The 230686-nt window shown below is 43.0% G+C and carries 193 protein-coding genes and 1 other RNA gene (1 of these 194 cut by a window edge); 102 read left to right on the top strand and 92 right to left on the bottom strand.

Annotated elements, in window-relative coordinates; all coding sequences use genetic code 11:
• On the top strand, positions 1 to 189 hold the end of the coding sequence (gene mmsB / locus Q0895_RS00965) for a 3-hydroxyisobutyrate dehydrogenase (protein ID WP_299184814.1). It extends 780 nt beyond the left edge of the window; the window shows 189 of its 969 coding nt (coding positions 781–969); its start codon lies beyond the left edge, outside the window; the stop codon is at positions 187 to 189.
• Positions 190 to 297: 108 nt separating this feature from the next.
• Here the strand turns inward: mmsB and Q0895_RS00960 are convergent, their stop codons facing one another.
• The gene (locus Q0895_RS00960) at positions 298 to 1056 is read right to left on the bottom strand and encodes an IclR family transcriptional regulator (RefSeq protein ID WP_075103085.1); all 759 of its coding nucleotides are present in this window, start codon (positions 1054 to 1056) and stop codon (positions 298 to 300) included.
• Positions 1057 to 1601: 545 nt separating this feature from the next.
• Here Q0895_RS00960 and Q0895_RS00955 point away from each other — a divergent pair.
• Positions 1602 to 2480 carry a hypothetical protein gene (locus Q0895_RS00955; protein WP_299184812.1) on the top strand — a complete coding sequence of 293 codons (879 nt, stop codon included), beginning with the start codon at positions 1602 to 1604 and terminating at the stop codon, positions 2478 to 2480.
• A 145-nt stretch (positions 2481 to 2625) separates the two neighbouring features.
• Here the strand turns inward: Q0895_RS00955 and Q0895_RS00950 are convergent, their stop codons facing one another.
• From Q0895_RS00950 to Q0895_RS00940, 3 genes are all read right to left on the bottom strand, one after another.
• Positions 2626 to 3384 (bottom strand): 4'-phosphopantetheinyl transferase superfamily protein, encoded by a 759-nt coding sequence (locus Q0895_RS00950; RefSeq protein WP_299184810.1) that lies wholly within the window; start codon positions 3382 to 3384, stop codon positions 2626 to 2628.
• 145 nt (positions 3385 to 3529) lie between these two features.
• The gene (gene pal, locus Q0895_RS00945; RefSeq protein ID WP_299184809.1) at positions 3530 to 4072 is read right to left on the bottom strand and encodes a peptidoglycan-associated lipoprotein Pal; all 543 of its coding nucleotides are present in this window, start codon (positions 4070 to 4072) and stop codon (positions 3530 to 3532) included.
• A gap of 206 nt (positions 4073 to 4278) precedes the next feature.
• Positions 4279 to 4878 (bottom strand): DUF6231 family protein, encoded by a 600-nt coding sequence (locus Q0895_RS00940; RefSeq protein WP_299184808.1) that lies wholly within the window; start codon positions 4876 to 4878, stop codon positions 4279 to 4281.
• 254 nt (positions 4879 to 5132) lie between these two features.
• Here Q0895_RS00940 and pepN point away from each other — a divergent pair, with 254 nt between their 5' ends.
• Positions 5133 to 7775 carry an aminopeptidase N gene (gene pepN, locus Q0895_RS00935; RefSeq protein ID WP_299184807.1) on the top strand — a complete coding sequence of 881 codons (2643 nt, stop codon included), beginning with the start codon at positions 5133 to 5135 and terminating at the stop codon, positions 7773 to 7775.
• Positions 7776 to 7859: 84 nt separating this feature from the next.
• Here the strand turns inward: pepN and Q0895_RS00930 are convergent, their stop codons facing one another.
• Entirely contained in the window at positions 7860 to 8942 is a 1083-nt protein-coding gene (locus Q0895_RS00930; protein ID WP_299184805.1) for a 3-deoxy-7-phosphoheptulonate synthase, read from the bottom strand.
• 419 nt (positions 8943 to 9361) lie between these two features.
• Here Q0895_RS00930 and lpxB point away from each other — a divergent pair, with 419 nt between their 5' ends.
• From lpxB to Q0895_RS00915, 3 genes are all read left to right on the top strand, one after another.
• Entirely contained in the window at positions 9362 to 10669 is a 1308-nt protein-coding gene (gene lpxB, locus Q0895_RS00925) for a lipid-A-disaccharide synthase (RefSeq protein ID WP_299184803.1), read from the top strand.
• Positions 10670 to 10727: 58 nt separating this feature from the next.
• A complete protein-coding gene (locus Q0895_RS00920) occupies positions 10728 to 11600 on the top strand; it encodes a ribonuclease HII (RefSeq protein WP_299184801.1) in 873 nt (290 codons plus the stop codon).
• A 275-nt stretch (positions 11601 to 11875) separates the two neighbouring features.
• Positions 11876 to 13183 carry a CAP domain-containing protein gene (locus Q0895_RS00915; RefSeq protein WP_299184799.1) on the top strand — a complete coding sequence of 436 codons (1308 nt, stop codon included), beginning with the start codon at positions 11876 to 11878 and terminating at the stop codon, positions 13181 to 13183.
• Positions 13184 to 13275: 92 nt separating this feature from the next.
• On the opposite strand, the gene Q0895_RS00910 is transcribed toward Q0895_RS00915, so the two are convergent.
• A complete protein-coding gene (locus tag Q0895_RS00910; RefSeq protein ID WP_299184797.1) occupies positions 13276 to 13941 on the bottom strand; it encodes a DUF924 family protein in 666 nt (221 codons plus the stop codon).
• 90 nt (positions 13942 to 14031) lie between these two features.
• Between Q0895_RS00910 and nspC the strand changes: the two genes are divergently transcribed.
• From nspC to radA, 16 genes are all read left to right on the top strand, one after another.
• Complete coding sequence (nspC, locus tag Q0895_RS00905; protein ID WP_299184795.1) at positions 14032 to 15246, top strand: carboxynorspermidine decarboxylase; 1215 nt, start codon at positions 14032 to 14034, stop codon at positions 15244 to 15246.
• Between the two features lie 428 nt (positions 15247 to 15674).
• The gene (locus Q0895_RS00900) at positions 15675 to 16946 is read left to right on the top strand and encodes a saccharopine dehydrogenase family protein (RefSeq protein ID WP_299184793.1); all 1272 of its coding nucleotides are present in this window, start codon (positions 15675 to 15677) and stop codon (positions 16944 to 16946) included.
• Between the two features lie 267 nt (positions 16947 to 17213).
• Complete coding sequence (gene betT, locus Q0895_RS00895; protein ID WP_299184790.1) at positions 17214 to 19409, top strand: choline BCCT transporter BetT; 2196 nt, start codon at positions 17214 to 17216, stop codon at positions 19407 to 19409.
• A 167-nt stretch (positions 19410 to 19576) separates the two neighbouring features.
• Complete coding sequence (locus tag Q0895_RS00890; RefSeq protein WP_299185330.1) at positions 19577 to 19900, top strand: DHCW motif cupin fold protein; 324 nt, start codon at positions 19577 to 19579, stop codon at positions 19898 to 19900.
• Positions 19901 to 19993: 93 nt separating this feature from the next.
• Positions 19994 to 20323, top strand: coding sequence for a YnfA family protein (locus Q0895_RS00885; RefSeq protein WP_299184788.1), 330 nt, complete (start codon positions 19994 to 19996; stop codon positions 20321 to 20323).
• 156 nt (positions 20324 to 20479) lie between these two features.
• On the top strand, positions 20480 to 21094 hold the full coding sequence (locus tag Q0895_RS00880; RefSeq protein WP_299184786.1) for a 6-carboxytetrahydropterin synthase: 615 nt from the start codon (positions 20480 to 20482) through the stop codon (positions 21092 to 21094).
• Positions 21094 to 21612 carry a tRNA (adenosine(37)-N6)-threonylcarbamoyltransferase complex ATPase subunit type 1 TsaE gene (tsaE, locus tag Q0895_RS00875; protein ID WP_299184784.1) on the top strand — a complete coding sequence of 173 codons (519 nt, stop codon included), beginning with the start codon at positions 21094 to 21096 and terminating at the stop codon, positions 21610 to 21612. Before Q0895_RS00880 ends, tsaE begins: the two co-directional genes overlap by 1 nt.
• 44 nt (positions 21613 to 21656) lie before the next feature.
• Positions 21657 to 23474, top strand: a complete 1818-nt coding sequence (gene mutL / locus Q0895_RS00870) for a DNA mismatch repair endonuclease MutL (protein ID WP_299184782.1) — start codon at positions 21657 to 21659, stop codon at positions 23472 to 23474.
• Between the two features lie 96 nt (positions 23475 to 23570).
• Complete coding sequence (gene miaA, locus Q0895_RS00865; protein WP_299184780.1) at positions 23571 to 24707, top strand: tRNA (adenosine(37)-N6)-dimethylallyltransferase MiaA; 1137 nt, start codon at positions 23571 to 23573, stop codon at positions 24705 to 24707.
• Positions 24708 to 25122: 415 nt separating this feature from the next.
• Positions 25123 to 25665 (top strand): RNA chaperone Hfq, encoded by a 543-nt coding sequence (hfq, locus tag Q0895_RS00860; protein ID WP_299184778.1) that lies wholly within the window; start codon positions 25123 to 25125, stop codon positions 25663 to 25665.
• Positions 25666 to 25913: 248 nt separating this feature from the next.
• Positions 25914 to 26906 carry a KpsF/GutQ family sugar-phosphate isomerase gene (locus Q0895_RS00855; protein WP_299184776.1) on the top strand — a complete coding sequence of 331 codons (993 nt, stop codon included), beginning with the start codon at positions 25914 to 25916 and terminating at the stop codon, positions 26904 to 26906.
• A 57-nt stretch (positions 26907 to 26963) separates the two neighbouring features.
• Positions 26964 to 27530, top strand: a complete 567-nt coding sequence (locus Q0895_RS00850; RefSeq protein WP_299184775.1) for an HAD hydrolase family protein — start codon at positions 26964 to 26966, stop codon at positions 27528 to 27530.
• Positions 27527 to 28114 (top strand): LPS export ABC transporter periplasmic protein LptC, encoded by a 588-nt coding sequence (gene lptC / locus Q0895_RS00845; RefSeq protein ID WP_299184774.1) that lies wholly within the window; start codon positions 27527 to 27529, stop codon positions 28112 to 28114. The genes Q0895_RS00850 and lptC overlap by 4 nt, the downstream gene beginning before the upstream one ends.
• A 361-nt stretch (positions 28115 to 28475) precedes the next feature.
• On the top strand, positions 28476 to 28991 hold the full coding sequence (gene lptA / locus Q0895_RS00840; protein WP_178379363.1) for a lipopolysaccharide transport periplasmic protein LptA: 516 nt from the start codon (positions 28476 to 28478) through the stop codon (positions 28989 to 28991).
• Positions 28992 to 29095: 104 nt separating this feature from the next.
• Positions 29096 to 29848 carry an LPS export ABC transporter ATP-binding protein gene (gene lptB, locus Q0895_RS00835; RefSeq protein ID WP_299185328.1) on the top strand — a complete coding sequence of 251 codons (753 nt, stop codon included), beginning with the start codon at positions 29096 to 29098 and terminating at the stop codon, positions 29846 to 29848.
• A gap of 312 nt (positions 29849 to 30160) precedes the next feature.
• A complete protein-coding gene (gene radA, locus Q0895_RS00830; RefSeq protein ID WP_299184773.1) occupies positions 30161 to 31606 on the top strand; it encodes a DNA repair protein RadA in 1446 nt (481 codons plus the stop codon).
• A gap of 190 nt (positions 31607 to 31796) precedes the next feature.
• Here the strand turns inward: radA and Q0895_RS00825 are convergent, their stop codons facing one another.
• Together Q0895_RS00825 and rodA are read right to left on the bottom strand one after the other, a co-directional pair.
• Positions 31797 to 32411: a septal ring lytic transglycosylase RlpA family protein gene (locus Q0895_RS00825; protein WP_058368921.1), complete on the bottom strand. Its 615-nt coding sequence runs from the start codon at positions 32409 to 32411 to the stop codon at positions 31797 to 31799.
• Between the two features lie 902 nt (positions 32412 to 33313).
• On the bottom strand, positions 33314 to 34456 hold the full coding sequence (rodA, locus tag Q0895_RS00820) for a rod shape-determining protein RodA (RefSeq protein ID WP_299184770.1): 1143 nt from the start codon (positions 34454 to 34456) through the stop codon (positions 33314 to 33316).
• Between the two features lie 290 nt (positions 34457 to 34746).
• Between rodA and Q0895_RS00815 the strand changes: the two genes are divergently transcribed.
• Positions 34747 to 35697, top strand: coding sequence for a D-Ala-D-Ala carboxypeptidase family metallohydrolase (locus Q0895_RS00815; RefSeq protein WP_299184769.1), 951 nt, complete (start codon positions 34747 to 34749; stop codon positions 35695 to 35697).
• A gap of 255 nt (positions 35698 to 35952) precedes the next feature.
• The gene (locus tag Q0895_RS00810; RefSeq protein ID WP_299184767.1) at positions 35953 to 36513 is read left to right on the top strand and encodes a hypothetical protein; all 561 of its coding nucleotides are present in this window, start codon (positions 35953 to 35955) and stop codon (positions 36511 to 36513) included.
• Between the two features lie 51 nt (positions 36514 to 36564).
• On the opposite strand, the gene Q0895_RS00805 is transcribed toward Q0895_RS00810, so the two are convergent.
• From Q0895_RS00805 to Q0895_RS00790, 4 genes are all read right to left on the bottom strand, one after another.
• A complete protein-coding gene (locus Q0895_RS00805) occupies positions 36565 to 38097 on the bottom strand; it encodes a pitrilysin family protein (RefSeq protein ID WP_299184765.1) in 1533 nt (510 codons plus the stop codon).
• A 158-nt stretch (positions 38098 to 38255) separates the two neighbouring features.
• Positions 38256 to 39707 carry a pitrilysin family protein gene (locus Q0895_RS00800; RefSeq protein WP_299185327.1) on the bottom strand — a complete coding sequence of 484 codons (1452 nt, stop codon included), beginning with the start codon at positions 39705 to 39707 and terminating at the stop codon, positions 38256 to 38258.
• A gap of 92 nt (positions 39708 to 39799) precedes the next feature.
• Entirely contained in the window at positions 39800 to 40000 is a 201-nt protein-coding gene (locus Q0895_RS00795) for a hypothetical protein (protein WP_299184763.1), read from the bottom strand.
• Between the two features lie 76 nt (positions 40001 to 40076).
• Positions 40077 to 40316 carry a hypothetical protein gene (locus tag Q0895_RS00790; RefSeq protein ID WP_299184761.1) on the bottom strand — a complete coding sequence of 80 codons (240 nt, stop codon included), beginning with the start codon at positions 40314 to 40316 and terminating at the stop codon, positions 40077 to 40079.
• 845 nt (positions 40317 to 41161) lie between these two features.
• Here Q0895_RS00790 and ftsY point away from each other — a divergent pair.
• Positions 41162 to 42070, top strand: a complete 909-nt coding sequence (ftsY, locus tag Q0895_RS13440; RefSeq protein ID WP_366139904.1) for a signal recognition particle-docking protein FtsY — start codon at positions 41162 to 41164, stop codon at positions 42068 to 42070.
• A 51-nt stretch (positions 42071 to 42121) separates the two neighbouring features.
• Positions 42122 to 42703, top strand: a complete 582-nt coding sequence (locus Q0895_RS00780; RefSeq protein WP_299184757.1) for a methylated-DNA--[protein]-cysteine S-methyltransferase — start codon at positions 42122 to 42124, stop codon at positions 42701 to 42703.
• 95 nt (positions 42704 to 42798) lie between these two features.
• Here Q0895_RS00780 and Q0895_RS00775 read toward each other — a convergent pair whose 3' ends face one another.
• Entirely contained in the window at positions 42799 to 43548 is a 750-nt protein-coding gene (locus Q0895_RS00775) for a YebC/PmpR family DNA-binding transcriptional regulator (protein WP_299184755.1), read from the bottom strand.
• Positions 43549 to 43898: 350 nt separating this feature from the next.
• Here Q0895_RS00775 and Q0895_RS00770 point away from each other — a divergent pair, with 350 nt between their 5' ends.
• A complete protein-coding gene (locus tag Q0895_RS00770) occupies positions 43899 to 44729 on the top strand; it encodes an ion transporter (RefSeq protein WP_299184753.1) in 831 nt (276 codons plus the stop codon).
• A 25-nt stretch (positions 44730 to 44754) separates the two neighbouring features.
• Here the strand turns inward: Q0895_RS00770 and Q0895_RS00765 are convergent, their stop codons facing one another.
• Entirely contained in the window at positions 44755 to 46056 is a 1302-nt protein-coding gene (locus tag Q0895_RS00765) for an AarF/ABC1/UbiB kinase family protein (protein WP_299184751.1), read from the bottom strand.
• A 144-nt stretch (positions 46057 to 46200) separates the two neighbouring features.
• Complete coding sequence (aroQ, locus tag Q0895_RS00760; protein WP_299184749.1) at positions 46201 to 46749, bottom strand: type II 3-dehydroquinate dehydratase; 549 nt, start codon at positions 46747 to 46749, stop codon at positions 46201 to 46203.
• Between the two features lie 505 nt (positions 46750 to 47254).
• Here aroQ and Q0895_RS00755 point away from each other — a divergent pair.
• Together Q0895_RS00755 and Q0895_RS00750 are read left to right on the top strand one after the other, a co-directional pair.
• Entirely contained in the window at positions 47255 to 47470 is a 216-nt protein-coding gene (locus Q0895_RS00755; protein WP_058368907.1) for a cold shock domain-containing protein, read from the top strand.
• Positions 47471 to 47646: 176 nt separating this feature from the next.
• A complete protein-coding gene (locus Q0895_RS00750; RefSeq protein WP_299184747.1) occupies positions 47647 to 48837 on the top strand; it encodes a DEAD/DEAH box helicase in 1191 nt (396 codons plus the stop codon).
• Positions 48838 to 48947: 110 nt separating this feature from the next.
• Here Q0895_RS00750 and Q0895_RS00745 read toward each other — a convergent pair whose 3' ends face one another.
• From Q0895_RS00745 to ilvA, 7 genes are all read right to left on the bottom strand, one after another.
• Positions 48948 to 49769 (bottom strand): sulfite exporter TauE/SafE family protein, encoded by an 822-nt coding sequence (locus Q0895_RS00745; protein ID WP_299184746.1) that lies wholly within the window; start codon positions 49767 to 49769, stop codon positions 48948 to 48950.
• Positions 49770 to 49863: 94 nt separating this feature from the next.
• Complete coding sequence (gene ccoS / locus Q0895_RS00740; protein WP_299184745.1) at positions 49864 to 50163, bottom strand: cbb3-type cytochrome oxidase assembly protein CcoS; 300 nt, start codon at positions 50161 to 50163, stop codon at positions 49864 to 49866.
• Between the two features lie 119 nt (positions 50164 to 50282).
• On the bottom strand, positions 50283 to 51059 hold the full coding sequence (locus Q0895_RS00735) for a YdcF family protein (RefSeq protein WP_058368903.1): 777 nt from the start codon (positions 51057 to 51059) through the stop codon (positions 50283 to 50285).
• Complete coding sequence (gene murB / locus Q0895_RS00730; RefSeq protein WP_299184743.1) at positions 51049 to 52161, bottom strand: UDP-N-acetylmuramate dehydrogenase; 1113 nt, start codon at positions 52159 to 52161, stop codon at positions 51049 to 51051. The genes Q0895_RS00735 and murB overlap by 11 nt, the downstream gene beginning before the upstream one ends.
• Before the next feature lie 163 nt (positions 52162 to 52324).
• Entirely contained in the window at positions 52325 to 52825 is a 501-nt protein-coding gene (locus tag Q0895_RS00725; RefSeq protein WP_299184741.1) for a low molecular weight protein-tyrosine-phosphatase, read from the bottom strand.
• 230 nt (positions 52826 to 53055) lie between these two features.
• Complete coding sequence (locus Q0895_RS00720; RefSeq protein ID WP_299184739.1) at positions 53056 to 53478, bottom strand: S4 domain-containing protein; 423 nt, start codon at positions 53476 to 53478, stop codon at positions 53056 to 53058.
• A 203-nt stretch (positions 53479 to 53681) separates the two neighbouring features.
• The gene (gene ilvA / locus Q0895_RS00715; protein ID WP_299184737.1) at positions 53682 to 55235 is read right to left on the bottom strand and encodes a threonine ammonia-lyase, biosynthetic; all 1554 of its coding nucleotides are present in this window, start codon (positions 55233 to 55235) and stop codon (positions 53682 to 53684) included.
• Between the two features lie 269 nt (positions 55236 to 55504).
• Here ilvA and rpiA point away from each other — a divergent pair, with 269 nt between their 5' ends.
• Positions 55505 to 56164, top strand: a complete 660-nt coding sequence (gene rpiA, locus Q0895_RS00710) for a ribose-5-phosphate isomerase RpiA (RefSeq protein WP_299184735.1) — start codon at positions 55505 to 55507, stop codon at positions 56162 to 56164.
• 95 nt (positions 56165 to 56259) lie between these two features.
• Here rpiA and argF read toward each other — a convergent pair whose 3' ends face one another.
• The 3 genes from argF to dnaB all read right to left on the bottom strand — a co-directional run bounded on the left by argF (position 56260) and on the right by dnaB (position 60110).
• On the bottom strand, positions 56260 to 57183 hold the full coding sequence (gene argF / locus Q0895_RS00705; RefSeq protein ID WP_299184733.1) for an ornithine carbamoyltransferase: 924 nt from the start codon (positions 57181 to 57183) through the stop codon (positions 56260 to 56262).
• A 208-nt stretch (positions 57184 to 57391) separates the two neighbouring features.
• Positions 57392 to 58498, bottom strand: a complete 1107-nt coding sequence (gene alr, locus Q0895_RS00700; RefSeq protein ID WP_299184731.1) for an alanine racemase — start codon at positions 58496 to 58498, stop codon at positions 57392 to 57394.
• A 211-nt stretch (positions 58499 to 58709) separates the two neighbouring features.
• Positions 58710 to 60110: a replicative DNA helicase gene (dnaB, locus tag Q0895_RS00695; protein WP_299184729.1), complete on the bottom strand. Its 1401-nt coding sequence runs from the start codon at positions 60108 to 60110 to the stop codon at positions 58710 to 58712.
• Between the two features lie 332 nt (positions 60111 to 60442).
• Here dnaB and pdxA point away from each other — a divergent pair, with 332 nt between their 5' ends.
• From pdxA to Q0895_RS00680, 3 genes are all read left to right on the top strand, one after another.
• Positions 60443 to 61513, top strand: a complete 1071-nt coding sequence (pdxA, locus tag Q0895_RS00690) for a 4-hydroxythreonine-4-phosphate dehydrogenase PdxA (protein ID WP_299184727.1) — start codon at positions 60443 to 60445, stop codon at positions 61511 to 61513.
• A gap of 180 nt (positions 61514 to 61693) precedes the next feature.
• Positions 61694 to 62557, top strand: coding sequence for a 16S rRNA (adenine(1518)-N(6)/adenine(1519)-N(6))-dimethyltransferase RsmA (rsmA, locus tag Q0895_RS00685; RefSeq protein WP_299184725.1), 864 nt, complete (start codon positions 61694 to 61696; stop codon positions 62555 to 62557).
• Between the two features lie 27 nt (positions 62558 to 62584).
• Positions 62585 to 63421 carry a symmetrical bis(5'-nucleosyl)-tetraphosphatase gene (locus Q0895_RS00680; protein ID WP_299184723.1) on the top strand — a complete coding sequence of 279 codons (837 nt, stop codon included), beginning with the start codon at positions 62585 to 62587 and terminating at the stop codon, positions 63419 to 63421.
• A 77-nt stretch (positions 63422 to 63498) separates the two neighbouring features.
• Here the strand turns inward: Q0895_RS00680 and Q0895_RS00675 are convergent, their stop codons facing one another.
• Positions 63499 to 64428 carry a LysR family transcriptional regulator gene (locus Q0895_RS00675; protein ID WP_299184721.1) on the bottom strand — a complete coding sequence of 310 codons (930 nt, stop codon included), beginning with the start codon at positions 64426 to 64428 and terminating at the stop codon, positions 63499 to 63501.
• 105 nt (positions 64429 to 64533) lie between these two features.
• Between Q0895_RS00675 and Q0895_RS00670 the strand changes: the two genes are divergently transcribed.
• The gene (locus Q0895_RS00670) at positions 64534 to 65520 is read left to right on the top strand and encodes a zinc-dependent alcohol dehydrogenase family protein (protein WP_299184719.1); all 987 of its coding nucleotides are present in this window, start codon (positions 64534 to 64536) and stop codon (positions 65518 to 65520) included.
• 82 nt (positions 65521 to 65602) lie between these two features.
• Here Q0895_RS00670 and Q0895_RS00665 read toward each other — a convergent pair whose 3' ends face one another.
• The 10 genes from Q0895_RS00665 to Q0895_RS00620 all read right to left on the bottom strand — a co-directional run bounded on the left by Q0895_RS00665 (position 65603) and on the right by Q0895_RS00620 (position 82083).
• The gene (locus Q0895_RS00665) at positions 65603 to 68050 is read right to left on the bottom strand and encodes a site-specific recombinase (RefSeq protein ID WP_299184717.1); all 2448 of its coding nucleotides are present in this window, start codon (positions 68048 to 68050) and stop codon (positions 65603 to 65605) included.
• A gap of 338 nt (positions 68051 to 68388) precedes the next feature.
• Positions 68389 to 70173, bottom strand: a complete 1785-nt coding sequence (locus Q0895_RS00660) for an acyl-CoA dehydrogenase C-terminal domain-containing protein (RefSeq protein ID WP_299184715.1) — start codon at positions 70171 to 70173, stop codon at positions 68389 to 68391.
• Between the two features lie 321 nt (positions 70174 to 70494).
• The gene (locus Q0895_RS00655) at positions 70495 to 71757 is read right to left on the bottom strand and encodes a PHB depolymerase family esterase (protein WP_299184713.1); all 1263 of its coding nucleotides are present in this window, start codon (positions 71755 to 71757) and stop codon (positions 70495 to 70497) included.
• Positions 71758 to 71832: 75 nt separating this feature from the next.
• A complete protein-coding gene (locus Q0895_RS00650) occupies positions 71833 to 72255 on the bottom strand; it encodes a hypothetical protein (protein ID WP_299184711.1) in 423 nt (140 codons plus the stop codon).
• 215 nt (positions 72256 to 72470) lie between these two features.
• The gene (locus Q0895_RS00645) at positions 72471 to 74264 is read right to left on the bottom strand and encodes an acyl-CoA dehydrogenase C-terminal domain-containing protein (RefSeq protein ID WP_299184709.1); all 1794 of its coding nucleotides are present in this window, start codon (positions 74262 to 74264) and stop codon (positions 72471 to 72473) included.
• Positions 74265 to 74647: 383 nt separating this feature from the next.
• The gene (locus tag Q0895_RS00640; protein ID WP_299184707.1) at positions 74648 to 76357 is read right to left on the bottom strand and encodes a GGDEF domain-containing phosphodiesterase; all 1710 of its coding nucleotides are present in this window, start codon (positions 76355 to 76357) and stop codon (positions 74648 to 74650) included.
• 121 nt (positions 76358 to 76478) lie between these two features.
• Complete coding sequence (locus Q0895_RS00635) at positions 76479 to 77348, bottom strand: 16S rRNA (uracil(1498)-N(3))-methyltransferase (RefSeq protein ID WP_058368883.1); 870 nt, start codon at positions 77346 to 77348, stop codon at positions 76479 to 76481.
• A 206-nt stretch (positions 77349 to 77554) separates the two neighbouring features.
• Entirely contained in the window at positions 77555 to 78403 is an 849-nt protein-coding gene (locus Q0895_RS00630) for a methylenetetrahydrofolate reductase (protein ID WP_075103101.1), read from the bottom strand.
• An 11-nt stretch (positions 78404 to 78414) separates the two neighbouring features.
• On the bottom strand, positions 78415 to 79839 hold the full coding sequence (ahcY, locus tag Q0895_RS00625; RefSeq protein ID WP_299184703.1) for an adenosylhomocysteinase: 1425 nt from the start codon (positions 79837 to 79839) through the stop codon (positions 78415 to 78417).
• Between the two features lie 306 nt (positions 79840 to 80145).
• The gene (locus tag Q0895_RS00620) at positions 80146 to 82083 is read right to left on the bottom strand and encodes a TonB-dependent receptor (RefSeq protein WP_299184701.1); all 1938 of its coding nucleotides are present in this window, start codon (positions 82081 to 82083) and stop codon (positions 80146 to 80148) included.
• A gap of 459 nt (positions 82084 to 82542) precedes the next feature.
• On the opposite strand from Q0895_RS00620, the gene Q0895_RS00615 reads away from it, so the two are divergent.
• The gene (locus Q0895_RS00615) at positions 82543 to 84429 is read left to right on the top strand and encodes a mechanosensitive ion channel family protein (RefSeq protein WP_299184699.1); all 1887 of its coding nucleotides are present in this window, start codon (positions 82543 to 82545) and stop codon (positions 84427 to 84429) included.
• A gap of 66 nt (positions 84430 to 84495) precedes the next feature.
• Here Q0895_RS00615 and Q0895_RS00610 read toward each other — a convergent pair whose 3' ends face one another.
• The 5 genes from Q0895_RS00610 to Q0895_RS00590 all read right to left on the bottom strand — a co-directional run bounded on the left by Q0895_RS00610 (position 84496) and on the right by Q0895_RS00590 (position 88840).
• The gene (locus tag Q0895_RS00610; RefSeq protein ID WP_299184697.1) at positions 84496 to 85128 is read right to left on the bottom strand and encodes a DNA-3-methyladenine glycosylase 2 family protein; all 633 of its coding nucleotides are present in this window, start codon (positions 85126 to 85128) and stop codon (positions 84496 to 84498) included.
• A 119-nt stretch (positions 85129 to 85247) separates the two neighbouring features.
• Entirely contained in the window at positions 85248 to 85979 is a 732-nt protein-coding gene (locus Q0895_RS00605) for a Smr/MutS family protein (RefSeq protein ID WP_075103106.1), read from the bottom strand.
• 79 nt (positions 85980 to 86058) lie between these two features.
• The gene (gene trpC, locus Q0895_RS00600) at positions 86059 to 86928 is read right to left on the bottom strand and encodes an indole-3-glycerol phosphate synthase TrpC (protein ID WP_299184694.1); all 870 of its coding nucleotides are present in this window, start codon (positions 86926 to 86928) and stop codon (positions 86059 to 86061) included.
• Positions 86929 to 86975: 47 nt separating this feature from the next.
• Positions 86976 to 88112 carry an anthranilate phosphoribosyltransferase gene (gene trpD, locus Q0895_RS00595; RefSeq protein ID WP_075103108.1) on the bottom strand — a complete coding sequence of 379 codons (1137 nt, stop codon included), beginning with the start codon at positions 88110 to 88112 and terminating at the stop codon, positions 86976 to 86978.
• 104 nt (positions 88113 to 88216) lie between these two features.
• Positions 88217 to 88840 carry an aminodeoxychorismate/anthranilate synthase component II gene (locus tag Q0895_RS00590; protein WP_075103109.1) on the bottom strand — a complete coding sequence of 208 codons (624 nt, stop codon included), beginning with the start codon at positions 88838 to 88840 and terminating at the stop codon, positions 88217 to 88219.
• Between the two features lie 740 nt (positions 88841 to 89580).
• On the opposite strand from Q0895_RS00590, the gene glnA reads away from it, so the two are divergent.
• Both glnA and Q0895_RS00580 read left to right on the top strand, forming a co-directional pair.
• Positions 89581 to 90990, top strand: a complete 1410-nt coding sequence (glnA, locus tag Q0895_RS00585; protein ID WP_299184693.1) for a type I glutamate--ammonia ligase — start codon at positions 89581 to 89583, stop codon at positions 90988 to 90990.
• 295 nt (positions 90991 to 91285) lie between these two features.
• On the top strand, positions 91286 to 92017 hold the full coding sequence (locus Q0895_RS00580; RefSeq protein WP_299184691.1) for a DUF4124 domain-containing protein: 732 nt from the start codon (positions 91286 to 91288) through the stop codon (positions 92015 to 92017).
• Positions 92018 to 92152: 135 nt separating this feature from the next.
• Here Q0895_RS00580 and Q0895_RS00575 read toward each other — a convergent pair whose 3' ends face one another.
• Positions 92153 to 92869: an SIMPL domain-containing protein gene (locus tag Q0895_RS00575; RefSeq protein ID WP_299184689.1), complete on the bottom strand. Its 717-nt coding sequence runs from the start codon at positions 92867 to 92869 to the stop codon at positions 92153 to 92155.
• A gap of 359 nt (positions 92870 to 93228) precedes the next feature.
• Here Q0895_RS00575 and ffs point away from each other — a divergent pair.
• The 13 genes from ffs (at position 93229) to msrB (ending at position 110460) form a co-directional block, all read left to right on the top strand.
• Positions 93229 to 93325: signal recognition particle sRNA small type (gene ffs, locus Q0895_RS00570), an RNA gene on the top strand.
• 207 nt (positions 93326 to 93532) lie between these two features.
• On the top strand, positions 93533 to 94129 hold the full coding sequence (locus Q0895_RS00565; protein ID WP_299184687.1) for a LemA family protein: 597 nt from the start codon (positions 93533 to 93535) through the stop codon (positions 94127 to 94129).
• 50 nt (positions 94130 to 94179) lie between these two features.
• The gene (locus Q0895_RS00560) at positions 94180 to 97179 is read left to right on the top strand and encodes a M48 family metalloprotease (protein WP_299184684.1); all 3000 of its coding nucleotides are present in this window, start codon (positions 94180 to 94182) and stop codon (positions 97177 to 97179) included.
• A 132-nt stretch (positions 97180 to 97311) separates the two neighbouring features.
• A complete protein-coding gene (locus Q0895_RS00555) occupies positions 97312 to 98244 on the top strand; it encodes a hypothetical protein (RefSeq protein ID WP_299184682.1) in 933 nt (310 codons plus the stop codon).
• 125 nt (positions 98245 to 98369) lie between these two features.
• Positions 98370 to 99503 (top strand): 3-phosphoserine/phosphohydroxythreonine transaminase, encoded by a 1134-nt coding sequence (gene serC, locus Q0895_RS00550; RefSeq protein ID WP_299184680.1) that lies wholly within the window; start codon positions 98370 to 98372, stop codon positions 99501 to 99503.
• Between the two features lie 236 nt (positions 99504 to 99739).
• A complete protein-coding gene (locus tag Q0895_RS00545; protein WP_299185325.1) occupies positions 99740 to 101578 on the top strand; it encodes an extracellular solute-binding protein in 1839 nt (612 codons plus the stop codon).
• A 93-nt stretch (positions 101579 to 101671) separates the two neighbouring features.
• Positions 101672 to 102451, top strand: a complete 780-nt coding sequence (gloB, locus tag Q0895_RS00540) for a hydroxyacylglutathione hydrolase (protein ID WP_299184678.1) — start codon at positions 101672 to 101674, stop codon at positions 102449 to 102451.
• Between the two features lie 21 nt (positions 102452 to 102472).
• A complete protein-coding gene (gene yejB, locus Q0895_RS00535) occupies positions 102473 to 103543 on the top strand; it encodes a microcin C ABC transporter permease YejB (protein ID WP_299184676.1) in 1071 nt (356 codons plus the stop codon).
• Between the two features lie 41 nt (positions 103544 to 103584).
• Entirely contained in the window at positions 103585 to 104622 is a 1038-nt protein-coding gene (locus Q0895_RS00530) for an ABC transporter permease (protein ID WP_299185323.1), read from the top strand.
• Position 104623: 1 nt separating this feature from the next.
• Positions 104624 to 106321 (top strand): dipeptide ABC transporter ATP-binding protein, encoded by a 1698-nt coding sequence (locus tag Q0895_RS00525; RefSeq protein ID WP_299184674.1) that lies wholly within the window; start codon positions 104624 to 104626, stop codon positions 106319 to 106321.
• Positions 106322 to 106377: 56 nt separating this feature from the next.
• A complete protein-coding gene (locus Q0895_RS00520; protein ID WP_299184672.1) occupies positions 106378 to 107580 on the top strand; it encodes a low temperature requirement protein A in 1203 nt (400 codons plus the stop codon).
• Between the two features lie 156 nt (positions 107581 to 107736).
• A complete protein-coding gene (locus Q0895_RS00515; RefSeq protein ID WP_299184670.1) occupies positions 107737 to 109053 on the top strand; it encodes an iron-containing alcohol dehydrogenase in 1317 nt (438 codons plus the stop codon).
• A 177-nt stretch (positions 109054 to 109230) separates the two neighbouring features.
• The gene (gene msrB / locus Q0895_RS00510) at positions 109231 to 110460 is read left to right on the top strand and encodes a peptide-methionine (R)-S-oxide reductase MsrB (RefSeq protein WP_075103117.1); all 1230 of its coding nucleotides are present in this window, start codon (positions 109231 to 109233) and stop codon (positions 110458 to 110460) included.
• 178 nt (positions 110461 to 110638) lie between these two features.
• Here the strand turns inward: msrB and folE are convergent, their stop codons facing one another.
• Positions 110639 to 111235 (bottom strand): GTP cyclohydrolase I FolE, encoded by a 597-nt coding sequence (folE, locus tag Q0895_RS00505; protein ID WP_218612948.1) that lies wholly within the window; start codon positions 111233 to 111235, stop codon positions 110639 to 110641.
• 343 nt (positions 111236 to 111578) lie between these two features.
• Between folE and Q0895_RS00500 the strand changes: the two genes are divergently transcribed.
• A complete protein-coding gene (locus tag Q0895_RS00500; RefSeq protein WP_299184668.1) occupies positions 111579 to 112388 on the top strand; it encodes an enoyl-ACP reductase in 810 nt (269 codons plus the stop codon).
• Positions 112389 to 112497: 109 nt separating this feature from the next.
• Positions 112498 to 113175, top strand: coding sequence for a YoaK family protein (locus Q0895_RS00495; RefSeq protein ID WP_075103120.1), 678 nt, complete (start codon positions 112498 to 112500; stop codon positions 113173 to 113175).
• Positions 113176 to 113263: 88 nt separating this feature from the next.
• Here Q0895_RS00495 and Q0895_RS00490 read toward each other — a convergent pair whose 3' ends face one another.
• Positions 113264 to 113428 carry a hypothetical protein gene (locus tag Q0895_RS00490; protein ID WP_178379358.1) on the bottom strand — a complete coding sequence of 55 codons (165 nt, stop codon included), beginning with the start codon at positions 113426 to 113428 and terminating at the stop codon, positions 113264 to 113266.
• A gap of 417 nt (positions 113429 to 113845) precedes the next feature.
• Here Q0895_RS00490 and Q0895_RS00485 point away from each other — a divergent pair, with 417 nt between their 5' ends.
• Positions 113846 to 115267, top strand: coding sequence for a DASS family sodium-coupled anion symporter (locus tag Q0895_RS00485; RefSeq protein WP_075103121.1), 1422 nt, complete (start codon positions 113846 to 113848; stop codon positions 115265 to 115267).
• Positions 115268 to 115371: 104 nt separating this feature from the next.
• On the opposite strand, the gene Q0895_RS00480 is transcribed toward Q0895_RS00485, so the two are convergent.
• Positions 115372 to 116544: a cupin domain-containing protein gene (locus Q0895_RS00480; protein WP_299184665.1), complete on the bottom strand. Its 1173-nt coding sequence runs from the start codon at positions 116542 to 116544 to the stop codon at positions 115372 to 115374.
• A gap of 151 nt (positions 116545 to 116695) precedes the next feature.
• On the opposite strand from Q0895_RS00480, the gene Q0895_RS00475 reads away from it, so the two are divergent.
• On the top strand, positions 116696 to 116887 hold the full coding sequence (locus tag Q0895_RS00475) for an NF038104 family lipoprotein (protein ID WP_075103123.1): 192 nt from the start codon (positions 116696 to 116698) through the stop codon (positions 116885 to 116887).
• 164 nt (positions 116888 to 117051) lie between these two features.
• On the opposite strand, the gene purB is transcribed toward Q0895_RS00475, so the two are convergent.
• The 3 genes from purB to mnmA form a co-directional block, all read right to left on the bottom strand.
• A complete protein-coding gene (gene purB / locus Q0895_RS00470) occupies positions 117052 to 118443 on the bottom strand; it encodes an adenylosuccinate lyase (protein ID WP_075103124.1) in 1392 nt (463 codons plus the stop codon).
• Positions 118444 to 118606: 163 nt separating this feature from the next.
• Entirely contained in the window at positions 118607 to 120478 is a 1872-nt protein-coding gene (locus tag Q0895_RS00465) for a hypothetical protein (protein ID WP_299184659.1), read from the bottom strand.
• 107 nt (positions 120479 to 120585) lie between these two features.
• Positions 120586 to 121812, bottom strand: coding sequence for a tRNA 2-thiouridine(34) synthase MnmA (mnmA, locus tag Q0895_RS00460; protein ID WP_299185322.1), 1227 nt, complete (start codon positions 121810 to 121812; stop codon positions 120586 to 120588).
• Positions 121813 to 122073: 261 nt separating this feature from the next.
• Between mnmA and ispF the strand changes: the two genes are divergently transcribed.
• From ispF to Q0895_RS00425, 7 genes are all read left to right on the top strand, one after another.
• Positions 122074 to 122577: a 2-C-methyl-D-erythritol 2,4-cyclodiphosphate synthase gene (ispF, locus tag Q0895_RS00455; protein ID WP_075103128.1), complete on the top strand. Its 504-nt coding sequence runs from the start codon at positions 122074 to 122076 to the stop codon at positions 122575 to 122577.
• A gap of 147 nt (positions 122578 to 122724) precedes the next feature.
• Positions 122725 to 123075 (top strand): Grx4 family monothiol glutaredoxin, encoded by a 351-nt coding sequence (gene grxD, locus Q0895_RS00450; protein WP_058368655.1) that lies wholly within the window; start codon positions 122725 to 122727, stop codon positions 123073 to 123075.
• Between the two features lie 185 nt (positions 123076 to 123260).
• Positions 123261 to 123803 (top strand): hypothetical protein, encoded by a 543-nt coding sequence (locus Q0895_RS00445; protein WP_075103129.1) that lies wholly within the window; start codon positions 123261 to 123263, stop codon positions 123801 to 123803.
• Between the two features lie 247 nt (positions 123804 to 124050).
• Positions 124051 to 125946 carry a tRNA uridine-5-carboxymethylaminomethyl(34) synthesis enzyme MnmG gene (mnmG, locus tag Q0895_RS00440; RefSeq protein ID WP_299184650.1) on the top strand — a complete coding sequence of 632 codons (1896 nt, stop codon included), beginning with the start codon at positions 124051 to 124053 and terminating at the stop codon, positions 125944 to 125946.
• A gap of 206 nt (positions 125947 to 126152) precedes the next feature.
• Entirely contained in the window at positions 126153 to 126362 is a 210-nt protein-coding gene (locus tag Q0895_RS00435; RefSeq protein ID WP_075103131.1) for a ChaB family protein, read from the top strand.
• 109 nt (positions 126363 to 126471) lie between these two features.
• On the top strand, positions 126472 to 127431 hold the full coding sequence (locus Q0895_RS00430) for an AEC family transporter (RefSeq protein ID WP_075103132.1): 960 nt from the start codon (positions 126472 to 126474) through the stop codon (positions 127429 to 127431).
• A 280-nt stretch (positions 127432 to 127711) separates the two neighbouring features.
• Positions 127712 to 128740 (top strand): ornithine cyclodeaminase family protein, encoded by a 1029-nt coding sequence (locus tag Q0895_RS00425; protein ID WP_299184648.1) that lies wholly within the window; start codon positions 127712 to 127714, stop codon positions 128738 to 128740.
• Positions 128741 to 128852: 112 nt separating this feature from the next.
• Here the strand turns inward: Q0895_RS00425 and Q0895_RS00420 are convergent, their stop codons facing one another.
• The 3 genes from Q0895_RS00420 to Q0895_RS00410 all read right to left on the bottom strand — a co-directional run bounded on the left by Q0895_RS00420 (position 128853) and on the right by Q0895_RS00410 (position 131297).
• Positions 128853 to 129005, bottom strand: coding sequence for a hypothetical protein (locus tag Q0895_RS00420; RefSeq protein ID WP_178379359.1), 153 nt, complete (start codon positions 129003 to 129005; stop codon positions 128853 to 128855).
• Between the two features lie 30 nt (positions 129006 to 129035).
• Positions 129036 to 130055, bottom strand: a complete 1020-nt coding sequence (locus Q0895_RS00415; RefSeq protein WP_299184647.1) for an LLM class flavin-dependent oxidoreductase — start codon at positions 130053 to 130055, stop codon at positions 129036 to 129038.
• 312 nt (positions 130056 to 130367) lie between these two features.
• Positions 130368 to 131297 (bottom strand): LysR substrate-binding domain-containing protein, encoded by a 930-nt coding sequence (locus Q0895_RS00410; protein ID WP_058368664.1) that lies wholly within the window; start codon positions 131295 to 131297, stop codon positions 130368 to 130370.
• Between the two features lie 549 nt (positions 131298 to 131846).
• On the opposite strand from Q0895_RS00410, the gene Q0895_RS00405 reads away from it, so the two are divergent.
• The 5 genes from Q0895_RS00405 (at position 131847) to Q0895_RS00385 (ending at position 138127) form a co-directional block, all read left to right on the top strand.
• Positions 131847 to 133505 (top strand): MFS transporter, encoded by a 1659-nt coding sequence (locus tag Q0895_RS00405; RefSeq protein WP_299184644.1) that lies wholly within the window; start codon positions 131847 to 131849, stop codon positions 133503 to 133505.
• 59 nt (positions 133506 to 133564) lie between these two features.
• Positions 133565 to 134461, top strand: coding sequence for a peptide chain release factor N(5)-glutamine methyltransferase (gene prmC / locus Q0895_RS00400; RefSeq protein ID WP_299184642.1), 897 nt, complete (start codon positions 133565 to 133567; stop codon positions 134459 to 134461).
• A gap of 50 nt (positions 134462 to 134511) precedes the next feature.
• A complete protein-coding gene (locus Q0895_RS00395; protein WP_299184640.1) occupies positions 134512 to 135303 on the top strand; it encodes a HesA/MoeB/ThiF family protein in 792 nt (263 codons plus the stop codon).
• Between the two features lie 101 nt (positions 135304 to 135404).
• Positions 135405 to 136757, top strand: a complete 1353-nt coding sequence (locus Q0895_RS00390; protein WP_299184638.1) for an AarF/ABC1/UbiB kinase family protein — start codon at positions 135405 to 135407, stop codon at positions 136755 to 136757.
• Positions 136758 to 136843: 86 nt separating this feature from the next.
• On the top strand, positions 136844 to 138127 hold the full coding sequence (locus tag Q0895_RS00385; protein WP_299184636.1) for a YbfB/YjiJ family MFS transporter: 1284 nt from the start codon (positions 136844 to 136846) through the stop codon (positions 138125 to 138127).
• Between the two features lie 18 nt (positions 138128 to 138145).
• On the opposite strand, the gene Q0895_RS00380 is transcribed toward Q0895_RS00385, so the two are convergent.
• Positions 138146 to 138634: an Lrp/AsnC family transcriptional regulator gene (locus Q0895_RS00380; protein ID WP_299184634.1), complete on the bottom strand. Its 489-nt coding sequence runs from the start codon at positions 138632 to 138634 to the stop codon at positions 138146 to 138148.
• 204 nt (positions 138635 to 138838) lie between these two features.
• Between Q0895_RS00380 and leuA the strand changes: the two genes are divergently transcribed.
• Positions 138839 to 140623, top strand: a complete 1785-nt coding sequence (gene leuA / locus Q0895_RS00375) for a 2-isopropylmalate synthase (protein ID WP_299184632.1) — start codon at positions 138839 to 138841, stop codon at positions 140621 to 140623.
• 189 nt (positions 140624 to 140812) lie between these two features.
• Positions 140813 to 141445 carry a hypothetical protein gene (locus Q0895_RS00370; protein WP_299184630.1) on the top strand — a complete coding sequence of 211 codons (633 nt, stop codon included), beginning with the start codon at positions 140813 to 140815 and terminating at the stop codon, positions 141443 to 141445.
• Between the two features lie 88 nt (positions 141446 to 141533).
• Here the strand turns inward: Q0895_RS00370 and accC are convergent, their stop codons facing one another.
• The 5 genes from accC to Q0895_RS00345 form a co-directional block, all read right to left on the bottom strand.
• Positions 141534 to 142895, bottom strand: coding sequence for an acetyl-CoA carboxylase biotin carboxylase subunit (gene accC / locus Q0895_RS00365; protein WP_058368671.1), 1362 nt, complete (start codon positions 142893 to 142895; stop codon positions 141534 to 141536).
• 112 nt (positions 142896 to 143007) lie between these two features.
• On the bottom strand, positions 143008 to 143439 hold the full coding sequence (accB, locus tag Q0895_RS00360; protein ID WP_058368672.1) for an acetyl-CoA carboxylase biotin carboxyl carrier protein: 432 nt from the start codon (positions 143437 to 143439) through the stop codon (positions 143008 to 143010).
• Positions 143440 to 143641: 202 nt separating this feature from the next.
• Complete coding sequence (locus Q0895_RS00355) at positions 143642 to 145009, bottom strand: MATE family efflux transporter (protein WP_299184624.1); 1368 nt, start codon at positions 145007 to 145009, stop codon at positions 143642 to 143644.
• 333 nt (positions 145010 to 145342) lie between these two features.
• The gene (locus tag Q0895_RS00350; RefSeq protein WP_299184622.1) at positions 145343 to 146383 is read right to left on the bottom strand and encodes a hypothetical protein; all 1041 of its coding nucleotides are present in this window, start codon (positions 146381 to 146383) and stop codon (positions 145343 to 145345) included.
• A gap of 109 nt (positions 146384 to 146492) precedes the next feature.
• The gene (locus Q0895_RS00345; protein WP_299184620.1) at positions 146493 to 146966 is read right to left on the bottom strand and encodes an EVE domain-containing protein; all 474 of its coding nucleotides are present in this window, start codon (positions 146964 to 146966) and stop codon (positions 146493 to 146495) included.
• A gap of 251 nt (positions 146967 to 147217) precedes the next feature.
• Here Q0895_RS00345 and hemW point away from each other — a divergent pair, with 251 nt between their 5' ends.
• Positions 147218 to 148495 carry a radical SAM family heme chaperone HemW gene (gene hemW / locus Q0895_RS00340; RefSeq protein ID WP_299184618.1) on the top strand — a complete coding sequence of 426 codons (1278 nt, stop codon included), beginning with the start codon at positions 147218 to 147220 and terminating at the stop codon, positions 148493 to 148495.
• Between the two features lie 142 nt (positions 148496 to 148637).
• Here hemW and Q0895_RS00335 read toward each other — a convergent pair whose 3' ends face one another.
• The gene (locus Q0895_RS00335; protein ID WP_075103144.1) at positions 148638 to 148778 is read right to left on the bottom strand and encodes an entericidin A/B family lipoprotein; all 141 of its coding nucleotides are present in this window, start codon (positions 148776 to 148778) and stop codon (positions 148638 to 148640) included.
• Between the two features lie 347 nt (positions 148779 to 149125).
• On the opposite strand from Q0895_RS00335, the gene Q0895_RS00330 reads away from it, so the two are divergent.
• On the top strand, positions 149126 to 149686 hold the full coding sequence (locus tag Q0895_RS00330) for a tRNA (cytidine(34)-2'-O)-methyltransferase (RefSeq protein ID WP_299184615.1): 561 nt from the start codon (positions 149126 to 149128) through the stop codon (positions 149684 to 149686).
• Between the two features lie 21 nt (positions 149687 to 149707).
• On the opposite strand, the gene Q0895_RS00325 is transcribed toward Q0895_RS00330, so the two are convergent.
• Genes Q0895_RS00325 through tusD form a run of 4 tightly spaced genes read right to left on the bottom strand, consistent with a single transcriptional unit; the run spans position 149708 to position 151243 of the window.
• Positions 149708 to 150025, bottom strand: coding sequence for a TusE/DsrC/DsvC family sulfur relay protein (locus Q0895_RS00325; RefSeq protein WP_299185320.1), 318 nt, complete (start codon positions 150023 to 150025; stop codon positions 149708 to 149710).
• Positions 150026 to 150042: 17 nt separating this feature from the next.
• Positions 150043 to 150372, bottom strand: coding sequence for a hypothetical protein (locus tag Q0895_RS00320; RefSeq protein WP_299184613.1), 330 nt, complete (start codon positions 150370 to 150372; stop codon positions 150043 to 150045).
• 52 nt (positions 150373 to 150424) lie between these two features.
• Entirely contained in the window at positions 150425 to 150748 is a 324-nt protein-coding gene (locus tag Q0895_RS00315; RefSeq protein ID WP_299184611.1) for a hypothetical protein, read from the bottom strand.
• Between the two features lie 27 nt (positions 150749 to 150775).
• Complete coding sequence (gene tusD, locus Q0895_RS00310) at positions 150776 to 151243, bottom strand: sulfurtransferase complex subunit TusD (RefSeq protein ID WP_299184609.1); 468 nt, start codon at positions 151241 to 151243, stop codon at positions 150776 to 150778.
• A gap of 378 nt (positions 151244 to 151621) precedes the next feature.
• Here tusD and glnE point away from each other — a divergent pair, with 378 nt between their 5' ends.
• A complete protein-coding gene (gene glnE, locus Q0895_RS00305; RefSeq protein ID WP_299185318.1) occupies positions 151622 to 154477 on the top strand; it encodes a bifunctional [glutamate--ammonia ligase]-adenylyl-L-tyrosine phosphorylase/[glutamate--ammonia-ligase] adenylyltransferase in 2856 nt (951 codons plus the stop codon).
• Positions 154478 to 154669: 192 nt separating this feature from the next.
• On the top strand, positions 154670 to 155599 hold the full coding sequence (locus Q0895_RS00300) for a branched-chain amino acid transaminase (RefSeq protein WP_299184608.1): 930 nt from the start codon (positions 154670 to 154672) through the stop codon (positions 155597 to 155599).
• Between the two features lie 93 nt (positions 155600 to 155692).
• On the opposite strand, the gene Q0895_RS00295 is transcribed toward Q0895_RS00300, so the two are convergent.
• The 3 genes from Q0895_RS00295 to Q0895_RS00285 all read right to left on the bottom strand — a co-directional run bounded on the left by Q0895_RS00295 (position 155693) and on the right by Q0895_RS00285 (position 158310).
• Entirely contained in the window at positions 155693 to 156715 is a 1023-nt protein-coding gene (locus tag Q0895_RS00295) for a hypothetical protein (protein WP_299184606.1), read from the bottom strand.
• Between the two features lie 74 nt (positions 156716 to 156789).
• Positions 156790 to 157955, bottom strand: a protein-coding gene (locus Q0895_RS00290) for an IS3 family transposase (RefSeq protein ID WP_299184605.1) whose coding sequence is annotated in 2 segments (ribosomal slippage) — positions 156790 to 157697 and positions 157697 to 157955 — 1167 coding nt in all. Because the reading frame shifts where the segments join, the coding sequence is not laid out codon by codon here.
• A 52-nt stretch (positions 157956 to 158007) separates the two neighbouring features.
• Positions 158008 to 158310 (bottom strand): hypothetical protein, encoded by a 303-nt coding sequence (locus Q0895_RS00285; protein ID WP_299184604.1) that lies wholly within the window; start codon positions 158308 to 158310, stop codon positions 158008 to 158010.
• 1027 nt (positions 158311 to 159337) lie between these two features.
• On the opposite strand from Q0895_RS00285, the gene Q0895_RS00280 reads away from it, so the two are divergent.
• From Q0895_RS00280 to Q0895_RS00265, 4 genes are all read left to right on the top strand, one after another.
• Positions 159338 to 160201 carry a glycosyltransferase gene (locus tag Q0895_RS00280; protein ID WP_299184602.1) on the top strand — a complete coding sequence of 288 codons (864 nt, stop codon included), beginning with the start codon at positions 159338 to 159340 and terminating at the stop codon, positions 160199 to 160201.
• Positions 160202 to 160341: 140 nt separating this feature from the next.
• On the top strand, positions 160342 to 161427 hold the full coding sequence (locus Q0895_RS00275) for a glycosyltransferase (protein ID WP_299184600.1): 1086 nt from the start codon (positions 160342 to 160344) through the stop codon (positions 161425 to 161427).
• A gap of 114 nt (positions 161428 to 161541) precedes the next feature.
• The gene (locus Q0895_RS00270; RefSeq protein ID WP_299184598.1) at positions 161542 to 162351 is read left to right on the top strand and encodes a glycosyltransferase family 25 protein; all 810 of its coding nucleotides are present in this window, start codon (positions 161542 to 161544) and stop codon (positions 162349 to 162351) included.
• Positions 162352 to 162412: 61 nt separating this feature from the next.
• Positions 162413 to 163222, top strand: a complete 810-nt coding sequence (locus tag Q0895_RS00265) for a glycosyltransferase family 25 protein (RefSeq protein ID WP_299184596.1) — start codon at positions 162413 to 162415, stop codon at positions 163220 to 163222.
• 1 nt (position 163223) lies between these two features.
• On the opposite strand, the gene Q0895_RS00260 is transcribed toward Q0895_RS00265, so the two are convergent.
• From Q0895_RS00260 to aspS, 5 genes are all read right to left on the bottom strand, one after another.
• Positions 163224 to 164318 carry a glycosyltransferase gene (locus tag Q0895_RS00260; protein ID WP_299184594.1) on the bottom strand — a complete coding sequence of 365 codons (1095 nt, stop codon included), beginning with the start codon at positions 164316 to 164318 and terminating at the stop codon, positions 163224 to 163226.
• Positions 164319 to 164390: 72 nt separating this feature from the next.
• Positions 164391 to 165296, bottom strand: coding sequence for a hypothetical protein (locus Q0895_RS00255; protein ID WP_299184592.1), 906 nt, complete (start codon positions 165294 to 165296; stop codon positions 164391 to 164393).
• Between the two features lie 28 nt (positions 165297 to 165324).
• The gene (locus Q0895_RS00250) at positions 165325 to 166041 is read right to left on the bottom strand and encodes a glycosyltransferase (protein ID WP_299185316.1); all 717 of its coding nucleotides are present in this window, start codon (positions 166039 to 166041) and stop codon (positions 165325 to 165327) included.
• A gap of 179 nt (positions 166042 to 166220) precedes the next feature.
• Complete coding sequence (locus tag Q0895_RS00245; RefSeq protein ID WP_299184591.1) at positions 166221 to 167159, bottom strand: lysophospholipid acyltransferase family protein; 939 nt, start codon at positions 167157 to 167159, stop codon at positions 166221 to 166223.
• A 67-nt stretch (positions 167160 to 167226) separates the two neighbouring features.
• Positions 167227 to 169086 (bottom strand): aspartate--tRNA ligase, encoded by a 1860-nt coding sequence (gene aspS / locus Q0895_RS00240; protein ID WP_227511732.1) that lies wholly within the window; start codon positions 169084 to 169086, stop codon positions 167227 to 167229.
• A 507-nt stretch (positions 169087 to 169593) separates the two neighbouring features.
• On the opposite strand from aspS, the gene sohB reads away from it, so the two are divergent.
• The 5 genes from sohB (at position 169594) to Q0895_RS00215 (ending at position 175296) form a co-directional block, all read left to right on the top strand.
• A complete protein-coding gene (gene sohB / locus Q0895_RS00235; RefSeq protein ID WP_299184589.1) occupies positions 169594 to 170562 on the top strand; it encodes a protease SohB in 969 nt (322 codons plus the stop codon).
• Positions 170563 to 170823: 261 nt separating this feature from the next.
• Complete coding sequence (locus Q0895_RS00230) at positions 170824 to 172059, top strand: acyl-CoA dehydrogenase family protein (protein ID WP_299185315.1); 1236 nt, start codon at positions 170824 to 170826, stop codon at positions 172057 to 172059.
• 192 nt (positions 172060 to 172251) lie between these two features.
• Positions 172252 to 173514, top strand: coding sequence for a phosphotransferase family protein (locus Q0895_RS00225; RefSeq protein ID WP_299184587.1), 1263 nt, complete (start codon positions 172252 to 172254; stop codon positions 173512 to 173514).
• Positions 173515 to 173546: 32 nt separating this feature from the next.
• Positions 173547 to 174299: a histidine phosphatase family protein gene (locus Q0895_RS00220; RefSeq protein WP_299184585.1), complete on the top strand. Its 753-nt coding sequence runs from the start codon at positions 173547 to 173549 to the stop codon at positions 174297 to 174299.
• Positions 174300 to 174426: 127 nt separating this feature from the next.
• A complete protein-coding gene (locus Q0895_RS00215) occupies positions 174427 to 175296 on the top strand; it encodes an SDR family oxidoreductase (RefSeq protein WP_299184584.1) in 870 nt (289 codons plus the stop codon).
• A 235-nt stretch (positions 175297 to 175531) separates the two neighbouring features.
• On the opposite strand, the gene Q0895_RS00210 is transcribed toward Q0895_RS00215, so the two are convergent.
• From Q0895_RS00210 to Q0895_RS00195, 4 genes are all read right to left on the bottom strand, one after another.
• Positions 175532 to 177223 (bottom strand): AMP-binding protein, encoded by a 1692-nt coding sequence (locus Q0895_RS00210; RefSeq protein WP_299184582.1) that lies wholly within the window; start codon positions 177221 to 177223, stop codon positions 175532 to 175534.
• 339 nt (positions 177224 to 177562) lie between these two features.
• Positions 177563 to 178357, bottom strand: a complete 795-nt coding sequence (gene fetB / locus Q0895_RS00205) for an iron export ABC transporter permease subunit FetB (protein WP_299184580.1) — start codon at positions 178355 to 178357, stop codon at positions 177563 to 177565.
• Between the two features lie 134 nt (positions 178358 to 178491).
• Positions 178492 to 179349 (bottom strand): ATP-binding cassette domain-containing protein, encoded by an 858-nt coding sequence (locus Q0895_RS00200; protein WP_299184577.1) that lies wholly within the window; start codon positions 179347 to 179349, stop codon positions 178492 to 178494.
• Between the two features lie 9 nt (positions 179350 to 179358).
• The gene (locus Q0895_RS00195) at positions 179359 to 179916 is read right to left on the bottom strand and encodes a thioesterase family protein (RefSeq protein WP_299184576.1); all 558 of its coding nucleotides are present in this window, start codon (positions 179914 to 179916) and stop codon (positions 179359 to 179361) included.
• Between the two features lie 287 nt (positions 179917 to 180203).
• On the opposite strand from Q0895_RS00195, the gene xthA reads away from it, so the two are divergent.
• The 3 genes from xthA to Q0895_RS00180 all read left to right on the top strand — a co-directional run bounded on the left by xthA (position 180204) and on the right by Q0895_RS00180 (position 183108).
• Entirely contained in the window at positions 180204 to 181028 is an 825-nt protein-coding gene (gene xthA, locus Q0895_RS00190) for an exodeoxyribonuclease III (RefSeq protein WP_299184574.1), read from the top strand.
• A 100-nt stretch (positions 181029 to 181128) separates the two neighbouring features.
• Positions 181129 to 182352: a bifunctional glutamate N-acetyltransferase/amino-acid acetyltransferase ArgJ gene (gene argJ / locus Q0895_RS00185; RefSeq protein ID WP_299184573.1), complete on the top strand. Its 1224-nt coding sequence runs from the start codon at positions 181129 to 181131 to the stop codon at positions 182350 to 182352.
• Positions 182353 to 182709: 357 nt separating this feature from the next.
• Positions 182710 to 183108, top strand: a complete 399-nt coding sequence (locus tag Q0895_RS00180) for a DUF4377 domain-containing protein (RefSeq protein ID WP_058368694.1) — start codon at positions 182710 to 182712, stop codon at positions 183106 to 183108.
• Positions 183109 to 183217: 109 nt separating this feature from the next.
• Here the strand turns inward: Q0895_RS00180 and Q0895_RS00175 are convergent, their stop codons facing one another.
• Positions 183218 to 184651 (bottom strand): L-serine ammonia-lyase, encoded by a 1434-nt coding sequence (locus Q0895_RS00175; protein WP_299184569.1) that lies wholly within the window; start codon positions 184649 to 184651, stop codon positions 183218 to 183220.
• 661 nt (positions 184652 to 185312) lie between these two features.
• On the opposite strand from Q0895_RS00175, the gene Q0895_RS00170 reads away from it, so the two are divergent.
• A complete protein-coding gene (locus Q0895_RS00170; RefSeq protein WP_264752901.1) occupies positions 185313 to 186632 on the top strand; it encodes a solute carrier family 23 protein in 1320 nt (439 codons plus the stop codon).
• Positions 186633 to 186693: 61 nt separating this feature from the next.
• Here Q0895_RS00170 and Q0895_RS00165 read toward each other — a convergent pair whose 3' ends face one another.
• On the bottom strand, positions 186694 to 187623 hold the full coding sequence (locus Q0895_RS00165) for a DMT family transporter (RefSeq protein WP_299184568.1): 930 nt from the start codon (positions 187621 to 187623) through the stop codon (positions 186694 to 186696).
• A gap of 512 nt (positions 187624 to 188135) precedes the next feature.
• On the opposite strand from Q0895_RS00165, the gene Q0895_RS00160 reads away from it, so the two are divergent.
• Positions 188136 to 189239 carry a WG repeat-containing protein gene (locus Q0895_RS00160; RefSeq protein WP_075103249.1) on the top strand — a complete coding sequence of 368 codons (1104 nt, stop codon included), beginning with the start codon at positions 188136 to 188138 and terminating at the stop codon, positions 189237 to 189239.
• A 117-nt stretch (positions 189240 to 189356) separates the two neighbouring features.
• On the opposite strand, the gene Q0895_RS00155 is transcribed toward Q0895_RS00160, so the two are convergent.
• Positions 189357 to 190385, bottom strand: coding sequence for an alpha/beta hydrolase (locus tag Q0895_RS00155; RefSeq protein WP_299185312.1), 1029 nt, complete (start codon positions 190383 to 190385; stop codon positions 189357 to 189359).
• Positions 190386 to 190497: 112 nt separating this feature from the next.
• A complete protein-coding gene (locus tag Q0895_RS00150; RefSeq protein WP_299184566.1) occupies positions 190498 to 190662 on the bottom strand; it encodes a rubredoxin in 165 nt (54 codons plus the stop codon).
• A 278-nt stretch (positions 190663 to 190940) separates the two neighbouring features.
• On the opposite strand from Q0895_RS00150, the gene Q0895_RS00145 reads away from it, so the two are divergent.
• Complete coding sequence (locus Q0895_RS00145; RefSeq protein WP_299184564.1) at positions 190941 to 191510, top strand: adenine phosphoribosyltransferase; 570 nt, start codon at positions 190941 to 190943, stop codon at positions 191508 to 191510.
• 91 nt (positions 191511 to 191601) lie between these two features.
• Here the strand turns inward: Q0895_RS00145 and Q0895_RS00140 are convergent, their stop codons facing one another.
• Positions 191602 to 192540: a transaldolase gene (locus Q0895_RS00140; RefSeq protein WP_299184562.1), complete on the bottom strand. Its 939-nt coding sequence runs from the start codon at positions 192538 to 192540 to the stop codon at positions 191602 to 191604.
• 499 nt (positions 192541 to 193039) lie between these two features.
• On the opposite strand from Q0895_RS00140, the gene pheA reads away from it, so the two are divergent.
• The 6 genes from pheA to Q0895_RS00110 all read left to right on the top strand — a co-directional run bounded on the left by pheA (position 193040) and on the right by Q0895_RS00110 (position 200306).
• Entirely contained in the window at positions 193040 to 194221 is a 1182-nt protein-coding gene (gene pheA, locus Q0895_RS00135; protein ID WP_299184561.1) for a prephenate dehydratase, read from the top strand.
• Positions 194222 to 194411: 190 nt separating this feature from the next.
• A complete protein-coding gene (gene hisC / locus Q0895_RS00130; RefSeq protein WP_299184559.1) occupies positions 194412 to 195536 on the top strand; it encodes a histidinol-phosphate transaminase in 1125 nt (374 codons plus the stop codon).
• A 204-nt stretch (positions 195537 to 195740) separates the two neighbouring features.
• On the top strand, positions 195741 to 198083 hold the full coding sequence (locus Q0895_RS00125) for a bifunctional prephenate dehydrogenase/3-phosphoshikimate 1-carboxyvinyltransferase (RefSeq protein ID WP_299184557.1): 2343 nt from the start codon (positions 195741 to 195743) through the stop codon (positions 198081 to 198083).
• 252 nt (positions 198084 to 198335) lie between these two features.
• Positions 198336 to 199298: an EamA family transporter RarD gene (rarD, locus tag Q0895_RS00120; RefSeq protein ID WP_299184555.1), complete on the top strand. Its 963-nt coding sequence runs from the start codon at positions 198336 to 198338 to the stop codon at positions 199296 to 199298.
• A 62-nt stretch (positions 199299 to 199360) separates the two neighbouring features.
• Entirely contained in the window at positions 199361 to 199771 is a 411-nt protein-coding gene (gene folB / locus Q0895_RS00115; RefSeq protein ID WP_299184553.1) for a dihydroneopterin aldolase, read from the top strand.
• A 1-nt stretch (position 199772) separates the two neighbouring features.
• On the top strand, positions 199773 to 200306 hold the full coding sequence (locus tag Q0895_RS00110) for a 2-amino-4-hydroxy-6-hydroxymethyldihydropteridine diphosphokinase (RefSeq protein WP_299184551.1): 534 nt from the start codon (positions 199773 to 199775) through the stop codon (positions 200304 to 200306).
• Positions 200307 to 200474: 168 nt separating this feature from the next.
• Here the strand turns inward: Q0895_RS00110 and Q0895_RS00105 are convergent, their stop codons facing one another.
• From Q0895_RS00105 to ggt, 11 genes are all read right to left on the bottom strand, one after another.
• Entirely contained in the window at positions 200475 to 201209 is a 735-nt protein-coding gene (locus Q0895_RS00105; RefSeq protein WP_299184549.1) for a glucose 1-dehydrogenase, read from the bottom strand.
• A 160-nt stretch (positions 201210 to 201369) separates the two neighbouring features.
• Complete coding sequence (locus Q0895_RS13435; protein ID WP_366139903.1) at positions 201370 to 201501, bottom strand: hypothetical protein; 132 nt, start codon at positions 201499 to 201501, stop codon at positions 201370 to 201372.
• Between the two features lie 89 nt (positions 201502 to 201590).
• Positions 201591 to 202481 carry a serine O-acetyltransferase gene (gene cysE, locus Q0895_RS00100; protein WP_299184547.1) on the bottom strand — a complete coding sequence of 297 codons (891 nt, stop codon included), beginning with the start codon at positions 202479 to 202481 and terminating at the stop codon, positions 201591 to 201593.
• 240 nt (positions 202482 to 202721) lie between these two features.
• Positions 202722 to 203618, bottom strand: a complete 897-nt coding sequence (locus Q0895_RS00095; protein WP_299184545.1) for an RNA methyltransferase — start codon at positions 203616 to 203618, stop codon at positions 202722 to 202724.
• On the bottom strand, positions 203618 to 204004 hold the full coding sequence (locus Q0895_RS00090; RefSeq protein ID WP_299184543.1) for an Hpt domain-containing protein: 387 nt from the start codon (positions 204002 to 204004) through the stop codon (positions 203618 to 203620). Before Q0895_RS00090 ends, Q0895_RS00095 begins: the two co-directional genes overlap by 1 nt.
• 52 nt (positions 204005 to 204056) lie before the next feature.
• Positions 204057 to 207776 carry a DNA polymerase III subunit alpha gene (gene dnaE / locus Q0895_RS00085; protein ID WP_299184542.1) on the bottom strand — a complete coding sequence of 1240 codons (3720 nt, stop codon included), beginning with the start codon at positions 207774 to 207776 and terminating at the stop codon, positions 204057 to 204059.
• 318 nt (positions 207777 to 208094) lie between these two features.
• Entirely contained in the window at positions 208095 to 209342 is a 1248-nt protein-coding gene (locus Q0895_RS00080) for an FAD-binding oxidoreductase (RefSeq protein ID WP_299184541.1), read from the bottom strand.
• Positions 209343 to 209525: 183 nt separating this feature from the next.
• The gene (glcF, locus tag Q0895_RS00075; protein WP_299184540.1) at positions 209526 to 210737 is read right to left on the bottom strand and encodes a glycolate oxidase subunit GlcF; all 1212 of its coding nucleotides are present in this window, start codon (positions 210735 to 210737) and stop codon (positions 209526 to 209528) included.
• Positions 210738 to 210749: 12 nt separating this feature from the next.
• The gene (gene glcE, locus Q0895_RS00070; RefSeq protein ID WP_299184538.1) at positions 210750 to 211808 is read right to left on the bottom strand and encodes a glycolate oxidase subunit GlcE; all 1059 of its coding nucleotides are present in this window, start codon (positions 211806 to 211808) and stop codon (positions 210750 to 210752) included.
• Positions 211805 to 213286 carry an FAD-linked oxidase C-terminal domain-containing protein gene (locus tag Q0895_RS00065; protein WP_299184536.1) on the bottom strand — a complete coding sequence of 494 codons (1482 nt, stop codon included), beginning with the start codon at positions 213284 to 213286 and terminating at the stop codon, positions 211805 to 211807. The genes glcE and Q0895_RS00065 overlap by 4 nt, the downstream gene beginning before the upstream one ends.
• A 53-nt stretch (positions 213287 to 213339) precedes the next feature.
• Positions 213340 to 215304: a gamma-glutamyltransferase gene (ggt, locus tag Q0895_RS00060; RefSeq protein WP_299184535.1), complete on the bottom strand. Its 1965-nt coding sequence runs from the start codon at positions 215302 to 215304 to the stop codon at positions 213340 to 213342.
• A gap of 466 nt (positions 215305 to 215770) precedes the next feature.
• Here ggt and Q0895_RS00055 point away from each other — a divergent pair, with 466 nt between their 5' ends.
• Both Q0895_RS00055 and Q0895_RS00050 read left to right on the top strand, forming a co-directional pair.
• A complete protein-coding gene (locus Q0895_RS00055) occupies positions 215771 to 217480 on the top strand; it encodes a hypothetical protein (RefSeq protein ID WP_299184533.1) in 1710 nt (569 codons plus the stop codon).
• A gap of 216 nt (positions 217481 to 217696) precedes the next feature.
• Positions 217697 to 219322, top strand: a complete 1626-nt coding sequence (locus tag Q0895_RS00050; RefSeq protein ID WP_299184531.1) for a hypothetical protein — start codon at positions 217697 to 217699, stop codon at positions 219320 to 219322.
• A 91-nt stretch (positions 219323 to 219413) separates the two neighbouring features.
• On the opposite strand, the gene Q0895_RS00045 is transcribed toward Q0895_RS00050, so the two are convergent.
• A complete protein-coding gene (locus Q0895_RS00045) occupies positions 219414 to 219968 on the bottom strand; it encodes a Spy/CpxP family protein refolding chaperone (protein WP_299184529.1) in 555 nt (184 codons plus the stop codon).
• 217 nt (positions 219969 to 220185) lie between these two features.
• On the opposite strand from Q0895_RS00045, the gene Q0895_RS00040 reads away from it, so the two are divergent.
• Positions 220186 to 220881, top strand: coding sequence for a response regulator transcription factor (locus Q0895_RS00040; RefSeq protein WP_299184527.1), 696 nt, complete (start codon positions 220186 to 220188; stop codon positions 220879 to 220881).
• Positions 220881 to 222461, top strand: a complete 1581-nt coding sequence (locus Q0895_RS00035; RefSeq protein WP_299184525.1) for an ATP-binding protein — start codon at positions 220881 to 220883, stop codon at positions 222459 to 222461. Before Q0895_RS00040 ends, Q0895_RS00035 begins: the two co-directional genes overlap by 1 nt.
• Positions 222462 to 222533: 72 nt before the next feature.
• Here Q0895_RS00035 and Q0895_RS00030 read toward each other — a convergent pair whose 3' ends face one another.
• Positions 222534 to 223190 (bottom strand): hypothetical protein, encoded by a 657-nt coding sequence (locus Q0895_RS00030; protein WP_299184523.1) that lies wholly within the window; start codon positions 223188 to 223190, stop codon positions 222534 to 222536.
• 261 nt (positions 223191 to 223451) lie between these two features.
• On the opposite strand from Q0895_RS00030, the gene Q0895_RS00025 reads away from it, so the two are divergent.
• The 5 genes from Q0895_RS00025 to Q0895_RS00005 all read left to right on the top strand — a co-directional run bounded on the left by Q0895_RS00025 (position 223452) and on the right by Q0895_RS00005 (position 230423).
• The gene (locus tag Q0895_RS00025) at positions 223452 to 224603 is read left to right on the top strand and encodes an acyl-CoA dehydrogenase family protein (protein ID WP_299184522.1); all 1152 of its coding nucleotides are present in this window, start codon (positions 223452 to 223454) and stop codon (positions 224601 to 224603) included.
• A gap of 61 nt (positions 224604 to 224664) precedes the next feature.
• Positions 224665 to 225870, top strand: a complete 1206-nt coding sequence (locus Q0895_RS00020) for an acetyl-CoA C-acetyltransferase (protein WP_299185311.1) — start codon at positions 224665 to 224667, stop codon at positions 225868 to 225870.
• A 54-nt stretch (positions 225871 to 225924) separates the two neighbouring features.
• Entirely contained in the window at positions 225925 to 228111 is a 2187-nt protein-coding gene (locus Q0895_RS00015) for a 3-hydroxyacyl-CoA dehydrogenase NAD-binding domain-containing protein (RefSeq protein ID WP_299184521.1), read from the top strand.
• 49 nt (positions 228112 to 228160) lie between these two features.
• Complete coding sequence (locus Q0895_RS00010; RefSeq protein WP_299184519.1) at positions 228161 to 229216, top strand: CaiB/BaiF CoA-transferase family protein; 1056 nt, start codon at positions 228161 to 228163, stop codon at positions 229214 to 229216.
• 139 nt (positions 229217 to 229355) lie between these two features.
• Positions 229356 to 230423: a maleylacetate reductase gene (locus tag Q0895_RS00005; RefSeq protein WP_299184517.1), complete on the top strand. Its 1068-nt coding sequence runs from the start codon at positions 229356 to 229358 to the stop codon at positions 230421 to 230423.
• Positions 230424 to 230686: the final 263 nt, after the last annotated feature.

Raw genomic sequence — 230686 nt, 5'->3', positions numbered from 1 at the left:
AAAGGAGGGTTTATGAGTAAGCTTATGCAAAAAGATCTTAATCTTGCCATGCAAACCGCAAAAGACACTGATGTCGAGACGCCAATGGGCGCTAAGGCCACAGAGCTCTATGAAGCCCATGCACGCGATAATGGCGACAGGGATTTCTCTAGTATCATGGCCCATCATGATCATTCAGTATTGTCTTAAACCTATCTAGTCGTCTTAAGACAGTACGTTGCTCGTTCATGCAGCATTGCATAAAAAAGGTCTTCATTATAATAATAGTGAAGACCTTTTTTATGCAAGACACAAAAGCTAACTTTGTAATTCGTAAACCAGTGCTTGTATATCCTGCGCTGCTGTTTGTAAGCGTGGCACATGTTCGAGTAGATCATCTAAAGACACTCGCACAGTAGGTGCGTGCACATATAAAGATGCCAAATACCGCGATTTTTTATCTAAGATTGGTACTGATACCGCTACCATCTCTGAGATAAATTCTTCATTATCTACACCGACTCCCATCTTAGCAATATGATCAAGTTCAGTATTTAATGCATCAATATCTACAATAGTGTTCTTGGTAAATTTATTTAACGTCAGATTGCTTAGCATCTTGCGCCGACTCGAAGCTGAAAGCTGGCTCAAATAAAGTTTGCCAGTTGCTGTACACCACATGGGAGATTTGGATCCAACAGGCAAGTATATTTGTAGGGGCAATGAGGTTGTCACACGATTGGTATAGACCATGTTCATATGATAGGGAATACCGATACCGCAGGTCTCTTGAATATCCTCGACCAGTTTTTGCAAAATAACTTCACGCTCATTAAAGAACTGACGCTGTTGCCACAATGCCACGCTCAAATTGCGCACCCGCTTACCAGGAATGATACCGCCACCAATATCAACAGCTACAAATCCTTCATCGACCAAATTTTGGATCAAACGATGAATCGTCGGTTTTGGTATATCAAGCTCTTGTGATAGCTCAAGTGGAGAGATGGGTTTAGGTGCATAGGATATCTTTTCTATAATCTCTAATACACGCGTAATTGAAGATACTTTAGGCATATAGGTAGCTTAATAATAGGTGATAGATAACATTATGTGTCGTACGATTAGTCACGCTAACGATTTGGAGCGGCTATCATAAGACAAACGCTATGATTTATATTATAAAAGAAAATAAGTAATAAATGTCAGAGGTATCACAAACTTTTTTTGAGAGCAACTATTGATACATCAGCTGACAAATCACAACAAACAGAAGTAATAAACTATATAACCGTTATTGTGTTAATTTGTCAGGTAAGACATTATGTTTACATACTTTGCAGTACTGTTGCACAAGCTTTTAGTATTTAGAGTGTATGTATGCATGCTTTTATTTACTTTTAGAGCATCGTGTAACGGCAGGGCGATGTTTTACAGGTTCGTGTAGCAATTATTACAATTTCTATGCAATCTTTACATAATGGCAAATAAAATGCCTCTATTGAGGGGTGACTTTTGGAGCCAAAATTGTTTTAATCTGCTCAACAAAACGATTGTTTAAAATACAGAAGAAGTAATCGTTTTTTTGGGGCTAGTTATTTCATATCTTTAGGAGAACAACCATGAAAATTATTAAACTAACTGCAATTTCAGCCGCTGTCCTAGCGTCAACTGCTGCTTTAGCTGCTGAGCCTGTAATCGTTGTAGATGATACTCAAGCTGCAACTGCAGATGCTGTAGTATATGAAGCTGAGCCTGTAGCTGTTGCCTATGATGCAGAGCCAGTTGCTTATGAAGCTGAACCAGCTCCTGCCGCTTACAACAACGACGCTGGTATCATCCGTAACACTACTGGTGCTATCTTCGGTGGTACTAAGACTCTATTTAACACAGCTATCAACCCAGCTGCAGTTAGCGCAGAAGTCGGTACGCTAGGTTACGGTGCTAACGTAGCATGGAGCATGAACGACAAAACTGAATTACAAGCTGGTTGGGCAGGTGGTGACGTTGCTGATCTTTTTGGCGGTGACTTCGATGTTGATGATGTGAACTACGATGTAGATGCTGACTTTAGCAACCCTTATATGGGCGTTCAATTACGTCCTGCCGGTAACTGGTTTACAATGGGCGCTGGTGTTATCGTCCCTGACAACGATATCGACGTACGCGCCAATGCCGAAGATGGTAATTTCAGAATTGATGATGAAGACTATGATGCAGATGAAGTGGGTACATTAGAAGGTACTATCGAGCATCGTAATCAGCTAGCTCCTTATGCTACTATTGGCTTCCGTCCTAACATTACCAACAACTGGGGTGTATTTGGCGAGCTAGGTGCTGCTTACATGGGTAAGACAGATGCTACAGTACGTGCTGCAGGTAATGGCACAAACCCAGACACCGCTGCTACGGCCGCAGCAGCTGCTGAAAGAGAGCTTGAAGATAAAGACTATTTAGAATGGTTCCCAATTGTTAAAGTTGGTGCAACTTACCGCTTCTAATCTGATGACAGTTTAAGTACTGTTGTTAGAAGAAAAGCAAGTATATAAAAAACGACCCTCTTTAGGGTCGTTTTTTTTCGTCTATAATAAAGTATCGATAGTGATAGATATTAGATGTTTTGACGACTTATCAATGTTTAGAATCTTAAAATACTACAACTGTTTGATAAGAGGATAAAACGACGATCTGATAAGGAAGTGGCTGATTGTCAGTCAGAGTGACAAGCGACTTATCTTGTTCAAGGTTAGTGGCGATATCAGAGATAAGATGTTGGTAGTTCATCCCTAGCCCTTGCGCAAGTGTATGATGGTTAATCTTGATAAAGCTCTCTTTTACTTGCCAAAGTAGCCTGACAACAGTATCACGCTGATCTATTGGTAGTGCTTGTAATAGCGTGATTTCGTCAGGATGATAAAAACGCTGGGCTACGTGCCAAGCAACTTTATTAGTTTCTATGTCAATACCGACCGTACGTTGATGACTAATGACGACTGCAACCTTAGTAATAGGATGGTCATCATTTATGTTGCCATTACTTGAATGACTAAAGCACACATAGTGTTTATTATTATTGAGACGATAGGGAAATTCAGATTCGTTTAAAGTATCATATATTTCTAATTTAATGAGAAGCTCTTGTAGTAATTGACGTACACCTAAGCGTTGCTGTCGACGTTGTCTTTGGGCGTTCTTTTGTACTGACGTACAAGAATTATGTGCATCGTATTGCCATTCGCGAGTAGAAAAGTTGGTAGGATGGGTGCGTAGAGTATTAGCTGTTAATAATACAGACAGTTTATCCCACAAGCGTAGGTCCATAGGTATGCTCACGTGAGCAGTTGCACACCACGTCGTAGGACTAAGCTGCGTATATCGAATGTCATAAAGATGCGGAATTTGCATAATTTATAGATCAAGCATTTTTATAGATCAAGCATTAGAGAAAAACGACGGATAAAATTGTAAAAGCCCGACAATAACATTCTTGTTGGGCTTTTGATATTAGAATATCTTTTAATAAAAATGTAATGAACGTCTCTACTAAAGACTAGTAAGAAAGCTCAGCGCGGCGGTTTTGTGCATAGGCTTGTTCAGTCGTGCCAGCGACAGCAGGGCGCTCTTCGCCATAGCTTATGACCCGTATGTTGTTGATGTTGACACCTTGAGCAGCAAGATAGTTACGTGCTGCATGTGCACGGCGCTCACCGAGAGCCATATTGTACTCGCGGCTACCACGCTCGTCAGTGTGGCCTGCAATCACAACCCCAGCGGCAGGGTTTGAGTTGAGCAAACTTGCGTGCTGATTTAGTACACTGGCTGCTTGTGGAGTGATTTCGCTACTATCAAAAGCGAAGTATACCACGGCTTGTAAATTGTCAGCGTCAGTCACGATAGCACTTGAATTGTCTACGACCACAGCGCCTGTATAACCAGCTTGCCCACCTGGGATACCTAGAGGCGCCACAACGACTTCTGAAGTAGCGCGCTTGGTGGCACAACCAGTTGTTAGGGCAACCGCACCTGACAACAGAGCAAGTGTAGCGATTTTTGCAAAACGACTATTGGATACTGAGTGAGAGTAAACTGACATAATGAGCTCCTAAAATTTTAATAGAATTGTTTTTTTTGGAATACTTGCAATAAAACTCAGGCATAAATGCCCACAGTAAAATCAATGTTACGTTATGTAAATAACATTACCACAAATCATGTCAAAATTTGTCAACTATTACAATATGCTTTTAGCAACTTTTAGTGAGAATCCGTAATTTGATCACCTACGCTGCTACAACACACTTACCAACGATGTTTATCCCAATTTTCAGGATTGGCCCAATAGTCGGCATTTAGCCAATTTGGTAGCCTTTTATAATCATATAAATTAAATTGCCATAGCGTCAACGATGCTGGTAAGTTTGAAGATGAGCTAGACTGACGAGTATCACCTAAAAGGTTAAGCGGCGTAAATCCATAAGCTCGTAGATCTAAAGTATTATCAAGGACGATAAGTAAGTGAGCAGCATAAAGGTCGCGGTAGCGCATGAGTAAAGGAATAGAGGCTTGCAATATATCTGATGACAGATTGGGTAGCCAAAAGCAGGCAAGCTGATAGCGCTGTGATTGCTGCTTCGTATTTAGCTCTGGTAATGTAGATAAATGGACTAAAATGTCCGTCTCATTGTTGTTCAGTTTTAACTGTGACTTTAATTCAGTCACCATCTTTTGATCTTCAGCTACCCATAATAACTTAAATAACTTAGCAGTTTCTCGCCTGTTTTCGTCACTTGTTTCATCACTCGAGTTTTCAAGGGTAGGTAATAGTGCCTCGATATATTCGCTCAGTATTGTGAGAGCCGTCATACCAAGGTCAGTTGCGTTTGCCGAGGGGTCAGTCATAGAGTAGTGCCAGCTGATAGATAGATGAGATTGATTTTATTATAAAGGATAAATATAGAGTTTGGCGACTGATCTTAAAACCGGTTTGCGCTTGAAATCTCGTAGATTAGGCCAATTTAGCAGTATAATTAAGTACTATATAATACTTTGTATATGTAGGGCACAGCTCAATCTGTAGTTTTGCTCGATAGCTATACTTATTATAATGACAACCATCGCTTAAAATGTATCTATCCCAAATAATAGGAAACTTTATGTCTGTCTCTGAAACCGATGCTCAAATCATTAATCCTGATATGCCTGACGTGCCACCGCAAGCCCCTGGAAAAATCCATCTAACAGATTATCAGTTGCCAAGTTTTGATGTAGATACTGTTGATTTAGATATCAAGATTTTCGATGATCATGCAACGGTTGATAGCAAGTTGGTCATGAATCGTCAAGCGGCAGGTGAGCTGGTGCTATACGGTGAAGATATTGAGCTTGTTACTATTAAGATTGATGGTACGCCGCTAAGCTCTGAGCAGTATAATCAAGCAGATGGAAAGCTTACAATTAGTGATGTGCCAGATGATTTAACGTTAGAGCTGCAAGTCCGTATTCATCCGCAAACCAACACTGCGCTTGAGGGCTTGTATATGGCAGGCAGTGGTGACGACACAATGTTTGTCACTCAGTGCGAGCCAGAAGGCTTTCGCAAGATTACTTTTTATCCAGATCGTCCCGATGTGTTGGCGGTGTTTACCACGCGTGTTGAAGCGGATAAACGCTATCCGACTCTGCTTGCCAATGGTAATTTGGTCGAGCAAGGGGAGGTTGCAGATGCGCCAGACCGTCATTATGCCATTTGGCACGATCCGACCAACAAGCCAAGCTATCTGTTTGCCTGCGTCGCTGCTGATTTAGACGTGCTTACCGATCATTATACAACCAGTGAAGGCCGCAAAGTCCTGCTTGAGTTGTACGCTAAGTCTAGCGATATCGATAAATGTTATGTCGGTATGCAAGCATTAAAAGATGCCATGGTATGGGATGAGGTCAATTACGGCCGGGCCTATGACTTGGATCGCTATATGATAGTTGCGGTCAGTCAATTTAATATGGGTGCGATGGAAAATAAAGGCTTAAACATCTTTAATACCGCCTGTGTATTATCTAGTCCTGAGACCACGACCGATGCGCGTAGCTTCAATGTCAAAGCCGTCATCGCTCATGAATATTTTCATAACTGGACGGGTAACCGTATTACCTGCCGTGACTGGTTTCAGTTGTGTTTAAAAGAAGGCTTTACGGTCTACCGTGATCAATCGTTTTCGGCAGATCAGCAATCAAGTGCGGTGCAGCGTATCGATGACGTAGCGACATTGCGAGCGCATCAGTTCACTGAAGATGCAGGACCACTGGCACATCCAGTACGCCCTGAGAGCTTTGTTGAGATTAATAACTTTTATACCACGACTGTCTATGAAAAAGGCGCTGAAATCGTGCGTATGCTAGCCAATACATTGGGGCCAGATAACTTTCGTAAAGGCACTGATGAATATTTTCGTCGTTACGATGGTCAAGCCGTCACGGTTGAGGACTTTTTATCAGCCCTAAGCATTACCGACGATAAAATTGAGGACTTCATCGATTGGTACCGTCAGCCAGGCACACCGATGCTGACTGGTCATCAAGACTATGACAGCGAGACGCAAACGTTGACCATTACTTTAAGTCAGAAAACGCGCCACGTGAGCGGATTTGAGGCTTCCAAACCTTTACCGATTCCAGTAGCGACAGCGTTATTCGATAAAGCGTCTGGTGACATAATCGGCGAGCGTATGTTGCTGTTAGAGCAAGCAACGCAGACCTTTAGCTTTGATAATATTACTAGCGAGCCTGTGGTGTCATTACTCCGTGATTTTAGCGCACCCGTTCAGCTTAACTATGATTACCAAGATGAAGACTTAGCGTTTTTACTTAAGCATGAGACCAATGGTTTTAATCGCTGGCAAGTGACGCAAATGCTGGTAAACCGTATTTTGCTGCAAGGTCAGGGCTCTAAGAGCAGCCCTCAGATATATCTGCAGGCATTGGCGCAGACATTACCAACGTTGGCTGCTAATGATGCCATGCTGGCTGCACGCCTACTCGATATTCCATCAGCGCAAGAGCTGGCCTCCGCCATTCACAAAAACTATGATCCAGTTTTGATTAAAGAGCAGCGTGATGACTTGTATCGCCAAGTAGCAGAGTCGCTAGCGGGGCAGTGGACAGCACTATATCAGCAACTGCCGTTACAGTCTTATGAGGATAGCTCTGAAGCTCGCGGCAACCGTGCACTACGTAATGTAGTATTAGATATGGCATTGACTGCCAAAGTTGCAGATGCAGCTGAATGGGCACAGCAGCAGTATGATAATGCTAGTTGTATGACCGAACGCTTCGGCGCTTTAAAGGCGATGGTCAATCATCAGGTCGCAAAGGCTGATGAGTATTTGGCAGATTTTTATCATCGCTTTCAACAAGATGACTTAGTGATTGACTTGTGGTTCAGTGTGCAAGCTGCTGCTGATAACGTGAATACGGATAAGATTAAGAGTCTGTTAAATCATGCAGATTTTGATTGGAATACGCCCAATCGTGTACGCTCAGTCATTAGTGCTTTTAGCTCGCAGCCGACGATACTTTGGACGCCAGATGGTTTAGATATCTATACCGATGTTATTCAAAGGTTAGATGAGGCTAATCCTGTCTTAGCCTCGCGCTTGTTACAAGTGCTCGCACGCTGGTATACTTTGATTGAGCCGCGTCGTCAAATGGCGCATGAGCAACTTATCGATTTGCAGAAAAAAGTGACTTCTAAACATGTATTAGAGAGCTTAGATAACGTGCTAGGTGCAGTAGCAAACTAGTGGCTGGGATACATAAAGTAAAAGGCTAAACTGAAATATCAGTTTAGCCTTTTTAATGGGTATTTAGCAATCGATGTTCGACAATTAGCGATTTGGCAAAATGTCTTTAACCGTATCACGTAAGTTGTGTATGGCAGTGACTGTGCTTTCCCAATCAAGACACCCATCAGTGATAGATTTGCCATACTCAAGCTGACTTAAGTCTGCTGTTAGTTTTTGATTACCGCCTTTTAGATGGCTTTCAATCATCATGCCAATGATAGACTTGTTGCCTTTTTGAATTTGCTCAGCGACGTTTTGGATGACCATAGGTTGTAAGTATGGATCTTTACCTGAATTTGCATGGCTTGAGTCAATCATAATCTTGCTGTTGGTTTTACCTTTAGCAAGCTCATTTTCTGCTTGGGCTACAGCAGTTTCATCATAGTTGGGCTTACCATTGCCGCCGCGCAGGACTACGTGCGCGTAAGCGTTGCCTTTAGACTTGATGATAGAGACTTTTCCGTCTGATGATAAACCTAGGAAGCTATGGCCTTCTTTTACTGCTTGCATCGCATTGACAGCGACAGTCATACCGCCGTCAGTGCCGTTTTTGAAGCCTACTGGACAAGACAAACCTGAGCTCATCTCACGGTGTGTTTGACTCTCAGTCGTACGCGCGCCGATCGCTGACCAGCTGATCAGATCTTGCATGTACTGCGGCGTATTTGGATCCAAAGCTTCAGTCGCACAAGGCAAACCCTTCTCATTCAAATCAAGTAAAAGTTTACGGGCTGTACGCAGACCTTTTTCGATATCGAAGCTGTCATTCATATCAGGGTCGTTAATCATACCTTTCCAGCCAACAGTAGTACGCGGCTTTTCAAAATAGACACGCATCACGACAAAGATGGTATCTTCGACCTCCTTAGCCAATACGGCTAAGCGATCAGCATATTCGTGTGCTGCCTTGATATCGTGAATAGAACAAGGACCGATGACCACAAATAGACGCTTATCTTTGCCATCTAAGATGTCTTGAATAGTATGGCGACCTTTTAAAACGGTTTTATAAGCTTCGTTTGAAAGAGGTAGCTCAGCTTTTAACTCAGCGGGAGTGATTAAAGGGATGAATTGTTCAATATTCACGTCATCAATATCTGCGTTGTGGGTAGCTGTTGTTGTCATGATTTTACTTCATCTAGCTAATATATAGGGGTATTCATTATGCGGACAAAATAGCATGTTGGCAAGGGCAGTCGAAGAGTTAATTGACTGATAACTGGAATGTTAAAACTAAAATTTTGTTATACTTGCCTTTTACTGAGATACACAGGGATGGTATTTGTTCTACATAACTTATCTAGTGTCTATATTTTTATGCATAATCGTACTTAATATATTTAATAAAAGAATTAAGAATAATAGACTAATGCCCATAGTTTTATACTTTACTGCATAGTCAAGCCCCGACTATTTCGTTTGTACTAGCTATTTTAATTGTTTGATCTAAGGCGCTTTCCTATCCCATTCTTACGACATAAGCTTTGATATTTTTTAAAATTGTTCATTATTTATTGTTACGTTGTTAATATTGAGAGTTTGTCATGACTGATTCTGCCACACCCTTTCAAGCTATCGAGGCGTCTGCCGACCCGCTTGGTAAGATAAAAGATAGTCCGCATTTACCGCATAAACCATTGGTGATTGGTATCGTGGCAGGCGAGGTATCTGGCGATAGCTTGGGTGCAGACTTTATGCAGCAAATGAACAATCTGCGTGATGATATCGTATGGGTCGGGGTTGGCGGCGTAAAAATGCAAGCGCAAGGATTACATAGTATTTTTCCACTAGCGCGTCTAGCAGTGATGGGGTTGGTAGAGGTTTTATCGCAGTTATCTGACTTGCTTAAAGCGCGCCGTGAGCTGTTAGCAGCCTTTCAAACTGCTCATATAGACTGGTTTGTCGGTATTGATGCGCCAGACTTTAATCTAAGAGTTGCAAAGAAGCTCAAACCAAAAGGGGTGTTCTGTGTGCAGTATGTCAGCCCATCAATTTGGGCGTGGCGCGAATCGCGCATACATGGTATCAAGGCGGCGACCGACTTGGTGTTGTGCTTGTTTCCATTTGAGCTGACTGTGTATGAGCGCCATAATCATCCGGCGATATGCGTCGGTCATCCGCTATTACGAACTCTCAATCAAGATTTGGTAAATACCCCGACCAATCAGCTGCGTAGTGAGCTGGTATGGCAAAATGATGGTTTACAGCAGTTTTTCGTTGAGCGTTTTGATGATGTGAGTCAGCTGATTTGTGTAATGCCAGGGTCAAGGCGCGGCGAGATAACAGCGATTTTGCCATTGATGTTAGATGGTATTCAAAAACTATTACTAGTCGATCCTAAGTTGTGTTTTATCATACCGACTGTTGATCAAAACCATCAATATATCGTGCAAGATGTGATTGATAGACGCTCAGAGCAGTTGCGTGCAGCCATCGTTGTAGTCTATGACCAAAGTCAGCCAGCCTTTAGCCAACAAGCCATGGCAGCTTCTGATATTATCATGCTAGCGTCAGGTACAGCGACACTTGAAGCCATGCTCCTTGAGCGTCCAATGGTCGTCATTTATCAATTAAATCAGCTGACTTATCAGATTGCAAAGCGTTTGGTAAAAGTGCCTTATGTCGCTTTGCCCAATATACTGGCGGCAAAAGCCATCGTGCCTGAGCTAATACAAGAGCAAGCAAATGGAGAAAATATTTGCCGGACAGTCACAAAATTATTGCAGCCTCGAGCCTATGCCGAGCAGCTGCAAGCTTTGGTTGATACTAAGCGGGCATTACAGCGGCAAAGCAATCATGAACCGGCCAATAGTGTGATCATGCAATGGTTCGCTCAAAATAGCCAAAAGTAGTCATAAAATCACTGTTAGTTAAAAATCAATAAAAAGACGTACAAGAAGTAGGCTATTCATGAGTCACAAAACCAGTTTAGATAATCATATTATTCATATTAAAAGCGATATTACGCGTATAGATATTAAAGGACAGTTTATAGACTTAGCGTCCCCAATTCGTTTGCATGGTCAATTAAAGCTTACTGACGATTTATACCGGATGATTGTAAATAGAGAACATGAAACAGAGATAACACCGCTACAGATTGGTATTGATGAGGCAGGGCGTGGGCCTTTGCTTGGTAGTGTAAACGTTGCTGGCGCAATTTTGCCGCACATATGGTCAGATCTTATAGAAAACCAGCCACTGCTAAATACGCCTTTATCGATACTGACGGACTCCAAAAAGTTGAGCGAAAAAAAGCGCGATAAGCTCTATCCGTTAGTGCAGCAACATGCTTTGGGTTATGTTATCGCAGAAATTCCAGCAGCAGTCATCGATCAGATCAATATACTACAAGCGACGATGCTCGGTATGCGCTTATGTACAGAAGCACTACTGACGGCAGTGGCAACGCATCGTGCAAACACTATCGATAGCCCATCTTGTGAGCTGCAAGCTCAAGTACTATTCGATGGAAATCGCTGTCCAGATCTGGATTATCTGACACTTGCAACGATTGGTATATCTGAGTCCAGTATTGATTGCCAAACTTGGGTAAAAGGAGATGCACGTCACACTAGTATTGCAGCTGCTAGTATCTTAGCAAAAGTCAGTCGTGATCAAATTATGTACCAGTTAGATTCATTATATCCGCAATACGGTATTGCCAAGCATAAAGGATATCCTACACGTGCTCATATGGAAGCTGTGACCCTTTATGGTCCGCTACCCGAGCATCGTCGTAGCTTTGGACCGATAAGAAAAGCATTAAATAATGAAAGATAGAGTCGCCATAAAAGCGCTATGTCATTTTTAGAAAGAATCGACTATATAGTATTAAATAGCCTAAGCAAAACCGCATAACATCTCTAAAACACCACTCAATACCAATCTCTAATTCATCTTTTCAATAACTTATAAAATTCACGTTTTATCGAACCGTCTGCTACAGACGGTTTTTTTATGAACATAAACGGTTCTATTTATCTTCAATTGGCATACTTATTGCTCATTCTGATTATGGTCACCCAATATGCTCATTTTACGACACAGGATAAACGATGAATTTTATTACCTCAAAGAAAAGTCTTGTCATGGCCCTTTCGTCAGCACTTCTTCTAACTGCTTGTGGCGGTGGTAGTGATAGCGGAAGCAGTAGTAACAAGAGCACTGACAAGGACTCTAATAGTAGCCCAAATACTTCTAACACACCTGAAACAGTAAACCCAACAGTACCCAACGATACATCTACTACATCCAAGCCTACCACCTCTCAATCCTCAGAACCTACTACCTCTCCAGAGCCATCAGATACTGTTGCTACATCGCCAGTATTAAAATCTGAAGTTGATATGAAAGACGTTGAAAGTAAGAGTCATAAAGGGGCCGCGCAAGTAGGATCAAATCTACTAAACACACAAAGACAGGCTTGTGGGCTTGGCGGCGTAGCAGACAATGATGAGCTTAATAAAATAGCCACACAACATGCACAGTATATCCAGCATGTGTTCTCAAATAGTAGACCGACGATTTTTAATGCTCATGGTGAAGAAGAGATTTCAGATATAAAGAATTGGACAGGGAAGAATAATCCATTCTTTACAGGTGTTAGCTTTAAAGATCGACTGCTTAAAGCTGGATATTCAAATCTGGCTTATGGAGTCGTAGAAAATATTTCGAGAGTTACCTACTACAGCTCAGCTGGTAAAGTCGCATCACCAGATTATGCGGCACATTCGATGACCAAATCTCTATTAGCAGCGCCTTACCATATGCGTTTATTAGTAATGCCTAACCTCAGCCAAACAGGCTCAGGCATGATAGCTTATAAACCTTATGGTAAAGCTGCTGACAAAAGCCAAAGTTATGTCTTTGTTAATGCCTCATCAGCTGATCAAAAAACAGAAAAACGTACGGTTAAGGGTCTATTTACTTATCCTTGTACTGACGTAGTAGATACCAATACAGCGCTCTACAATGAATTTCCAAGTCCAGTGGCAGGGACAGGTCGTAATCTAGGTACTGATCCTATTGGGCAGCCTATCTATATTAATATGCCATCCGCCAAAAGCATTAAAATTAGCAATATTAAGTTTCGCGATGTCAAGCGTAATATAAATGTGCCAGTTGACTTATTGGATTATAGTAACGATCCTCATAAGAGAACCGCTTATGAATTGCCGAAAAATGAAGCCTTTATCTTACCACTCACTGATAGTTTACAAAGCTGTGAAACGGGACGTAGAAAAGGGAAGAACTGTGGACTTTATGGCAATAGTGAATATCAAGTTAGCTTTGATGTCTTGGTAGACAACAAGACGCAAGAGTCTAAGCAAATTACTTTCACAACGGGGGAAGTCAACTACTAGTTAAATGACTTCTATAAATATTATATAGAGTCTTTATAAAAGAAGGGCTGAATCAGATTGCTGATCCAGCCCTTCTTCTAAGGCGAAAAGACTTAAAATGATGAATTTGGCTGCTTTAAAAACTCTTCTTCTGCAGCAGTCGACTCTCGATCCAATATGTCATTACGGTGCGGATAGCGGCCAAACTGTTCAATGATGTCCTTATGACGATGCTCAAAGTCGAGTGTCATCGCGTCATCTAACTGTTCAAACAATGGTAAGTAGCGCTCATGAATCATCAAAGATTCAGAATGCATAAACGGCATAATCATAAATTTGCGCCACTGCGCGGGTAGGGTATCGAAATGTGGTTGTTGAATGGCTTCTTGCGCTAATACTAGTGCCATTCCATCTTGCGCAAAAGCATCTGCTTGATCGCGGCACAGATTGCGTGAAAACTGATCGAGCACGATAATCTCTGCCAAGCGTCCTGCTAGAGCGGTGATGGAGCTGTTGCTATCTGCTGGCGCGTCTGCAATACGCCAGGTCACGCATTCGCCTTGCTGGGCGGCTTGCCAAATATCGCCAAATTTGTTTTTTATTTGCTTATCAAAGTTATCATTTTTTTCAAACCAATACGCCTCATTGTCTTTATCGAACCAAAAATCTAAGACAGCACGCGCATCAGCGTTAAGATATTCTAAATTGATATGTTCTAGATCGAGTTGCGATAAATTAGCTTGGCTGGCAGAGGTGGAATAATCAGTTGATAGTGACATAAGATATTCTAATTATAATGAATTTAGTCTACTATAGCGCAATTATTTATATCTGTCATGATGCCAACTGCAACGATTAGGTAACCACTTATGAATACAATAAACCCTGAAAAAACCACTCCCTCATTACCGCCTACGCCTTATTATTTGCTTGATGAAACAGCAATCGTTGCCAATATGCAGATTATCGCGCGTCTGTGTGAGTTGTCTGGTGCTAAGGCTTTGCTTGCGCTCAAGTGTTTTGCCACGTGGGGTGTGTTTGATGTCATGCAGCTTTATTTGCATGGTACGACTTCGTCATCGCTCAATGAAGTGCGTTTAGGCTATGAGACCTTCGGTAATAATGGTGATGCCAATAACAGTGATAAAAAAGAAACCCATGCCTATAGCGTCGCCTATAGCTTGGATGAAATTGATGAAGTATTAAGCTACGCGGACAAGATTATTTTTAACTCCATTTCGCAGTTGCATGCCTTTAAAGATAAGGCGCATACAAAAAACATACCTGTAGGGCTACGTCTCAACCCAAAGACCAGCAACTCGTCTTTTATTATCGCAGATCCTGCCCGTCCTTTTAGCCGCTTGGGCGAGCATGATAAGGATAAAATCAAGGCGGTACTGAGCGATATCACAGGCGTCATGATTCATAACAACTGCGAGAATGATAGCTTTGAGGCGTTTAGTGCAAGCTTAGCTGATATCGAAGATAGGTTTGGTGATATTTTAGCGCAACTTGAGTGGGTGAGTTTGGGCGGCGGTATTCATTTTATTGCGCCTGATTATCCGCTAGAAAAATTAGCCGACAGATTAAAAGGCTTTAGTGAAAAATACGGCGTACAAGTCTATCTTGAGCCGGGCGAGGCGAGTATCCATGGCGCTGGCACGCTGGTCACGACAGTGCTGGACACCATGCACAATGACAAAAATCTCGCCGTCGTCGATGCCTCTATCGAGGCGCATATGCTTGATTTGCTGATTTATCGTGAGTCTGCGCCAATCACTTCTGTCAATGCAGAGTCAGTGGAGGTGATGCCTGTCGAACAAGTACAACAAGACGCTGCTGACAATACTATTATCTACGGACGCTCTTGCTTGGCTGGCGATATCTTTGGCGAGTATGCTTTGGCGCATGAGCTGCAAGTAGGCGACACCGTCGCATTTGGTAATGCGGCAGGCTATACCATGGTTAAGAAAAATTGGTTTAATGGTGTTAATATGCCAGCGATTGTGATTCGACGTCTAGATGGCAGTATTGATGTGCAGCGCGAATTTGATTATCAAGATTACAAAGCCAGCTTGTCTTAGTATATTTGAATCCAAATAAATCAGATACATGGCTATCAAGCCGCTCAATGAAAAGTTGTTTTTCTTGCTTGCTGTGCCTACGCAGACAGATGCTGCGAAAAACAACTTTTCATCTCACTGTATCGTTTTTATATCGGATTGACTATATAAGGCTTCGTTGTTAAGGTTAAGTTATCAAAAACAAAGACTTAAGGGTAAGGGTTTAAACTTTAAATTCATTGGTTTTTTCTACATTATTTTTGTCGATAGTGGGATAAAAATTGTTATAATCGCCTCGGGCAAACAGCCATCGATGAAATGGTGCTTGCCTGACGGGTGCGTGGGTTTTCCTCGGTCTTCCTTTTTAATTCACGCATATCATTCACTCGTTTCTGTTTTGCATAGCCAATATCAATGGTATCGACAGGGACACAAAGGAGGATTGTTCATTGAACACAAATCAAACCAAATCTAGTAAAAAAAATGTGCTTATCATTGGTGCAGGTGGTGTCGCGCAAGTGGCTGCGCATAAGTGTGCGATGCATAATGATGTGCTGGGCGAGATTCACATTGCTTCACGTACCAAAGATAAGTGCGATGCTATCGCTCAAAGCGTCAAAGACAAAGGTAGCTTTAAGCAAGCGGCAGTCTTGCATACTCATCAAGTCGATGCCATGGACAGTCAAGCGCTTGTGCAACTAATACAAGACACAGGCGTACAAATCGTCATTAATGTTGGTTCAGCATTTATCAATATGACCGTATTAGAGGCTTGTATTGAGACGGGCGTGGCTTATATTGACACAGCTATCCATGAAGATCCGCGTAAGATTTGTGAGACGCCGCCATGGTATGACAACTATGAGTGGAAGCGTAAACAGCGCTGTGCGGACAACAACGTCACAGCGATCTTGGGTGCAGGGTTTGATCCGGGTGTGGTCAACGCTTATGCGCGTCTGGGCTATGACATGATGGATGCAGGTTCGGTGACTGATATTGATATTATCGATATCAATGCGGGCAGCCACGGTAAGTATTTCGCCACCAACTTCGACCCTGAGATTAATTTCCGTGAGTTTACCGGTACAGTTTACTCTTGGCAGGATAGCAAGTGGCAGTCGAATAAGATGTTTGAAGTTAAGCGCACCGATGATCTACCTGTAGTCGGTGAGCAAAACAGCTACTTAAGTGGTCATGACGAGATTCATTCTTTATCAGCCAACTTAGATGTGCCAAACATTCGTTTTTGGATGGGCTTTGGCGAGCACTATATTAATGTCTTTACCGTGCTCCAAAACCTAGGTCTATTGTCTGAGCAGCCAGTAACGACCGCCGAAGGACAAGAAGTAATTCCGTTAAAAGTGGTCAAAGCGGTACTACCAGACCCAAGCTCGCTTGCCCCAAACTATACCGGCAAGACTTGCATCGGTGACAAGGTCAAAGGCCAGATAAATGGCGTCGATACTGAGGTGTTTATTTATAATGTCTCAGACCATAAAGACGCCTACAATGAAGTTGATAGCCAAGGTATCTCTTATACCGCAGGCGTGCCACCTGTCGCGGCTGCCATTCTGGTCGCCACTGGCGAATGGGACGCGGGCAAGATGGTAAACGTCGAAGAGCTCGATGCTAAGCCTTTTATCAATCTATTGAATAAGATTGGTTTGCCAACCCGTATTCAAGACGCCAATGGTGACAGAGCGCTTGAGTTTGATATTTAAAAAATTATTTGTCTGCTAAATAAGCCCACCTATTCTTTTTGAAGATAGGTGGGCTTTTTAATATATTTAAATATCACTAGCCATTTACACTTTCTATACTCATTCCATGAACATCATCGATAACAAACCTGCATTACACATTACCACCACTATTAAATTACTGAGTATATGACATAATCCTATTATCAAATAATATAATTACTTAGCTTATGATTTAGATCTTTTGCAAACGATCAAACTAAGCTCGAGGTAGGGAGTAAAATAAGAATGACCAACGAACCAAATGACGACAATTTAACCGAGGCTGGCAAGCCAAACGAACAAATTGAGAGTTCACGTACGCCGTTTGAGCGCAGTCAATTTGGTGGTACAGAGCGTCAATCTAAACCCTTTGATGAAGACCTACCCATATCCCGTAGCGATCTTAGACGAGGCGCGCAAGAGTTGTCAGAAAACAGCGTGGCTCATATTAATTGGAGCGTGCTGATTATCTCATCGTTAGTCATTGTTGCCTTTTCATTATGGGCAATTTTTATGCCTGCTGGTGCCAGTACAACTATGAAAACAGTCGTGGACTGGATTGCAACCAACCTTGGCTGGTATTACGTGATTACCATGGTGATGGTCATTGGTTTTGTACTGTGGGTGGCATTGTCTAAAGAGGGCAGTGTGCGCCTTGGGCCTGATGATTCACGGCCACAGTATAAGCTTGGCACGTGGGCGGCGATGTTATTTGCCGCTGGGGTTGGTATTGATCTATTGTTTTTCTCGGTTACTGGTCCTGTTGTCCAGTATTTAACGCCACCCTCTGGTGATGGGGCGAGTGCTGAAGCCATGCAGGATGCCGTTGTTTGGACGATGTTTCATTACGGTATCGCTGGTTGGTCAGTTTATGCATTGCTTGGTATGGCCATGGGGTATTTTGCCTATCGCTGGAATATGCCGTTATCGATTCGTGCCGCTTTATACCCCCTGCTTGGTAAGCGTGTAAAAGGCTCTATTGGTCATGGTATTAGTATTATCGCCTTAGTAGGTACGGTGTTTGGTGTCGCGACGACGATGGGCATTGGTGTGGTACTGCTCAACGTTGGTTTCTCAAAGCTATTTGGCTTAGAAGAAGGCTTAACGCTGCAAATAGCATTGGTGGTTGGCGCCGTTATTCTGACCATTTTGGCGACTACTTCAGGCGTTGATCGCGGTATCCGCTGGATATCGGAGCTGAACCTTTGGAGTGCAGTGGCGATGATGGCGTTTATTCTTGTCGCTGGCGAAACAGCCTTCTTATTAAATGCTCTGGTCGAAAATTTGGGACAGTTCTTTGTGACTTTGCCCTCTAGAATGTTCAAAACCTTTGCTTATGTGCCTGGCAGTAGCGACTGGATGGGCAGTTGGACGCTGTTCTTTTGGGCGTTTTGGCTGGCATGGGGGCCATTTGTTGGTGTGTTTTTAGCTCGTATCTCACGTGGGCGTACGCTACGTGAGTTCGTCATTGCAGCGATTACTGTACCTGTATTATGTGATTTTATTATTGTTTCTTTCTTTGGGAACTCGGCCCTTTATGAGGTTTTGCAAGGCAATACAGCCTTCGCTGAGCTTGCCATTCAAAGCCCTGAGCGCGGTTGGTATGCATTGCTTGAATTATTTCCAGGAGCGACTATTTTAGTGGCTTTGGCGACACTTTCAGGTTTACTGTTCTATATCACCAGTGCCAACTCAGGCGCGATGGTTATGTCAAACTTCTCAACGTCCATTCCCGATCCAAGCGAGGACGGTCCTAAGTGGCTACGTATATTTTGGGCGGTATTGACAGCGATGTTGACTATCTCTATGTTGATTGCAGGCGGGGTCATTACGATGGAGTATGCCACGCTTATCTTTGCGCTTCCAGTGACTATTATTGCCTACCTAGTGATGTTATCTTTTTCTAAAGCGCTAAGAATTGAGCGCGCTGAAAACGAAGGCAAAGTGCTACGCCGTCCTTCTATAGCGCCAAGTGGCGGTCATATACCAGAGCGTTCATGGAAGCAGCGGTTGGGGCAGATGCTGACTTATCCTTCCAAGCGTGAAGCGGTACAATACTTGGATCGTGTCGTGAGACCTGCGCTCAATGATGTGGCCAATGAGTTTGAACGTCAAGGTTATGAGATTGACCGTGATAATATTCCACATATAGATAACGATATTGATATTGGTGGCCCACTATTAAAAGTCGCCTCCGATGCGAAGAATAACTTTTATTATCAAGTGTCAATGGTCGAGACACCATCACCGACTTTTAGTGGCAAAATGGCGCCAAATACTGACGTTTATTACCGTTTAGAGGTGACAACCCAGACCGGTTCAGGCGGTTATGATTTAATGGGCTTGACCAAGCAGCAAGTAATCGACGATGTGCTTGAACAATATCAAGCCTATTTAACCTTTATTAGTACACCAGCAGACACGGTAGTCAATACATTATAAAAATATATTAGCGCTCGCTTTAATTAAGTTGCTTGGTACTTCTTTTGGATTGTATTAACCATACTATGAGTATAAACCTAAGGTTACCGCTAGGTTTTAGCGATAATAAGTAAAAAGCTTTATGACGAGTTTATCAATAATTAAATCAGGGAGATGATGTCGTGGAAATGAAGAATATACCGTTTGGGATTACCGACTGGACGGAAGTAGAAGCAGTAGAAGTCAAAGGTGAGACTGGCGCAGGGTATTGGAAAACGCTTGAATTTAATAATATCAATGTGCATATGGTTGAGTATTCTGCAGGCTACCTTGCTGATCACTGGTGCTATAAAGGGCATATTTTGTTGTGTGTGGAAGGAGAGCTGCACACAGAGTTAAAGGATGGTCGAACCTTTACTCTAACGCCGGGTATGACTTATCAAGTAGCGGACGATACAATCGCACATCGTTCATCAACGCAGGTAGGCGCTAAGCTATATATTGTTGATTAAAAGTATGCATCATCCACAACAATAGAACTTTATAAAACAAGAGTATGAACTGCAATATATGGCAGCTTTTATCCTAATCAAGGAGTCGTTGATTTGACTGAATTAAGGACTGTTGGTCTTTTTGTGCTGACAGCATTAGCGGAGATTACTGGCTGTTATTTGCCTTATCTTTGGCTAAGAGAAGGTAAATCCATTTGGCTATTGATTCCTGGTGTGCTTAGTCTGGCAGCCTTTGTATGGCTGTTGACATTACATCCAACTGAAGCTGGTCGAGTTTATGCGGCTTACGGCGGTGTATACATTACGATGGCAATTTTATGGTTATGGGCCATAAACGGCATTCGGCCAACTTCATGGGATATATTGGGCTCTGCAGTTGCGCTGACAGGGATGGCGATTATTATGTTCGCCCCGCGTCAGTAGTCATTGATGGCTTTAAGGAATAGAGGTGTTAATAAGTGCTTACTTACGGATACATATTGATTTGCTATAATAAGTGGTAAGCAATGATTAAGTCAGGCAAACTCCTACTGGTTAATATTTAGCACGATAGTGCTTATTGTTTTGGTCAAAATTATTATGCGTATACGTAAACTATTCAAATTCGAAAATGCTCATATTGTGCGTAATTGTAGCTCTGAGCGCTGCAAACATTCTATTCATGGTCACAGTTATCAGATTGAGCTGATTCTTGAGGCCAAGCGTTTAGATCATGGACAGATGGTCTATGATTTTGGGCTACTAAAATCCTCAATCAAGGATATTATTGATAGCTTTGATCATGCCATTTGTTTTTGGAGCAAAGACGATCCTGAGTATATTGCTGCTTGCAAAAAATTTAGCGCTCGTTGGATAAGTTTACCAGTGTCGCCATCTGCAGAGCAGTTCTCACGTGTGATATTCTTTTGGGCGCAAGAGATCTTACAGCAAACCCAAATGCAAAATGGGGAAGCCGACGTCAGTGTTTATTCGGTAATCGCTCACGAGACTGCTACCGGTTACGCGCAATGCTTCGCTGAAGATGTGGCAAACACGCAAATGGGTAAGCTTGACTTAGAGGACTTTGAGTTTAGCGATCAAGTACGCGCTGAGTGGCATGATCCTGAGCTGTATACTAAATTGATTGGTGGTGAACGTTTTGTCAATCCATCGGTAACCATGCAAGTCTATGAACAACAAGTGGGTACAGTCTAATGTTTAACCATAACGATACCTGTTTGAGCGATAAACAGTTGCAAATATTGACCTTATATTCAGAAACCGATACTGAGCGTTTGGCTGAGCAGCTTGCTACTTTGCTACCTTCAGGTAGTATCTGGTTGGCGGGTGATTTGGGGGCAGGCAAAACCACATTGACACGCTATTGGTTACAAGCATTAGGGCATAAGGGCGCGGTGAAAAGCCCGACCTATACTTTGGTTGAGCCTTATAGTATTGAGCAAGATGACGGTACAACTAAGCTTGTTTATCATACTGATTTATACCGTATACAAGATCCTGAAGAGTTGTCTCTTATTGGTTTTGATGAATATCTTGAGGACAAAAACGCCCTAGTAATCATCGAATGGCCAAGTCGCGCTGACAATTATCTACCACCGCCTGCGTTGTTTATTGATATTACCCAAAGCGTAGATGAGACCCGTCAGGTTGAGATAAGACTATCAAAGGTAGGACAAGTGCAAGGACTGGACTTATCATTACTAAAAATTTAGTTTGGTAAAATACGTTCGCGTTTCACAATATATGATACTCCTCAATGCCAGATAACTATCCAAATACACGTATCAAAAAACTATCACCACTGCTGATCAATCAACTGGCAGCCGGTGAGGTCGTAACGCGTCCGGCAGCAGTGGTTAAAGAGCTGCTAGAAAATGCCATTGATGCTGGTGCTTGCAATATTGAAGTACATATCACTCAAGGTGGTATGGGTATGATAGAGGTAGTGGACGACGGTATCGGCATTCATCCTGATGATATGGTCATGGCAATTACTCGTCATGCGACCAGTAAAGTCGCTGATGTGGCTAATTTGCATGGTATTACGACGTTAGGTTTTCGTGGGGAGGCATTGGCAGCGACAGCGGCTGTTTCTCGCCTAACTTTAACCAGTAGTCATGATGACAGCGGTATTGGTCGTCAGTTACAGGTCGCAGGCGTATTAGAAGATAGCCCAAAGCTAGTACCTGTCGTACATAAACGCGGTACGACGATCACGGTTAAAGATTTATACTTTAACGTACCAGCACGCCGAGGCAATCTAAAGTCTATTGCGACTGAGTTTGGACATATCGAAACCATCGTACGTGAAGTAGCTTTGGCGCGGGCAGATGTGGCACTAAGTCTGTTTCACGATAATAAAAAGCGCTTGGCACTATCGTCAAGTTCTATAGTACCAAGTCTGATGTCTACAAATGACAAATATGAACGCGAGCAGTCTGCCGGAGGCAATGGGAGTAGTGATAACGCTAATCGTTTGCCCTTATCACGCCTTGAGCAAGCAACTGGTATCTCATTGATGGATGGCGCATTAGAGGTAATGGTCGATCTATCTAGTCTAATGCAGCCATCTGTAGAATATGCTGACCAAGCAAATGCTAGCAGCCAGGCAAGTATCAATGGTTGGCTATGGCCTAGTGATAAACAAACGCAGCAGCAGGACAGTTTGCCAAAGCTATTGTATGTGAATGGCCGCTTGGTTAAAGAACCAATAATCAGTAATCAGATTCGACAACTTGCACAGCATGCTCAGTTAGATGTCATGGGGTATGCGCTTTATTTTGATGTTCCTACTCAGTGGCTCAATATTAATGTGCATCCGTCTAAACAGCGTATTAAGATAAGCCCGCTTAATAACATCATGGCGCATTTAAGCCATGCAATTCGTTTAAAGCTAAAAACGAAAGCTTCGACAAGTAAACCACTGGATGATTTGTCACTTAACACGTCTGCTACTAACGACTTAGTACAAAGCCGGCAAGTACAAACGCCTAAATATCCGTATCAGGTATCATCAGACACGACGTTTTCTAAAAAACCAGCGAACTCTTATTCAGTAAACGCTTCTGCAAAAAAGTCTTATACTAACAAATCATTGCAGCAAAATAGCGAGCCTCTAAGCGTAGTCTCAAATGATAGCGTTGATAACGTTAGTGTTTTAAATGGTTCAGATATACCAATAAAATCTCTGCCAGTTTGCTTAGACATTATCAATAGTATGGATAGCGTGACAAGTAAAACCCCCTCCATTGAAGCTATTAGTCATAATACATTGCCTTGGCTATTATTTTATAATCAAGGACAATGTGTACTAATTAGTGCAGAGGTTTGGCAGTCGAAAATGCGCGCACTATTTGAGTCGCATATACTAAGTGATAATGTACTTAAAAGAAGCAAACGGCCTGATAGTCCCATGTATATCAACCAACAGCTTACAACCGTAAGTACACAGATGAGTGCGCAGGATTTGGCAGTTTTTATAGCAGATACAGAAAAGCTGCTAATTGATGAAGCAATCATAAATATTGATCGCAACCAACTGGTCTCATTTATGTTGTCCTCTATACCTGAATAAATCACGCCCCAATCTAATTACGAAGACAAACAATAGGCTTCTAAACAGCTAGTCTTTGGTTCGACTATTTAAATTATTACTCATAAAGGCAATTTTATGCAGCTTGCGTCTAATAGTATTACTCCTAAATTGGCGGATAATAGCGTGGTTTGCTTGATGGCACCAACTGCTAGCGGCAAGACTGCCTTGGCCTACGAGCTATATGATACTGGTCGTTATGAGCTAATCTCAGTAGACTCAGCATTGATATACCGCGATATGAATATAGGTACGGCCAAACCTACGACCACTGAGCTTGCGCGTTACCCACATCATCTAGTTAATATTATTGACCCTATGCAAAGCTATAGCGTGGCTGAATTCGTCAGTGATGTCGCTCGCTTGATTGATAGCTGTCATAATAATGGCAAAATACCGCTGTTGGTAGGTGGCACCATGATGTATTACATGGCGTTACTCGACGGGCTATCTCCAGTACCAGATAGTGAAGACAGTATTCGTGTACGTGTGGAGCAGTGGCGACAAGCAGAAGGTATTCAGGCACTATTTGACTATCTTGGTAAAGTGGATCCCAGCAGTCATCAGCGTCTTCATGCAACTGATACCCAGCGTATCACGCGCGCCATAGAAGTATATTTGCAAACTGACATTGCTATAAGCGACTGGCAGCGTAAACCTAAAAAAGCACTAGCAAACAATCCACATCAGCAGTGGCATGCACTTACAGTGATGCCAGATCGATCTTGGCTGCATAAGCGTATCGAGCAGCGTTTAGATATTATGTGGCGTGAGGGGCTAGTAGCTGAAGTAGTTGGTTTGCTTGAAACCTATCCGCTGACACCTAATATGCCATCTATGCGCTGCGTTGGTTATCGGCAAGTCTTGGAGTACTTAACACATATTAATCATCGAGTATTTGAGCAGCCACATCTTAATAAGAGGCAGTTTGAAGATGTCTTTGGCAAATTTGAAAACCCAAGCAAACAAAACGTAGGACAAGATAAAGCACTGCAATCACAGTCGTCAACGCTTGCTAGTCAAACCGAGGCGCTTGCTTGTTATCAAATGCAAAATAAGGCATTATATGCTACAAGACAACTGGCCAAACGCCAATATACTTGGTTACGTAAGCTAGCCCAATTGTCAAATATCGATAAAGATTTGCACAATAACAACGAAATTGCCATATCATCCTACAAATCTATAGCGCAAGCTGGAGAGTACCTACGCTAATTGATTTACTGATCTTAGTCAATAATAATATTTAAGCAACATAAAATATTAAATGTTGATTGTTTTTAGGAATTTAGTAGTAGTGAGAATAAGTTATAAATAGACACAGATGGAAAGTACAAATCACAATAAGTTGCAAAGTTTGGCTTAGATAGCTGTTATAATTTGTTAACCTGACATTTACAATATTACAATATGTCGTATTCACTATCATTTATTTACTATTGTTATAGAAATCACTGATTACTTATTTGTTTACAATAATATAATATTGAAACAAAGTAGAATTGATAAAGAAAAACTGGTGCTTATTTAGATACGTTTTATTAGTAAATCTTATTATTGTATCTTTTTCTAACCATTATAATTAAACAAGCACTTATAATATAATTATATAAAATTTGGGAGAGTTTTTATGTCAAAAGGACAAACATTACAAGATCCGTTCTTAAACTCACTACGCAAAGATCGTATTCCAGTGTCCATTTTTTTGGTAAATGGTATTAAGTTACAAGGCCAAATTGAATCATTTGACCAATATGTTGTTTTATTAAAAAATACGGTTAGCCAAATGGTTTATAAGCATGCCATCTCGACTGTAGTTCCAGCACGTAATCCACGAGGCGCCAGTACTACTGCATCATCGAGTAGTGGTATGCAAACCCAAGGTACCAGTGGGTATCAAGGCGGCAGTATTAATAGTGGTTTTGAGAGAAGTGGTAGCGTCAGTGGCGGCTTTGAAGAGCGTGGCTTTGCTTCTAATCGTAGCGGTTTTAATCGTGGTGGTTTTGGTCAGGGACAAGACCGCGGGTTTGAGCGTGGTGGTTTAGGTCAAAGTCAGGATCGTAGCTTTGATCGCAGTGGTTTTGGTCAAGACCGTGGTTTTGAGACGCCAGCAGAAAACACTGGCTTTGATGACAAGTCAAACAACGATTTTGATGATAACAATAACAATTAATTGATAACATCTGTATCTGTAAAGGTATGTTGTTGAAGTCTATTTCAATAAAAAGACCTGCTGCCCAGTGGGTCTTTTTTGTATCAACGTTTTAACTATTTTAGAGCTACTAAATGGTTAAATGGAACAACGAATAGAATGTCTTAGCGACGTCTAAACAACACTTTACGCGCTGTTTTAAACCATATTATTAAAATGGCTTCCACTATAGTAAAATATGTTATTAATGATAATTACCGAGTCAAACCATGAGCAACTGTACAAACAACCTTACCCATGACCAATTTATAACCACTGCTGTTGATGCTATTCAAACTGAGATAGCCGCGTTGGCATTATTAACTGAACAGATAGACGATAGGTTTGTGCAGGCTTGCGAGATAATCTTGGCTTGTAAAGGTCGCGTAGTCGTGACTGGTATGGGTAAGTCAGGACTGATTGGGCGCAAGATAGCAGCGACGTTTGCCTCAACTGGTACACCAGCGTTTTTTATGCACCCTGGCGAAGCAGGTCATGGCGACTTAGGAATGCTGGTAAAAGGCGATGTGCTACTTGCTATCTCCAATTCTGGAGAGTCTGATGAAATCAAGACGTTACTGCCAGTGGTTAAGCGCCTAGGCATCCCGCTTATTAGTATCAGTCGGGACAAGCGCGGTATGTTGCCACGCGCAGCCGACATCATGTTGATACTTGGCAAGTCCCAAGAAGCGTGTCCGCTTAATCTAGCACCTACTTCTAGTACGACAGCGACTTTAGCATTAGGAGATGCTTTGGCAGTTGCTTTGGTACATGCACGTAACTTTACCTCAGAAGACTTTGCTTTATCACATCCAGCAGGTGCGCTTGGTCGCCAGCTATTAACACGGGTAGAGGATTTGATGCATAGTAATGTAGATGATTTACCACTCGTCAACCAAAAAGCACCATTGCAAGATGCTTTGTTTACGATGTCTGCGGGCCGTTTGGGCATGACCGTTGTGATCGACGATGAGCAAAAAGTCGTTGGCGTGTTTACAGATGGGGATTTGCGCCGTGGTTTAGAAAAACGTATCGACCTTGCAACCCCAATACAAGATGTGATGAGCACGAATCCTCGCCAAGTAAGTAAGTCGATGCGCGCATCTGATGCTTTAAGTGTCATGAATGAAAATGGAATCAGTCAGTTATTAATAATAGATGAGGAAGGGCGTTTGGAGGCTATTATCACTGTGCATGATTTGCTACAAGCAGGTGTAAAATAAGCGCTTAAACCGAGTAGGTTTTACATTCAAATAATAAGATTTTATAAGAGATAAATTATGCAAGACTTAATCGAAAAAGCAGGGCTGGTCAAAATGTTGGTCTTGGACGTTGATGGTATCTTATCAAATGGTCAGATTATCTACGATGCTAATGGCATTGAGACTAAAGCGTTTTCGGTACAAGATGGAGTCGGTATCAAGTCTTTGGCACGCTATGGTATTTTAACTGCCATTATTACAGGCCGTAATAGCCCTATGGTCAATAAGCGCGCCGCAGAGATAGGCATCAACTATGTGGTGCAAGGTCGTGATGATAAGCTTATCGCCTTAAAAGAGCTGCTGTCTAGCTTAGATCCAGCGCTCGATATTACTGCTGCCGACTGCGCTTATATGGGTGATGATTTACCTGATATTAAAGCTCTGCAAACCGTCGGCTTTGCTGCGACAGTACCCAATGCTCATGCTGAGGTTATTAATCGCAGCGATATGGTAACGACGCGCGTTGGCGGGATGGGGGCAGTGCGTGAAGTATGTGATCTGATTTTAAAAGGTCATGGGCGATATCAAGACTTTATTGCGCACTATACACTTGATGAAGTACCAGCGCAGGATAACTTATCGTGAATACTCGTGTCTTAGTTGTTCTAGCTTTAATCATCGCCGGTATTGCTGGTTGGTTTTTTCAACAACAAGGTAAGGTCACACCGCCAGTAAACATAGAAGCCTCTGAGGTTGATTATGAAGCGACTGATATAAAAGCGGTACAAACCAATGAAGAAGGTGAGACTGAATACGAGGTAAATGCCGACTCACTGACGCATAATCCAGTGACCAACCAAGATGAGATGTCAGGTATTACCATGAACTGGGAGCCATCTGATGAACAGCGTTATCAGATCCAAGCAGGTAGTGCCACTATCAACCAACAAACAGGAGAGCTGCGTCTGTCTGGTGGTTTTACGTTAGTCAGTGAAGACAAAGCGGATGGTGCATCAGATATTGAACCTATTAAAGTTACAGGCCAAACGCTTAAAGGAAACACCAAGTCTCGTCAAGTCTATAGTGATGAATCTGTTAAAGTTGAACAGGGTATGAATCGCTTTGAGGCTTCTAGTATGAAGGCTAATCTTGAAACTGGTGAATATGAGTTTGGACAAGTGGCTGTGACTTTTACGCCTGCTGAGCGTCAGGACCAAGCTTTATTTTAATATCTTGTATATTACGTATTATTGCTTTAGATAGTTTAAAATATAGTGAGTTCAGTATAAAAACGATACAGTGGGACTGGGATGAATTTTACGCAGCATCGAGCCAGCGGCGCAAGCACAGCACGCCAAAAAAATTTATACCAGTTCCGCATTGAAATATAATGTATCTGTTTTATTTAAAAACGAGTTGGTAAAGGTAATAGTAGTAATTGGCTCGCTTATTGCTACTTATTCATGTAATCAATCTAGGTTGCTCGTACTTTCTAATAGCTTTTGCTTGTCTACTACTTATCACTTTCTCACTCTAAAAGAGTAACTGCTTATGAAATCTAACTTTTTGCCTGTCATTAGCCAAAATTATATGTCGCAAATATTACGTGTGTTGCCGACAGCTATGCTAATAGCATTACCGCTATATAGTCATGCGTTGCCATCAGATGCTAACCAGCCCATTAAATTGTTGGCAGATAAAGCGACCTATAGTGAGCGTACAGGTGTCACTAGTTACTCTGGTAATGTCATTATTACCCAAGGCACATTAAAGCTTACCGCTGATGATATCACTGTGAATTTATCGCAGCAGCGCAGCATCAATTCAGCAGTGGCGACCGGACGTCCAGCGACCATGCAACAAGTTATCACTCAAGAAAAAGGTCTAGCAAAAGGTCAGGCAAACAAGATTGATTACAATGCGGTGAGCGGTATTATTACTTTAACGGGTAATGCGAAACTGGTGCAAAACGGCGCCAGCTTTGCTGGTAATGTCATTCGTTATAGCCTAAAAGCTGGCGATGTCGAAGCGACAGCTGGTGGCAATCAGCGTGTTGAGTTGGTACTTCCGCCCAATAATAGTACCAATCAAAGCAGTATACGCTAAAACAATTTACCAAGTCTTATCAGCATTTAAATTTGCCTTAGTATGAGTAACGTATGAGCGATAATAGTAGTTTTAATAGCGACCTCGATGGTCACAATACATCTATGTTAAATGACACATCTACGCCCACTGTTGAACGGCTGACGATGCAAAATTTAGGCAAACGTTACGGTAAGCGCTGGGTAGTCAAAGATGTCTCGTTCTCGGTTGAGCAAGGTCAAGTGGTTGGGCTATTAGGGCCCAATGGTGCAGGTAAGACAACCAGCTTTTATATGGTGGTTGGTTTGGTCAATATGGACAAAGGCCGTGTAACCTTGGGTAAAATGGATTTGTCCAAGTATGCCATGCATGAGCGTGCTCGAGCTGGTATTGGTTATTTGCCGCAAGAAGCCTCTATTTTTCGTAAGCTATCTATTGAAGAAAATATTTTAGCTATTTTACAAACTCGTAAAGAGCTATCAGCTAATCAGCAAAAGCAAGAGCTTGAAAAGCTGATTGGAGAATTCCATTTAGAGCATGTACGAAAGTCATTGGGCATGAGCGTCTCAGGCGGTGAGCGTCGTCGCTGCGAGATTGCACGCGCCTTGGCCGCTGACCCCAAGTTTATCTTGTTAGATGAGCCTTTCGCTGGGGTTGATCCCATCTCAGTTGGTGATATTAAAGATGTCATCCTAACGTTAAAAAATCGAGGTATAGGCGTACTTATTACCGATCACAACGTACGCGAGACACTCGCTATCTGTGAAAAAGCTTACATTGTCTCAGAGGGGGCCATCATTGCTGAAGGTACGGCATGTGAAATCTTAGACAATGAGCTGGTAAAATCGGTTTACTTAGGTAAAGATTTCCAAGTGTAGGTCATGGTTTGCATTGGCTTTTTATTGCTCAAAAAATGCGTTAATAGATGATTAAGCACACACTTATGACGCCTCATTGACCTTGAGTTTTTGTCTGTCAGCACCATTTAATTAAAGTATCTCAACTATGCACCAATGGTCTTGGTCAGTGACCATTGGGCTATATTCAACATATCCAACCTTATTCTTTCTTATCAAAGCGATTATTAATTCATCATAATCTATGATGCCTCTTTTTCTATAACTAACAATACTTTAATAACAGTATTTTGACCTCTTTTTAACTCGCAATTTAAATAGGGCGCATACACGATGGCAAAAAACAAAAGTAGCTATGTCTGTCAGCACTGCGGTGCGCATTTTGGTAAATGGTCAGGACAGTGCTCTGACTGTGGCGAATGGAACAGTTTGGTTGAAGCACCAAATGTCAGCATGCCACATCATAATAAAAACACAGCCAAACCCGCTGCCAATCGAGCAGCACCGCGCAGTGCAAACGGTAGTACCTCGACAGGGAATTATTCAGGAACGCAAAGTGCAGTTATGCCACTTAATGCCGTTAGCATGACATTAGATACACGACTACCAACAGGTATTGGGGAGTTTGATCGAGTATTGGGCGGCGGGCTGGTAGCGGGTTCCGTGGTACTAATAGGTGGTGATCCAGGTATTGGTAAATCTACTATCTTACTTCAAACAGCGACCAATATGGCGCGTGCTGATTCATTAGCAGGTAGTGCGCTTTATGTCACAGGGGAAGAATCACTGGCACAGGTGGCGATGCGAGCCAAACGTCTAGACTTGCCTGCTGATCGCTTGCGAGTGTTGGCTGAGACCAATGTAGAAACTATTTGTGCTGCCTTGACTCAAGAGCAGCCTGCCATTGCTATTATTGATTCGATTCAAACCATTTATACGGATGCCATCAATTCGGCTCCAGGCGGCGTTAGTCAAATACGTGAGTCGGCAGCGATTTTGACTCGTTATGCCAAACAAACGGGAACAGCTTTATTTTTGGTTGGCCATGTGACCAAAGAAGGTACGCTTGCGGGACCACGTGTGCTTGAGCATATGGTTGATACAGTTTTGTACTTTGAAGGCCAGTCTGATTCAAGATTTAGAATGATCCGTGCTGTCAAAAACCGCTTTGGCGCGGTCAATGAGTTGGGCATCTTTGGGATGACAGATATGGGTCTTAAAGAGGTTGCCAATCCATCTGCTATATTTCTGAGTCGCTATGATAAGCCTGTTGCAGGATCAGTGGTGATGGTTAGCCGTGAAGGTACGCGTCCGCTATTGGTTGAGGTACAGGCGTTGGTCGATGACTCACAAGGGCAGCCAAGACGTATGGCACTAGGGCTTGATTTTCAGCGTTTATCGATGCTACTTGCCGTGATGCACCGTCATGGCGGTATTCATACCAGTGGACAAGACGTTTATGTCAACGTAGTTGGCGGCGTCAAAGTAATAGAAACGGGCTCTGATTTGGCAGTATTATTAGCTTGTGCGTCAAGTATTAGAGAAAAGCCATTACCTTCATCATTGGCAGTGTTTGGTGAGGTAGGTTTGTCGGGCGAGATTCGCCCTGTACCAAACGGACAAGAGCGCTTAAAAGAAGCCATGAAGCACGGTTTTACTCACGCTATTATCCCAAAGTCAAATGCCCCTGCCAGTGACTCTCCGCAGTTTAAGGGTATTGTCGTACATGCTGTAGAGCGCTTAGATGATGCAATAGAAAGAGCGTTTGAGATTTATTAGTTGTGTCAATAAAAGGATATGTCAACAAAATAACTTTTAAAGACAGTAACCATAAAAAAAGTGTCAAACTTATATAAGTTTGACACTTTTTTATATTTTTAGGCGTTTTTAGAGGAATAGTTTTTATATGCCTGCTTCTACATGCTTATAGTTCTCATGCAATTTTACAAGCGTCAACTTTAGAATACAACTATGGACCTGAAACACGTTCAATTGACACATTACCAACGCCTTTATTGGTAATACCCAAACGTTTGGCTGCACCATAAGACAAATCTAGAACGCGATTGCCATGGAATGGACCTCGATCATTTACCTTTACAACCACACTTTTGCCGTTGGTTTTATTGGTCACTTTTACATAGCAATTCAATGGCAACGAGCGATGAGCAGCGGTCAGACCATTCATATCAAAAGTATCACCGCTGGCTGTTTTACGACCATGAAACTTACGACCATACCAAGAAGCAAGGCCAGTTTGCTTAAATTTACTGACAGAATTAGAAGCAACAGCAGTCAATCGCTCTAATACATCTTCATCATCGGTAACTTGACTCGTATCATCAGCTAGCAAAGAGCTGTTAATAGCTAGCGATACTGGTTGACGCGCAGATTTTACTAAGCTTGAAGCATTATCATGTTGACGAGTAAGCTCACCAAGGACACGATCAATATGGGAGGCGTTATCTTGAGACAAAGTCGTAAGAGACGTTTTTGCTTCAACTGCGTTAGCATTAGAAGCTACTGCAGAGCCAGCAAACAAACACACTGACATTGTAAGTAAACCAGATAGACGCTTATTCATAGGTACCTCTATAACTTATATATTAAGACCCAATATTTAAAACCTTATAATGAACACAATAAAAACGAATAACTCTGATAGCGTGACAGCTTTACTATACTTACCGATAGTACAAGATCGGTAGAGTAAGAGTGGTCTTTATATAGGTCTTAAAACATGGATAATCTTTACAGTGCAAATTAATAAAACAAAACCAGTTATTAATAAAACAAAAATATAACTATGATGGTTTGTTATGAGTCAGTTAAATTAGGTAGTAACTTTGAAAAACTAATTGCTCACTATACGGAGTAGCTACGACCAGAATATAATTAATTGCAATCTTTTTTATTAACTGTGTATTGGTTATGTATCAAAGAGTATTAAAAAGAGAGTACCGCAATTTTTTGTAAATGGCAAGCATTAAAATATCATAACAAATGTCAATTATATAAAAATATAAAACCGTATATTTGAGTAACTTTAGAAACATTTATGTAATAATAACAATGGTTTATAATTTCTACGTACACGATATTTGTAAATTATTTATTAGGATTACTTTCTTGATCTGTAGAATTGGTTTTCGTAATTTTATATGTTCTCTATATATTCATTAATACGAATTTATATTGTTTATAATGTATTTTTATATATACCATATGATGAATATATATAAATGTGTATAAATTATCTTTCTATTTTATATCCCAATATTTTTACCTATATTTTTACGAACTTTTTTTGACTTTAATTTAAATTTTTCTAATGTTATTTGAAGTTTATAGCAGTAGCATGTTTATGAACTTATTTCATCCAAGATTAACTGCATATAAGATTTGAGTTAAGTAATAAAAAACCTGCTACATAGTTCCATGAGCAGGTAACGTGTGGTCTTATATGATGCTCAACTTTGTTTAGCTCTAATCGCCCCTATGAGTGTGAATAGACATTAAAAGTCCAAACCCTCCCATTAATGTCACGATTGCGGTGCCGCCATAACTAATAAAGGGTAGAGGTACGCCAACTACAGGTAGAATGCCTCCTACCATACCGACATTGACGAAAACATAGACAAAAAACGACATAGCAATAGCGCCCGCCAGTAGGCGACTATAATTGTCAGGATGCGTAAAAGCAATATAGAGCGCACGTACCAATAAGCATGCGTATATCAGCATCAGTAGTATTACGCCAAATAAGCCAAACTCTTCTGAAAAAGCTGCGATAATAAAATCAGTATGACCTTCAGGTAAAAAATGCAGTTGTGACTGTGTGCCCTCCAAATAACCTTTACCTGACAAACCGCCAGAACCTATGGCTGTCTTTGATTGAATGATATTCCAGCCAGCCCCTTGGACATCGGCTTCAGGGTTTAGCAGCGTTAGTACGCGTGTGCGCTGATAATCATGTAATAAAAAATTCCAAGCGATAGCGACAAGAGGTACGGCTAGGATGGCTGCGGCTAAAATCAGTCGCCAAGATAGCCCTGCCAAAAATAGAACAAAGAGCCCGCTTGCTGCTACCAGTAATGATGTACCAAGATCTGGCTCTTTTGCAATTAGTATGACTGGTACAATGATAATGCCCAAAGTAATCATGATACTAGAAAATGACGGCGGCAAATCTCGTTTGGATAAAAACCATGCACACATCATTGGCATGCCAAGCTTCATAAACTCTGATGGCTGAACGCTGCCAAATCCTGGTAAATTGATCCAGCGCTGTGCTCCCATCCGTACTTCACCAATAATCTCAACCAATACCAGTAATATTAGTCCCATTACATAAAATACAGGCGTCAACGTACGATATAGACTAGGCGGTATCTGCGCCATAACAAACATAACTGTAAAAGCGACCCCGTAGCTGACTGTTTGCCTCAGAACCATACCAACATCTTGAGTTGAGGCGCTATATAAGATAGTCAACCCAATACAGCAGATAAGTAGTAACAGTATCGTTAACCATGGGTCTATATGAATATGTTGCAACAGTGTTCGTTCATGACGTTGACCGAAATGATGGCTCTGGCGCGAAAAGCGATACTGGGGGTTTGAGGACATAGGCAAGAGTGACTGTAATCAAGGAAGGTATATGGAAAGGACTGGTTTGCAAGTATGCGTCATATAGTAGTCAAAGAATTAATAGTAAAAGAATGAGCTAATTATAAAAAATGACAATACTAGAAGTAAATAGCAAGATTATTCACCATTATCAGGAGCAATAGTTTAGCTTGCTTGCGTAAAATTTGATAGTATCGATAAAATATTTATTAGTAATAACGACTCACATGACTTATGTAAATAATAGACTTTATAAGTCTTTCTATAAATCTGTATGCAAACAGACTAAGATGTTTATTCTTCAAAATGACATCTGTCCTTCTATAACTCTAAAATCCCATATGACATCGATTATAAAGCCCCTAGCTATATTCATTGTTTGTAGTAGTAGTATTGGACATGCTGCGATTTTGAATGATAGCGAGCGCCGTATTCAAGTGCGTCATAGCAGTAGCAATGCTTATGTTGCACCTTCTACCAATACCAGATCGACCGTAATAAGTGGCGATAGTATGCAAGGTTTAATTGAACAAAAACAACGCGAGTATGAGCTTGAGGCCAAACTATCGATTGAGGAGAACAAACGAGTAAATGTTAATACTCGTCGACCCAATTATAATACATCAAGCATTAAAAAGGTGACGTATAATCCCAAGTACAATACAGCCAGTAATACTTATAATAGTACGGCCAGTATGGATTTTGCTGACTGGTTAAACAGTAATAGCTTTCGGGCGCAAGAGGTTGCCAATTATCATCGTTATTTAAGCGCACAGATTGGCGCGCAAAACGTACCGCCACTTGAAGAGCTACTCACTACCGCACGTAGCTGGGATAAATGTGGCTATGAGCCTTATCAGCTACCGCCCCAAGAGTTGTGGTCAAATATCGTCCCTACTTTGAGGCTTTATACCAATCTAAAAAATCAGGGTATCTTGCCTGCAAGTAGTAAAATACGTTCGGTATATCGTAGTCCAGGTCTCAATGGTTGTGCAGGTGGGGCAAACAATAGCAAACATATGACTGCGGGCGCTATAGATATTTGGGTACCTGAATACGCAGATGATTTTTGGCAGCTAAGCAACTTACAAGATAATTTGTGCCAGTATTGGCAGTATCAAGGTCAATCTCACAATTTTGGGCTAGGGTTGTACTCAACTGGCGCGATTCATCTAGATACGCAAGGCTATCGAAAATGGGGGTTTCATCATACTAGTAGTAGCTCATCATGCCGCTACTAAACCCAGATAGCAGGATAGCTTAATAGATAAAACAAGGTAAAATCCCCGACACCAAATTATTTAAGTATGACTAATCTATTAAGCGTGTTTCGAGCCCTAAATAAGTGTCATATTATCGTTTGATTGAACCTTTAGTCATTAAAAGCTGGTCACGTCATCTCAAACCATGTTCTAATATTGTTGAATAATTGTCCATATTTTATATGTTTTCTTGTTTTAAAAACAAAAAACCATGGTTTGATACAAGCAGGATTTATGAAGGGTTTTCGGTCAATAATATCAAATGCCTACCGTTTGCATTTAAAGAATATAATACATACTCAATCGAATATGCCGTATCTGGCATTGATTGCTATTACACTATTAGTTGTGCTCATTAGTCATTCTTGTAGCCCGGAAGTCTCTGTCGACCCTAAAGCTAATACTGTAATGAATGCGCAAAAACAGCTTGAAGCTGCAAACATTGAAGATAATATCAAAAACTCTTATGCACGCTTAGCCGCCAATCGCACAGATATCTGTCCCAAACTATTACAAAAAGATATGGGCAGTAGTAATATTGAGCGAGTTGATGAGGTGATGGTCGATGATTACTGCGATTATTTTTTATACCTAGATACTGGGCAGCGTCTTGATGTCGATGTCGACAACAGACAAATTGAGGCGCTATTAATTGTGCCTACTATACATAATTTCGCTAATGGAGAGTATCAAGTAGCATCTTATAATAAACATGTGATCCGATTGGCTTATAATGGAGCCACATATAAGCCTGAACGCTTAAGCTACGATGTGGCGATAACGGTTACGGACTAAATATCTATAGCATCTCTTTTCATATTGCATCAAAACCTTTTGCCAAAAACGCTATTTAGCTTTTATTACTTTATTATTTTTCCAAGGATCGTCCTGTCCGACTGTTACGATTAAGAATTTGTCTGGATTAAGCGTATCTCGCATAGTCTGATTGACTCCTGAGAGCTCAACGTTGTCAATACGCGTTATATAATTGGTCAAATAATCATCTGGTAGCTGATAAAAATTCATCATTCCTAGCAAGCCATTAATCCCCGCATTACTCGCAAAACCCATTGGAAAGCTATTCTTCATATTGTCTGTGGTCAGACGCAGCTCGTTATTAGTAATCCCACTATCTAACGTATCATCAATGACAGCTAGGCTCGCATCAATGGCATCACGAGCCTTATCATTGCGCGTCGAAAAACCTATCTGATAAGGACCACGTGCCAACATGGGACTCATAGAGCCTGATATACCGTAAGTATAGCCTAGGTTTTGACGAATCTCCGTCATTAAACGTGCATTAAAATTACCACCTGCTAATACTTCGTTGCCAATAGCAAAGTTGGTTTGTTGCTGCTGGGCTTGTGGATCGGTGGCACGTTTGCTACCTAACTGACCCATCAATACAGTGGTCTGAGTGCTAGGAAAGGGGATATGGATATGCTGTGCTTGAGTGAGTGGCTTTGGCTCAGGTAAAGCGTCCGCTGCCACACCTTTGGGTAAATTAGCAGTAATGTCTTCAGCCAGCCTTTTAGCTTGGGCGAGCGTTAAGTTACCAGTCATTGCTAATGAAGCGTTGGCAGCGACAAGGTAGCGGTTTTGAAAATCAGTCAGATCTTTTTTCTCGATGCTGGGCACAGTCTCAAGCGTGCCCGACGAAGGATGAGCATAAGGATGGCTGCCATATAGCGCTTTATCAAAAGCAAGGCTGGCAAGGCTATTAGGATCTTGCTTTTGCTGTTGCAAGCCAACCAATAAACGGGCTTTATTACGCGCTAAAATTGATTGATCGAAATTTGGCTGTGTTAGCATTTGTGTCATCAAATCAATCGCGGGCAACAAATGCCCGTCATCAGAGAGGCTGCGTAACGAGACGATAAACATATCTTTATACGCACGACTATTTAAATTAATCCCTAATGTCTCAACTGCTCGCGTAAAGTCGTCTTCGCTCAAATTCTCAGTGCCTTGCGTGAGCATGGTCGCGGTCATATTGGCAATACCGAAACCGTTCGAGCGTATATTACCATCGCGTGCGCTACCTGCATTAAAGCGTAAATCAATATCGACGATAGGCAGCGTGGTTGCGCGTACAAAAGATACAGGCACGCCAGCTGTTGTTTTAAAGTGTTCGATAGCGGGTACAGTCACTTGTAACGGTTTAACGTTGTTAAGACTAGTAAGCTTAGACAATGCGGCAATGGGTGCATTTGCATCGACTGCAGCAGGCTCACGATATTCTTCGGTGCCAACTGAGTCTGCATAAGCTGGAGTGATAAAGACAGTTAATCCTACTACGATGCTGGCACTAAGATAAGACTTTCGAACAGGTTTAGACTGGCTTAAATCTTTACGTTGGGACGTTTTTTTTATCATGGGTATCGAAATTTTTTGAGTCATTTCTTTCTTCTTATAGATGTTCTTAAATAATGAGTTTTTTTAAGAATGGATTAAGGCGTAAAACTATGGTAAATATCAGAATTCTATTCCAAACGCTGAATTTTGACCAATGAATTTCAATCATTGAGTTTTAATTACTTGCTTGTCTCAGCTTTATCCGTCTTTTCTTTAGGCGGTATGATATGCATCACGGTCAGGTTATCCTTTACAAGATACTTTTTACTAGCAGCCTGGATATCAGCGACGCTCACGCCATCGAGCTTGGCAGGTAAGCTTGCAAGCAGTCTGTCATCAAGCCCGATAGACTGCAGCGAACCTATCATGCGTGCTTGGCCTTGCATACTGTCTTGCGCATAGACTAAGCCTGTCACAGTATTGGTTTTGGCACGACTGATTTCATCGGCATTGATAGGGTCAGTGGCCAGCTTCTTGATTTCAGCGGTAATAGCATTTTGTGCTTGCGCTAAGCTCACGCCCTCACGCGGGGTCGCTTGAATTAAGAACAACCCATCACCGCGATCAAGCAAATCATAAGAAGTTCCAACGCTGGTAAGCAAACCTTGCTCACGTATGAGTCGGCTTTCTAGGCGCGCTGATAGCCCGCCATCTAAGACATCTTGAGCAAGTGATAGCGCATAAGCCTGCTTTTCGTTATCCGCGCCAACGGTTGTTAGGCTAGGGACGTTGTAACCCATTAACAATACGGGCACTTGTACTGCTTGCTCAGAGTCAATTTTCTTATAACCACGAAAGCCTTGTTGCTTTACTGCAGGGCGGGTTGGTAATTTGCTGGCAGGCAAGTCACCAAAATAGCGTTTAACTTGCGCCAAGACCTCTTCTGGGTCAACGTCACCGACGATGACTAAAGTGGCGTTATTGGGAGCATACCAAGTCTGATACCAGTCTTTTAGTTCTGTCAGTTCAATCGATTCAAGCTCGCTCATAGGTCCGATGACAGATTCGCCTTTTGGGCTATCTGGTAAAGCTAACAGTCGAAACGATTCGTAGGCTTTGGCAAGGGGGTTGTCGTCAGTACGCTGGCGGCGCTCTTCCATGACCACTTGATGCTCTTTAGCAAAAGCTTTTTCATCAAAGACTAAATTGGTCATGCGATCCGCTTCTAATTCTAAGGCTAACGGCATTCTATTAGCAGGGAATAGCTCATAGTAGCCAGTGTAATCGTAGCTGGTAAACGCATTATTAACGCCGCCAAACTTGGCAATCAAGCGTTCATAGTCATCACTTGATACATCAGATGTCCCTTTAAACATCATGTGCTCGAGTAGATGCGAGATTCCACCTTTATTTAACGGCTCATCTGCAGAGCCAACCCGATACCAGATCTGCGTCATCGCTACTGGCGCACGATGATCTTCTTTAACGATGATTTTTAGCCCATTTTCTAACTGATACTCATGACGACCTGACATATCGATGGCCAAATCCGAGCTTATGGCTGGCTTATTCGTTGTTTCGTCAGGCTTAGAGGGTTGCTGGAAGTTGCTGGTTTGACAGGCAGCCAAAGTAGTAGCGAGCGTCAGAGCACAAACAATGCGTAGCGAGGTGGCAGATAATGGTGAAGACAAGGACATAGGGTTTTCTACTTATAAAACAGTGGGTAATGAATTTTAGCTAAAAATAAAAAAAGTATAAGCGCTTAAAAGCTAGGTGCAAGGTGCTATATTGTTTTATGTCCACCAACGATGACACTGGCGGTTGGTTTAAAGTCTTGGGTTGTGCTACAGCCGGTGGTTGATAACAGAAGTATGGAGATAACTGTCGCAAGTCCAATATTAATAATAGGTGCCAAACGAAAAGGACGTGCGTCAAGGTTATCATTGGCTTTATGAGTTGATATGGTTGGTATTGACGATGACATAAGTATTCCTAATATTTAGTTTGTATAAACAGCGCTTTTTGAACTCATCTTTCATCTCAGTATGGCGTTACAAATATTACAAAATCTTTTTTAGATCATTAATCAAGTCAGCTGTTGGCTCTAACGCTTGCAAAGATGCGCAGCCGACTGTCGAAAAAGACAATACTGCTAATAGCAAAGATAGACCTAGCAGCTTAGCTTTTCTATTGATAAGAGCATACTTAGTGTCAGACTTTATAGACTTTGATAAATACTTGCGCTTGCCCTGCGGCAAAGCTACATGTTTTGAGATGCAGGTTTGTGTTAAAGGTGGCATAGCAGTTCCTATTCAGTGAATAAAGAGACCGGACGTCTAACAAATAGCTCAAGGGGATAAGTATAAGCTTGACTGTAGCGAAATTTACTTTTAGCAAGGTCAGATTTTTGTGTCTAAACCTTAACCAAATTTTATGATAACTTTGCTATTACTGTATCATTAGCTATCACGGTCAGCGCTAAGCGATACTTGAATTATGCTAAACTAGCACAAAAATGAAGCTTTCGTTTTGATGAAATTAAATACACGAATGTTAATTGCACTATTATCCATTACAAAATAAATATATTACTGACATTATGAACTTTTAGGGCAAGCTTATGAACAATCCAAATAATGCCAATCGCGTGGTCATCAACCTTGATGGTAGCCTCGATGATTTAGATGACGATGATATTACCTTACCGAGTCTACCGACGCAATCAGTCCCCATTATCGATGAGCCTGACACCGTCATCAAAGCTGATGAGCAAAATCACGACGTCAGTCAGACGACAAGCACAGACACAGCAGGTACAGAGTCAGCAGAACATATAGCGCTGGGTGCACCGATTATAATGCCTAAAGGGCAGCGTACGGGCGATGATTCTCTGGTTAGCGATGATCAAATCGAAAATAAGGTTAGTCCTACTGCTATACCGAAAATGCCGCTACAAGAGCAGTGGACTGACAATACTGCCAGCAAGCATCTACCCGCTGAGGCCAAACAAACCAGCACTGACGATGCTATAAGGCAAGCTGCACCAAGTACGCCCCAAGCAATGACTAGCGATGCTACAAGCCAAAAAGAACAGTTGCAAGAAGACGAGACGCAGGGTCGCCGAAAAGGCAGCTGGTTCAACCGCATGAAGTCAGGGCTAAGTAAGTCGCGTAAAAACCTTGCCGAAGGTATGGTGAGCATCCTTATTGGCGGCAAAGAGATCGACGATGAGCTGTTAGAAGAAGTAGAAGACCAACTGCTAGTTGCTGACATTGGTGTCAATGCGACTAACCGTATTATCAAAAGTTTAACTGAGCAAACAGCGCGTGGCGATTTGATTTATGCGCATTCTTTATATAAAGCACTGCAAAGTGAGCTTGTGGACATATTAACGCCAAAAGTTGCACCATTAGTCGTCGATACGAGCAAAAAACCATTTGTTATTTTGGTTGTGGGCGTTAATGGTGTGGGTAAAACGACCACTATCGGTAAGCTTGCCAAGCGCCTACAAGGCGAGGGTAAATCAGTCATGTTAGCGGCTGGTGACACTTTCCGCGCTGCCGCCACTGAACAGCTACAAATTTGGGGTGAACGTAACAGCATTCCGGTTGTCGCACAAGGTCACGGCTCAGACAGTGCTTCTGTTATCTTTGATGCCATGCAGTCTGCAAAAGCCAGAAATATTGATGTATTGATAGCTGACACCGCTGGGCGCTTGCAAAATAAAACGCATCTGATGGCAGAGCTTGAAAAGGTAGTACGTGTCATGCGTAAAGCGGATCCAAGCGCACCCCATGAGGGCATGATCGTTCTTGATGCGGGAACGGGTCAAAACGCCATCAACCAAGTTGAGCTGTTTAACAAAGCAGTACCGCTGACAGGTATTACAATCACAAAACTAGATGGTACGGCTAAAGGTGGCGTTGTGTTTAACATTGCCGAAACTACTGATGTACCTATTCGCTATATTGGGGTTGGTGAGTCAATCGATGATTTGCGTGCCTTTAGTCCAAAGCAGTTTGTTGCAGCACTCTTTGATACAAATGAAAGTTAAGCTTTTTTGCAGTTTTGGTATCATCTTATTGGCACTAAGTTGGAGACAGTTATGATAGTCACTACAGCAAAGTTTGATCAATATCAGCTAATTATAATGGCCAATATTAGTCAGGATAATACGCCCAAGCTTACTGAAGTTAACTGGCTTGTAGAAGGTCAATCATGGTGTTACTCAAAATCATTCGCTAAGCTCAAAAAGCACTACCAGCTTAGCGATGATGATTTTATTTTTATAGACAAAGACGACTTAAACAGTAATGATGCTACTCAATCTTTACTACTGACGGCCATCGACCAGCTTTATGAATATACTAGTGGCAAACGCAATACTTTTGATTTGCCGTTAGATATCTCTTTGGGCACCGAATTTCAGCAAAAAGTATGGCACGCTCTACAAGGTATCAATCATGGCGAAACCATCAGCTATGCCACACTGGCAAAGCGCGTTGGTAACCCTAAGGGCTTTCGTGCGGTGGCTAACGCCAATGGCAAAAACCCTTTTAGTATTATTATTCCTTGTCACCGAGTGATTGCTAGTGATGGCAAGCTGGGTGGTTATACTGGTGGATTAGATAAGAAGCGTTATTTACTTGAGCTTGAGAGGTCGATGAGCAAGTCCCAATGTCAATAGTTATAATAAAAGGGTATGAGAAGCAAAAAAGCCAAACGCTAAAAACGTTTGGCTTTCTTATATTAAATTGTTAGTTATTAAATGAGCAATGATATCTATTGTTCAAGTTGTGCCATTACATCAGCAGAGAAGTTTACGTTGCTATAAACCTCTTGTACATCATCTATGTCTTCTAACATATCAATCATTTTCATGACTTTTTCGGCATCATCGACATTGTCTATCTCAGCAGTGGTGGATGGCGACATGGTCACCTCAGCATTGTCAGAAACCAATCCAGCTGCATTGAGCGCATCTTTGACTTGGCCAAAGCTGTCTACTTCGGTGATAACAAGTAGTGATGTTCCGTCGTTTTCAATATCAAGAGCGCCTGCATCTAGTGCAGTGAGCATGACTTCATCTTCTAAGCTTACGTCATTAAAAGTGATTTCACCGCGCTTAGTAAATAAATAAGCGACTGAACCTGAAGTGCCAAGATTACCATCGAATTTGGTAAAGGCGTGACGCACTTCACTGACGGTACGATTGACATTGTCAGTCATCGTCTCGACCAAGACAGCGACACCGCCCACACCATAACCTTCATAGCTGATCTCATCCATGTTTTCAGTATCGCCGCCACCTGTGCCACGATCAACCGCGCGATTAATGGTATCGCGGGTCATATTGACCGACAAGCCCTTTTCTATAGCGGCACGAAGACGTGGGTTTTTGTCAGGATCAGGATCCCCTTGTTTAGCGGCAGAAACGATTTCACGAATAACCTTGGTAAATACTTTACCTTTTACTGCATCCTGACGGGCCTTGCGATGTTTGATGTTTGCCCATTTTGAATGACCTGCCATATTATATCCTTAAGTGCTATATGCTTTTTAGTATGATCTCAATGTCGTCATACCTAGTGTAAATGCTGCGTTATAACCAATTTTGTCTATTTTTAGTGCGTACCAATCTCAGCATAACCAAGCGTCGTATGTGCTGCTATGACGTTATAAGCTTATACTGGCGTGAGCAATTTGTATGTTGTTGAGCGCTATTTTTTGCTACACTGTGGCATCTTATATGTTGCAACAACGGCTATAAACGATCAATATTATAGACCAATTTTGCGTATTTTGACTAATTTGCGCTTATTCATCACACTTTAAATCATTAAGTGCTATCTAGCCATTGATTTTATGAAGCCACTGACTCTATGAAGCAACCGACCGCTGAAGCTATTACTCATTTACGTAACCGCATTCATATTATTATTGAAGGCACAGATACCCGTTTGGGTAAGCTCTTTGATATTGTATTATTGATTGCGATTTTGGCCAGTGTGGCCGTAGTAATGCTGGATAGTGTGCTATATATGCGCTTGCAGTATGGCACGCTGTTTTTTTATGCAGAATGGTTTTTCACCATTTTATTTACAATTGAGTATAGTCTAAGATTATTTTCAGCACCAAATCGTTTTCGTTATGCTTTTAGTTTTTTTGGTATAGTAGATTTGTTGTCGGTACTGCCAAGCTATCTGAGTCTGATGTTTGTAGGTGTACAGTATTTACTTGTGATACGTATCCTGCGTATTTTACGTGTTTTTCGTGTTCTCAAGCTCAAAGCTTACATGCAGCAAGCAGGTTTTTTGGCCTCGGCACTTAGAACCAGCCAGCAAAAAATCACCGTGTTTTTCTTGTCGCTTGTCCTATTAGTGACAATCTTTGGCTCGGTCATTTATGTGGTGGAAGGACCAGAGAATGGTTTTACAAGTATTCCATTATCTATTTATTGGGCAGTCGTTACCATGACGACAGTAGGTTACGGGGATATATCGCCAAAGACACCGATCGGACAAGCAATTGCGACCATGGTCATGATTACTGGTTACTCGATCATTGCAGTGCCAACAGGAATCTTTACCTCAGAGCTGGCGCGTAACATGCGACCCCAGCTCAATCCTATTACTTGTCCTAACTGCGGAAAGTTTGGCCATGCTGTTGGAGCTACGTTCTGTGATCGTTGTGGTCATGCACTGCACGTCTAAAAATCTTTGCTACCATTGCGTTTGTTTATAACTCAATATATTCATCGACCAGGGGCGAGAGATCAATTTCAACGCCAAGGTTCACCAAGTTCCAATATTGTCCTGATACAGTACGATCAAGCATCATCGTCGTTGCAGAAGGCTGAAACTGACCAAAGTACTTTAGGGACGTACGCATTTGGGTAATGACTTCATGATGTACTTGACTGCTAGAAAAGTCAAAAGCGCCTACTTGATACGGTACAATAGATAAAGGTTTGAGACCAATAGCGAGCCACTCTTGATAAAACTCGCCAGGAATGTCAGTGTCATCAGTCCGGCGTATTCCTAGCGCAATCAGGTCTTGTTCAAGAGCAGTTACATCTCCTTTTATGGCGTGCCTTGCAAACCGCCGAAATAACTGCACTTCGTTATCACTATAGCTGCGAATACCCCCAAAATCATAGGCGACTACGCTACCATCAGCTCGAAAGGCAAAGTTACCTGGATGAGGGTCACAGTGCATTCGGTATAACCCAAATAGCTGACCTGCTGTAAAATGGAACAATCTTACTGCTATTTTTTGCTTAATATCATTATCCCACGACGCAGCTTCGGTTAACGTCTCTCCCAGCTCTTCTGTTAAAGTTAAAATGCGTTTAGAAGAGTGGCTGCCAATGACTTTAGGTATGATAATTCCTTCATCTTCAGCATGAAATGCGCCAAATACCCGTAAGTTATGCGCCTCTTTAGTATAGTCAAGCTCATCGTATAGGCTTTGTCTTATCTCATTAAATAGCTGATCTTGCAAGTCGCGGCTCATATTGAGCACGCCGGCAATCTTCAATGCCATACGTACTTGTTTTAGGTCACTATCACAGTTTTCATCAACGTCAGGGTACTGGACTTTTACCACGACCTTTTGTCCAGAGGGGAGAGTGGCTCTATGTACTTGTCCAATAGACGCTGCTGCAAAAGGGGTTTCTTCAAATTCAGCAAATAACTCGTCAATAGGTGCTTTAAGCTCGCGTTCTACCTGCATACGTATCTGCACATATTGCATGGGCGGTGCATCTTTTTGTAGTTTTTCTAGTGCTGTTGCGACTTCTGGTGGAAATACATCTTTGTATTGCGAGGCGATTTGTCCCACTTTCATGACAGCACCTTTCATCTCGCCAAGGGTCTCAGCGATTTGAACACCCACATCTTGCATCAGCGCTGAGCGTGCCTGCAAACGTTTTTCTTCGTCACTAGAGAGGTGCTTTAGTGAGTTTTTAGCGGCCTTTCCTGCAATACTCGCAGTCATGCCAGCAAGTTTCATAAAGCGTTTTCCGGACGATTTTGCCATTCATATCACCGTATATTAAATTTTTGGTTTTTTGTCCAAATATTAAAAATTGACTTAAGAACAAACCACATTTGATGCAATTTTCCCGCCAATAAGAACATTTTCTATCAACACCGCGTTGACGTTTTTCAATACTATATTTTCTTAAGATTCATTTAAAGTAGGTATTAGTGCAGAATTATCCAGATCAATATCGTATAGATTTACCAGCCAGTAATCGAGCGCCATCTGATAACCCAAATGACCCAAACCACATATTACTCCCACTGCCACATTACTCAAGTAAGAGTGATGACGAAAAGGTTCACGAGTATGAACGTTTGAGAGATGCACTTCTATAAATGGCTTTTGAGTGGCCAGCAAGGCATCGCGAATGGCGACTGATGTATGAGTAAACGCAGCTGGATTAATGATAATAGCATCTACTTGTGAGCCTTCATCTGCTAATAGACCATGCTGTTGAATCGCATCAACGAGCTGACCTTCATGGTTGGATTGAATACAAACAAGCTCAACATCGTGACGGGCTGCTTGTGCTGTCAAACGTGTTTCGATGTCGCTAAGCGTGGTGTGACCATAGATGTCGGGCTCACGCTTGCCTAGTAGATTTAGGTTGACCCCATTAATGAGCATTATTTTACGTGTGTGGGGATTGACTGTTTTTTTGGCCGTTACTGAAGAAGGGTCACTCATACGTTTCTCTATTAATTAAAGGGAAGGTAATATTGGATACTCACAGTATAAATAAACAATAAACTGATTTGTCAGATATGGGACTTTATCACAATAGCTCAATTATAAGTTTATAAAAAATTACATAGAAAACTTACCTAAACGTTAAAAATCATGTTAAATGGCTTTGTGTTGCTAAAAACCCATGCTATGATATTTTTAAGTAGTAAGTCTTGCAACTGTGTTGCTATTGCTTTTGAAGCAGTTATAAGGAGCAATCATCCTCAAGTGATGACGCAACATCGGTAGCAAGCGTATTGAGACACGACGACTTCAACTAAGAAGGCGTTTTTATTATTCAATAAAAATAAGTGTCCTTATGTACTTTAAGTACAAATTTTAAACAATGGCATTTAAATCGTTATTTAATAAATGGTTTAAATACTGATTTCATAGTCTTAGACCCCGTTTACATGCAATGTCGCAAAGGAAGTTGGGGCTGAGTGTAATTTTAGGAAGCAATATTATGTCAGATCGTGAGCAAGGTGTCGTTAAGTGGTTTAATGATTCAAAAGGCTTTGGTTTTATTCAACGTAACAGCGGTGAAGATATCTTTGTCCATTTCCGAGCGATTCAAGGTGACGGCTATCGTTCTTTAAAAGATGGCGAAAAAGTTGAGTTCAACGTAGTTGAGGGCCAAAAAGGCCTGCAAGCTGAAGAAGTCAGAAAAGTAGAAGACTGATCCATTTATTATAGCAGTTTAGGTTTAATAGTTTTATTGACTGCTGATATACTACTGAGTCAAGCCTGTCTAAGATTACCAATGTTGAACTGATTGCAACATGGGTGTATATAGACTTTGGGCTTGGCTTTTTTACGTTAAGGCTTTATCAAGGTTTATAGTAAGCTTGTTATGACATGAGTCTGTTGCCACTAATATATAAGGATGATTTTTTGAGTAATTTTACGACATTTACTGATCTACCACTCTCAGAGCCAACATTGCGGGCGATCAGTGATTTGGGCTTTACTGCACTAACGCCTATCCAAGCTCAAATATTACCACACACCTTAGCGCATCAAGATGCAATTGGGCAGGCGCAAACGGGAACAGGAAAGACGGCGACTTTTTTAATTACTATCATAGAAGCTTTACTCAAGCGTCCTTTTCATCATGAAGAAAAACGGCATTTGGGCGAGCCGCGTGCTGTGATAGTAGCACCGACGCGTGAGCTTGCCCAACAGATTTTTGACGATTGTATTGCTTTGACAAAATATACAGAATTGCACAGTGTGTGTATTATGGGCGGTACCAATTACGAGACTCAGCAACACGAGCTTGAGCGTCAATACGTTGATATTTTGGTTGCGACACCTGGACGTTTGATTGATCTTATGCACAAAAGCATGCTCTATTTGGATCGTGTAGAGGTGCTAGTATTGGATGAAGCGGATCGTATGCTTGATATGGGTTTTATTCCTGATATCAAGCGCTTGGTTGGGCGGATGCCAGCGAATACGGATCGCCAAAGCTTATTGTTCTCAGCGACGTTCAATCAAGATGTTATGAATCTTGCTTACCACTGGTTGCACGAGCCACAGTTTGTCGAAATTGAACCTGAACACAAGACTAGTGAGCTGGTAGACCAACATTTTTATCTATTAACAGAAGATCAGAAGTTAGAGGCGTTGCAGCGTATTATCACTGATACGGCAGTAGACAAGGTTATCATCTTTGCCAATCGTAAGGATCAAGTGAAGCGTCTGTATCACAAACTGCGACCAGCTCATAAAATTGTTATGTTATCAGGTGATGTGATTCAGCAAAAACGTGAAAAATACTTACAGCGCTTTAAAGATGGTCATGCATCAATATTGGTTGCAACCGATGTGGCAGGACGCGGTATTCACGTCGATGATGTCAGTCACGTAGTTAACTATACCTTACCAGATCAGCCAGATGATTATGTACATCGTATCGGTCGCACAGGGCGCGCTGGACAAACAGGTATTAGTATCAGCTTTGTAAGTGAAGATGATGCTTTTAATTTACCAGCGTTAGAGAAACATCTGGATACCAAGTTTAGCCTTGAGCAATGGCAGCAGTAATGCTATTGATATTAATATAGCTACAAAAAAGCCTGCAACGATATTAACGCTGCAGGCTTTTTATTTGAAATGCTTTTTAACTATGGGGTTTTAACTCAATCGAAGGGTAACTATTGAGAATGATTCATAGTGTTTGAGTCGGTATCCATATTATCCATATCGTGCATACTATGATTCATTTGGCTCATATCATGAGAGTCTGTCTCAGACATCAAGGCAGAGTGGCTACCATGATTCATCTGCGTATGACCACCGTGGTGCATATTAGACATCGCAATAGGCACAAGGGCAACAGCCAAACCAGACACTACCATGATGGCTCCATTTAGCTGGCGCAAGCGAAAGCGCCCAATCTTATCGCGCATCCAGTGAACTGTCTCATGAGTGGCAACTAACATCGGTACTGTACCGAGACCAAAAACAAACATCAGCGCTGCACCGCCTATAGGGTTATGAGCGACGACTGCGATGAGGAGGGCGCCATACACGAGACCGCAGGGCAAAAATCCCCATAATAAACCAGCCACTAGAGCACGTGGAAAAGTAGTGAGCGGAAACACTTTTTGGCGTAAGGGGCTAAGAAATTGCCAAAAACGCATACCAAAACGCTCAAGCTTGGTCAAAAATGGAGCACCCAGCATAGTGACGCCAACCAGCACTAAAACCGCGCCCAGTAAAAGACGCGGCATACTATTGCCTATCATCAGAGGCTCAAGTACGGTTGTACCAATCAATCCTGCCAGCAAACCCAAAAACGAGTAGCTAAGCAGACGTCCAAGATGATAAGTAGCTACCAAAACACGGCGCTTGACTGGACTGACATCCTTCATTGACAATCCAAACGCACTTACCAATCCGCCACACATGCCCAAGCAGTGCGGTGAACCAAAAAATCCCATTAGTAATGCTGCAACTAATAATGCTGTGGTCATAAGCAGCACCTCTCAAAATAAGTAGTAAACGAAGATAGTATTCTATTAAAAGTCAAAACAATAATGTCCTCCTAAGAAGCAAAGTTTTAAAACTTTAATGCTGCTCTTTATTATCGAGACCAGCGTTATCATTAGTATTCAGTGGTTTACGAGTATCCAAATCCAAGCTTTCGGCATCAGCAGCAGTAGACATAGTATCCGTTTGCTCAGCAGAATTAGCTGGTTTATGCGACTGGATAACTTGACGACGCTCTTGACGATCATCCAATATAATGCGCTGTGAGGCGTTGTCTAAATCCTCAAACTGATTGGATTTTACAGCATAACGAACGGCCCAAATAGCTACCACGAACAGCATCAAGCTTAGTGGAATCAATAAAAATATACTGAGCATGGCAAACCTCTTAAATAGCCGTTTATTCTATTATTATACACTTATTGCAAGTGTGATAAATTTAACTTTATAAGTGAAATTCATGCAATTAAATCTGCACAGTTTTGAGACATTCGTATCTATTGATCAAAGGTTTTGACTGCGTTACCTCGGGGCGTTAATAATTGTTGAATGCTGACTTCATCGGCAAGTCGGCAATCTAATTGTGGGCGCAAGACATCGCGTAAATAGGCAGCTATTTCATAAACCGCACGTCTTGAATGGCTTAAGTTTTGTGCAGGTTCCATCCAATCAAGTGGTACAGGAAGCGGTGCATTTATAGGCGTGCTATGAATTCCATTTAAGGCAAATTGTCTACGTGCTCGTGCCATATGATAATTATCGGTAACAAGGTAGACATGGTATAAAGGCACGCGCTTGGCGGTAAACCGTGCATTTTCACAAGTATTCATACTTGCATTTTCGCTAATAGGTTCATCGATGCCATGCTCTATAAGCCACTGACTCATCCAAGGCGCTTCTGCGCCACTGATAATGATAGGTAGGGGTAAGTCATGATAAGCAATAGCAGCGGTACGAATACGGTTGAGGCTATAACCATTAAGGATAATTTGGTTGTTGTTGTCGTTCGTAAGACCGCCACCAAGGACAACGTAGGCAGAGGGTGTTGAGCCCATATCAGTAGCTGGTATCGCAGGCAATGACAAATGATCAAACACATAAATAACTGCACGAGAAAATAGTGGCGTGAACAGACTAACAAGAACCAGTATAATCGCTGTCGAACCCAATAAAAAAGTTATATTGATGATACGGAACACTTTAATCATGCGTTCAGCTGCGCGCAAGTAGTGACGGGACAGCTTATGAGACCATGAGCGCTTCTTAGACCCCATGCTCACCATATCCAACTGTACCATCAGCATTAACCCAAACCGGCTCACGAGCTAAAGTGATGGCAAACTTTTTATAAATACAGCTTATGATATGGTTTTGGGCTGCTACCACATCAGCTTGGGTGGCTTGATAAGGAGCGTGATTGGTAAGGACTAATGCTTGTTTTTTATGGGTAATAATTGGTTCAATACCGCCACCTTTTAAGCCTGCTTGCTCTATTAGCCAACCTGCTGCAACCTTGACTGTCGAATCTGGCATCGGGTAACCGACGATATCAGGATAGATGGTCTGTAATGATGTAAACTGGCTTTGAGTGATAATAGGGTTTTGAAAAAAGCTACCGCAGTTGGGTAGCTGGCTAGGGTCAGGGAGTTTTTGTTGTCGTATATCAATGATAGCGTGCATTACATCTACAGGAGCCAATTGACCACGCCCTTGCTGCTCAGCATAGCGTTGAGCCACTGTATGCACATCACCATAACTGGCCAATACCTTTGTTGCATCGGTATGCAAACGAAACCCCACCCGGCTGATTAGCCAAGTATTCGGTGTGCGCTTAAAAATACTATCGCGGTAGCCAAACCCACAGTCAGCAGCAGTGAGATGGTGCCAAGCTTTGGTCGGTAAGTGATAAGCGCGAACATACTGCAAACGGTCCTCTAGCTGCACACCATAGGCGCCGATATTTTGTACAGGAGCTGCACCAGTGAGCCCTGGAATTAATGCTAAATTTTCTAGTCCGTACCAGCCTTGATTGACAGTATGAATAACCAAATCATGCCAGTTTTCACCTGCCATAACCTCAATATCGACATAGTCTTGGGTCTGATCGATAAGCGTAATGCCACGCATGTGCGGTCGTAATACGATCGCTTGCAGCTGCGTGGGCAATAGGACGTTGCTACCACCAGATAGCACAAACAATGACGGATTAGGCTCAGTATTGTTTGTGTAACTTGCTATAAAATGGTCTAGCTGTGCCTCGTCCGTCAACGTCACTACAGTATCAGCGATGCAAGCGAGCGCCATCGTATTGGCGTAAGACAGATCATGCAAGCAATCGTACTGAGCATTAGGAGCATGGTGCAAATCTATAGACATAACACGACCTATTAGACAAATAAATAAAAGCTATCCAAGCAACAGCTGAATATCAGCTAGGCTTTAATGCGCTGGCTATTATAAGGGATATACGGTATAAAAGCAGATAAAATGCTTGGATTTTGCTGTTTGGTATTATGACACTTACTCATTCAAACAACCCTTACATAGCCTTCCAGCTCTCTATCCATGCCTTCGCGCTCGACTCAATACGTTCAATGACATCTTCAAAATCATCTCCGTCACCTTTATAGGGATCTGGAACGTCATCACCGCCATAAGTAGGATCTTCTTCGCTAAATAACGCCAGTTTAGCCAACGATTCTTGCGATGTATTATCAATGCCATCTTTCAATTCTTGCAAGTCAGCTAAATTCTGAGCATCCATCGCTAGGATTAAATCAAAGTCACGAAAGTCATCAGCATTTACTTGACGTGCAACCAATTTACTAATGTTGTAACCATGACCCTTAGCATGACGCTGCGATCTGATATCAGGGGCATTACCAACGTTCCAATCACCTGTACCTGCTGAATCCACCTTTATAGAAAGCCCTGCAATAGCAATTTGTTGACGAAAGATTTCTTCAGCAGTTGGTGAGCGACAGATATTACCTAAGCAAACCAATAAGATAGAGGATGGAGCGGAAGCTTTAACCAGCATAACATGACCTTTTATGACAAAAAATGCTATAGAAGACGAATATTGGAAATATGGTCCATTAGCGTGTCAGTATATAAATGAGTTGATACTAATCTAGAGAAGCAATAACAGACAGTTATTCTTGCTCATTTTAACAGTTTTATTTGAAAATTATTATCATTTAGCGTGATTTGTCGAGCGTAACGGATAATATCGTGAAAGACAAGCACACAGACTTAACAGTAAAGTTTTTAATCCTTTTGGTGTTTAAAACGTTGTAAGTCACGGCGCTGCTTTTTATTGGGCTTATTATCAGGGCGTGCAAGATTGGCAAGTTTGCGCTGCTCAGCATAGTAAGCGCGGCGCTCTTCGCTCTCTTTAGTCTCTGAATACAAAACTTGGGCGGCAGTCGCGTTGCCACGCTGCGCAGTGAGTGCCTCAACAATGACAGTTTTTTCAGTCATGGCAGTGGCTGAACCTTGGCGAATGGTTAATTCATCGCCGACCGAAATCTCTTTACTGGTTTTCACGCGACTGCCAGCATAGTGTACTCTTCCGCTTTCAATAGCTTGCTTGGCAAGAGTGCGCGTCCGATAGAAGCGTGCGGCCCATAGCCATTTATCAAGACGAATTTTGGTCAAGGCTTGGTTTTTATCATCAGTATTATTCTTCATAACTGCTACTCTATATCTATTTCTATATCAAATAAGATTAGGGCAACTTTAATATTTGCAAATAGATTTTTGTTATGAATAATACTGAGCGTTGAGTAATAGGAGCTGAATGATAGTTGTAAGCGACCACTCATATTAAAAGAGGTCGCTTACTAAAAGAGATCGTCTATCACCATTATTTATAGAACCGCTGTTTCACTATACTATTTTAGGAACAGTTTATAGCCAACATTGTCGTTGAGCATGGTACAGTTATAACCGATGTCGAGTAGGGCGTCTTGTAATTGCCGTGAATTGCTTTCAGAGGCTTGTAGACCGACTAGTACTCGTCCTTCAGCTGCACCATGATTGCGATAATGGAAAAGCGTGATATTAAAATCATCACCCAACTTTTCTAAAAATGTCAGTAATGCTCCTGGACGCTCAGGGAAGGTGATTTTTAGCAACTGCTCGTTTTCGACATGAGCATGACCTCCAATCAGATGACGAATGTGTGATTTGGCGATATCATCATCTGTTAAATCATGTGCTGTGTAGCCATCAGCTGTCAACTGATCGTTAATGGTTTGACGTTCTCTCTCACCATCTTTTAGAGCGATACCGACAAAGATTGAGGCCGGCTCCATTGAGTCTGGCGACTTTTTGCTGTCAGCACGGTAGTTAAACTCAGTAATATTACGACCATGTAAGCTGCGGCAGAAATTTAAAAATGCGCCAGTTTGTTCAGGGATTGTCACCCCAAAGATGGCTTCTTTTTTCTCACCAATCTCAGTACGCTCGGCAATGTAACGCAGGCGGTCGAAGTTCATATTGGCGCCGCAAATGATGCCGACGCAGTTTTTACCTTGTAGATTGTTAGCTTCGATATACTTTTTCATACCAGCGACTGATAATGCGCCAGCAGGCTCGACGATACTACGGTTTTCTTCAAAGATGTCTTTGATAGCCGCGCAGACTTCATCATTGGTACAGGTTATGACTTCAGGCTCAACAATCGGCCCTGAGTGATCGCTTTTTTGCGTACGTACAACGTCAAAAGGTAATTCGCCAATTTGAGCAACTGCCACACCGTCGACGAACAATCCTACTTGCTCAAGTCTGACTCGCTTGTCTGCTTGTAGTGCTGCTTTAAGAGAAGCTGATTGTTCGGCTTCTACGGCGATGACTTTGACATGTGGAGCCACTTCTCCTAAGAATGCTGCGACACCTGATATGAGGCCACCACCGCCCACCGCAACGAAAACATAATCCATATTGCGCCATTGTTGGGTTAGCTCAAGTCCGATGGTACCTTGACCGGCGATGACCAACTCATCATCGTAAGGGGGGATAAAAGTTAAGCCTTCACGCTCAGCGCGTTCGATCGCATAGCGGTTGGCTTGATCGAAGCTATCACCATGCAAGTCGACATTGCCGCCAAGCGCTCTCACCGCATCTACTTTGATATCAGGTGTCGTCGTTGGCATAACGATAATGTTGTTCAATGCTAAATTGCGGGCAGAGTAAGCAACACCCTGAGCATGATTACCCGCTGATGCACAAATGACGCCGCGCGCTTTTTGCGCATCACTTAATTGGCTAATGCGGTTATAAGCCCCGCGCAATTTAAAGGATTTGACTGGTTGCAAATCTTCACGTTTAAGTCGAATATCATTGGTAAAACGCTGGGTCAGCTTAGGTGCAGCTTCAAGTGGAGTTTGAATAGCAACGTCATAAACCGTGGCTTGCAAGATGGCTCGTACCCAATGTGATAGCATAATAATCCCTAAACAAGTGATAAATGAAGATAAAAATGAAATAGATTAGCCTATGCTGATTTTGACTATCTTGCAAGACTCAATTGCAAGTTTTGCTTAAAATTTGATGCTGTAATAGATATTAAATGCTTATCCTTTATAAGTAGCACAACCAAGTAAAGACTTAATGAGAGTTATCATTACGCTAACATCGATTAAAATCATCAGTTATAATAGCCGCGCATTTTACCTTTTTTATAGTGTTAAGTTTATTTTGCCAAGGATTTATGATGAGCGATCAGCAAGCACAAAAGCAAGCCGCAGCCAAAGCTGCTCTAAGTTATATTGAAGATGACATGATACTTGGAGTAGGCACAGGCAGTACGGTCAACTGTTTGATTGAATTGTTGCCTACCTTAAAACTTGCTGGTGCTGTTGCCAGCTCACAGGTCACCGAAGACAAGCTACGCGCTTTGGGTATCGAGATAGTTGATCTAAACTTTGCCGGAACGCTCGATGTCTATATTGATGGCGCAGATGAAGTAAACGCGCAACTGCAACTGATTAAAGGCGGCGGCGGTGCACTCACTCGTGAAAAAATCGTCGCTGCGGCATCTAACAAGTTTATATGCATGGTCGATGAGAGTAAAAGTGTCGATATACTAGGGCGCGCATTTCCAGTGCCGATCGAAGTGCTACCGCAAGCCCGCTCGTATGTTGCTCGTCAGTTGGCTCGTCTGGGCGGCGAACCTGTCTACCGCGAAGACTTTGTCACGGACTATGGAAATGTGATTTTAGATACCTATGATTTAGATGTGAGTAATCCAATAGCCCTTGAAAAAGAGCTAAATAACATCGTAGGCGTGGTCTGCAATGGTATCTTTGCTGCCAATCAAGCAGATGTATTACTAAAAGCAGGTAGTGACGGGGTCACGACACTGTCCCGTTAACTTGTCATTGAGTATTGACTAAATAAAAAAAAGACAGAACACAATGTGATCTGTCTTTTTTTTGCGTGATCGTTATAAGCACTTTGTTTGGTTATCTATGCAGGTAGTTTAATTTTATCTTTTAATAAAAATTCCATTAAAGCTTTTTGTGCATGTAGGCGATTTTCTGCCTCATCCCATACTACTGAGCGTGGATCATTGAGCATATCATGAGAAATCTCTTCGCCGCGATGCGCAGGCAAGCAATGCATAAACACCACTTCAGGATCTGCTTTATCTAAGAGTGACGGTGTGACTTGATAAGGAGCAAAACGACGTGCGCGAGTATTTTGCTCAGACTCTTGGCCCATACTTGCCCAAACATCAGTGACGATTAGGTTAGAATCTTTTGCGGCATCTTGGACATTTTCAACCAAGCTGACGCAGTGTGAAAAGCGCTCCATTAACTTAGGATCTGGCTCAAAACCATACGGTGCTGCGACGCGTAGCTCAAAACCAAACTGATTAGCAGCTTGCATAAATGACGAGCACATGTTGTTACCGTCACCAACCCACGTTACGATTTTATTTTCGATACTGCCGCGATGCTCATAATAGGTCTGCATATCGGCGAGCAGTTGGCAGGGATGAAACTCATCGGTTAGGGCGTTGATAATAGGGACACCTGAGTACTTGGCAAAGGTCTCAACCTTTTCGTGACCAAAGGTGCGAATCATTATGATATCGACCATACTTGAGATCACGCGGGCAGAGTCTTCTAAAGGTTCACCGCGACCAAGCTGCGTATCGTTTGGCGACAAAAAGATGGCGTTACCGCCAAACTGCCCCATTCCCGTCTCAAAAGAGATACGCGTGCGAGTTGATGACTTCTCAAAGATCATGCCAAGCGTACGTCCAACAAAAGGCTGATATATCTCGCCTGCGTGTTGCATCTTACGCAGCTCGCTTGCGCGTTTGATTAGGTTTTCTAGTTCTTGTTTGGTTAAATCAGATAAGGTCAAAAAATGGCGCAAACTCATAGCAGTCCTAGCAGTCGATCACAGTCAATGAAACGTTATCAGCCGTCAATGGCGACAGGAAGCTACCTAAGCCGTGGTGACAACAAACTTTTAGTATAGCGCAATTACTTTCAATGTAAACGCCAAATTTTGATAACCAATGGCAGTCAGCTAACAGGACTGCACAGGTAGATTAAACAAAAATGCCGTTAATTTTATAAACGTAACCCTATGTCCGCTTAGGGCGTGCGCTCAATCTACACAGTAGCTCATAGCCAATCGTACCTGCATGACTGGCCACTTCATCAACGTGTGGCATAGCGCCCCACAGCACAACTTTACTATCAAGCTTAATATCTACTAGAGCTGCACTCAAATCAACCACAATCATATCCATAGCGACTCGACCACGAATAGGGCAGCGATAGCTTATACCACTATCAGCATCTACAATACAAACATAAGCATCGTCGCTAACGACACGTGGATAGCCATCACCGTAGCCGATACTAACGAGAGCAGTCCTAGTATCTTGCTCTGCAGTCCAGCGGCTACCATAGCCAATAGCCTCTCCAGCATTGACTACATGCATAGCCATAATCCGGGCGCTAAACTCCATCGCAGGCTTTAGGTTTAAGTCGATAGCCGACTGATCGATGACAGGGGAGCTACCATAGAGCATGATACCTGGACGTACCCAATCATGATGGTGTTCAGAAAAGTTTACTACGCCTGCAGAGTTACACAATGAGCCTTCGACACTTGGGGTTATATGCTGTTGCAAATACTTCAACATGTCAGAAAATCGCTGTATTTGAATGGCGTTTAGCGGATGGTCACGATCATCAGCATTTGCAAAATGTGTCGTAAGAATAAGATGATAACCTGCATCGTGCAAATGCTGTGCAGCTTCTATAACTGTCTTTTCATCAAAACCTAAGCGATTCATACCAGTATTGTATTTTAGCCAAACCTGCCGCGCTGGGCTATCTGCTGCTGGAACGTTCTCTAACGCCCAGTCTAACTGCGGTGTGTGATGAATCACGCAGCTACAAGCATTATCGATAGCCTGCTGCCATTCATAAGCGCTAAATACCCCTTCAACTAGGCCAATTGTTTTATCCCATCCCAATTGCCGTGCCTCTAACGCCTCAGTAAATGTTGCAACACCAATACCATCCGCTTGCTTTAAAGCTGGTAATACAGCGGCCACGCCATGACCATAAGCGTTGGCTTTTACCATTGCCAGTACTTTAGCATTAGGCGCACGTTTTTTGACTTGAGTTAAATTATGGGTAAGAGCGGCAGGGTCAATAGTAATGTTAGCAGTGCGCATAGTTCACTTCTTTATTAGTGTTTGGACGTTGGATAGTAGTTATAAACAGCATTTATAGTCAATTCGCTATAAAAACGATACAGCAATACTGGGATAAGTTTTTCGCAGCCTCTGTCAGCGTAGACATAGCAAGCAAGAAAAATTTATACCAGTTGCGCATCACGTTACAACGTAATGATTCTATAATAAATTGATAGTTATTAATTGGGTATTATTCATCGTCAAAAGTCGCCCCTTGATAATACTCGGGCGTAAGGTTGATAAAGCGGGTAAATTGACCTTCAAAACCTAAACGTATCGTACCGATAGGGCCATTACGCTGTTTACCGATGATGACCTCAGCCACGCCTTTATGATCTGAGTTTTCGTTATATACCTCATCGCGATAAATAAACATAATCAAATCGGCATCCTGCTCGATCGCGCCAGACTCGCGCAGATCTGACATAATTGGACGCTTATTGGGCCGGTTCTCCAAGCTCCGGTTCAGCTGCGATAGGGCAATGACTGGGCATTCAAGCTCACGAGCTAGGGCTTTTAAACTGCGCGATATCTCCGATATTTCTCCAACACGGTTACCATCAAGACTGGGAACTTTCATCAATTGTAGATAATCGACAATAACAGCGCCAATCTTACCATCGTGGTTTTTTGCGATACGGCGGCAACGTGAGCGTAGCTCCGATGGTGGCAGGGCAGTACTGTCATCAATATATAAATGTTTAGATTGTAGATGCTGAATTGCGTTCATCATCTTTGCCCATTCATCTTCATTCATTTGTCCTGAGCGCAGATTGGTTTGATTAATCGCGCCCCACGAAGACAACAGACGCATTACGATAGACTCTGCAGGCATCTCCATAGAAAATACGACGACGGGCAGGTTTTCGTTAAACAATACACCTTCTGCTAGGTTCATCGCAAAAGTGGTCTTACCCATAGAAGGACGTGCAGCGACAATAATCAAATCGCCCGCTTGTAGACCTTGAGTTTTGTTATTTAACTCAGCGAATGGGGTTTGCAATCCAATCATACCGTCAGGATTGGATTTGAGCTCTTGAATTTTATCGATTACGTTGGTCAATACTGAGGTGATGCCCACAGGTCCGCGCTGCTCAGCACGTTTATTATGCTGCTCGTTGATGCTAAATATCTTACCTTCAACGTTATCTAAAATATCACTTACGGTTTGATCTTTTGGGTTATACGCTAGGGTTAGCATATCGTTACCCGTGGTAATAAGCTGGCGCAAGGTTGATAACTCTCGTACACGCTGAGCGTAGGCGGTAAGGTTAAATAGTGTCGCTGGACTTTGACTTAAAATATCAGCCAAATAGCTGTCACCACCAGCCGTCTTGAGCAGCTTTTGAGCCTCCAGCCAGTCATGCACCATAACAGTATCATAAGGCTCATTTACCGCTGCCAAGTGAGCGATGGCATCGAATATGTGCTGATGACGGCCTGCATAGAAGTCATCTTTGGTAACGATATCGGCAATCTTGTCATAGGCTTCTTCGATACTCATCAAAGAAGCCAGCAGCGCTTTTTCAATATCTATATTGTGCGGAGGCTGCTGGTTGAGTAAGTCGTCGGTTTTACTGGTGTCTGCCATGTGTACCTAAGTGTATGTATGAGTTGATGTATTAATAAGTTAATGCCGCTAAAAAAACACAGATATTGTGCTTACAATAGACGTTATATTATAAAGTGGCGCATTCAGCACCAAGCGTAAGTACCATAAAACAGGCCTCAATTAATGCTACAATCAAAAGCGAAATTCTAGCACATTATGACTGCCATAAGGCTGTTTGTAGATACTTTTCTCTATCTTTGCCAGGCACATAATAGGGATGTTTAGTAGGTGTTGCCAGTAGCTAAATGACTAACCAATATATAAAAATCGTAATAATATTAAATAGTTAAATAAAAACAAAAGGTAGATGTATGAAACAAAAACAACCCTTGTTAATCACCATAGGTGAGCCTGCTGGCATCGGGATGGACGTGGTTTTGTTACTTGCGCAAGAGGGTAAGCTACAAGATTTTAACCGACCAATTTGGGTCACAGCTGATGCCAATGCTATGCAGGCACGTGCAGAGCAACTGCTAGCCACTGGCGCACTTAAAAGCTGTCCAGCTTGGCAAAGTATCGCAGTGTCTCCATCATTGGCCGCTGATATGAATAGTTTGGATTTTGATACAGTAAATAATGCATTTTTATTATTAGATGTACCTTGTGCAGCACCTGTGCGGGCGGGTCATATTGACATTGAGAATGCAGCAATGGTCGCCAAGCAATTAGACATCGCTCATCAGCTTGCAACAAGTGAAACGGTAGCCGCTATCATCACTGGACCATTACAAAAGTCTGCGTTAATAGATGCTGACATCAAACTTTTAGATGGCACGATGTTTAGTGGGCATACTGAGTTTTTTATGCAACAAAGCGGTTGTAAAAAAGTAGTCATGATGCTGGCCAATCAGGCGATGAAAGTTGCGCTGGTTACCACTCATTTAGCTTTAAGAGATGTGCCCGCTGCTATCACGGCAGAAAATGTCCGCAAAACAGTGCAAATTTTACTTGATGATATGCAGTCGAAGTTTGGCATAAAAAGTCCGCGTATATTGGTCTGCGGGCTCAATCCGCATGCAGGTGAAGGTGGGCATTTAGGCACAGAAGAGATTGAAATTATTAACCCCGTACTACAAGCGTTTATCGCAGCTGGCGTAGACATCTCTCAGGCTATGCCAGCCGATACGTTGTTTACCACTAGGCATCTGAGAAATTGTGATGCCGTGATTGCTATGTATCATGATCAAGGATTGCCAGTATTAAAGTCACACGGTTTTGGCGATACGGTTAACTTAACCTTGGGACTGCCCTATATTCGCACCTCAGTCGATCATGGTACAGCCCTGGATTTGGCAGGTCGCGGCGAGGCAAGTGCCACAAGCTTGTATCAGGCATTGGTCATGGCGAATGAAATGGCTGATAAATCATTGACTAAATCGTAAATGCATAATTTAGCGCAGTGCTAAAATACAGCCGGATTATAAGCTGTGGTATAATTTTGTGCGAATAATAAGGCTGCAAACATATATTTTTTTACCAAATGGTAGAGCCGATATTTGCTATCAAGTTATGTTGTTACCTTATACCCCAATTTTATTATGTTTACTAATTAAGAATCTTTTATGTCCACAAACTCGTTTGATGCAAAAACACTAGCTGCCAGCTTACGAACTGCTAAACACCAACCGCGTAAACGCTTTGGTCAAAACTTTTTGCATGACAGCAGTATTATTCGCCAGATTGTTGATAGTATCCGTTTGGAGCGCGATGACAACTTAATAGAGATTGGCCCTGGGATGGGCGCGTTAACTGAGCCTTTATTGGCAGAAGTGGATGCGATGACTGTGGTCGAGCTTGATCGTGATTTGGCCGATAGTTTACGCATACGCATTGGCGCAAACAGTCATCCCAATTTTACTATTGTAAAAGAAAACGCGATGCACGTAGATTATCGTGAATTTTATAGCGCCGAACGTGGCAAGTTACGTGTGGTTGGGAATCTACCTTACAATATCTCAACACCGATACTTTTTCATCTACTTAGCTATTCTGAAGTCATTCAAGACATGCATTTTATGCTACAAAAAGAAGTGGTCGAACGTATCACCGCGGACGTCGGTAGCAAAACTTACGGCCGTCTGTCCGTTATCATGCAGTATTACTGTGAAACGGACTATTTACTGACTGTTCCTAAAGGCGCATTTAACCCGCCACCAAAGGTAACCAGTGCTGTGTTTCGTTTGACACCACATATCGAAAAACCAATTGTGGCAGAAGATGAGCAATATTTCGCTATCGTAGTACGTGAGACCTTTAATCATCGCCGTAAAACGCTGCGTGCTATCTTCAAAAAATCAACGCTACTGCCGACACTGAGTGAAGATGACTTTGCCGCTTGTGGTATTGACCCACAATCGCGACCAGAAACACTAAGCGTTAGCGATTTTGTAGCTTTGAGTAATCAGGCAAAAAGCGTAGAAGAATAATATAACCATTATAACCATCGAGGAATTATGAGTTTTCGCCATCAATACGTTATCGGTGACTTGCAAGGCTGCTACGCCGCGTATCAAAAACTACTGCAGACACTTGATTTTGACCCTGCACAAGACAAGTTATGGTTTGCAGGAGACTTAGTAGCACGCGGAGAGGATTCGCTAAACACTTTGCGTCACGTAAAGGTGCTGTGCGAGCAAGGCGCGGCTGCGACCGTCCTAGGAAATCATGATTTAAACTTGTTGGCCGTATGGCGGGGCGCAGCTAAAATTAAGAAAAAAGACAAAACGGCGCCGATTTTTGCGGCCGAGGATAGAGATGAGCTATTGCAGTGGCTACGACGTCAGCCGATCTTGGCATACCCTGATGAACATACCGTATTGGTACATGCTGGGATACCACCGCATTGGAGCATTGAGTCTGCTGCACAATATGCGCAGCAACTAGAAGCACAATTAAAAGGCAGTTTGAACCAACTTGATCGACTGCTACCGCATTTATATAGTAAAAACGCTGATGATTGGCATGACAATATCAATGGCTTTACTAAGATGCGCGCGATAGCCAATTATTTCACGCGGATGCGGCTGTGCAAACAAGACGGAACACTAGAGTTTAGCTTTACGTCCAGCTTAGATCAGCACATGCCCGATGATTTTATGCCTTGGTTTGAATGGCAAGTGCCACGGACGCGTAAGATATTATTCGGTCATTGGGCAGCTCTAAAGGGTGAAGTGGACTTACCGCATGCTCGCGCGCTCGATGGTGGCTGCGTTTGGGGTAACTCTCTACTGGCTTACCGACTTAGCGATGGTAAAGTCATTAGCTCAAGCGCCCACTGTCCAAGCCCGTAACGAGGACTATAGCTAACCGCTGACCTTGATATATAAGGCTAAATAAGCAGTCTGTTTTAGATAGTCTATTAATAGGTTTAAATAACTGGCTTTGCTAGGGTATAGTCAGGCCAGATTGGCGAGTCACCAATCCTCTCTATTAAGAAGTCGATAAAAACCCTAACTTTTACCGTCAGAACATTCGATTTTGGATAGATAAGCCACAGGCCCGTCTGGTCATCGATCGTGTAGTCGGGTAGGACATGAATCAGCGAGCCGTCAGCCAGTTCGCGGTGAACACTCCATAGTGAGTTCATTGAAATGCCTGCTCCAGCAATGGTTGCGACTTTCTGACTCAAGCCATCGTCAACGATAAGCCGGCTCTCGGTCAGTCGTGGATCGAACTCCTCAGTACTGCCATCATACCCAACAAACTTAATCGGTGACGGCTCTTTGAATACAATGAATTGATGCGTCGCAAGGTCATCTGGTTGCGTGGGCGTGCCCTGCTGTTTCAAATATTCGGGAGAAGCGCAAAGGATTCGCATATCGTTGGCTAATTTTCGCCCTTTTAAGCTGCTATCTGATAGTGTTGAATTGCGCAGTGCCAGATCAAAACTGCCTTGGATAAGATCAAACTCCATATCCGTAAGCCGCAGGTCAAGAGTGATACCTGGGTGCAACTGTAGGAACTCAGGCAGGATAGGCGCGATGTAGAGCTGGGCAAAGGTGCTTGGCGCCGTGAACCTTAGGGTACCTGTCACAGTTGCATTGCCATGACCTAAAGCTGCGCGTGCAGCATCTTCTTGAGCTAAAATTTCCTTAGCATAAGGCAAAAATTCCGCCCCTTCCAAAGACAAAGCCACCTTGCGCGTGGAACGATGCAAAAGATCCGCACCTAACAACTTCTCTAGTTTTGCTAATTTGGCACTGGCCATAGATGGTGCCATACCCAGTTCCCGACCAGCGGCACTGATATTGAGTTTGTCGGCCGCCAGAACAAATAGACGAACGCTTTCTGTATCCATTAGATTATATCCAAATTACGAATTCTGTACTTCATAATAGCCAGTTTATTTCATTTTTACAAAATATTATACTGATTATAACAATTAACCTTTAGGAGAAGCCCAATGAAAGCAATGATACTTAATGAATATGGTGACAATGCTAAATTTCAATTAGATGAACTACCTCAACCTGATGCAAAAGCTGGACATGTAGTAGTGCGAGTGGCTGCAACTAGTGTAAATACAGTTGATACTATGATCCACCACATGGGTAATGATCTACCGTTTTCACCCGATCTGCCGGCAGTACTCGGTATGGACTTTGCAGGCACTATTGAAACTGTTGGTGAGGACGTGACCGGCTTTGCTCCAGGCGACGAAGTATATGGCTGCGCCGGAGGACTCGCAGACTTGCAAGGTACGCTGGCAGAATTCATGCTAGCTGACGCCAAATTGATTGCTCACAAACCAAAAAGCCTATCAATGCGTGAGGCTGCGGCATTACCATTGGTTGGTATTACTGCCTTTGAAGGTTTGCAGAGAGCGGGTACTGGTGCAGGACATAAGGTACTAGTTCACGGCGGCGCAGGTGGCGTGGGACACGTTGCCGTGCAATTGGCCAAACATTTCGGTGCTGACGTCTATTCAACTGTCTCCAATGAAAAGCAGATGGCAGTCATTGAAGGTTATGGTGCCACGGCCATTAATTATAAGACCGAAGACGTGGTAGATTATGTCGAAAAACATACCGACGGTGCGGGTTTTGATATAGTGTTTGATTCTGTTGGCGGAGAAAATCTAACCAAGTCTTTTGAAGCGGCTGTACTGAATGGACAGGTTGTAACGACAGTATCTATGCTGGAACTAGATTTAACGCCGGTGCATTTTAAAGGCTTATCGTTACACGTCGTCTTTGTGCTTATTCCAATGCTGCAAAACTATAAGCGAGAAGATCATGGCGCTGCTTTAGCGAAATTAGCCAAGATTGTGGATATGGGTGCACTTAAACCATTACTTGATGAGACGCAGTTTGATCTCAAAGAGGTTGGCAAAGCATACGACCGGCTAACCAGCGGACAAGCAATCGGTAAAGTGGTTGTAGAAGTCTAAAGCATTGCTAAAACTGACTTGTCGCTTTAGCAAATATTAAGCTGAATAAGTCTTTGACGTCTAAACCGCCAAAACAGCCGTATTAACTTGGCAGCTTTGGCGGTTTTTTAGGTTTCGGCAAGGGCGTTTTTGCATCACCAGAGGCCTTGCCATCAGCGTTTTTATCATGATTGACAGTTTTGTCACTGCTAACGTTCCCTAACGTTTTGGTGACTTTATCATATTGAATATCACTATAGTAAGGCACGCTGTTTAGCTCTTCATCTACTAACCCATCATCAAGATCAATAACCTTATTAGTAGCATCTTTATTTACAAGATCTTCTTGTCCATGATTTTGAGACTGATTGTCATAATGTATATCCGTGGTCGTTCGTTCACCTTTTGCATCAATAGGTACAGAATTAGGTATAATCTTGACATCAGATAGACGCCGTACCACATAATTGCTGGGTAATGGTTTCCCGCCTTTTTGTCCAGCAGTATCATCGAATATCATACGACCTTGGCTATCAATACGCGCATATTTCATCGGTTTGTCACGTGGCCAAAAAAAGTCAGATGGATGACTGACGATGTGACCAAAAACAAGTTTGGATAGTCTACGCCACTCAAAAAAGCGGACTTCTTTTGATCGTAAGGCGACCAGAAGTGCCAAAGAAAAACTGACCATTAAATTGACGATACCGATAAGTGCGACGCCAAGAATAGAGATCAAAACTACATCCCAACTTATCTGAGCCGCTGACATATTGAACAGTCCATGAGCCAAATTGGCAGACGCAAATGCAATATGACGAATATCAATCGGTAAACCAAATAAATAACCAATGGTTGCAGTGCTACCTAAAAATACGCCAAATAAAAAATTGCCCATGATAGCGCCAAGATTGGCCTCTATAAAGCCGCTTAAGCGTCGAAGCCAACTTTTGGGTAATAAACGCTGAAGTAGCCAGTGCCTATTAATACGAGCGCCAATCTTATTGTAAACAGCCAAATTGTCGTAGTAGCCTGCAATCAGACCAGACAAAAACAGATATACCCCAGCGATGGCCGCATGAGGTAGGGCTAATGATCGAAAAGGATCTAGGTCATGAAGTAAGTGTCCAGCTTTTTCAGTATCAATCATCGGCGCACCTGTATATTGCAACCATGCAAAAGAGATGATTAATGCAACAGGGATAGCCAGCATGATATTACCCATGATAGCGATGAACTGGGTACGCAAGATATCGACTACTAGCTCTGATAACTTAGTCAGTTGGTGTGACTTTTTGCCTGAGCCCTCTGATATGGTTGAGGCAATAGCAGCAGCGGTCATCGCTGGCTGCTTGGTTGCAACCGTACCATGAACGATATGAATAAAAACAAAACCCAAGCCATAAATCATGCTGTTTATAAAGGCTCGGCCCATTGGCGCAAGGGCCAAATGATAGGCCAAGATTTTAATAGTAGCCATAAAGGCAATAAAAAACCCACCAATGGACGCTTTTTTGAACATTTTTTGATAGCCAGCTTTATCTGTGCTGATATAGTGCTCGCCCACACGGCTGGCATTTTCAGTGACTTTACGTGACAACAGCTTGGTATTGTTATCGATTAGATAGCCGATGCTATAACGACGATTGGCAGTAGTAATGAGAGTTTGGATCAGATTGATCACCGCTTTGTCGCGATTCTGACCATTATCAGCGACCAGCTCAGTCAAAATACGCATGCGTTGTAAGCTTTGATCAAGCCGTAACATCATATTGGTTAAGCGAATAGAGATACCAGTTTTATAGATGCGTTTACGCACTGTTGCAACGATATCTTCACACTGCTCGAGCATGACCAGTAGGGGCGCAGGATCAACTGCATGTTCAGGCGTAATGTCCGTTAAAGTATCAAGCTCATGCGCCTGCCGATACTGATTGACAAACAATACAGCTTCTTGGTTTTGAGCGACAAAAGACGCAGAATAGTTCAAAATTTGCGGATAAGCTTCCATCAAATCAGGGTGCAGGCCAATACCGCTAATGCGATAAGACAAAATGACTATGGCATTTAAAATACTGTTTTTGGCTGTTGCTACTAAGTATAAATGCTCTTCTTTAACGTTGAGCAGATCAACCAGCGCTTCCCATTTGTCTTTTTCGATGTGAGCAAGCCAGCGCTCATCTTGACGCTTATGAAACAGATAACCGACTAACTCAACGACCGAGTCATCTTGAGGCAGGAGCGGTAAAAACCGATGACCAAGCAAGCGGCGCAAGCTACTAAAAAACCCTTCATCTGACATAATACCAGTATCGGTATATAGGGAGATTTGACGATATTGGATAATGAGTTTTAATACAAAGCTTGCAAGACCATCGCTATATTCTGGATGCTGGCGCAAAATATCGATAAGGGTTTGGATGTTTTGATTGGCGAGTGTAGGTTCTTTTTCAGTGACCCGCAGCTCATCAATCAAACGTCGAAGTACAGATGGCTCTGGCACATCACTTAAGGCAGTAATCTGTTGTAAAATGCGTTTTATCTCTGACACAGCGTACTCTTTATCGTTATTATTCTGTTGGTTGATGTTTTACTGTTTTTATGTGTATGACAATACTTATAAGGCTTTGTCTTTGATGATTGTAAGTTTTTGATGATTGTATAGAGAGTCTATATTGATATATTTATTGAGCATCAGATACAAGTACTTGTGTTAAGTTAAAAGCTAATGCAGGTTATTTTAATCGCAAGTGCATGGTAATGTTTAGTTATTTTGTTAGCAGTTGTTTTGAATATGGTTTTGGCAAAAAAAAGGACAGTAATTATACTGTCCTTTTTTATTATTAAATCTTAACGATAACTAAGCAGCCATCAGTTTTTAAACTTCGATTAGCTGGCAGGTACATTAAAATAATCTAAATCAAAATTCATCATTGGATCGCTACCAGCTCTGACCATTTGGGCGTGCGCATCAATACGCGGTAGGATTCGACCAACGAAATAATCAGCAAGCTTGGCTTTGTTGGTATAGAACTCACCGTCTTTACCATTCGCCGCTTCAACCATTAGCGCAAACATATATGAGTAGCATAGGTAGCCGACCGCATGCATGTAGTCAACCGCGCAGCCATTAATCTCATTTTTACGAGAGCCAATATTGGTCAAGACTGTTTTAGTCAACTCTTCAACGGTATCAGCCGCATCCAATGTCGCTTGCTTGATACCATGATCAGCCTGCATATTACTAACATAATCACGAATTTCGCCTAAGAAGTGAGTAATATATTTACCATCATTACGAGCGACTTTACGGCCTAACAGATCAAGTGCCTGAATACCGTTTGCACCCTCATAAATCTGGGCGATACGAGTATCACGAACGATTTGCTCCATACCCCATTCGCGGACATAACCATGACCACCAAAGACTTGCTGACAATCAATAGTGGCTTCTAACGCTTTATCAGTCAAGAACGCTTTGGCAATAGGCGTCAGTAAGGCAACACGTGCAGCAGCGGCTTGAGCTGCTTTAGGATCCGTGCTGAACTTTTCAGTGTCGAGTTGCTTTGCAACATACATCGCAAAACAGCGTGATGCCTCGCTATTGGCTTTGGCATTTAATAGCATACGGCGTACATCGGCATGATGGACGATAGCATCGGCTGGTTTTTCTGGACTTTGTAGTTGGGTATCACTACGACCTTGACCACGTTCAAACGCATAAAGCGCTGCATTTTGATAAGCAAGCTCAGTGCCGCCAAGTCCCTGCAAGCCCATCGTTACGCGCTCATAGTTCATCATAATAAACATTGATGATAGACCAGTATTTTCAGCACCAACCATCCAGCCCTTTGCATTATCAAAGTTCATGACACAAGTCGCTGAAGCTTTAATACCCATTTTATGCTCGATAGAGCCAGCTGATAAGGTATTACGTTCGCCTAAGCTACCATCGTCATTGACCAAAAATTTTGGTACAACGAACAGTGAGATACCTTTTGAGCCTTCTGGTGCATTGGGCGTTTTAGCCAATACAAGATGAATAATATTTTCGGTTAAGTCATGCTCACCGCCGGTAATAAAGATTTTGGTACCAGAAATATTATAGCTACCGTCGTCATTTGGCACAGCTTTGGTTTTGATAATACCTAAATCAGTACCAGCGTGCGGTTCGGTTAAACACATAGTGCCTGACCATTCACCTGAGTACATTTTTTCTAAATACGTCTGCTTTTGTTCTTCTGAGCCAGCCGCGTTAAGACACAAGGTTGCACCAACTGTTAGGTTAGGGTAGAGGGTAAATGATTGGTTGGTGGTAAAAAGCATCTCTTCGGTAAGCATGGTGACCATTTTTGGAAAACCTTGGCCGCCGTACTCAGGATTACCACCAAGTCCAACCCAACCTGACTCAGCATATTGCTGATAAGCTTCTTTAAAGCCTTTAGGGGTAGTGACGACGCCATCGCCTTGATAAGTCGCGCCTTCTTCGTCACCAGTATGATTGATAGGCAACAGAACGTTTTTGCTCAACTTGGCCATTTCTTCTAAAATCATATCGACTGTTTCCATGTCGACATGAGATAAGTTGTCGTTATTTTGCCAAAACTCAGGAGCCTTAAAAACTTCTGTCAAGATAAAGCGCATGTCAGTTAGAGGGGCATTATAAACAGCCATAAACATTCCTTTGGTTTAAAATTAATAGAGTTACACATATTTGCTTATATTTATCATGATGTTCTTTAACTGTCATGGCAAATAACGCAATGGTTTTTATTAAGTTGAGCCTATGATAATCAGTAAAGTTTAGCAAATTAATGGCTAAGCTTGTGTATCTCTTAGTGAATAGTGCGTACACTAAAAGTTGGCCGCTACTATTGTAGTGCTCAAATAAAATACAAAAAAAGCTTTATGGATAGTTTGCCAGCCATAAAATAAACTGCTGATTACAAAACACGACCGTCTAACGGCAATTTTGGCTCACATGTTTAATGAAGACTAGGTTAGGTCAACGTGTCCTAATGAGTGATTTAAGAAAAATCGCAGCATCTCTTTTGAAGCATCCGGTCCCTTAGGGTCAGTATAAGACCCTGCGCTGCTGCCACCTGCCCAGCTATGTCCAGCGCCATGAATCTTCCAATATTCCAACTGGCTAACTCCTTCACTATCACAAATCTCTAATTGAGTACTACGACAATTTTGCTCAGTACATTGCTTATGCTGATGGGTGATCAAACCAGTCTTTTGCGCTTGTAAGCGCTGCTCTGCTTGCTCAAATATCTGCGCGCCATTGCGAATACTTACGGTGTGATCCTGATCGCCATGAAATACAATTGTTGGGACAAACTTACTATTCCTTGACAGCTTTGGAGTAGCGGAGCCGCCCTGACGCATCGTCATTAATGCAGACGGCAAGTCGGTGGCACTACGATAAGCCAGCCCTGAATGTACGCCAACTGCAGCATACATCTCAGGGTAGTTCTCAGCCATAATCACGGCCATAGCAGCGCCTGCAGATAGCCCCGCAATATACACACGCGATGAATCTACTGCATAATCTTCAATAATAGATTTGGTCAATGCTGCAAGCCATGCAGGCTCGCCTTGACCTTGTTGTTGATCAGAAGGTTTAAACCAGTTCCAGCAGCGATTGGGGTTAGCAGAAGTTGGCTGGGAAGGGTAAACGATTAAGCAGCGATACTCTTCTGCCAACTCATTCATGCGTGTACCCGCAGCGAAATCTTCTGGTGATTGCGTACAACCATGCAACATGACTACTAGAGGCAAGCGTAGGCCTTCTTCTACCGCTTGAGCGTAGTTTGAGGGAATATATAATCGGTAGTCATGACTGCCTTGAGATGACTTAAGGGTGCCTTTAAGAAACTGCGCATTGTCAGGAATAGGCTGCTCGATATGCGTATGAACCCCAGTACGAAGAGCACTCACATCCATCATTGTTGGCAAGTCCAGCTTAAAATTTTTCATTTTATCTGTAAAATCTTGCAGTTTATCAGGCAGCTTATTAAATAGCTCATCACTGCCTGTAGCTGTAGGCTTGTCCTTTGATGTCGAGTTGTCCTCTAGCGTTGACGCGCTGGGTGTTACATCTTTGATAGGGTTCTCATCAGTATGGCTAGCTGGTGCTGCGCCGCTCAAGTTCTTTTGAATCACGTTGGTGGCTTCTTTTAGCTGGCCAGATTTTATAAGTTTCATGGCTTCTTTGAGATGCGGCGGTGTCATATTAAATCTTGAAAAATCCATTGGTCACTTTCCTTTATATGCCTATAAGTTATGTCTATAAATGTTAAGGGTGGCTGCAAAAGTAAAAACAGGTGCTTAAACCATTTTATTAGCCAAAACTGCTTTTATCTCTGGACTGGCTTGCAGCGCGCCTAATACGGTAATGCTTTCAATAGTGGCCTCTACAAGCTCTGGGGTTACATCAGTTGCGATGGTCGCCAGACCCAATACTTGAATATGCAGTTTTTCATTACGCTCTTGGACGGCTTCAAGATCGGCGCGGGTGTAATGGCGTAGTCCTAACTCTAAGGTTTTACGAGCAACAGTTTGCTGTACCACATCAGCATGCGTGGTTAGCTGATTACGTATCGCTGTGCGAATAAAGTCAGTACGATTAGAATAAAAACCTTCCTGCACCATCAAATCTACTTGCCCAAGATCTACGTAGCCAAGATTAATTGTGACCTTTTCTGTCTCGCCTGCGCGGGTACGAATAGGCGTTGTGTTTTTACTTGCCATCATATGATCCTTATAACAAACTTTCTTAATACGGTATTATACTCCAATTGGAATCCATATGGAGTATAAACTGAATATTTTAATAAAAAATCATGAGCCAATAAAAAAATCGGCAACACACCGAAGTATGTTGCCGATAGTGGTACTGCATCTAAATTCTTATTAGATCAAAAATTACAATATTTAACCGCAATAGAATCTATTAGCATTCAATTCTAAAAAGCAAATTGATCAACGTTCATGCTCATGTATGGCTCAACACCAGTGTTAATGCGCTTTACATGCGTAGTAGTACGCGGTAATAGTTTAGCAAAATAGAACTGTGCCGTCTTAACTTTAGCATCATAGAAAGCATGCTCACTGTTGCCATTTTTAATCTCAGTTTGAGCAATTAGCGCCATACGTGCCCATAAGTAGGCAAGAGTGACATAACCACTAAAATACATATAGTCGACGGCAGCTCCGCCAACGGCATCAGGGTTTTCAGTGGCCTGCATACCGATACGTGCAGTCAAATCACCCCATTCTTTTAGATGCTTGGCAAGTGGACGAATGAACTGTCCCATCTCATCATTGTCTTTATTTTCTTCACAGAACTTCTGAATGATATTAGAAAAGTTTGCCAGCAATTTACCTTGTGAGCCTAAGACTTTACGGCCCAGTAAATCAAGCGCTTGAATCTCAGTGGTACCTTCATATAAACAAGCAATACGGGTATCACGGACGTTTTGTTCCATACCCCATTCACTGATAAAGCCATGACCACCATAGACTTGCACACCATGATTAGCGGCTTCTAGACCAGTTTCAGTTAAGAAAGCTTTGGCAATCGGCGTCAGTAATGACAGCATTTGATCGGCAAACTTAAGGTCATCGCCTTCACCTTTTGCCACCGTATCAGCAAAATGAGAGAGATAATATACTAGTGCGCGGCCCCCTTCAGCGAAGGCTTTTTCAGTCAATAGCATATTACGGACAGCTGGATGCACAATGATAGGGTCAGCGACTTTATCTGGCGCTTTGGCACCTGACAAAGAACGCATCGCTAGGCGGTCTTTGGCATAAGTCAATGAGCCTTGGAACGCATATTCTGCTGCAGTCAAACCTTGAACAGCCGTACCGATACGTGCCACATTCATAAAAGTAAACATGCATTGTAGGCCGCGGTTTTCAGGACCAATCAAGTAACCTGTTGCGCCATCGAAGTTCATTACGCAAGTGGCAGAAGCTTTGATACCCATTTTGTGTTCGATAGAGCCGCAGACAACATTGTTGTTTTCGCCCAAGCTGTTATCTTCGTTGACCATTACTTTAGGTACGATAAACAGTGAGATGCCTTTGGTGCCGGCAGGTGCGCCTGGTAGACGCGCCAGCACAATATGAATAATGTTTTCAGCCAAATCATGCTCGCCGGCTGAAATAAAAATCTTTTGACCAGTGATGCTATAACTGCCATCGTCATTTGGCTGAGCTTTGGTACGAATAATACCTAAGTCAGATCCTGCATGCGCTTCAGTAAGACACATAGTTCCTGACCATTCGCCAGTGACCATTTTTTCTAAATACGTTTCTTTTTGGCTATCAGTACCGTGATGCTCGATGGTTTGGATAGCACCATGGGATAAGCCTGGGTACATAGAGAATGACCAGTTAGCCGTACCTACCATCTCATTAATGACGGTAGATAACGAAAACGGCATGTTTTGACCACCAAACTCTTCTTCAGCAGAAAGCGCAGGGAAGCCAAGCTCACAGTACTGTTGATAAGCTTCTTTAAAGCCTTTAGGTGTGGTTACTTTACCATTATCGAAATGGCAGCCCTCAGCATCGCCACTTTGATTCAGTGGTGACAATTCGTTTTCAGCAAAGCTTGCAGCCATCTCAAACAGGCTGTCCATTAGCTCACGATCGGCTTCTTGAAATTTTGGTAGACGTTTATAGTGGCTTTCGCTATCAAGTAGCTCATGCATAACGAATTGAATATCACGTAATGGGGCTTTGTACTGCATAACTTCCTGTCCTTTTTTTGATATGACCGACAGCAAACAAACGACTTGGTTTGTGATTATTTTGACTGTTAGTATGTTACTGATATCAGATTTGCCTACAAGAAAGACTTAGGGCAGCGATATCGGTCATATAATATAACGTTGAAAAATGCTAAAAGAATTATGACTGTATTAGTAAATTCACCTCAAAAGATAGGCGTTCACTAGAAATTATACAAGTTTGGTTATAATACTGATAAGTCATGAACCTATCTTGCATCCTTTATACAATCAACGTTAGCGCTTAAAAAAAGACAGTACCAAAGTTGTGGTAGATACCGTACATACGGTAGATGTACAAGTCTATAAAAGGCCAGTATGTCTGGTAACAAGGACAGTTAAGATCAGCTAAAGTTTGGGTTTGGAAGGGTTGATTGTCTTAACATATCGGTTGCTATATCGGCAGGTACAGGACGTCCAAACCAGTAGCCTTGTCCATATTGACAGCCCATTTGTAATAACAAATCACGTTGCTGCTCAGTCTCAATACCTTCAGCGACGGCACTCATATCCAAAGCAGTAGCCAGATCTAAAATAGCTTTAACGATGGCAGACTGAGTACGATTATTCACGATTTTATCGATAAAGCTTTTGTCAATTTTAATAAAATTAAAGGGATACTCTTGTAAGTAGCTAAGAGAGGCGTAACCCGTACCAAAATCATCAAGAGACAAACAGACTCCCAACTCTTTTAGCGCGATAAGCTGTTGTTTAACACTTGCATGCCGCAGCATCAAAGAAGACTCGGTGACTTCGATATGCAACTGATCAGGTTGAATAGAATGATGAGTGAATAGATTGGTTACAAAGTCAAAAAACTCAATATGGCTGAATTCTGCAGCGTCAGCATTGATGCATACATGTTGCGTAAAACTCATCGATTCCCAAATACATAGCTGTTCAGCGATCTGAACAGCCATCTGACAAAATAAATCAAATGACAGTTTATGCTTGATGATGGCTTCAATAAAATCTTTTGGTTGTAGCAATCCGCGCGTAGGATGGTGCCAGCGTACAAGCGCCTCAAAACCAGCGATAGCGCCTGTTTCTAATGTGACTTTGGGTTGATAGTATGGCACGAACTGCTTGGCCACTATGGCTTCACGCAGCTCAGTCTCTAATTGTAAGCTATCAATTGTTTCGTGATTTATCTCGTCGTTATACCAGCAAACATCATCTCCGCCATGCTCTTTGGCGTAGTGTAACGCTTTTTCAGCTTTATTTAGTAAGCTGCTTAACTGGTTACCATCTTTAGGGTAATAACTGACCCCAACTGATATTTGTAGATAAATACTGGTATTGTTTAGGACAAATGGTCGCTCGCACATATGCATCAAGCTATCGAGTTCGTGGCGTACTAAATGAGCATCACTAAACTCAAACAATAGTCCAAAGTCATCACCACCTAAGTGTGAAAAACATAATAACTGGTTGAGCTCAAGAGCGTTTACTCTAGCAACGAACTCTTTTATAAGCTTATCAACATTGTCTTGTCCAAGATTATTGACCAAAATACGATAGCGATCGATATTCGCTCGAATAATCACCACTTCTTGAAAGCTATCCATCAATACATCATTGGTCTGACTCAAAAAAACTTTGCGATTGGGTAAACCTGTAAGCTGATTATGATTGAGTAGATGCGCGACTTGCTGTTGGTCTTTGACGACTGAGGAGATGTCACGCACCATGCCAACATAATAGACAGTTTTGTCCACATAAAATCTGCGATAAGATATATGACAATTGAGTGTGCGTCCATAGCGGTTTAGTAGAGCGAAATTATTTTCATAAAAACCCTCATCATCTAGTCGATTGGATATATCTTTTAAGATGGACTGCTCTTTTTCTGATAAGAATTCTGCAGCATATATACCAAGAGGCCGTCCAATCATATACGGCTCTTCAAAACCAATCATCACTTCATAGGCAGGATTAATGGACATATAGCGTAAGTTAGCGTCCAAGATAAATACAGCGTCTTCGAGACGCTCGCACAGCTCTGTCATTAGTTGCTGCTTAACTGAGGGTAAAAGGGGCGCAAAGGTAGTCATAATTGAGACTCAATAGTCAAGCAAGGATGTTAATATTATAATAAAGTTATAAAATAGCGATTGTAAATGATTTGCGGACATTTGTCCGATATTTTTTATTTTATTGGGATGTTTATACTTTTTATTTGTGCGGATGATAAAGTGCATGTAATGTGGCTAAAGCGACAACAGGGGCAGTCTCGGTACGTAAGACCCTTATGCCAATCTGCCAAGGTATAAATCCAACATCAACTGCTTGTTTGCGTTCTTTTTCACTAAGGCCACCTTCAGGACCAATGATTAGTTCGATATAAGGTAACTCTTGTTTCAATACTGTCAATAACGACTCAGGCATTGCAGGTTGATCGGGCGCTGGTACACTAAGCTGCATACGTAGATCAGCTGGCTGCTGTAATATCTGGTAGTAAGGGTCTTGATTAAGCATAGTGACAATAGGGCTAACAGCTGTTTGTCTGCCTGCAGTATTGGTGTTTAAGCCTTGCAGCCAGTCATGGATAGAGATAGGGGAAAAAATAAGAGGCGGCCGATTTAGTCCGCACTGTTCACTTGCGGCAATAGCCACTTGCTGCCAGTGTAGAAGCTTCTTGTCTACTTGTGCAGGCTTTAAATTTACCTCACCATGATGACTGCTTAATAATTGAATACCAGTCACACCTAGTTCAGTGGCCTTTTGAATCGCATAATCCATTCGATCTCCACGACTCATAACCAAACCTATTTTGGTATGGATAGGCGCACTACGATCCTCACCGATATGAGCCAATAACGTAACCGTGGCGTTTTTTTTGCCAATGTCTTGCAGCTTTACATGATATTCGCCACCGAAGCCGTCGAATAAAATACCTTCATCTCCGACATTTGCACGTAGTACACGGCCCCAATGATGTACGATGCTTTCTGTCAAAGCGATATCTGTACCAATAGAGAAAGTACTTAATTTAGGGTAATTGGCATCAGTATCACTGCTAGTAGCATAAAAAAAGCGTCTCACAATTACTAAATCCTATGTTTTAAACAATAACGTTGTGCGATATTTTAGCAAAATATTGTTTAGATAAAAGTATCTCTATAGTAAATAGAGCTTAATTTAAAAGTACATTTTTTATAAAGGTAGTATGGCAATGATAATTTATAGTTAGCACAAAAAAACTGGCCCTCCGAAGAACGCCAGTTACTATAAATAATCTGTTATAAGAACTAAGAAACAAGACCCAAGGCTTCTACCAAGCGCTTGTTTGGCTCAACTTTATTCATGCTATAAAAATGCATGGCTGGCACGCCCTCACTAATAAGACGCTCGCACAGACGATAAACCACTTCAAAACCAAACTCACGAATGGCTGTGCGGTCATCGCCAAAGTCAGCCAATTGTTTACGCACATAACGCGGAATATCAGCGCCACAGCTATCAGCAAAACGCATTAAGTTACTTGAGTTGGTGATCGGCATGATACCTGCAACCAGCGGCTGAACAGCAGTATCGATACCGCGTTTTTCTAAGGTGTCTCGCAGATATAGATAGCTATCAGCATTATAAAAAAACTGCGTGATAGACGCATTTGCACCAGCCTGGTACTTATTAACCAAGTTATCAACGTCAAACTCAAAGCTACGCGCTTGTGGGTGCATCTCAGGGTACGCGGCCACTTCGATATGGAAATGATCGCCTGAATGCTCCCGAATAAACTTGACCAAGTCTAGTGCAAACGGTAGCTCACCCATGCCGACTTGCCCTGAGGGTAAGTCGCCGCGTAGGGCAACCAGACGCTTGATACCTAGACTTTTATAATGCGTTAGAAGCTCAGCAATCTCGGCCTTGTCGTCACCGATACAAGACATGTGCGGCGCAATATCGGTCTCACCGCGCGCACATAATGCTTGGACGATATTTAAGGTGCGGCTACGAGTCGAGCCACCAGCGCCATAAGTCACCGAAAAGTAGCTCGGTGACAGTTTATTGAGCTCATCGTAAGTACCAAGTAGCTTTTCATGTCCCAGCTCAGTTTTGGCGGGGAAAAACTCAAAAGAAAAAGCGGGCTTACTCACAATCGCGCTCCTTAGTATTTATAAGCGTCAGGCTTAAACGGACCTTCAGCTGGAACACCTAGATACTCAGCTTGCTTTTCAGTTAGCTTAGTTAATGTACCGTTAAAGCCTGCAACCATCGCAGCAGCGACTTCTTCATCAAGCTTTTTCGGCAATACTTTAACGTATAGATTATCGAAGCGCTCATCAACAGGAAGCTCAGCAAATCTTTCTTCAAACAGATACATTTGAGCCAATACTTGGTTGGCAAATGAGCCGTCCATCACACGTGATGGGTGACCTGTAGCGTTACCTAAGTTGACTAGGCGACCTTCGGCAAGCAAAATCAGATAATCGTTTTCGTCATCTGAGCGGAATATTTGATGCACTTGCGGCTTGATCTCAACCCAGCGCCAGTTATCACGCATAAACTGAGTATCGATTTCGGTGTCGAAGTGACCGATGTTACAAACAACAGCACCAGGCTTTAGCGCCGCTAGCATATGTTTGTCGCAAACATGATAGTTACCAGTCGTCGTGACGATCAAGTCAGTATCTTCTAACAGACGAGTATTAATACTATCCGCGCCGCCGGTGTTGTCGCCATTGATGTACGGAGACAATACTTCATAACCGTCCATACAGGCTTGCATGGCACAGATAGGATCGACTTCTGAGACCCGTACAATCATGCCTTCTTGACGTAAGCTTTGCGTTGAGCCTTTACCGACATCACCATATCCGATGACTAGCGCGCGGCGACCAGCAAGGAACATATCAGTAGCACGTTTGATAGCGTCATTTAAGCTATGACGACAGCCGTATTTATTGTCGTTTTTAGATTTGGTAACCGCGTCATTGACGTTGATTGCAGGGACTTTTAGCGTGCCTTTATTCAGCATCTCAACCAAGCGATGCACACCAGTGGTGGTCTCTTCAGAAATACCATGGATATTATCAAGCATTTGGGCATAATCGTTATGAATCAACGCCGTTAAGTCACCGCCATCATCCAAAATTAAGTTAGCGTCCCAAAGCTCGCCTGATTCTTCACCGCCAACGTGGATTTGCTGGCGCAAGCACCATTCGTATTCTTCTTCGGTTTCGCCTTTCCAAGCAAACACAGGAATGCCAGCAGCTGCGATAGCGGCAGCAGCATGATCTTGGGTTGAAAAGATATTACATGAGGTCCAGCGTACGTCAGCACCTAGCGCGACGAGCGTCTCAATAAGGACGGCAGTCTGAATCGTCATGTGGATACAGCCAGCGATTTTGGCGCCTTTGAGTGGCTGCTCGTCTTGATAGCGACGACGCAGACCCATAAGGGCCGGCATTTCGGCTTCGGCAAGGGTGATTTCACGGCGACCATAATCAGCAAGGCTGATGTCAGCGACTTTATAGTCAGTGAAAGAGGGGTCAATCGTATGGGCAGATGGTATGTTAGACACTGCGTCCATAATATGCTCCTATCAGTTAATAGATAAAAAGAATAAAAACGCAGGTGCCGTTGTTTATGCTGTCAATGACCAAATAAAGGTCATTCACAGTTCACCGAGCCTAACATAATGTCTGATTTGCAAAGCCCTAGAGCTTCAATGTAATAATCAACTATTATGGCGCAACACCTCTCGGGAGGGTTATTGTAATAGATGAGCCTGCGATTGTCACCTATTGGCTGCGGAAAATCGTAAGTGCTTGAGTCATAAAAAAAGGCCATCGATGGATGACCTTCTTTTGAAAGTAATTAATAGGACTGAGTCAGCTTAGAACCAGTTGTAGGTTAATGAGGTGAAGAAGTTAATACCATCTTGATTGTAGCGCTCACCGAATTCACCAAAACTTTCATTGGTTGTATAGTCCTTGTTCGTCAGGTTTTCGACGCGGCTGGTTAATGTTAAATTTGGATTGATATAATAGTTACCGCTAATATTAAAAAGAGTGTAGTCATCAATAAAGGTGCTGTTATCTGCGACATTATAAGTCTTGCCAACATATTCCGCTTCAGCACGAATGTCAAAGTCTAAAGCTTGGTAACCTACATATACCAATCCTGTATGCTCGGGGCGGTAAACTAACTGTTTACCTTTATTGACTCCTGAACGCTCCTCAGCATCCGTACGAGTATATTGCCCACCAAATAAAACATTGCTTAATTGCCAGTCTGACGTAAAGCTATAACCTGATAACTCTGCTGCATCAATGTTGACAGCTTGATATTTTCCAATTGATGGATCATAAGTATTATTAATGAGATCGTCGACACGGCTATGAAAACCAGTTAGACGCGTAGTCTGCAGAGTACCATTCGACTCGATGAATAATTCTAAGTTTTTACTTTCTTCGACCTCTAAATCTTCGTTAGGTGCATAATAAAAGCTTTCAACATATAGGTCGTTAAGAGAAGGCGCCCTATAACTAGTGGCGAAGCTGGTACCGAGACGTAGACTAGGGGCTAGCTTTACAGCGTAACCGAGACTATAGATGGTTTCATTATCAAACTGTGAGTTATCATCGTAACGGACATTGGCTTGAAAGTCGTAAGTATCTTCATTGAGTTGATAACCAACAAATCCACTTTTTATAGTGCGGTCATTTATTTTATAAGTGTCATTACTATTATCAGGCGTGTTATCAGTAATATCTACTTGTTGTTTGAGCCATTCTGCACCTGCTTGCAGCTGTCCTGCAGGCAGACGATAAATGCTTAGTAAGTTTGCTTGTCTTTGTTTAGTCTCGAACTCATCACCGACTTTATTATCAAGGTTGTCTAAACTTTCACCTGCTGATAAGCGTAACGTTAAATTGTCTTTTTCGTATTGTGAAAAAGCGGATATTGCTCCATTTTCTTGGTCAATTTCTGCGTTAGGCTCATTAGTGTAGTTATCGAACTCAGTAGTCGATTTGGCAAATAGGCCAGTTGCTCCGATACTGATATTTTCAGTTAAAGGCATACTTGCATTTAGAGAAAAGTTGTTACTTTCAAAACCATCGTCGTCTTTGTTGTTACCTGTTTGATATGCAAGAGCGCTGATACTGTCAGTTTGATTGCGGCTGGCAGACAGGCTAAGTTTTGCGCCTTGAGTATTTACAAATTGTGCGTCAGTCCCATATATATAGTGATCGTTTGAGCCGACACCTGCAGTGACCGAGAAATTGGTTTGTTCAACATTATTACCTTTAGTAAATACTTGAATGACACCACCCATGGCATCAGAGCCGTAGATGCTGGACCCAGATGCGCCATATAATATTTCAATGCGTTCAATCTGGTCGATTGGTAATAGGGCTAGAGCAGGTTGTCCCGCTGACATTGAGCCGTAGCGTACGCCATCAATTAATATTAGTACGCGTTTACTATCATAACCACGCAAATAAAAGTTACTGCTACTACCCATGCCCCCATCTTGCTTAATACTAAAACCGGGCTGACGCTTGAGAACCTCTAGTACTGTCTGTCCTTGATAACGCTTAAGTTCTTGACTATCAACAATACGAGTTTGCGCAATAACATTACTGATTTTGGTCGGTGTACGGGTAGCAGTCACAACGATCTCATCCAGCTCAACTTGTGGTAGATTGCTATTGTTGATGGAAGTGTTCTCAGAGGTAGCTGCCATTGCAGTATTAACTGCAAATAAACCAAGTGCGCTTAAAACGCTTAGGCGAAGATAGGTAGTCGAAGATGAACGCAAAAAAGTCATAAATTATCCAAAAGTTATCAAACCAAAATTATCAAAACTGTCAAATGATTGGAACAGCGCTCATTATCTATAAAAGTTACGGCTTTATAAACTACTTTAACCCAATGTTTCTTCACGGTAAGGTGAATGGTTTTCATCATAAATTGTGATAAGTTCACACAAATACGCCGTCATTATTTGCATAAGTTAGCAGGCGATAAGAACCAAGGTATAAATGAGAATTAAAAATATAAATTACTATAAAAACCTGCAATCAAACCCACTACTTTTATGAATAATTGTTATGATAGCGGCAGATATTGTTCATTGCCTATTGTCAGTTGTACTACTACTAGAGTTAAGAGGTTGGTTTTGTTTATTAAGCGCGATGTGAGTTCTAATACTGCTTTATCTCTATTAATGTCATTGATCAAGATGCCATTAATGGTCATTATACTTCTAGCCTTTATGATACTTAGCATGATGTTGCCTCATAGCGTCAATGCTGCTGAGCCCGGTGCGCTTGGTGTCAGTAATGGTAGTAGTGAAGAGACCGTACGTCAAACATTGCCAGATTCATTTGGACGCGATACACCGCGTCATACAGTACAAGGGTTTATCAGTGCACTGGGCGAAAACGATTATCTCCTGGCAAGTAATTATCTTAATTTGTCCAAATCTGATAATCCAACGACGGCGGTACGTGAGTTCAAGCAAGCGCTTGATGCTGGCGGTCGCTTTCAGCCTGACTTGCAAATCAATAATACCCCTGAAGGTAACTTAACCGATCAGCTGCCACCAAGCCAAGAAAACGTGGGTAATATTAGTATTGGCGAAAAAAGTGTGCCGTTGTTACTTGAAAGAGTCGTGTCCAAGCAAGGTGAGCAGTATTGGCAGTTTTCTACTGAGACGCTAAGCTCTGTACCAGAAGTATTAGAAAATACAGAGCCTACTTTGGTATCTCGCTACACGATTGAATCACTAGAAGATAAGAAGCTATTTGGCTATCAACTGGCTGATCTGGTCGCAGCGCTTACTATGATTATTAGTAGCTTTGTGCTGACTTATATCGTGGTTTGGCTACTGTATCATTTACTAAAAATCGTATATCCACGTGTACGCAACACCCCGTTACCTGTACCGGACAAAGTCATCTTGCCACTGGCTGTGGTTATCATGGCATTGATTTTATCAGAAGTGATGGTCTATGCTGGCGTGTCGGTAACGCTACGGGAACCTGTTAACCGTTTTACTGAAATCGCTTCTTGGCTTGCGATAACATGGTTGCTGCTACGAGTGATCGATGCAATCTTTACTCGTGCGGTCAACCTAAGCTATAAGAAAAACTATACTGAACGTGTCTCTATCTTAGGACTATTGCGAAAAGTCGTCAAAGCCTTGCTGCTTATTTTTGCAGTAATTGTCATTTTTGGCAATTTGGGTTTTGATTTGACGACTGGTATTGCCGCATTGGGGGTTGGTGGTTTAGCATTAGCACTTGGTGCACAAAAGACCATCGAAAATCTGGTTGGTAGTGTGGTCGTAGTGGCAGATTCGCCAGTACGGATAGGTGACTATTGTAAGTTTGGCACGTATGAAGGCACGGTAATTGATATCGGTATTCGCTCATCGCGCGTACGTACGCTATCACGAACCATTGTGACCGTGCCTAATGGCGATTTTTCATCCATGCAAATTGAGAACTTTACCTCTCGTGATATGTTCCGCTTTTATCATCAGTTGTATCTTAAGCGTACTGCTGATATCGAAGTGGTCTTTAAGATGGTAAAAGACTTAGACGAGTTTTTAAACGAGCATTATTTAACCAACCAAGAATGGAATCAGGTCAATATCTTAGAGCTACGCCAAGATTGCTACGTGATTCAACTGCAAGCGTATATCAACGCCAACGATGTGATGGAATTCTACGATAAACAAAACGTCGTGTTCGTTGATGTGCTCAATCAGGTAGCAAAGTACAAAGTCGAGCATGCGCTACCAACGCAGCAGCTGATTGTCAATCAGGCGGAGATTGAACATCATCAAGAATTTAACAGTGATGTTGATAGTCAGAAAACCGATAGTAACCGTAGTTCAGATACATCAGGAGAGGATACGACAAACGCTAGCATCGACGATAATAGTGAGGTTCATACTACTACTGATAATGACAAGAAAAAGGATGCCATCGATTTAGATAAAGGTGTCAGCCATACTAAAAATGCTGAAGCAGCGGCGAAACAAAAAAGAAAAGCTAAAAAAGCTGAGGCTAAAAAGGCTCATAAAAACAAAAATTTCGCTTTAGCAAAGCGTAAATTTAAGCATGCTAAAAAGAACTTTAGTCTTTCTATATGGAACCAGCCTTAAAGTAGAGTTGGCGCTATTGTTTATGGCGCTATAAATATTTTATGTTATAAATATAAGTCATCAGCTTTATAACGGGATAGCCGTTTTATTACGCAGCAACCCGTAATACGACCAAAGCAAAAGACTGGCAGCGCTACGGTGCGGTGACCAGTCTTTTGTTAGCGTGTCTAACTGTTTTGGCGTAGGTCGCTCAGGCAGATTCAATAGTGTCATCGCGGCAACTTTAATCGCCAAATCATCGACAGCGAGGACATCAGCGCGTTTTAGAGAAAACAGCAAATACATCTCAGCCGTCCAGCGTCCGATGCCTGTCACGGCTGTCAACGCTTTTATTACTGCTTCATTTGGCATGGTTTCTAGTGCCGCAAAGTCTATATCGTGCGCCACCAAGGATCGGACATAGCGGGTTTTTTGTTTGGATAAGCCTTGTGCTCGCAGTGTCTCGTCTTCTGCCTTTTGAATCATTAAAGGATTGGTCAAGTCTGCATCGTCCAATCGTTGCCAAATGCTGGCTGCAGCCGCTACGGATAGCTGCTGACCGACCACCGCCCGCATCAGTTGCTCAAAGCCGCCAGCATTATGCCTGAGACTTGGTACGCCAACTTGCTCATAGACAGGCGCAAATCTTGGCTCGATAGCTATCAAAGCATTGATATGTGTGGTTAGCTGTTCAGGAGTGTTAAGGGTTTGTATATTCATGATTGATTCACTTTATTTAGATCCAACAAAAAGTGCAACACGCTTTAAAAAAATACGCAATGTATTTGTATAAAAAAAGACTGCTTATCGGCAGTCTTTTTTTTGCTTTACCCTAAGGTTTATTCACCATCGCCTTTAGGCTTTTTTAGCAGTACTAGTACCGCACCATTACCGCCGTCTTTTGGCGGAGCAGAGCAGAAGGCCAATACTTCTGGCAGCTGACGTAGCCAGCCATTCACACAAGTTTTTAAAATAGCCTCAGAGCCTTTACCATGGACGATTTTTACCATGGTTTCGTTTTTTTGCTTGGCTTGGCTAAGTAGCTGGGTCATCGCTTCGCGTGCTTCTTCGATGGTGCAGCCATGAATATCTACTGCGTCATACCAGCGAAGCTTACCTTTTTTAAGTTGATCAAAAATCTTATTTTGTAAGGTAGGTTGTTTATAAGACAAATAGGCTTCGCTTGCGACAGGGTTGAGCAATGCTTGCATATCTGACAAGCCTGCACCTAGGTCATCGCTATTACTGCCTTGCGCGGCGGCACGTTTTGATAAAGTCGTGGCGTCAGGTTTGCCAGATTTATTGCTTTTAACAGGAGAGCGTACATTTTTGTCTTCAAGCTGATTTACACCGTGCATCGCTTGCATAAACAGCACTTTATCATCATCGATATGTTCACTGTCTAGTTGTTTGACGGTTTTTTTGACCTGCTTTTGCGTTGGCAGTGACACAGGTTCCGTCGGCTTTTGGTTTTCACCTTCAGGCGAGTTGGTATCGCGTCCTTTACTCAGTTGGCCTTTTAGCTCTTTGAGTTGGTCCTGCATTTCTTTTGAAAATAGAGAGTTTGACATAAAATTTAATGTATCGTTGGTTGATGAAAAGTTGATTTGATCGTTTATACAATATATATAATGGGCGTTTTTCGTTACTTTACTCGTCTGTAGCGGTGCCTGCAAGTAAGGATTGTAACGCTTGTCCAGGATGGTCGGTTTTCATAAACTGCTCACCGATTAAAAAATGCTGGATGCCGTTATCTAGCATCAGACGAATATCAGCGCTGCTATGAATGCCGCTTTCAGTGACGATAAGGGCTTTTTGCGCAGTATTATCAGTATCAGCTGTAAATGCGTCAATTAAGATGTTTTTTAGATCGAGTGTGGTTTGCAAGTCGACATCGAAAGTGTTGAGATCACGGTTATTAATGCCGTAGATATTGTGCGCTGAGCGCGGTAGCTGGAGCGCGCGCTCCAGCTCGGTTTTGGTGTGTACCTCAATCAATACATCCAGACCCAGCTCGATACTGAGTGCATGCAGCTCCTGTGCTTGCTCATCATCAAGGCAGGCCATAATGAGTAGTATGCAGTCAGCACCCATCAAGTAGGATTGATAAATTTGGTACACATCGATCATAAAGTCTTTGCGTAGTATCGGTAGGCTTACGGCATTGGCAGCGGCAATAAGGTAGCTGTCATCTCCTTGGAAATAATCGCGATCGGTGAGGACAGACAAGCAGCTAGCCCCTGCCTGCTCATATTGCTGGGCAAATAATGCTGGGGCAAAGTTATGATTGATGATGCCTTTAGAAGGGGAGGCCTTTTTGATTTCAGCGATGATGCCGATACCACTCTCGCTAGTGCTGGCCGCGCGCAATGCCTGAGCAAAGCCGCGACGCGGACGCGTATCAGCCGCTACTTGTGCCTGCAAGTCTACAAGAGATAGCGCTTGACGAGCCGCTTTTACCTCGATTTGCTTGGTCGCGACAATCCGCTGTAATACTGAAGGTATGTCTGTATGGGTCATGCTCGTATCCAGTTATCGTTAAAGGTAAATGGGCAATGATGTTTAAATTATGCGCTAGCAGCAAGCTTTTGGGTATATTGCGCTAAAGACTCAAGTTTGGTTAAGGCGTCACCATTTTGTATCACCTTTTGTGCACGGCTAACACCATTTGGATAGTTGCTGGCAAGTCCTGCCGTGTATATAGCAGCGCCTGCGTTTAGCGCAATCATGTCTCGCGCTTTAAGTACTGCACGGTCGTGGGTGTCTGTACCTGATAGGGCAGCGCGTATCAGCTCAAGACTTTGCATTGGTGAGTCTACATCAAGACCGATGAGGGTTTGCGACTCGACACCGGCATCTTCTGGCATCATCTCATAAACCGTTATGTTACCGTCTTTTAGCTCAGCGACGGTTGTAGAAGTGGCAAGGCTGATCTCATCTAAGCCATCTTTTGCACCGACTACCATGACGTGACGCGCGCCTAAGTTTTTCATCACTTTAGCGATAGGCTCACATAGCTCGGCAGTAAAGACGCCAATCACCAGATTGGGTACGCTGGCAGGGTTGGTCAAAGGCCCTAAGATATTAAATATCGTCCGCGCTTTTAGCTCGCGGCGTACTGGGTTGGCATAACGCATGGCGCTGTGATGATTGGGTGCAAACAAAAAGCCAACCCCTTCGTTTTCTATGCATTGTTTGGCTTGATCGGGGGTGAGAGCCAAACTAATACCAGCCTGCTCGAGTAAATCTGAGCTACCAGACTTGGTAGACACACCGCGGTTACCATGTTTTGCCACTTGCGCGCCTGCTGCGGCTGCGACCAAGGCTGAGGCGGTAGAGACGTTAAATAAGTTGGCCCCATCACCGCCAGTACCGACGATATCGACCAAATAATCGCAGTTTTTTGGTTCTATATTAGCAGCTAAGGCTCGCATGGCACTGGCTGATGCGGTAATCTCGTCGATGGATTCGCCTTTCATGCGCAGGCCCGTCAAGATAGCGCCCATCATGGCATCGCTACATCTGCCTTGCATGATAATCAGCATGACTTTATACATCTCATCAAATGTCAGATCAATGTGCTGAAATATTCTAGCCAGCGCAGTGGTTAGTAGTTTGTGCGTTTCTTCATCTGATAGCTGTGCGATATAACTTGGTATATCAGCGGCTGGTTTATAGTCTTCTTGTAATTGATCAATAGTCATTAAAGTCTCACTTCTTATTATCTTTTATCGTATTTTTAATTGGTTTTTTGCGCGCGTTGACTTATCTTTTTAATATAGGCTTCATATAAGGGCACACACAACAGTTATCCTACTTGTGGCAACTCATCTACAGACAATACGGCCAAATTATGGGTCTGTAAAAAGTTATTAAGCAGCTGATATCCTGCTTCACTTAAGATAGACTCAGGATGGAATTGTACCCCTTCGATGGCAAAGGTATTATGCCGTATGCCCATGATCTCCTCAATGCTACCATCCGCATTTTGCGTCCAAGCGGTTACTTCTAAGCAATCAGGTAAGCTGGCTTTATCAACGACAAGAGAGTGGTAGCGCGTAACTTGTGAAGGGTTAGGTAGTTCTGTAAAAATACCTTTATTCGTATGATAAACAGCGGATAAACGTCCGTGCATCACTTCGCCAGCTTTGACCACTTGACCACCAAATGCTTGACCAATGGCCTGATGACCTAGACATATACCCAAGATAGGAATAACACCTTTAAAAGTGTCAATAACATCTAAGGAGATACCGGCACGATCTGGATCGCATGGACCAGGGCCAATGACGATGACGTCAGGCGCCAGCGTTTTTATTTGTTCAATAGTGGCTTGATCGTTACGCCAGACGGTGATGTCCTGCTGCAATTCACCGAAGTACTGTACAATATTGTACGTAAAGCTGTCGTAGTTATCGATCATTAGAATCATTCTGGTTTCAACCTGTTGGTGTGATGTTTTATAAATGCTCTACTATTATACCTTTTACTGTTATATATGCAGACAATTAGCATGTTTTATAGAGGCTGAATATCTTACCACTATTTTGCTGGGTATCAAACGTCACATATAGCAGTTGGTTATTTTTGCAACTCTTATATCTTGAGACAAACACATCTTTTAGAACAATCCATACTTTATATGAAAATAAAATTATTACGCACTATTTTGCGGCAATTCAAGATATAAAGCACTAATTTGGTGCAAATACTGCGTTAGAGCTTTTCATCGTTGTGCATATTATAAGATTGGTCTGTTAAAACTGGTTTGTACAGTGTATATCGTGTTTTTAGAACTATCCTATGTTTATTACGGCTTAGAGGCCAAAAGCAAGTTTAAATCGTTATCAAAAAATAAGTTTGGCACAAGCTTTGCACCCCTATATTTGTAACATGATGCTGGTATAAATTTATATCCTATCATTCCTTATTGTAAGTTTAAGGTTAAAATCTAGCGGATAAGCTCCTTAAGATGTTATAACTGTCCAGCATTATTGAATAGATATTGCTAAAATAGCGCCAGCATTGTATGAGCTTATGAGTGATAGAGGAGAATGGTTGAGCATTACTACCATCATAAATCTAAACCAACACTTAAATATAATAGTAAATGTCGCATCTTAGAATTGAACAATAAACGTAACAACATGACCACTATAAGGGAGACTATTCATGTCCAATAAATTACTGGATCTTATCAAATCATCTAGTGCAAAATGGGTTGATTTTCGCTTTACCGATACTCGCGGTAAAGAGCAGCACATCAGCTTTCCAGCGCATAGCGTTGACGAAGAGGTGATGGAAGATGGCAAAATGTTCGACGGCTCATCCATCGCAGGCTGGAAAGGTATCGAAGCGTCAGATATGATCTTGCGCCCTGATCCAGAGACCGCTTTTGTTGATCCGTTTTTTGATGCAGTGACTGTCGTTGTGACTTGCGATATCATTGAGCCCTCAACACTACAAGGCTATGATCGCGATCCACGCTCTATCGCACGCCGCGCTGAAGAGTACTTAAAGTCGACTGGTATTGGTGACACCGCTTACTTCGGTCCTGAGCCTGAGTTCTTTGTATTTGACGATGTAAAATGGTCAGTTGACATGTCTGGCGTGAGCCACAAGATCACTGCTGAAGAAGCGGCTTGGTCAACCAATGAGACGTACGAGTGGGGCAACATGGCGCATCGTCCACGCGTCAAAGGCGGCTATTTCCCAGTCCCACCAATCGATAGCTCGCATGATATGCGTTCTGTGATGTGTGAACGCATCGAAGAGATCGTTGGTGAAGGCCGCGTAGAAGTTCATCATCACGAAGTGGCTTCTTGCCAGTCTGAGATTGGTGTTGCATTCAACACCATGGTACGTAAAGCGGATGAAGTTCAGCAGTTGAAATATGTTGTCCATAACGTGGCGCACCAGTTTGGTAAAACAGCAACCTTTATGCCAAAACCAATCGTTGGTGACAATGGTTCAGGTATGCACGTTCATATGTCAATCTCAAAGGACGGCGTAAACACCTTCTCTGGTGATGAGTATGCTGGTCTGTCTGAGACAGCATTGTACTTTGTTGGTGGTATCATCAAGCACGCTCGTGCATTGAATGCAATTACCAACCCATCAACGAACAGCTATAAGCGCCTTGTGCCGCATTACGAAGCACCTATCAAGCTTGCTTATTCAGCGTCTAACCGCTCAGCGTCTATTCGTATTCCGCACGTGAGCAGTCCAAAAGCGGTACGCGTCGAAGCGCGTTTCCCAGATCCAACAGCGAACCCATACCTAGCATTTGCTGCGCTATTGATGGCAGGTCTTGACGGTATCCAAAACAAAATGCATCCAGGCGAAGCGGCTGACAAGAACTTGTATGACTTGCCACCAGAAGAAGAAGCACAAATTCCAACAGTTGCAGAAAACTTAGAAATCGCGCTACAAGCATTGCGTGATGATCACGAGTTCTTATTAAAAGGCGATGTCTTCACTGAAGATATGCTTGAAGCGTTCATCGCGCTAAAAGAAGAGGAAGTGCAACGCGTTAATGTCACAGTGCATCCAGTAGAATTCGATCTGTATTACAGCTGCTAATCTATCGTCAATACTTAATATGAGTTTTATAAAGGAGCCAGTCAAGTCAATCTTGACTGGCTTTTTTGGTTTGCGTAAACGGCGTTTTCTATTAAAGTGCAGTAAGAGCGGTAATATGAAACATAGCGCTTTTATTAAATCGGTGCTGATTTAACAGCAAAAATCCCGCATAATGGTTTTATATATCAATAATAGACATATAGTAGGTTGGCACATTATGACACTAGTAACGAAACGGATTTTCTCAAAAAAGAGTTCTTCTAAAACTCGTTTAAGGATAGGGATGCTGTGCGGTATGGCTATGTTGACGGCCAGTTTGCCTATATATATTGCAAATGCTACGCCGATCTACAAGGTGATTGATGAGCAGACAGGACATGTGACCTTTACAGATCGTCCTCAAAGTTATGAGCAACAGACCGATAAACAAGTCAGCCAAACTGATGTCGTGACCAATGTTACGGCTAATAATAATGCCAATAACCGCTCAGATACAAACTTCAAAGGTACGTCTGCAACATCTTCTCAGGCAGTTGCTCCCTTAGTCTTGCAGCAAGCGGCTTCTAATAGTACAAAATTTTCACAGATCAATTACCAGTTAACGATGTTAGAGCCAAGTGAGGCGCGTGCGTATAGGCGTCCTGCACAGAGTATCGATGTCAAACTAGAGCTTAGACCTGCTCTACAAGATGGCGATAGTGTCGGTATTTATTTAGATGGTAACGAAGTGGCGCAAGGACTTAGTGTTTCAATTGCGACGGTAGATATTTTACCAGGGACGCATAGTATTCAAGCTATTATTAAAAACAAAGCAGGACGGACGCTCAGCCAAATTGAGCGCACTGTCTATGTGATTCAGAACACTGTAATTTTGCAAAATAAAAAGAAGGCTGCTATGCAAATGCTCGCTTATGAGCGCTTGCCGTGGCATAAGAAGATGCTACTAAAACTGCGCCAAAAGGACAGTTATTTGCAAAAGGTGGAGAGCAGTCAACCTGTCACCAATGATGCCTTTACCAAAAGATAAGAATATTCAACAGACCCTAAATTATTTGGTCTTTAGAACTTTAAAAAAGAGGCAGTCACTGTGATAAGTGACCGCCCCTAGTTTTTATTTAACGGATTATTTTTAATTAACTGACACTAAATGAGCTTAACCCAATTATTTAGTAAGCTCAATCGTACCATTTGCTGTCACAGAAATAGTGCTATTACCTGACTCAAAGTTTTGACTTGGTACGGAGGCATCTGCAGCTTCTGCTCTCATACGCATGCCGCTATACATTGGACGAGGATAATTGTTTCCCGTATTTAGATTGACATTGACCACGCGATAGCCACGAGCATCCCAAGCGCGTGTTAGATTTTTAGCTTGCTGCTGGAAGGCGCGTGAAGCGTCGGTCATCAGCTTTTGCTCTAACGCTTCTTTTTTAGTCTCAGACACGCCAAAACTTAGGTTATCCATGACTAAAGTTTCTTGCAAATCTGCAATAAGCTGGCTAGTCGCCGTGAAGTCGGTACTTTTTAGGTCGATACTCGCTTGTCCTGTCCAGCCGATGATTTTATCGTTTTTATCATAACGAGGGTAGGTGCGCTGCTGGCCTGTACTGACCGTCACACTAGGATAGCGTTTAGCAATTTTCATAGCATTATTGATTGAAGTATTGAGGGTCGTCGCTAGTGTTTTGGCGTTGGTTGCCTGCGCCTTTTTATACATACTAGCGCGCACTTCATCGTTTTGTATCTCTTCTTTGACTTCTGTTTGGAAGGTAAGTTGGTTATAGCCTGTGGGTTCTGCGTGTGCGCCGCTCATCATAGCGGTTAGTAGGCAAGCGGTTCCTGTGGTTAAAGCCATCTTATTAAGCAAAGTGGTTTTCATAATAATCTCCTAAGTGAAGTGGATAACATTGACATATATCACCTTTAAATAAAGGCTTTTGTTTATGACTTGGGTGAGTCACTAATCTAATCGCTGCTTATCTAAACGAACTAAAAATAGATAAGTTTGATTAAATATTGTCAAAATGAGAATATACCTAAAAAGCTATCAGTCTGTATTTTGTTTTATTAAAGAATAACTGGTCTTTTTAGCGTCACTAATTAGAATAGCAAAATTTAGACGAGTCCTTGTAAAGATTTTGTCACTAAACCTCGCAGTTAATCATACTGCGTGATAAGAGGTTTTAAGATAGGGGTTGTAATACTAAAAAATTCTTGTATAATCTTCTTTGGTGGCTCCATTGGTAGCCTCGCAACATTGTACTACGAATCCCGCCAGGACCGGAAGGTAGCAACGGTAGTAGATTCAATGTGTGCCGAGGATGTGCTGATGGAGTCGCTTTTTTTTGCCTGTAATTTGAGTAAAATGTCCAAAGCGTGCTAAAAAACGCTAGCAAATTTAGTAAGCCCTTCATTGTAAAGGGCTTTTTTTGTGCCTGCATTTCGTCTGATTCTAGCGTTTCATTGATTAAGATAGGTTAAAATATAGTATATAAAAATTTATCAAAACTGATATAAGTATGGAATGCTTTGAGGCTTATTTATGAAAACACTGGTTTGGCTATTTATCATTGTAGTGGTTTTGGCGGTTGTATTTGGGGTGTCCATATTTAATCGGCTAGTGCGCGCCCGCAACCAAGCAAAAAACGGCTTTGCGCAGATAGATGTGCAACTAAAGCGTCGTCATGATTTGATACCAAACTTGGTTGAGACGGCCAAGCGTTATTTGACCCATGAACAAGAGACACTTACCCGCGTGATTAGTGCGCGGAATCATGCCCAAAGCTTACAAGACTCAGGCCACCATCAGCCAGACTCGCTTGAACATATGGCATTATTTGCCAAAGCAGAGAGCATGCTGTCTAAAGCATTGGGGCAGTTCTCAGCTGTGGTAGAAGCGTATCCTGAGTTAAAAGCGGACAGTATGATCAAAGAGCTGATGGATGAGCTAACCAATACGGAAAATCGTATTGGCTTTGCCCGTCAGCATTATAATGATAGCGTGATGTTTTATAACAACGACCGCGAAGTGTTCCCAAATAACCTTATCAGTAGTACCTTTGGCTTTCGTCCGCTCAGCCCTTTAGTTTTTGAAGATAGAAAGGCGATTGCTCAAGCGCCTGTCGTCAATATAGGCTGATTTTTTATTATATTCAGATGCGGTTAGCTATCTTTAAGTCAGGCATATAGATGGATTTTTTTGGTGAACAGCGGATACGCACGCGGCGCAGCCTACTGCTTTATGGACTGTTTTTTTTAATCGTTGTGGCCCATATGGTAGTGGCGCTTGCGATCGTCTGGCTTTTATTTACGATATTTGCAGATGGCATATACTATTGGGCGCTGGTTTTAGTTATCGGTTGGACATTGACAAGCTTTATCGGCGGTAGCTTATTAGAATATCGCCGCTTGAGGGCGGGTGGCCGCGCGGTTGCCCAGCGGGTAGGGGCAGTGCGTTTGTTTATCGATAGCAGTCAAGATGCTTGGGAGCACAGCCACGGAGTCGCCCATCAGCACGAATCTGTTTCAAAGGTTCGTTTTAGTGCTCGTCATATAGCGGTACGTGATGAGCGTGATTTTCCACCTGTCTATCGCCGTTATTATGAGATCGCCCAGCAGCTAGCCATTGCGTCAGGCTTACGTATGCCGATTCTCTATGTGCTGCCTGATGAGCAAGGCATCAATGGTTTTGTGGCAGGTCGTCAGAGTCAGGATATGGTGCTCGTCGTCACTCAAGGTGCGCTTGATAAACTGTCTGATGAAGCGTTATATGGACTCATTGGTCATGAGTATGGTCATATCTTGCATGGTGACGCAACATTTAATCTACAATTGATGGTGGTACTAGCAGGGCTGCAAATCCTCTATGACTGGAGCGATCCTATTAGCAGTCACCTGAATCGCCCAGCAAATGGCAGTCGTCACGCTGGTGCTTTTGATGAAGCGGGCAATCAAAGCGCTTTTATACCGCAACGAGCTATCGATCGTCATGCGCGTAGCACCGAGGCGCAGACGGCAAGTTTTACCACGCATGGTGAATGGGTCGCTTATTGGCAATCCCAAGCTCATAGTCAGCCACAAAGCCAGCAGTTACCAGTGAAAAGTCAGTCGAGATGGCACCAAGATAGAAGTGTGATTGAGCGCCAAGTGCCGCGCAGTATATGGACGCTTTTGCTGCATGGACTGAGTTTTTCGAGTATGGCCTGTGCGCAGCTGATCAAGCACAGCTTTAACCGTCAGCGTGAGCTGCTCGCCGATGCCACCAGTGTGCAGCTGACGCGCTCGCCTGCGATTATGGAAACCCTAAAAACCATTCATCAAGATTCGCTCGGTTCGCGCTTGACTCATATCGCTGATATCAATGGTTTGAGTCATTTCTTTTTTGCAAGTAGTGGGGCAGATTTAGGGGATGTATCGTGGTTTGCTACGCATCCTAGCTTAAGCGAGCGCATGAGTGCCATTAATGCTAATGAGTATTATGACTTTGCCGTACAAGTCGCAAGTGAGAAGCGCATAAATCAGCAAAAGATAAAAGACATATATGAACAGCGTCGTCTTGGTGATTGGGGAGTAATAAAAGCAAATAGCCTAAGCAACAATCAAGAAGGAACCATACTCCAATCTCATATACCTAAAACTCAATCAACGTCTATTAATCATTCTGTTGATAATAATGTCATCGAAAATCCTAATGATATTGCTGACAATGAAGCTTTAGCTTTTTCTACTGATAAACCTAGCAGTAAATCGAAAACAGAAGTAGGACTTGAATTTGTTATCGCTGAAGATGTGGTAATTGATGGGCGTTTGCAGGTGCAAGCAGAAGATGTTGGTACTTATCAGCTATTAAAACCATGGATGGCAAAACCTGAGAGCGACTTGCCATCGGCAGCTTTGATTAGTATTGATGATTTAAAAAAAGTCACGTTACCCCAGCACGTACTTGATCATAGTCACCACCCATTAGGAGCGCAAGCTTTGATCGAAGTCGTCATGCTATGCCATCAAGGACAGGCAATATCTACGACTGATAGGTATGACTTACAAGATATTTGGATTGGGCTTCCAAAGGATAGAGTATTTGCTGCCGACATCGATGCTAATACTAATCATTTCAGTGACCCTCAAATGTTAGCGCATACGCTAGATCATAATTTATTAAAAATAGTAACAAATCTTGACCGGCGTTTAGACAGTGCTTTGATTGCATTCGCTATCAAGCAACTTAGCCAGCATGATTTATCAGAAAGCACCATTAATCAATTATGTCTCAAAAGCGAAACCAGTCATAGTAACCAAGCCCATCAACACTATAAACAACAAAAAAAGTGTCGTACTATGTTGTTGCGCTATCAACAGGGCTTACTTGAGTTGTTTGGAAAACAGCTATCAGCTGATCTGACCAACAGCTTTTCTGATAACCTATTAGATGAAAAAGATTTAACAGGTGATGATCAGTCAGTACCGACTCCTTTGAATAATGCGACAATATCAACTCCAGTGCAACAAGCTTCACCAATTCTATCGTTATGGCAAGCGCTGCATTTACAGCAATTACTGCCAGTATTTTCCGAACTTTTAAATGATAATGGTGTAAATACACAGAGTGAATGGCAACCGCTATTACAGACTGGGATGAGTAATATATGTGCTCAGCTTGACCCCTCAGGGCAGGTTTTTGATGGTCTTGATATGGTTCAAATCTCTATATTGATATTGCTTGCATATCGGCTGTCAAAAGATGTCAAAGGCCAGATGATATCGACGTTAGATGGCTCAGTACATATGTCAGTGTTCAGCTACAGTAATGATAGCGTTGCATACTATGTTGTTGATTTACGACGCTATGCGCGCTTAATTGATATTGATTTGTCTGCAGTCACTGATGCAAATTTGCAGTGGCTATTATTGACCGCTCAAAGTCTAAACAGCGTTCAGCTATTGGCTGTTATTCATACTGTGCCTGCCCATCCTGCATCTATTGCTAAGGACTCTATAATAGAAACTCAAGTTGAAGAGAATTATCGACAGAGACAACAGTATAGCCGTCAAATAGATTATAATGAGTATCGGCAATGGCTAAGTACATTGCATACCGTCATGTTACACGATACGATAATCAGTCAAGATGAATACGACAGCCTGATGATGCTGGCAGAGCGATGGCTTGGCGTTCGTCAACTTTTCTAATGAATGTCATTGATGGAAGCTAGATGAGTATTTCGCTGGTAAGAAGCTGAATGTTACAAATCTTTTTTTAATTTTATTTTTAACCTTAAAAACCTGTAAATTCATTTTAGATAAATAGGGTAATAAAGATACATGAGTGATATCCAAGAACCGCTAATTGTATTGCAGCGCCGTATGCAGCAACGCCAAATTCTAGCGATGATGGGTATCGATCACTGGGTGCAGCCAAATTCAGCGACGCTCAATATTACGGAAATTGAGGCGGCTACCGAGAGTCAATCTAACTTATCTAACCAAAGCGCCTCGAATCAAAGCACTGAGAAATCAAGCACTGTACAACCAAGCGTTGATGCAGACGCTGTGGAGCATTCAAACCATAACTCATTAGACGATGAATCGGCAGACTCTATATCTAACATAGCAGATACGCCTGCTAGTGATTATGATGTCATTCATGATAGTGACGAGACTCAAGATATCAGCTTGCACGCCAATGAACAAAGTCCAGTAAGCTATAGCTTTGACACTACCACAAGCCATACAGCGAGCTCTCCAAGCACTAGTGACTCTCAAGATAGCTTACAACAAATACCACAAAACGTTGGGCAAGCAGTTGCACCTCTAGTAGAAACGGTTACGCCAACTTCCAATATATCTATCAAGCAAACGCATGCCGCCGATATCAGCAATGATGATAGCTTTAAAAAAGTAGCACCATTTGATTTACAAGGTGACCGCTATGGCGATTGGGTGATTTTGGTTGATATCCAAGCACTTAATAACGACAGTCAAAAACTGTGGCAAAATATCACGCAAGCGCTATCAATGACTTGTGAGACAACTTCCTTTCCGATTTGTGCAGGCATGGATACAGCCGAGCTTGCTAATGCCAGCCTTGCTGGGTATATATTTAAAATTGGTCGCACCGAAGAGATACAAGTTGCGTCATTAACTGCACTGCCTGAAGGTCTTCACCATCCTAAGCTTACTGCTATACCTACTTTGGATGAAATGCTCGCTGATAGTAGCCTTAAACGTCAGTTTTGGGAGCAGATATCAAGTTAGGTTTAGATTTAGTGACGTTAAATAAAAAAATACAAAGTCAGATTTGTAATATCCTTAAAATTTAACCCTAGGCGCTTTAATATTTAAATAAAAACGATGACTTCATCATATTTAGGATAATAGCCATGTCTACAAAAACAACCTCTACACCAACTACCAATACCACCACTCACCGTGTCCCTAATTTTTCAGCGGGGCCTGCTACTATACCGACTGCAGTGCTTGAGCGCGCACAAAGTGAGCTACTTGATTGGCAAGGCCGCGGTATGTCGGTCATGGAGGTCAGCCACCGTAGTAAAGAATATGTCGCAATTACTGAAAAAGCCGAAGCTAAATTGCGCTCATTGATGGACATTCCAGATAACTATAAGGTGTTATTTTTACAAGGCGGTGCAAGCTTACAATTTTCAGCGATTCCTCTTAATTTATTAAATGGTGGACGCGGTGATTATCTGACAACGGGTGCTTGGTCAGGTAAAGCGGTCAAAGAAGCCAAACGCTATGAAGCATTGGGGTTGGGCGCAGTTAATGAAGTGGCAACTGGCAAAGACAGTAACTTTACCGATGTGCCAGCCCAAAGTGGTTGGAGCCTAAGCGAAGATGCGGCTTACTTTCACTACTGTGCTAACGAAACCATTCATGGGCTACAGATGTTTGAGCCGCCACAAGTCGATGCACCTATTATTGCCGATATGTCTTCTTGCATTTTGTCGCAGCCGATTGACGTGTCTAAATTTGGCATGATCTACGCTGGGGCACAAAAAAACATCGGTCCAGCAGGATTGATTATTGTGATTATTCGTGAAGATTTATTGGGGCAGGCAAGCGAGTGGTGCCCGCTACTTATGAACTACGAGCATCAGGCTGAAAAAGGATCTATGTCAAACACGCCAGCGACTTATGCTTGGTACTTGGCCGGACTGGTATTTGACTGGTTAGAGGAGCAAGGTGGCGTGGCTGCTATCGGCAAAATCAATCAGCAAAAAGCAGATTTGCTCTACAAAACTATCGATGACAGCAGTTTTTATAACAATCCCGTTGCTCCTGAATATCGCTCTATCATGAACGTGCCTTTTACCTTAGCCAATAGCAATCTTGATAAGGTGTTTTTAGAAGAGTCAGAGGCGGCAGGTTTGATGAATCTAAAAGGTCACCGTGATGTGGGCGGTATGCGTGCCAGTATTTATAACGCGGTACCGCTTGAATGGGTACAGCAACTGGTTGACTTTATGATTGCTTTTGAAAAAAAGCACGCTTAAGTCTGTATAGACTTTAAAACAAAAGACGCAGCTTTTATAAGTTGCGTTTTTTTATGAAAGTTAACATCTTTTTTGGATGAATAGGGCTTTGTAGCGCATACTTAATAATGCAAACCATTAGGTTAAAAAACTGAAGTTTGTTATGATAAAATTCCGCGACATGGCTATTTTGCAGTCAGTACTTAAGTTTTCGTTACCTAAATTGATTGAGTTTAGAGGGTAGTTATAAGGTCATGATGATAAAAAATGCCATGCTAAAAGCCGTCTTACTCGCTCTCGCTCTCACTATCAGCTGGATACCAGCCAGTATCGCGGTACCAATCACTACGACTGCACTTGGTCATAACAGCCCGACTGAGTATATTGACGCGCCATACATGCCCTATGCCAATCCGAATGCACCAACAGGTGGGACATTATCGCTTGATGCGCGCGGTACCTTTAACGCGGCCAATAAATGGATGACCACGGGTGTGGCAATGGTTGGTACTGATTATCTGTATGATACGTTGATGACAGGCTCTCTAAATGAAGCCTTTACCATGTATCCGCAGCTGGCAAGCAAGGTCACCTACGATCCGGATGACACCAGCTGGATTATCTATCATATCAACCCTGCGGCGCGCTTTTGGGATGGTACAGAGGTCACCAGTCATGATGTCAAAGCTACTTATGACGCCATACTCAATAAAGGACCGATGTATATCCGCAGCTACTTGGGTGATATTAAAGACATTGAGATTATTGATAAGCGGCGAGTAAAGTTTATCTTTGCCTCTGATGATAATAAAGAGATTCTATTAACAGTCGGACAGTTTCCGATTTTTGCCAAATCCTCTATTGATACGGACTTTGAAAAAATTAGCCTAACACCACTCATGGGTAGTGGACCTTATAAGCTTGGCCGCGTCGATGCAGGACGTTCGGTCAGTTATATACGTGACCCCAATTATTGGGGTCGGGATTTGATGGTCAATCGCGGTCGCTATAACTTTGATATGATTAAGTTTGTATATTACCAAAGTGATGAGATAGCTTTTGAAGGATTTAAGTCTGGACAATATCGTTTCCGCCCTGAAAACAGAGCCTCAAATTGGGCAACCGGTTATAATTTCCCAGCGGTAAAAGCAGGACTTATCGAAAAAGAAACCATTAGTAGTGAAAACCCCGTACCGATGCAAGCGCTGGTCATGAATATGCGTCGGCCGCTTTTTCAAGACATTCGCGTGCGCCAAGCATTAACCGCGGCTTACGACTTTGAATGGATGAATAAGACCTTATTTCATGGGCAGTATGAACGCCTGCAAAGCTTCTTTCATGGCTCAGAGCTTGCCGCTACTGGTACGCCATCTGCGGCTGAGATGCAGGTGTTAAGTCCAGTGTTATCCAAGCTTGAACCAATTCAACGTCAAGCGGTACTAGCGGAGTGGCAACTGCCCACCAGTGATGGTAGTGGCTTTAATCGCGAAGCGCTGCTAAAAGCGCGACAGTTGTTGCTCGACGCTGGGTTTTATTATGACGATATGCAGCTATATCAGCCTGATGGCAAGCTTGCTCAGATTGAGATTTTGATGACAGGCGAGACCATAGGGCGGGTATTATTACCTTATATTCGTAATTTGAAGCGTTTAGGGCTTGATGCGACCTTGCGGCAAGTGGATGGGCCACAATATTACGAGCGAATGCGCCGCTTTGATTATGATATGGTGGTCGATGTGTTCGCCCAAAGCTTATCACCTGGGGCTGAGCAAGCAGCTTTTTGGGGCAGTGCGGCGGCCGATCAATCTGGCAATAGAAATACAGCCGGTATTAAAAATCCAGTCATCGATGAAATAACAGCTGCACTTGCGAATGCTGAAAATCGCGACGAGATTGTTTTGTATACTCAGGTGCTAGATCGTCTGCTGCGTGCAGGGCATTATGTAGTACCGCTGTATGGCAAATCTGGTACCAATGTGGCTTATTGGGATCAGTATCGCCATACCCGAAAGCTACCAACTAATGCCGTCGGTATCGATTATTGGTGGGTTGATAAAGACGCTGAGGCACGCGTCAACAAATATTTGAAACAATAAATAATGATTTTTTAATCTGTCATCCAAAATAGCTACTCTCAAGATTTGAATAAAAACATAAGCAATAAAGATAACTACTGGTAAGGATTTGATATGAGTATTCGTATTCACCCGATTAAAGCGTTCAACGATAACTATATTTGGACACTCATTAATGAGGGTAACAAGCAAGCCATCGTTATTGATCCTGGTCAAGCGGCGCCTGTCATCACCTACTTAGAAGACAATGAGCTGGAGCTTACCTCGATTTGGACCACCCATCATCACCATGACCATATCGGCGGCGTGGCAGAACTACAAGAGTCTTATCCGATGACGCATCTGGTGGCGCATGGCGAGCATACGGTAGATGAAGACCAGACCATTAAGGACGGCAGTACGGTCAGTGCTTGGGGCTGCGCGGCGCAAGTATGGGATGTCTCAGGCCATACAGCCAGTCATATGGCTTATATATTAGATATCGATGGGCAAAAGCACTGCTTTTGCGGCGACACCTTATTTAGTGCAGGCTGCGGCCGCGTGTTTACAGGAACGATAGAGCAGCTGCATGACAGCTTTAAGCGTTTAAACGGACTGCCAGCTGAGACGCTCCTATATCCGGCACACGAATATACTGTCAACAATCTACGCTTTGGCTTATCTATTGAGCCTGCCAATGAAGCGATGCAGCAAGCATTGGCGCAAGCAGAAGAAAAAACCGCCCAAGGCATTCCGACACTGCCGGTGACTTTAGCGCATGAGCATGCTGTTAATGTATTTTTGCGCACACAAGAGCCGAGTGTGATCGCAGGCGTCAAGGCCAAGATGGCGATCGATGATGATAAGTCACTGACAGTATTTGCCGCGCTACGTGAGCTGAAAAACAACTTCTAATTATTTTAGGAAGCTGCCATTATGGGTCGTTATATCTTAAAAAGATTGCTACTGATATTACCGACGCTATTTTTGATATTGTTGGCGAACTTTGTGATTGTACAAGCGGCGCCAGGCGGTCCTGTGGAGCAGCAGCTAGCATTGATTGAGCAGGGCGCAAAAGACAATGCGCTCGGTGGCAATATCGGTGCGGGCAGTGCAGGCGGCAATGATAGTACCTACCAAGGCACGCGCGGCCTATCTGAGGAGATGGTAGCCGCGATCAATGCACAATATGGCTTTGATAAGTCAGCGCCTGAGCGCTTTTGGCTGATGCTAAAGAACTACGCCCAGCTAGATTTTGGTGAGTCGTTTTTTAAGGGTCAGACGGTGTCCGATCTGATTATAGAAAAGCTGCCAGTCTCTATCTCGCTTGGGCTGTGGAGTACGCTGCTGATATATATGATTGCCATCCCACTTGGCATCTATAAAGCCATGCATCATGGCTCGGGGATTGATAAAGCCACCGCTATGTTGCTGGCTATCGGTCATGCGATACCTGTGTTTGTATTTGCTGTCATACTGCTAGTGTTTTTTGCTGGTGGTAGCTACTGGAATATCTTTCCACTGCAAGGATTAACCTCCGAGAATTTTGATCAGTTAAGTACCTTGGGTAAAGTGAAAGATTACTTTTGGCATCTGGCACTGCCGCTGCTAGCAAGTACCGTTGGTGGTTTTGCCGGCTTAACCTATTTGACCAAGTTTAGCTTTTTAGAGGAGCTGGGTAAACAGTACGTGCTCACCGCACGCGCCAAAGGCTTAGGCGCGCGTCAAGTGCTGTACGGTCATGTGTTTCGTAATGCCATGCTGATTATTATCGCTGGTATCCCCGCGGCCATCGTTGGGATTTTCTTTGCCGGTAATTTTCTTATTGAGATTATCTTTAAGCTCGATGGCTTGGGGCTGCTTGGTTTTGAAGCCATTCAGCAGCGTGATTATCCAGTGATATTTGGCACGCTGTTTATCTTTACCTTAGTGGGACTACTATTACAGCTCATCAGTGATTTAAGTTATCACCTAATTGATCCGCGTATTGATTTTGAGGGCCGCTAATGTCAAGTCAACCATTACCTTCGGCGCCTGCAAGTCCGTCTATGACGATGACAAAAAAACGCCGCTTAAGCCCTATCTGGCAAGCACGCCTAAACCGCTTTCGCCGTAATCGTCTTGGGGTCGTATCGCTTGCTATTTTTGCCCTGATATTTGTCCTTTGTATGGCAGCCAACGTGATTGCCAATGACAAGCCGCTACTGGTGCAGTATCAAGGCGATTATTATTTCCCTGTGCTAAAGGCCTATCCTGAGACGACGTTTGGCGGTGTGTTTGAGACCGAAACCAATTATAAAGACCCTGCGGTGCAAACGCTGATTAATGAGCAAGGCTTTTATGTGATGCCGCCCATTCCCTTTGCCGATCAGACGCCAAACGTTGCGCTGGGTCTGCCATATCCTGCGCCTCCCAATAGCCAAAACTGGCTGGGTACGGATGATTTGGGCCGTGATGTGCTGGCACGCATACTTTATGGCATGCGGGTGTCATTGCTGTTTGGTATCGCTTTGACGCTGGCAGGGGCGATGATTGGCATTGTCGTTGGGGCGATACAAGGCTATTACGGTGGCTGGGTGGATTTGGCAGGCCAGCGATTTATGGAAGTGTGGGGCGGGATGCCGCAGCTGTTTATGATTATTATTTTGGTCAGCTTGTTTAGTCCCAGCATCTTTATGCTATTTGCCATGATGCTATTATTTGGTTGGATGGGATTGGTCGGTTTGGTACGCGCCGAGTTTTTGCGGGCCCGTAACTTTGATTATGTCCGCGCAGCTCGTAATCTTGGGGTATCGGACAGCCGTATTATGATGAGGCATATATTGCCCAATGCCTTGGCTTCTAGCTTATCGCAGTTGCCGTTTATCTTAACGGCCAATATCATTGCCTTAACCGCGCTAGATTTTTTAGGGTATGGCTTACCGCCTGGCTCGCCGTCACTTGGTGAGCTGATGGTACAAGGCAAAAACAACCTTGATGCGCCTTGGCTGGCCCTATCAGGATTTTTTAGTCTGACTTTTATCTTATCCTTGCTCATCTTCGTTGGCGAAGCGCTGCGTGATGCCTTTGATCCGAGGCGCTCCTGATATGACAACTGATAAGATGATAAACGCCAATATGAAAACTGCTACTGAGCAAAACAACCGTTTAAACAACAGTCATAGCAATGTACAAAATAAGCTGATGCTAACCGTAGATAAACTTAGCATCGTTACGGACGCAGACATCGTCTTAGTCGATAAACTAACGTACGAGCTGCGACAAGGGAAGACATTGGCTATCGTCGGCGAGTCAGGCTCTGGCAAGTCGATCGCCAGTCTTGCACTGTTGGGCTTGCTACCAAATAGTTTGAGCGTCACAGGTGAGGTGCAGTTAGCAGACGCGACAAAAATGACAACATTGCCGATAAGCAATCATAAAACACGTGATGCAGCGCTGCGCGCTATCCGTGGTCAGCGCATTGCTATGGTGTTTCAAGAGCCGATGACAGCGCTGAACCCGCTGCACACCGTTGCCAAGCAAATTGTCGAGTCGTTGCGTCTAAGCAGCGTACCCAAAAAGCACTGGCGAGACAGGAGTATCGCCTTGCTAAGTGATGTCAATATTACTGACCCTGCTGACAAGCTAAGCCGCTATCCACATGAGCTGTCAGGCGGCCAACGCCAGCGGGTAATGATCGCCATGGCGTTGGCGCAGCAGCCTGATATCTTAATCGCTGATGAGCCAACCACTGCGCTGGATGTCACTCTGCAGCATGAGATTCTTGAGCTGCTAGATAGGCTCAAGCGGCAGCATCAGATGGCGATGATACTCATCAGCCATGATCTTAATTTGGTCAAACGCTATAGCGACAATGTCATCGTCATGCGCCAGGGCCAGACGGTCGAACAAGGGCCAACTGCAGATGTGTTTAATCAGCCAGCAGCCGACTATACTCGCACACTTATCGAGCAAGATTTTGGGCAAGCATTAGATCTATTTGAGGATGAAAGTCAGCGGCCAACCGTATTGCAAGTCAGTCATTTACAAGTACAGTTTCCAATTGAAAAAAGTCTGTTTGGCGGCGTCAAACGCTGGTTTGATGCGGTAAAAAACGTCGATATGACGCTGCAAAAAGGGCAGGCGCTCGGTATCGTTGGTGAGTCCGGCTCTGGTAAAACCACGATTGCCCTTGCGCTGAGCCAATTATTAAGTCATCAAGCGCGCATCAGTGGTCAGATTATGGTGAACGGCCAAGATATCGCGGTATTGTCTAGGAGTGAGCTGCGAAAATTCCGCTCGCAGATTCAGATGGTATTTCAAGACCCCTTTGCCAGTATCAACCCGCGTATGACGGTGATGCAGATAGTTGAAGAAGGGTTATTAGTACAAGGCGTGGATAAGGTCGCCCGCCAGCAGGCGGTGATGGATAGTCTGGCGACCGTGCACCTGCCTGCTGAGTTTGCGCAGCGTTATCCGCATGAGCTATCAGGCGGTCAGCGTCAGCGGGTGGCGCTTGCCCGTGCGCTCGTGATGCAGCCAAGTCTATTGATACTTGATGAGCCGACATCCGCGCTTGATAGCACGACGCAGGTCACAGTAGTCAATTTGCTACGAGAGATTCAAGAAAAATTGCACATCAGTTATGTGTTTATCAGTCACGATCTAAAGGTTGTGCGCGCTTTATGCCAGCATATTATGGTACTAAAAGAAGGCACGTGCATCGAGTCTGGACCTACTGAAGCTATTTTCGCTAATCCAAAGCATCCGTATGCCAAGCAATTATTGCAGGCGAGTATGCTTTAGTCTAAGCAGTTAGAATAAAATAATTATACGAATTTATAAAAACTGGAACACCATACATGCTAAGTAGGCTCAAAGTACAACCCATTCGAGCGCGTGATACCAGTGAGTCGCATAGGCCTTCGACCACGCTTGAGCTATTGTTTGACTTGGTCTATGTTATTGCCGTAGCGGCGGCGGCCCATGGTTTTTACAGCCGTTTAAGTGAGCATGACTTATCAGGGTTTTTGACCTTTATTGTGGCATTTTTTATCCTTTGGAACGCATGGACCAGCTTTACTTGGTTTGCCTCAGGATACGACCCTGACGACTGGTTTTATCGTATATCCGTGATGTTTCAGATGTTTGGCTCGTTGATGATAGCAGCCAATATTCATCAATTTTATGAGCAAGGATTGACATGGATTGGGGTGACAGGGTATGCCATTATGCGGCTGGCGAGCTGTAGCCAGTGGTGGCGCGTTTATCGGCAAGTACCAGGTCATCAAAAAGTCGCTTGGCGTAGTATGGTGGGCTTGCTAGGCTTACAAGCCTTATGGATAAGTTGGCTGTTTTTGCCCGCGGCTCTACAGACGCCTGCTTTGTTTTTATTCATCCTAGCAGAGCTACTGATGCCAATCTGGGCGCGTTCAGAGCAGTTTGATAACTGGCATCCTGGGCACATTGCTGAACGTTATGGCCTGCTTACCATTATCGTATTGGGCGAGGGCGTGGTCGGGGTTAGCAATACCATTCAATATTTTTTAGCCAACTCTTCTTCCGCCGCCAGCTCTATTATGTTCCTAGGCTCAAGCTTAGTCGCGTTGGTGTTTTCGTTATGGTGGCTATATTTTATCGTACCCTTTGATAGAATTTTAAACAAAGAACGTCGCCGTCATGATTTGTTTTTATTTGGCTATGGTCACTTTTTTATCTTTGCCTCGATTGCAGGTCTCGGCAGTATGCTCAATTTGGTTACAGAATCTGTCGCTGGTGATAATGGCAATGTGATATCACAAACGTATGCGATGGGGATGCTAAGTGGAATGCTCAGCGTATTTTTATTGACCCTCACTATACTGCGGGAGCTGATGTGCCGTAAATCAAGTCGTAATATGATGGCGATACTAATGGCCTTTGTGATAATTGGGCTAAGTTATACTGCCGTGGCGCTAGGCTTACCGATTACTTATGGTATTTGGCTGATCATTTTGGCGCCTGTAGTGATGATTTGGTATTTTGGTCAAGACAATAAGCATTGGTTAGCCAAAGAGCACGTCTGATAGCTAAGGATTTATCAGACCAGGGATTTATCAGATAACTGTTTGTCAGTTAATTAAGGACACATCAGTTCACAATAATAACTATATTTCAAGAAATATACTGTCACAATGATGCTAGACAGTAGTTAGTTATAATGTGATTAAAAGGATTTTTTTATGCCCTCAAAAAAACAAAACCCTATTGCTAAATTAATAAATACCGATGGTTTGCAGCACGCAGGTTATCTGGCGGTTGCCAAGACTCGCGCCAAGGCACTAAAAGCCTTTTCTTATGTGGTACCTATTAGAAGGCCAATGTTATTCGTCGGTGAGACCTCTTGTGAGGATCTATGCGATATGCTTATCAGTGAAGGTAGTAGCAATGTATTTATTGTCACTGATGCGGTGCTTAACAAGCTTAGTATTTCTGCCAAAATCGCTGATTATCTAGATAGTAAAAACATCAGCTATCATGTCTACGATGGCATCACGCCAGATCCTACTTTTACCGTCGTTGAAGAAGGTTTGAGCCAATCTATTGACGCTCAGTGCGACTCAATTATTGCCATCGGCGGTGGCTCGGTCATCGATGCAGCCAAAATGATCGCTATGGCACAGGGAAATAAATGCACACCGCAGCAGCTTATTGGTCTTTTTAAAGCGAAAAAACCCTCTATGCCATTATACTGTGTGCCAACGACAGCTGGTACGGGTTCAGAAGCGACATTGGGAGCAGTCGTATCCGACGATAAGACCCATCAAAAGGCCTTGTCTATCGACCCGAAGATGGTGCCATTAGCTGCAGCCATTGATCCAACTATTATGCAAGGTATGCCAGCACATATCACCGCCGATACGGGTATAGACGTGTTGACACATGCCCTAGAGTCTTGGATGAGTGCCAATGCCAGCGTCGAGACCGACTATTATGCTGCCTCTGCGGTCAAATCCGTTATGGAGTATCTGTCAGTCGTATACAAAGATGGTGGCAATCTAAAAGCCCGTGAAGAGATGGGAATAGCGGCGCACTATGGCGGTATCGCTTTTAATAAAGCGGGTCTTGGTTATGTCCATGCTATCGCACATCAGCTAGGCGCATACTATAGTATTCCTCATGGTCGCGCCACTGCCATCGTCCTGCCTTATGTTCTCGATGTCAATCGACAAGCGTGCCAAAAAAGACTGGCGGAGCTGGCCAAAAAAACTGGCATGGTAAAGGACGGGCAAGCTGGCAATAGTGACGCTGAGATTGCCGATCATCTTATCGCGCAAGTACGAGAATTGATTGCCACTTTAAACATCAGTCCAACGGTCAAAGGTATGCAAAGTAGTGACTTTGATAGCATTGCGAAAGCTGCGGCTAAAGAAGTCAGTGACACCTATGCAGTTCCGACTTATCTGTCTAAGTCTGAGATTAAAGACATCTTAATAAAGATCAAGCAGGCCAGTGAGGATCGGATGAGCAAGAATGAAAGTAACGACGAAGCTGCATAATAAAGTAAGCCTTAGTAAGACAAGGTATTACCAGTTTTGTGTATGAGGTGTTCTTAATTGGTTGAAAACTTATCAAAAGCCCTTCATATATAATGATACAGGAATCTTTTAGTATTGCTTATTTTGGGTGCTTTTTAAGGGTTCTATAATTTTATAACGTTACTGTTAGGAAATCTTATGAATCGAAAATTAAAGACGAGCGCTGTGGTTATGGCTATCGCGGCAAGTAGCACTCTTTACGTTGGCTGCGCTTCTACTGAGAACACTGCTACTGTAAAAAACACGCCCATTGATAACCCTTATGCACCTACTGATCCAAATTTGGCAGTGGCTACTGTAGCTGGCGGCTGTTTTTGGTGTGTGGAAGCGGGTTATGAAAAGATACCTGGTGTGATTGAAGTAGTATCTGGTTATGCTGGTGGACAATCTACCAATCCAACTTACAGTACAGTATCAGCAGGAGGTACAGGTCATACTGAGGCGGCTCAAGTGTACTATGATCCAACGAAAATCACTTACAATGGCATCGTGCAAGCCTTATGGCGAATTGCTGATCCTACCGATGATAAAGGTCAGTTTGTCGATCGCGGTACGCAGTATCGTCCAGCTATTTTTTACCAAAATGAGCAAGAAAAACAGATAGCCGAGTCGGCTAAGCAGTCGTTGCAAGCTTCGGGTGTTTATGACAAACCCGTCGTGATTGAAATTGTTCCTGCCAGCGATTTTTATCCGGCAGAAGAGTATCATCAAGATTATTATAAAAAAAATCCGTTACGTTATAAGGTCTATACCTTTAACTCTGGTCGTTACCAGTTTATAGAAAGCGTGTATGGTAAAGATTATGAGCTGGACTTTAGTCAGTTTAAGCCAACTTCTACTAGTGTAGAGTTAGGAGTGGAAGATAGCGCATCGAAAGTGCTAACTTTAGAAGAGACAACAAAATTGGGCTTTAATCCAGATAATTTTGTCAAGCCCTCACAAGTTGAGCTAAAAAAGTCGCTGAGTAGCATTCAATATAAAGTCACGCAAAAAGATGATACTGAACGCGCCTTTGATAATGCTTATTGGGATAATAAAGAGCCTGGATTATATGTAGATGTAGTATCAGGTGAGCCATTATATTCTTCACGTGATAAGTACAAATCTGGCACAGGCTGGCCGAGCTTTACCCGTCCTTTGGATACAAGCTTCGTCATAGAAAAAGCAGATCGGGGTATATTTGGCACTCGTACCGAAATTCGTAGCCGCTATGCCGACTCACATGTCGGTCATGTCTTTGATGATGGTCCAGCACCTACAGGCAAACGCTATTGCATGAACTCAGCGGCATTGCGTTTTATTCCATTAGCGCAAATGAAAAAAGAGGGCTATGGTAACTGGATTGATCAGGTCAAACCAGTTAGTTAATGCCGTCTTATTAAATTTAAGAATCGCTCACTACTGTCTAAATAGCATAGTGAGCGATTTGCGTCTGTGAGCGCTCAACGATTGCAGTATATCAACTACAGTGATGGCCTAAATTAGCACTATTGAAACTGGCACAAAAAAGGATACTTAAGTATCCTTTTTTATTGTCTATCAAAGACTAGAAAGCTGGCTGACGCTTGGGCACCGCCCCTAAGAACTCATTACGTGCTTGATTATCGTGTACATATTCACCAAGCATCGCTGTACTACGAGTGGTTGAATGCTGCTTACTGACACCGCGCATCATCATACACATGTGTGATGCATCCATCACTACTGCCACACCGCGGCAACCAGTTACATCCATAATGGTTTGAGCCACTTGCTCACTTAAGTTTTCTTGAATTTGCAAACGACGGGCGAACATATCGACGATACGAGCAAACTTTGACAACCCTAATACGTGTCCATTAGGCAAATAACCAATATGAGCGATACCGTGAAAAGGCAACATATGATGCTCACATAGCGAGTAAAATTCAATATTTTGTACCAATACTAGCTCACGGTTGGTCGATGGAAATACTGCATCGTTGACGACTTCATCTAAGCTTTGATGATAGCCTTCGGTCAGATGAGCAAAAGCCTTTGCTGCGCGTTCGGGAGTATCTTCAAGACCAGGGCGCGCCAAATCTTCGCCTGTTGAACCAATCAACTGACGGTAAGATTCGATACTTTCTTGATGTTCTGAGATTATGGTTGGGGTGTTACTCATAAGTTTGGCAGCCATCCAAAATGTAGGTGTAGCTTAACGCTAAATCCTTGGTCATAAACAACCGTTATAAAGGATTTTTATAAAAATGTGCAAGCTGGGAAGGGCTACGATTATACTTGAAATCGGTGCAACTTCATACCGCTATAGACAATGCTAAACTGCTTAATAAATGAGAGCAAATATAAAGCGATAATAGTTTACGACTGTTTACTTATTTTGAATCGTGTATAATGAGTCATCTTTTTACAATGACATTTGCTACTTCTTTTATTGTAGCGTCAATGATTGACTGAATTACTTCACCTTAACTTTCATCATTTTAATCTGTTAACAAGGAAATACTATGCTACTGCAAGGACAACGTTTCGTCGTAACTGGCATCGCAAGCAAGCTATCTATCGCATGGGCTATCGCTGAGGCATTGCACCGCGAAGGCGCCTCATTGATCCTAACATATCCAAACGACAAGATTAAAAAGCGTGTCGATATGGCAGCTGAGCAGTTTGAAGCTGACTTGGTGCTAGAATGCGATGTGGCCTCAGATGACTCTATTGCTGCTTGTTTTGAGCAAATTAGTAATCATTGGGGCGATGGTATAGATGGCGTGGTCCATGCAATCGGCTTTGCACCGATGGATCAACTTGATGGCGATTTTGTCAGTGCCACTACTCGTGAAGGCAGTCAGATCGCTCATGATATCTCAAGCTATAGCTTTGTTGCATTAGCCAAAGCCGCTCGCGAATTGCTGGCTATGCGCCATGGTTCTATGCTGACGTTGACTTATGAAGGTAGTATTTCAGTCCTGCCTAACTATAATGTCATGGGTATGGCAAAAGCAAGCTTGGAGGCCAGTGTACGCTACCTTGCTACTTCTATGGGCGGTGAGGGTATCCGTGTCAACGCCATCTCAGCAGGACCTATTCGCACTCTTGCAGCCAGCGGCATCAAATCCTTCCGTAAAATGCTTGATATCAGTGAAAAAATCGCACCGCTACAGCGCAATATTAATCAGATGGAAGTCGGTAATGCAGCACTATTCTTGCTCTCACCTTGGGCGTCTGGTATTACCGGTGAGATTATGTTTGTTGATGCAGGCTTCAACACGGTTGCTATTAGCGAGCAGTTGATGATGCTTGATGAAGAACCAAAATAACTGTGTTTAATCATAGATTCTATAGTTTGTAATATATTGAAGACAGCCAATTGGCTGTCTTTTTTGGTTATACTATGAGATTTTAAGGATAAGTCTTTAGGCCACAGACATGATAACCAAACTACCAAAGTGGATACTGTGGGGCGGGGCGGTACTAGCGTTTAGTGCTGGTTGTGTTAACACCGCAGCACTCATGGGTTTTGCCAGATTATCTGTCTCGCATGTCACAGGCAACGTCAGCTTGTTTGCAGCAGCTATTGCTTATTTAGACGCTCGTAGCATCTTATATATTGGTGCGCTATTACTGTCCTTTTTGGCAGGCGCAATACTGAGCGGTTTCGTGATTGGTCAGACTTCTTTGAAATTAGGTAGACGTTATGGGCGTGCCCTATATATTGAAGCGGCGTTACTATTACTTAGTTACTGGTTATACCAACAGCATGATTATTTAGGGCAGTTGACTGCGGCAATGGCTTGTGGATTACAAAACGCGATGGTAGCGACTTATAGTGGCGCCGTCATTCGTACCACACATTTGACAGGCTTGACATCAGATATGGGGGCAGCGATTGGCAACTGGCTAGCGGGACGATCAATTAGCAAGCCTACGCTAGGGTTTCAGGCCATCATTTGGTATTGCTTTTGTGGTGGCAGCGTTGTAGGAGCATTGTTATATGCTAGCGTTGGTTATGGTGCGCTATTATTACCGATAAGTATTGTTTTGATAGCTGCAATTGTCTATAACCGTGCTTCGGATCGTCTGCCCGAAAGGAGAGACTCGATATAATAAAGGTGTCTACCGAATCAATCGATAGACGCCATTGTCTATGCTTATAAATGAAATAAGGTCGCTATAAAAACTACAGACTCAGCTCTTATTGTTCTTTATCTTCTTCATGATCTTCATGCTCATGCAAACCTTGCATCATATCGAGCGCGCAATCATCAGTACGCTGCTGATCTTCTTTATCAAGACCATCTTGATTGATATCTTTTGGTGCCATTTTAGTGGTTGCGTCGGCTTTTTCACGATTGGCCATGGGATACTCCTGATTGCCTTAATGTCTTGTAGTACAACTATCAATACTACGATGACATTTTATAAAAGTTACTAATATCACTTAATTTATATCATTTATATGTATATGAGTCATATTAATCTACTCATTTAGTATGAGTAATCTTTGATTGCTTGTACAGCGTTAGACTGAACCAATTTGGTGACGATGTGTAACGCTAAATAAGGGAAAGATATAAAGATTATTGGTAGTCAAAAAAGTAATCAATGTATCTTACAGACAAAGATTTTTATAATCATAAGAAAAATACTGTCAGACCAAACTCTGTTATGATAGCCACGTATTTTTAGCGGTGCTACAAAAATGTAACCAGCTATCAAAGTACGCTTTTATTTTTACAACTTTCAATAATGTCTCTGGGCGCAATAAGGACACTCTATGTCAGAGCAAAAACTAGACAGCCATCTTCCGGATGATGGCAACGAGTATTTATTTACCGATACCTTTCCAAAAGGTACTGGAAAAGGGCTGATAGTGGTCGCCGTTGCTGCGATTATTAGTATGATTATATACAACGTATTACCGTTTGATATAAATGCTAATAAAGGCCTCGCCATGCTGTTTTTTATCGGCGTATTATGGCTAACCGAAGCGGTACATGTAACGATTACTGCTCTTTTAGTGGTGGTGGTAGGCGCATTAATCGGCATACCTGAATTTGATGCCAAGATAGGGTTGCAAAGCTTTGCAAGTCCGATTATCTATCTATTCTTTGGTGGTTTTGCTTTAGCGGCAGCTCTACATGTACAACAATTGGACAAAAAAATTGCCCTTAAGATACTATCAATGTCTGGTGGTAATCTTGGCACAGCGGTCTTTTTAATATTTGCTGTAACCGCATTTTTATCAATGTGGATATCGAATACAGCGACTGCTGCAATGATGTTGCCATTGGCTCTTGGTATTTTAACGCAGGTCGATCGTGAAAAAGATCGTGGTACCTTTGTGTTTGTATTATTGGGTATCGCATATTCTGCCAGTTTGGGCGGCCTAGGTACCATCGTTGGTTCGCCGCCTAACGCTATCGCTGCAAAAGCCTTGGACATCGCTTTTGTTGATTGGATGAAGTTTGGCGTACCGATGATGTTGGTACTACTGCCACTATTGTTAGGTGCTATGTACTTTGTGCTCAAACCTAATCTAAACCGTAAAGTTACGGTTGCACAAGAAGCACCTATCAAATGGAACAAACCTCGTATATTGACTATTATTGTCTTTATCGTGACAGCACTTAGCTGGATATTTTCCAAAAAAATTGGCGCTGCACTCGATATTGCTGACACTGATGCTATTATTGCCTTGTCTGCAGCTGCAGCGGTGGTTAGTTTAGGCTTGGTATCTTGGAAACAAGTATCAGATAATACTGACTGGGGCGTACTCATGCTCTTTGGTGGCGGTATTGCGTTATCGACAGTATTAAAAGTCTCTGGCGCCTCGTTAGTACTTGGTGAGACAGTCGCTAACGCGTTATCCACAGCGCCTATTATTTTAGTAATGATTGCGATTTCAGCGTTCATTATTTTCTTAACAGAGTTTGCATCTAACACAGCCTCTGCCGCGCTATTGGTGCCAGTATTCGCTGCTATCGCTGAGCAGATGGGCTTGCCACATGAAGTGCTGGTGTTGGTCATCGGTATTGGTGCATCGTGTGCCTTTATGCTACCAGTAGCGACGCCGCCGAATGCGATCGTCTTCGGTACTGGTCTAATAAAACAATCAGAGATGATCCGTACAGGTGTGATACTAAATATTATTGCCACCTTTGTAATCGGACTATGGGCATACTTTTTCTTGATTTAATGATGTGTGAGATAACAAAAACCGATATCTGAGTCTTCAGATATCGGTTTTTTATATAATGCTGATTGTGTATCAGCCAGTTGTTTATAGAGACCAATTAAAGGCTACTCAGTATAATCAAGCCAAACCCAGCCGTTTTCTAGCCATTCGCTTAACTCGTCTGGATCGATATCGGCCACATCTTGATAAGTCAAACGCTCGCCATTTGCCAACCGTATTAGTACCGCCGCTGCTGCCTCATCGATGCCATCAAGGCGTTGACCATTGGCATATAATGTGATGTTATCGTCATTTTGGGTATAGAGTAGGCGATTAGTATAATCTGCCTGCAGTGTTGCCCCATCAGATAACGCTTGCATTAGCTCGTCAGTCTCCAATGTCTCCTCTGGTACCAACGCATCATATTGGCGTTTGCTGACGACCTCAGACACTGCTTGACCAATGATGTCGTCGCCGCGCTCAGACTGCAGCATTTGTAATAGTTGGCCCTTAATCGCCTCAATGCTATCTGCTTGCAACTCACCCGACGCTTGCAGCCCTTGCGGCAATAGCATCGGAATAAATAAATCACTGTCATTGGTGGCGATGTCAGCCAAGCTGTCGATGATTTGCATGAGGTTGGGACGACGACAGCCAAATGAAAACGTCAGGCAGTCATCTTGCGCCACCCCAAAATGCGAGAGCTTTGGCGGTACATAAAGCACATCGCCCGCCTCTAGTATCTCATCAAAGATAATCTCGCCCATATCGTCAAACACCCGAATCGGCTCATCTGCCACAAACTCAGTGTCTGTATCACAAAACTTGCCGAGCTGCCAGCGTCGCGAGCCAAACCCTTGCGCCAAAAACACATCATAATCATCATAGTGCTTGCCAACCGAGCCACCAGCAGGCGCGTATGAGACCATAATATCGTCGCGCTGCCACTGCGGAATAAAGTCAAACGCTTGCCACAGTTGCCCAAGCTCAGGCGACCACTGCTCCATATTTTGCACGAGTACGGTCCACTGCGCTGGTAGGTTATCAAAATCGCTTTCAGCCAATGGGTTTTTTTTAAGTTGCCATTGCGGCATATTTTTTTGTTTGGTCGCGGCTTGAGTGAGCAGACGCGCTGAAGCGTCTTCTTCCAAAGCCAGACCAAGCATATCTTCTGGCTCAAACATACCGATCAGCTGCGGTAGACCTTGCTTAATCAAGAGTGGTTTTTTTTGCCAATACTCGTTCAAGAATTGTTCAGATGTCATTGAGTCGGGTAAACAAAGGGGAATTGAGGTCATTGGTAAATCCATATTCAAAAACAGGTATAAGATTAATAGTGAGGAGTACTTTATAGGACGGTTTTAATAGTTTATGATTATCGCTTATCTGATAGCGAGCATTACAGCACTAGTGACTGCTTCAGAACATCCCATTAATCGTAGGACATTTATGAAAAAATTACATTTTATCGTCATTATCGCTAGCGCATTTTTACTTCAGGCTTGTGTACATAAGATAGTAACGGTACCTGCTAAAGTCGCGTATAAAACCACTAAAGGCGTAGTAAAAGGCACGGTTGCGGTCGGTAAAGCCATCATACCGGGCGACAGTGACGACGATGATAAAAAGGATAAAAAATAAAACCTTACTTATCATCTATGAGTTTTTAAGACAATCATAGCATTCAAAGTAAGGTTGTTTTTTTATAGACTTAGGCGAATATACAGTCAGTTTGTCCAAATAGAAATGAGGCATTTGCGCCTCATTTCTATTGCTTTAAGGTCTTAAATTCACCTTAGCAAACTTTATAGCTTTGCCATCCAGTCTTTGATAGCGCGTGCTTGCTCAGCAGCGTTACCAGTATAAGTAGCTGGCGTAAGCTCACGTAGACGTGCTTTGTCACTATCAGTTACCGCGGACAACTCGTCACTGTCTACGAAAGTAAGCATCGCTTCACGCGTCATGGCATTGCCACGGGTTAGGGCTTTTAATTTCTCATACGGGTTTTCGACCCGGTAGCGACGCATGACCGTTTGAATTGGCTCTGCCAATACTTCTTGTGCCTGATCCAAGTCATCATTTAAGCGCTGTGGATTGACTTCTAATTTGCCCACGCCTTTTAGGCACGCATCAAATGCAATCATACTTTGCGCCAGACCAACACCGATATTACGCAGTACCGTAGAGTCTGATAAATCGCGCTGCATACGCGAGATAGGCAGCTTTTCCCCTAAGTGCGCTAGCATGGCATTGGCCACGCCCAAGTTGCCTTCTGAGTTTTCAAAGTCAATCGGGTTGACCTTATGCGGCATGGTTGACGAGCCAACTTCGCCGTCTTTTAGGCGCTGCTTAAAATAGCCTAAGCTTATATACTGCCAAATGTCACGGTTAAAATCGATCAATACCGTGTTAAAGCGTTTGACTGCATCAAACAATTCAGCGATATAGTCATGTGGCTCGATCTGCGTGGTATAAGGGTTGAAAGTCAGCTCAAGGCGCTCGGTGATAAACTGCTCAGCATGGCTTTGCCAGTCGACTTCTGGATAGGCCGATAGGTGAGCATTGTAGTTGCCGACCGCACCATTTATTTTACCTAATAGCTCAACCTGACCGATTTGCTTGATTTGGCGGGCGAGGCGATAAGCCACGTTTGCCATCTCTTTACCTAGCGTCGTTGGGCTGGCAGTTTGACCGTGCGTACGTGACAGCATTGGCTGATCGGCGTGCGCAATGGCTAACTCAGCGATACTGTCGGTCACTTGCTGCATTTTTGCAACCACAAGCTCACGGCTGTCTTTTAGCATCAACGCGTACGATAAGTTGTTAATGTCCTCACTGGTACACGCAAAGTGAATAAACTCCAAGCTGTCTTCTAGCTGCTGATTGCCGCGAAACTTATCTTTGATAAAGTACTCAACGGCTTTGACGTCGTGATTGGTCGTCGCTTCGATGTCTTTAATCGCTTGCGCGTCGCTTTCACTAAAATCATCAACGATACTGTTTAAAAATTCATGGGTGTCGGCATCAAACGCTGCTAATTCGCCAATCGCGCTGTTATCCGCCAATGACTGCAACCAGCGAATCTCAACGGTGACGCGAGCTTTAATCAAGCCAAATTCAGACAAATAAGGACGCAAGCTGTCGGCTTTCGATGCGTAACGACCGTCGATTGGGGAGAGTGCGGTAAGTGGAGTCATAGTGATGCCTCGATAGTTATGAGATAAAAAATTGCAAAGGTATAGCTACTAAAAATTGCTATATAAGCACGGGGTAAAAATAGTTGCGCGTAATATAGCAGAAATGCGAATGTAAAAAACCCGTCTATTCATATAACTTTATATTTAAGGTGTACTTTTATATTTAAGGTGCATCGACAGTATCTGATTGCGTTGTCCCATACTGAGTATTAAAGTAAAAACTACGGTGAGTTCTGGCACTTAAGATTAAAGGTACTGTTTTCACTGTTCCGTTTTCTCCGATCGGCACACTATCGCTCGCATAATCGCTTGCCTGATAACTAGGATTAGCGAGTTTCGACGTTACTTTGGCATTGTTGTCGCCTTTTTTTTGGAGAATGTCGCGCATGACAAAGTTGTTAATATCGATATTGGCACGGTTGGTTGCAGTGATCTTATAAGCAATGCAATTCCCAGGCTTAATATCTGCACCCGCCCCAGTCTCTGAGCTAGAAAGGGGGTCTTTGCTATAAGTGAGACTGGTAATATCAGTCACTTTGCAGTCATTAGCAGCCTGTTCTTTTTCTAGCACTAGAGCTACGTTTTGATCAATAACTCTACCAAAGTTATTATTTTGATACTCATATTTCGCATTCTCTAACGTAATTGTCTTTTTATTAGTCGTCGTACGAATAGGGTAAGTAGTACCGCTTCTTTCTTCTAATAGACAAACACTAGCTTGACTACCAAGGTCAGTTATAGGGACTTTAAGTTGGTATGTACCAATATCGCTACCAGAGGATTTTACAGATTGTGCGGCATATGTGATGGTTGGATTATCACAGCTATTGACTATTTTGACTGTGCTACCGGCAATACCAGATTCGAAAGCACTGTTAAATAGCCCATTAAAATAATTGGGTCTATTGCTGTAGGCGCCGCTCGTTATGTTTGCGTTACTAGCATCTGCCTCTGCAGCAGTAATACCACCATTGTCATCAAATACAATACCAGAAAAGACATAGTAATAAGGAGTGCTTTCTATACCAAAGCTGATCCATTCATTATATGTCTCTCCAACCACATCGGCCTCGATAGCACTGTTGCCTTTCATAATGCCTTCATAGGTTAGCGTTACCGACTCTGCATTTCTGACTGCAATCACATAATTGCTTTTTGAGTTTTCGATACCATAGCTTACATAGCTACTGTTATTAGGGATAAGAGTATTAGTATTTAGAGGAGAGTATGAGTTTCTATTATTAGGATTGGTGGAGCTGTCTTTTAAAATATTTTCAAAGGTAGGAGTTGGAGGTAATGTACCTCTTTTTTGCGCGCCAAAGCTCACTTCACCGCTATTATTGGTGCTTGGCGTAAATGAGCTACTGTTACCCGTACCGTTTAGGGCTGTTAAGCTATAATAGTAAAGGTCGTTATTGCCACCACTGAAGCTATCAACACGTAGCTGCGGCTGACTAGTCGCATTATTAGAGCTAAAGCTATTGCGTGATATCCTCTTACCCATAAAGTAATCACCCATGGCGCCAAAAAAATAGCCAACGTCAGGGTTTTTTCTAACCGTCGCTTCTACAGGCAGATTGATCTGAGAGTTTTGAGTAAAGCTTAAGGTTTGACGAGCAATCTCAGAGTTACCACCTGTGGTATAGCTGGTTTGACCAATCTTTATGGTGTGTAAAGAAGTGATGTCATCAGGCGTAATAGTTATCGTATAAGTAAACTTATCTCTGTCATTGCCAGCATTGACCTCATTTTTGATTTCGATACCATTGTCGCCAACTCTAACGCTTGCGCCATTGTAACCGTTAGCTGCCCCTGCGGTGATCTTAAACTTACCCGTGGCATTTTCTGCTGTTCGGTAAGTACCTGATGCAATACTGCCTGGCACTGTCTCTGTGTCGCGAATAAATGTGCCAAAATCTGTAGGAATAGCTTGAGCAAATAACGGAGTAGTAACAACGAAAAAAGCAATGATCTGACTTTTGAATGTTGAATAAGATTTTACAGTGTTCAAAACAGGTATAAAGCGGCCAGTCATGAAGTATCCTATAAGTGTAACTGATATAACTAATACAATTGAAAATTTGCAAGCTACCATTTATGAGCTATTATTTTTAGCTATTCATAAGTATTGGTAGAAAATAATTAAAGCCCGCATGGCGCATCAATAGAGGCAATCACCCCGCCACCAAGACATACCTCATCGATATAAAATACTGCTGACTGACCTGGCGTCACGGCGCGCTGCGGCTCATCAAATACGGCTCGTACTTCACTGCCATCTGAGTTTGTGGCAAATACATGACAAGCTTGATCTGGCTGACGATAGCGAGATTTTGCCATGCAGCGTAATCCTTCGGCGCTAAATATATCTGTAGGCGGTAGACCATCAATCCAGTCGAGCTTGTAAGCTTGCAGCTCATTACTCATAAGCATCGGATGCGCATGGCCTTGACCGACGATAAGACGGTTTTTGTCCAAGTCTTTTGCTAATACAAACCAAGGCTCTTCAGGACGGTCTTTGACACCGCCAATACCGATACCGCCACGTTGACCTAACGTATAGTACATCAATCCATCATGAGTGCCGATGATGTGTCCGTCGTCAGTCACGATATCGCCTTTTTGCGCAGGCAGGTACTGCTGTAAAAAGTCCTTAAAACGGCGCTCACCAATAAAGCAAATGCCAGTTGAGTCTTTCTTTTTAGCGGTGACAAGATCATGCTCTTCAGCGATCTGACGTACGACTGGTTTTTCAAGCTCACCCACTGGAAACAAGGTCTTGGCAATTTTGTCACCACCAACTGCATGTAAGAAGTAGCTTTGGTCTTTGTTGTTGTCCAGGCCACGCAGTAGCTGTGCAACTAGCGTGCCATCGCTATTTTTGTAGTTGACACTACGGCGTGTATAGTGGCCTGTCGCAATATAATCAGCCCCAAGGGTCAGAGCATAGTCTAAAAACGCCTTAAACTTGATCTCTTTATTGCACAAAATGTCAGGATTAGGCGTGCGCCCCGCTTTATATTCTGCTAAGAAGTGCTCAAACACGCGGTCCCAATATTCCATGGCAAAGTTGGCCGTGTGCAACTTAATACCGATTTTGTCGCACACTGCTTGCGCGTCGGCGAGGTCGTCCATGGCAGTGCAGTATTCAGTGCCGTCATCCTCTTCCCAGTTTTTCATGAAAAGACCCTCTACCTTAAAGCCTGCTTGCTGGAGTAGGACGGCTGATACAGAAGAATCAACGCCACCAGACATACCGACGATCACATGCTTGGCGCTGGGGTTGTCGATATCAGCAAGCGTCAAAGGGCGCTGGATGCTAAAAGAGTCAGAAGCTGATAGGGTTGATGTATTTGGCATGACAGACATAGAACGGCTCAACTTTTTATACCTTGTCCAAAGTTTGAAATACTACTGAATTAAGACAACTACTAAAGTTAATAAGCTTAGTAAGTTGACAGAATATCTCATCTTTTGAATTTGGTTTATTTTTAGAGTAGGTATGATGATAAAATAAAGGCTATATTATACCAGCTAATTGAAACTGGTGGCGACCTATGGCATCTTACTGCTTGGAAAATTCAGATAGTAGTTTTAAATTATTTTAATCACGCTTATTTTGGGATAACAATGATAAAAATTGGTCAAGGTATTGATGTCCATGCGTTTCACAATAATGGTCAACAGCAGCAATATGTCATACTAGCGGGCGTGCCTATCGAGCACAGCCATAGTCTACTTGCGCACTCAGATGGTGATGTGGTACTACATGCGCTTGCGGACGCGCTATTAGGTGCATTAGCGCTTGGCGACATCGGTCAGCACTTTCCTGATACTGACGCGGCACATGCGGGTTTAGATTCTCGGGTATTGCTACGCTACGTCTATAGCAAAGTTCAAGAGGCAGGTTATATGTTAGGCAATGCCGATATTACGGTGATGTGTGAGCGCCCAAAACTTGCCCCACATAGTTTGGCCATGCGCGAAAATATCGCCAGTGATTTGCAAACTGCCATCAACAATGTCAGCATTAAAGCCACAACCACAGAAAAACTCGGTTTTACAGGTCGGCAAGAGGGTATTATGGCTAGTGCCGTGGTATTATTGGTCCCTAATGTTGTCGAATCTAGGTAGCGTTATTCTAACAAATTGGCCGCACCAAATGATATTCTGCTTGTAATACTGTGATGGTCGCCCCATGTATCTACCATATGTTTACCTAATTATTAATTAGCACAGCTTTTTCAATTTCAATGAACTGCTTTATCAATAGGAGCTTTTATGAGTGAGCAAACCCCAAATACCGCTGCAAATGATGTTGAACAACTGATTCGTGATCAGATCAAAGAAAATAAAGTTCTTCTATATATGAAAGGTACACCGCAATTTCCGCAGTGCGGATTTTCTGCGCGCTCTATCGAAGTATTGACCCAAATCGGTCGTCCGTTTGCGTTTGTTAATATTTTAGAAAATCCAGAAATCCGTGCGACCTTACCGAAAGTTGGTAACTGGCCAACGTTTCCACAGCTATGGATTGATGGTGAATTAATGGGCGGGTCAGATATTATTCTTGAGATGTATCAATCAGGTGAGCTAAAGCCGTTGGTTGAAGCAAATAGCCCTGCTGCTTAACGACTTATCGCTTTTTTGGACTACTTTATTGTCTTAATAAGTGATTTGTATTTTTTGGCATCGCAAACCTGAGTGGCTGATATGGTTGCTCGGGTTTTTTGTTGTCTGTGCACTTTGTTGTTTTTATCGGTTTTAGCCCCATATAGGGGTTAAGATAAATACAATTTAGATAATAAGAGATACTTATGAATGACCAATTAAAAAACGATGCATCAACTAAGCAACAAGAAGCGACTGAACAGGCTGCCATCGAGAAGCGCCGTGAACATCTAAAAGCTGAGTCACTACGACTTATTGAGATGGCAGGCAAGGAGCCGAACTCTGCGCTTAAGTGTATCCATCAGCTTAGTGTGGCAGGCGGCGCTACAGAAGCGACTTATGTTGCTATTGAGCAGCGCGTTGTAGCCGATCAAGACACTGCTGGCGCTTATCATTTGGCATTATTGGCGCAAAATACGCCAGACTTACCCATTGACGCGCGTCAGCTTATTGAGCTGGTTGTAAACAAAGGTGACAATGAGCAGCGTTTGGCATTACTCAAAAACTTGCCTCTACCACCCGTTGATATGATAAAAGAGCAGGTTTTGGCCAGTAACGATGGGGATGCTATTGGTCAGATGAATGCTTATCTACAGATTAATCCAGAAGGCTATGGTAGCCATCATATGTTGGGTAGTAGCCAAAAAGATCGCATTGTACCGCTTAGTCCTGGTAACAGCATAGAATAACGCCTTATATAGTTGATTCGATGTAAAATCAATATGTTCTAACATGTTTTAATTTAAATAGTTTTTATTTGAGCATTTTTTAAATATCAAAAAATTGTTATAATAATTGGTTATCTAATTTCTAACCAACGGCTTGTTTTGGTCGTGGTTTCTTTTAATTCGACCGACGTTTATTTGCTTATGGCTTGCTTGTTATAACTAAGATGTGGTGAGCCAAAAGCGACGTTGTGAGTCAAGTGAGGCATACATGCAATACCCAAAAAGTTACGACGTGATAGTGATCGGTGGCGGTCATGCTGGCACAGAAGCTGCTTTAGCATCCGCACGTATGGGCGCGCAGACCTTGCTGTTGACGCACAATATTGAGACGCTGGGTCAGATGAGCTGTAATCCGGCGATTGGCGGTATTGGAAAGTCGCATTTGGTGCGTGAGATTGATGCGCTAGGCGGTGCCATGGCATTGGCAACGGACAAGGCAGGTATCCAGTTTCGCGTGTTAAATAGCCGCAAAGGTGCTGCTGTACGTGCTACTCGTGCGCAGGCAGATCGTATTTTATACAAAGCTGCTATTCGTGAGACGCTTGAAAACCAGCCCAATCTTGACTTATTTCAACAAGGTGCTGACGATATTTTGGTAGAAAACGGCCGTGCGACTGCGGTTGTCACCTCGACAGGTATTATCTTTAAGACCGAAACTGTCGTTTTGACCTCTGGTACGTTTTTAGGCGGGGTCATTCATATTGGTCTTGAGAACTCAAAAGGCGGCCGCGCTGGGGATCAACCTTCTATTAAACTGGCTGACCGTTTGCGTGAGCTTAAGCTACCAGTGGGTCGTTTAAAGACAGGGACGCCTGCGCGTATCGATGCGCGTAGTGTCGACTTTAGTGTGATGACGGTGCAGCCAGGTGATACGCCACTACCTGTGATGAGCTATATGGGTGATGTGTCGATGCACCCTGAACAGGTCAACTGCTATATTACCCATACCAATGCGCGTACCCATGACATCATCCGTGAAAATCTTGATCGCTCACCGATGTTCTCTGGCAAAATCGAAGGCGTCGGTCCACGTTATTGTCCATCAATCGAAGATAAGATTCATCGTTTTGCGGATAAAGACAGCCATCAAATATTTATCGAGCCTGAAGGTCTGACCACGCATGAGCTGTATCCAAATGGTATCTCAACAAGCTTACCATTTGATGTGCAGCTTGAATTTATCCATAGTATGAAAGGGCTTGAGAATGCGCATATTACTCGTCCAGGCTATGCGATTGAGTACGATTATTTTGATCCACAAAACTTAAAGCCAACGCTTGAGACCAAGTCCATCGATCGCTTGTACTTTGCAGGACAAATTAATGGTACGACTGGCTATGAAGAAGCAGGCGTGCAAGGTTTGCTAGCAGGAACGAATGCGGCGTTAGTGACCACTAATAATAGTGAGTTTGAGACGTGGACACCGCGCCGTGATGAAGCTTATCTTGGCGTGCTTGTCGATGATCTCATCACCCACGGTACGACTGAGCCGTATCGTATGTTTACTAGCCGTGCTGAGTATCGTTTGCTACTGCGTGAAGATAATGCCGATCAGCGTTTGACCGAGACAGGTCGTAAGCTTGGTCTGGTCGATGACGTGCGTTGGCAGGCGTATCAAGAAAAAATGGAAGCCATTGCCACAGAATCTTCGCGTCTAAAAGATATGTGGGCCACACCCGCCAATGCGCTTGGGAAAAAGGTCACTGAGCAAACAGGAGAGGTATTGTCTAAAGAAGCGACCGCTTTTGATTTGCTGAAGCGTCCACAAGTCCATTTTGCTGATATTGCTGCTGTTACTGACTCACAAGTTGATGCGCAGGTGGGCGAGCAGATAGAAATCTCGGTTAAGTACGCAGGCTACATTGATCGTCAATCCGAAGAGATTGAACAAATGAAGCGCCTAGAAAATACTAAGCTGCCAATGGATTTTGACTACAGTATCGTGTCAGGATTATCAAATGAGATCGTCCAAAAGCTCACGCAAGTGCGTCCTTCGACCCTCGCTCAAGCTGGACGCATAAGCGGGGTGACTCCTGCTGCCGTTCAACTATTAGCAATGACTGTTAAAAAGCAGAAAAAAGTAAAAGCGGCACTAGGTTCTTAATGTATGCATTTTTGATGACGGTGAATTAAAGCGTATATAGTGTGCATAAAACCCATAGTGATATTTCATTATGGGTTTTTTTGTGGCTATACGCTTAACAATTCAAAAACAGCTTCGCACTGTTATACTTTGGTTTAGTAAGAAATAATAGGTAGAATAAAAATGCTAGAAATAACGTCAACCAAACATAAATGAGGAGTAGAATCATGCCTTTTGACAAATTATCAGACCTACCAGATTCGGTAAAAGACAACTTACCCAAACATGCACAAGAAATCTTTCGTGCAGCATTTAATAGTGCAAGCGAGCAGTATGATGATGAGTCACGTTGGTTTGCCACTGCGTGGGCAGCCGTTGAAAATGTTTACGAAAAAAACGAAGATGGCGAGTGGGTAAAAAAACCAGATCATAAGTAAAGATACAGTACATCCTTTACTCTTCCATAATTTGACCTAACCTATAACAAGTATGTGCTCATGGCTTTGAAAATACAGCTTTGAGTACATTGTCGTTCCGAGTTTATTTATGATCGAAGCCATTGTTTTTGCGATTACCATTGTACTGCCCAACCTAGCTCTAATGGGGTTGGGTTTTTTTATGCAAAGACGCGGTGAGGCGAGCCAAGCCTTTATCGATCAGTCCTCAAACTTTGTCTTTAACTACTGTTTGCCCTGTTTACTTTTTTTTAGCGTCGTCGATAGTGACGTTGATTATGGCAAACAAATCACGCTAATAATTGCTGGTATTTTAGTGACCTTTATCTTATTTATCGGCGCAGAGGTTTATGCCAAGCGCTTCGTCAGTCGCCCAGCAGATCAAGGAGTGTTTGTACAAGGTATATTTCGTAGCAATATGGCAATTATTGGACTGGCGACAGTTGCCAACGCTTACGGAGAGCGCGGCTTGAGTATTGGTGCAGTCTACATGGGTGTGGTGACAATATTATTTAATATTTTAGCTGTTATTACCCTCAGTCGTGTGTCGAAGAACGTAGATGATACGTGGGTTAGTCGTAGCCTTATGATAGTCAAAAAACTATTTACCAATCCGTTAATAATCGCCTTACTGGCCGCCTTTGCCTACAAAGCGCTTATGTTGCCACCACTTACTGGTGTCATTCATACGACTGGCGACTTATTGGCAGCGGTAGCATTGCCATTAGCCCTAATTTGCGCTGGAGCCAGCATTGATTTAAAGTCGATGCTGCATCCTTCAGGATTATCCATGCAGGCAAGTATTGGCCGTATTGTTGTGGCACCAGTAGTCGCTATCACAGTAGGATTGAGCTTTGGGCTGACGGGGGTGCATATGGGAGTGTTGTTTTTAATGGCAGCATCACCGACTGCCGCTGCCAGTTATGTAATGGCAAAAGCCATGGGCGGTAATGATGTGCTCGCCGCCAATATCTTGGCATTTACCACGGTAGTGGGAATGTTTGGCATGGCGATTGGCGCGGCGATGTTACGTGTTTTAGGGTGGATGTAGTAGCTATATATCGCAGCAATATAGAAAAGCTACCTTAAATCGCATTTTTTAATTTACCTAGAAAATCAGACAGAGCTTTATTTTGAAGTTTTTTAATAATATAGTGCATGCTGGGTAATTTTTAACTCAGCATCGGACGGTTGTCGTTACGTCTATTGTCTTATTTGATAGATAAAGGCATGATGAGACGTGTATAAGTATCGAGTAGATGGAAGTAACAACAACTCCATAATAAATACGATTATAAATTTACAAATTCAACAAGCAAGGAGTGCTCACAGTGCAGTTATTAAACCAAGCAGTAGTGACCGAACATCTCAATATGCAAGCAGCTATTGATGCCATTGAAGAGCTATTACATCAGCAAGCGGCGCATCCTAATTGGGTAAAGGCGCCTGAACGTTTAGTCATTGAGACCTTTAGTGAGGATAAGAAGCATAGCTCAGGCTCACATTTATCGATGCCAGCAACTATCTATAATGGTGAAAAAGAGTACACTGCCGTAAAGCTCGTCACTATTTGCCCAGATAATCCTAGTCGTGACATGCCAACGACCACTGCTATTATTACCGTATCAGACAATGATACTGGCGAGATATTAGCCATTATGGATGGCATTTATATAACTCAGGTGAGGACGGCAGCTTTATCAGGCATCGCTACTAAGTATATGGCAAAGTCTGATTGTCAAAGTGTCGCTGTGGTTGGTTGTGGCGGTATGGCTTATGAGCAGTTAAACGCTGTATTAACGGTACGCCCTGACATTAAGACAGTGTATTTGTGGAACAGAAACCATAAAGGTGCGGAGCAATTTAAAACCCGTTTTGCTAATGATTATGCCCAGTGGGACGTTGAAATCAAGGTCTGTGAAGAGATGAGTGAAGCGGTTCGTGATGCCGATATCATTAATGTTGCAACACGTGCGACTGAAGGTTTATTTAGTATTGATCAAATTAAAGCCGATGCCCATATCAATGCGGTAGGCGCCTATCAAGCAACAATGAAAGAGATCGGTAACGACATCGTTGCAAGTAGTAGCATGGTCATCGTTGATGACTTGGCTGGTAGCCGTCACGAAGCGGGCGATTTAATCCAAGCACATGATGACTCTGATTGTGCATGGACTTGGGATGATCTCAGCGGTGATTTGCAAGCGTTAGCAACGGGTGCGTTAAAAGAAGAGGTCACTAAGTCTGATGGAGTCACTTTGTTTAAGTCTGTAGGTGCGGCAAGTTTCGATGCAGCAGTGGCTTTATATGTCGCAAAACAAGCAGAACAAAAAAACCTTGGGTCGTCAATTGATTGGTAAGGCTATTTAAAAATACTTTGTATTTTACTAATTAAGATAGTTATTCAAAGCGTAAAAAAGCCGCCTTCTCAAATAAGAGAAAGCGGCTTTTTTGGTATAAATTTAGGCTACATCAATTTAAATTATCTCTATCTCGCTTGTCTTTACGCTGCTGCTTTCTTTTTGCACTTGTATGATACGTCAAATACCCTCCAACGACCATCACTGCAATGAATGCAACAATGTATAAAAATATTGATGAACCAATAAAAGCAGATGATTCCATGACCGTTATCTCATTAGAGTTCACCTTTAATTATGCAAGCGTCTCCTCTTGTTGTAAAGTAAACAAGTTTAGCTCAGGTGTAAGTTCAAGTGAACGTAAGCGCGTGGCCTGATCATAAATGTTCGCTGTTACGATTAGCTCGTCTGGCTCATATTTTGTCAAAAACTCAGTAAGTTTTGGTTTAACGGTATCAACAGAGCCAATGAATGATATCGATAGCGCGTTTTCTACCATCATTTTTTCGCTTGAACTCCAAATGCTGTCCATATCATGAGTAGGCTTTGGCATTTGACCTGTTTCACCGCGGCGTAAGCGTACAAAACTTTGCTGTGCCGAGGTAAAGTGATAATGCGCAGTAGCGTCATCATTAGCGAGTAGTAGGTTCGCCGCTATCATGACATAAGGTTTATCAAGATAAGCAGATGGCTTGAATTGCTCACGATACGTTGTGATAGCCTGATTGAGCATTTGCGGTGCAAAATGAGAGGCAAACACATAAGGCAATCCCAAATGTGCCGCTAGGGTAGCGCCGAATAACGATGAACCTAAGATCCAAATAGGAACGTTTGATTTGGCCCCAGGAAACGCCTGTACAGGGCTGTTGTCTGTACCATCACCTAGGAAATACATCAGCTCCTGCACATCTTGTGGAAAGCGCTCAGCATCTTTCATTTGTCGACGTAAGGCCTGAAAAGTCGCACCATCAGTACCAGGAGCACGGCCCAACCCTAAATCGATACGGTCGCCGTATAAAGCTTGCAAGGTGCCAAACTGCTCAGCGATAACCAATGGCGCATGGTTTGGCAGCATGACACCGCCCGCTCCAATACGAATACGCTTGGTTTGGCTACCAATATGCGATAGGAGTACTGAGGTTGCTGCACTAGCGATACCTGGCATATTGTGATGCTCTGCCATCCAGTAACGGTTTAAGCCGATCTCTTCTGCGCGCTGCGCGGTCGCCACCGTCTGCGCAATACCTTCAGCGATGGTTTTACCTTCAGGAACGGGCGCTAAGTCTAAAAAGGATAATGGGATTGTGTTACTCATAGTTCACCTGTTTCATAAATTTAAAAGCACTCATGATTTTTTTGACAGTCTTGTATAGGCTGTTTATAAAAACTCTTGAATGTTTGATAGGTAATATGATGGGGCAGTTATATAGAATATAAAGGTCAGGAGTTAAGGCGATAACAAATCTTAATAATGGGATGGACGTACAAAAGCAGATAATAAATTTATAGCATAAATGACATGATGAAAAGCGAACGGCACCGCTATCTACTGATAACGGTGCCGCTGAATGTTTTTATGAGTAAAAGTGTTAATTAACTATGCCTAAAATAATTACTGTTAAAAGAGCTATGCACTAAACTGCTTTTGACACAGCTCCATAAAGGCACGGCCATATTGGCGGATTTCAGCGTCATCGCGTACCGCCATCCAACTGGTAAAGCGACCAAAATGCTCCACTGGAATTGCGGTTAAATTCTGGTAATGACTTGGTTCAAATGCCATCTCAGCGATAATGCCAACTCCTAAACCCAGACCGACGTAGGTGCTTATCACATCAGCATCGAGTGCGGCCAATACAATATCAGGCTCTAATCCTGCTTCATCAAAAGTTTTATCAATGGCCCCGCGTCCTGTAAAACCGCCGTGATAGGTCACAATCGGATAGCTTGCAAGGGTAGGTAAGTCGATGGATTCTTGTCCGGCAAGCTCATGATCGCTTGGTACGATGACGCGATGTGTCCAGTCATAATAACGAAAACAACGTAGATAGTCGTTATGCAGTAATGACTCGGTTGCAATACCGATATCAGCTTGCCCGCGTATCACCATTTGTGCGATGGTCTCAGGGTCAGCTTGCTGCAATATCAGGTTTACTTTCGGAAATCGTGCTTTGAACTCTTTGACTACTTTTGGCAAAACATATCGTGCCTGCGTATGAGTGGTGGCAATCGTCAACGTACCAATATTGGGATTGTTAAAATCGAGACTGAGATTCTCAATCGTACGAATTTCGGCAAAGATAGATTCAATATGCGGCATGAGCGCTGTGCCCATGGTCGTAAGACCCGTCAGACGTTTGCCTTGGCGGATGAATACTTCAGTTTTGAGTTGGTTCTCAAGTGCTGCTATATGCTTTGATAAGCTTGATTGACTGGTATGTAATACTGTCGCTGCTTGACTTAGATTATAGCCGTTGATTACCGTATGCCATACCGTTTCCAACTGTTTGAGCTGGATTTGTAGATGCCGCTGATTGACCACTACGTCGATTGCCATTAGTTAATCCTATTGTATAAATACACAAACGCTGTCTGTATATAAAAATGTACAGTTATGCAGTAGGTAACCAGTGTAAAACAAATCTATTATTCTTGTATATAAGATATTGTTATCAGTTTATGATAATTAGGAATATATAAAAGATACAAGTTTGTGACGTATAACGATTCTACTTAATATTGGTATTATTTTTCTCATAAAAAATATGAAAGGAATAAAAATCCTTATAGGAAAAAGTGTGCAAGTAATGATTGTATAAGTAGTGAGTAAGTATTAATAATCTCGTAAGCTAATAACACATAAGTTTACCATGCTGGAAAATACAAGCTTATTAAGCTAAGTTATCAAACTTTAATGCATAAATTTCGATAGAATGTCTAGTCAATGTAGACGTTCTGAAGTACCATAATTCAATTTTGCTACAAGTGTGGCTTTTTTTGTACAACTTTGACCAGCTTTTATCATCTCAGTGCATATAATTGATGCTAATGATTGATAAAAATGGTAGAAGGTTGTGCTTTTTGTTTCAATTTTTGGTGAATAGTTATGTCTGCTGTCCAACCTGTGCCTCCAAATCCCCCAGTTGCCAAAAAGTCATGGGGAGAGGCGGCAAAAGCTTATCTCGATCGACGCGCCATTATCATGTTGTTCTTAGGGTTTGTCGCTGGTATTCCCATTTTGCTTATCTTTTCGAGTCTCTCACTGTGGCTGCGTGAGGCTGGTATTGATCGCAGTGTGGTGACGATGTTTAGTTGGGCGGCACTTGGCTATTCGTTCAAGTTTATTTGGGCACCATTGGTTGATGCTGTGCCACTACCTGTATTGACCAAACTATTGGGCCGTCGTCGTAGTTGGATACTGGTCGCTCAATTGATGATTATTGTGGCGATTTGTCTGATGGCAAGTGTCAATCCAACCAATGAAGGTAGTCTTATTTATATGGCAGTTGGGGCGGTATTACTAGGTTTTTCCTCCGCTACTCAAGATATTGTCATCGATGCTTATCGCATTGAGCTTGCTCCCCCAAGTCTACAGTCGGTATTGTCTGCCATGTATACTGCAGGCTATCGTTTGGGTATGATCGTCGCTGGGGCAGGTGCGCTATATTTGGCAGATTATTTTGGCTCAACTGAGGCACTTTATAGCTATGAAGCATGGCGCAATACTTACTGGGTTATGGCAGGGGTAATGGGGATTGGGGTCGCGACCACTTTGATCATTCATGAGCCAGTTAGTGATCAGGTACGTGTTGAACGCAAGACATCAGACTATTCACGTCTGGTCTTGGTATTTGCATTATCAGTCATAGGTTTTGTGTTCATATTTGCAAATTTAGGAACATTGTTGCCTGAGACAGAAAGTGCGCTTTTAGGGTTTCTATATGAATTAGTGCGTATGGTATTGAGTCTGACAGTGGCTTTGGCTATTGGTTATGGGTTGGTAAAAGCCAATCTTGTAGAAGCAGAAGTTGCCAAGACAACGTGGATTGAGCCTATTGCTGATTTTTTTCGTCGTTATGGCAAAAAAGCCTTGTTGCTACTAGCGCTTATTGGCTTATACCGTATTTCAGATATTGTGGCTGGGGTAATATCCAATGTTTTTTATCAAGATATGGGCTTTACCAAGACTGATATTGCCAATGCGGTAAAATTAGTCGGCGTCGTTATGGTGATTGCTGGAGGCTTTTTGGGTGGGTTGTTGGCTCAAAAACTGCGCATGATGCAAGCTATGATGGTTGGGGCGATATTGGCTTGTGCGACTAACTTGTTGTTTGTATTATTGACATACCATCCTGGTAGTTTGCCCTATATGTATCTAGCCGTCATCTTTGATAACCTTGCTGCAGGTCTTGCTAGTGCGGTATTTATTGCCTTTTTGTCTGCTTTGACTTCTATTCGTTTTACCGCAGTACAGTATGCGATATTTTCATCGCTTATGACATTGCTACCCAAAGTACTGGGTGGCTATTCAGGTACTATTGTCGATAACACCAGTTATCCGTTCTTTTTCATTTTCACTTTTGCTATCGGTATACCCATTTTGGCACTGATTTATCTTGTCGATAAACACATTATAATCGGTGATAATGATGATATTTATAGTGACAACGACGACAGTAATAATGGTGGTAACACTGTTACTAGCCTAACTAAAACCAATCCAAATCTAACCGACACTAAAGAACCACCACGTGCAACAGACTAACGCCAACGAGTAGCCATGTTGTAACCCAAATTGCTAGACAGTATTTTTAAGAGTTATCTATGACAGCGTTCACCATTTATCAAATAAAGCAGCAAATCTGGCAACTAACAAATGATGATACGAGAGATACGCTGCCGCCATTTTGGTTGACTGATTGGTTGTTACATGTCATCGATAAACCAAGCTCATTTTTAATTACTGATGAAAGTTATCAGCTGTCCGATAGTGAGCTTGAGCAATTTAATACTGGTGTTGCCAAAATGCAGGCTGGCATACCGCTTGCGTACTTGACGAGGCAGCAAGAGTTTTGGTCGCTTAACTTTACTGTCAATGAGCACACTTTAATCCCTCGGCCTGACACTGAAGTGTTGGTCGAACAAGTTTTAAATTGGATACAATCTCAGCCAAAGAGCCTAAATAATGCTCCTAAGCCAAAGCGGCTGTTAGATTTGGGTACTGGCTCAGGCTGTGTCGCTATCAGTTTGGCGCATGAGTTAAAACATCAATTAAAAGATGATAGTTGGCAAACTGTAGCGGTTGATTTATCAGCAGAGGCATTGAAAGTGGCTAGACATAATGCCGCTATCAATGATGTTGCCGATATTGAGTTTGTACAAAGCAGCTGGTATGACGAGCTGTCTACTCAGGATGAGCACTTATTCGATGTGATTGTCTCCAATCCTCCTTATATTGACGAAACCGATGAGCATTTGGTGCGTTTAGTAGCCGAGCCTATTAGTGCCCTAAGTGCACCCAATCACGGACTTGCGGATATAGAGCATATTGTCCGGTATGCACCGCAACATCTACATGCAGGTGGAATATTGGCGATTGAGCATGGTTATGATCAAGGAGCAGCAGTACGGCAAATATTGTCAGATAAAGGCTTTAGCGCAGTACAAACGGTGCAGGACTTTGGTGGTAATGATCGTGTGACGCTTGGACAGATTGGGTAGTTGGTTTAATTTTATCAGCTATTTATGGTAATAGATTTTTGGTGATAAATATGGTGCAGTCGTTAGAATCCAAGCAGTTATCAGATGATGAGCTAATGCGTTATGCACGGCAGGTATTGCTTGAAGGCTGGGATGTCGACGCTCAGCTAAGACTGAAATCGTCTCGCGTAGTCATGATAGGCGCAGGCGGTTTAGGTTGCCCAGCTTCTGAGACTTTGGTGCGAGCAGGACTTGGGCAAACTCATCTGATTGATGACGATGAGATTGAGGCGAGCAATTTACAGCGGCAAACGCTATTTTTACCCAAAGATATTGGTCAGCCTAAGGCATTGACCGCTGCCAAGATGCTTGAGGAAATTAATCCATTAGTATCTGCTTGCGGTACAGTTGCACGCTTGAGTGAAGACAACGCTTATGAGCTGCTTGGTATGGCGACAGGTAAGCCCAATCTTTTACTAGATTGTACCGACAACTTTGCCACGCGCGACATTATTAATCGCATTAGTGTGCGTTTCCAAATCCCGCTATTGACTGCCTCAGCGATAGGCATGCAAGGTCAATTGGCATTATTTGAGCCGCAGTTAAATACAGGCTGTTACTACTGCGTCTTTGGTTCAGTGACGCATGATGCAGAGGTCGATGAGCGTACCTGCGCCAATTCTGGAGTGCTTGCCAGTACCACTGCTATTATGGGTAATTTGCAGGCCAACGCTGCGCTACAATATTTAGGATTAACCAAAAACCCACTGATTAATAAGCTGCTTTTGTGGGATGGTAGCCGGATGCAGCAGCGCCTGATGGGCTATCGGCAAGACAAGCATTGTCCTGTGTGCGCTGTTTAGTTATTTCACCGTTATTTGGTTTTGTATTATTTAGCGTCACATTTTAACTGTCACAGTATTTTTTATCATCCAATTTTGTTTTCTAATTATAGTTGTTTTTTATGAAAATTCATCGTCCTCATTTACTCAAGCATTCGTTCAATGTGGTTAACCGTATGCGTCAGACAGTCAGTGTCGCCGGCTTATCTGCACTAAGAGTTGCAAAAGGCGAGAAGCCTGATGCCAAGCTGTTAAAAGATACTTTTGAGCAGCTTGGTACGACTTATATTAAAATCGGACAGTTTATAGCCAGCACGCCCTCGTTATTTCCGCGTGAATATGTAGAAGCCTTTCAAGACTGTTTGGATCAAACGACACCATTATCTTATACCTACATCGAGCAGGTGTTGACGGATGAGCTGGCCGTCGATGGGCAAACGCTGTCTGACAAATTTGCATTCATCGATGAAAAGCCTTTAGCATCAGCCTCCATTGCTCAGGTGCATGCCGCGCGTTTACATAATGGCGATGAAGTGGTGTTAAAGGTGCAAAAGCCTGAAGTCGAAACCATTATGCAAACGGATTTAGGGGTGTTGCACGGGGTAACCAAAATCGTTGAGCTACTCATGCCGTCAATGAAGTTTGCCAGCATTGCACCGATTATCGATGAGATTCGTTTACGTATGTTGGCCGAAACTGACTTTATTAGTGAAGCACAAAACATTCGCGATTTTCAGCAATTTTTGAGCGTATCAGGGAACACAAGGGTAGTAGCGCCAGTGGTCTATGATGAGCTGACTACCAAACGCGTCCTGACTATGAGTCAATTGCACGGCGTTTCTATGATTGACGAGACAGCTATGCGCCAGTATTGTGATGACCCAGCGCAAATAATGGCAGATACGTTGAATACGTGGTTTGCAAGTCTTATGTTCTGTAATAGCTTTCACGCTGACTTGCATGCGGGCAATTTAATGCTGCTAACCGATGGCCGAATCGGATTTTTGGATTTTGGCATTGTAGGTAAGCTCAAAGCCGAAAGCTGGCGTGCCTGTATGGGCATGATGCAGGCGTTGCAAGATAATAATTATCAAGCGATGGCGCAGCATATGATCGATATGGAGATGACTCATAGTCGCAGTAATGTCGATGTACAGGACTTAGCAGATGACTTACAACGCATGATGAAAACCATCATGGCAGAAGACATTACGTTTACAAGCGGGGTGCCTTTTAACAGTAAAGAACAGGCCGATGAGCTCAATCAGATGATGCTCGAAATCGTTGAAGTCGGTAAGCGCCATGGCATTCATTTTCCCCGTGATTTTGCGTTACTGACTAAGCAGCTGTTATATTTTGATCGGTTTATGCGTACGCTGGCCCCTGACATGGACATGTTTAGCGATCAACGAGTACAGATATTAGGACAGACCGATACTGGTCAGCCTGCAGCTCCTGCACTTAATATATCATAGCTTTATACTTCACCGCTTTTTTTGAGCGCTATCTATAGCTTTTAACACAAAGGATTGTGTGCTGATGACCACAAATTGGCTTCGTCATGATGACTGCTTCTAACAGCCGAATTTTCCCTATTATCACCAATGAAATTACCATCGCTTGGATAGGACTTTACTGTCTAGCGGTGGTCATGGGTTATGGGCGCTTTTTATTTACCGCTACTTTGCCTGACATTATGGTTCAATTGTCGCTATCGACCGCCATTGCTGGATGGATGGCCTCAATTAATTATATTGGCTATTTTATTGGCGCGCTCATCGCTATGTTTGTGCCGCAGCGACTCACGTGGCAGATGTTAATGCTATGGACGGTGCTCAGTGTTATCACGACCATGCTACTTGTCGTACCAAAAATGTCATTAAACCTGTGGTATGTTATTCGTTTGCTCGCAGGTGTTGCAAGCGGGGTGGCGATGATTTTAAGCTCATCATTGGTGATCCAAAGTTTTAGCGATGAGCGCCGCTCTGTGCTTTCGGCATTGCATTATGCTGGGATAGGAGTGGGTATTGGACTGTCAGCTTTACTGACGTGGACACTATTGTTACTTGAATATCATTTTGATGTGATTTGGCTGATGGCCGGCGTAAGTAGTTTGCCATTACTTTGGCTACTTTATGGTATACGTCCAAGGGATAATGATGCGGCTATATTTAGCGAGATAGGTGTAGCAGATGCGACGTCTGATGCTACGCACCGATCTGTACATCAAACTTATATTAATTTTAAACGCTCATTATACGAAGCTGTTACCGGACATACCAAAGCTATTATGCTGTTGTCAGCAAGCTATGTGCTGGCAGGATTTGGTTATATTACTTCAGCGACCTTTTTACCAGTCATGGCAGCACAGCGGCTTACAACCCAGAGCTATGCTGGGCTGCTTATTTGGTTGCTGGTTGGTATTTTTGCGATGCTGTCCAATCCTCTGTGGGGCGCACTCGCTAAACGTATTGGTGAGACCAAAACTTTGATGGGTCTAACTTTATTACAAGCATTAGGGATGCTTTTACCTTTGTGGTTTGAAGGGGCGTTTGGCTTATACGCAAATGCAATTATTTTAGGGTTAACCTTTGTGGGCATGGTTTCAATGACCTTAAATATCATCAAAAATATCAATCCTGCTTACTCTAATTTACTCATAGGATTGGCAACCTTGGCCTATGCGCTAGGACAGTTTATCGGACCATTGGTAACGGTTGCATTGGCTGGACAAAGCGATAATTTTAATGCTGGTCTATTGGTTGCAGCTATCGGTCTACTGATTGGACTGGCTTTAATCGTGGTATTTTATCGACTGCGTAACAACCAACTGTCACAAGTATAATAGATATAGCATAAGGTGTTAAACGATGCTGCGGCTAAATACTTCTCGTAACTCAAAGCTAGTATGTACTTGTGCAACGCCCTCAATACGATTTAGCCGATGTAATAAAAACTCTTCATAGTGCGCCATATCGCGTACGCGCACTTTGATTAAGTAGTCCTCAGAGCGACCCGTCACAATGCTACAACTGATGACCTCATCGAAGCTTTGTACCTTTTTTTCAAACTGCTCAAAGCGTTCGGCTGTGTGGCGATCCATGCTAATGGCAATAAATATAGCGAGCGGGTAACCAAGTTTTTCTGCATCTGTTTGAGTATGATAACCTGTGATAATACCTGTATCTTCTAGGCGTTTAACCCGGCGTGCGCAAGGAGTTGCTGATAAGTTGACGTTTTCAGCCAGCTCGGTAATACTCATGCGTGCATCTGTCTGTAATAGACGTAAAAGACGCTTATCAGTATCATCAATGGTATATATGGTTTGAGGGGTAAGTTGACTATCGCTCATATCTTTTATTAATCGTTAGTGATTTATGTCGATAATATATATGATATTAGTGATAAACACTACTTAAGGATGTTAATTTATTTAATAAAGCTGCTTTTCACTTTCAAATCTTTGCTATTATAATGCTATAACCATCATCCCTTGTGGTAAAGCCATTTAGTTAGATATATATCTAGCTCATCATATCGTCTAAAAGGATTCATTATGTCTAACCAAGACCTACGCAACGCGACCACACGTACAGCAAAGATTACGCCCAAAAATGCTGCTTTCGATTTTCGTAAATATCGTCCATTTGCGTTTGCACCTTCATTGCCAGATCGCACGTGGCCTAGCAAAACCATTGAGACATCGCCAATATGGGCGAGTGTCGATCTGCGTGATGGCAATCAAGCTTTGATTGATCCGATGACTATCGAACAAAAAATGCGCTTTTTCAAAACTTTGGTGGATGTTGGTTTTAAAGAAATTGAAATTGGGTTTCCATCGGCGGCGCAAGTTGAGTTTGATTTTGCGCGTAAACTTATCGAAGAAAACCATGTACCAGATGATGTGACGCTACAAGTATTGGTACAAGCTCGTGAACATTTAATAGCGCGTACTTTTGAATCATTAAAAGGTGCGAAGCGAGCCATTGTCCATGTCTATAACTCTACTAGCCGTGTACAACGTGAAAAGGTCTATGGTAAAGATAAAGCGGATATTAAAGAGATTGCCATTACTGGTGCCAACTTATTGGTTGAATATGCGGCTAAATATCCAGAGACAGAATGGGTATTTCAGTATTCGCCAGAAAGCTTTAGCCAAACTGAAACCGAATATGCCGTAGAAGTCTGTGAGGCTGTTTGCGACGTATGGCAGCCGCAACAGGGACAAGAAGTTATTCTTAACTTACCAGCGACTGTTGAAGCTTCTATGCCTAATATCTTTGCCGATCAGGTTGAGTACTTCTGCCGCAATCTTGCACAGCGTGAGCATGTGATTATCAGTCTTCACACCCATAATGATAGAGGCTGTGCGGTCGCAGCTGCGGAGCTTGGTGTACTTGCTGGCGCCGATCGTATCGAGGGCACTTTGCTTGGCAACGGTGAACGTACTGGTAATATGGATATCATGGTCATGGCGATGAATTTATTCAGTCAAGGTATCGATCCTGAGCTTGATTTTAGTAATATGAGCGAGATTGTGCAGGTGGTGAGCGAGTGTAACAATTTACCGCTGCATCCACGTCATCCATATGTGGGCGAGCTTGTCTTTACTGCCTTTAGTGGCTCACATCAAGATGCCATCAAAAAATCTCTCGATTATAATGAAAAGCATCAAGATGAGACTGACGCTGTATGGGATGTGGCTTATTTACCGATCGATCCTGCGCATATTGGTCGTAGTTACCAAGATGTGGTTCGTATCAATAGTCAATCTGGAAAAGGCGGCGTTGCTTACATCTTGCAACGTAACTACGGTTTCAACTTACCACGTTGGATGCAAATTGACTTTAGTGGTGTGGTACAAAAGCAGGCTGAGACGGTGGCACGCGAGCTACAAAATGATGAAATACTACAGACCTTTGAAGACACGTATTTGCAAAAAGGTAATTTGGAGCTATTAGATTATAGTGTCAATAACAAGGGTGGTGACGTTTATTTTAATGGTCAAGTGCAAATAAATGACGATACCATCACAATTGATGGGAGGGGTAATGGTCCATTATCATCGTTTATTGATGGACTAGCACAGCATACTGGTAAATCCATACATGTTATCAATTATGCTGAGCATGCTATCAATCCGCAGCATAACAGTGGCAATGGTATCGATGATGATACTAATAGCGACAACAAAACCAATGCGAATGCAGCGGCTTACATCCAGCTTAACGTCGATGGAGAGGTTTATTCTGGTATTGGTACCTGTAGCAGTACGGTATCGGCGATGCTAAAAGGAGCACTATCTGCATTTGCTCAAGCGCCAAGTACAGTAGCGGCTTAGTTTTAGTTAAAGTTAAGTAGCGTAAAACTAAAGAACCGCCATCTCTGTAGAAGATATGGCGGTTCTTTTATAGAATATAAGCGTTACTGAATGCACATCTGTTTAACCATAGCATAATGTTACTTGTGTGTTTGGCAGCTAGGACTTACACTAAGACAGATAATTTACATTACAAGTATAAGGTTAATTATGGAACCAATCTCGTTTGCGTCATTTACGTTAGCCGCTGTTTTAGCTTCATTACCTGGCAATAATAGCGAACCTGTTAGCCAGTCAGTGATTACAACGCATATTAGTCCTGCTATTGCTGGACAATGGGAAATAGATTTGGATAGTGGTATCACTATGACCAAAGACGCTATAGCGAAGCAAGCAGCATCCAACAGTGCTCAAAATATAGAGACCAATGAATCTGAGATAACGGCTAAAGCAGATGGTGTGTTGAATCAAAGCGAACGTCGTATCTTTAAAGTCATACCCAATACAGCGCCTAGTACAATAACTGATGATAATATAAAGACGAAAAGTGCTACGCAATGCCGAGAGTTATATAATTTTGGTGCAGATAATGAGATGTGGGCAGTAAGTGGTAAAGAATGGACTTATGGCCGTTATTTGGTCACGCACCGTGAAGAAGGTTTGCCTATTATCGCCATCAAAACTGTGTATGACAATAACGAAGTAGACTGTTCAGGTAATCAGATTGATCAGACTGACGAGGCACTGATTGCTTACTTAAACCATGATGGTAATGAGATGCAGTGGTGTGCTGATCCTGAAGGCACACAATGCTTTATGAATTTTCATAGAGTCCTACCATAATTAATAGGTTTTAATAGCTTAGTTATAATAAATAAAAAACCGCTCTCTTATAGGGGAGCGGTTTTTATTTGAAGCATCAAAATTCTCTTTATTTTGCAACTTTAGTCTTTTGCGTTTCAAGCATTTCTTCTTCAAGATAATGGATATTTTGAGCTTCATTAACGAAGTTTTCATCCGCTAAAATGACATCGCGATGCATAGGAATGTTGGTTTTTATGCCTTCGATAATAAGCTCATCAAGCGCATGTACTGTTTTTGCGATAGCTTGCTGGCGAGTCTGTCCATGACAAATGAGCTTGCCAATCAATGAGTCATAATAGCTAGGGATTTCATAGCCAGGATATAAATGCGAATCAAAACGTACACCAGCGCCACTAGGCGCGTACAGCTGCGTAACTTTGCCAGGTGAAGGCATAAAAGTTACTGGGTCTTCAGCATTGATACGACATTCGATTGCGTGACCTTGAATTTCAATCTCATCTTGACGATAAGATAAGCCATAACCTGCAGCGATTTTTAATTGTTCAACCACTACATCAATACCAGTGATCATTTCAGTCACAGGATGCTCAACTTGTACCCGTGTATTCATCTCAATAAAGAAAAATTCATTATTTTCGAATAAAAACTCAAACGTACCAGCGCCGCGATATTCAACCAGCTCACACGCTTTAACACAAGCTTGGAGTATTGGTTCACGGACATCATCCGGAATATCAGGAGCAGGCGCTTCTTCTAACACCTTTTGGTGACGACGCTGTAGTGAGCAGTCGCGATCATAAAGATGAATAGCATTACCATTACCATCGCCCAATACTTGGATCTCGACATGGCGCGGGTTTTGTAAGTAACGCTCCATATAGACAGTATCATCGCCAAACCATAGCTCAGCTTCTTGTCTTGCCGCTTGTACTTGACCAACCAGCTCATCAAAACGTTCAACGACACGCATACCGCGTCCACCACCGCCAGAAGCAGCTTTAATGATCAACGGAAAGCCAATATTACGAGCTTGTTCTTCAGCGTTGTGCATAGTAACAGCACCAACTGAACCAGGAACAGTGGGTACGCCAGCCTTTTTCATCGCATTAATGGCAGAAACTTTATTACCCATGAGCCGAATATGATCAGCATTAGGGCCTACAAAAGTTAATCCAGCTTCTTCAATACGTTCAGCGAATTCAGCGTTTTCGGCCAAAAAACCATAACCAGGATGAATGGCATCAGCACCAGAGATTTCAGCAGCCGTTAAAATAGTATTGATATTCAAATAACTTTCGCTAGCATTCGGTTTGCCGATACAGATGGCTTCATCGACAAAGCGCAGATGCATGAGGTTTTCATCAGCAGTGGAGTAAATACCGACAGTCTCTATACCAAGTGCTTTACACGCACGTACGATACGTAGAGCAATCTCACCTCGGTTGGCGATGAGCAGTTTTTTTATCATAGGGTCATCCTCGTCAAAGCGGCGTTGATCAATCCAGTCGTTATATATTACTCATATAATATGAGTATGAACGAGGTATTGAACATAACAAAATAAGGTGTAGCGAGTACAATTAGGCTTTATAGCGTATAACAGGCTGGCCAAACTGTACAACCTCAGAGTTGTCCACTAAGATTTCAGCAATGACACCACTTTGAGTTGCCTCAAGCGGGTTCATGATTTTCATCGCTTCGATAATACCAAGCGTATCACCAGCCTGCACGGTTTGACCAACTTTTACGAATGGTGGGTCGTTAGGGCTAGGAGCTGCATAGAACACACCAACCATTGGTGAGGTTTCAACACTACCAGCTTTAACAGCTGCTTTAGCTTCAGGAGCAGCAGCAGGCGCTGCACCCATAGCAGGCGCTGCCATCATTGTTGGAGCTGGTGCATCATAATGACGGGTTAAACTGATATGCTCATCATCTGAACTGACTTCTAGATTGACCAGTTCGTTTTCTTCCATGAGAGCGATTAGCGTGCGTATTTTTTCAATATCCATAATTTTAATGATGCCTTTTTTTTAAATTAAAGAAAGAAATAGTGTAACAAAATATTGTTTAATTGATTGCTAATGATACCTATATTCAGCGCAATGAGCAATCAATGTACAGTTGTTAACTGGAACTTTTTACATATTTTTGACGCTAAGGCGAATAATAGTAACATGCATCCTATTATTGTTGAGGTTTTCTTAACATTGTTTAGTTCCACAAGGCCGTTAAGCGTCTTTGCTGATAGCGTAATCGTAAAGACAACAGGATAGAGGCCAAAAATAAACCAGTAATCAAGGCCATCCAGAACCCTTGTGCACCTACGTCTGTAAAACGTACGAGGTAAATACCAAGTGGCAAGGCAACTACCCAATAACAGAAAAGTGTGACCCACATCGGTATCGTGGTATCTTGCATCCCGCGTAATATCCCAGCAACATTGACCTGCCAGCCATCAAAGAGCTGATAAGCCAGCGCAAAGATTAACAGATGCATGGCTTGGGCTCGTAACTCAGGGTTGTCGGTAAATGCTGCAGCCAGCTGTGGTCTAAATATCCAAATACCAAGCATGCAGACAAGCGCGATAAGCACTGTCCAAATGAGCCCAGTTGCTTGTACGTGACGTAAAGCGAGCAAATTCTTTTCACCAAAACGATTAGATATCATTATAGTCAGCGCCATCGCGACTGATATTGGAATCATAAATAACTGAGAGGTGACTGCTAGAGCGACTTGATGTGATGCCGTGGCGATCTCACCTAATGGGCTAATGACCAGTGCGCCTAAGCTAAATAAGCTGGCTTCAAAAAAGATAGAAAGACCAATTGGAATGCCAAGTTTAAGTAGCTTGGTTATTTGCTCTCGGTTGGGGGCGGTAAAGCTGTAGAAAAAACGAGTACTGGCAAATTGCTGACGCTTGGAGAGGGTAGTATAAACGCCCAAAATCAATACGTTAATCCATAGCACTAGTGCTGTTGCTACACCGCAACCTGCACCGCCCATCTCGGGCATGCCAAACAATCCATGGATAAAAATATAATTAAGCGGTATATCTGCTAATAGACCGATAATACTAACGACTGTGACTGGCTCAGGTCGACTAAGTGCTTCACAATAACTACGTAATACTGCATAAATGGCAAGCGCAGGAAAGCCAAAAGAAACGCCATGTAAGTATTGAGCGGCGATAGGTTGAATGTTCTCTGGCACACCCATTAAGCTGAGCACATTTGGCATCAAATTCACAATAATAAAACCGCAAATACCGATAACGCTGGCGGTCCATATAGACTGCTGAGTGATATGTGGAACTTGGCTGTATTTATTTTGCCCTATCGCTTCCCCAATTAAAGGGGTCGTGGCAATAAGGATGCCTGTGGCTAATAAAAACAGCGGTAACCAAATACCAGAGCCAACAGCCACGGCAGCCAAATCAAGCGCCGAGACACGTCCTGCCATAATAGAGTCAACGACTCCTAGCGCTGCTTGGCAAAATTGAGTGATTAAAATAGGTAGCGCGAGCACGCCTAAACGTAAGCTGTAGCTTTTAAAGTCTGTAAAAGATAATGGCAAAACCATAGTTAGCAACTTTTCATTATTCACGTTGGTTATTGATGTTCAAATACTGCCATCAACAAATCGTTGACAAGGCAGTATCAAAGAATCTGTGCCGATGATAATACTCCGATAAATAATATGAGCAAGTCTATATAGGCAAAGTCTGAAAATAAAAATGACGTCAATAAAACAAAAGCAACCCGCCAATTCACATTATGAACTGACAGGTATAATGATATAAATGGCTAAGAAGCCAGACTGGAGTTTTAATGCTTAAAAAACGTTTAAAACTTTTTCAGAGTCGTCTGGAGTTAATCGTCATATTTCACTCATAAAAGCTAATATATCTAAAGCTCATAATGCTTCAGGCAAATCTTGTACGATTGCTTGATAGCCAATTAACTTATTATTTGCATCAAATGCCTGCACGACAATAGCGTAGTTAGTCGAAATATCCGGAATGACGGGTGCAAACTGGGTGTTATTGTTAGCCAATACAGCGTTCTGTATATAGCCGTTAGCGCCAGACTCAGCTTTGTTGACATCGATTTGGCTGACTAATACTTGTTTTGTGTTAATTGGATTCTTCCAAGTGACGGTTTTTTGGCTGCCATTACCAGTGATGTCGAGCATCATATTGCCCAGCTGATAGTCGAGGGCATAAGTGGTAAAGTTAGAACGATCACTCAGAGTATAGGTAACCTTACAGTTATCTCTGGCAGCTGAAAGAGTAGTGCCGCCTAGACTGTCTTGATATTCAAAACTACCTCTCCATGGTGAGCCTACTTGGTTTTCCTCAAAGCTACCTGCAAATGTCGTCATCAAGTTTGGCGTTTCAAGATTTAGATCATTGATATATTTGATGTCTAAAAATTCTGCAGTATCAAGGCTACCAGTTACCTTGCCTGTCATATAATTATCTACTTTAAAGCCAGTATTGACATCAAGTGTGCGGTTTTCTTGACAAATCTGCTGTTGGTAACTGATACGCCCATCAACACTGCCAGCGCCATCCTTACTGATATCAAAATATATCGCCCCGATATCAATGTCGCTATTATCACCATCATCAAGCTCTATAAAGTGACCGACATAGAGACCGCCGCGTCCACCCTCTGGCGTCAATTTGTCTAAGAAGTTATCTAATGACTCTTCAGGTAAAAACACAGACTCCAAAATCTCAGCCATGCTTTTTTCATCATCAGTTAGCTTATCTTCGACTTCTTCATATTTACCTTTGACTTTATCTTCTACACGATCGTACTCGTCTTTAACTTGGTCTTCGATACGGTCATACTCTTTTTTGACTTTATCACCATCGCTGCCACAGGCGCTTAGTGTCAGCCCTAATATACTGACAGTTAATACAGATAGTACGAGTTTGGGTGCGCTCATAAAGGGGTCCTAGGGTGTGAAGATAGGGTAGATAAGAGAATCAAGGCGTAAATATAGCAAACTTTGGTAAGGTAGTGCTACAAAAACCTTTGACCTATTACTTATGAGCTCATACTAGCTTCAGCATCTCTGCCATATCCATAATAGCCTGCCAATGCTTGGGCTCAAGTGGTATTACAGTCAGTTGCTGGCAGCCCTTCCTAAGTAGTAGTGAGTCCTCAAGTGCGGGGATAAATTTTAGCTCAGATAGTGGTAAGGTTTCTTTAAAAGCTTGCTCAAATGTCACATCGACCATGTACCAGCGTGGTGCCTCAATAGTTGCAATAGGGTCGTAATGCCGATGTTCAGGATGAAACTGGGTTGGATCAGGATAACCAGCTTGGCTTATCGTCATAATGCCAGCGACGCCAGAGGGTTTTGCGCTCGAATGATAAAAGAATACTTTGTCACCTACTTGCATATCATCGCGCATAAAGTTACGCGCGCGGTAGTTACGTACGCCGTCCCAACATTCTGTACCCAAGCGTTGTAGGTCTTCGATGCCAAAAAAACTTGGATTAGATTTCATTAGCCAATATGCCATATTCGTTGTCCTAATATTTGTTATGAATATTTGAGGTAAAGTTTTATATAACGTATCTACTTTATTTGGTATCGACTATATGTTGCAAACCTATCTAGATTTTGTAGCTGTGGTTTCATTAATATTTTCGCAAGACCTCTCTTTAATAGACTAAATTAGTAAAGACAGTGCTTTTCTTTCATGTGCGTAGCCGTTATCCTAGCCGTATTTTTTTGCGGTTTTCGCCGCTTATTATTGAATAAGTTTACGTTATGTCGATATCTGAGTTTGATAATATTAGAGTGTTCTCCAACGCCACAAATACTTCTTGTATAGATGCGACCATTATACCGTTGGCGCTATATATTCATATTCCGTGGTGTGTAAAAAAATGTCCTTATTGTGATTTTAACTCGCACGAGTTGGACGCTGATGTACAGCTATCAATGTATGATGAGTACGTAGATGCGCTCTTGCTAGATGCGCAGATGCAAGAGCCTCTGACTCAAGGACGCCAGATTGGCTCAATATTCATAGGCGGTGGCACGCCATCATTGCTACCGATTAGTCAATACCAGCGTTTATTTAAAGGTTTACAAGACTGCTTTGAATTTGCCGATGATATTGAAGTTACTATGGAAGCGAATCCTGGCACTTTAGAACATGCGCCATTCGCTGAGTATCTAAAAGTAGGTATTAATCGCTTATCCATTGGAGTGCAGAGCTTCGCTGCTGATAAGCTGCAAACACTTGGGCGTATTCACGATCCTGATCAGGCAACAGCCGCCATTCATGCGGCTCGCGCTGCTGGCTTTGAGCGGGTCAATGTAGACTTAATGCATGGTTTGCCGCAGCAGTCGCTTAGTGAGGCGTTGTATGATATTCAGACAGCGCATGATGCTGGCGCAACGCACATCTCTTGGTATCAGCTGACAATTGAGCCAAATACCGTATTCTATCGCAGTCAGCCTATCTTACCTGATGAGGATAGCTTGGCTGATATCGAAGAGGCAGGGCAGGCTTTGCTACAGCGCCTGGGTTATGATAACTACGAAGTGTCGGCATGGGCAGGTGCATCAGATAAGCCGTGTCGACACAACGTCAATTACTGGCAGTTTGGCGATTATTTGGCCATTGGTGCTGGCGCACACGGCAAGGTAACTTTGAATCGCAGTGACTTAATAAGTAAGGATTTGCAAAACGATGAACTATTATCAGAGGAACTACTATCAAAGACAGGTATCTACCGTTTTAGTAAATCACGCTCTCCAAAAGACTATATGACTTATGAAGATGCACCAAAAATGGTCAATTGGCTGCCAATTGCTGATGATGAGTTGGTCAGTGAATTTATGCTCAATGCGCTACGTCTGCATGATGGGTTGACATGGTCGCTATTTGCATCGCGAACAGGACTGAGCTATGAAAGCATAGCGCGGCAAGTCAATAAGCTAGTCGAGCAAGGCTTGTTGGTGAACAATACTGAGCTGTTACAACCAACTTTATTAGGTCGTCGTTACTTAAATCAGATATTGCGCACATTTTTATAGTGCTTGTATGCTTAAATTTTTATGTATCTGTATATGATGAAGATTATTTATACATTACTGTTTATACATCACTGTTATTAAGAACAAAAAAAGGCTTACCAAATGGTAAGCCCTTCAAACACAGAATCTAAAATGTTAGAACTTAGATTTTGTTTTGTACGTCTTGTGCACCACCAGTTACTGCTTCGCCAGCGCTTGATACGTCTTGGCCTAGGCCTTTAAAAGTGTTGCAACCAGTCAATACAAACATAGCAGTCAAAGATGCGATAATTACTTTTTTCATAATAATGTTCCCAAAATGGATAGGTTTATTTGAGTAATAACAAGCATGTTGCCTAAGTATTACTAACGATGTGCAGGATAAATGGCAATATCATGATATCAATTAAGCATAAACATGCTGTTCTGATATCATCAAACTGTCTTGTTATCCATTGGTGCCATGATAATCAAAGTTAAAAACCGTGCCCAGTATCAAAATGTAATTATTGACAATAAACTGTAACTTTTAATTACGCTTAGCAGCCAGCTGGCTTACATAGCTGTCATTTAGCGATGGTGTACAAGCACAATGTCGAGCCAACATGTCGCAAATAACATCAACCTTTTTAAACCTATTATGGAAATTTTATGACCATTCATATTGTGCTAGTAGCACCGAAAATGCCTAGCAATACCGGCAATATTATTCGTTTATGTGCCAATAGTGGCGCGCAGCTACATTTGGTGCAGCCACTAGGCTTTGAGCTAGATGATAAAAAACTGCGACGTGCTGGATTGGATTATCATGAATACGCACACTTGCAAGTGCATGCTGATTGGTCGGCAGCGAAGCAAGCATTACTTAAGGCAAATTGCCAGACAATCACAGCGCTGACAACCAAGCTTAGTAAACCGTTTTATGATTACGATTTTATGGCACAACCAAATACTAATGCAGACAACACACCTACAGTACCGAATGTGGCGATGGTGTTTGGTTCTGAAACCGCAGGCCTAGCGGATGATATACGTGAAGATATTGGCGCTGATAATTGGTTAAGACTGCCCATGTTGCCTGATTCGCGCAGCCTTAACTTATCTAACAGCGTGGCGATATGTCTCTACGAAGTATGGCGACAGCAAGGTTTTAGTGGTGATGAAGGACGCAGCATCGGTTACGAGAGCCTTACTGTTTATGACCCAAAATAGCCGCCTATAAAAAAGCGGTTTTTATAAGCAGTTAGGCGGCTTTGGTAGGCCTGACAAGCGATTGACATGACGAGCCACCAAACCTGTATTAAATAATTGTTGCAACTTTTGGTTGCTGATATCTTGTTCAGGCAAAGTCTGCTGCAACCATTTAATTAACGGGCGCGTAGCTGGCGCGTGATTAAACTTAACGAAAAAAGCTCTTACCTGTTGTAGGATGGCTAGACGCTCGTCATCTAGCTTGACATCTAATGTATCTGCCAGTTGTTGGGCTATAGCAGGTGACCAAATGCTATGGTCACAGAGATGACCGTCTTGATCTAGAGCGATGTTAGACATAGTGATATTAGATACAGTCATAAGGATATGGTCACTACTTTGTCAAACTGTGGGTCTTGGGTCATAGTAACCCATTCATCATCAGTTAAAACACCAGTTAGCTTGGCGTTTAAGTTTAATTTGGCAGTCGTATTATCACTGAGATTTGCAACATCGCCCGCTAGAGCATAGATTGCAGCGATACCTTCTATATCACTCTCACCTAAATAGGCATTAAGCCATTCAACGAAAGCGACAGTTGCGCCTAGTAAGACGATGCTGTCACCAGCGCGCCATGTTAGCGCCATCTCTTCTGTGCTGCGTCTGAGTTTGTCCATCGTGCTATGTAATTGATATAAAGTTGCCATATTGAGCTTCCGAATGATTGCAAATAGCAAGGTAATATCTAAAAATATACCGTTAAAAAGCTAAGACTTGCTCAAAGCTTTGTGAGTTAATAACTTCTGGTACCAGCATAAGCTGCGAGGCCAAGTCGCTTGGTAACATACCTGTAATCCATCCGCTAAATACATCCTCAGGTAGCCAAGCGGGCGGCATATCATATAGTTCAAGAGATTGAATCATACCGTACAAACGCGACTTTGGCTGCATCAGCAGTCCAAAGACAGGAGCGTCTAGATAAAGCTGTACCTCATGACCAAACGTTGCAAGCGTCAAGGCGAGGGCACAGCCTTCATAGCTTGCCATCTCTGTGGGAGTGCGCAGCTGAATGAGTAATTTCATAGATCATCCTTCATTGTTTATGCTCACTTAAAACTGTAGCAGACGGCAGTTGCTTTGCATCATCATTGCAAGATCACTAAGACCAACCAAATGAAAACCATTGGCAATATTTTCACCATTTAGTTGATGGCGTGTACTGTTATCATTATCACTAACGCCGCGGCTAAGCGCAGTGCTGACGCATACAGGTAGCGAGAGCTGGTATTGCTTAGCAAGCGCTTGCCATTCTTTAGTTAAGTCAGTCTGATCTGCTGACTGCCAGCGCAAGCGATTGGCTATGTGGGCGGCATCAGCATAAAAAAAGACATTTAAGGGTTGCGTAACACTTTCAGCGACTTGCTGCCCCGTACTTTCATCGTGATGTTGTACCTGCTTTGATGTTATTTGCTTTAAAAAGGTACGAGCATAACGTAGTGCTAAATGCGCAAGCGGGTGGCCTGGATCGGTAGTAATTAATAATAATGGAGTAGGTTTGTTAGTTATTGGCACGGTCATATAGGTAGTATCACCAGTAATCAGTTGTTGGTTGTTGGTTGTTGTGAGTATTAAAAGAGAATGAAATATAAATAAAAACGCTTGGATTTGTTTTAGCATTGCGTTTACGTGAGCTATCACGCATTTTAGATTGTCAATCTAGTATTCTACAACTTCTTACTACCAAAAGTAATGGTTGCTCGTTTAGGTTTTTAGTATTCATGCTACCATAAAGTTGACCCAGTCAAATGCTGTATGTATTGTAAACCGCAAGATGGTCATACCTGCAACAGTTTATCTAATGTGACCCTCTCGTTAGAAAAAACTATGAACAAGACGGTTAGGTTCAGGTAGTCTTATTGATCCATGCTGCACGGAGTACTTATTATGTCACTAGCGATGTCATCTACTACACCTAGTAACCAAAGCCATCAGCCTACAGAAGAACAAATCCAAGTTTTGGGTACGGCTAGTGCTTTTGCGTATCAGATTTGGGAGAGTCGGACGACTTCTTGTCAGACGTTTTTGCGCAGTTATCCACTCAATCAAACATTAACTCGTCAGCAAATAGATGATCTTATTCAAGATTATACGTTAGATGATAACTACCAGTTGGGTGATGAGGCGACAGTCATGAAAGGGCTGCGAAATCTGCGCAATCTATTGATGATGCGCTGGATTTGGCAGGATGCTCTAAGAATGATAAAGCTTGAACAGTTGACGGATGAGCTCTCTGAGCTTGCTGATGGTTGTATAGTTTTTGCTAAAGAATATACTTATCAGCAATTGGTTGCCCAATATGGCAAGCCAACTTTTATAGATGATAAAGGGGTGAAGCGTATTGACGACATGGCAATTATGGCTATGGGTAAACTTGGCGCTCATGAACTGAATTTATCGAGTGATATTGACCTGATATTTGTCCATCAAGCGCGCGGTGAGACTGATGGAGATAAAGCAAAGGGTACGCGAAGTATTGATAATAAACGTTTTATGACACGTCTTGGTCAAGGTATTATTAAGCTATTGGATAATTGTACCGCAGATGGTTTTGTATTCCGAGTAGACATGCGTTTGCGCCCATGGGGTGATGGTAGCGATTTGGCCATTCATCTATCAGCATTGCAAAAGTACTTTGCCAACCATGGCCGAGCGTGGGAGCGTTTTGCTTGGCTTAAAGCACGCGTAGTCGGTCAGGTTACACCGCCATTTTATGATGAGTTGCAAGCGCTCATTAAGCCTTTCGTTTTTCGCTATTACGTCGATTATAGTGCTTTTTCGGCTTTGCGTGAGATGAAATCTCTCATCCAAAATCAAGTGGCACAGCGAGAAGATTTGGACAATATTAAGCTGGGTGCTGGCGGTATTCGTGATATTGAGTTTATCGTACAAGCCTTTCAGCTTATCTACGGTGGTCGTCATCCGCAGCTACAAGTCAAGTCATGCCTGCAAGCGATGGAGGTGCTGTACGAGCTTGAATATCTTGAATACTCGACCTATGGTCAATTACAGGCCGCTTACCGGTTTTTGCGCCGTCTTGAACACGGTATTCAAGCAATTAACGATCAGCAGACCCAGCGGCTACCTAATGATGAACACTGGCAGTACAATTTGGCCATTACTTTAGGCTTTGAGACTTGGGCTGCACTACTAACAACGCTTAATCTACATCGCGAAAATGTCAATGTTCCATTTGAGCGTATGGTGACTGAACGGCAAGTACCCGATCAAGAAGACACTGAGCTTGACCATGCCAATCTTGATGAGCAAATTGCGCAGCTCAATACCATACTAACGGAGCAAAACCGCGCACAACTACAGGCATTTTGGCAATCAAAAATGGTCGCCAACCTAAGCGATGAAGCTCGAACACGTTTAGATGACGCTTATCCGGTAATCGTGCATGCGTTGCTTGCGCATCAAGAACAGCAGCAACTGGCCAATAGTGCACTACCGCGTCTCATTAATTTACTTGAGGCCATCTGTCGACGCTCAATCTACTTGGTCATGATCGCAGAAAACCCTAATGCAACGGTTGAGCTGATTCCGATGTTGTCTGCTAGCCCTTGGATTGCCAATGAGCTGGCACGGTATCCTGTCTTACTGGATACCTTTTTACAGCAGCGCTATCGTCATTTGCCGGACAAATTAGAGCTACACGACATCTTGCGTCAGCGTCTATTGCGTGTAGAGCCTGATGACGAAGAAGAGCTATTGAGCGTGCTGCGGTTGTTTAAAAAGAATCAGGTGTTGGCCGTTGCTGCCAGTGACGTCTTGGCTGAAAGGCCCATCATGAAAGTATCAGATTCTTTAACTTACATTGCAGCTGTGGTGTTAGAAGCGGCACTGGAGCGCGCTTTTGCAGAATTGGTCAAGCGCTACGGCTATCCTATCGCCCAAAATGGTGATCCAGTCACTGAAGCTGATTGTGGTTTTGCTATTATTGGTTATGGTAAGCTTGGTGGTCTTGAGCTGTCTTACTCATCCGATTTAGACTTGGTGTTTTTGCACAAGATAAAAGAGCAGGGCATGACGACTGGTGAGAAGTCAGTAAGTGGGATGAAGTTCGCTGCACGTCTGGCGCAAAAGCTTATGACTTATCTTAATACGCAAACGCGTGATGGACGAGCATATGAGATTGATATGCGTCTGCGTCCCTCAGGTAATGCAGGTATGATGGTGGTCTCTTGCCATGCTTTTGAGACTTATCAACGTGACAAAGCATGGGCTTGGGAGCATCAAGCACTGGTTCGGGCACGGGCAATATGCGGTGACAAACGTGTAACAGCACTATTTTGCGATATTCGCCGTACAATATTGGCTTTGCCGCGTACACTTGATGAAGTGCGTACAGAGGTGACAAGTATGCGCATCAAAATGCAAAAACATCTTGGCACCAGTCGGGGACAACAACAAGCTGGCAAGTTTCATCTCAAGCAAGACGCTGGCGGCATTATTGATATTGAGTTTTTAGCGCAATTTGTAGTGCTGGCCTATTCGCATGAGTACCCAAGCCTGACCAAGTGGAGCGACAACGTACGTATCTTTGAAGAAGTGGCGCTGCTTGGTATTTGGGATGAGCAAGTTTGCCAAGATTTAACTGATGCGTATCTGCGTATACGAGCTGCTGCCCACCAGCTGGCACTGTCTGAGCAATCCTTGCTGGTAGATGAATCATTATGGACAGAGACACGTGCGCTTGTGCAATCTCAGTGGCAACATTTGATGGGTGGACCGTCAATAGAAGCGAAATAAGCGTTTATACAACAAAGGATATAAATAAAAGCCATATAACGACAAACTAAAATGTTTCATTTGTTTGGCTTGCCGATGATATAATCATTTGCACACTAATACGGACTCAGTGTAATCATACAATTTTAATTAAAATAGTTACTTAAAACTCAACAAAAAGTTAGTCGTTAGTACTAACATAAGGATTTTTACATGAATATGGCAACACAGGAAGGCAAGCTTTGGATGAACGGTACGATGGTTGAACAACCTGATGCCAAAGTTCATGTACTTACCCATAGTTTGCATTATGGTATGGCGGTGTTTGAAGGAGTACGCGCTTATCAAACTGATGACAATCGTACCGCAATCTTCCGTTTAAAAGAGCATACTGAGCGTCTGTTAGGGTCTGCAAAAATATTTCAAATGGATGTGCCTTTTGATGCGGCTACGCTTGAGCAAGCACATAAAGATGTGGTTAAACAAAATGAGTTAGCAGAAGCTTATATTCGTCCACTTATTTGGGTGGGCGCAGAAAAACTAGGCCTGTCCTCCCATGGCAACAGTATCAATGCAATGGTTGCTGCTTGGCACTGGGGTGCATATCTTGGCGAAGAGGGCATTCAAAACGGTATCCGCGTCAAAACCTCTTCTTATACACACCACATGCCAAACGTCACGATGTGTAAGGCTAAGGCTTCAAGTAACTATCCTGTATCTATCATGGCTAACCAAGAAGTGACTCGTAATGGTTATGACGAAGCTATCTTGATGGACCCACAAGGCTTTGTTTGCCAAGGTGCCGGTGAGAATTTATTCTTAGTTAAGAATGGTGAGCTACATACCCCAGACTTATCTGGTGGAGCTTTGGATGGTATTACTCGTCGCACTATTTTACAGTTTGCCGCTGATTTGGGCATTAACGTCATTGAGCGCCGTATCACTCGAGATGAGTTCTACCTGGCCGATGAAATCTTTATGACCGGTACAGCTGCTGAGGTTACGCCTATTCGTGAGTATGACGATCGTACTATCGGTAACGGTAGCCGTGGTCCATTGACTGAAAAGCTGCAAACCTTGTATTTTGATGTGGTGCATGGGCGTAATGAGAAGTATATGGATTGGTTAAGCTTTATTGATTAATTATAAGCTTAGGTTAATTGAATGTTTATATGTAAAAAAGCTAAGACTTATATAGGTCTTAGCTTTTTTTATGACTACTTATATAAAGTATAGCTACTTAAACTTTTTTCGCCATTTTATTTTTTTATTTGTTTTATAAGGATTAGGATAGTCACTATTAAGCCCGATACTATCTTCATAATAATGGTACATTTCTTTGATATTATCTAATTTATATTCAATTAAAGTCTCATAAAACAAATGCCAAAAAAACTCATCTTTTTCAAATGGACGTGAAAGGGTAACTGCAAAGTAAGCAAGCTTATGGTAAAGAGATTCTAAGGCTTGATTGTCTATAAAAGTTATTTTTTTATACAGCTCAATGTATCTATCCCAATTATCGATAGAAAGCTCATGTTTTAATTTTTGATAGAGGTGTTGACTATTCTCAGGAGTGTGACGTTCGAGCTGTTTGGATAGCTCTTGATTGTCAATTGCTACGAGTCCTTTGCCAGTGAAATTATAATTTTTAAGACGTGTAAAGTTATATGTAGTCACTAAGCCGATTAAACTGCCTTCAGGAGAAATAATACACACTGGCTTTTGACACGCTAAGCCTTCTATAGCGACACGGCCCATTCCAGCAACACCTAAATACCCTGGTATCAGTTCCGCTATCTCTCTAACTTCACCTAAAAACCTTACTTGAGTTTTGATATCAAGAGCATTGATACGTTTGCGTAGTTCTAATGGATCACCGCCGCCTGCGATGTCAATATTAGCTATATTACAACTATTTGCTGCCTGCAAAAACCGTAAAATCGATTCGTACTTTTCAGCACTTATACGACTTATTAATAGCCAAGCTGGTGTTATTTCACTTGTTTGATGTCGATATTCATTTAAATTAATTAAGTTGGGAATAATAGTTTTATCGGCGTTTCTAGCTGGGATAATGCTTTCTAATAACTTAGAAACATAGATGGACAAACTAAAACTTTCACCTGTTAACTTTTGGATAAATAATCGATTAAATGGTGTGCGATATATATCTAAAGGTCCATGAATAGTTGAAATAACAGGGATACGACAAAGTTGAGCGGCTATTACCGCTGCACAGGCAAACAAATCAAGCATATGTATGCTCAGTAATTCAATATCATGATGACCCCTGCCGTCAATCCCGTAGACTTAAACTTGGGAGATTTTAGTTACGCAGCTTGACGATAATAATCAAACCACATCTGTCTTGGCGACTTATAGCTCAAGCCCTTTTGAATCCTCGTTTGATTGTAATACAGCTCAATATAGCCAATGATATCGCTGATGGCTGCAAATCTAGTTTTATAGTTCTGGTGATACACTAGCTCATTCTTCAAGACGCCCCAGAAACTTTCTATCGGAGCGTTGTCGAAACAATTGCCTTTGCCACTCATAGATCCTGTAAACTGATGCTGTTTAATGATCTTGTGGTAGGCATGGCTACAGTACTGACTGCCTCTGTCAGAATGAACGATTAGCCCTTCAGCAGGTCGTTTATTCTTAACCCCCATGTTGAGTGCACGGCATACTAAATCTGCGGTCATACGCTTGTTAATAGCGTAACCGACAAGCTCTTTGGTGTATAAGTCTTTGACCCCTGCTAAGTACAGCCAACCCTCATTCGTCCAGATATAGGTGATGTCGCTGACCCACGACTCGTTAGGGCGCTTAGCGTCAAACTGCTGATCAAGCACGTTATCATAGACCAGTTTGTTGTGATTAGAGTCAGTGGTGATTTTAAAGCGTTTGTGACGACGACATTTAATGCCAAACTCTTCTTTAATACGTCTGACCATGTATAGACTAATATCATGCCCTTGATCGCTTAGATAGGAATGCAGACGATCTATACCATAACGCTCTTTAGTTTCAATGTGTGCGGCTTTGACTAGCAGCTCAGACTGGTTGCGATGTATTTGTTGGTCACTGATATCACGACCTAGCCAGTCATAGTAGCTTGAGGGTTTAACCTGTAGTACGCGGCACATAGTGGTGATGCTAAAGAAGTGCTGGTTATCTTTGATAAAGGCGTACCTGACTAACTGTGCTTTGCAAAGTACGCCGTCGCCTTTTTTAGTATTTCGCGCTCCTCTTCAGCCACTTTGAGCTGCCGCTTTAGGCGTTTTACCTCTTCAAGCGCACTCATAAGTTCAGGGTCATACTGCTTTGTTCCTACAAGTTTGCCTTGATTGGCTTTGTTATGCCAATTTGAGAGCGTTTGCATGGCAATGCCAAGCTGCTTTGCAGTGGCTGAGATATTGCCGTTGTTGTCTGCTATCTTTTTAACAGCTTCGGCTTTAAATTCGTCACTGTAGGTTCTTACTTTCTTGGTCATGGTAAACTCCTGTTATTATGCTTAGTTTACCAAGTTTACTTGTACGGTTTCTTCAGCATAGCTCATGACTCTCGATAGTATCAACAACATGATCGACCAGTTTGATGAAGTCAGTCGCTAAAGACACGCTTTCTATATCAACTGTAGTAAAATGACAGGTATTGAATAGCTTAGCAATATTCGGATCAAAAGCTCTCTTGTTGGTTAACAAGTAGACCTGATAATTGTGTTTATTTAAATATTGAAATTCATCTATCCAGCGGGTCTCAATACCACCGATGCCGTCAAGGCGATGATAAATGAAAAGAATGTTGATGGGTTTATTAGAATCATTAATAGACAATTCAGATGACATAAATTATTTCCTATCTATAAATTTTATCACAGAGATTATAAGCGCTTGGTAAGTACATGAGCTTAAAATATGAAAGAGTAAACGCAACAACTGATTATCTTATTGTCTACTACTAACTAACCTCATATTCTTACACTGCATTGACTCTGCAATCGAATGATTCAATAGTCAGTTGTATTCAGTAACCATGTCTCCTACAGCGTGCTAGTTCTTGGTAATAAAGTCAAGAATGTGGTTACCGATAAACTTATCTTTGGTAGCAATAGGATAACAGCTGCACAATTTGCGCCAACTATAACCGTCTGATCTACAAATAATCTATGGTTTAAGTCCATTAATCAGCAATTTAGTAACACTCGAACTTATGTTGGTTTGGAAGTTATTAACCCCATAAAATCTCATGATAAAGGCTATTAAGAAAGGAATGGCATTTGTCCAAGTGAGGGTAATAGTCGTAATTCTTAAGATGCTAACTGATGTTAAAAAACATACCAAAGGGGCACAACTATTAATAATTAAAAAACTAAAATGTTTGCTGGGAGACTGTTGTTTTACCCGGGCAATTAAGAGTATTAGCTTATGCAACAGAATGTCGGTTAATAATAATGGAGTATTTACTGATGGTCACCTCATCAACCAGTGCAGATGCGGCGCGAATATTGCAAGTATAATAAATGCTACCATCCATAGCTGTAAATTTTTAGTAGTGCCCATTGCTTTGATAAACATAGATACATTGCAATTAGTAAGTATGGCAATCTTACTAAGCACCCTACACATTGACCAAACTCTTAAATGGTTTTAGGCCAGCGCCTATGATTAGGTCAGACGTAATGCTTTTAAGATAGGTTGATAAAAGCTGTATAATACCCATGATGATAAAGGGGAAGGGAAGCTTTTAATAGCTTAATTGCTGGCTCAAAAACTGACTCTAAAGATTTGCTATAAGAGCTCGCTATATAAAACCAAACTGCGATACAATTCAACTATTTATTGTTTTTACACTATTGATTTATGAGGACGTTATATGGATAGCAATACTATTAAGGTGTTTGTTGGATGTGATCCTAATAATTGTGATCTAGAACAGATGATGGTACTAGATTATAGTATTCATAAATATACAAGCTTGCCTGTTGAGATTGTATGGATGCAATTATCACGTGATCCACAAAGTTTCTGGTATTCGAATCCTGAGACAGGTGAAGGGTGGAACACTACTAAATGGCCAACTCCTTTTTCAGGGTTTCGCTGGGCGATACCTGAATATTGCAATTATTCAGGACGAGCAATCTATATGGATGCAGATATGATTGTACTGTCTGATCTAGCCGAATTATGGGCACATCCTATAAATGGTAAATCCATTGTAGCAGCTAAGACAAAAGCTGATATGACGCGTCTTTGTACTTGTGTTTGGGATTGTGATCTTGCAAAAAATACTATTCCATCAGTAACCAAACTAAGAAAAGATCCTAAAGGTCATCGTAAAATGATGAAGCTAATCAAAAAAGATCCTGCGCTTGTCGAACCTTATCAAGATAGCTTCAACTGTGTGGATGGAGAAGGTTTAGCGATTGAAGATATTAGGATATTACATTACTCAGATATGGGTACTCAGTTTAGCCATAAACATTCATTAAATAGGTTGAGTGAAGAAGGTCGCGAGCATTGGTTTGATGGAGAGATAATGTCACATCCAAGACAGGATTTGGCCGATCTATTCGATAAGTACTATGATGAAGCGATAACTAATGGTTATCAATTAGATAGTTATCGCATTAAGCCTTTCGGAGATTTTCCAAAAAAGACCCAGCAACGTTATACCGGGAATAAGGTTACACGCCCAGAAGCTTCTAAATCTTTTTTTTCGAGAGTTTTTAAACGTTAAATAGAAGTCTCTAGTTAAGACTTTATAGCATTTTGCAAATGCTTGCGTATATTTATTAGTGATACATTAGAAATGTGAAATTAAGGTTACTCCTTGATCATTGATAAAGTAGATGCCACTTTACGAATAGGTCATTATTTATGAATAAACGTACCAAAATAGCGGTACTTGTTATTAACTGCCTACAAGGCGGTGGTGCAGAGCGTTCTGTACTCACACTAGGGCAAGGCTTTTATGATTTAGGCTATGATGTACATGTTTTGAGGTTTAAGCCGCTTGTAGAGTATGATCTAAACTCGAACTTAAACTATCACTTACTCAGGTTTAAGCCTTATAAGTTGATTCCAGGCGTAGCGCGACGTCATAAGATTTTTGCGCGTGCTGTTGATAATTATATTTTAAATAAAATTGGCCAACCTGATATTGTACTATCGAACCTAGAACGCCCAGATAATATTTTTCGCTATAGTCAGCTACCAAACGTAGCTTATGTAATTCATAGTACATTGTCGTTATATTATAAATTTAGCCAAGTAAATGACATTGATAAGCTTAAATCTAAACTGAAAGACATCTACTCTCAACATCCATGCGTATGCGTTAGTGATGGAGTCAGAGATGACTTTATTCATCATCTTGGTGACATCACGCCTATAAAGACTATCAACAACCCTATCGATAGAGATGGTATTCAAGAATTAGCCAAAGCATTTGTTCCTGAATATCAAAATTATATTATCCATGTTGGTAGTTTTAAAGAGGCTAAACGCCATGATATTTTATTGAAGGCTTATGCTAAAACTGACCAATCCTTACCATTGTTACTTCTAGGGCAGGGTAAGCTCAAAAGTGATATAGAGCAGTTGATTATCGATCTTGACTTAACAGATAAAGTAGAACTTTTAGGATTCCATAAAAACTCATACCCTTACGTCAAACATGCCCAGTTTGAAGTAATGACTTCTAATAGAGAAGGGTTTCCGATGGTTCTTGCAGAAGCACTAGCACTAGAAACACCAATTATAAGTACTGATTGTCAGTCTGGCCCTAAAGAGATGCTTCCTGAACAAAACCTTATGCCAGTAGATGATATCGATGCTATTGCTGATAAGTTAAGCCAAGCTATGAAAAATCCAAACAAATTTTACGCAACTTTTGACGAATCACTTCTCCCTAAAGAAATTGCTAAGGAATACCTTACGTTTTTGAGAAAAGTTTCTAGTTAATAGTATATTTCTTAATCATATACCTTGGCTCATTTTCAATAAATAGTAATATTATATTGATGAAAACATAAATAAATTTACTGATAGTACCAGCAAAAAAAGAGAAAACTTAGGATGAAAAAAGCAGTTGTAGTTAGCCTTATCAATGAACATGAACGTCGTAAACATATTGATGACTTGTTCAATGAGCATAGTATTGATTTTAGCTATTTTGATGCTATCAATAAAGATCAAGTTGAAAATACCCTGCAGAAGTATGGTCTTGCTGTTACGTCAGAAAGAATATCGAAAGGGGAGGTTGCTTGTTATTTAAGTCACTATTGTTTGTGGCAGCAAGTTATAGAGCACAAGCTGCCATATTTAATGGTTTTTGAGGATGATATATATTTTTCTAAAAGCGCTAAAACCTTATTAAATAACCTTGATTGGTTATCCAATGATTTTGACGTGATTAAGCTTGAGACTATGTATGAGAGTGTCATGATTAAAGCAAATACTGCTTTGCAGCCACCTCATAAATTATATCGAATGAAGACAAGACATCTTGGTACAGCAGGTTATATTATTAGCCAAAAAGGTGCTAAAAATATGATTGAGTTAGTTCGAAAATTTGGTATCAATTCTCCAGTTGACCACTTTATGTTTGATATATTCTTAGAAAAAAATGTTCATAATGTATATCAATTGAATCCAGCTTTATGTATACAAGATAAGATCTATAATAGTACGGATACTAAGTTTGGAAGTGTGATAGAAGAAGGTAGAGCGCCACAGTCTATAATGAAACAGAAACTAACTTTATTACAAAAAATAAATAGAGAGCTTAATAGATTACTACGTCAATTGAAGATAGTAGAGTATTATAGTACTTTGTTGTTAGTTGCGAAAGGCTATCGAAATCAAGAAATTGATTATTCAGAGTAATCCACTATTTCTTAAGTTTTTAAAAATACTATCATTTAAGAGCAGGATATAAGTAATTAAAATGAGCAAGATATCGGTAATTAGTCTTATCAATGAATATGAGCGTCGCCAACATATTGATGCTTTGTTTGATAAATATAATCTTGATTATAGCTACTTTGATGCTATCAATAAGTCACAAGTTAAAGATATTCTGCAAAAATATGATTTAACTGTCAATACGGATAGGATGTCACTAGGAGAAGTGGCATGCTATTTAAGTCACTATTGTCTATGGCAACAAGTGCTTGAACGTGATTTACCTTATCTTATGGTATTTGAGGATGACATCTACTTTTCTAAAAGTGCTAAGACCTTATTAAATAATATTGATTGGTTACCTGATGGTTTTGACGTAATAAAGCTGGAAACTATGTACGATAGAGTAATTATTAACAAAGGTACCAATTTGTTATTGGGACATAAGCTGTGTCAGATGCAGAGTCGTCACATGGGTATGGCTGGATACATTGTTAGTCAGCAAGGTGTGCACAAACTATTAGCAATGACTAAAAAGCTTGGTATAGATCGTCCGGTTGATCATATTATGTTTGATAGACTAATTTTAGACAAAGGTAGTAGTGTTCATCAAGTATACCCAGCATTATGTATTCAAGATAAAATATATAACAAAGACTCTATACAATTCAAAAGTGAGTTAGAAAATACCCGAAAACCATTACAAACAAGAAAAGAAAAGCCTTCTGGGGCCAAAAAAATTAATAAAGAGCTTACAAGAGTATTTGAGCAGCTGTTACCAAAACATATGTATTATACGGGATGGCTAGTCATAAAAGGCTACAAAAAACAGAAAATTACCTACCTCGAATAAACTAACTCATAATGCAAGCATTATTTTGTATTATCTCTAAGTATTGTATAGCAGCATAGTCAGGATAAAACTTCTCATCTAAAGCCACTGCAAAAATTTCAGGCCTACCTATAACCTCTATCATTTTTTGTGCTAAAGCCTCAGTATCACCTACAGGGACCAAGTTTTTGGAAGGTAATACTTCAGGAGGACCTGATGGACAAGCAGTACTAATGACCGGAGTTCCTAAAGAAATGGCTTCAAGCATGGCAATATTCAAGCCTTCATAGTCTGACGATATCACCATCGCAGTAGCATTTTTAATGTAGGGATAGGGGTTAGAAGTCAATCCTATAAAATGAACACGATTAGCGATACCCAGTTGTCTAGTCAGCGCTTCACATGCTTGACGTTCTACTCCATCACCGACTAATACTAAATCAACGTCTAAGTTGCTTTTTGCATAAGCTTCGATTAATACGTCATGTCTTTTTGCCATTTTAAAAGTACTGACGTTTATTAAGTAGTCTTGATACGGAGGTGTAAATAGCGCTGATAGCTCATCGGCCTTTTGTACATCAACAGGATCATAAATGGTTGTTATATTAATAGTTTGCTCTAATAGAGTAGGTAAGTCTGCGCTTACACCTTCGCTTACACCTATGCATGGCTTTGATAAGTAAATATCTTTCAATTGCTTCAACGATCTGGGTGACATACTGTGAAGCTTAGACAGCGTATTGTGAACTACCAGATAGACGTTGTCTAACTGACTGTATGCCAAAAACTGATCGATAGATTTCAAGTTAGATAGCAATAAGTCTGGAGCGCCTATATTCTTTATAACAAACGCATCCATTGCTTTTGCTATGATTTTTTTTCGCATGAATCTTGGTATCTTGCGATAATTAGCATATGGAAATATATGTATAGGTATATCGCTAGGAACAGGTAATGCAACTTCTTCTCGTAGTAGTAAAATATGTACGTTATGTTGTGATTTTTTCAAAGATTTGGCTAAGGTGATTACAAATTGCTCGGCTCCTCCAATACTTAGAGAAGGTATGGCTAAAATAATAGTCTTTGGATTGTTGTTTAGATTGGCGGGTATTGTCATAATTTTTGTCTATAATTAAATATGAAAAATAGTCAGAAACAGTATTATAAATCTCAAAGATAATGTACTTAATCAAAAATCAAATAGCTTTTTAGATACCGAAGAATGATTGATCAAGGGGACACCCCGTTTGCTATAAACGCTACCCATTAAATTGAAAGAAGGCACAATGCGATCAGCGACTGCTTTATCGAGTTTAGATGGGGCATTATTGCTATTATCTTCATAAAAACGTGGTTTATTACTGTTTAATAGATCAATACCATACAAATGGATAGCCCCAGCTTGCCGTGAAAATGCTAATTGAGCTGCGATATAAGCAACCGTTCCTGCTTCAATAAAGCCATCAGTGACATCTAATGATACTCCAATAGCCTCTGGCTCGTGAGAAGAGTCGATAACAAAGCTAGAATGATTAGCGAATTTACTAAGCTCTATCTTTTTACTCACGATTTTTTTAATGATAGGTAAGGAAGTTAGCCAGCGCGTATTAGTTTTATCACTTAGCGGTCTATCAGCAGGAAATATTACCCTCATGTTTTCATGATACTGAGAGATTAAATTAGGTAAATTGGCTCTGATTGCTTCATAAACAGCGATGGTAGCGTATAAAGGTTGTCCTTTGTAGTATTGACTCAGTACCTCAGGGTTATTTTTAATAAATCTAGCATCACTGATTACATAACCTACAATATTAGAAAAAGAATGCTCTCTAGTTAAGCTCAAGCTACCATTGACAAATATACTTGGTTCAGAAATTAACGACTCATGGAAAGCTAAATCTGCAATAGAAGGACCAGATGCAAAAATATTTACCACTTGTTTATTTAAGCATTGATTAACCTCATTTGCGTTAAAAGCTTTGATGACAATAGCTTTTTTATCAACACTTAGATCTACGGTGTTAGGGAGTTTCACGGCTTTTTTTATATTATCATTCAATATAATACTTCCTATATGAGGTTGGGAATTAGCCATCGCCTAGTACTTGTAATTAAATACGTGGTTACAGCCAATGCTCTTTTAACCACGGACTTGGTTTGACATGACGGTACCATTTACCGCCACCACCTTTGATGGCATCTGGCGGATTGATCTCACCGTGGAAGATAACAATCTTTGCACCATCAGGCAACATCGGTGCACGCACTAGATTAAAGGGAATAGGGGCAATACATTGATATTTAAAGCTGACGCACCAGTCTTTATCCCAATACTCTAAGTGGTGATGCTCGCGCAGATAGTTAGAAAGATAGGCTTGCTCGTGGCGAACCTGTGTGCGAATGGTCTCAAAGTTCCGCTCAAAGTTTGCCAGTAAGTCAGGATAAGTACCCATACCGATATTAAAGCGATAAACTGAGCTATTACCAATCATACGCCACGGTTTTTTCCAATCACGAATGATGACGACACTGTCTTCATGATCGGCTTGATAGGTAAAAAACCCATCAATATTATCAACAATGACGATATCGATATCCAAAAACAGTGCAACTCCCTTAAGATCATAAAGCTTAGGCTTAAAGGTGGTTAGTTTTTTCCAGCCACGCTCAGGACCTGCAGGTAGATCCATCTCAGGTATTGGGTAGCAGTTTACGGCAGGATCAATACCTGTACTGTCATCGGTAAGACATACCATCTGAAAGTCTAATGTCAGATGGCGGCTGACCATATTGTATAAGCGGTTGACGTATTCTGGACCATACTTATCACCCCATTTCATACAAATGATATAACGCTGTTCAGGCTTACTATCGTTCGTATGAATTTGAGCGGTAGATAGAGATTCAGTTGTGTCAGTTGCCATAATAGACTCGTATGGATATCAAGGAAGGGCTAAGAATGTTGCTAATCTTAGCATAAATATGATTATCTGTACCTTAGCAAGCTTAAGTACAAGTATTAGGTGTCAGTATTATCGTTGAGATACCCATCTCGATGAGTATGTATAAAATTGGCTAGATCAGTCTCGCTAGCGCGATAAGGGTTACCCAATACAGGTAAATTTTTAAAGCGCCGATAGCCCCACATATAGTGGTTAAAGTTATCAGTAATCATATTTTCCATAGCTTGATTGAGCGCATGAGCCGCTGTTTTTGCATCGCGATCATACAGCGCTGGATCATCAAGCTTATAGCAATAAATATCAAATCCGCGCCCATCATCACGGCGAATACAAGATAAGCCGACCAGTGCGCATTTGGTTTTACTGGCAAGTTTGGAGGCCAGCGTACTGGTCAACGTTTCAATCCCAAAAAACGGTACAACCACGCCACCTGACGGATCAGGGACATGATCGGGCAATATAATACTGAAGCCACCTTGTTTAAGGGTTTTGAATACTGCCTTGACACCACTTCCATCGGTAGGTACTAGCGTTGCATTAAGACGTGCACGTCCTTGTAGGACAAATTCATTAGTGATATCGCCCTTGACAGGCTTATACATGATGGTTGGGGCACCAAATTGATTGAGCCACGCGTTCATCATCTCCCATGTACCCAAATGCGGGACGATGGCTAGCATACCGTTAGGACTGGCAAGTCCTTCTAATAAAATGTTTTTATTGTGGACATCACGTATTTGAGCAATGCTCCATCCCGGTAACATTGCCCAGCTCTTTATAGATTCGACACTACTTAGACACTGGTGACGAACAATATATTTAACTAAATTTTGTTTCTCAGGTTCAGATAGTTTAGGGGCGATAAGCCTCATATTGATTTCGATAGTGCGTACCAAACTCGAATTTGGCAGCCACATTATAACCCAAGCCACAAAACGTGCCATCATCTGCAAGACAGACAATGGCACGTACTTGAAAATATGATACGGATTCATGACCACTCACGCAGTGATGAATCCTGTAGTCCGTTAGATAAAATATCGTTACACATTATCTGAGGGCTTACTGAGCAGGTCTATTGCTGTCGGCTTGTGCTTTTTCGCGCACACGGATACCAAGCTCACGCAGCTGCTTGCTATCGACTTCAGCAGGGGCTTGGGTCAATGGGCAGTCAGCAGTTTTAGTCTTAGGGAAGGCAATCACGTCGCGGATAGAGCTTGCGCCCACCATCAGCATAATCAGACGATCCAAACCAAAGGCCAAGCCACCATGCGGCGGTGCACCGAATTTTAAAGCGTCAAGTAAGAAGCTAAATTTCTCTTCGGCTTCTTGCTCATCGATACCTAGCGCTTCAAATACGGCTTGTTGCATCTCAAGGGTGTTGATACGTAAGCTACCACCGCCGATTTCGGTACCGTTTAGCACCATGTCATAAGCGATAGAAAGCGCGGTTTCTGGGCTATTTTTTAGCTCATCTACTGAGCCTTTAGGCTTGGTAAATGGATGGTGCATTGAGGTCCAGCGGCCATCGTCAGTTTGTTCAAACATTGGGAAGTCCGTCACCCAAAGCGGTGCCCACTCACACGTGGTCATGTCTAAGTCTAGACCGATTTTTTGACGTAGTGCACCGATTGCGTCGTTTACCACGCTGGCTTTATCCGCACCAAAGAAGATAATGTCGCCATCTTCTGCACCAGTACGTTCAATGAGGCTTACCAAGACGTCATCGGTCATGTTTTTGATGATAGGCGACTGGAGACCAGATTCTTTGTCGACGCCGTTGTTGATTGTGCTAGCATCATTGACTTTAATGTATGCCAAACCGCGCGCACCATAAATGCCAACGAACTTAGTATAAGCATCGATTTGTTTACGGCTGAGTGAAGCACCGCCTGGGATACGTAGCGCTGCCACACGGCCTTTTGGGTCGTTTGCAGGGCCGGCAAAGACTTTAAAATCAACGTCTTTCATTAAATCAGCCACATCGACCAATTTTAATGGAATACGTAAGTCAGGCTTGTCTGACGCGTAGTCACGCATTGCCTCGGCATAAGTCATGCGCGGGAAGGTGTCAAAATCGACATCAAGCATGGTTTTAAACAGGTGCTTGATCAGACCTTCGTTGATATTCATGATTTCTTCTTCATTTAAGAAAGAAGTCTCGATATCCACTTGAGTAAACTCTGGCTGACGATCAGCACGCAAGTCTTCATCACGGAAGCATTTAGCGATTTGATAATAACGATCAAACCCCGAGACCATAAGAAGCTGCTTAAATAACTGGGGTGACTGCGGCAAAGCAAAGAAGTTACCAGGACGGGTACGTGAAGGCACCAGATAATCACGTGCGCCCTCTGGCGTTGCACGAGTCAAGATAGGGGTTTCTACGTCTAAGAAACCGTGATCGTCGAGATAACGACGAATCGCTGAGGTGGCCTTAGCACGGAACACCATGCGCTCTTGCATTTGCGGGCGGCGCATATCTAGATAGCGATATTTAAGACGCAAGTCTTCTGATACCGTGGTGTTTTCGTCATTCAATGGGAAAGGCGGGGTCTCAGACTTCGCTAATACTTCAATCTCTTTACCCAATAGCTCAATCTGACCACTGGTCATATTGTTGTTTTCGGTGCCTTCATAACGGCGACGTACACGGCCAGTAATTTTTAGCACATATTCAGGACGTACTGCATCAGCAGTCGCGAATGCCTCTGGCGTATCAGGATCGACGACGACCTGCAAGATACCGGCGCGGTCACGCATGTCTAAAAAAATCACGCCACCGTGATCGCGACGACGATGTACCCAGCCTACGACGCTGATAGTTTGTTCTAATAAGCTCTCAGTGACAGCGCCACAATATTCGTCTCGGTATTTGCTATGCACCGCCATTTCGCTCTCTGTTGTGATACTTTGCGTCATAATATTAATTATCCAGTTGTCAGCCCAATTCAAAGTACAATAATGCAGCCATCGCTATATGATTTCAACCATCGCTATTCTTACTTAGTCCAGCACAAACTAGGATGACCGTTATAGCCACATAGTAAGACTGTCATGGTTTATCGATTAGAATTATTGGTTCAGGCGCTGCTATCTCAATACATGTTGGATTCATGTCATCGAAAAATAGCAAATAAAACGCGATCAAGACAAATCCTCATCGCGTTGGCTGCATAAAATAGATGTAAGCGCATATTATGCCTAAAGTGCTTTTGTTATACAACTGTCCTTGCGCAATCCTAGTGCAATCAGCCGTTACTAATAACATAGCGTACGGATGTGTATAGCACTGTTATACTCGCAGCTTATAAAGTAATTGTTAAATAACGCCGTCTTGCTTGAAAACCGTCTATAAAGTGCGCATATCAAGCTGACGCTAACCCCATTATATTAATACTCTAGCATCTTATTTAAGGAAAACGCTTCATGTTATTTCATCCTTCCAAAAATCCAGTAGAACTCAGAGTTATTCACCTAAATAAAAACCAAGAACAGCGTCGCCAAGACTTGATGGAGGCGACACAAGGCAAAGCTGCATTAAAACAGCTTAAAAAGCGTATGGCCAAAAAAGCCAAGCAAGCTTTAAAGGATAAAGCCAAAGGTAAAAATAAAGGCAATCAAGTTTTCGTACTCGACTTCGATGGTGACATCAAAGCGACTGCCGTTAAGCATCTGCGTGAAGAGATTAGTACGCTAATAAGTACGGCTAATGAAGGCGATGAGGTCGTTGTACGCCTCGAATCTCCAGGCGGCTTAGTGCATGGATATGGACTTGCAGCAGCGCAACTTGCACGCCTAAAAGATGCAGGAATTAAACTGACCGTCTGTGTAGATAAAGTCGCCGCTAGTGGTGGTTATATGATGGCTTGTGTCGCTGATAATATAGTGGCAGCGCCATTTGCTGTGATTGGTTCAATCGGGGTGGTATCGCAATTACCAAACTTTCATAAATGGCTCAAAAACCACGATGTTGATTATGAGATGTTTACCGCCGGTGACCACAAACGCACCGTGACAGTCTTTGGAGAAAATGATGACGAAGACCGTGCCAAGTACCAAGAAGAGCTTGAGCAAACGCATGAGCTGTTTAAACATTTTGTCAATACCTATCGTCCGACCTTAGACTTAGAAAAAGTCGCGACAGGTGAGCACTGGTATGGTGAAGACGCGTTACAACTTAATTTGGTTGATAAGCTGCAAACCTCAGATAGCTATCTTTTAGAGCTGATGGATAACAGCGAAATCTACGCATTGCATTCTCGGCAAAAGCCAACCTTGGCAGAAAAGCTAGGGTTGTCTCAAGCGGCAGAAGCAACTTTGAGTACGGTTGCTGACAAGCTCCCTGATGCTTTAATGCGCTTTGATTTTAATAGCCGTTTAAATATTTTAAAATAAAATATTAGCGGTTTTATGAAAGTATAAGACATAAAGTTACTGCTGAAATCATCTATTGATCTAATAAATTCATTTAGTAAATATAAAGGTGTGGCCTAGTCGGTCGCACCTTTTTTACTGTTTATTGATAATGGCTATGTTATAAATATAGCAGATAAAAAATAGTAAACGTACGTACACTGTACGAATGACATCGAATTTTTATTAAAAGAACCAACAAGGAAGAGGAGTGTATCCATGTCTACAGACACATCTACCGTTATGTTTACCGCAACGCCACATGGTCAAGCTATGTATGAGCAAGTCAAAGAATTTATTACCACTCAAATTGAGCCAATAGAAGCGCAGTTCTGGCAAGATTGCCACGAGCAAAACCCTGATGGTAATTGGAAAAATTGGCAATGGCCCGAAAAGTACGAAAGCCTACGCAAGCAGGCACGTGAAGCTGGTCTATGGAATCTGTTTTTACCTGATGATACCTTAGGCGCTGGATTATCTGTCACTGACTATGCACCAATTGCAGAATTAACAGGACGTAGCTTACTTGCACCTTATGTTTTCAACTGCAATGCGCCAGATAGTGGCAATATGGAGCTGTTATGGCGCTATGGCTCAAAAGAGCAGCAAGACCAGTGGCTGACGCCGTTGTTAGAAGGTAAAACGCGTTCGGTATTTTGTATGACTGAGCCTGATGTGGCGTCAAGTGATGCGACCAATATGCAAGCGACGGCGGTGGTAGAGGGCGATGAAATCGTCATCAATGGCAGCAAGTGGTGGTCGTCAGGTTTAGGTGATCCTGCGGTCGATGTATTAATCGTAATGGCTTATACCCCTGATGACAATAAAGACCGTCACCATCAGCACTCAATGGTATTAGTACCAGTAAAAACGGCAGGCGTCAATATTGAGCGTATGCTAAAAGTATTCGGTGATTATGACGCGCCGCATGGTCACGGAGAAGTTAGCTTCGATGATGTGCGTGTACCAGTCAGTCACTTTATTGGTGGGCCTGGTATGGGCTTTGAGATTGCGCAAGGTCGCTTAGGGCCAGGCCGTATTCATCACTGTATGCGCTGTGTTGGTGCGGCAGAGAAGTCTTTAGAATTAGCAGTGAAACGCGGTATGGAACGTACTGCCTTTGGCAAACCGTTATTGCAACTAGGTGGCAACCTCGAGCGTATCAGTGATGCTAGAGTTAAGATTGACCAAGCGCGCCTGCTTACGCTATACGCCGCCCAAAAAATGGACGCGCAGGGGACCAAAGCTGCATTGACAGAGATATCAGCCATCAAAGTTGTAGCGCCAACAGTACTACAAGAAGTTGTCGATATGGCGATTCAAATTCATGGTGGGATGGGCGTATGCCAAGATACAATGTTGCCAAGCTTTTTTGCACAAGCGCGCGCGCTGCGCTTAGCCGATGGTCCTGACGAAGTGCATAAGACGATGATTGCCAAATTAGAACTAAAGCGTCAAGGGTTTCGTCTTAAACGCTAAGTAATAATTTACGAGTCATTAAAATAGCCTAAGTAAAGAGATCCAATTTCACAATAATAAATGACCGATTCTGAGACAATTTCTTGAAACCATTTAAGTTTAAAATAAGTTTCAAGGTCGGTCTTTCTTAAAATATAAAAATATTAGTATTAATAAGTGGCTCCTAAGCAACCACAGGATAAGGAATATCACATGGCAACAGATAATAATACAGCAGTTAATAATAAGGTCTTAGACAAAGGCGGCGATGTTCGAGAAGGCGAAGAGCTGGATGCTCAAGCTGTCAGCGCATGGCTACGTGAACAGGATGTTGATATAAACGGTGAGCCTACCGTTACGCAGTTCTCAGGCGGTGCGTCAAACTGGACTTACCGGCTACAATATGAAGGCACGGGTGCAGATCAAGATTTGATCTTGCGTCGTCCGCCAAAAGGTACTAAAGCTAAGTCTGCCCACGATATGGTACGTGAATACACCGTACAGAATGCGCTGATGGACGCTTATCCTTATGTGCCAAATATGGTGGCGCTATGTACCGATGAGTCGGTCATCGGAGCGGATTTTTATGTCATGGAGCGTATGGAAGGCATTATTCCGCGTGCCAATCTGCCCAAAGGGATTGAGTTAGATGAAGCGCAAACACGCGCATTATGCACCAATGTCATCGACGCCTTGATTGAGCTGCATCAAGTAGACTATAGCGCGCATCCTGACTTGGTCGAGCTTGGCCGCGGCGAGGGCTACTGCGAGCGTCAAGTAACCGGCTGGGACAAGCGTTATGTGAAAGCCAAAACCCCTAACGTCCCAAGTTTTGCATTGGTACGTCAATGGCTTGGCAAGCATACGCCTGCTGATAGTAAGACTTGCTTGATTCACAACGACTGGCGCTTTGATAATGTGATCTTAGATGCCAAAGACCCAACCAAGGTCATTGGCGTGCTCGATTGGGAAATGGCGACTTTGGGTGATCCGTTGATGGATTTGGGCAGTGCCTTGGCCTACTGGATCGAAGCCGACGATAACATGATTATGCAGCAGTCCCGCCGTCAGCCCACGCATCTAAAAGGCATGATGACCCGTGAGGAAGTGGTGGATTATTATCTGGAGCGTACGGGCCTACAGATAGACAACTGGACATTTTATGAAGTGTTTGGGTTGTTTCGCTTAGCGGGTATCGTACAACAAATCTATTATCGCTATTATAATAAACAAACCACCAATCCTGCGTTCAAAAACTTTTGGATTATCGTTCATGTATTGCATGCTAAATGCCTAAAGCTGATTGCAAAGTATGAAGGCGATGCGTTATTCACGACTCGGGTGCAGCCGCATCTGCAAGATATGGGCGTCGATGCTGGAATGGTTGAGCAGCTACCAAGCCCAGTACAAAAAGTGATTAAAAGCATACTGCCAAAAGGCTACTTTGATCAAGATACCAAGTCATCTAACAAGTAAAATAACAAAATACAATAAAAGGTAATAGTGTTATGACAACTATTCTCTTAGCACGCCATGGTCAAGCATCGTTTGGACAAGAAAATTACGACCAGCTTTCAGAATTAGGTAGTACGCAGGCGCGCTTGCTTGGTCAGCATTATGCGACCACACAGCGCCGTATCGATGCCATATTTACAGGCAGCCTATCAAGACAACAAGACTCTGCACGCTACTTTTGGGAGACCTACCAATCTTCTATAGCTGCTGGCGATGTGACACCTGTACTAGATCTGTCTGCTCCTGACAGCTATGTGATCGAGGCCTTTAATGAGTTCAACCATAAGGACGTCTTTATTAAGTCTGATCCAGCTTTTACGACTCAAGAAGCGATTGCCGAAGAGCTTGCTAAGTCCGACACACCCAAAGCTCGTTTAGCCGAGTTGTTTAATCTTGCTATGCAGCGCTGGCATGCTGGTGATAATGATTCAGACTATTTGGAGAGTTGGCCACAGTTTAACTTACGCGCGCAGCAAGCACTTGAGCATGTACGCACACAAGCTGCACAATTAAGTCATTTAGGACGTGATAGTACAATATTAGTGTTTACCTCAGGTGGCGTCATCGCTGCTATTACTGCGCATTTACTGCAGCAAGGTAGTCAGACGGCCTATCAATTGAATAGAAGCCTTGTCAATACAGGCGTGACCTCTATTACTGTAAAAGAGCAAGTGCCGCGTTTATTGTCCTTAAACGAATATAGTCATTTATTTGCGGATGGTAAGCGCTACGTCACTTGGCGCTAGCAGTCTTCATCATTGTTTTTGATACACAACCGACACCCATCTGCTCAGACATATCTACTATAATAGATGGTTTTTGAAGACCTGCTTTTAGATTTATATTAATGCACTGATAGAGAAAGGACTGCTTATGCAAAATAAATTAATGAGCCTAGTAACGCAAACGGCTAAGCAAGGCAAGGATCAGGCATTAAGTGCCATTCAACCGGCACGCTACCTAAAAGGTTTGACCAAATCTCAAGTTGGAAAAGGCAAAACTGTCTTGATTACAGGGGCCAGCTCAGGTCTTGGCGAAGGCATGGCACGGTTATTTGCAAAATTAGGCTATAATTTAGCCATTTGTGCGCGCCGCACAGATCGTTTGGATCAACTCAAGACTGAATTGACGAAGCTATATCCTGAGATAAGCGTGGCGTATCGTGTTTTAGACGTTACCAATTATGATGCGATATTTGAAGTATTTGATGCTTTCGCTGAAGACTTTGGTCATATTGATCGGGTTGTCGTCAATGCTGGGGTAGGTGAGAGTCGCCGTATCGGTAAAGGTCGTTTTGAGACCAATCGCCGCACTGCTGAGATAAACTTTGTCTCTGCATTGGCACAGTGTGAAGCGGCAATGAAAATATTTCGTGCACAAAATAATGGTCACCTTGTAGTCATATCGAGTATGTCAGCGATGCGCGGTTTGCCCAAGCATATGACTACTTACGGGGCGAGTAAGGCAGGCTTAGCATATTTAGCAGAAGGTATTCGTGCCGATATGCTATTAGAGAAACTACCAATCAAAGTGTCTACTATTTATCCAGGTTATATTCGTACTGAGATTAATACCAATGCTAAGCCATTGCCTTTTGAGGTTGATACAGACACAGGCACTAAAGCTATGGTCGCTGCTATTGAGTCAGAGACGACTGAGGCTTGCGTACCAAGCCTGCCGTGGTCGATTGTGGGACAAGCGATGAAGCATCTGCCGCTGAATGTAGTTAATAAAATCAGTTAGTCAATGAACCAACCATTATTTATAGTCGATTCTAAAAAAACAGATACATTATATGTCAGCGCGGAACTGGTATAAATTTTTCTGGCTTGCTGTGCCTGCGCAGACAGAGGCTGCGTAAAATTCATCCCAGTCCCGTGTAGAGGGTTTTTTATTGGCCTTGCATTTTATACTATTTTGCAGATTTTTAGTCTGACTTTGAAAAATATACGATATTACTTACATGGTTTGGACTAATCTAAGCATTATCTAATATATGCTTTTCACGTAATTTTTGACGCAGTACTTTGCCGACGTTACTTTTTGGTAGCTCACTGACAAATTCGATATGACGCGGGCATTTATAACCAGTTAAATTGTCGAGCGCAAAATCTTTAATAATATCTTCGGTGACGTTACTGTCTGCTGGCACGATATAGATTTTGACGGCTTCGCCTTGACGTTCATCATTGATACCAATCACAGCGCAGTCGACGACACCGTCACAATCAAGCATCACTGATTCAATCTCATTGGGGAATACGTTGAAGCCTGAAACCAAGATCATGTCTTTTTTGCGATCAAGCAGCGTAAAATAGCCTTTTTCATCCATGCTGACGATATCACCAGTACGAAAATAGCCATCTTTGGTAAAGCTCCCACTATTATCATGGTTAAAATAACCAGAGGTCACGTTAGGGCCTTTGATACACATCTCGCCTGCCTGATGTACGCCGACACGTTGATCTTTGTCGTCGATAACAATGATATCAACGCCAGGGCCTGGAACGCCAATTGTCCCATTAAATTTACGATCAGTGACAACGTTGGCAGTACCTACAGCGACACCTTCTGTCATACCCCAGCCTTCTATCATCGCACAGCCAGTGGTTTCTAACCAACGCGCTGCCGTTTGTTCAGTCGCCGCCATTCCGCCTGCTTGCGTGATACGTAGTGAGCTAAAATCTAACTGTTTGAAGTTTGGCTGATCAAGCAGACCCTTAAACAAGGTATTGACTGCAGGAAAGATATGGAAAGGTTGCTTTGATAAGGTTTTTATAAATCCTGGCATATCACGCGGGTTGGGTATCAATATAAAAGTATAGCCCGAACGCATCCCTAATAGGCTGAGCATGAAGGCAAAAATATGATAAAGCGGTAGAGCCATAATCATATTAATGTATGCCTCATTCATGTTTGAGGTGACAGGTCGGTACCAAGCCTCTGACTGTAGGGCAGCGGCTATAATGTTGCGCTGGGTCAACACTGCTCCTTTTGATAGTCCTGTCGTACCACCAGTATATTGTAAAATGGCCTTTTGCTCTGATGCCATTGTTGGTGCCTGAAACGGCAGTGCTCTGCCTTTTTTAAGAACATCAGGGAATTTGGTTACTTCATGCTTAGGATCGTTAAGATTATATTTAGGGACTAAGCGTTTGACCTGCCGAATCATGGTATTGACCAACATGCCTTTTAGACCCATCATATCGCCCATTTTCGATAGCACAATACGATTAATAGAGGTCTCATCAACCACTTGTTCAAGCGCTTGGGCAAAGTTGTCGACGATGAATATGATTTGGGCGCCTGAATCATTTAGTTGGTGGCGTAACTCGCGTCCAGTATATAAAGGATTGATAGGGGTGCAAACATAGCCTGCGCGCAAAATACCAATCATAATTGGCAAATACTGCGGTACGTTTGGCATCATCAGCGCTACAAGACTACCTTTTGGCAACCCCTGGGCTTGCAACCATGCAGCGACCGCCAATGATGCTTTATCGACATCATCATAAGTATGAGTAACGCCCATACAGATACTCATAGGGTGCATACGATAGCGGTTAAAGCACTCTTCATATAGCTCTATTAAGTTGCCATATTTATCAGGATCAATCGTTTTGGGTACAGTACTAGGATAATGATCCAGCCAAGGTTTGTTCTCTGTCATCGTTAGCGTCCTTAAAAATATTGATTGCTATATAGAGAAAGCTTAGAGGCGAGCAGTTTTATATCTGTCAACAATAAAGACGAACGCTAATGTGACCAATGTGGCGCTAAGCGCGATAATATCCTTATTTACTAATGATCTGCTAAGCTACTTTAATCGTTATATAACACAAGTTTAGGTCATTATTAGCATTAATAATGAAATAATAAAAGGGTGTAATTTAACCGTATAGTAACATAACTGCAATTGTTGTTTATATTGGAGTGATAGCACTGGATAGTATATAAAGATAGTAGACAAATGTACTAATATATGGTGCAAGATAGAGTAAAACGGTGACTAGTAAGGTAGGACAAATTGTTTTCTGCTATTAAAAAAACGTCTATAAATAAGGAGTGCGCTTATTGTGCACCCAAGCGTACTGCTCACACAGATTAAAAACATGGTTACTATCTGATAGCGTACGGCTTGAGTGGGATCTGCACCAGCAAGTATTTGTCCGGTCATCATACCTGGTAGACTGACGATACCGACAACCAGCATGGAGTTAAGGGTAGGCGTCATACCGTTGACGACTGCCGCCCGTATTTGCTCGTGTACTGCTTCAAATGGACGCGCAGATAAGCTTAACATCATCTCAATACGTGGCTGCTGCTCATGAAAAGACTCAACAAGCTGATTGCTGGTCAAGGAGATAGCGGTCAAAGAGTTACCTAGTATCAAACCCAATATTGGAATAATAAATTGCGGTGTATACCATGGCTGAACGTTTAAAATAAAGCCAATGGCGATGATGGTAACCAATACTGCTGATGTGCCTACTGCAATAAGAGTGTCAGTAAACAATCCTTTATAAGTGCGTCTAACACGACTCTTGGCAGCAGTCCCTGCAATCAAGGTCATGATGGTCAAGATCGATAATACTTCATACCACTGCTTACGTGCAAAAATCCAAGCCAAAATTAGGCCAATAAAACTGAGCTGAACCACGGTACGAATAGCAGCTGTCAGTAAGGTTTTGGTTAGACTTAAGCGTAATCGCCATGACACGATGAGTACAATGACGATAAGGCTGCTGGCAAGCGCAATGTCACCGTAAGTCAGTAAGATTTGCATATCGTCTGTACGCATCATATGTGCTCGTCATAAAATCAATTAATAGTGAACATGAAATGGCGAATAAAATACTGGTATGGCATATCGTTAATCGTTACATGGATCATTGCGTCCTAGTAGGACTGTAGCTGTTTAAAAGTGATTTAACTATACTAAAATACTTCAGTTAATACGCCTGCTTGCATTTGCCAATGCTGATTTGCTAATGGCATGATATCTTGCGTGTCGTGAGTTATCCATAGAAGAGTGCGCTTAGGCTCTGAGTGCAACCAGCTAATTAACAAATGTACAAGTTTCGCTGATGTTTCAGCATCTAAGGCGGCAGTAGGCTCATCTAAGAGCAGTACTTGTGGATTTAACTGTAACAAACGTAGTGTATTAACCAGTTGTCGTTCACCACCTGATAGATGACTGGCGTCTTGCTGCAAAAATTCTGCGGTACGCTCTAAAGACGCAAGCTGCGTTATATGCCAGTCAATATTAAACTGGCTATGCTGATAGGCTTGTAAGCGATAAGGCATTTGCAAGTTTTCAAGGACACTGCCTTCTAGTAGCTGTGGATGCTGAGCCAGTAAAGCGACCTGCGCGCGCCACCGCGTAGGCGAGGTGTTGTGAATGCTATGATAGTTGTTACTATTTTGTCCGTCACTATCTTTATGTTTGTCATTATCTTGACGCAGCCAAACATCGCCTGTAGTTAGAGATGATAGTCCTGCTAAAACCTTTAATAATACTGATTTACCACTGCCAGAATGCCCAGTTAGTACTGTCATTTGCCCTTCTAATAAAGTGCCACTAACGCCAGTTATCAATTCGCGTTTATGAGTAGATGGAGCAGGATCCGAGCCTATTTTAAATTTGTCTTTTATCTTCGTAAGCCATGTTTGAGACATGTCAGCATCAGTAGCTAGAGTAGAGGTTTCGTCACTACTCGGATTGACTACTGTAGAGCGCCTACTATATACCCAAATATTCTCAAAGGTAAGCAAGTGTTTTTTATCAATATTCATGTATGAGTGTTATGCATCGTTAGAGTGATGCGCAATAGCTTGTTGAATATTATCGTGAAGGTTTTTTGGCACTCGTATCGGCCGAATTGGTGCAGCATTAGCTGCTATGTCTGATGTATCAGCATTATCAGCTGGCTCTGGTTTTGTCTGATTTTGCACGCAAGCAATCACAATCTTAGCGCTACTTAATAGAGTTTTTGTAGAAGGGTAGTGATTTTCATTTGCGTCCTGTGACACATGGCGATGAATACTTTGATAGAATACAATGCTGGCAGGTTTTAGTTCAACTCGATCGATATGTACTTTAACGACTTCATCTAAAAATATTGCCTTTTTGTACTGTAGCTGTGCTTGACTCACTACAAAATGCTGGATTTGACCATCATCAGCATGCATAAAATAGCCGTTTAGACCAAGCTTACTAAACCAGTCGCGGCGACAATTTTCAAAAAACACCAGATGATTGGCATGGTAGACTATACCGCCAGCATCCGTATGGTTGATATACACGCGGTAATCGGTAGAGTATAGAGGTGAAATAGTAGAATTTGATGGCGCTGTCGTCATAATTTGGCTCACATCGTTTGGCTAAAAAAGTAGCTCGGTAAAAAGTACTTCAATGTTTATAAAAATATATAAGATAAACACAATTAGAAGGAGAGTATGCCGCTATTTATTGTGTCACAACGGTCAGTAAAACAAGTTTTCTACTGTATCTTAAGATTTGAAGACACGCAATAGCCAGGTCGACTTAGCTATTTTTATTGCTATTTATCATCCTTTTACATTCCAAAAGTTACCAGAATAATTTATAAAGCACGAACAAACTTGAACCAGTCAATATAGGATAAAGCATGACCCGTTTTGTGAGTTTTAATATCAATGGTATTCGCGCCCGCCAGCATCAGCTTGAAGCTGTGCGAGAAGTAATAGACCCTGATGTCATGGGGCTACAAGAAACCAAAGTCCATGATGATCAGTTTCCATTAAAAAATGTAGAAAGTCTTGGCTATCATATTGAGTATTTTGGACAAAAGGGACATTACGGGGTGGCATTATTGTCTAAAGTTGCGCCTATATTTGTGCAAAAAGGCTTTCCTGGTGACGATGAAGAAGCCCAAAAACGCTTTATTCACGCGCGTTATGAGCTGCAAGGCCGTGAAATTGATGTGCTTAATGGTTACTTTCCACAAGGTGAGAGCCAAGATCATCCAACTAAGTTTCCGATGAAGCGCGCTTATTATGCTGATTTGATGGCTTATATTGACACTTTAAAAGCGGAAGGGCGCTCGATTGTCATCATGGGTGACATGAATATTGCGCCAGAAGATATAGACATCGGAATCGGTGAAGCTAACGCTAAGCGCTGGCTCAAAAATAGAAAAACCTCATTTTTACCCGAAGAGCGTGAATGGTATTCAGCACTCATGTCACGGGAACTAACTGACACTTATCGTCTACATTATCCAGAAAGCACAGAGTTATATAGCTGGTTTGACTATCGCAGTCGCGGTTTTAATGATGATCCCAAGCGTGGCCTACGTATCGATCATATTTTGTGTACCGCTGATCTAACGAATGGATGTGTGGACGCAGGTATCAGCTATGAGCTACGTGCAATGGAGAAGCCCTCTGATCATGCGCCTATCTGGGCGGCGTTTGACTTGAGCCAAAACTAGTACGTGCGCCAAAATACTATTTATGTATACGCTTTTAATGAGTGAACATATCTTTGATATTAAAAAATGATTCTAAAAATTGATTAATAAGGATTGAGCTATGGCTGTCGGAAACATATCAGTACCCAACACTATTTATCCTATCGACGGTATCAGATTGAGTGCTACCGCAGCAGGTGTGCGTTATAAAGATCGCGACGATTTAGTGGTCATCGAAATTGCGGAGACTGCAACCAGTGCAGTTGTGACGACCAAAAACACGTTTTGCGCTGCACCTGTACGCGTACTGCGAGAGCACTTTGCAAAAACGGCTCCGCGCTACTTAGTGACCAACACAGGTAATGCCAATGCGGGTACAGGTGCTGATGGCAAACGCCGAGCAGAAGAGATTTGCACGGCTTTAGCGAGTAAGGCTGGTGTAGACACTAGCGCGGTGTTGCCGTTTTCTACTGGCGTGATAGGCGAGCCATTAAATAGTGAAGCGGTCATCAAAGGGCTAGATAAGGCTTTAGACAGCTTAGGAGCGGATAACTGGTTAGCAGCGGCTAACGGGATTCGTACGACTGATACTATCCCTAAGCTTGCAAGCCAAAAAGTGGATATTGCAGATACGAGCTATCATATCACTGGTATATCTAAAGGCTCAGGTATGATCCGCCCTAATATGGCAACCATGCTAGGTTATGTAGCCACTGATGCCAATATTGCAGCTGACCTATTGCAAGAGATGCTGGTTACTATCAATGAGCAGTCTTTTAACCGCATTACCGTCGATGGCGATACCTCAACCAATGACTGCTGCGTGTTGATAGCGACAGGGGCTGCCAGTGCCGAGGTAATCGACAGTCCTGAACACCCGCATTATCAGTCATTGTTTAGTGCCTTAACCGAAGTATTTGTGCGTCTGGCACAGTTGATCGTGCGTGATGGTGAAGGGGCAACAAAGTTTATGACCGTAAAAGTCACTGGTGGTAAAACCACTCAAGAATGCTGTGATGTGGCTTATGCAGTCGCGCATTCACCACTGGTAAAAACAGCGTTCTTTGCGAGCGACGCTAACTGGGGTCGTATCTTAGCAGCCGTTGGTTATGCTGGTATCGAAGACTTAGACACTGAGCAAGTAGATGTGTATTTAGATGACGTTATGATCTGTCAAAACGGTGGCGTAGCACCTAGCTATACTGAAGACGCTGGCAAGACCGTTATGAGTCGCCCGGAGATTACCATCCATATTGACTTAGCGCGAGGTGATGCCAGCGACACTGTTTATACCTGTGATCTGTCTTATGATTATGTCAAAATTAACGCAGATTATCGTAGCTAGATAAGCGTTGTATTCGTTTTTTATTTAGCCCCTAGTATTAATAATTTGAAGCTCATAATGTAAAAATTGCTAATGTGTGAGTACGTTTGAATAACACCAGTTGCAAATACTGACGTTACGTTACAAACCAGTTATAGAGGCAAAGCTTATTCAAGACCTATACTAATTGCAGTACAACAATAAGTAGTACTACTTTTGTTTGGGCACTATAATTGGCTCTTATAAAAAAGTACTCACTATTAACGTTTATATCTTGAAATATCGTATTGTTTATAAGGTTTTATAAGAGCCATAAAGTGACGATATTTAGTGAATGAGATATGAGCTATTTAACAACAATTGATCGAGGGTATAAAAATGAAAAAATTAGCGATTGCAGCATTTGCAGCCACTTTTGCATTAGCAGGTTGTTCTACGATGGGTCTAGACGATGAGCGTACCATGGTAGTAGAGGGTCAAGCAGTAAACGTTAAAGTTGTGAACATTCCAAGCTTTGAAGTAGAAATTGCTCCGCGTAAAGCGCTTTGTGAGCGTATGGATACTAGTGGTAATAAAATCGAGACACAGTGCCTACAGTATCGTCAAAGCTATCAAAAGAATTACAACACGTTGAACGGTAACATCCAAGGCTTTACCTATGAGCCAAATTATCGCTATATGTTAGATGTGCGTCAAGAAGCAATTGCTGATACCAAAACTGGTGTGGTTAAGCCTGTTTGGATATTAAATGACGTTATCTCAAAAACAGCTGAATAATTATTTTTTATTATAGTTGCCAAGTAATTAGTAAGAATACAAAAAAAGCCTCTATATTGTTAGAGGCTTTTTTTGTGAGTTTTGGAGTTTTTACTTTTCAGTTTCAGTTTTAGCACTGGCTATAGTTGACACTAACGCCATGGGTAGCAGTAGGTATGCGGTTATCTGCATAGACAGCAAGACCGCCTCGGGCCGTTTCTTTATATTTATCCGACATATCGGCACCAGTTTGTTTCATAGTCTCAATTGCCTTATCTAATGAGACAAAGTGCTGACCGTTGCCTCGGCAGGCAAGACGAGCGGCATTGATTGCTTTTACTGCTCCCATCGCATTGCGTTCAATACAAGGTACTTGTACTAGGCCGCCGACAGGATCACAGGTAAGACCTAGGTTATGCTCGATGCCGATTTCAGCTGCGTTGAGACATTTGGCAGGATCGCCGCCCATAATCTCTGCCAATGCAGAAGCAGCCATCGCACAAGCGGATCCGACTTCACCTTGACAGCCAACTTCAGCACCAGAGATTGATGCGTTTTGTTTGATTAAGCTACCGATTGCCGTGGCATTTAATAAAAATTTGCGTGCACCTTCTTGAGTGTAGTTTGATAAAAAATCGCGGTAATAGCACATAACTGCAGGGATAATACCAGCAGCACCGTTGGTTGGGGCAGTGACGACATTACCACCATTTGCATTCTCTTCATTGACTGCCAGCGCATACAAATCGACCCAATCCATCGCAGCAAGCTTGTCGTTCTTTGTCCTTGGCTGATCTTTTTCAGCACATAGCTGCAAATGTAGTGCTTGAGCGCGGCGTTTGACGTCTAAACCACCTGGCAAAATGCCACTATTTTCACAACCTTGTTTGACACAGTTTTGCATTACCTCCCAAATAGAGTCTAAATAGGCAAAAATATCTTCTTTATCACGATAATGGCATTCGTTTGCCAATACCAGTTCGCTCACACTTAGCTTATGCTGACGACACTGCTCAAGTAGCTCAGCTGCAGTATTAAAAGGATAGGGGACTATATCAATCGTTGGCGTACCATGGTCTTCATCTGGATTATGAGCATCATCGTCATTAATGACGAAGCCGCCACCAACTGAGTAATAAGTTTGCTGATAATGAGTGTCGTCTGCCAATATGGCACGAATGGTCAGCGCATTAGGGTGATAAGGTAGAACAGTATCATCGTACCAATAGATATCATGTTCTGTATCAAAGTCGATAATGTGCTGACCTGATACATTCATTTTTTTATCTGAAAAGATAGGTGTGAGGTATTGGCTGGTCAGTCGTGTATCGATGGTACTTGGCGTATGACCAAGTAAACCTAAGAGAATGGCTGTGTCAGTAGCGTGGCCTTTACCTGTTGCAGCGAGTGAGCCGTATAGTTCAATCTCTAATTTTATGATATCTGTCAGCTCAAATTGTTTACTCAAAGAAGTCAAAAATAAATTGGCAGCTACCATAGGCCCTACAGTATGTGAGCTTGAAGGCCCAATGCCAATTTTAAATAGATCAAATACACTAATCATAATAAATTACCAAAAAATAAAAGTGAGTGAATATGGTTGTCATCGTAACCAATTGATTAACAAAAACGACTTTATAGCTTAATCAATATTGCAAGCATCATAAGTATGACCAGTCACAGTAGTGAGTAGGCATGGCTAAACAATGATTTTGAAGCATCGTCTATATGAGCGTTTAAACTTGGTAGTATGGATGATAGAAGAATAATAGCTTTTGTTTATTATAAATTTCCGTTATGATGCTTGGCATCAACGCTTATGTAACATCCTGTAAGCGGTTGCTGCTATAGAAAGTATCAGAATATAAGCAGCTAAAGCGATGGATTTAGTAGAACATATCTTGCCTCAGACATCTAGCAAAATGTGACAAATTTGTATAAACAACTACCATTTATTAAGTATATCAGTGTTGTAGGTCGAGCTAAATAATTATTGTTAGATGTACCGGGCAATACGGTGAGATATACTAAATAGGATGGTGCTTGCGTCATTAATTCTTTATTTATCCTTTTTAGCTATTATTTTCGGCCACATAGGACACGCGCGCATGGTAACTCCCTCAGAAGATCCTTCCAAGACACAGCATTCATCTCACTCAGAAAATAGCGCCAAAACTCAAACCCCTTTAACGGCATTAGAAGCAGCAGGTATCACACCTGCTATGATGCAACTTACCAACAATCCAGACTTTGAAAATGGACGCTGGTTCCCTACATGGCGACCTTATCGCGGGGATCTTGACCACAATCCTGTCGGTATCAATGAATATCTACCCGCTTCTAAAAGTATTTTACTTGGTGTTCAGCATACCTTTGCTATGTTTGGTGCAACTGTCCTTGCACCGCTATTAATGGGTTTTGATCCCAACTTGGCTATTTTGATGTCAGGTATCTGTACGGTGATGTTTTTTATGATTACCGGCGGTCGTATGCCAAGCTATCTTGGTTCAAGCTTTGCCTTTATTGGCCCTGTTATTGCTGTGACAGCTTATGCTGGCGTAGGTTTTAATACCAATTTAGATGTCGCTTTAGGCGGCATTATGGCCTGCGGGATTATTTATGCGCTAATAGGCTTGTTAGTAATGAAAACCGGCACAGGCTGGATTGAGCGTTTAATGCCGCCTATTGTGACTGGTGCTATTGTCATGATTATTGGTCTTAATCTAGCGCCAGTTACTATTCAAGGCGTATCAGCCAATCAGTTTGACGCATGGATGGCAGCATTAACTGTGCTACTAATCAGTAGTGTGGCAGTGTTTACTCGCGGTATGCTAAGGCGTTTGTTGTTATTAGTGGGTTTGATATTGTCCTATATCGCTTACTATGTTATGACCAACCTATTGGGTTTTGGCACAACGATTGATTTTACAAGTGTGGCTGCTGCCTCATGGTTTGGCCTACCAGGTATACATGCACCGCGTTTTGAGATGAGTGCTATTATCTTGATAGCGCCTGTGGCTTTTATTCTCGTTGCTGAAAATCTTGGACACTTTAAAGCAGTAGAAGGAATGACCAAATCACGCGTTACGCCTTATATGGGTCGTGCGTTTTTAGCTGATGGCGTAGCCACGACGTTTTCAGCGGGGTTTGGTGGTACTGGGGTGACGACTTATGCTGAAAACATCGGCGTGATGGCGGTAACCAAGGTCTATAGTACAACTATTTTTGTGATAGCAGGTGTGGTTGCTATTTTACTAGGATTGTCACCAAAGTTTGGCGCTATCATTCAGACGATTCCTTCAGCGTTATTGGGCGGTGCATCTATTGTCGTATTCGGCTTGATTGCTATTGCTGGGGTGAAAATATGGATAGACAGTCACATTGATTTTAGCAAAAACAGCAATCTTATCATTGCTGCCGTTACGGTGATTATGGGTACGGGGAACTTTAGCCTACATCTAGGAGGTTTTGACTTAGGTGGTATCGGTACAGCAACTCTGACCGCTATCATACTAAACGCTTTGTTTAATAGTCAAAAAGAGTAGAGTATTATATTTAGGTATTCTTATACCTAACAATAGTTATTGTAATGATGAACAGCCTTTACTAGTATTTACGTCTATAAAACCTTGAAAAAAATCGATAACGACGCAGCGCGCCTGGCTTGGGTTTGATTGAGCCTAAATATATGGCAAACATAGTCAGTAGCGCGCCGCTCCATTGTAAAGTATTGATAGGTTTGTCCAGCCAGCTATAATCGATAATTAGCGCTGCAACTGGCTCAGTTAATAAAAGCAGTCCTGTTAGTGCCAATGATAATTTAGGTATAGAATAGGCAATTAATCCCCATGCCACACATTGCATAACCGCGCCATAGACCAGCACCCAACCAACCTCAGACAACGTATTAGGCATTATATTGCCCGTATCCAAAACGAACATTGGCACGATCATAGCGAGCACCCCGCCAATACTAATCAGTTGCATCAATACAAAGATCGGGGTCGGTTCTGTATCATGAGTCTTACGAATAAAAGTCATAGACGCAGCCAACATGCCTCCTGACACAATGCCAGCAATAAAACCCCAAGTCGCGTTAGTGTTATGCGCAAACTCAGGGCTACCAATCATCGCCACGCCCAACATCGCTAGGCACAGACTGAGTAGCTGTAAAGCAGACTGACGCTCATTAAAATATAAAAACCCGATAGCCGCCAAAAAGAAAATCTGTAAACTGTTAAGTAAGGTTGAGATGCCAGGGCCAACGGCATAGATACTCTCATGCCAAAGCGCTAAATCTAATCCTAAAAACACGCCCGATAATAAACCGTAGATGATGGCACGCCTTGAGTGCGGCATCCTTTGTCCAGTCAACTTTGCCAATATTGCAAATATAACGCCTGAAATAGCAAGGCGCCAAAACGCCATTGCCCAACCGCCAATATCGACATGGGCGACAATTAGGCTTCCTAAGCCAAAAATAATACAACCAATCGTTAAACCAATCGTTGCAGAATATGAAGAGGCAACCGCCATAAATTATCCTTATACCACAATCGTGTGATCAGGTAGGCAAACAAAAATAACGCTCAGACTATAGGGACTGTAGCTAAGAATTTTGAATCTACAAGGTAAAAAAACAAGGTTAAAACATTGAGCTTATAGTGATGTTATAAGCGGCTTATACGTTTCTGGCGGCTTAAAAGTAGCTAAAAATGTACAATGATAAACGCTTCACTTTATTATACAAGGGGCATTAATATCTCTTGAGAACAACGGCGATATTTTTTTATAAATGCATCGCTTGTCTTAATACATGACAAATTTTTGACACATTATGCATATCAGAGTCACATTCTTACAAGACTAGTGTTGGTTAAATTGCTACTATTTGCTACTGTGATTGCTTATAATCGTAAGTCTCAATCGCTTACTATTCTAGTCAGTTCTGCACTTCTTTTTTGCACGTCTTTTTGTACTTTTTATTGTTATTAATGCCTTTAACAACGATTACGGTAGGCATTGATACTGTTAGCTTAGGTTTGATTATGTCTCAACAATCCATACTAAAATGGTCAACAGCTGCGCAAATGTTATCAAAGCGACAATCTGTACCATTATCAGCGCCCACTTTATCACTATTACAAGGCTCGCGACTATCTTTGATGGCTGGTATATTGTTAACTACCGTATTTTCAATGCCGACAGCCAACGCTGCTAGCTGCAAAATACCCAAAAGCTACTATAAAAACGTCTCTTGTACGTCCGCTAGTGGCCATTACTTAGCGATAACAGACTTTGGCGCACCAGTTGCATTGATTAATAGCAAAGGTAAAAGGGTCGTTGATCTGTCACGCTACCAAAAGGTGGATGCCAATAATATGGCAGGCGGATTATTGCCTGTATTGCGTCACGGCCGCGTCGGTTATATCAATATGCAAGGTCGTGAGGTTGTCCCTACCATATACGAGATGTTCAAGGGTAATGGAGGTTGGGCGCGTCCAGTATCTGAGGGTCGTATCGTTGTCAAAAGAAACGGTGATTATGGCGTTATTGGCACTGGCAACCAGACAATCGTACCTTTTTCATCGACGATTACTGACATCGACGATTATCGAGGCGGAGTTGCTCGCATACGTAGAAACCAGTCTACAAGTTGGCTGGACAAAAATGGCAAAACCACCAGCGACCCCAATGCTAAAGAGGGTAATAGTGAGGCGATGTCTGCTACTGCCCAGACGCAGCAACCAAGACCCACACCTTTCACTACCTTACAGCCCCATCAGCAAGATGGTCGTTGGGGGTTTGTTGATGATAAAAATGTCACTATGATTACTTATTCCTTCGACGAAGTACGTCCATTTTCTGAAGGATTGGCTGCCGTGCGTCTAAATGATAAATGGGGATTTGTAAATCTAGGGGGTGAGCTGGTTATACCATTTCGATTTGAGGATAGTGGCTTGATTGCTGATAATGAGAATAACAGTAATAAAGATACAAGCAATGTCGAAGATGAAAGCAGCGCTGAAGATACAAGTGCTAAAAAAAGGACTGCGTTTATATTTAAAGATAACAAAGCGTGGGTAGGCAATCTAAAAGATGGCAGTAAGATTTGTATTGATAAAAAAGGTGATAACGTCAGCTGCGAATAGTCGCAAATGAGTAAAAAATTGTCAAAAAAAAGGCTAGGATGCATGTGTCGTTTATGCTTCTAGCCTCTTTTTTTTGGAGTTAATAGAATAGAGCTTTAAAAAAACAATATAAACTGTTTAATTTAGTAGATGATTGCGTATTAAATCAACAAGATAAGGTTGATAGTACGCTGGAATATCATGTGCCATGCCTTCAATTAAATGAAACTTTGCATTTGGAATGGTCTTGGCCACTACGCGACCTTGCGAGGCCGGCAGTAAGCCGTCCGCACTACCATGAATAACGATGGTCGGCGCTTTGACTTGTTTACTGAAGCGACTAATAGAGCCTGATGCCAAAATAGCATTCAACTGTTGCACCGTACCTAGCGGGTGAAAGTTACGTTGATAGCGAAGTTTGGCAATTTCGCGTACCGTTCGTACATTAACATGACCGGGCGTCCCTACTGTTTTCATAAACCAAACACTATGGCGCACAATATCACGCTCAGAATGACTCTCAGGGCGATTGATCAAGGTATATAACTGCTTAGGTTTAGGTGGCTTTAAAAAAGCGCGATTGGTCGTGGTAAACATCAGCGCTAGACGCTCTACTAAACTTGGATAGCGCGCTGCAACGATTTGTGCAATCATACCGCCCATCGAGGCACCAAGCAGATGCGTACTACCAAGATTCAAAGCCTTGATCAGACGTACAGTATCTTCTGCCATATCGGTTAGATTGTAAGCGACCTGTTGGCTCTTGTTGGACAGCCCTGTTTGCAGACGCAGCATCATCTTAAGCTGGCTCACACGCGGCAATCCTTCAATCTGAACTTTAGAGGACAGACCAATATCACGATTGTCGAAACGAATCACAAAAAAACCAGCATCAATCAGACGTTTGATAAAGTCATCTGGCCAAAACACCATTTGCGAACCAAGACCCATAACCATAAGCAATGATGGATGCTCAGGATTTCCGCCAGCTTCGACACATAGGTTGATACCATCACCAATATCGATCATGGCTTGATAAAGATGATCGCTCAAATCTGAAGCTCGCCAGTTATGCTCACCAAGCTTTTCCCAAGCAGGTGTAGGGTAGCTGTGTGCTGAATCAGCAGATATTAGAGGACTATCAGAAACATCAGATAAACCTGTCACCTCAGATGAGCCTATAGCCTGTGTGTTTATAGGCTCGTTTGAGCTGGAATAAGGGGCGTCATTGGAATAATTCGAATTCGTCATGAGATATCCTAGTTAGCGTTCTGTAAATCTAGATTTCCATCATCTCAAAATCTAACTTACCAACACCGCATTCAGGGCACGTCCAATCATCAGGAATATCGTCCCATTTAGTACCAGGAGCGATACCTTCTTCAGGGCAGCCAAGCTCTTCGTCATAGATCCAACCACACACAATACATTCATAACGTTTCATACATAATCCTATTTGTTACTAGTTCTATCGCTATTAGCGGCTTGCAAAAACGCACGTAGTTTATCATAGAACAATACTTTACGTGGTTAAGTTTACACTTGTATATTGAGATAAGTGAGCATTTATCAAGTTATAGATTTTATTTTACTTAGCGTAATCGACCTTATCTATTTGCGTTTTTCCATCAAAATGACAGACATTATGTTATGATAAGCGCCGCTAATTTGTGCATGATCTGCATTTTTACTACTGTATATGATTTCAAAGAAAGGGTTACTATGAGCGTTACTACCGCTGCCATACCAGTTGATAACAAGTCCGAGCCATCTCATGCACGTAATACTGACCACCCATTCTGGCAAATTATACGTACTGTACCTGACTTTCCAAAAGTCGGCATTGATTTTTATGATATTACACCGTTACTGCGTAGTCATATTGATGAGGTCATCGATGCGCTTTTAGCAGCACTACCTGATGGACTGATTGATGAAGTGGACTGTTTGGGAGCGGTTGAAGCGCGCGGTTTTGTATTTGCAAGCTTACTGGCAGGTCGATTGGGTAAAGGAATGATACTGCTACGCAAACCGGGCAAACTGCCTCCGCCAGTTGCCAACAAGGCTTATGCGCTAGAGTACGGTAAAGATACGCTTGAGATGCAAAACAACTTGCCGCCTGAGCGTGTTCTATTAGTTGATGACATCTTGGCGACCGGTGGCACGCTTACGACTGCTTATGAGCTATGTAGATCAGCTGAGCATACGGTAGTAGGTGCTTTAGTACTGCTTGATCTAGTCGATCTACATGGTGAATTTCCAGTACCTGTTTACACCGTTTTAAAAGCTTAAAATTGCGAACGTGCACAAAAAAGCGCTCTAACTTAACTGTCAGAGCGCTTTTTTACTAAACGAGGGTAGCTATATTATTTTGTATGAATTATTAGCGTAACGCTGCCAATGTCTGAGCTAGCTCCTCACGTGCACCAATAAAGCCGTCAATGCCTTTGGGCAACAAATCTTGTGTGATTTTATCCTGTTGATATTCGTGGATGAAGGCTTCATGAGTCAAGCTGACCTTTTTCATAGCATCTGCCTCTTTAGCCATAGCAGGCGAGAGTTGGGGCGTGACGGTCACATCCATTGCGGCGAGCTCATCGATAAGGTTTGGAGCAATAGTTAGTAAGTCGCAACCTGCTAGCGCGATTATTTGCTCAACTGAGCGAAAGCTTGCTCCCATCACTTGTGTGTCATAGCCGTGCTGCTTGTAGTATTGATAAATAAGCTTTACAGATTGCACTCCCATGTCATCAGTGACGGGGACGTTTTGGCGATTTTGTTGGCGTTTTTGCCAATCTAAGATACGTCCAACAAAAGGTGAGATGAGTGTTACCCCTGCATCAGCACAAGCGACGGCTTGGTGTTGTCCAAATAATAACGTTAAGTTGCAATGGATACCTTGAGTCTCAAGGTAGCGCGCCGCTTCAATCCCTTGCCAAGTAGCCGCCATTTTAATCAAGATACGCTCAGAGTCGACGCCTGCTTTTTGGTAAGCTTCCATAAACTCTAAAGCCTTATCAATGGTCGCTTGTGTGTCGTAAGATAAACGAGCATCGACCTCTGTAGATACGCGGCCTTCGATCAATTCTAAAATATCGCAGCCAATTTGAATGGTAAGTGCGTCGATGACTGCATCTACATTGCCTTGATGTTGGCTCATGGTTTCTAGCAGCAGCGCTTGATTGTCAGAGTTAATAAGCGCTTTCGTGATTAAGCTTGGATTGGTGGTCGCATCAATAGGTTTTAGTCGCGCAATAGCGGCAAGGTCGCCTGTATCTGCAACAATAGTGGTCATGGTGCTAAGTTGTTGTAATGCGCTCATCATATATCCTTATGAAAACAGTTAACGGTAGCCATTCGCCTAACAGCGGTATGGCTCATATGAAACTGTAGCACAATTTGCGATGTAATTTTGCATGATAGTTTGGCTTGTACTGTTCTATAGAGCATATATACTTAGCATTTATAAAAAAGATGGTGCTTTATCATAATTTTGCACCATTTAATTTATTTACGCATGGGCACTGTGCATGGTTTTTGCTATAGTAGAGGCGGCCGATTGATTAGCGATTGAATTTGCCTAGTGTTAACTTTAAAAGATAAGTTATAAAGGCTAGGTGATACAAACCAAATTATAAAAACTGTGCTACCAAATATAGCTGAGATATAAATAAGCTATCGTCAAGCGTAAGCGATCAAGTCAGATAAATGGTAGACAAAAAAATAGAAAAAAGACACCTCAAAGATATTAGTGGAATACTAAATCCGTTAGTATTTAAGATTGTAGTGACACCTAACAGTAATAAAAAGGATGGGCGGTAATGAGTGAGCAGTCATCAGAGCAAAACACAAATAATCTAAATCCAACTGCCGCAGGCGCAAGCGAAACCTCGACCGATCAAGAGTTTTTGAACCAGCTGCGCCAGAGTATCGATGCAGTAGACTCTGAAATCCATACACTGATTAATGACCGTGCCAAGCTGGCTCAGCAAGTGGCGACTGTCAAAAAAGAGCATGTAGCAAAAAATGAGGTCGCCGCCGAACAAAACCCCATTTTTTATCGTCCCGAACGTGAAGCGCAAGTATTAAAAGCAGTCATGGAGCGTAATACTGGTCCGATCTCTGATGAAAAGATGGCGCGTTTGTTCCGTGAGATTATGTCGGTCTGCTTAGATTTAGAAGCACCGCAGCGTATTGCGTTTTTGGGTCCGGTCGGTACTTTTACCCATGCTGCTGCCCTAAAGCACTTTGGTAAAGCTGCTGACACGGTACCGATGACGACCATTACTGACGTGTTCCGTGAAGTTGAAGCGGGCACTGCTATGTATGGCGTGGTACCCGTTGAAAACTCTTCAGAAGGGGTAGTCAACCATACCCTGGATGGGTTTTTGTCTTCATCATTAAAGATAATTGGTGAAGTTGAGCTGCCCATTCATCAAAACTTTTTAGTCGCTGAGCATACTAAGGTTGAAAGTCTAAGCCGTATTTACTCCCATCAGCAGTCGCTTGCCCAATGCCGTCATTGGCTCGATGTTAATTTTCCTAGTGTTGAGCGCGTTGCAGTATCAAGCAATGGTGAAGCGGCTCGTCGTCTCAAAAACGAATGGCATTCTGCTGCCATTGCCGGTGATGTTGCTGCTGCCGAGTATGATTTGCATAAGCTGTATTCAAATATTGAAGACAATCCTAGCAATACCACGCGCTTCTTAATCATCGGTCATGAGGCAATTGCACCATCAGGGCAAGATAAAACCTCGATTGTGGTTTCAGCTCATGACAAAGCCGGTGCATTGATCGAAATCCTCAAGCCGTTGTCGTATCATGGTGTATCGATGACTAGTATTGAGACCCGACCTGAACGTCCTAATAAATGGGCTTATGTATTCTTTATAGATATGAACGGTCATATTCAAGATCCAAACGTTAGCGCGGCTATCGCTGATATACGTCCGTTAGTGAAGGATGTGCGTGTACTAGGCTCATATCCGAAAGCAGTGCTATAGTCTGTTTACCATAAAAGAGTTATAGCGTTAACCTTGCTTAAAATATGAAGTATACATCTGCCCTTGGTTGCCTTATAACTCTTTTGAATCGAAGGAACTATGGAGGCTAGGTTAGGTAAACGACTCTTTGTTATTCGTTCATTGTTGGTATTAATACGTAATAGCTGGACATAACATTTAAGGATAAATCATGCAGCCTACTAAATCGACAGAGCTAGAACTGTCACCGCTGACTCCAGCTTATGACAGTATCTTAGAGCTGGCACCGTATCAAACTGGTAAGCCAGTTGAAGAGTTGACTCGCGAATATGGCGTTTCTGATGTGGTAAAGCTGGCGAGCAATGAGAATCCAATAGGGTGTTCTCCGCAAGTAACATTGGCTATTACTGAACAGTTAGGAAAGCTGGCGCGTTACCCAGACGGAAATGGTCATTATTTAAAGCAAGCGCTTTCTGACTTCACTGATGTGAATATAGAGTGTATTACTTTAGGCAACGGCTCCAATGACTTGCTTGATATTTTGGCACGCAGCTTTGTCAGTGCTGATGATGCGGTGGTGTATAGTCAGTATGGATTTATCGTCTATCCGATGGTAACGAAAATGCAAGGAGCAACAGGTATAGAAGTGCCTGCGCAGCGATTTGGCCATGACTTGGATGCTATGCGTCAAGCAGTAGAAGATAATCCCAATACCAAGATGGTTTTTATTGCCAATCCTAATAATCCAACAGGCACTCAGCTTCAGCATAGAGAACTGCACAAGTTTGTTGCAAGCGTCCCAAGTTCGGTATTGGTAGTATTGGACGAAGCCTATATTGAGTATAGCCCTGAAAGTAATAACCGTGCGCTGTTAGATAAGTTTAACAATGTGGTTATTGTCCGCACTTTTTCTAAAGCTTATGGCTTAGCAGGTCTGCGCATTGGTTACGCACTCAGCTCAACTGCCGTAGCGGATCTGCTTAATCGTATTCGCCAGCCATTTAATGTCAGCCGTGTTGGACTTGCTGGAGCAGTTGCGGCACTTGGCGATCAAAGCTTTATTGAAGAAACGCGTAAAACCAATCAAGAACAAATGCGCTGGTTAGAAAAACAGTTTGATGCGTTGGGTTTGGCTTTTATAAAGTCCCACGCCAACTTCATTATGGTTGAGATTGAAGATGCTGCTGATATCTATCAAGCACTGCTTGAGCAAGGGGTCATCGTGCGTCCACTTGCAAGCTATGGCCTAGACAACTGGTTGCGTATTACTGTAGGCATCGCAGAAGACAATTTACGTCTTATTGATACGCTGCGCTCTATTTTAACCAATGATTAAATAAACACGGTTAGTCTAGGGTGTGTTGATATCGAGGTTTTTAGTATTTATAGATAATTATCATTTGTGACATAATCGAATGTAAGGCATGCCTTTATTTTTAATGAAAATACTGGGTCTGTCATTCAACTTTTATAATGCCAATCTAAACCTACGATCAAACTTGAGTAGGGATAGGGATTGGTTTGTTCAACGAGAAAAGCCGTGAATAGCCAGCAAGACAAGCAAAAAAATAATAAACAACCGCTTTTAAATGCTCAATCTTCCCTATTTAAACAGGTATGCGTGATTGGCCTAGGGCTAATCGGCGCCAGCCTTGCTCAAGCCATTAAAGATAACGGTCTCAGTGAGCGTTTGGTGGCGGTAGATAGGCATGCGCCAAGCATTGATGAAGCCATCCAGCATGGTTTACTTGATGCTGGTAGCTCTATCATTGGTGACGTGGTTAGTGGTAGTGATTTGATTGTCATTGCTGTACCGGTACAAGCCGTACAAGCGGTATTTACCGATATCAAAAACGCAATGGATAATGGCCAGCTCGCGACTGATTGCGTTATTACCGATGTGTGTAGTACTAAGGTCAATATCATTGAGGCTGCAAAAGCCGTATTTACCCCATTACCTGTAGGCTTAGTGCCTGCACACCCGATTGCTGGTGCCGAAAATTCAGGGTATCATGCCAGGCGCGCCACATTATTTGCCAATCATAGTGTCATCATTTGCAAGCTACCAACGACCAATTCTTCCGCGATTGCCAAGCTACGTCGATTGTGGGAAGCAGTAGGGGCTACAGTCATGGCAATGGATGCTGAGCATCATGATGCTATATTGGCGCATACCAGTCATTTACCGCACCTGCTGGCGTTTAACCTTGTTGAGCAGCTGGCAAGTCATGACGATAATTTAGATATGTTTCGCTATGCAGCAGGCGGGTTTCGGGACTTTACTCGTATCGCTGCTAGCGACCCCAAGATGTGGCATGATATATTTTTTGCCAATCAAAGCGCGATTGTGAGCGCCCTTGATGAGTACAGCGTCTATCTACAGGACATACGCCAACTCATCATTGATAAAGATTCAACCGCCCTGATGGGCCTATTGGGCCGCGCGCAAGCCGCACGGCGACATTTTGGCCATATGTTAGCCAGCACCCCTTATACGGATACCTCTGCTATGTCAGCTTCTTACCTTATCTCTCCTAGTAACACCGTCACAGGCACCATTGCTATTCCTGGTGACAAGTCTATCTCCCATCGTAGTATTATGTTAGGTAGCCTTGCGACAGGTGTGACCAATGTCACTGGTTTTTTGGAGGGGGAGGATGCACTCGCAACCTTACAGGCATTTCGTGATATGGGCGTGACAATCGAAGGTCCTGATAATGGCAATCTGACTATTCATGGCGTTGGTATGAATGGCCTAAAACCAAGTAAAACGCCGCTCTATATGGGCAATTCAGGTACCAGTATGCGCCTGCTGTCCGGTATTTTAGCCGCGCAAACATTTGATAGCGTGTTGACAGGCGATACCAGCTTAAATAAACGTCCGATGGAGCGTGTCGCAGCACCACTTCGAGAGATGGGTGCAGTCATTCAAAGTACTGGGCATAGTGGCACAGCGCCGCTTAGTATCACTGGTCGTGATAATGTTGGCAAGCCGCTCCAAGGCATTGAATATGATATGCCAGTGGCATCTGCTCAGGTGAAGTCTTGCTTGCTATTGGCAGGATTGTGGAGCGAGGGTACAACGACTGTCACTCAGCCTGAAGTTAGCCGCGACCATACCGAACGTATGCTGTCAGCCTTTGGCTATCCTGTGACTGTCGACGGCAATCGTATTAGCGTTACAGGCGGTGGTACGCTTACAGGTGGTGATATCGCTGTCCCTGCTGATATCTCATCTGCAGCCTTCTTTATGGTAGCCGCTGCTATCAGTCAAGGTAGCGATTTGACCTTAACACAAGTCGGTATTAACCCGACACGTACGGGTATTATTGATATCTTAAAGCTAATGAATGCTGACATTAGCCTAAGTAATGAGACTCATGTAGGTGGTGAGCCAGTCGCTGATATTACGATTCGTAGCTCAAACTTGGTTGGTATTGAAATTCCAGGGTATCTTGTGCCACTCGCAATTGACGAGTTCCCCGTATTATTTATCGCTGCTAGCTGTGCACGCGGTCGTACAGTGTTGACTGGTGCAAAAGAGTTACGTGTGAAAGAGTCTGATCGTATTGCTGTTATGGCTGATGGGTTACAAACCTTAGGTATTGATTGTACGGTTACTGAGGACGGCCTGATCATTGAAGGGCAGGGTGCTCAAAGTCAAAACGGTGAAGTAAATAATAGCCAACCTATATTTGGTGGTGGACATATCACCTCGCATCATGATCATCGTATTGCCATGAGCTTTGCTGTTGCCAGCCTACGTGCCTCTGAGCAGATCACTATTGAAGGGGTTGAGACAGTCAATACCAGTTTTCCAGGATTTGCAGAGCTTGCCAATCAAATCGGTATGTCTATCCAAGTCGATCATGGCGATGCATAGCTATTAGAAATACTAAGCTAGTAATCGTACTAAGAACAAACCTAAACGAGGATTAATTTGAAATATTTTTGACCTTTATACGCTATTTTAATATGCAGTCATCGTTAGCAATGTGTTGATACCTAAATGGGTATAACGCATTGCTTTTTACTTTTATCCTACATGTAGTGACCCTGCGCTCTTACCACTAAATCTTTATAGTTTATAAAAATAGGTGAGGTCGCGCTTTGCTCTAATAAGTTGTCTTGCCTTATGACTACCCAAAATGTTGTTAAAAAACCAGTAGTCCCGATTAAAACTACGCGAAGCGGTATCGTCACTGCACTAATCGCTTTTTGTATATGGGGCGCGTTTCCTCTATATTTTAAACAACTGGCAGCCTACGATGCAACAGAAATTATCGGCCATCGCATTGTTTGGACATTTGCCTGTTTGCTAATCGTCGTGGTTGTGACCAAGCGCTGGCAATGGATAGATACCTTAAAGCAAAATCCAAGATGGATAGCGTTGACTTTTTTGTCAGGTATTATTATTGCGACCAATTGGCTCACTTACGTGTGGGCTGTCAACCACGATCGTATCCTTGAGGCGAGTTTGGGATATTTCATCGGTCCATTAGTTGGCGTTGCTTTATCGATGATTTTATTTAAAGAGCGCTTGCGATCCTTGCAGTGGGTAGCGATTGGTTTTGCACTATTGTCTGTGATCATTCAAGTGGTCATGCTGGGAAGCTTACCATGGCTATCACTGATTCTCGCCTTTAGTTTTAGTACTTATGGTACTATTCAGCGCCAAACGCCTTTGACTCCTGTTGATGCAATGTTCGTTGAGACCACGATGCTCGTACCTATCTTTATTTGGTGGTTTTGGCAAGCTGATGTAGTCAGTAGCCAGCTTGGCTTTTGGTTTACGTCAAACATTTGGCTGTTAATGCTAGCAGGCCCCATTACCTTGATACCGCTATTACTATTTAACAGATCGACAAAGCTGGTCGCCTATAGCATTTTAAGCTTTATGAATTATCTGACACCGACCTTTATTTTCTTTTTAGCTGTGTTTTATTATAAAGAGCCTTTTGATTTGCATCGCTTAGTAGTCTTTGGCTTGATCTGGCTCGGTCTGTTATTATTCAGCATTGACCTATGGCGTCACAGGCCTAGTAAGGCACTAAAAACCGAGCGTTTACGTGAAGAAGCCTTGCAACAAGTTAAATAAAAATTGAGCAAAGCGTTAGAATCAATAACCTAAACGAGAAATTAGCGAACAAGGATGAAATTATGTTTCATACCGAATCTGATGTGGTATTTGTAAAAGGTTTAAAAGTAGAAGCAGTGATTGGTGTATACGCGTGGGAGCGTGCCATTACGCAACCATTATTGATTGACATAGCGCTTGAGACTGATATAAGTGCTGCCGCAGTCTCTGATGATGTCAAGGATGCGCTAAACTATAAAGCGGTCTGCGATGATGTTAGCGAATGGTGTCAAGATATTAGGGCGCAATTGCTTGAGCATCTGGCTGGGCAAATCGCTGATAAACTACTGGCAAAATACATCTGTCATAAATTAACGTTAAGCATTGCTAAACCTACAGCCATCAAGCCCGCTGATGCAGTAGGGGTACAAATCACCCGTTATGCAAAAGATAATAAAAACAAGCCCGCCACAAGCAAGGCCAATGATACATAATATGCATAAGAAATTGACTGATTTGAACTTTGAAACACTAAAGGTTTGTGCACCCAAAGCGTTGCGAGCGCAGTCCGTGACGGCAGTATTATTGGCTTTGGGCAGTAATCATCAAGCTGAGTATTATTTGCCGCGTGTTTGTGAAAGTCTAGCTGCGTTAGGCGACATGCAGTTGTCTACTGCATTTCAAAACCCTGATTTTACCGCGACTAAAGAGCAACCAAAGCCTGACTATACCAATCAATGTGCTTATCTTTCGCTCAAATCTGAGATGCCTTTATCACAGCTGCAGCAAATTTTTAAGCAGCTTGAACGAGATTGTGATCGACAACGTTTAACAGAAGCGCAGACAACAATAAAAAAGGTCACCATGGATATTGATATCTTAATGATTAAACCAGCTCTTATAGAAAACAGCCTAAGCAGTAAGATAACATTCGAATGGCCAGAGCAATGGATAATAATGGCAGACCGTTATCCATTCAAAGAGCATGAAAATATAGGAATTAAAGAATTAATTTCGAATAATATTTAGTCATACAGATATTAGCACGCACTTTTACGCTCGCTAGCTGTTACACTCTTCACATCTAAAAATCTTTATTATTTAAAAATAACTTCGGTTTAGTATCTCAACAACGAATACAAACGAAAAAATTAAATATTCAACAGATCCTAAGTTAAGCCTTCTGTGCTTAACCAACTACTGCGCCGTCAAACCACCATCAACGATAAATTCAGCACCCGTTGAGTAACTTGAATCATCAGATGCCAAAAACAGCACCATGCCACTGACTTCTTTGGCTTCTGCGACGCGCTGCATCGGAATGGTTTTGGCGAAAGCGTCTACTGCGTCTTTGGTATCGCCTTGGGTAATCATTGGGGTGGCGATGACACCTGGGTGAATTGAGTTAACGCGAATGCCGTGCGGGGCACACTCTAGTGCTGCCGCTTTGGTCATACCACGCACGGCAAATTTAGAATCGGTATAACCAATCGCACCGCCGACCAAACCATTAATCGATGAGATATTAATAATTGAGCCTTGTTTAGATTCTCTCATCGCTGGAATGACGGCTTTCATGCCTAAAAAGACCGATACTTGGTTAATCTCTAAAATCTTGCGGTAGTCGTCTACAGAAGTATCTAGAATGGACTTGTGGGTCGTGATACCGGCATTGTTCACCAGTACATCAATTTTCCCAAATTTTTCTTGTGTTTTTTTAATGACTTGCGTCCAATCATCTTCATTAGTCACGTCATGCTTGATAAATAACGCACTATCGCCAAGTTCATTAGCCAGTGCTTCGCCTTTTTCGCTATTAATATCGGTCAATACCACTTTAGCGCCTTCTTCCATACATAAGCGCGCATGAGTCTCGCCCATGCCTTGAGCGGCACCAGTGATGATGATAACTTTATCTTGTAAACGAGCCATAAGATTTCCTAATCAGTTAAATGATAATTGGTAGAGCAATTACCAAGTATAAGACATAGCGCGTCAATATTGGTTAGTAAACCTTAAAGAGTTGTCTTGAATAAGTAAGTTTTTTGAAAGTGAAGGGTGGTAGTAATAAGAGAGTATTATAAATGAAATTTCAGACAACAGCGGTAATAGCTATGATAACAGCAAGTATTAATGACTGCTTTGTATCACTACCGCTTAATACGACTAAGATAAATGTTGTCAATATGACAGCAAATATTTCAAAAAGTGTGATATAAAGCACACGGCGTTTGATAGGACCTAAGGCAATCAACTCAAACTCCAGTGTGCTTTTTTAGGCTTTTAGTTTCGATAACAAGTTGCCAACTGCCACTATTTATCTTTTGCCTCATTCATGTCTTCTCTATCGATGACATCTATATCTTCTAAGCATAATTTGTCGTATTCTTTTTGACAAAAGTCAGGATCAATTTTGCACATTGCTTTTTGCAGCTGATCTAAGCGTTTTTCAGACTGCTGGATGTGATTGAGCATTTTGGCAAATGCTTCAGCGACTGGATCTTGTGAAGAGGGATCAATACCATAAGCTTGAAAAGCAGTGGCGCGTGCCGTGCTTTGCGTTGTAGTGTTAGGTTGCGCCGCCTGTGCGGCTTTTTCTTGCTGCTTTGCATCATCCACTTTAGTTGTGAGGGGGTTGCCTTTTTCATCATGGTGCTCTGAAATCATGCGAGCTGCGCTACCGACCATCGTTGCACCTGCTGGGACAGGCTTTACGACTACTGCATTTGAGCCAATTTTGGCATTTTTGCCAACGGTGAATGGCCCCAAGACTTTTGCTCCAGCACCAACAATAACACCATCTTCTAACGTTGGATGGCGTTTACCATTATTCCATGATACGCCGCCCAAGGTGACGCCATGATACAAAGTAACATCGTTACCAATCTCAGCAGTCTCACCGATGACGACACCGACACCATGGTCAATAAAGAAACGCTTGCCAATTTTGGCGGCAGGATGTATCTCAATGCCAGTCATAATGCGTGAGCCATAAGATACCACGCGGGCCGCAAGCTTTTGCTCATTTTGCCATAAGCAGTGCGCCCCGCGATGCAAAATAAGCGCATGAATGCCAGGGTAGGTTAAGATGACTTCCAAGCTGTTGCGAGCAGCAGGATCGCGATTGAACACTGCATCGATATCTTCTTTTAGGTCTTGTTTGATGCTAGCGAGCGATCTGAATAAGGCAGTTGGCAATGACATAAATCGTCCTATCTATTCTTGAATGAAATATATTGAGTGAGATACAGTCAGTGGTATGACAGTTATGCTACTTTTTTAAAGATTCATCTATAAGCATACACTTTTAATAGTAAGGTTTTTAGCCTGTTTGCTCACTCATCCTCAAGTTATACCAGCTTTGCATCCTAAAATATAGCGTTGAGCTATAAAATATCCGTAAAAACGTAAATCAATATTTGTTTGGATTTTTTTAGACGGTTTTTAGTCTTTTGATAGTTTGGCAATAAGTGCGCTTAGCAACTGATACTCTTTTTGATCGAGCTGTACGCGAGAGGCAAGCCGCGACAGTCTTGATGGTAATGATTTTAAATGATTACTATCTGCTAGACCGCGCTGAATCATAAGCTCAGTTGTACGCTGGGTAAGCTGTTGTAATTGCTGGTGGGTAATCGCTGGCTCATCCCATTGCTGGCGCAAATGTATGTCTAATAGCGATTGTTCAACGGAGTTTGACTGATTGCTTGAGTCGTTTTTTGGATTGTTGTCGTCGCTATTATCATAAGTAGCACTATCATAAATAACATTGGTATGCGTTTGAGCATAAGCAAAGATAAAGCTGGCAATCACTTGGACAGCTGACGCCACATTGAGCACAGGGTAGGCAGGATTGGCATCTATTTGAATATGGTAATCGGCATAAGACAGCTCTTCGTTGGTTAAACCGCGGTCTTCACGGCCAAATAAGATAGCAATATTGGGTTTATCAGTAGAAAAAGTGGACTGTCTATCAATAAAGTCAAACATGATTTTGGCGGCTTGCGTGGGAGTGACCACAGGACGCGGTAAGTGACGACTACGACTACTGGCGGCAAAGACCAACTGACAATCCTTTATTGCAGCTTCTAGTGTCGGCGTAATAGCTGCTGATGACAATAAATCACTGCCTCCTGCTGCATGTGAAACACTGGTCTCATCAATCGGTAGCTTTGGATCGACGACTGTCAAACGTGACAGGCCCATGGTATGCATGGCCCGCGCTGCTGAACCGATATTAGCAGGTAAAGTGGTATTAACCATGACGACTTGTAAGCAAGACAGGTAGTCGGCAGCGGTGGATGTTGAAGAATAGGATGATACGGATAAGTCAGAGATGCTCATTATGAATTTAGTCTTTTATTGATTTCTAGTTCGACATGCTGTAATGCTAATGCAATGTCTTCTATTAGGTTTGCCTGCTGATCAATTTTACGCTCGCGGCAATGCTCTTGTAGCTTGTGACTCAGAGCTATAAGCTGAGTGGCTCCTATATTAGCACTAGCGCCTTTTAGCGCATGAGCAACTTCAAAACCGTTGGCATTGTCATTAGCAGTTTGTGCTGCACGTAGCGTTACAATACGCTGATGGCTATCAGTAATGTAAGTTCTTATCAGTAATTCAAAATCTTCTTCGAACAAGTCACGTAAATCTTCGAATTGTTCATGATCGATAATATCGTTATTTAAGCCATTGTTTATAGTATTTTTTTTAAGGTGAGATTCGGTCATCAATACATATCCATTATCAAAATAATTGTTTTAATTGTCTATATTTATAGTATTAACTATAATGAAAATGCAGGTTGTCTTCAGTTACCATGCTCTTTAACTGTTGTAAATTGTCGTCGTTAGGATAGACGCGCCAGTGTTCAGACAGCCCTACATTAGCAATAGCATAACTTTCATAAATGCTCAAGCCAAGTGGTAAGCAATTATCATTGATTGAGTCGTCTGTATTACTCAGAACGCCATCAGCATAGATTTGGCTGCTTCCATTATTGAGCAGAGTGTCTTGCTGCATATCATTTTCTAACGCCAACAAATCATTGCCATCTTCATCATACAAGCTGCCACCCATCGCAGGATCGTATGAGCCACTGTTTATATCGCCGCCTTGCTCGTCTTCTTGATGATGGCTTAGGCTGGGCGCGGGAATAATGTCAGCTTGGGCGGATTTGAGCAGTGGCTGTAAACGGGAGAGCAAACGCGTGTCACTACCGTGGATTTTAATACTGATTTTTTTGAGCCAACGCAGGCGTGCATCAACCATACTCATAGCGTTATCAAGACGAGCAAACAGTCGCCCGTCACGCTCCCGGATACTGCCTTTGATGATGACCACTTCATCTACCTTGAGCTGGTCTTTGACGCGATTAAAACGCTCGGCATAGCAGCTGACCTCCAGTCGTGAGGTGCCATCATCTAAGGTAATCACATTTCGGTTGCCAAAATTGGCAATATCGATAATAAGTCCTGCAAAGTAGCAGCTGCCGTTGTAGCCTGTGTCTGTGAGCTTATCAAGGCGAGCGCCAGAGGTATAGCGTTTTAATTCATCCAAGTATTCATTGATAGGGTGCCCAGTCAGGTATAGCCCTAGTGTGTTTTTTTCTGCTTTGAGGCGGTGCTTGTCACCCCAGATAAGTTCTGGCGTCATTTTGAGCGGTGGAGCGGCGACCACACCGTCCATCTCACCAAACAAGTCCATCATGCCAAGCTCATTGTTTTGGCGGTCTTGCTCAGCGGCTTGTACAGCACTTGGCAACTGACTCATCAAGGCACCGCGAATCTCATAGGCGGCATCGCTTGGCAAATCAGGACGCAGCGTCGCGGCAAAGTCATCAAAGCAGCCAGCACTAACCAGCGCCTCAAGCGTACGTTTATTGACTTTTTTGATATCGACACGGCGGCAGAAGTCATATAAGTCTTTAAACGGCCCACCGCGGCGACGCGCATCGACGATAGACTCAACTGCACCTTCACCCACGCCTTTGATCGCACCTAAACCATAAATGATATTGGTCGGCGTATCAGCGACAAAGTGCCATTCACTGCGATTGACAGATGGATTGTCTACAGTCAATCCGAAGTTTTCACGGCAGTCATTGATAAAGAACACCACGTTATCAGTGTTGTTCATATCGGATGTCAGTACCGCGGCCATAAACTCGGCAGGGTAGTACTGCTTGAGATAAGCGGTCTGATAAGCGAGCACGCCATAAGCGGCGGAGTGCGAGCGGTTAAAACCGTAACCGGCAAACTTCTCCATCAAGTCAAAGACGCCGCCTGACGTTGCTTCATCGATGCCTTGCGCGGTGGCACCAGTGACAAAGATATCGCGCTGCTTGGCCATCTCTTCGGGCTTTTTCTTACCCATGGCGCGGCGTAGCATATCCGCGCCGCCCAAGCTATAGCCTGCCATGACCTGCGAGATTTGCATGACTTGTTCTTGATAGACAATAACGCCGTTGGTGTTCTCGAGGATCGGCTCAAGATTGGGATGGTCATAGATGACTTCCTCGCGGCCGTGCTTTCGGTCGATATACATCTCTACCATGCCAGCATCGAGCGGGCCTGGGCGATAGAGCGCACACATGGCGATGACGTCTTCGATATTGGTTGGTTGCAGCTTGGCCAAATATTTTTTCATGCCCATACTTTCTAGCTGAAAGACGGCTGTGGTTTTGGCCTCTTGCAAGAGCTTGTAGGCTTTTTTATCATCTAGCGGTAAGTCTTCTAATACGAGCGCATCTAAGCCCTCGCGTGCGCGGCGTCGGTTGATGTTTTCGACTGCAGCGTTGATGACGGTTAAGTTACGCAGACCCAAAAAGTCAAATTTTACCAGACCGACGTCTTCGACATCATCTTTATCAAACTGGCTGACACGGTGACCATCATCATCGCAGTAAATGGCGCTAAAGTCAGTGATTTTGTGCGGGGCGATCAGGACGCCGCCAGCATGTTTACCGACGTTGCGGCACACGCCTTCTAATTTGACTGCCATCTCCCAAATCTCGATGGCATCTTCATAATCCATATTATCAGGGTTGGAGATTAAGTCTTTGAGCTGCGGTTCTTGCTCGAGTGCTTGAGACAGCGTAATCCCTGGGGTCTTTGGAATCAATTTAGAGATTTTATTGGCCAAAAAGTACGACTTGCTTTGTACCCGCGCCACATCACGTACCACCGCTTTTGCCGCCATGGTACCAAAGGTGATAATCTGTGAGACCGCTTCACGGCCGTAAGTTTGCGCCACATAATCGATGACGCGGTCACGACCTTCGATACAAAAATCAATATCGAAATCGGGCATGGAGACACGTTCAGGGTTTAAGAAGCGCTCGAACAATAGGTCATAATGAATGGGGTCGAGGTCAGTAATATTGAGCGCATAAGCGACTAGTGAGCCGGCACCAGAGCCACGACCTGGCCCCACAGGCACGCCATTGGCTTTGGCCCAGCGGATAAAGTCCATAACGATTAAAAAGTAACCAGGAAAGCCCATGGATAAGATGATATCAAGCTCATATTCTAGGCGCTCATCGTACTGCTGACGAAAGTCGCTCCAGCTCTCGTCACGCTCTTCCACAGGAAAAAGCTTGTCCAATCGATGATCAAGACCGCGTTGCGACTCTGCCCGAAAAAAAGACTCAATGGTCTCGCCCTCTGGCACAGGAAAGTCAGGCAACACGTTGATGCCAAGGGTCAAGGTCACATTACAGCGGGTTGCTAAGCGTAAGGTGTTGTCAACTACCTGCGGAATATCAGCAAACAGCTGTGCCATTTGTTCTTGGGTTTTTAGATACTGCTCATCTGAATATAGGCGCGGACGGTTGGGATCAGCCAGTACGTAGGAGCCTGCAATACAAACGCGGGCTTCGTGAGCATCGAAGTCTTCTTGCTCTAAAAAACGCACATCGTTGTGCGCGACAAGGGGTAGATGATGCTTAGCACCAGAGTGGATAGCGGCTTTGATAAAAGCATCTTCGCCTGAGCGATTGGTGCGCTTGATCGCAAAATACAGGCGGTCGGCAAAATGCGTTTGCCACTCAGCGATCAGTTCATCGGCCTTTTCTGGCATAGAGCCGACTAGCGCATGGCCGACGTCTGATTTTTCGCCGAACAAGACAATAACGCCAGCAGCGTGCTCTAGGATATGGCGGCGTTTGATGACAGGCATGCCGTGGTTGTCAGGATCAGCGCGGCCTTCGGTAAAGCCAAGCGAGACGATGCGCGTGATGTTTTGATAGCCTTCGTTATCCATGGCCAGCAGCGTCAGTCTCGTATCTTCATCATCCATGATAACTTCGCTGCCGATGATAGGCTTGATACCAGCGCCTAAGCAAGCACGATAAAACTTCACTGTAGCATAAAGGTTGGAGAGATCAGTCAACGCCAATGCGCGCTGATTGTCAGCAGCAGCGGCTTTGATAAGCGGCTTGATGCGCACGATAGAATCGGTAATCGAATATTCGCTGTGAATGCCAAGGTGTACAAATGCCATAGAGGACTCTTACTAGTGCGGTCAACAAAATAGATTTTATTATAAAGATACTAAAGGGTTTTTAGAGGGTGTTTAGGCCATAAAAGCCTTCGCTGCAAGTGCTAAATTGAGCAGAACATAATAGCATTATTTGCTGCAGACAGCCACTGATTAAGCTACTAGGTGTTATAAGAGAAAGACTGAAATTGGTTTCTAGATTTGCAAAAACTCTTTGATATGATATTGATATAAAGGAACTTTCTATGTCGGCGAAGAATATAATAAAGGTTTAATGTTTTGCTTCGTCTTTGCCTATTTTATCATGTTTTAGCAAGCTACTTATCTGAACCGGGCAAGCTGATAAGGTCTGGGGTCGATAGTATGACTTTCATCAAAATAGTATTCGGCAATCATTTTTGCACTGACAACAGCTTGTGTTAAGCCTAAATGCTGATGGCCAAAGTTTAAAAACACACGCTCAATCTTATCTATAACAGGGAGAGAGTCAGAGGTTGATGGACGAAAGCCCATCCATGGCACATTATCGTTGGAATTTAAGGGAGCCTTTAGCATGGGCTGTGCATGCTGTAAGAATATGTGCGCCCGTTGCATATTGGCAGGAGCTTCCAGTCCTGCATATTCTACTGTGCCCGCCAAACGTAAACCCTCCTGCATCGGTGTCATCACGATGCGCCGATCTAGACTGGTTACGGGAGTCTGTATACGTTTGCTTTCATGAGGTAACATCAAATGATAACCACGTTCGGTATCTAAAGGAACATTGACCCCCGTTAATTGTTTAGCCAAGGCTTTTGAATGAGCACCTGCCGATAACATCACTTTGGAGGCGATGATATCACCTTGATTGGTCTTCAAGCGAATACCATCTACATCAGTGTGCGCTTCAAGGACCCGGCAATGTTCAATAATCTCACCACCAAGGTGTCTAAAAGTACTGCTAAGCTGATTGATTATCGCTGTTAAATTAGTGATATGTCCTGTGTTTGGAAAAAATAACGCTGCTAATTGATTATCTTGTAAGGCGGGCTCATGTTCTAAGAGTAGCTCTTTGGTCAGTAGTTCATTCGTGACACCAACATCGTTAAGACGCTTGCCTTGGGTCATAAGCAGATCAATGCCACTTGTTTTTTCAGTGGTTAATAACGAACCTTTTACCTCTATCCAATCGTCTAGTTGCCACTGGTTAGCAAAGTCTAGCCAAGCTTGTAGGCAATTGTCGTTTAAGCTTAACAAGGCTTGATGAATTCTCTCGAAAGGCTTAGAGCGCATATTCAGTAGTAACTGAATGGCCCAAGGCATCAAACGAGGCAGATAACGCCAGTCTATGCGTAGCGGTCCTGTTGGGTTCAATAACATGGCTGGAATATGACGGAGCATGCTGGCATCAGCTATCGGAAACACATGCTCTGGTGCGATATGTCCGGCATTGCCGAATGATGCACCTTGTCCAACTTCATTTGCCTCCAGCAATGCTACTTTTACTCCTCGTGCTTGTAATGTCACTGCAGTCGCAAGCCCAATAATACCGCCACCAATAATGTGTAAGTCAAAGTTTGAAGTAATCATAAAACGCTCGATAGTATAGTGTTTATGCATTCAGTTTAAAGAAGCTTGACTGGTTGATGCCATAAATGTTAACTGACTAAAACTAATATACTAAGCTTAGAAAATGTCCAGAGAATTTAGCTACTTTTATCTTCTTTTGTAAATAAAGATACTCAACTTAATCACCTATTGCCGTAAATCTAACTACTGCGGATCCAACAATTCAATCCAATGCTTCACCGGTAAGCTTGATCGGCTACTTAAGTGTAGTTGGCAACCTATATTAGCGGTCACTATCTGTTCTGGATGACCAATCGTCAAGTCCGCAAGCTTATTGGTTAGTAACTGCTGGCTAAGCTCAGGCTGCAGTATCGAGTAGGTTCCAGCAGAGCCGCAGCATAAATGCTTGTCTTTAGTAGGCGTGAGCTCAACACCGGCTTGCTGCAATATCTGTTCAACTAAGCCGCTGAGCTTCTGAGCATGTTGTAATGAGCAAGGGCAGTGTACGGCTGTTTTGCGCCCTTTATCTTGTAATTGTAGCTGACTCAAATCCTCTTTAATCAACACTTCTCCTAAATCATAAGCAAGCTCGCTAACCCGTTTGGCTTTGGCAGAATAAGCACTATCGTGGCGTAGTTTTTCGCCATAGTCTTTAACCATCGAGCCGCAGCCTGAGGCGCTAATAACAATAGCTTCTACACCGTCTTCAATATAAGGCCACCAAGCATCGATATTGCGCCGCATGAAAGCCAGCCCTTCTTCATGGGCTGGCATGTGATAACTGATGGCACCGCAGCAACCAGCTTTAGGCGCGCTAAACAAGCTAATGCCTAATTTGTCGAGTACGCGAGCAGCCACAATATTGGTATTTGGAGTCGCTGATGGTTGCGCGCATCCTGCCAATACTAACATTCGGCGTGTATGCTGCTGGGTCGGAAAAGCGCGCTTGATTTGTTTGGTGGGTACTTGTTGCTTTAAATCATGAGGCAAAAAGGATCGAAACAGTTGTCCCAAGCGTAATAAAGGCCCGAAGCGATTGGGATATGGCAAGATGTGACGTATCAACCAGCGCAGCATCTTTTGCTGAAGCGGCCGCTCAAGTTGCTCCTCCATGATGCCGCGGCCTATTTCCGCCAAGCGGCCGTACTTTACGCCAGAAGGGCAAGTCGTTTCGCAACTACGACAGGTCAGACAACGGTCTAGATGCGTTTGCGATTTTTCACTAATGTCACCGGTCTCAAGGAGCTGTTTGACTAAATAAATACGTCCACGTGGGCCATCTCTCTCGTCGCCCAATTCCTGATAAGTGGGACAGGTGGCATTGCAAAATCCACAGTGTACGCAGCTGCGTAAGATAGCATCTGCTTCCTTGATTTCCGGATGATCCAGATACTTTACATTGATTTGGGTACGCATAATGTTTTCCTATTACATCCAACTATAGAGACGACCTGGATTGAAAATACCCATCGGATCAAAAGCATGTTTGAGCCGTTGATGCAGCCCGCGCAGCAGCTCGGGTTGGGTGTGAAAAACGTCTAGCTGCCGATCACCACCGCGGTAAAGGCTCACTTGACCGCCCATGCTCTTGGCAAGTGCTTCCAATGATTCAGTGTCGTAATCTCCGCGTAGCCAGCGTTGGCTGCCGCCCCAATCTAGCAGCCACTCTCTATCTGGCAATACATGCTCAGCACTACTATTGACCGAAAACCGCCACACAGGCATATGACCTGTAAAATAATCTAACTGCTGCTCGCGTAGCTGTGTCCATAGATTATCACCATCTTCTAATACCACACCTTGCCACTGCTTAACAGTGCTCTCAACGGCACTACGGGCGCCCTCTAAACGTAGATAAAGATGATTGTCAAACCAACAAGCGGCTGTCAACGGATTTGGCAGTCCTGCTAAGTGGTTCATCTCTTTAATAGCTTGCGTTGCACTCATTTCACGCTTGAGAGTCGTAGTAGTAGCAGGTTTGGGCATGACCTTTAGGCTGACCTCGCTAATGACTCCTAAAGTCCCCATCGCTCCAGCCTGCATTCTTGAGACATCGTAGCCAGCGACGTTTTTCATCACTTGACCGCCAAAGCGCAGCGCTTCGCCTCGACCATTGATTAGGTGAATACCGAGGACATGATCCCGGACTGACCCATTCCAAGGACGCCCTGGTCCTGATAGATGACACGCGAGCGTGCCACCCAAAGTTGCTTGTCCATTAAATAAGGGCGGCTCAAACGCCAATCTCTGATTATGTTCACTCAAAGCGCTATTAATCTCGGTCAACGATGTGCCAGCTCGTGCGGTCAACACCAATTCAATCGGCTCGTAACTAACAATACCACTGTGCTCAGCAATATTAAGCGGGACGCCTTCAGGCGTGCGACCCATAAAGTCTTTACTACCACCGCCAACTATTTGTAATTTGCTACCATCAGCACCTGCCTGTTTAACTCGCTCGATTATCTCAGCACTTATATCTTTCATGCCGGTGCTCCATGTTGTGGCGGCTGACTCACTGAATCGTCCATTACCTTATTAAGTGCACGATACTCTTGACAATATTTTAGGACAGGAATGCCTTTACCTGGATTGAGCGTGCCGGCAGGGTCAAAAGCAGATTTAATCGCATGAAATTGGCGTAATTCCTGCTCATTAAACTGCACACGCATTTGGCGAATTTTTTCTATACCAACGCCATGCTCACCAGTGATACAGCCGCCTACCTTGACGCAAAGCTCTAAGATACGGGCGCCAAATTCTTCCGTTTTTTCAAGCTCTCCTGGCATATTGGCATCGAATAATATCAGTGGATGCAAGTTACCATCACCAGCATGAAAGACATTGGCTACGCGTAAGTTATAGTGCTCTGAGAGTTTTTGCATTTCAGTCAGTATATGAGCCAGCTGACCACGAGGGATAGTGCCATCCATACAATAGTAATCAGGTGAGATTCGGCCTACCGCTGGAAAAGCACTCTTACGGCCTTTCCATAATAAAGCGCGTTCTGCCTCGCTCTGAGAGGCTCGAGTTGAGGTCGCTCCAAGCTGGGACAAAAGCTGCTCAACTTCAGTAATTTGTTCTTGAACTTCCGCCGCTGTACCATCTAATTCACATAAAAGCAGCGCTTTTGCATCGGTAGGATAACCTGCCTGCGCAAAAGCTTCGGCTGCTATAATAGCGTAGCTATCCATCATCTCAAGCCCAGCTGGAATGATACCTTTGGCAATGATGCCGCCTACCGCATCACCTGCTGTTTGAACATCATCAAAAGCTGCCATAATGACCTGCGCCTTTTCGGGACTGGGTAATAATTTGACCGTCACTTCGGTCACTACACCAAGCAGACCCTCAGAGCCTGTTATCAAGGCCATAAGATCAATGCCGTTACTGTCAAGCCCTTCACTACCAATACTAATTAGCTCACCTTCGACCGTCACCATTTCTACTTTTAATAAGTTATGAGTCGTCAGCCCATATTTTAAGCAGTGTACGCCACCGGAATTTTCAGCGACATTACCGCCTATCGTACAAGCAATCTGTGAGGAGGGATCTGGACCATAATACAAGCCGTGTATGGCCGCCGCCTCACTGATGGCTAAGTTACGTACGCCGGGTTGCAAGCGCGCTGTGCGAGCCAAAGGGTCTATTTCAAGAATGTGCTTAAAACGTGATAGTACTAACAGCACGCTATCGGGATTGGGCATGGCTCCTGCGCAAAGACCTGTGCCTGCCCCGCGAGCTACCACTGGAATCTGATAACGATGGCAAATACGCATGACTTCTTGTACCTGCTCGACCGTATCTGGCAGAACGACTAGCAGCGGCATATCACAATAGACAGACAAACCATCACACTCAAAAGGCTTTTGGGTTTCTTCATCACTGATTACGTATTCAGGCTCAATAAAGGCACGAAACATAGCCACTAATGTGGTTTTTTCAGGTCTTTTACTCTCAATCATACCGCTCTCCTTAGCTAGATTAATGGACTCTAATAACTATTTTGATAGCCAGTTTAATAGCCAACCACTGCCGCATCGACGATACGCGGATCAGAGGAGCCATATACACCATTAGGAGTTAACATAATGGACTGCGTTGAGCCCATTGTCGCTTTGGGACTGACCGTATGTCCCATTGATTCGAGTTTTTTAACGGTATCAATATTAAGTGCCTTTTCAGTACGAATCTCATCCGGCAACCATTGATCATGAATACGCGGTGCGTGCGTGGCTTCAGCGATATTCATATCATGGTCGATAACATTGGAGAGAATTTGAGTAACGGTGGTGATGATGCGGCTACCGCCTGGGCTGCCAGTCACGATATAAGGCTTGTCGTCTTTAAATACCAACGTCGGACTCATCGATGATAGCGGACGCTTGTTCGCTTCTACGCTATTTGCCTCACCGCCTAGTAGCCCATAGCCATTAGGCGTGCCAGGCTTGGCAGAAAAGTCATCCATCTCGTTGTTTAGTAAGATACCCGTGCCGTCTGCAACCAGACCTGTGCCATAAGAGAAGTTCAGCGTATAGGTATTGGCGATCGCATTGCCGTCTTTATCCACGATAGAAAAATGCGTGGTTTGATCGCTCTCGTAGGGTAGTGGGTTGTTGGCTTTAATCGTACTCGCTGGCGTGGCTTTGTTTGGATCAATCAAGGTGCGCAGCTGATCGGCATAGGCTTGAGAAGTAAGGCCGCTCGCTGGCACATCGATAAAGTCTGAGTCGCCCAAATACTCTGCACGGTCAGCATACGCCAGTTGCATTGCTTCCGCCATCAAGTGGATGGTTTGTGCGCTGTTGTGACCATAGTCTTTTAGTGGATAGCCTTCTAAGATGTTAAGTATCTGTACGATGTGGATACCACCAGAGGAGGGCGGCGGCATAGAGACAATCTCATAACCACGGTAATCGCCTTTGACTGGCTCGCGAGCGATAGCCTCATAATTGGCCAAATCTTGCAAGCTCATACTGCCGCCAGCCTCATTTACAGCTTTGACAAGTTTACGAGCCGTCTCACCTTTATAAAAGCCATCAGCACCTTGAGCGGCAATGAGCTTTAGCGAGCGCGCAAGCTCTGGCTGATACAAGCGCTCCCCAGGTTGATACGCGCTGCCATCAGCTTTGAAGAATATTTTTTGGGTGCTGGGCCATTTTTGCAAACGATCGCTTAAAGCTTCTAGTGACTCCGACAAGCCAGCGGTGACTTCTATACCATCTTCAGCCAGTGCGATCGCTGGTGCCATCACTTGCTCGCGGCTCATGGTGCCATGATCTTCTAACGCTTTAAGCAATCCCGCTACTGTCCCCGGCACACCAATGGCCAAGCCATGAAAGCGAGATAAATCACTTACCGCATTGCCTTCCTCATCGAGATACATATCACGTGAGGCGCTGCTTGGTGCTTTTTCGCGGTAATCGAGCGCTACCGTCTTGCCTTGCTTGGCATCATAAATCATCATAAATCCGCCACCGCCGATGTTGCCCGCCCGCGGCAGGGTCACAGCCAACGCAAAGCCAACAGCGACTCCAGCATCAACCGCATTGCCGCCGTCTTTTAGAATCTGTAAGCCAATATCAGAGGCCAGTGCTTCTTGAGTCGCGACCATGCCGTTCTTTGCCCAGACGGGATGATGAATGGCGTCCTCGGAGTAGATAGCTTGGTCGGTTTTTGCTTTGTTCGTTGTGGATGTCAGCGTATTGGTTTTCGCTCGGGTGATGCGCTTGGTTTCAGACAAGACCGTAGGATTGTCCGTCATGATCGCCAGATTGATCGCACTGGTGTTGATTGAGGTGTTATTTATCACATTGGCATCAGTTGGTGTAACTGGTTCAAGCGCGTGAGCAGATATAGAGAGTAACAACGTGCTGCTCATCATCAAAACCGCAGATTTTATAGTTGTTTTACAGGTGGGTTTTTTCTGAGATTTTTGAGAGGAAGAGGTATTGTTATTAAGTTGAGAAGGTAGTTTTTGCATCGCAAAGTCCCTTTTACGAGTAGGTGAGAAATCAGATAAGAGTAATAAAAAGAATGTTTAGATAATTAGATAGTAACGAATATAGCAGCTAGCGCAAACTGTTTGTTAGCTTTTATGTTTTGATATTAATAATTGGTTAAAAGTGATATTGCTAAGAGAGTTTTTCCGATCTAGCTGCTGTTTTAATCCTTAAAGAATTCAAGATTTTCGGAAAACCAATCTTAATATACCAATCGTTATTTTTCGCACAAGTCACTCATTTGTAATCTTTTGTGATATAAATAATAACACTACTAATGTCTGTCTAAATAAAGAGATTTTTATGTCATCAAACCATCTTAATAATGATCGGCAGTGTTGTTCTAGGTCAGTGCCACAGAGCTTAGCTACAAATAACAAAGGCAGTTACGGATACTATTTGTACAAATTTATATGTACAACAAGTTATGCGCTGCTGATGGGTGGTATGTCTGCAGCTCTTTTGGGCTGTCAGACAAGCGCTGGCGTCTCTTCAGGCATGGTATCAGATGCGTTCATCGACTTTGAGGTCGCAGACAGTGCGACAAACCAAGCACAGGGGCGCGTCTTTACTGATCGTTTACAAGCCAGCTCTGCGCGCTATGAGCAACTGTTTGACCAGCAGAGCTATCCCAATACGGAGACTCAAGCAAAGACACGTTTGCTTGCTGCCATTCGTCAGCATCTCGCTAGTGAGCATGTGGCCGTCGCGCAGGCCAATTATCATATGGCATCCTTTATCGATCCAGACAGTATCGATGCTGGCGCGAGCAGTCTGCTAAGAACCATCATCGAAACTTATGCGTATCAAAAAGAGCAGGCGATAGACGACGAGGCGGGTGATTACAATAATGAGTTTGCTGACAGGAGTTTTGCTGACGATGCAGATGAAGCGTTTGCTAATGAAGATGCGGAGTATGGCGCCACTACTAAAGACGGTGGGTTTGTGTCGGGCGTGCCAGATATAAAGCCCAAGGCGTTATTAAAGAGCTATGAAGCCATGCAAGCCGCCAAGCAGCAGCCAGTGGCGAGCGATGACAAACCGATGCCAACTACCGGCGTCATCGGTCAGATGCTTGCTATGTTGCATCGCACACCTGAGCAAATCGCTGCGACCAACGCTTATCAATATCAGCATTTGACATTTAATAGCGTCAGCCAATTCAGGCCCAAACAGCGCCAGCTACATAGCGTCTATAGTTATGACTATGTCAGCCCAACGCTTAGCTCATCCATACAGATACCGCTCGCACTGGATTTTCATGACAGTCGTATCACGGTAGACCCATCGGCCATCATGCCGATTGTGGCGCTGACCAGTCCTGAAAATACCCCGCTGCCTCAGGAGATGGCCTCTCATACGGTCAGCTTTGGTCTGCCTAAGGGCATCACCGAGCAGCTGCCGCCTACGGTATTATATGATGCTGCGCTTGCTGCGATACAGAAGAGTATGGCCGAGCTGGCACCAGAGTATTTCAGCGCCGTTGATATACGTAATGACGCATTTGCCAAAGAAGTGGGAGCCAGCCATGCCGTCAAGCTATATATCGGTAGTAAGCAAGGCGGCGAGCTGGTCGGCAAAATCCTAAAATATATGACCCAGTCACTACAAGAGCATGTCGATGCCAATCCGTCACAGTATCCTGATGGAGCAATGCTAAAAGCTGCACTTGCTAAGGCGCAGCTATACCATAAAGGCTATCAAAGCGCGGATGTCGGCGCACTGCTACAGCTGATTGAAGCGATCGGTCCCATCTCCTTTAATCAAACAAACTACTACTATTTGGATCGCGCAAATCAGCTACTGGCCAAGCAGCAACGGCTAAATGTCGGTAGCGATTTGATGGGTGCGACCACCAGCGTACTCAACCAAGTGCGTTATGATAAAGCCAGCTTTAACGACCATGCGCTCACGCCTTTATTGGCCGAGTCTTTTGGGGCAAATGCCAAGCCTGCCATCGATGGCAACGCGTGGCTTGCGAAGATACGCCAACAAAAAGACAGACTACAAAGCGCTCGTTATGCACGCTATGACTACGAGTATGATGATGAAGATCGTTACGATGTTGATAATACTGATGAAGAGGGTGGCGTTTATGACAGTGGTGATAGTGAGGATTGGGACGACAGCGATGAGGCATTGTATAGTCGATTCTAAATAAAACAGATACATTAGATTTCAACGTGGAACTGGTATAAATTTTTCTGGCGTGCTGTGCCTGCGCTGCTCGATGCTGCATAAAATTCATCCCAGTCCCACTGTATCGTTTTTATACTGAACTCACTATATGACGATGCGACCAAGTATGGCGTCGATAGCAAGCTAGCGGATCAGTAGGTCTGTCTTGTTAAATCTCCCTATTAAGGATAAAAAATGAAAAAACCCCAGCAAACTCATACCAGCCGCCCGCCACGTGCATCTACTATTATCAATGGTCATGCGGTATTTGTCAGCGCGCTTGTCGCAGGAGCGGCGTTATTGACAGGGTGTCAATCGACCAGTCTTGGACAGTCCAATGCTATGACGGCTACCCAAACCTCAGTAGCTGCCAAAACAGCTGTCGCAAGCGCGCTACAAGCGCAGCGTCGCCAGTCCTTTCGTTATCATAGCAACCTTGAGATTAGTAATAAGCAGCAGTTTGACAACATAACGGCTCAAAGCACTGCCAACAATGGTGCTAACAGTCCAATCACCGCTGATGATATCTATCAATACTGCGAAGATACGCATGACGAGGCCTATGCGGCATTATTGGCGCAGGCAGAAGGGCAAAACCAAGATATATCGGCGACAAAATATGACGCTCAGCGTGCGACAATCAAACAATCCTATCTAGCCTGTACGGATGCCTATCAAGCATGGCAAGACAGCCAATACGACAGTGAGGTAAGTGTGCCTGCTGATTACCAAAAGTTGTTTGATAATTATGACGCGCAGCCAACCGCGCAGGGTATCAAAAAAGCAAAGCTACTCGATGCCTATCTACTAAAACCGTTGTCTATCAACGCTCAAGGCGTGTATCAGCCGATGGCGGGCAAAGCAACCATGCTTGCCAGTGCCCAATACCAAGCGCGTAATCATCAAAGCAGCCTCAATCAACCGGTCTATATCGATTTTAAAAACGGTGATATTTATCTATGGGCGGACAATTTTGCGATGATTAACTCAAAGCTGTTGGACGACAAACTTGGCACGACATGGCAAAACAAATGGCTCAAAATCACGCTGGACGATGGCACGTTACCCAAAGGCTTTGGCAAAGCAGTGATCACCCATCATTTTGCCGCGTTAGATGCCGCATTTGCCGCAGCGCCAGCAAGTCAGTTTGAGTACGTCGCGCCCACATCTTTGACTGCGCTATCTCCTAAGCTGCCAGCACACCAGCTACCTGCAATGCTGGCAAGTGAGCAAGTGATCCGCCGTACTCAAAGCGCGGCCAATCATGAGCAGTCATATCAAGATTATATGCGTGGTTTGTATGAACGGATAAGCCAGCAGTATCCAGAGCTTGTCAATGACAGTGCTGATGGTGCTGACAGTGCTTCTGATGTCGCGCCTGACGTTTTTACCAGTAAGGCCTGGGTGCAGCAAGTGCTGACAATAATCAAAAGCAGTATAGACGACACTGATGATACGGTCGCCAGCCGTGCAGTAGATACCGGCTCAGAGACGCCAAACGTGCAAACGCTATACGGCGTTGATAAACGTGACCGTCTCATCTGGCAGCATCTGCGACGTGAGTTTCCTAGCAAGAAAAATAAGTATAAAGGCGTCGTGATGGATGTCATGCAGCAGTATTCTGCTATTCGTCCAAACGACGCCGCATTTCCCAACTTACCAAGCGATGTGCAAGTACCAAATGCGCGCAATAGTGTTGATGCGCGCGAGTATGGTCGTGAGCTGATGCAGTACTATCGCGATGGTAATGGCACGACGATAGGCAAGATGATATTTAAGGCGCTACCGCTGGCGCAAGAGCGTTTGGGCAGTACTGATTAAAAAGTATTGAGCTATCATCAGGATCATACAAAAAAGCGCACCGTTATCACGATGCGCTTTTTTTGAGTGGTGTAGCGGGCAATAATAACTACTACATGCCTTGATGCTGATGCGGTTGGCCATGCATCTCACCGCGCGCAGAGCCATGCTGACCTTTTGTCATTTTTGCCATTCTCTCGTTTTGCAGTTTGGCAAGTTTGGCGCGTTGTTCTGGCGTCAGCACTTGCGCGATGGCGTGCTGGGTCTGAGCATGCTCAATAAAACGCTGTTTGACTTTAGCCGCTTGCTGATCCGCTAGGCGGTTAAGCGCGGCCGTGTTCAACGTGTTGGCAGTGGTCAATGCCTGCATTTGTTGATGCATTTGTGCCCGTTCTGCTTTGTGTTGCTCGCGCTCAGCGTTACGGTCGCCGTGTTTGGCTTCCATGATGGCTTTGATTTGTGCTTGCTGCGTGGCACTCAAGTCCAGCTGTGACAGTGGGCCTCGCATACCGCCTTTGTGCATACCTTCTTTCATGCCGCCTTGATGATGCTTTTGCATTTTGCTGGTGGCAGGTGCGGTATCAGTCGTTGCATTGACACTGGTGCAGGCGGTGACAGCAAATACGCTAGAGGCGGCCAATACTGTGCCCATGAGTAGTTTTTTCATCATACAATCCTTTTATAATTTGAGTAAATAAACAATAAATACCTTATCTTGCCAGTATGGCGATAAGTGCGACAAGTGATTGATAGGTGCTATCTTACGACAGTTAAAGGTTGCAATACTTTATGAAGTATTAAGAAAGGTAACGTTTATGGCGTTATGATAAGTCCATGCCTGATAATATAGGCAACAAAGCGACCTTAGGCTTAAGGAGACAGCAGTGCCAAACATACTAATCGGCGATGATGACGAAGAGTTGACACAGTTATTACAAGAATACTTGCAAAATCATGATATCGATTGTGACTGCGTGCACGATGGTGAAGCGGTCATGCAAAGACTCAAAAACACCAGCACTGCCACCGCTTATGATTTGCTGGTACTCGATATCATGATGCCCAAAATCGATGGGCTCAGTGTGCTGCGGCAACTGCCGGCCATCAGTGATATTCCGGTCATTATGCTGACGGCAAAAGGCGAGGAGATTGATCGTATCATTGGGCTTGAGCTTGGCGCGGATGATTATATTACCAAGCCTTGCAATCCGCGTGAGCTGTTGGCACGTATCAATGCGGTGATAAAACGCACCCGTCTTAGTGCTTCTGATAGTACGTTAGAGCACATGCCGCTACCTGAGAGCCGATTACATTTGGATCAAAACCAGCGACTCTGTCGGATAGACGGGACAGAGCTACAAGTGACAGGCACCGAGTTTGACTTGTTGCTCGCCTTGCTCAAGAAAAAAGGCGAGGTGGTGAGTAAAGCGTGGCTATCAGAGCATGTGTTGCAGCGTGAGCTACAGCCCTTCGACCGCAGCCTTGATGTGCATGTCTCGCGGCTGCGCAAAAAACTCCAACCTTTTCATGATGAGCCGATCAAAGCGATTCGTGGGAAAGGCTATCAGCTGGTACTGTAATGACATATTCCGCAAATACTTCTACCTTTCGACCCAGAATCACGCTGTTTTGGCGGCTGTTTTTGAGTCTGTTGCTGACGATTTTACTCACCTCTATTTTATCCATCGTGGTAGAGCGGATACTGGTCGAAAAAGCGCTGACCGCGCGTATGGAGGCGCAGATTGAGCAGTTGCTGATTAAACGTCAGGAAATGGCTACTGCGTTGCAAGCGGGCGATTTTGCATCAGTCAGGCAGATGTATCGTGAGGATCGGCGGCTGATGAGTCAAATCAGAGTCTATAACGAGCAAGGCGCTATTATCTTTCCGCGTTATCGAGACCAAGCGGACCGTCAAGACGGCAGGCAAGTCATGCCGCGTGCGCCCATGCATCAGTCTATGCATCCGATGTCGTCCATGCCATCAATGCCTGCCATGCCAAATGTAGCCGCCGCACCCGCCCTAGATCATCACCGCTCTGATGATACTGCCAGTATGCCAAACAATACTCGCAATCCTTATTGGCAATCGATGATGTCTCAGCGCACGATAGCAGACCCCGAGACGCGCCCTGAGCTGGCGGATAAGACTGTCGCGCTGCCAGATGGTCAGTCTGTCATTATACAGCTGCGTCCGCACCTGCGTTTTGCTGATGTCGTCGCGCTGCAACGAAATAATTTTTCGGTACGTTTGCTGCTAATTATCCTCTTTAGTGTCTTGGTCTGTATTTGGCTTAGCCGTACCTTGACCCAGCGTATGCGCCGCGTCCAACATGCGGTACATCGCATGATTGCTGGCGATTATCAGGCGGATACCCAGCTGGCAAAAATGGGCGATGATGAGCTGGGTTTACTGGCAAAAGACGTGGCAAAGCTATCAAAGCGGTTGGCAGAGAGTGAGCTGGCGCGCAAGCAGATGCTCAGTGATATCTCGCATGAGCTGCGCTCGCCCTTAGCGCGCCTTGATGTGGCGACCGAGCTGACGCGAGATTTTGCCCCCAATGCCAATCGCTACCTCGACCGTATCGACAAAGAGTCTGCGCGAATGAATGAGCTGATCGAACAAATCATTCATATCCAGTCGCTACAGATGCAGCAATACACCATTGATAACGTAGAAAATGACTGGGTTGATGTTTCTGAGATTATCAGTGAGATTGGACAAGATGTGTGTTTTGAGTTTCAGCACAAAAACATCCATTGGCACTGGCAGCCACCAACCCTACAATCAACGGTAAAGGGCAACCAAGAACAGCTACACAGTGCGCTTGAAAACGTCATTCGTAATGCTTTTATGCACACTGCAGCTGATTCAACAGTTATTGCTGAGATTAAACCAGCAAAGATAGATGGCAAAAAAACAGCCATTCAAATCCGCATCATAGACGAGGGTGGCGGCGTTGCGGATGAAGACTTGCAGCGTATTTTTCAGCCCTTTGTACGGCTAGACTCGGCGCGTCACCGCGACACTGGCGGCTATGGGCTAGGGCTGGCGATCGTCCATGCCGTAATAATGGCACATAAGGGTCAAATCAGTGTCTACAATCGGCAAGATGGTATCCAAGGATTGGTGGTGCAGATAATATTGCCTGCCTATAAATAAGCATTCTATAAATAAGCGTTATTTTATTAGTAAAGTAAAAAGCCATTTGATCAAGTGGCTTTTTGACAGTATCTAATTGAGCGCAATTGTATAGCTCTGCGGTTTGTCTTGCAGGTTGTAAGCTTCAATGGCTTGTAGTTTGAATTCGTTACGGTCATAAAGAGTAGGGTCTTTGGCAGCTCTAGACTCCAGCATATCCATAATAGAATAATAATTCTCATCTGAGAAATCACCAAAGAGATTTTTGGCGATATAGTTTAAATACTTTCTATTATGTCCTTTTATCTCAAACTTTGTATGGTAGTTGTCTTTTTCGCGATCAATAACCAGCGTATCGGTTATCTCTAGCCGCGATGGGCAGTTAAAACAACCTGGAACAAACTGTACGTCTTGAATATCAACTTGGCTGAGCAAATCCTGGGTCTTGGTTGTCTGACTATTATAGTTTACATTGGACGTGGTGGTATATCTGCAGTCTTTATTGTCTATTATTTTAATCTCATTGATTCGATTTTTCTTATCCGTTTTTACGAGCAGGCTACAACCATTAAGTCGGTGATTGGCATATTTGCCTGAGCTTTGCTTTTTTAAACCTAACTGATACTTCTTATTTAGTGTATTTATGCTTTTACCCAAAGAGCTTGGCGTAATAAAGCTTTGATAATCTGCTGCATGGACAGGTATAGAGATAGTAGCGATTAAGCCAGATATTAATAACGTGTTCTTCATAACTTATACCTAAATTTCGAGAGCATTAGCTGACTTAATACAACTGTCAATGAGTGCTCCAAGTCAGCTTTGTGAGCTTGACGTAATTATAGTCAACTTGTTATCTGAATGCTATAACCATAAAAAAGCCCTAATATAGGGTTTTGCGTCGTTATGGAATTAGTGACCTAGTAGTTCATGGGCTTTGGTTTGGCAGGTATTGTATAAACGAGTATATTGAATAAACAAACTACCTAATAACCCAAGACCAAGGATGGATCAATGACTATTGCTTGCTTTAAGCCCAAATGGATGGATGAAGAGATTGAAATGCTGCACGAGAGTGCGCTCAAAGTATTTAGAGATTGGGAGGCACACGATGAGAAGTGGCGTGAAAACGGTATGCTCGATCGGGAAGCTTGGTTAGAAGCGGGCGAGATGGGTTTTTTGTGTGCTTCAATGCCAGAAGAATATGGCGGGGCAGGTGGTGATTTTCGTCATGAAGCCGCGCTGATTTATGCGCAATCAGAAGCCAATCAAGCAGGCTTCGGTGGCTTTTTGCATTCAGGTATCGTCGCCCCTTATATCCTGCATCATGGTACTGAAGAGCAAAAGCAGACGTGGCTACCCAAAATGGCAACGGGTGAGTTAATCGGTGCGATTGCTATGACTGAGCCGGGTACAGGCTCAGATTTGCAAAACATCAAGACCTATGCAGTCAAAGAAGGCGATGATTATATCATCAATGGCTCAAAGACCTTTATTACTAACGGTCAACTGGGTAATTTAATTATTGTTGCTTGCAAAACTGACCGATCTCTTGGCGCTAAAGGCGTATCGCTTATCGTCGTCGAAACCGATAATGCTCCGGGGTTTGAGCGCGGCAAGAAGCTCAAAAAACTTGGAATGGCATCACAAGATACCTCTGAGTTGTTTTTTAATAATATGCGCGTGCCGCAAGCCAATCTGTTGGGTACGGTTGAAGGGTTAGGTTTTACGCAATTAATGCAAGAGCTACCGCAAGAGCGCCTAATCGTAGCGTTGGCAGCGATTGGGGCAATGAAGTTGGCTCTGGACTTAACTATCGACTACACCAAAGAACGCACGGCTTTTGGCAAGCCAGTATGGAGCTTTCAAAATACCCGCTTTAAGCTTGCCGAATGTAACAGTCATTATATTGCCTCAAGTGCCTTGTGTGATGCCGCTATTGAAGCATTGGTCGAAAACAAGCTCACGGTACAGCATGCTGCGTTAATCAAATATTGGGTGACCGAAAAGCAATGCATCGTGATGGATGAGTGCGTCCAGTTATTTGGCGGTTATGGCTATATGATGGAATATCCGATTGCGCGTTTGTACGCTGATGCACGAGTACAGAAAATCTATGGCGGTACTAACGAGATTATGAAAGAGCTGGCGTCACGCTTTATGTAAGCGCCACGTTTTTTAAATTTTCATCAAAACCATTTCATCAAGACTATAAGGACATAGTATGATTCAAACGGCTTATATTTACGATGCCATTCGTACTCCTCGCGGCAAAGGCAAAGCAGGCGGCAGCTTAAATCAAGCAACACCCATTTGGCTGGTACGCACCTTGCTTAATGCCATGCAGCAGCGCAATGATTTAGACACTAGCCTGGTCGACGATGTCGTGCTTGGCTGTGTGACCCCAATCGGCGAACAGGGTGCAGATATCGCTCGTATTGCGGTGCTGGATGCAGGCTGGCATGAAACCGTCGCGGGCGTGACATTGTCGCGTTTTTGCGCATCAGGGCTCGAGTCCATCAACTTGGCGGCGAGTAAAATCATGTCAGGTATGGAAGATATGGTCGTTGCAGGCGGTGTGGAATCAATGAGCCGTGTAAAAATGGGTGCAGATGGCGGTGCTTGGTTTATGGATCCGCGGGTAAATTCTGTGACTGGCTTTGCTCCGCAAGGCGTTGGAGCAGATACCATTGCGACCCTCGAAGGGTTTAGCCGTATGGATGTCGATGCCTTTGCCACCGCGTCGCATCATCGCGCTGCTACAGCATGGCAGGCAAGCTACTATGATAATGCGGTGATACCTGTGCATGATTTGAATGGTCGCTTGCTGCTTGATAAAGATGAAACCATCCGTCCCGATACGACAGTCGGTACTTTATCAGGTCTCAAACCTTCCTTTGCATCGCTTGGTGCGATGGGCTTTGATAGCGTCTTGCTGGATAAATACACCAGCATCGAGCGCATCAATCATGTGCATCATGCGGGTAATTCCTCTGGTATCGTTGATGGCGCTGCGCTTTGTCTTTTGGGGAGCGAGGTTGCGGGTAAAAAAGCAGGATTGCGTCCGCGTGCAAGAGTTATTATGGCGTCGGTTATCGGCTCTGAGCCCTCTATTATGCTGACCGGACCGACACCTGCTTGCCAAAAAGCGCTCAAAAAAGCTGGTATGACGGCAGCCGATATTGATCTATGGGAGATCAACGAAGCCTTCGCTGCGATACCGATGAAGACAGCGAAAGACTTGGGTGTCTCATTAGATAAAGTTAATGTCAATGGTGGCGCTATTGCAATGGGGCATCCGCTAGGAGCTACGGGTGCCATGTTACTCACCACTGTGCTTGAGGAATTAGAGCGTCGTGACCTAAAAACGGCGATGATTACGCTTTGTGTCGGCGGCGGTATGGGCATCGCAACTATCATTGAGCGCGTATAAGCTGTCTGTAAGACGATAATTAAATAATAGGTTTGAATTTAAAAAGGAATAATAATGAGCATGGATTGCACCCAAACGATTAATGAGTTGGCAGATTTTTCTACTAAACGTGATGATGAAGGCATCGTGACTGTCACCATTGATCAAGCCGACCGAAAAATGAATGTGATTGATGATACTTTTAATCAGTCATTTGCAGTATTGGTCGATGCTTTTATAAACGATGAGACGGCTAAAGGGCTTATCTTAACGTCAGGTAAAGAGTCTTTTATCGTTGGCGCAGATATTGACCAGCTTGCGAGTATTCAAACCCACGAGCAAGCGTTTGAATTGGCGGAGTCACTCAAAGCCAGCCTGCGTAAGCTTGAAAAATCTGGCAAACCTATCGTTGCAGCAATGACAGGTTCGGCGCTTGGTGGCGGGTTAGAAATTGCTTTAGGCTGTCATTACCGACTCGCTATTGATTCAGCTAAAACCAAACTTGGATTGCCCGAGGTGAAATTAGGCTTGCTACCTGGCGGCGGTGGTACTCAGCGTCTGATGCGCCTACTCGGTATGCAAAAATCGCTTGAGATGATGACCCAAGGTAAAATTGTAAATGCTAACGCTGCCAAAGAGATTGGATTTATTGATGCGATAGCTAGTGACAAAGACGACATGTTAAACCAAGCTAAAGCATGGATTAAAGCCAACCCCGATGCACAGCAACCGTGGGACAAAAAAGGCTTTAGCATCCCTGGTGGCAATGCGAATCATCCAAAGAATGCGCAAATGCTATCTGTTGCCCCAGCCATGGCGTATCAAAAATCTCACGGCAATTATCCTGCCATTACCCATATCATGTCTTGCTTATTTGAAGGTAGCTTACTTGATATCGATGCTGCCCTTGAGATCGAATCGAGCTACTTTGCCGCTTGCGTGCTGTCGCCTGAATCTAACAATTTAATCACTTCTATGTGGACGCAGCTCAATCAGATTAAAAAAGGACAATCACGTCCTAACAGCTTTGATCGTCAAAAAGTAAATAAGGTTGCGGTACTTGGCGCAGGGATGATGGGTGCTGGGATTGCGTATGTCGCTGCCAAAGCGGGCATCAATGTGGTGCTATTAGACACCAGTATTGAAAATGCTAATAAGGGTAAACAGTATTCAGAAAAACTGTTAGACAAAGCCATCAATCGCGGACGCTCAAACGAGACCAAAAAAGAAGCGTTATTAAGTAAAATTCAAATTACCATATCTTATGATGATATAGAAGGTTGTGATTTAGTCATCGAAGCGGTATTCGAAAACCGCAATATCAAAGCCAAGTGTACTGAGCAAGCAGAAGCCGTCATCGCTGAAACGGTTGTCTATGCGTCTAACACGTCGACCATTCCTATCACGAGCTTAGCCGTCGCAAGTAAACGTCCTTCTCAATTCATCGGGCTGCACTTTTTCTCACCAGTCGATAAGATGCCTTTGGTTGAGATTATCATGGGTGAGCAGACGGATGATACAACCTTAGCAAAAGCTTTTGATTTCGTCTTGCAAATTGGCAAAACGCCTATCGTCGTCAACGACAGTCGCGGCTTTTATACCTCGCGCGTATTTGGCACGTATGTGACAGAAGGCATTGCGATGTTAGGTGAGGGCGTGCATCCTCGTCGAATTGAAGTTGCTGGCCTCAAAGCTGGTATGCCGATGCCACCGCTTGCGCTGCAAGATGAGGTGTCACTTGATTTATCGTTGCGTATCAAAGAACAGACCAAAAAAGATACGAACAGCGAGGGTAGAGAGTGGATCAGTCATCCGGCAGAAGCGGTGCTCAAAGTGATTGCAAAAGACCACGAGCGCTTGGGTAAAAAGGTCGGTAAAGGCTTTTATGATTATTCGCAAAACACAGAGGGCAAGGATGGTAAACAGTTGTGGCCAAAACTTGCTGAGCTATTTCCGCCTGTTGATGAGCAGCCAGATATGCAAGAGCTAATAGATCGCCTGCTATATATACAAGCCAACGAATCGGCGCGTTGTTACGAGGAAAACGTCTTGCGCTCTGTCGCTGAAGGTAATGTAGGCTCTATCTTTGGTTGGGGCTTTGCCCCGCATCAAGGGGGTACGCTACAGTTTATCAATGCAATAGGTATAGAGGATTTCGTTGCGCGTAGTCATGAGCTGGCAGCTAAGTTTGGTGGGCGTTTTGAGCCTGCACAAATTTTGATTGAGATGGCAAAAAAAGGCGAGGTGTTTTCAGATGGCTAATACAGATTTAGTATCGAATAATTCAATACCCAGTACAATGACAGACATAATGTCTGACTGCCTAAATGGTCTTAAAGTTATCGACTTGACGCGTAATTTACCCGGTCCATTCGCGACGCGCTTACTTGCCGATCTAGGCGCAGAAATCGTTAAAATTGAACCAAAAAATGGCGATCCAGGACGTGCATTTGGTGAGTTATTTAAAGCGTTAAACCATGGCAAACATTGCGAAAAGGTAGATTTTCGTAGCAAAGCAGGCATTGAAGCAATCAAAACCCACATCAAAGATGCAGACGTGATGCTTGATAGTTTTCGCCCTGAGGTCCTCGTTGGCATGGGTCTAGACGCTGCTACCCTACATGCTATCAACCCAAAACTGGTGATGGTTTCTATCACAGGCTACGGTATTCCAGAGGCGCTTGATTCTACAGGTAAGTCTTGGGCAGCGAAGGCTGGGCATGACATCAACTTTATGGCAATGAGCGGCACCCTCTATCAGCTAAAAACAGAATCAGGCGATCAAGCCATGCCCAATATGCAATTTGCAGATTTGGCTGGTGGTAGCGATACCGCAGTGATTACCTTATTAGCAGCGGTACTTGCCGCTAAAAATACTGGTCGCGGTCGACACATAGCCGTGAGTATGACGCATAGCTTGTATCAGCATCTGGTCATGCCAAAAGCGACAGCTGATATGATGAAAAATATAAATGGACAACGCCCAGAGCCTCAGAATGACTTCTTGGGTGGATGGTTGCCGTGCTATCGGTTGTACAAAACACAAGATGGTCGCCATATGGCAGTCGGCTCGTTGGAGTTTAAATTTTGGCGATTATTATGCGAAACGTTAGATTTGTCTGAACATATCGATGCTCATTGGCAGCGTGGATTTATGCCAAATACAGCTGAGAGTAAACAAGCTGAGCAAGCAATGATAGACAAGTTTGCTAGTCAAACGATGATGCATTGGGAAGAATTGTTCGCAGATGTTGATGCTTGCGTAACCCCTGTACTTAATTTGACAGAAGCTCAAAGCCATCCACTATTTGCGCATCAAGATGAGCACCAAGCGACTGCCAGCTGGCAGCTTATTGATAGTGTATAAACTTAGTGGAACGTAATTGTTATTTTATTTCAAGCAAACGGTTTTAATCAGCATCAGAAAATCTGGGTTTTAACTTTAAATACTAACAGTATTCCAGTACATCTCAAGCGAGACCTGCTCTTTAAATCAGGACGATATTATGAAAGATTTTCATTACCAAGCTTTACCGCTCGACGTTCATTTTGGGAACGGTAAGTCAGCTGAAGCCAAAGATATACTGATAAATCATGGTTATCGTAACGCTTTAATAATTACGACACCGGGCCAAAAAGAGGCGGGTCAGAAGTTATCGCAGCAACTACAAGAGATCTCAGCAGGCGTGTATCCGCACGCTGTCATGCATGTTCCGGTAGAAGTCGCAGACAAGGCGGTAGAGTTTGTCCGATCAAACGACATTGATTGTTGTCTGGCTTTAGGCGGTGGTTCTACGATTGGACTTGCCAAAGCCATTGCCTTAAAGACGCATTTGCCGATAGTCGCCATACCTACTACTTATGCCGGTAGCGAGATGACGACTATTTATGGCATCACTGAAAACAATCTAAAGACCACTGGAAAGGACATTCACATCCTACCCAAAGTTGTGATTTATGATCCAGAGCTAAACCTAACCTTGCCTGCGCAAATCTCGGCTTGTTCAGGTATGAATGCCATGGCACATGCGGTAGAAGCATTATACGCCGAAGATAAAAACCCAATCGTCAGTCTCATGGCGATTGAGTCTATCAAAGCATTAAAGTTTGCTTTGCCTATAATTGTAAAAGATTTGAGCGATATTTCAGCACGCCAGAAAGCAACCTATGGCGCTTGGCTTGCTGGGGTTTGTCTAGGATCAGTTGGCATGGCCATTCATCATAAGATTTGCCATACTTTGGGTGGCACATATAATCTGCCCCATGCTCAAGCACACGCTGTTACGCTTGCGTATTCGGTGCATTACAATCGTAATGCTGATACGGACGCTATGAATCAATTGGCAGAGGCATTAGGTGTTAATAGCCGTGAAGAGGTTGGTTTAGCAATCTACCGTTTGAATCAATCCTTAGAGATTCCATTGGCATTAAAAGATATTGGTCTACCTAAAGAGGGTCCAGCTGACGTGGCACAAATAATTTGTGATAGTCCTTATTATAATCCTCGTGATTATGACTATAAGGAATTAAAAGAGCTATTGGATAAAGCTTATCAAGGACTACCTCCTGCTTAAAAGTTGCGTGCGAGTTGTCATTTAAAAGCGCTCTTCTACATCTATGAAGAGCGCTTTTGCTTGGTAGGATTTACCTAGTCAAAACGTGCAGCTTTCATCTAGCAACGCTCGATATTCGCTACAAGTCGTCTTCTCATAGCGAAGTAACGGCAAGGCCTTACGATGACTAAAACAATGATTAAAATGGGGGCTGTAGTAGATAAGCACTATGCTAGACTACTTTTATGAAGATAACCCGTTGTAAACTAAGTAAAAAAGTACAG

Origin of the sequence: uncultured Psychrobacter sp. (assembly GCF_947495825.1) — a bacterium.
GTDB lineage: Bacteria > Pseudomonadota > Gammaproteobacteria > Pseudomonadales > Moraxellaceae > Psychrobacter.
Note: the sequence above shows the minus strand (reverse complement) of the source record. Positions and strands in the feature narration are given on the sequence as shown.

Coding starts and splice junctions, on each gene's coding strand:
- Q0895_RS00015 (WP_299184521.1), top strand. CDS start 225,925: ATGAGCATGGATTGCACCCAAACGATTAATGAGTTGGCAGATTTTTCT.
- Q0895_RS00560 (WP_299184684.1), top strand. CDS start 94,180: ATGGATTTTTTTGGTGAACAGCGGATACGCACGCGGCGCAGCCTACTG.
- pepN (WP_299184807.1), top strand. CDS start 5,133: ATGTCTGTCTCTGAAACCGATGCTCAAATCATTAATCCTGATATGCCT.
- Q0895_RS00805 (WP_299184765.1), bottom strand. CDS start 38,097: ATGATAAAAAAAACGTCCCAACGTAAAGATTTAAGCCAGTCTAAACCT.
- Q0895_RS00640 (WP_299184707.1), bottom strand. CDS start 76,357: ATGACTACCTTTGCGCCCCTTTTACCCTCAGTTAAGCAGCAACTAATG.
- Q0895_RS00780 (WP_299184757.1), top strand. CDS start 42,122: ATGATAGTCACTACAGCAAAGTTTGATCAATATCAGCTAATTATAATG.
- Q0895_RS00225 (WP_299184587.1), top strand. CDS start 172,252: ATGGCAACAGATAATAATACAGCAGTTAATAATAAGGTCTTAGACAAA.
- Q0895_RS00280 (WP_299184602.1), top strand. CDS start 159,338: ATGGATAGCAATACTATTAAGGTGTTTGTTGGATGTGATCCTAATAAT.
- fetB (WP_299184580.1), bottom strand. CDS start 178,357: ATGATGCGTACAGACGATATGCAAATCTTACTGACTTACGGTGACATT.
- Q0895_RS00955 (WP_299184812.1), top strand. CDS start 1,602: ATGAAAATTATTAAACTAACTGCAATTTCAGCCGCTGTCCTAGCGTCA.
- miaA (WP_299184780.1), top strand. CDS start 23,571: ATGCAGCTTGCGTCTAATAGTATTACTCCTAAATTGGCGGATAATAGC.
- Q0895_RS00500 (WP_299184668.1), top strand. CDS start 111,579: ATGCTACTGCAAGGACAACGTTTCGTCGTAACTGGCATCGCAAGCAAG.
- rsmA (WP_299184725.1), top strand. CDS start 61,694: ATGTCCACAAACTCGTTTGATGCAAAAACACTAGCTGCCAGCTTACGA.
- argJ (WP_299184573.1), top strand. CDS start 181,129: ATGGCTGTCGGAAACATATCAGTACCCAACACTATTTATCCTATCGAC.
- yejB (WP_299184676.1), top strand. CDS start 102,473: ATGGGTCGTTATATCTTAAAAAGATTGCTACTGATATTACCGACGCTA.
- Q0895_RS00050 (WP_299184531.1), top strand. CDS start 217,697: ATGAAAAAACCCCAGCAAACTCATACCAGCCGCCCGCCACGTGCATCT.
- argF (WP_299184733.1), bottom strand. CDS start 57,183: ATGAGTTTGCGCCATTTTTTGACCTTATCTGATTTAACCAAACAAGAA.
- Q0895_RS00565 (WP_299184687.1), top strand. CDS start 93,533: ATGAAAACACTGGTTTGGCTATTTATCATTGTAGTGGTTTTGGCGGTT.
- ftsY (WP_366139904.1), top strand. CDS start 41,162: ATGAAGTCAGGGCTAAGTAAGTCGCGTAAAAACCTTGCCGAAGGTATG.
- Q0895_RS00270 (WP_299184598.1), top strand. CDS start 161,542: ATGAAAAAAGCAGTTGTAGTTAGCCTTATCAATGAACATGAACGTCGT.
- Q0895_RS00395 (WP_299184640.1), top strand. CDS start 134,512: ATGGTGCAGTCGTTAGAATCCAAGCAGTTATCAGATGATGAGCTAATG.
- Q0895_RS00300 (WP_299184608.1), top strand. CDS start 154,670: ATGAATATGGCAACACAGGAAGGCAAGCTTTGGATGAACGGTACGATG.
- Q0895_RS00940 (WP_299184808.1), bottom strand. CDS start 4,878: ATGACTGACCCCTCGGCAAACGCAACTGACCTTGGTATGACGGCTCTC.
- Q0895_RS00930 (WP_299184805.1), bottom strand. CDS start 8,942: ATGACAACAACAGCTACCCACAACGCAGATATTGATGACGTGAATATT.
- Q0895_RS00335 (WP_075103144.1), bottom strand. CDS start 148,778: ATGAAAAAAGTAATTATCGCATCTTTGACTGCTATGTTTGTATTGACT.
- Q0895_RS00095 (WP_299184545.1), bottom strand. CDS start 203,618: ATGAGCATCTCTGACTTATCCGTATCATCCTATTCTTCAACATCCACC.
- Q0895_RS00515 (WP_299184670.1), top strand. CDS start 107,737: ATGCCCTCAAAAAAACAAAACCCTATTGCTAAATTAATAAATACCGAT.
- glcF (WP_299184540.1), bottom strand. CDS start 210,737: ATGCGTACCCAAATCAATGTAAAGTATCTGGATCATCCGGAAATCAAG.
- pal (WP_299184809.1), bottom strand. CDS start 4,072: ATGTCAGTTTACTCTCACTCAGTATCCAATAGTCGTTTTGCAAAAATC.
- cysE (WP_299184547.1), bottom strand. CDS start 202,481: ATGTCATTGCCAACTGCCTTATTCAGATCGCTCGCTAGCATCAAACAA.
- Q0895_RS00680 (WP_299184723.1), top strand. CDS start 62,585: ATGAGTTTTCGCCATCAATACGTTATCGGTGACTTGCAAGGCTGCTAC.
- Q0895_RS00255 (WP_299184592.1), bottom strand. CDS start 165,296: ATGGCTAATTCCCAACCTCATATAGGAAGTATTATATTGAATGATAAT.
- Q0895_RS00850 (WP_299184775.1), top strand. CDS start 26,964: ATGCAAGACTTAATCGAAAAAGCAGGGCTGGTCAAAATGTTGGTCTTG.
- folE (WP_218612948.1), bottom strand. CDS start 111,235: ATGAGTAACACCCCAACCATAATCTCAGAACATCAAGAAAGTATCGAA.
- Q0895_RS00215 (WP_299184584.1), top strand. CDS start 174,427: ATGCAAAATAAATTAATGAGCCTAGTAACGCAAACGGCTAAGCAAGGC.
- ggt (WP_299184535.1), bottom strand. CDS start 215,304: ATGCAAAAACTACCTTCTCAACTTAATAACAATACCTCTTCCTCTCAA.
- Q0895_RS00555 (WP_299184682.1), top strand. CDS start 97,312: ATGAGTGATATCCAAGAACCGCTAATTGTATTGCAGCGCCGTATGCAG.
- Q0895_RS00200 (WP_299184577.1), bottom strand. CDS start 179,349: ATGAATATTGATAAAAAACACTTGCTTACCTTTGAGAATATTTGGGTA.
- Q0895_RS00170 (WP_264752901.1), top strand. CDS start 185,313: ATGCAACTTACCAACAATCCAGACTTTGAAAATGGACGCTGGTTCCCT.
- nspC (WP_299184795.1), top strand. CDS start 14,032: ATGAATACAATAAACCCTGAAAAAACCACTCCCTCATTACCGCCTACG.
- aspS (WP_227511732.1), bottom strand. CDS start 169,086: ATGACGCAAAGTATCACAACAGAGAGCGAAATGGCGGTGCATAGCAAA.
- Q0895_RS00770 (WP_299184753.1), top strand. CDS start 43,899: ATGAAGCAACCGACCGCTGAAGCTATTACTCATTTACGTAACCGCATT.
- rodA (WP_299184770.1), bottom strand. CDS start 34,456: ATGTCCTCAAACCCCCAGTATCGCTTTTCGCGCCAGAGCCATCATTTC.
- Q0895_RS00140 (WP_299184562.1), bottom strand. CDS start 192,540: ATGAGCGCATTACAACAACTTAGCACCATGACCACTATTGTTGCAGAT.
- Q0895_RS00355 (WP_299184624.1), bottom strand. CDS start 145,009: ATGGTTTTGCCATTATCTTTTACAGACTTTAAAAGCTACAGCTTACGT.
- Q0895_RS00520 (WP_299184672.1), top strand. CDS start 106,378: ATGCTAAGTAGGCTCAAAGTACAACCCATTCGAGCGCGTGATACCAGT.
- Q0895_RS00445 (WP_075103129.1), top strand. CDS start 123,261: ATGAATGACCAATTAAAAAACGATGCATCAACTAAGCAACAAGAAGCG.
- Q0895_RS00465 (WP_299184659.1), bottom strand. CDS start 120,478: ATGACTGGCCGCTTTATACCTGTTTTGAACACTGTAAAATCTTATTCA.
- ccoS (WP_299184745.1), bottom strand. CDS start 50,163: ATGCTCAGTATATTTTTATTGATTCCACTAAGCTTGATGCTGTTCGTG.
- Q0895_RS00650 (WP_299184711.1), bottom strand. CDS start 72,255: ATGGCAAGTAAAAACACAACGCCTATTCGTACCCGCGCAGGCGAGACA.
- Q0895_RS00825 (WP_058368921.1), bottom strand. CDS start 32,411: ATGAATAAGCGTCTATCTGGTTTACTTACAATGTCAGTGTGTTTGTTT.
- Q0895_RS00250 (WP_299185316.1), bottom strand. CDS start 166,041: ATGAAATGGGGTGATAAGTATGGTCCAGAATACGTCAACCGCTTATAC.
- hfq (WP_299184778.1), top strand. CDS start 25,123: ATGTCAAAAGGACAAACATTACAAGATCCGTTCTTAAACTCACTACGC.
- Q0895_RS00890 (WP_299185330.1), top strand. CDS start 19,577: ATGAAGAATATACCGTTTGGGATTACCGACTGGACGGAAGTAGAAGCA.
- Q0895_RS00345 (WP_299184620.1), bottom strand. CDS start 146,966: ATGGCATATTGGCTAATGAAATCTAATCCAAGTTTTTTTGGCATCGAA.
- lptB (WP_299185328.1), top strand. CDS start 29,096: ATGTTAAATGACACATCTACGCCCACTGTTGAACGGCTGACGATGCAA.
- Q0895_RS00160 (WP_075103249.1), top strand. CDS start 188,136: ATGTCTCAACAATCCATACTAAAATGGTCAACAGCTGCGCAAATGTTA.
- Q0895_RS00090 (WP_299184543.1), bottom strand. CDS start 204,004: ATGACCGAATCTCACCTTAAAAAAAATACTATAAACAATGGCTTAAAT.
- Q0895_RS00105 (WP_299184549.1), bottom strand. CDS start 201,209: ATGGCTCGTTTACAAGATAAAGTTATCATCATCACTGGTGCCGCTCAA.
- Q0895_RS00605 (WP_075103106.1), bottom strand. CDS start 85,979: ATGTCAAACTCTCTATTTTCAAAAGAAATGCAGGACCAACTCAAAGAG.
- Q0895_RS00750 (WP_299184747.1), top strand. CDS start 47,647: ATGAGTCTGTTGCCACTAATATATAAGGATGATTTTTTGAGTAATTTT.
- trpC (WP_299184694.1), bottom strand. CDS start 86,928: ATGACCCATACAGACATACCTTCAGTATTACAGCGGATTGTCGCGACC.
- Q0895_RS00915 (WP_299184799.1), top strand. CDS start 11,876: ATGAATTTTATTACCTCAAAGAAAAGTCTTGTCATGGCCCTTTCGTCA.
- Q0895_RS00725 (WP_299184741.1), bottom strand. CDS start 52,825: ATGCTGGTTAAAGCTTCCGCTCCATCCTCTATCTTATTGGTTTGCTTA.
- Q0895_RS00670 (WP_299184719.1), top strand. CDS start 64,534: ATGAAAGCAATGATACTTAATGAATATGGTGACAATGCTAAATTTCAA.
- ilvA (WP_299184737.1), bottom strand. CDS start 55,235: ATGCTATCACATTGGGTACGAGCCATCTTGCAAGCCACGGTTTATGAC.
- mutL (WP_299184782.1), top strand. CDS start 21,657: ATGCCAGATAACTATCCAAATACACGTATCAAAAAACTATCACCACTG.
- Q0895_RS00720 (WP_299184739.1), bottom strand. CDS start 53,478: ATGAAGAATAATACTGATGATAAAAACCAAGCCTTGACCAAAATTCGT.
- Q0895_RS00660 (WP_299184715.1), bottom strand. CDS start 70,173: ATGGCTGTTTATAATGCCCCTCTAACTGACATGCGCTTTATCTTGACA.
- Q0895_RS00920 (WP_299184801.1), top strand. CDS start 10,728: ATGAGTCACAAAACCAGTTTAGATAATCATATTATTCATATTAAAAGC.
- trpD (WP_075103108.1), bottom strand. CDS start 88,112: ATGACTATTGATCAATTACAAGAAGACTATAAACCAGCCGCTGATATA.
- mnmG (WP_299184650.1), top strand. CDS start 124,051: ATGCAATACCCAAAAAGTTACGACGTGATAGTGATCGGTGGCGGTCAT.
- Q0895_RS00775 (WP_299184755.1), bottom strand. CDS start 43,548: ATGGCAGGTCATTCAAAATGGGCAAACATCAAACATCGCAAGGCCCGT.
- Q0895_RS00485 (WP_075103121.1), top strand. CDS start 113,846: ATGTCAGAGCAAAAACTAGACAGCCATCTTCCGGATGATGGCAACGAG.
- alr (WP_299184731.1), bottom strand. CDS start 58,498: ATGCGCACTGCTAACATTACTATTGACCCTGCCGCTCTTACCCATAAT.
- Q0895_RS00370 (WP_299184630.1), top strand. CDS start 140,813: ATGGAACCAATCTCGTTTGCGTCATTTACGTTAGCCGCTGTTTTAGCT.
- Q0895_RS00590 (WP_075103109.1), bottom strand. CDS start 88,840: ATGATTCTAATGATCGATAACTACGACAGCTTTACGTACAATATTGTA.
- aroQ (WP_299184749.1), bottom strand. CDS start 46,749: ATGAGTGACCCTTCTTCAGTAACGGCCAAAAAAACAGTCAATCCCCAC.
- mnmA (WP_299185322.1), bottom strand. CDS start 121,812: ATGTCTGTCATGCCAAATACATCAACCCTATCAGCTTCTGACTCTTTT.
- Q0895_RS00675 (WP_299184721.1), bottom strand. CDS start 64,428: ATGGATACAGAAAGCGTTCGTCTATTTGTTCTGGCGGCCGACAAACTC.
- Q0895_RS00380 (WP_299184634.1), bottom strand. CDS start 138,634: ATGAGCGATAGTCAACTTACCCCTCAAACCATATATACCATTGATGAT.
- Q0895_RS00545 (WP_299185325.1), top strand. CDS start 99,740: ATGATAAAAAATGCCATGCTAAAAGCCGTCTTACTCGCTCTCGCTCTC.
- Q0895_RS00080 (WP_299184541.1), bottom strand. CDS start 209,342: ATGATTACTTCAAACTTTGACTTACACATTATTGGTGGCGGTATTATT.
- betT (WP_299184790.1), top strand. CDS start 17,214: ATGACCAACGAACCAAATGACGACAATTTAACCGAGGCTGGCAAGCCA.
- Q0895_RS00065 (WP_299184536.1), bottom strand. CDS start 213,286: ATGATTGAGAGTAAAAGACCTGAAAAAACCACATTAGTGGCTATGTTT.
- rarD (WP_299184555.1), top strand. CDS start 198,336: ATGACTACCCAAAATGTTGTTAAAAAACCAGTAGTCCCGATTAAAACT.
- accC (WP_058368671.1), bottom strand. CDS start 142,895: ATGATAAAAAAACTGCTCATCGCCAACCGAGGTGAGATTGCTCTACGT.
- Q0895_RS00145 (WP_299184564.1), top strand. CDS start 190,941: ATGAGCGTTACTACCGCTGCCATACCAGTTGATAACAAGTCCGAGCCA.
- Q0895_RS00265 (WP_299184596.1), top strand. CDS start 162,413: ATGAGCAAGATATCGGTAATTAGTCTTATCAATGAATATGAGCGTCGC.
- rpiA (WP_299184735.1), top strand. CDS start 55,505: ATGAGCGATCAGCAAGCACAAAAGCAAGCCGCAGCCAAAGCTGCTCTA.
- folB (WP_299184553.1), top strand. CDS start 199,361: ATGTTTCATACCGAATCTGATGTGGTATTTGTAAAAGGTTTAAAAGTA.
- Q0895_RS00950 (WP_299184810.1), bottom strand. CDS start 3,384: ATGCAAATTCCGCATCTTTATGACATTCGATATACGCAGCTTAGTCCT.
- Q0895_RS00165 (WP_299184568.1), bottom strand. CDS start 187,623: ATGGCGGTTGCCTCTTCATATTCTGCAACGATTGGTTTAACGATTGGT.
- Q0895_RS00610 (WP_299184697.1), bottom strand. CDS start 85,128: ATGAATATACAAACCCTTAACACTCCTGAACAGCTAACCACACATATC.
- Q0895_RS00880 (WP_299184786.1), top strand. CDS start 20,480: ATGCGTATACGTAAACTATTCAAATTCGAAAATGCTCATATTGTGCGT.
- Q0895_RS00475 (WP_075103123.1), top strand. CDS start 116,696: ATGAAAAAATTACATTTTATCGTCATTATCGCTAGCGCATTTTTACTT.
- pdxA (WP_299184727.1), top strand. CDS start 60,443: ATGAAACAAAAACAACCCTTGTTAATCACCATAGGTGAGCCTGCTGGC.
- Q0895_RS00405 (WP_299184644.1), top strand. CDS start 131,847: ATGTCTGCTGTCCAACCTGTGCCTCCAAATCCCCCAGTTGCCAAAAAG.
- Q0895_RS00390 (WP_299184638.1), top strand. CDS start 135,405: ATGAAAATTCATCGTCCTCATTTACTCAAGCATTCGTTCAATGTGGTT.
- Q0895_RS00745 (WP_299184746.1), bottom strand. CDS start 49,769: ATGACCACAGCATTATTAGTTGCAGCATTACTAATGGGATTTTTTGGT.
- dnaB (WP_299184729.1), bottom strand. CDS start 60,110: ATGGCAGACACCAGTAAAACCGACGACTTACTCAACCAGCAGCCTCCG.
- prmC (WP_299184642.1), top strand. CDS start 133,565: ATGACAGCGTTCACCATTTATCAAATAAAGCAGCAAATCTGGCAACTA.
- Q0895_RS00385 (WP_299184636.1), top strand. CDS start 136,844: ATGATGACTGCTTCTAACAGCCGAATTTTCCCTATTATCACCAATGAA.
- Q0895_RS00620 (WP_299184701.1), bottom strand. CDS start 82,083: ATGACTTTTTTGCGTTCATCTTCGACTACCTATCTTCGCCTAAGCGTT.
- Q0895_RS00260 (WP_299184594.1), bottom strand. CDS start 164,318: ATGACAATACCCGCCAATCTAAACAACAATCCAAAGACTATTATTTTA.
- dnaE (WP_299184542.1), bottom strand. CDS start 207,776: ATGGCATTTGTACACCTTGGCATTCACAGCGAATATTCGATTACCGAT.
- Q0895_RS00420 (WP_178379359.1), bottom strand. CDS start 129,005: ATGGAATCATCTGCTTTTATTGGTTCATCAATATTTTTATACATTGTT.
- Q0895_RS00315 (WP_299184611.1), bottom strand. CDS start 150,748: ATGAAATTACTCATTCAGCTGCGCACTCCCACAGAGATGGCAAGCTAT.
- pheA (WP_299184561.1), top strand. CDS start 193,040: ATGAGTGAGCAGTCATCAGAGCAAAACACAAATAATCTAAATCCAACT.
- Q0895_RS00195 (WP_299184576.1), bottom strand. CDS start 179,916: ATGACGACAGCGCCATCAAATTCTACTATTTCACCTCTATACTCTACC.
- Q0895_RS00175 (WP_299184569.1), bottom strand. CDS start 184,651: ATGATTAGTGTATTTGATCTATTTAAAATTGGCATTGGGCCTTCAAGC.
- serC (WP_299184680.1), top strand. CDS start 98,370: ATGTCTACAAAAACAACCTCTACACCAACTACCAATACCACCACTCAC.
- Q0895_RS00055 (WP_299184533.1), top strand. CDS start 215,771: ATGTCTGCAGCTCTTTTGGGCTGTCAGACAAGCGCTGGCGTCTCTTCA.
- Q0895_RS00530 (WP_299185323.1), top strand. CDS start 103,585: ATGACGATGACAAAAAAACGCCGCTTAAGCCCTATCTGGCAAGCACGC.
- radA (WP_299184773.1), top strand. CDS start 30,161: ATGGCAAAAAACAAAAGTAGCTATGTCTGTCAGCACTGCGGTGCGCAT.
- msrB (WP_075103117.1), top strand. CDS start 109,231: ATGAATCGAAAATTAAAGACGAGCGCTGTGGTTATGGCTATCGCGGCA.
- accB (WP_058368672.1), bottom strand. CDS start 143,439: ATGGATATTGAAAAAATACGCACGCTAATCGCTCTCATGGAAGAAAAC.
- glnE (WP_299185318.1), top strand. CDS start 151,622: ATGTCATCTACTACACCTAGTAACCAAAGCCATCAGCCTACAGAAGAA.
- Q0895_RS00275 (WP_299184600.1), top strand. CDS start 160,342: ATGAATAAACGTACCAAAATAGCGGTACTTGTTATTAACTGCCTACAA.
- Q0895_RS00615 (WP_299184699.1), top strand. CDS start 82,543: ATGATGTTGCCTCATAGCGTCAATGCTGCTGAGCCCGGTGCGCTTGGT.
- lpxB (WP_299184803.1), top strand. CDS start 9,362: ATGACTGATTCTGCCACACCCTTTCAAGCTATCGAGGCGTCTGCCGAC.
- Q0895_RS00025 (WP_299184522.1), top strand. CDS start 223,452: ATGACTATTGCTTGCTTTAAGCCCAAATGGATGGATGAAGAGATTGAA.
- Q0895_RS00765 (WP_299184751.1), bottom strand. CDS start 46,056: ATGGCAAAATCGTCCGGAAAACGCTTTATGAAACTTGCTGGCATGACT.
- Q0895_RS00320 (WP_299184613.1), bottom strand. CDS start 150,372: ATGGCAACTTTATATCAATTACATAGCACGATGGACAAACTCAGACGC.
- Q0895_RS00795 (WP_299184763.1), bottom strand. CDS start 40,000: ATGTCATCGTCAATACCAACCATATCAACTCATAAAGCCAATGATAAC.
- Q0895_RS00035 (WP_299184525.1), top strand. CDS start 220,881: ATGACATATTCCGCAAATACTTCTACCTTTCGACCCAGAATCACGCTG.
- Q0895_RS00410 (WP_058368664.1), bottom strand. CDS start 131,297: ATGGCAATCGACGTAGTGGTCAATCAGCGGCATCTACAAATCCAGCTC.
- Q0895_RS00655 (WP_299184713.1), bottom strand. CDS start 71,757: ATGGATTTTTCAAGATTTAATATGACACCGCCGCATCTCAAAGAAGCC.
- ispF (WP_075103128.1), top strand. CDS start 122,074: ATGATAAAAATTGGTCAAGGTATTGATGTCCATGCGTTTCACAATAAT.
- sohB (WP_299184589.1), top strand. CDS start 169,594: ATGTTATTTCATCCTTCCAAAAATCCAGTAGAACTCAGAGTTATTCAC.
- murB (WP_299184743.1), bottom strand. CDS start 52,161: ATGTCTATAGATTTGCACCATGCTCCTAATGCTCAGTACGATTGCTTG.
- purB (WP_075103124.1), bottom strand. CDS start 118,443: ATGACTCCACTTACCGCACTCTCCCCAATCGACGGTCGTTACGCATCG.
- Q0895_RS00810 (WP_299184767.1), top strand. CDS start 35,953: ATGAAGGGTTTTCGGTCAATAATATCAAATGCCTACCGTTTGCATTTA.
- Q0895_RS00415 (WP_299184647.1), bottom strand. CDS start 130,055: ATGAGTAACACAATCCCATTATCCTTTTTAGACTTAGCGCCCGTTCCT.
- Q0895_RS00755 (WP_058368907.1), top strand. CDS start 47,255: ATGTCAGATCGTGAGCAAGGTGTCGTTAAGTGGTTTAATGATTCAAAA.
- Q0895_RS00210 (WP_299184582.1), bottom strand. CDS start 177,223: ATGACAGAGAACAAACCTTGGCTGGATCATTATCCTAGTACTGTACCC.
- Q0895_RS00220 (WP_299184585.1), top strand. CDS start 173,547: ATGACAACTATTCTCTTAGCACGCCATGGTCAAGCATCGTTTGGACAA.
- glnA (WP_299184693.1), top strand. CDS start 89,581: ATGTCCAATAAATTACTGGATCTTATCAAATCATCTAGTGCAAAATGG.
- ahcY (WP_299184703.1), bottom strand. CDS start 79,839: ATGGACGCAGTGTCTAACATACCATCTGCCCATACGATTGACCCCTCT.
- tsaE (WP_299184784.1), top strand. CDS start 21,094: ATGTTTAACCATAACGATACCTGTTTGAGCGATAAACAGTTGCAAATA.
- xthA (WP_299184574.1), top strand. CDS start 180,204: ATGACCCGTTTTGTGAGTTTTAATATCAATGGTATTCGCGCCCGCCAG.
- Q0895_RS00735 (WP_058368903.1), bottom strand. CDS start 51,059: ATGGGGTCTAAGAAGCGCTCATGGTCTCATAAGCTGTCCCGTCACTAC.
- Q0895_RS00245 (WP_299184591.1), bottom strand. CDS start 167,159: ATGAATCCGTATCATATTTTCAAGTACGTGCCATTGTCTGTCTTGCAG.
- tusD (WP_299184609.1), bottom strand. CDS start 151,243: ATGACCGTGCCAATAACTAACAAACCTACTCCATTATTATTAATTACT.
- glcE (WP_299184538.1), bottom strand. CDS start 211,808: ATGAAAGATATAAGTGCTGAGATAATCGAGCGAGTTAAACAGGCAGGT.
- Q0895_RS00230 (WP_299185315.1), top strand. CDS start 170,824: ATGTTTACCGCAACGCCACATGGTCAAGCTATGTATGAGCAAGTCAAA.
- Q0895_RS00960 (WP_075103085.1), bottom strand. CDS start 1,056: ATGCCTAAAGTATCTTCAATTACGCGTGTATTAGAGATTATAGAAAAG.
- Q0895_RS00150 (WP_299184566.1), bottom strand. CDS start 190,662: ATGAAACGTTATGAATGTATTGTGTGTGGTTGGATCTATGACGAAGAG.
- Q0895_RS00295 (WP_299184606.1), bottom strand. CDS start 156,715: ATGCTTGATTTGTTTGCCTGTGCAGCGGTAATAGCCGCTCAACTTTGT.
- grxD (WP_058368655.1), top strand. CDS start 122,725: ATGAGTGAGCAAACCCCAAATACCGCTGCAAATGATGTTGAACAACTG.
- Q0895_RS00325 (WP_299185320.1), bottom strand. CDS start 150,025: ATGTCTAACATCGCTCTAGATCAAGACGGTCATCTCTGTGACCATAGC.
- Q0895_RS00525 (WP_299184674.1), top strand. CDS start 104,624: ATGACAACTGATAAGATGATAAACGCCAATATGAAAACTGCTACTGAG.
- Q0895_RS00435 (WP_075103131.1), top strand. CDS start 126,153: ATGCCTTTTGACAAATTATCAGACCTACCAGATTCGGTAAAAGACAAC.
- gloB (WP_299184678.1), top strand. CDS start 101,672: ATGAGTATTCGTATTCACCCGATTAAAGCGTTCAACGATAACTATATT.
- Q0895_RS00480 (WP_299184665.1), bottom strand. CDS start 116,544: ATGACCTCAATTCCCCTTTGTTTACCCGACTCAATGACATCTGAACAA.
- hemW (WP_299184618.1), top strand. CDS start 147,218: ATGTCGATATCTGAGTTTGATAATATTAGAGTGTTCTCCAACGCCACA.
- Q0895_RS00855 (WP_299184776.1), top strand. CDS start 25,914: ATGAGCAACTGTACAAACAACCTTACCCATGACCAATTTATAACCACT.
- leuA (WP_299184632.1), top strand. CDS start 138,839: ATGTCTAACCAAGACCTACGCAACGCGACCACACGTACAGCAAAGATT.
- Q0895_RS00330 (WP_299184615.1), top strand. CDS start 149,126: ATGACCATTCATATTGTGCTAGTAGCACCGAAAATGCCTAGCAATACC.
- Q0895_RS00580 (WP_299184691.1), top strand. CDS start 91,286: ATGGCTATGTTGACGGCCAGTTTGCCTATATATATTGCAAATGCTACG.
- Q0895_RS00430 (WP_075103132.1), top strand. CDS start 126,472: ATGATCGAAGCCATTGTTTTTGCGATTACCATTGTACTGCCCAACCTA.
- Q0895_RS00495 (WP_075103120.1), top strand. CDS start 112,498: ATGATAACCAAACTACCAAAGTGGATACTGTGGGGCGGGGCGGTACTA.
- Q0895_RS00790 (WP_299184761.1), bottom strand. CDS start 40,316: ATGCCACCTTTAACACAAACCTGCATCTCAAAACATGTAGCTTTGCCG.
- Q0895_RS00005 (WP_299184517.1), top strand. CDS start 229,356: ATGAAAGATTTTCATTACCAAGCTTTACCGCTCGACGTTCATTTTGGG.
- Q0895_RS00030 (WP_299184523.1), bottom strand. CDS start 223,190: ATGAAGAACACGTTATTAATATCTGGCTTAATCGCTACTATCTCTATA.
- Q0895_RS00045 (WP_299184529.1), bottom strand. CDS start 219,968: ATGAAAAAACTACTCATGGGCACAGTATTGGCCGCCTCTAGCGTATTT.
- Q0895_RS00575 (WP_299184689.1), bottom strand. CDS start 92,869: ATGAAAACCACTTTGCTTAATAAGATGGCTTTAACCACAGGAACCGCT.
- Q0895_RS00490 (WP_178379358.1), bottom strand. CDS start 113,428: ATGGCCAATCGTGAAAAAGCCGACGCAACCACTAAAATGGCACCAAAA.
- Q0895_RS00645 (WP_299184709.1), bottom strand. CDS start 74,264: ATGCAGTACAAAGCCCCATTACGTGATATTCAATTCGTTATGCATGAG.
- Q0895_RS00815 (WP_299184769.1), top strand. CDS start 34,747: ATGTTTATTCTTCAAAATGACATCTGTCCTTCTATAACTCTAAAATCC.
- Q0895_RS00180 (WP_058368694.1), top strand. CDS start 182,710: ATGAAAAAATTAGCGATTGCAGCATTTGCAGCCACTTTTGCATTAGCA.
- lptA (WP_178379363.1), top strand. CDS start 28,476: ATGTCGCAAATATTACGTGTGTTGCCGACAGCTATGCTAATAGCATTA.
- Q0895_RS00110 (WP_299184551.1), top strand. CDS start 199,773: ATGCATAAGAAATTGACTGATTTGAACTTTGAAACACTAAAGGTTTGT.
- hisC (WP_299184559.1), top strand. CDS start 194,412: ATGCAGCCTACTAAATCGACAGAGCTAGAACTGTCACCGCTGACTCCA.
- Q0895_RS00350 (WP_299184622.1), bottom strand. CDS start 146,383: ATGAGCGCACCCAAACTCGTACTATCTGTATTAACTGTCAGTATATTA.
- Q0895_RS00010 (WP_299184519.1), top strand. CDS start 228,161: ATGTCTGACTGCCTAAATGGTCTTAAAGTTATCGACTTGACGCGTAAT.
- Q0895_RS00285 (WP_299184604.1), bottom strand. CDS start 158,310: ATGTCATCTGAATTGTCTATTAATGATTCTAATAAACCCATCAACATT.
- Q0895_RS00910 (WP_299184797.1), bottom strand. CDS start 13,941: ATGTCACTATCAACTGATTATTCCACCTCTGCCAGCCAAGCTAATTTA.